The organism is Rubritalea spongiae (genome assembly GCF_042652385.1).
Taxonomy (GTDB): Bacteria; Verrucomicrobiota; Verrucomicrobiia; order Verrucomicrobiales; family Akkermansiaceae; genus Rubritalea; species Rubritalea spongiae.
Genome location: NZ_JBHSJM010000001.1, coordinates 1666114 through 1896799, shown reverse-complemented (window position 1 = coordinate 1896799; position 230686 = coordinate 1666114). Strand labels below are relative to the sequence as shown.

Here is a 230686-nt window from a genome sequence, read left to right as displayed (position 1 = left end):
CGACTGGGTGCATTTTGATAAGGTGGCCCTAGATCTACGCACGAACGAATTTGCCAAATTTATTCAGGATGTGCGCATCGCTGAAGAAATGGTGGGCTCTGGCGAGAAAAAAATCCTAGATTGTGAACATCATAAATACGCGGTGAAATCATAGTTATGAAGGATCAAAATTGTGTTGCTTTAATGATTGGGCGTGGTGGGAGTTCTCTAAAAAACAAGAATGTTCTCCCTGTTTTAGGAAAACCTTTACTCCATTATCCTGCAGTAGCTGCTCAGGGATCTAAGTATATAGGAAGGTGTTTTACGAGTAGTGATGATACGTTGATTCTAGAGACAGCTGAGCAAGATGGATTCAAGCCTATTATGCGGCCGGATGAGTTAGCTTCTGATACAGCTCAGAGTAGTGACGCGGTATTCCACGCACTCGATGTGATCGAGTCTGAGTCACCTGTGAAATATTTGGTGTTGCTGCATGCTAATGTGGGCACGATCACTAGTGCCATGATTGATGATTGTCTGTCCATTTTGATGGAGAATCCTGAATTATCGTCTGTGATTCCGGCGCATTATCACGACGAGTACCATCCGTACAGAGCGTCCTTTATTAATGGTGATGGGCTCTTAGATCCTGTCCTTCCTCCGGGAGGAAAGGTGTCTGCTAATCGCCAAGATTTGCCAAAGGCTGTGTTCTTTGATCATTCATTTTGGGCGATCAATTTGGATGTGGTCCGCTCAGAAGGTTTAGGTGATGGCCCTTGGCCATGTATGGGTAAAACCATTAGACCATACATCGGTGAGGGGTGCTTTGATGTTCACACATTGGAGGACATTGCGCGAACTGAGGAGTGGCTGAGAACTCACGCTGAATGATGTCAAAGAAGTTAGTCATAGCGATGGTGAAATACTCTGATTGGCTGGAGGCTTGGTCTCTACTGACTGAGGATAGCTATGATGAGATCATTTTTCATATTATTGAAGATCGCAGAAACAATCAGCAATCCGTTGAAAAGGTGGTAGATGAGCTGCCTGTGAAGAGGGATGTGACGATTGTTGCTCATGGCAGCAAGCAGGAATGGATGGATGCAGTTGGGCGATGCGCGCTCGAGCTGAAAATTGGGGATACGCTTGCAGCTCCCTTTATTCAGTACATGTATCCATGGAGGTTGCTCGGCGTAGGCCGTGGCAAGAAAGGGGTTTCGCTGGCTCATATTCCGCGGGCTGTGAAAGCAGGTGTGCGCACGGTGCATTTGAGTGAAGGTTTACCTGATTCATTTGGTCTGCTTGGATATGCATTGGGGTATAGGAGATTGAGTTGGAAATCCTTACCGGCAGTGTTGCTGACACCGCTGTATGCGCTTTTACACAAACCTGACGAGAATTATTATCCGCTGGCTGAGTATCTAGCTAATCCCTTTGTAAAACGTACGAGAAGTGTGACAAGACCAGTACTCGGTGTAGCTAAGAGAGAAGTATTAGATAGCTACGCTGGTACTGAGAAGAGGCCGCTTTTGATTGGAGGTTTTGGTTATTCTGCGGAAAAAATGGCAAAAGAGCTGGGGATATCGTCTTTCTGGGCCACTTCAAAAAATAGGGAAATCATCGTTGATGGGATTGCTCATGCTACTGACATTCAAATTTCTGCTGAAGATGTGTTACTATCGGGATGGGTATCTGAGGTGGTTTCTTATGAGAGCACAGTGGTTTGTTGGGCGCGTTGTTTAGAACCTGAGATTAAGGTGAGCTGTTATTCAGCACCAGCTCTTTCAAAGGTGTTTGGCCCTATTTACAGGATCTTGGCTGCTAGGACTTTAAGTAAGATTGGAGTCACTGTGCTGCCTGAGAATCAGGCGATGCAAGATAGATAGGCAGCATGAGCGTGAAGAAAAACATTGCGAAGAACGGAATAGCGACTGTGTTGCAGAAGCTAGTTCTCGCTGGTCAGCACTTATTTTTAGTGCCGTTTTTTCTGAGTGCCTGGGGGGCTGAGTATTATGGTGAATGGCTGACTCTGACAGCGATACCGGCAGCGATCGCACTGACGGACTTAGGGTTCGGCACAGCGTTTGGGAATGCTTTTGTGTTGAAGTATGCAGCAGGGGAGAAGCAGCAGGCTGCGGATCTGCTGAAAACGGCGGTGTGTCTCATTGCGCTCTGTTGTGTGGTCGTCTTGATGGGTACCAGTGCTGTGGTAGGAATCGTGCATGCTATAGGAGGGTTTGAAAAAATTGCATTGCCAGAGGATGTGGCGATTACAGCCCTGATGCTTTTGATTTTATCTCGGCTCTTGGGTTTCTTTTTGTCACTGGGTGAGGCTCAATTTCGGGCGATTCGTAAGGCACACCAATACATCAATTTCTTTACAGTGTTTAGTGTGATCCGCATAGTGGTAGGTTGTGTGGTTTTGTTATCAGGTGGTCGAGCTATCGAGTATGCGGTGGCAGATCTCGGCGTAAGTGTGGTGTTTTTAGTGACCGTCTGGGTAATCGGACAGCGGACAGTGGTAGATCTGGGCCGCGGCAAGCTGATTAAGCAATGGTCGGTGATTCGTCCATTGGCGACGAAAGGCTTTGCCTATATGCTGACACCGCTGCAACAAGGTATTTCTTTGCAAGGCGCATCGTTGGTGGTGCGGGTGGTGTTAGGCGCGGAAGCTGTGGCTCTGTTTAACAGTATGCGGACTCTCGTGAATGCCGCGCACCAAGTACTGAGCACGATCAATGCGAGCTTGTTTCCTGAGTTACAGATTGCAATTGCGGAGAAGAGGCAAGAGCGTGTCTCCATGCTCTATGGCGTGGGGATGCTGAGTGCTGGACTGCTGGGTTCTATAGCTGCGGGTGGCTTTGTATTGCTTGGTCCTTTCGTGTTTGCCTTGTGGACAGGTGGAGTGTTTCAGCCGAGCTTTTCGCTGTGGTTGCTCTTTGGGGTGGTGCTTTTGGTGCGCAGTTTGTGGTGGACTGCTGGGATGTCATTTCGCGCAGCGAACTGTCCCGGATGGTTTAATATCCTTTCCTTAGTCTTTACCTGTATAGGAGTGGCGGTAGCCTATGCCTTATCCATGCAGTTCGGTTTGAACGGGGTGTTGTGTGGACTAGTGCTGATGGAATGCTTGATCGCTGTGTATACGATTCCCAGCTCGATGAAATTGCTTGATCTATCAGCAAAAGACCTAAGCGAATGTCGTGATGTCATATCATTTGTGCTTAAAAAATTGAAAAGAAGTTAATGAGCGCTGAAGAATAAATCAGAAAAAAGAGTGATATGGAGTATATAAGTTTAGGAATTTTTGTAATCGTAGCTTTAAGGGGGGTGTTATGGGGTATGGAACAAAGAGCTCGATTGTTTCAGTTACCGTTCTTGTTTGGCCTAGGGTCATTGGCTTTTGTTGTGCCCCAATTGATTATTTATTTAGTTAGTAAACAACATCACACGACTTTAGATGTAAGTGGTTATTTATTATGGTCTTCTGCCTGCGTGCTTTGTGCGTATTGGGGGTATGCCAAAAAGGTGGAGTTGAAAAAAGTGCGCTATTTAATACGACTAGGGGGAGCTAACATGGTCTTAAGTGGGCTTGCTTGTTTAGTTGTAGCTTGTTTTTCTGTAGTCTTGAGCCATCACCTTACTTATGGACCAGGGGGAGCTGGTAGAATTACTGGTGGCTTTATGGCACTGATATACATGTTGGTGAAATTAGCTATGCCATTATTCATTTTGTCACTGTGTTTGGTGAATTTGAGAGTAAAAAATGCGTGGTTTAAGTTTTTTGCTATTCTTAGCGGAGTTATCATTGCGTACTTCATCATAGTTTTAGGGCGACGGCAGTGGCTTTTTGTAGCAATGTATGCTGCGGTGTTTCCATTGCTATTAACAGGGCGTTTGAGAGTTAATAAGATATCTAGGTGGCTGCTCACTATATTAGTGGTGTTGATCATTCCTGTAGTTATTATTCTACTACCTGCTTATAGGGATCAATTTATGGATCCCAACTTAAGTGTGTCTGATGTTATTGAACGTGAGCCCCCTGCTAAGGTGATTGGTGAATATCTATCGGGTGAACAAAACTTGGAAATTGAGCAATCAGTACTAGAATTCAAGCTAGCGGTGCAACACGGATCTATTCGCTGGGGAGCTGGGATTTGGAATGGGTGTGTATGGCATTATGTGCCCGCATTTTTGGTGGGAAGCCAAATGAAGCAAAGTCTACTTTTGAACGATGGACGTGCAGCTCTTTATAGTAGCCCTCTTCAGCACGACGTGGAATACCTGAGTTATATCTCTAAGAGTGGCTTTGCTGATTCTTTTTCTGAGTTTGGTCCGTTTGGGTTGTTGTTGTATTACTTTATGGGGCGTTTGTATCGCAAGGAGACGGATTCGTGGTTGTTGGCGAAGAACATTAAATCTTACGTGTTTATCGTGATGTTTGGCTTTTATCCACTGCTCTTTATTTATGGATCATGGAGTACTTTCCTGACATTGGCTCTGTTACCTTATTTGGTGTATTTATTTTTCTGTAAAATGGTTCTCAAAGCAAAATCATTTAAACCATCTCGATAAATTATGGCTGTAGAAAATTACAAGGATAATGCCTTATCGGTACTGAAGCGTCAGAAGTTGGGTTTCAGGGCGTTTTGGTTGTTGGTGTATTATGGGTTGGCGACGTGGTTGCCCTCGAGCCCTTTGCCAGGATCTAAATTGGCAGGGGCGCTGCGGAAGTTTTGTTGCCGGCGGATGTTTCGTTCTATGGGGAAGGATGTGAAGATTGGGCGAGGGTCTTACTTTGGCAGTGGAGTGGATATTGAAATAGGAGACTATTCTTCATTTAGTATTGATAGCTGGATCAGTAACGACACGGTGATTGGTAAGGACGTGATGATGGGACCGGCGGTGATGATGCTTTCTGGTAGTCATCATTTTGAGAGATTAGATATACCGATGCGTGAGCAGGGGGCGCCTGAGAGGCGGCCTATTGTGGTGGGCGATGATGTGTGGATAGGAGCACGTTGTATTATTTTGCCGGGAGTTAAGATCGGGAGTCACGCGATTGTGGGAGCGGGATCGATCGTAACGAAGGATGTGCCAGAGTACGCCATAGTGGGTGGAAATCCGGCTAAAGTGATTAAAATGAGAAACGAAGGGGAAGTAGTATGAGTCAATCGAGAGGGGGAGTACAGGTTTTGCAAGTGGGAGCGAGGCATCATTTCGCGATACCGCGGATGCTTCAGGAGGAAAAGAGCTTACACTCTGTGGTGACAGATACTTGTCCAGGGGCGGGAGCTATAGGACGGGTTTTAAAGGCATTGCCTCAGCCGCTGTTACCGAGTGTGCTGAAGAAGTGGTCGACACGTTCTCCAAGGGGGGTGGCTTTGGAGAAAATTCACACTTCGGAATTATCTGGGGTTTATCAACTTTTAGCGTCGAGAGGTGTGTTGCGTGACCATTGGGATTTTGATGGGCCTATTTTCAAGCAGTACGAGAAGTCGTGCATGAGTTTAGATTTGAGTGGTGTGAAAGTGATCTACGCGATGCTGTTTGAGGCGAGTCCTCGCTTTATCCGCAAAGCGAAGGCGCAGGGGGTGAAGGTGATCTATGATGTGTACATTACTCCGACGTGGCATCACACGGTGAATGCGGAGCGGGAGAAGTGGCCAGAGTGGGAGGGGAGAGAGCGGGTGGAGCGCGAGGATTTCGAGCGCAGAGTGACTGAAATGATAGAGCTGGCAGACATTTTACTTTGTCCCGGTGAAAATGTGGTGGATGGCTTGCGGGAGTTTGAGGGATTTGATGCCTCGAAGGTACGGGTTTTACCGTATGGGTGTGGTATTGATTTTGAGGGGCGAGTGAATGAGGCAAAGCCGGGGAGGGTGCTGTTTGCTGGTTCGGCGAATTTGCGCAAGGGTTTACCTTATTTGGCTGAAGCGGCTAAGATTTTACGGGAGCGTGGGCGCGAGTATGATTTTCGCGTGGCAGGCGGAGTGGATGAGTCTATCCGTAGTTTGCCTGAGTGTGAGTATCTTCATTTCTTAGGTCGAGTGGCGCGGCCGGATATGAAGGAAGAGTTCTTATCTGCAGATGTAATGGCTTTTCCTAGTTTGGCAGAAGGCTGCGCTGGAGTTGTGCACGAGTCATTATTTGCTGGCTTACCGGTGATTACGACTAAGAGTGCTGGATCTGTGATAAAGAATGAGCAGGGAGGTTTGATTATAGCGGAAGCAGATGCTCTGGCTTTGGCCGACGCGATCCAGGCTGTGGTAGAGAATAGAGAACTTAGAGATAGGTTGGCGCAGGGAGCTTTAGATTACCGTGAGCGTCTCAGTGAGCAGACATGGAAAGATGGTATTATGGAGTTAGTAAATGAATTACAAGAAGGGGGGGCGGCGTGAAGGTAGGCTACGTATCAGGTTCGATATCTAGGAATGCTGGAGGGCTCTTTTTTAGTGTTCGCAGTTTGTCGCAGACGGTGAACGCACTTGCTGGGTTTGAGAGTCGTGTTTTCAGTCTAGAGGATGCACACAGTGCTGAGGATGTGGTGAAGTGGCAGCCTCTTAGGCCTAATGTGCACAAGGTGGTAGGGCCTGGGGCGCTAGGGTATTCCCCTAGCTTGCAGAGTGATTTGGTTGCTAGTGAGTGTGATGTGTTACACACGCAAGGGATTTGGCAGGGTTGTTCACATGCGGTGAATCACTGGCATGATAAAATGAATAAACCTTATTTAGTGGCGCCGAGGGGAATGTTAGATCCTTGGGCCTTGGCGAACGCGCGATGGAAGAAGAAGGTGGCAGGGTTGTTGTATGAAAATAAGCATTTGCAGAATGCAGCGTGTTTGCATGCGCTGTGTCGTTCAGAGGCGGAGTCGATGCGTGCTTATGGCTTAAAGAATCCTATATGTGTGATACCGAATGGGATTCATTTACCTGAGATTGGGGCTGGAGCGGAAAAGGAGCAGAGTGGTTTAAAGACCTTAGTATTTATTGGTAGAATCCATCCAAAGAAGGGCTTGGTGCATGCATTAGAAGCATGGTCACAGCTTGCGCGAGATGGGTGGAAATTTGTGATTGCGGGCTGGGATCAGGGTGGGCATGAGCAGGAGCTCAAAGATTTATTGACGAAAGCAGGCGTGCCATGGGTTGACCGTCGGGATGACTCGACGCGTACGGCGAGTGAGGGTGGAGTAGAATTCTATGGTTCTACTTATGGAGATGAGAAAAAGGCATTACTCCGAGTGGCAGATGCATTTATTTTGCCGAGCTATAGTGAGGGCTTACCGATGGCTGTGTTAGAGGCTTGGTCATATGGATTACCTGTGGTGATGACTGAATTTTGTAATATACCAGAAGGTTTTGAGGCTGAAGCGGCGATTGAGATAGGGACTGATAAGGAATCGATATTAGCAGGTTTAGAGCAGTTGGTTTCACTGCCAGAGGCGGCAGTTCAGGAGATCGGTGAGCGCGGCCTGCAGTTGGTGAAAGACAAGTTTACATGGGAGCAGATTTCTAAGCAAATGGCGGAAGTGTATCAATGGGTGGCAGGAGAGACTGCGCAACCTGAAATCATAGAACTTTAAAGGATGAGCGAGCAGGCGATTTACGTAGACAATTTGAGCAAGTGGAACAGGCTGGCTCGGTGTCTCTGGATGCTGACGTATGTGGTGCTCTTCCGTTATAGTCCGCGGGTGGGATTTCAATGGTGGCGGCGCTGGCTGCTACAGCGGTTTGGCGCCAAATTAGCCAAGGGTGCGAATGTGTATCCCTCAGTGAAGGTGTGGGCCCCATGGAATCTGGAGATGGGTGCATTTGCGTGTCTGGCTGAGGGTGTGGATTGCTACAACGTGGCGCCGATTTATTTGGGAAAGTATGCGACGGTGAGTCAGCGCAGCTTTTTGTGCTCGGCCTCGCATGAGGTAAGTTTGCTGGAGAAGCCGCTTATCCATGCTCCGATTCGCATAGAGGAGCATGCGTGGGTGTGTGCTGAGGCCTTTGTGGGGCCGGGAGTGACTATGGGTGAGGGGGCTGTGTTAGCGGCTCGCGGAGTAGCTGTGAGAGATTTAGAAGCGTGGGGGATCTATGGCGGTAACCCAGCTAAGTATTTAAAACAACGTGTGATTAAGGAACAAAACTGATGGATGAAAAATTAGCAGTCACGGTCTGTGTACCCGTGAAGAATGAGGAGAAGAATTTAGCGCGTTGTTTGGAGGCGATAGGTTCTGCTTTCATGCAGGTCGTGGTGATCGATTCTGGCAGTGAGGATGCTACTTGTTCTATTGCGCGAGAGCATGGAGCTGAGGTGGTTCATTTTGAGTGGGATGGGAAGTTTCCTAAGAAGCGGAATTGGTGTTTGAGAAATTATGTTTTTCAGACTGATTGGGTGCTCTTTTTAGATGCGGATGAAATCATCTCCCCGGCCTTCATTGCTGAAATAACAAGTGTGGTGAAGCAGGATAGGGTAGTAGGTTGTTGGTTAAACTACTCTAACTGGTTCATGGGCTGTGAGCTGAAGCATGGTGATAAATTTAGGAAATTAGCATTCTTCAAGCGCAGTGCAGGTGAATATGAACGTTTTCCTGAGGATGCGTGGACTCACTTGGATATGGAGGTGCATGAGCATCCTGTGTTAGAAGGTCCACTTGGTGAGGTTCAAAGTCTGATTGAGCATAAGGATTACCGGGGATTAAAGCATTATATTGGTAAGCATAATGAGTATTCCGATTGGGAAATGCGCCGCTACCTCTGGTTAGAGGAGGCAGATCTGAGTGAGTGGGAGGGACTTAATAGTCGCCAACAGTTTAAATATAAGCATTTAAAAGAGTGGTGGTTCGCACCTTTCTACTTTTTTGTCACCTATGTCGCCAAATTTGGTTTTTTAGATGGGGTGATAGGTTGGAGGTTTGCCTCAATGAAGTACAGATACTTCAGCGATATTCGCTTTAAAATTTTAGAAGCAAAGTCATGAAACTTAGCATAATCACGGCGGTGTATAATCGCGAGGACACGATGGCAGAGGCCTGTAAGCGGATGGCGCAGCAGGACTACGCGGATATTGAGTGGGTAGTGATCGATGGAGGTTCGACGGATGGGACGTTGGACGTGTTGAAATCGTCGGCTCGTCAGCCAGACATTCTGATTTCTGAGTCAGATAAGGGGATCTATGATGCACTCAACAAGGGGCTTAAGAATGCGACGGGAGAGGTGATTGGCTTATTGCATTCGGATGATTTTTATCCGGATAGCTCGGTGTTGAGTGAGGTGGCCGAGGTTTTTAAGGATTCTGCAGTGGATGCGGTGTATGGGGATTTGGAGTATGTCGCGGAGCGACAGGAAAAAGGAGAAAGGAGAAAGGAGAAAGTTGAGGGTGCTGCGACGGAGTCGCAGGAAGTTGAGTCGGAAAACGGAACACTGAAGACGGAAAACTCGAACGAAAGCTTTCGCGTTGTTCGCCATTGGAGCAGTGGTGAGTACGATCGGGAGAATTTTAAGAAGGGTTGGATGCCACCGCATCCCTCGTTTTACATGCGCCGAAAATATTATGAAGAGCTGGGTGGATTTGATCTGCAGTATAAGATAGCGGCAGACTACGACAGTATGGTGCGTTATTTATGGAAGCATAAGTTGCATGCGAAGTATCTGCCGAAGGTGTTGATGATGATGCGGACTGGTGGGGTGAGTAATCGGAATCTGAAAAATATCATTCAGAAGTCGAAGGAAGATTATTCAGTGATGCTGAAGAATGGCTTAGGAGTGAGCACACTCCTTTGGAAAAACTTTTCCAAGATTCCGCAGTTTTTGGGAAGTAAGTAATCTGCTGGAATCTGGACTCTTTATTTTTTGAATATAGAGGAAGGATGAGAAAAGAGATTATTTAATTTTGCACTATGACGGTCATTTGTTGTTTTGAATAATCTGTGTGATTATTTGGAGTTAATGATGAATCGGAGCGGGATAAATATAGATTGCTTAGAAGAAACAATGCCTTTCTGCCGATATTACATTTTTGTGATTCTTGTTTACTTGTCATCTCACGTGTTTAGCGCAGCCAAAGAGAGCTTGACGGTTACATCAGTAGATATGGAGAAGGGAGAGTTAGAGCTCTGCTTAGAGGTAGAGGGAGACGCAATGTATATTTTGCAGAAATCGGACAATCTGAGTGCTTTTTTGGATGTGGGAATTCCTTTCAGTGCTCAATCTACAAATCTTTACGATATAGATGTCGATTCGAATCAGAGCTTTTATAGGCTACGGCCATATATTAATGAAGCAGCTGTAAATTTGGAGCAGGTTGAAGAGCTTGCAATAACGATGAATGCTCCCCGTATTGATCATTTCAGCGAATATATAGATAGTATCCCGCAAAAAGAAGCAGGCACGCTTTATTATCACAATCGATCAGGTGATTCGAAGTGGAGGGGGAGGCCCTTTTACCCAGAGATTGTTCTGCAGTGGGATGGCGAACAAGTGGTGACTTATTCTTATCTACAGGCAAGTTCGGTTTATGTAGACCCAGAAGGTGATGATACTAATCATGGATTAGATACATCGAACCCAGTTCAAACATTGGGTAAAGCTTGTGAGATTGCCCAGTCTTTGACTCTTAATCAGTCGTATTTACCTGATGGAGAAGAAGCAGAAAGGTTGACTATTTTTCTAAAACGAGGAGGGCGTTGGAAAGAATCGATCAATTTAGATTACTGGTTTAATCAAAACCCTCCAAGAATAGCTGCATGGGAAGGAGATGAATTTTGTGCTGAATTACCAGTGATCGATGGTGCAGATTATCTCAACGGTGATTTTATGCAGGTGGATGGATATCAAAATGTGTATAAAATTTCTAATCCTAATTATACAGGCGCGGCTAGGTCTGGGCGCGTCGCATTATGGGAAGAAGGGAAGACGATGGTGCAAATTGATGGAGACAATTCTGTTCAGTTGTCAGCACGACTCCAGATGTTAGAGCAAATAGAAGGGTCTTATACGGCGGATGACCCAAGTTTACTGAATGAGAGCTCACCTTGGATATACGTTAATCCTAACGGCAGTGACTTTGAAGATTTAATTGAAATATCACGCCGCGATGCGATCCAGACTTCTTATGGGGTAGCATCATTTGTGGAGATAGATGGGGTTCATACTCGGTGTAATTTAGGGAATAATGGCTCACTGGATCTGAGTGGGTCTGAAGCGAAAGTGTCCAATTGTATTATGAGTAATGGTCACAAGCATAACGGATTGTTTGCTTATGGTGAAATTGATAACGTAGTTGCTTATGGTAAGGCAGCTCCAACGCCGTTTGAGGCATTTGATTCGAGTTATGTATTTTATTACCCAGACGGCACGGATAAAGAGCTATCAGCGACTAACATCGTGCATATTAAACATAATGAATTAGAGTCAGTTGGTTCGCAAATATTTAACCATGATTCTAGAGGCAATCTTTATAAGAAAGTTTTTGTAGGGCGGTCGATAACGATGGGGAATATCAAGCTAGAAGCGGAGCAAGCTCAGATCACTGAAACATATTTTGAATCAATTGAGCCTAACGCCGCCCGTCCTCTGTTTACACACGGAGGGGATGGTAGTTGGCTGATATGTAAAAATGGAGGCCATGGAGGTAGCGGTACTTGGTCTAACAGTGTGTTTACATTGTTGGTAGATTTCTATAATGACGAATTGTGCAGAGTTTCAGGAGACTTAGTGCTGCTCAATAATATTTATTATTCTAAAAATGCATTGAGGGGTCACTTGATACGGAGTTTTACTGGTAGTCCCTCTGTGAGGATGCAAAATTGTGTGTTATTTGGGCAAAAACATCTACGTTTTATAGAATCTGCAGAGAATTATTCAGGAGATCATAATATTTATTATGTTCCAGGAGGTAAAGAAGTGGAGTGTCGAATTGGGGCAACTGAGTATTCCACTCTGGCAAGTTGGCAGTCTGCAGTGAACGCAGATGCCAACAGTTTATGGCTTACGGAGGAACAGGCTGAGAATTTTTGGTTAGGTGGGATTGATGCGCCAGCTAATGGAGACTTCCGCATCAATCCAAATGCAGAGGCGACCGGAGCCGATGGAACAATTTATAAAGGAGAGTTTCCTGATGGGACGCCTTTTATAGAAAATGGGATATTTAATGTAGGAAGCCAAACGCCTATTAACGAGTGGCCTCTTAGACCCATGAATGAACAGGATGCCTTAGAATATATCAATGGGACTAAGCCCTTTTTTATGAAGGGGCAAAACCCTTGGGCTGAATAATGCGTAGAATTCGTAGAAGATTAGATTATTCAGAGAAGTGGCACTTGCGTTGTTTTGATCAGGTGTTTATAAGTTCGCCGTCTGCTGTTAGACTATAAAAACTAGAATAGAAAGATTCCCCCAAAATGAAAATTTGTTGTATAGGTGCGGGCTATGTTGGTGGACCAACGATGGCGATGATTGCAGAGAAGTGTCACGATATTGATGTGGCGGTAGTTGATTTAAACGAGCAACGCATTGCGGCTTGGAATTCTCCCAACCTTCCCATTTACGAGCCAGGTCTGCAGGAAATTGTAGAAGAGCGCCGCGACAAGAACTTGTTTTTTTCTACGGAGGTTAAAAAGTACATCAAGGATGCGGATGTGATTTTCATTTCGGTGGGTACACCGACGAAAAGCTACGGCATTGGTGCCGGGCAAGCTGCTGAGCTTGGCTATGTGGAAGGTTGTGCGCGAATGATTGCTGAAGTTTGCGAAGGTCCAAAGATCGTGATCGAGAAGTCGACTGTTCCAGTGCGCACTGCAGAAGTAATTCAAAATGTTTTTGATGGTTACGAGAAGGGTGATCTTTTCGAGATTCTTTCTAATCCGGAGTTCCTCGCTGAGGGCACTGCGATTTCAGACTTAGAAAATCCCGACCGAGTATTGATCGGTGGTGATTCCACAACGGAAGCGGGTAAAAAGGCGCTGGAGACAGTGGTGGGAATTTATAACAACTGGGTGCCGCGTGAGAATATTATCACGACGAATGTTTGGTCTTCTGAGCTTTCCAAGTTGGTGGCAAATGCGTTTCTGGCGCAGCGTGTTTCCTCGATCAATGCGATTTCCGCAGTGTGTGAGGCGTCTGGAGCGGATGTGGATGAAGTGGCGAATGCAATTGGTAAAGATAGCCGAATTGGTCCTAAGTTCCTCAAATCATCAGTTGGTTTTGGTGGTTCTTGCTTCCAGAAGGATATTCTCAATTTAGTGTACCTGTGTGAGCATTTTGGCTTGGCTGATGTTGCAGAGTACTGGCGGCAGGTGATTAAGATTAATGAATACCAGCGCAAGCGATTTACGCGTAAGGTGATCCACAGCTTATACAATACGCTGCAAGGCAAGCGCATTGCGGTGCTTGGGTTTGCTTTTAAGAAGGATACAGATGACACGCGTGAGTCTGCGGCGATTTACATCTGTCGTGACTTGGTCGAAGAGGGTGCAGACATTGTGGTGTACGATCCTCAGGTGGATGCTGAGGAGATCAAGGGATTGACTTCAGAGAAGGTGGAGGTGGCTAGTTCAGCTGCTGAGGCAGTGGCTGGCGCGCATGCTGTGCTAGTGCTGACAGAGTGGGATGAGTTCAAGGAGCTGGATTACGCGGCACTGTATGCGAGTATGGTGAAGCCGGCGCACATTTTCGATGGGCGCAATATCCTCGATCTCGCTGAGCTCGAGAAGATTGGTTTCAACGCATTTGGCATTGGCAAAGCGTAGGTTTATATTTTTACGATTATGAGAATTCTTATTACAGGTGGAGCGGGCTTTTTGGGGTCACATTTATGTGAACGCTTGCTGAACGAGGGACATGAGGTGTTGTGTCTGGATAATTTTTTTACGGGTTTTAAGCGTAATATTGCGCATTTGTTACCGAATCCGAATTTTGAGTTGATTCGCCACGATGTGATTGACCCGTTTAAGTTTGAAGTGGATCAGATTTATAACTTGGCATGCCCAGCATCTCCGCCGCATTATCAGCATAACCCAATCAAGACGACGAAGACATCGGTGATGGGGGCTATCAATTCCCTAGGGCTGGCGAAGCGGGTGAAAGCACGCGTGTTTCAGGCATCGACTTCTGAGGTGTATGGTGACCCACATGTGCATCCGCAACCAGAAGAATACTGGGGGAATGTGAATCCGATCGGGATACGTTCGTGTTATGACGAAGGGAAGCGCGTGGCGGAGACTTTATTCTTTGATTACCACCGGCAAAATGGGGTGGATATTCGGATTGTGCGTATTTTTAATACCTATGGACCGAGGATGAACCCAGATGATGGGCGGGTGGTGTCGAATTTCATTGTGCAAGCACTGCGCGGTGAAAATATCACGATTTATGGTGATGGCATGCAGACGCGTTCATTTTGTTATGTGGATGATTTAATCGAGGGTTTTGTGCGTTTGATGAATCAAGATGAGGTCACGGGGCCGATCAATATGGGGAATCCTGGCGAGTTTACGATGCTGGAGCTAGCTGAGAAAGTGATCGAGAAAGTTGGTGGAAAGTCAAAACTTACGTTTCATCCTTTGCCAGGAGACGATCCGAAACAACGCCAGCCAGATCTTACACTCGCGAAAAAGCATTTGGACTGGGAGCCAAAAGTTTCACTGGATGATGGTCTTGACAAGACGATTGCTTATTTTAGGGAGATGGTGTGAAACCGAAGGTGAATGTTGAAAAGTTGTGAAGAAAATTCATTTAAGGCTTCAACTTGTTTCTAACGGTCGCTTAGACTGTGCGGCAAAGTCACAGAGCTTTTACAGGCAATTGAGTTGTATCTAATAGGCATCGGCGAGCCTGCCTTACCAAACCTTCGGAAGCGAAGCTTCCCCCCCATCTTAAATCAAACTTATGAAAAGAATCTTTGTTTCTGGTTGTTATGACATTATCCACGCAGGTCATTTGCAGTTTTTTGAGGAGGCGCGTGCGATGGGTGATCACTTGACGGTGAGTTTTGCTTCGGAAGATGTGTTGTGGCATCACAAGCAACGCAGGTCTTCGATTCCGGATGCGCATAAGGAGGCTCTTTTACGCGGGTTGCGGATGGTCGATGATGTGATCATCGGCACGGATACGGATACGGGCTTGGATTTCCGCAGTTATTTTTTAGAGGCGAAGCCCGACATGCTGGTGGTGACCGAGGATGATCAATATGGTGATGTGAAGCGTGCGCTTTGTGCGGAGGTGGGGGCTGAGTATTATATTTTACCAAAGACACCGCCGAAGTTCGATCCGGTATCGACGTCTGGGATTGTCAAGTGGGTGAAGGCGCCGACGGAAGCGCCACTGAGGGTTGACTTCGCAGGTGGTTGGTTGGATGTGCCACGGCATTCGCGCGAGGGTGCGTATGTGGTAAATTGTGCGATTTCGCCGACGGTAAGTTTGCGTGATTGGGGTTACGAGCGTCAGGCTGGGCTGGGGGGCAGTGGAGCGTGGGCATTGCTGAATGGTAATGATGGAGTAGAGGCGGAGCTGGATCTAGGAGTGGGTTGGCAGGATCCGGCGGTGATTAAGGAAAGTGGGCTCTGCGTGTGGCGCAGTGGGCAGCTTCCGGTGTTAGATTTCAAACGCAATGGCGAGATGTTAGAGGGGCGGATGGCTTTGTTGTGGACAGGGGCGGAGCACGATACGCCATCGTTTGCAGACAAGGAGCGGGACTACGATATGATTGAGGAGTCTGCAGCGATAGCGCGCGAAGGAGTTCTCAATGAGGATTTCGAGAAGTTGGCGGAGGGAGTGCGCTTGTACCACGAAGCGCAGTTGAAGGAGGGTATGCAGCCCTTGGCTCAGAAAGTGGGAGCGCTGGCGAGCAAGTACTGTGGTGGTGGTCATGGTGGTTATGCGCTATATCTCTTTGCGGCAACCGAGGCGCGTGATGCAGCGGTGGCTGAGGATGAAAAGATGAGGGCGATTGAGCCGTTCTGCCGGTAGAGGGTCAGCGGAGCTGACAGTTTAAGTCGGCTCCTTTGAAGTAGTTTAAGTTGTGCTTCGCTATGAGTTTGCGTATAGGGTTGTTGGTTTGGCAACGTTCTAAGGCTTTGGCTGTTGCTGTGTGTCAGATTAGAGGGTCTTTGGGAGACTGGGGTTCCGTGATCTGGTGACGCGCACTGCGGTTTCTGTCCCCTCGAATATTGCTGAAGGTGCGGAAAGAAATGGAACGAAAGAATTTATTCAATTTCTGGGAATTGCTAAAGGTTCGCTTGGAGAGCTTGCGGAAATGCTTTACAGCCTCTTCCGCACTTTAAGGAAAACTTAAACTGAACCGCAATGCGGCTCTAACTTCAACTACAGCGGCGCAGCCGCTGTATGATAGTGAAAAGCTGGGCTTGAATAATTATAAAAATAAGGTCAAGTTTCGCGCGCGTATGGCAAACCCCCTCAAGAAAATAAAACGTTGGTTCGAAAATTATGGTCGGATGCTTGGCATCACGGTGGTGATTCTTGTTGTGATCAGCGTTGGTATATGGCATGCGACTTCGACTGATGGAGTTGTGGTGCAGGAGGACTTTGGGGATGCGAGGATTTCTGAGGTTGCACAGGAGATTTCGAATTTAAGCTATGAAGATGCCTTGCTGCTATGGAATGAGGGGGATGAGGCGAAGGCTCGCGCTGTGATGCAGCGCTTAGCTCCCTTACAGGTGGCGAATGCTACCGCGGTTGGTAACGGGTTGGCACATTTGTGGGTGGCAAAGGATTTGCTGTCAGCTGAAGACTTTGGCTTTTTAGAGGGGTTCCCTCTAGATGCCTATGGTGCAGCGGGACTTGAGCCGCCGGTGCAACTTGAGCAAAACGAGTTGTTATCAAAGGCAGAGCGCCATTTGGAGGCTGCGGTGGAACTGGATGCTGTGAGGGCTGAGGCTGCTCTGATGCTCGCTGAATACAGGCTGGCAAGTGGGGAGCGGAATGAGGCAGTGTTGTTGTTATTAGAGTCGATTGCACAGAATGAGGGGGCTCAGGTGGATTTGGGAGTGAATTTGGCGAATGCGAGATGTTATAAGGGTGATGACTTGGCGCTGGAAGAGGCTGGTTGGCATCGTTTTGCGACTTTGGGAAAAGAGGTCATTGGTAGGGGAAGGAGTGATCTGAATGTGCGTTTAGATTATCTTTTTACTGGGATGCTTTTGGGGGAATTTGAGGCAGTGGAGCGATCGCTGAAGAGTTTTGAGCGCGACTTTGCAGAACGCGTAGAAGTGGTGAAGTCGGTCAAAGCTTCTGAGGCGTATTTTAAAGCGGTTGATTTACTAAATGGTGAGGAGCTCAAGGGGGATGAAATCGTGGAGCAAGTCTTGATGGCGCAGCGGTTCCAACCTGGCCGTAAAGCATTTACTGAGGCATTAGAGCTGCTGGTCGAGAGGTTTCCGGAATTTAAAGATAGAGTGGGAGAATTTATTTTTACAACGATAGAGGATGTGGAAGATGGAGATGTGAGAGCGGACCTCTATCTCCAATTAGCTGAGTGGGTTCCTGGACGTGAGTCTGAATTTATCGAGGCCGCTGTAGAAGCAGCGCCAGATCGACCAAGCTTAGTGGTGATGAGATTGCGGAATGAGTTAGAGGAGGGAAGTGAGGAGTATGCGCAGATGAACCAAGCACTTGAGGGACTTGAGCAGAAGTCATTAGAGGTACAGTTGTTGCGTGCTGAGATCGCTATAAAGCAGGGGGAGCCAGAGAAATGTATTGAGGTTTTAGTGGGCGAAGTTGGCAAAGTGGGTGATGTGCTGGCAAAGCGAGAAGTCCACCGTATACTTGCAGAAGCTTATCGCGCGTGTGGTGAGGACATCTTAGCGGATGATCATTTGCAACTTTCTCAAGAGTAATCAAGACCGATGAAACGCGAAGTAAATGGTGTAGTGTGGGTTGTGGTTGCTTTGTTGGTAACGCTGGTGCCATTGTTGATGGGATACGCAAGGTTTTTATGGGAGCTAGAGTACTACCGTTGGTTCCCAGTGGCGACTGTAGTGGCGGTGGTTTCATTCGTTGTTTCCTATCTGCGGAGCGACGTGCGAGAGGAGCGTGTGAGAGTGAAGCCAGATGTGGTGCACGCGACGGTTTTTGTCGCTTTAGGAGTCACCGCAATTGGATATTTATATGAAGAGTCTCGCTTAGCGGTGCTTGTGATGTTGATGGCTCTCTTGCTGCTTGTGCTCGATTGTGCGGGGCGACGAAGAATGACGAAGCCGTTTGCGATTTTTTTACTGTTGTTTACCTTGGTGTCGATTCCTTCTCAGTTTGAGATTTTAATTCGAGGTTATTTTGAGGCTTGGGCCGGTAAACTGGCTGGTTATGGAATTGATTTGTTGGGTCAACACAACTTGGTGCAGGGGAGTGTGCTGATCATGGGCGATTATGAGATCAATGTGCGAGAGATTATTGGTGGTTGGAATTCTTATAATTTGTGGGTAGTGATCGCGCTCTTTTGGAGTGTGTGGAAATGGAGGAGTAATCTGTTTACTGTATTATTCTGTCTTGTTGCTGTGCCAGTGGGGCTGAGCCTCGATGTGTTTAAAATCGTGTGGATTGGCGCTGTGTATTATTTCTTCGGGAAGGACTGGAGTGGTCAAGGAGAGATGCTTATCTTGGAGTTAGTATCGATCGTTCTAGGGTTGGGTGTGATGGCGAGTTGCTATGCTTTTGTAGATTTGCTTTTGAGTACGATCGATGATGCGAAGAAATCTAAAAAGGTTTTGGTAAAGGCTTGGGATACAGTGGTGAGTTTTAAGCTGTCCCAATGTTTTCGTAGATGGAGAATACTCTACAACGATGCGGATGCGGTCAGACGACCTCATCGCGTACGCAAGGCAGTGCTCGGAGCGATGTGGGTAGGTCTGGTCTGTTTTGCATCAGTGATCGTGTATTACCGCTATGTGGTGGTGGCTGAAAGAGTGGTTAAAATGCACTCTGAAGAGGATTTGGTGAGGGTTCCTTCTGACAAGGTGGTGTTTGATAGGCCTGGGTGGGAAGTGGTATCTGTCGATTACGAAGAGCGTGAGTTTGATAGTATTTGGGGTGCATTTTCAACGGTCTGGCGAACGAAGTACCACGATACTCAAGTGATTTTTGCCTTAGATTATCCTTTTGAAAGTTGGCATGATGTGAGGGTGTGTTACTCCAATCTGGGCTGGCAAGTAGAGGAGGCGCATTTGGTGCAGCCGGATCCGAGTGTGGCGTGGGGCTCCTCTGAAACTGATATGATACTTCCTACGGGTGACTACGGGTTTATTCAATGTAGTCATACCAACCAGTTAGGTGAGATGGTGCAAGCTAAGCCCAGTGAGTCATTTAGCTTGGAATTCTTGCTGTTTAAGTTGGGGCCTACGCGATGGGCCGCGCCATTTGGGCAGTCCTTAGAAAAAGATAAGAACACATTCTATCAAACACAGATGATGGTGACTACGGCCTTTCCTCTGGATGAGCCGACGAAGCAGGAACTGCGTGCCATGTATGCTGAGTTTCGCGAGCAAACACGTCAATTGATCAAAGAGGAGGGCATGAAGTAATGGACCATCCATATGAATCAACGCTGATGCGGACATGGAAACGGAAGAGAAAGGGGCTGTACTTACTTGGTCAGATCGTACTATTTCCGATGTTGGTGTTGTGGAAGCTTGATCGTCTATTTTCAGGGTTCAGTTTTTGGATTAAAGTCAGTGCCTTTTGCTCTGCAATCACTGCGCCATTTCGCGCGGTGATTGATTTTATCAAAGCTTGGTGTGGGAGCCGACCGTGGAAGAGATTGTTACAAGCATCACCTGTGCTTATTATTGCTTTTGTTGGTTTTACGGCATTTTTCATTAATGCAAACCGAAATCGTGGAGGGGTGTATGCTGGGTATTATCAGGATGCGCTGACTGCGATGAATGCTGGAGATGCCAAGCAGGCGGACTTTTTATTTGGTAAGCTGATTCATCATAAAAATTATCGCGATAATAATCAGGCTCTGTTTCAGGCTATGATGGCCGCGAATGCAAATGATAATGCGACGCGAGAACAGGCTCTGAGAAAGAAGCTAGTAGTGGAGCGAAACTATGAACCGGCGAAACGCTGGGTAGTGGCTCAGCGTTTGAATCAGGGACGCGTAAGCGCGGAGGATACAGCGGGCTTGGTCGCGCTCTCGGAGGAGATGGTAGCTGAGGCGCCGACGGAGGAAAGTGAGCTTTATTGGCGCAAAGCATTGGCTCGCCTTTATCAGGGGCAAGGAAAGTATTCAGAGGTAGTCGCAATGCTAGAAGCTGATGAGAATCGCGATCCTGAGGCTTCATTGATTCTAGCTCAGAACTATTTGGCGCAATCGAAAAACGAAGAAGCGCTGAAAGAGGTAGATCGTATGCTGAGTTATATTTCTGATGAAGACCCAGCAAAGAATATTTATTTAAAGGAATATGTAGAGGGGAATGCCATTAAGGCGCATAACACGGCAGATCTAGCGAGTGGATCTGTCATGTTAAAGAATGCGATTAAAGTATTAGAACAGAAGCGAGCTATGGCAGTAAACCGAGCACTTTATGATGCTTGGTTGGGAGAGCTCTATTTGCGGATGTTTGAAATGCTATTGGAGTTTCGAGATGCTTCTATGCGACTTGAAGCCTTTGAGTATTTTGATAAAGCCATCGAGGCGGGGCAAGCGCCTGGGCGCTCGGGTGCTGTGCTGAATCAGATTATTGATCCGGCTTCGGGCTATCCTTTGCTTTCGGGGCAGATTTTGGAGATTGTAGCGAAACGGGGAGGAGTAGGAGCCCATTTGGCCCGTGCTATGGATGCATGGGTTGAGGGAAATGACCGCAGTGCTCAGCTTCACTTCTCAATAGCTAATGAGCTGAGTCCAAATGCGATGAAGGTGGTGCGTTACGCCGCTCAATATTTGGCCCGCGAGGGCTCGAGTGCGATTACTGTTTTCACGGGGGTAAATTTATCTTCCTACCAACGTTCGTTTGAGTTGCTAAATGTAGTTGATAAGATAGACGAGGGGCTAGCGATCGAGACGATGTTTGATCGTTGCTATATCTACTCTCTTCGCAAATCATGGAAAGAGGTTCTTCGGATGGTTGAACCACGGCTTTCTGAGTTAACTGGTCAAGATCTTGTACGAGCTTATGATTGGTTAGCAAATGCTCATGCGAATTTAGATAATGCGGAGAAAGCGGAGGAATACCGTCGCGCTCTTCAAAATGAGATTATCAAACTAAAAGAACAACAATAATGTCTTATACCCCTCCAGACGACTATCATAAAACAACTCCTTTGAGTGGTTCAATTTTTGCAGTGACGAGCTCTGAAGTGAGCACAAAAACGCACTGGAAGCGTCGCTTAGTAATTCTGGTGTATCCTATTGTTTTATTGTTGATTGACATCATTTTGATCACAGCAATTTTTAGTATTGGAATTCATTTGTCTTCCGACGCTGACTTTTTAAATTCGATAAGTCGAAGGGTCTTACTAGCGGTTATATTACCAAGCATTCTTGGGGTTTACCTTGTAGGGGGCTACAACTATGCCACTGATAAACGTAAATATCGCTTTATCTCCGAACATGTGATCATGTCGGTCGGGGTGGCCATTCTCACCTTTAGTTTAATATACTCTATTGTCGCTTATGGCATGGATTTGAAATCTCCACGCCTTGTAGTGGCTGGGACATTGGTTGTCTTCCCGATTATTTCGATCCTCTATAGAGTGTTCTTAGCCCGTATCCAGGCATACTTTGAGCGTGATAATGCGGTGTGCATTATTGGTGCTGGGGATCGAGCTCAAGATCTTTACCGTCGTTTAATTGCCCGAGGTTTGGCTCATGAGTTCGTGGTGGTAAGTTTTGACCCCAATAAAATTGGCAAACATCTCATCGCTGATGACTTTGATTCTCCCATTATCAAGGATTCGAAGGAGGTAACATTTCAATCCTCTATTCGTGGTAAATATGTGGAGAGTTACATTGTTGCTTCCCCGATGGAAAGAATTCCGCATGAGTTTAGTAGGCGCATGGTCTCAGCTTTGTTCCACCGTCATAAAATTTATACTTATGAGGCGTATCTTGCTTATGCATTAAGGATCGAGCCGCCATCTCAGCTTACGATTAACTGGCCAATGTTGGACGGTTTTCGCCTTAATAGGAGCGTGACGTATGATCGCTTGAAGCGTTTGTGTGATATCGGGGCGGCAATTGTTGGTATTATATTGGCATCACCTCTCATCATTGGCACTGCCTTAGCTGTCAAATTAACCAGCAAGGGGCCGATTATTTTCAAACAGGAGCGCACAGGGTTTCGCGAGAAGTCGTTTATGATTCTCAAGTTTCGTTCGATGCGTGTGGGGTCGGAAAAAGGCCCCAAATATACTCAAGTGAATGATGATCGTTTCACGCCGATCGGGAAATTTATTCGGAAAACACGTTTGGATGAGCTTCCTCAGCTATGGAATGTATTGGTGGGCGACCTTAGTTTGATTGGTCCAAGAGCCGAGTGGGTAGATCTGGTGAAGGGGTATGAAGAACGCTTCCCTTTTTATCATTTTCGTCATGCTGTGAAGCCTGGGATTACTGGCTGGGCTCAGGTTAATTATTCCTATGGGGCGAATGATGAGGACACTTTAGAAAAGTTGAATTACGATCTTTATTATGTGCGTCGCTACTCGCTAACACTTGATGTGGCGATCGTGGTGAAGACATTTTACATGATGCTTTTTGGCAAGGGAATGTGATGTCAGCTTCGGTGCTGGATGCGAAGTGTTGAATGAAGGCCCTTTTGCAATATTGGGTTAAATCGAGAATCGTATTTTCTTTAACTGTAGCGAAATTTTGTTTCTTTGATCAGCTCGTGATAGGAAGTTGATAGCATTGGTTATTATGAAATTTCTGTGTATTTTGCGGTAAATTTGCTCGGTCGGATTCTCGGTGAGCTAAGCCTTTCAGTGTCAAATTTTCGTTGTGTGCGTGGTTGACTGCAGCGCGATCGCTGCTCATGCTGCGGACCGGTCTTATGAAAATCATTGCAGGTTCAGCGCACAATCAGCTCGCAGAGGATATTGCCTCTTACCTCGAAACCTCTGTTGCTGATGTGACAGTGGATGCTTTCCCAGACGGGGAAACCTTCGTGCAAATTAATGAGAATATTCGCGGTGAGGATGTTTTCATTGTTCAGCCTACCTGCCCTCCGACGAATCATAATTTGATGGAGTTGTTGATTATGACCGATGCCGCCCGCCGCGCGTCAGCTGGCCGAATCACCGCGGTGATGCCATTTTTTGGCTACGCGCGTCAGGACCGTAAGGACAAGTCGCGGGTGCCGATTACGGCGAAGCTTGTGGCGAACCTTATTTCTGCTGCAGGGATCAACCGTGTAGTGACAATGGATCTTCACGCCGCACAGATTCAAGGATTTTTCGATATTCCGGTGGATCATCTTTATGCGCGTCCAGTGATGGTGAAGTATCTTAAGGAGGAATGTGGTGTGGATGGGCAAAACCTCGCTGTGGTTTCCCCGGATGTGGGTGGTGTGAAAAATGCACGCGCTTACTCGGATGCGCTGGGTGCGGATTTGGCGATCGTTGCTAAGCACCGCGTGAGTGCGACTCGGGTGGAAGCGACTCAAGTGATCGGTGAGGTGAAAGGCAAAGATGTGTTTTTGATCGATGACATGACCGAGACTGGTGGGACACTTTGTGCGGCGGCGAAAATTTTGAAGGAAAGCGGCTGTAAGCGCATTTTTGCGGGTGTTTCGCACGCAGTGATTGGCGAGACGGCACGGAAGCGGATTGAAGATTCAGTGATCGAGGATTTAATCACGACGGATTCTGTACCGCAGGCGTATGGAGATAATGTGACTGCGCTTTCAGTGGCGCCACTTTTTGGTGAGGCAATGCGCCGCATTCACAATGGAGAGAGTGTGACTTCGCTGTTTGACATGTAAGAGCCGTTGTTGGCAGTTCTGTTAGGCTTGGCCTTCAGCCAAGTGTGGCTTGTTGTGGGGGGGATTCCTAGGTTAACGCATCGCACTAGCCTAGGCCACGATAGGTGTCGCCGTTGGCGAATTAAGGTAGGGCTGGTTCCATTAGCGTCAACTTAAGCATCGGTAGACCTGACATGTATTTATCGACTTTGGACATATAGGCTTTCGGCACATCACAGACTGTTTAGGTTTGGTGAAGTGTCTCAGGTCGGAAATTCTAAAGTTAGATCAGTAAAATCTGGTGATTTTGCTTATGAGAGATCCTCGTTGAGGGTTTTATTTGACAATTCGTGGTCAAGGCGTTACCACCCGCGCCCGGCCTGTGAAAAGGTTACTATTCTCACCAACCTACCAGCCATATTTTTTCACAGGGCAAACCGCATCTAGAAACGTCTGATAAAGTAACTTTGGGCGATGTCTAACTTCTATATAAACTAATTAAAATGGCTATTGAAACAATCAAAGCAACTGAGCGCGCGCGCACAGGTTCTGGCGTGTTGAATGCAATGCGTCGTGAGGGGTTTGTCCCATCCGTCGTTTACGGTGCAACCGAAAACAAGAACATTAAGGTAAACGCTAAGGAGTTCACAGATCTTCTTAATGCATCACCTTCTTCCCAGATCCTTCTCAACCTCGAAGTTGAAGGTGCAGCACCACAAAAGGTGTTCCTTCAGGATCTCCAGTTCGACGCGCTTACAGGTGCTATTCTTCACGCTGACTTCATGGCAGTAACTGAAGAGACAGTTCTCACAGCGAAGCTTCCAGTGGTTCTCCTCGGTGAGCCTAAGGGTGTAAAAGCTGGTGGTGCTCTCGAGCAGCTCGTTCACACACTTAAGGTGAAAGCGCTTCCGAAAGACCTTCCTGAAACAATTAAGGCAGACGTAACTGGTCTCGACCTCTCTGAGTCCCTCACTATCGGTGATGTGCAGTTCCCAGAAGGTGTGACTCCAACACTTCACGACAAGGTTCTCATCGCTCTCGTAGCAATGACACGTGCTGCTAAGTCCGCAGGTGCAGGTACTGAAGAATAAAATTAATCACTGACGTTTCATAGCAAGGTTTCGCATCGGCTCGTAGGGAATCCATTTCCTGAAAGCTGGTAGACCTTCATTCAAGAAGTGGCGATCAAGTTGGTCATTGGTCTGGGGAATCCAGGAAGGAAATACGAAGGCACCCGGCATAATGTTGGGTTTGATGTCCTCGATCTTCTTTCTGCGCGCTCAGGTGCACAATTTGTCAACCACCTCAAGTGGAAATCACATATCGCAAAACATCCTCAAGCTCTGCTGATGAAGCCACAGACATTCATGAATGAAAGTGGTGTAGCAGCGGGAGCGGCACTGCGCTTCTATAAATGGAAGCCGGAGCAGGTGCTGGTGGTGTTTGATGATGTTTCTCTCCCAGTGGGTTCCTTGCGGTTTCGCAAGAGCGGCTCGGCAGGAGGACACAACGGACTCAAATCACTGATTCAGCATTTCGGTAGCGACGATTTCCCACGATTGAAGGTCGGCATTGGCGGTCCAAAACCTGGAGAAATGGTAGGCCATGTACTCGGGAAATTTGCTCCTGAGGAAAGGGCTGAAATGGAAAACGCGCTTGCCAGAGCAGCTGATGCTGTGCAGCTTGCGCTATCAGATGGGCTGGAAGCCGCTGCAAACGTGCATAACGTCAAAAACAAATCATAGAAACTGAAAATTATGAGCAGAAAATACGAAGGTCTCGTCGTTCTCGACACCAAAGGTAAAGAAGGATCCGTTGACGAGTTCGTTAGCGAAGTAGGTAAAGTAATCGAAGCAAACGGTGCGACACTCGATGAAGTGAAGCAACTTGGTCGCAAGACATTTGCTTACAACGCGCGTCAGATCGAAGGCGGTGTTTACGTGAACTACTTCTTCAATGCAGCTCCTGAAGCTATTGAAGACATCAAAGAAGCTCTCGACCTAGTCGAAGGCGTCTACATGCACCAGTACCGTCGCCAAGGGTAATTCTCTACCGGTTAGAAACCGTTAGAAATTCCAGTCGATCGACGCCTCGTATAGAGGTGGTACAAATGATTTCATCCCTGCTTGGCCTTTTCTGTTGTCGAGCAGGGATTTTCTTTTTAGAGTCCCGCCAACATGTCTAGTTTTAATAAAGTGATGCTCATGGGGAATGTGACCCGTGATATTGAAGTGCGTTATACCCCGAAGGGAACAGCAGTGACGGATATTGGGGTGGCGTGTAATCGCCGTGTTAAGCAGGGTGAGGAATGGGTGGATGAAACGACGTTTGTCGATGTGACTTTGTGGGGACGTACAGCAGAACTTGCTGGCCAGTATCTTTCAAAGGGTCGCGGAGTTTTCATCGAAGGTCGTTTGCAGTTAGATACTTGGCAAGATTCTCAAACTGGTAAGCAGCGTAGCAGACTCAAGGTGGTGGGTGAAAATATGCAGTTTATTGGTGGTGGCGGAGGTGGTGGAAATGGCGGAGGTCAACAGCGTCAGCAGCCACAAGGAGCACCGCAACAGCAGGTTTCTCCTCAGTCGCAGCAAGCTGCACCGCCCCAGCAGCAAGGAGGCTCACCAGCTAACCCAATGCCTCAGTTTGAGGAAGAGGACGACGATATCCCGTTTTAAGATGGATTAAGTTTGTCTGGGGCGTCACTTCGATGGCGCCCGAGCGGCCAAGTTTTAGCTTTCGATGATTGGGAGAATGGAGATTGGTGGTAAATGAGCTGGCTTTTGATGTTCTAGCCGTGTTCAGCTGGGTGTCAGCGGAGCGACATCGCTACCAACCTTTGAATATTATGCTTTCGGTTGTTTGTGGATTGATTGAGGATGCTGCTGGCGAGTTGTTGCTGTGTCAGCGACCTGAGGGGAAAGCACAGGCGGGGCTGTGGGAGTTTCCTGGTGGTAAGGTAGAAGCAGGGGAAAGCGAGCGCGAGGCGCTTGCGCGGGAGTTGTTAGAAGAGCTCGGATGTGAGTTTGAAATTGGCGAAGCTTTGACGCCGGTCGAACACGACTATGGTGACTTTTTGATTCGGCTGATTCCGTTTCGTTGTCGTTGTCTCGGTACTCCTAAAGCACTGGAGCATCAAGCGATCGAGTGGGTGTCAATGGATCAAGTGAAGTCTTATGATCTAGCGCCTGCTGATGTGCCGATTTTGGCAGAGTATTTTAAGTGGGCATAAAAAAACCACAGAACCGCTAGCGGAATCTGTGGTGTGGATAGAGTCTGGAGTAAGAATTATTTCTTCTCGCCTTTGCTGTCTTTACTGATGACCGTGGCGATAGCGGTGCGGTCGTATTTGACGAAGACGTTTTCTGCAAGGCGTAGAGAAACTGTCTTTTCACTGAGTGCGTTGACGGTGGCGTGCATGCCGCCGATGGTGACTACCTTGTCGCCGACTTTGAGTGCTTCTTGTTTCGCTTTGAGCTCCTTTTGGCGCTTTTGCTGTGGACGGATCATGATAACCCACATGATGACGATCATGATACCGATGAAGATGAATTGGCCTGGGCCACCCGCTCCACCGCCTTGTGCGAAGATATTCAGAGTATTTGTCATAACTTATTTAGAATTTGCTGTGTAGCGGGCGATGAATGCGTCTTTGAACTCGGTGAAGGTACCGGCTTCGATCGCTTCGCGCGCTTGCTCCATGAGCTGTAGGTAAAAATGCAGATTGTGGAAGGAAAGCAATCTTAAAGCGAGCATTTCCTTGGCTCGCCAGAGGTGACGGATGTAGCTGCGTGAGAAGCGGGATACGCTGGGGTGCGTGGTTTCAGTGAGTGGCCGCTGATCGAGTTCGAATTCCTTATTTTTGATATGGATGGGGCCGTCAAAGGTAAAGGCGAGTCCGTGGCGGGCGACACGGGTTGGCATGACGCAGTCGAACATGTCGACACCTCGGGCGATCATTTCGAGCATCTGTGGAGGAGTGCCAAGGCCCATGGCGTAGCGTGGTTTGTCTTCGGGGAGGTGTGGGACTGCGTTGTCGATGGCGCGGATCATTTCGTGTTCCGGTTCACCTACGGAAATGCCTCCAACGGCGTAGCCATCGAAGCCGATGTCTATGAGTTCTTTTGCGGATTGTTCACGTAGGTCAGCGTAGATGGAGCCTTGGACAATGCCGAAGGCGAGCTGGCGGTTCACCGCGGTAGAGTTGGCGATAAGGCTGTTGTCTTGCTGCCAAGGGACGATTTTTTCGCGATTAGCTACGTGCCACTCTTTACAGCGTTTTGCCCAGCGGGTGGTGAGTGCTAGCGAGTCTGCGGCGTATTTTTCATCGCAGGGGTAGGGGGGGCATTCGTCGAAGAGCATGGCGATGTCTGAGCCGAGGGTGGCTTGGATTTCCATGCTGGATTCGGGCGATAGCATCATTTTAGAGCCATCGAGGTGGTTGGCAAAAGCGACACCTTCTTCGGTAATTTTACGTAGCTTAGCGAGTGACCAGACTTGGAAGCCACCGGAGTCGGTGAGGATGGGCATGTCCCAGCTGGAAAATTTATGGAGGCCCTGAGCAGCGCGGATGACATCGAGACCCGGGCGGAGATTGAGGTGGTAGGTATTGCCCAGGATGATTTGCGAGCCGAGATCGATGAGGTCATCGGGGTGGAGGGTCTTGACGGTACCTTGGGTGCCGACGGGCATGAAGATGGGAGTCTGGACGACGCCGTGTGCGGTGGTGAGTTCTCCGCGGCGCGCCTTAGTCTTTTCGTCGGTCTTGAGAAGCTTGAACATTGATGGGTTAATTAGTCACTGGTGATGTAGCTTTGGTCAAGAAATACGCGGTTCAAATTGAGTGCTATAACTTTAAATTGGGTGATTTTCGCAGCGGTTATGACAGAGTAATTACGTGAAAGTATAACTTTAGTGTTGCGCTTTATGAAAGTTGAGACTAGTTCTTGAACAGATTTAACGAAATCATCCATGAACGCCAACATTATCCATTCATCCATTTGCAAGATTTCCTCCGGGAAGTCTCATGGTGCTATGTTTACAGGCATTCAGATGATTTCCTTTATTTGGTCCTTTCAGCAGAAAGGAGGGACGCGAGCTGCATAACCCAGTATTTACAATAGATACGAATTCAATGTGGCTCGCTTTCCAAGACTGGAAGCGAGTTTTTTTATGTCTTGAATCCAGTAAGGAATGCCCACAACGAGTTTACGAATGAGACAAACTGAAGAACGCGAGCAGTGGATTGCGGTTTTCGATGTCTAAGATCTGGATCAGAAAATGATCTTTCACTTTAACCAAATTGACTCTGATGAGTCCGTGAAATCTTCTGGATGAAATATCCTTAAGATAGCATATTAATATTTTTAATTTTAACAAATGGGTGCGTGTGAGCACTCGTAACAACTTATTACTATTATGACAACTTTACTTGAATGGACAAAGAACGAGGCTGCTGTGGTGGCCGATGAGGTAGAGCTTCTGGTGGAGCTCACCGTAAAAGAGACGATTGGGCCAGGTTTGCTGGTGCGCAATCTATTACCGATCTTGGCGGAAGAGCCAGGTTTGCTGGTGGATGTGGTTTTACAGCTGACGAATCCGAATCGTGACTACAGCGTGGTAGCGCTGGAGGATTACAAGAAGACATACGCCGAGGTGCTCGATGCGCCAGGAGTGCGGGCTCGAGAAGCTCTGCTGCGAGCTCTTGAGGATAGTGCGAAACGTGCTGGTTATGCCGGGCTTACTGCTGAACAGGCGGCCTAATACCAGCTTCTTTTAAAGATGAATTTTTAAGCCATAGATATGTGTTGAATGTCCTTTGCCGAGGACGGAACGAGCCTGAGGTGTGGTGCCTCAGGCTCGTTTTTTGAGAGTCTCGCTTGTTTTGAGTGGTTTTTAAGCGAGGGCGTCCACGAGCTGGAGCCATTCTTGTTCAAGTGAATAGCTCGGCATTTCTTTGCCAGCGCGGTGGTACCAATATGAGGCATTTGGCAGGTCGCCTTCGACGCGATGGAGGTAGGCGTGGATCCAAGAGCCGGCTGGGTCTGGTATGGAATCGCACATATCGTGAGCGCGGTGCCATTCACCTGCTTGTTCTAGCCAAAGGGCTTGGTGAGCGGGGATTAGGTCTTGCGGCATTGGTTTATCTGAATGGGCAGATTTAAGAAGCTCGGCAGCGGTCATAGTGATTGGTGATTTACATCTTGTGTTTGCTTGGGAAATCTCATTGTCAGGATGGCAAAGATACCAGAAAGGAAGCGTAGCTCTGATGAGTTGGCAAGGATGCAGATGCAAAATGCGATGCAGATGCGTCCGCCGGTGGCTCAGTACCAACGTCAGGTTGCGCACCCGGTTTTGTTGGTACTGGGGTATTTGCTTTCGCTTGGTGGAGCTGGCTTATTGATTGGCCCGATACTGTATTTTGCGAAACCACTTTCGCGGCACCACGCGTGTTTTTTGTTTTTGATCTCGTTGATCGTTCTAGGTGCAGGCGCGTTGTACTATTATGAAAATTACGCGCGCTATACTTACTGAGTGAGCTGCCATGGCCAAACGCCATCATCCCATTGGGGCGCTCTGCCCATGACGCGTTCTTTTAGGGCCCTAAGTGCGGCTTTGGTATCGATACCATCGCGCATACGAGTTTTTGAATCGGTAATGGTTCCGTCTGGTTTAAGCGTAAGTTTCCACATGAATGGGGTGGCACGGATGATGGGGTCGGCATTGAAATTTTGCATTTCACCGAAGCGAAGGTCGACGAAGTAGATGCTATTGGCTTGCGCGGGGTCAGGGAATGCCTTCCACCAACCTTTGCTGAACCAGTCGAGGGTGTCGAAGGCTTTTGAGTGGTGGAAGGGTTTGGCGCTTTCTGGATGGCGTTCGATTATGTGAATGGGTGAAGCCCGGGAGGCAGAGTCAAAGATGGACCAATAGGTGATATAGTAGTGGGAGTCGTCGCGTGCGAGCATGCGCCAGAGGAAGATGTTGCTGAGGGTGGGGGAGACGAGCATGTCTGTGTGTTGGATATTTTTACTGCTTAAGCGCTGTTCGAATTGTGATTTTGAGAGGTTGAGAAAAACCACGCTGAGAAGAGCGTAGCAAGAAATCCAAGTGGTGGTGGTCCAGGTGATCCAAGTGCGTGTTTTCCCATCGCGTTGGCAGAAGAGGCAGAGCAGGTTTCCGAGTAAGATAGGGATGGTGAAGAAAAGGTCGGCAATGGCCATATTACCGAATGCGACTCGGTAATCGCTGAAGGGTTCTAAGACCTGGGTGCCGTAGCTGTTGAAGCAGTCAATGAGGACGTGAGTGAACCAAGTGAGTAGGACGAAGGCTGTGGCGCGCCGGTGTGTCAGAGATACATGTAATTTACTGAGTAAATTGCCGAAAACTGGGCTCAGCAGTAGCATGAGGAAGAGAGAATGAGAGAGGCTACGGTGGTTACGCAGGCTGTCCATGGCATCGAGCCAAGGGGCCATAAAAATGTCTAGATCGGGGACTGTGCCGAAGAAAACGCCCCAGAGGGCACCTTTCCAGCCGAGTTGGCGGCGCAGAACGAGTTCGCCACAAAGTCCGCCGAGTGCTGCTTGGGTGATAGAGTCCACGAGGGCGATGTTACAGTATGTTTCCCAAGAAACAAATGGTTAGAGAGTGACAGTGAACTAAAGATGAAGGATGTTCTTCAGTAATGAGCGAGAAGCGAGAGCACCCGAATGATCCATTACATGGAGTGAAGCTAGAAACGATGCTAATCGAGTTAGTCGAATACTATGGTTGGGAAGATATGGCTTGCCGGATTCGGATTAATTGTTTCGCGAAGGATCCGAGTGTGAAATCGAGCTTGAAGTTTTTACGTAAAACTCCGTGGGCGAGAGCGAAAGTGGAGACACTCTATCGGCACTTTCTCGAAGTCCGTTAGAGATCTAGGATTTTTATTTTCAATCCGTTGAGGGAGAGTCCTAGGTTATCGCCGGACTTTGGTTCACTGGCGGTGATTTCGATAAAGAACTCTTCGTTGGGTTCTAAGTTAGATAGGATGTCTGAGGTTCCAAAGGAGGTATTGGTGCGCTCTGAGCCATAACGTTTGGGTTTTCCTATGATTTTACCATTGTTGTCTTTATAGGTGATAATGCCATCACAGTTCCAAGTAGTGAAATGAGTTTGGACTTGGATTTTTTGGTTGGCGAGTGTGTCTGGAGCTACAAGTTTGACTTTCCAACCTTCGCCGGGGTCGAGATCACAATGTTTGGTGTTGGCGTGGAGAGCTGGGACTTTGTCACGCTTGACACCTATTTGATGAAATCTAACTAAACCGATTGGTTTTTTGAGATGGACGAATGAACCGATGTTGGAGGTGGTTTGGATGATGTCGCCCTTGGGGTGAGAGCTAGTTTCTTTGGTTAGTGATTTGCCCTGATACACGATCCAGTCATCGCATTGGGTATTTGTGATATTTAAGAGTGGTTTGCCGATGGGGGCATTCAGAGGGTTCGAGTAGCGTACAATTTTCCTTTCACTTAAGATGGGGGGGAGCGATGTCTCTTCAACTCCTGAGCTAGGAGTGTTATTCACAGGCACGAGCTTATCTTTATCGAGTGTCGTGGCAGGAGTAGAATTTCCTGCTGTTTGCTGGTTATCGGCTAGAGTTACAGGCTTTGAGCTATTATTTCCTGAACCCATGAGAGCAACAAGTCCGATGAGCAGGATAGCGGCAAAGCTGCCGATAGCGATCATTAGCTTCGTGCCACTTTTTTTTGTAGGAATGTAAACTGGGAGGGTTTCGACGGTTGCGGTGTGGATAATTTTGTTGGGCAGTTTAGGGACAACGAGTTGAGGGGGAGCTGTTCGAGAGCTATTACGTTGTTCTTTGGGAGTAAGTGTAGGAAGCCTGTGCAAGGCCTCAGAAGCTCCAGAAAATCGTTTTTTTACATTACTTTCAGTAAGCTTGGCAATCCACTCGATGAACTTGGGGCAGAGATCGGACCGGTAATCGGTGATGGGGGGAAGTGTGCCATCACGGTGGGCTCGGCTGAGTTCAGCGAGGTCGATTTCAGCAAATGGGTGACCACCTATCAAACTTAGGTAGATGAGATGCCCTAGCATATAAAGATCTGATTGTGAGGTCGCTTCTTTATCCTCAAACATTTCCGGCGGCATGATGACTGGATCTGCCATTCGAGCATAGGCTGATTCGATGCCTTGAATCAATGGAGCTAGTCTAGAGAGGCCTAGGTCGTTGATGATGGCAGTGTATCCACCACGGGCTCTTGGTGTGAGAGTAATCGACCCGGTAGACATGGCTCCGTGGATAAAACCATTGTTGTGGGCAAGCTGTAGGGCATCCAACAGCTGTGCGGCCATTTCGTAAACTTCCGTTTCTTCAAGTGGCCCTTTATCGACATGTTTAGAGAGTGTGTCGCCTTCGATGAATGGATAAATCAAGTAGGCGCCGTCTTCATCGACTCCAGCTTCGAGAATTCCCAGTAAATTCGGATGTAGGAGGCTGCTGAGATTATGTGTGAGGTTTGTAAAGGTTTCTTCCCAACCATTTACTGAAGTGTCACCCTTAGCACTGTAAAATCGACGTATAGCGACTTTACGCTCAAGTTGGTGATCAGTGGCTTCGTAGACGCCGCCAGTGCGGCCTTTGCCAATGATACGGGTGAATTCGTACCTTTCTTCGTCCATGGTCTCTTAGATTATTGGGGGATTGTTATCTCAGTGTGTCAGCTTTTCTGTGCAGAGAATAGAAGAAACGCAAATTTTGATAGTGAAATAGAGTTAAATATTTTCAGAGATCCATGGTTGGGCGAGCTCGAGAGCTCGAGAGCGATGGCTTAAGCTATTTTTAGTCTCAAGAGAGAGCTGAGCAAATGTTTCTTCAAAGCCGTCAGGCATGAAGAGAGGATCATACCCGAAGCCGCCTTGGCCGCAGTGTTGTGAGATGATAGTGCCTTCTACAGCACCTGAAAAGTGGGCGAGTCGCTCACCGTTTTTTGCAATAACGATCACACAGCGGAAGCGTGCTGTACGCGGGACGTTAGTTGGAAACTTAGCGAGTTCAGTTAGAAGTTTTTCATTGTTGGCCGCGTCATTACCTTCTTCACCAGCATAGCGTGCGGAGTAAACGCCTGGTTCGCCGTTAAGGGCATCGACTTCAAGGCCTGAATCGTCTGAGAGTACCCATTGGTCGGTGAGTTTACTAATTTCGACTGCTTTAAGGGTGGCATTTTCGAGAAAGGTGGTGCCAGTTTCTTCGACCTTTGGGAAATCTTTCCCCGCGAGATCTTCGACAGAATATTGAGAACCGAGGATGGCAGCGATTTCTTCGGTTTTGTGGGAGTTGCCGGTGGCTATGAGGATACTTTTTATTGGAGGCATGGGATTGTTTTGCACGATTTTAAAGAAATGGGAATAAAAACCAGTTCTCAAACCGCTTATAGGTATGATGAGCTTAAGTAAGACTTTTTTGGTGACGATGATGAGCTTCGTGGTTTCAGTTACTAGCGTGTTCTCTGCTGATGCTTGGTTAAAGAGCATCCCAGAGGCATTGAAGCTGAGTGAAACGGAGAAGAAGCCAATTTTTGTAGAGTTTACGGGGTCGGACTGGTGTCCACCGTGTATCATGATGGATAAGAAGGTCTTTTCTAAGAAGGAATTTCTAGAGAAGGCGCAGGAGCATTACATCTTAGTGAAAATAGATATTCCGCAAGGGGATAAGGAGCTGAGTAAAAAGAACGAGAAGGTGCTCGATGAATATGAGGTTACTGGCGTGCCGACAGTTGTGTTGTTAGACCCTCAAGGGAAAGAGTTTTCTAGATTTAGTGCTTCTCAGTTCAACACTGTAGAAAAAATGTTAGGTGAGCTTGAGCGCCAGTTGCGGATCAAAGATATGTTTTAAAATAGTCACAAAGGGCAGCTTGGAAAGCATACAAGCTGCTTTTACAACGAAATTTCATTGTGTAGTAAACGTGGTAGGAGGGTGTGTGCTTGGGAGAGCGCATGCCCTCCTTATATCAAACCGCATTCCAAAAGAGACAAATGATTTTTTTGGGGGTGAAGGATTGCGCTATGTGAGAGAAAAGTGGTGTGGGCTCTTTGTTGATAAATCTACGTTTATCTTCAGTCACAATGCTGGCATCGCTTCTTCATTGAGCCTTAAATTTTTAACAAATTGCACCGTTATTTGTCTCTTTTTAATTGCGAAGTGGTCTCATTTTGAGAAGTGGTTCAAAATGGCGGTCATGCTCGGTATTAGAAAGTGACTTCACCACAAAACACATTCTGGGTGAGCATGACCGCTGAGTGCATCAGCTGTGAGGCCGGTGCTAGATGATGAACCTTAGGCCTATGGCCAATTCCAAGCCTATGGTTATCATCGGAGATTGTTAGCTTTTTTATAATGAAAGAAAAAGCCCTACACCTTTCGGGTAGGGCTGATGAGCTTAGCTTAAAAAGCTGATTCGTCAATGAGTCAGTGTGCTTATTCGTGAATCAGATGCTTAGGGAAGTCTTCGATGCGTTCGCAAGCGACTTGTTCCATGACCTGCTGGAGCTGGCGCTTGAGCATGGTGAAGGTGTGATGACCTCCTTTTTTGCCGAGAGCACCGACGCCGTACATCGGTGTGCGGCCGAGGAAGGTGAAGTCGGCGCCAGAGGCGAGCGCGTTAGCGATGTCTGGACCTGAACGGATACCGGAGTCCATCATGATCTTGATGCGGCCTTTGAATTCAGGTGCGAGAGCTTGAAGTGGCTTGATCGTGGATTGGCCGGAGTCAAGCTGACGACCACCGTGGTTTGAAACGATGAGTCCTTCGAGACCGTGCTTGATTGCGACTTCTGCGTCTTCAGGGTTGACGATACCTTTGATGACGATGTTGCCCTGCCATTTGTCGCGCAGTGCTTGGATTTTATCTTCACTGAGGCGTCCGGAGAAGGTTTTGTTCATGAAGAGACCGAGGTGCTTCATGTTGAGACCTTTTGGAATGTATTGCTTCATGGTTTGGAACTCGGGGGCTCCAGCGAAAAGCTGGCTGAAGGACCAAGTGGGGTGGGTGCACATTTGGAAAATGTTGCGTGCGGTCATGCGCGGCGGAATTGAGAGACCATTTTTGATCTCTTTCGGGCGATAGGCAAAAGTAGGGGTGTCTGCGAGGATGACGAGGGTGCGGCAGCCTGCAGCCCATGCGCGCTCGAGAAGTTTATCGCGGAGATCGTCTTCAGCTGGATGGTAGAGCTGGAACCAGAATTTTCCTTCAGTGATTTCGGCAATCTTTTCGATACTGGCTGTGCCGACGGTGGAAAGGACGAAGGGGATGTTGTGGTCCTTCGCAGCTTGGGCGAGGATTTCACAGCAGTTTGGCCACATCAGGCCTTGGAGGCCGACGGGAGCCATGCCGAATGGGGCATCATAGGTTTCTCCGAATAGTTCTACTTCCTGAGATGCGCCTGGGTAGTTGCGGAGGTAGTAGGGCTGGAGCTGCACTTCACGAATTTCATCGGTGTTGCGGCTGAGGTTAATTTCGGAAAAGCAACCACCATCAAGGTAATCGAAAGCGAAGCCAGGCATGCGTTTTTTTGCCTGAGTGCGGAGGGCTTCCACAGAAGGGAAACGTGAATCGAAGAAGTCTTTCATTTTGTTCGGTGCTTATATAGGGAATCGGTGAGACTGCCTATAGATTATTTCATCATGTTACTACGTTATTTCCACATTGATGGCAGTGACGGGTTCAGGCATTTTTGATGCTTGAGAGATCAAATGGAGTGTCTTGGTAAAGTTCGTTAATCCAGTTATTGAAGAGCAAGAATGCATAGGGTCGCCAGCGATTGATAGGCTCTTTCGAGTCATCATTGTCAGGGAAGTAGTGTTCTGGCGGCTTGGTGTCGATGCCGGCTTGTTTGTCGCGCCAGTATTCTTGGCCGAGGGTATCGGCATCGTATTCTAAATGATTCAGTATAAATAGATCACCGGTTTGTTTGCAGCGCGCCATGGCGACGCCAGATTCCTCTGAGCGGGCGAGGATTTGGAGGCCTGCGGATTCGATGTCGTTGGCGTTGTTGGCGGTGTAGCGCGAAACCGGCATCGGGAAGCGATCGATAAATCCCTGCATGAGCCTAGAGGCGCAGCCGGGTTCGAGATTGTGGTCGTAGACGCCGAAGAGCTTTTTGCCCATGTCATATTTTTCTACGCCGTGGAGTACTTTGAGAAGTGCTTGCGCTCCCCAGCAGATTCCGAGTCGGCGGAAGACATGGCTACGTGACCATTCAATGATCTCGCTGAGTTCTTCCCAATATTTTACTTCAGTAAAAGGAAGTGTCTCGATAGGCGCACCAGTGATGATGAGGGCATCGAAGTATTCGTCGCGAATGTCATCGAGGGTTCGATAGAATTCGATGAGGTGGTCTTGTCCGGTATTGCGCGGCTGGTAGCTGGCAGTAGTCATCAAGGTGAGTTCTACTTGCAGCGGTGAAGCTCCTAATAGTCGCGCGTATTGGATTTCCGTTTGGACCTTTTTAGGCATCAAGTTCAAGAGCAGGACTCGCATTGGGCGGATGTCTTGGCGCGAAGCTGTAGAGCTATCGATCAAGTCGATGCCTTCGGAGTGGAGCGCTTCCCGAGCTGGGAGTGTGTCTGGAACTTTAATCGGCATGTGCTAGTCACCGCATAGCTTTGTGCATGGAATTAGTCAATGGCCATTGAGAGTGCAGGGGGAGAGCAAAAAAAATCGCAGCTCTGTCTTTGGAGCTGCGATTTAGAAATTAAAGGGGCTTGGCAAGAAGCTTAGCCGAGTAGGCTGATGCCATGGTAGACGGTCCAAGCGGCAGCAGCTCCGAGACCGAGCTGGATAGCCCACGCGGCGACGCCTGTGACGACGCGGCGTTTTACTAATACGATGGCGCCTCCAAGAGCGAGCCAGATGGCTAGCTTGACGAACATCCAGGTTTGGAGCTCGTTATTGTATTTTTTAGAAATTAATCCGAAGCCTGAGACTAGGATAAGCACTAAGCCTGTGCCGTGGGCGATCGCTGCGCCTTTGCTCCATTGTTTCATTCCATAGGCGAAGCCCATGAAAGTGAGAAGAATGCCTACGATGTGGATAATGCTGTAAATGTATGGCTGCATGAGAATAGTTTGTTTGTTCGCGACTTATACGAGCGAAAAATTCAGAGTGCAAGCCTATCTCAATGGGGTATTTATTAGTTACTCATGCGGACGGCTCATCGCGTATTTCCAAGGAGAGGAGGCATGGTTTATCATCGGTATGCGATGTGGAAATTGACAATCGGGGGAATAGATGAGAGTTTAAAGCCCTCTTATGAGAGAAATGGCAAAAAAACTGACAGGTGTATTTCTGCTTGGTGTGATGGCTCTGCTGATCACATTGAAGCACCCTGCGTTTAATTATTGCCTATGCCTCGAGTCATTCACTTTGATTGATTGTGAATGTGTGGAAGAGCAGGTTGTCGAGTTTGAGTGTGATACTTGCTGCCCGCTGGAAGACGAGCAGCCCTGCAAGACTTCGGATGTGTCTGACGATTGTTTTGTAAGTTTGATGTTTGACTCCGGCGAGTTCGTACAGACTGAGACTTTCCATTTTTCTGAGGCTTCTGAGTTAGGAGAAATGCTCCCGGTGGAATTTCTCCTGGTTGATAGTTTTGAGCTCGAGAGCTTGGCTCCGATTCGCGGTAGCCCCGACTTACCGATTGCTAGTGCAGCACCTTTGTATCAAAGGCATTCGGTGTATTTACTTTAGTTTTTTGAATTTGCGCAAGTCCTGCTGAGTGGTGGAGGCTTGCGTTTTTGTTGCTTGGACTAGCGCTCCTGTTGGAGTGTTTGTGAGGTCCTGATCATGTGTGGTTTACACATTTCTTATTCAAACAATGTCGCGATGCGACGAATTCAAAAAATACATGTCTTTAGATTTATTAACAAAAAAGGGCGAAACTCAAGAGGGGAAGGCGAAGCGTTCTTATGCATGGATGCTGCCGGTCGGCTTACTCGTGGGCTTCGTGCTGATTCTCGCCTTACTCTTTGGTGACAGGATGTTGCCAGCGATTGAGGTGGATACTATGCCAGTTGAGACGTTGCGCTCAGAAGATCAAGGTGGAGTACAGTTCGCTCAGAATAGTGGTGGTAAAGGTGAAATGCTGTTCCAGGCATCTGGCTGGGTAGAGCCAGATCCTTACATTACCTATGTGCCAGCACTGGTGAACGGGATTATCGATAAGGTGCACGTGCTCGAGGGCGATACAGTAGAGAAGGGACAACTTCTCGCTGAGTTGATCTCGGATGAGCAGGAGCTCGTATATCAAGCTGCTGAGAAAAAATATGAAAGCATGCAAAAGAAAATTGATGCTCATTGTATGGCAGTGCCAATAATCAACGCGCAAATTGAGGCGGCAAAGAAAAAGATCGAAGCTGGGACTGCCTTGTTATCACAGGAGCGCGATAATTTGCAAAGGCTTGAAAACATAGGCAGCAATGCTGTGTCCGAGCAGAGTATCGTGGCTGCCCGTTTTACTGTGACGAGGCACGAAGCTGTAGTGGCTCAGGCTCAAGCTGAGTTGCCTGAGTTAGAAGCCAAAATTGAACAGATTCATGCTGAGCAGGGTTCGATGGAGGCTACTTTAAAGGAGTATGAAGTGATGAAGGCTGAAGCGAAATTGGCTCTGGATCGAACGAAGGTGTACGCGCCGATGGATGCTGTTGTGCTTCATTTGCATGCGGCTCCTGGGAAAAAGCGGATGCTGAACATGGACGATCCGACATCGGCAGTGATCGTTGAACTGTACGATCCTCAAAAGCTACAGGCGCGGATTGATGTGCCACTGACTGAGGCTGCAGGATTGGTGGTCGGCCAAGAGGTGGAAATGGTGAGCGATTTGTTGGCCAACAAAGTTTTCAAGGGGACAGTGACGCGCATTAGCGGTCAGGCAGATCTCCAACGAAATACTTTGCAGGCGAAAGTGGCGATTCAAGATCCCGATATTCGCTTGCGTCCAGACATGCTCGTGCGCGCGAAATTCTTTGCTCTAACTGCGACAACTAAGAAGGTGGAATCCGGTGTCTCTAGTGGTCGCCTTTCACTCTACGTGCCGCAGCAGGCAGTGTTCGATGAGAACCAAGTATGGGTACTGAGCCCAGAAGGGCGTGCTGAGTTGCGCCGTATCGAGCTCGGATCGAGTACTCGCGATGACCACCAGTTGGTCATTTCAGGATTAAAATCAGGTGAGCAAGTGATCTTGCCGCCGCATACGGATCTGGCCGAGGGCGTCCGTGTAAAAACAAACCAATAAAAACGATGTTTATTTCAATTCAAAATCTTACAAAATCTTTTCATAAAAATAAGGAAGTGATTACTCCGCTGGAGGATCTTTCACTGGAAGTCGAACGCGGGGAATTTCTCTCGCTGATGGGTCCTTCTGGGTCGGGTAAAACGACTTTGCTCAATATCATTGCAGGGATAGACACGCCGACTTCTGGAAGTGTCGAAATCAATGGCAAAGATATTGCTCATTTGTCACGCACTCAACTTACTAATTGGCGGGCGAAGCATGTGGGTTACATTTTCCAGCTGTATCATCTGGTGCCGATTTTATCTGCCTATGAGAATGTCGAGTTGCCGTTATTGTTAGGAAAATGGACGAAGGCTGAGCGGAAAGAAAAAATCATGGCTGCGCTGGATCTGGTCGGGTTGGCGAATCGTGCTCAGCACCGTCCGTCTGAACTCTCTGGAGGGCAGGAGCAACGGGTAGCAATTGCTCGAGCGATTGTGCACGACCCCGAGATGTTAGTGGCGGATGAGCCAACTGGTGATCTTGATCGTGAATCGGCTGATTCTATTTTGAGATTGCTTAACAATCTTGCTGAGCAACACGACAAAACTATCGTGATGGTGACGCATGATCCGAAAGCCTCTGCTGCAGCGCACCGAGCATTGCAGTTAGAGAAAGGGAAATTTGTAAACGAGGGGCATTTGCTGACGCACTAAATGAAACTGTTAGTATTAGCTTGGAAGAATCTTGTAAGGCACCGGCTGCGGTCGTTGCTGACCATTTTCGGAGTGGCGGCAGGTATGTTTCTCTACACCGCTGTGCAGACGATGCAGTATTCCCTCTCAACAGCAACGAAGATGAATGCTGATGATACAACCTTGGTGGTGTACAGGGAGAATCGCTTTTGTCCGATGACCTCACGTTTACCGGAGCACTACGCGCCGACGATTAAACGGATCGAAGGAGTGCGCGAAGTGATTCCCATTCAGATCACGGTGAATAACTGTGGGGCTTCTCTCGATGTGATTACCTTTCGCGGGGTGCCGCCAGAGACGCTGAAACAATATAGCCCTGACATGGAAGTGATTAGCGGGAGCTTTGAGGACTTTAGTAAGCGAAGTGATGCGGCCTTGGTTGGTGAGCATTTTGCGGCGCGCCGAGGGCTGAAGGCGGGTGACAATTTCGAGGCTGTTGGCATCAATGTCTACGTGGCTGGGATTATCACTTCGGATCAACCGCAGGACCAAAATGTGGCCTATGTGCATTTACCGTTCCTTCAACAAGCCTCTCGGGTGGGCTTGGGGGTGGTGACACAGTTTAATGTGAAAGTGGAATCTGCAGAGATGTTAGATGCAGTGGCGGCGAAGATCGATGAGACATTCGCTTCTGACCAGCAGCCTACGAATACGCGTCCAGAGAAAGCATTTTTTGCAGAGACGGCAAAGCAGATGATAGAGTTGATTGGTTTTACCCGCTGGCTAGGGATCGGTGCTGTGGTAGCGGTGTTAGGATTGGTCGCGAATGCTGTGTTACTGATTGTGCGCGGTCGGGTGAAAGAGACTGCGATTCTTCAGACCTTGGGATTCACGCGTAAAGACATTGGTTTTATGGTGGTGAATGAAGGGGCGCTGTTAGGTTTGGTCGGAGGTTTGTTAGGGGTGTTAGGAGCTGCTTTGTTTTTCAAGTGGAAGGCATTTACGCTTGGCAATGAGGGATTAACCTTAGCTCTGTCTCCATCGCTCAATGTGGTGATGAGCGGCTTGTTAGTAGCTCTGGCGCTCGGTTTGTTGGCATCGCTATATCCCGCGTGGAAAGCGACATCTCGTCCATTAGTTCAATCACTCAATAGCTAAGATCATGTTACCATTTACTTATGCATTAAGGAATTTGTTCCGCGATCCAGCGCGTCTGTTACAGACTGTGGGAGGCGCGGCCTTGGTTGTGCTCTTATTGATAGCGGCAGTGGCTTTGAACGAAGGGATGAATTCGGTTTTAGAGAATTCAGGATCGACGAAAAATGTGATTCTGATGGGTAAGGGCTCCGAGGAATCGATTGAGCGGTCCGAGGTTCCTTTGTCTGCTGAATCTGCTGTGGCGACTTCTGTTCGAGGCTTACAAGAAGTGCTCGGTGTGAGTGCGGTGTCGGGTGAGATTTTTTATCAAGCTCCCCTCCACATAGCTCAGGGCAAGGAAAGCCAAGCATTGCTGCGCGGTGTGTTAGAGAATGCTCTGTTAGTGCATCGTTCGGTGCAGTTAATCGACGGTCGCTTTCCGCAATCGGGAGAAGTGATGGTAGGGCATTTGGCGCATCGCAAGCTCGGTGTAGCAGAAGAAGACCTCGCGGTAGGTGAGTCACTTTACTTCGGTGATACTGAGTTGAAAATTGCGGGGCGATTTATCGCTCCTGGGACGGTGTTAGAATCTGAAGTGTGGTTTGACCGTAATGACTTGGCGGTGCTGACTCAGCGCGATTCTTTATCGTCTGTCACTGTGCGGATGGATGCAGCTGAGTTTGAGGATGTGGAGGTCTTTACGCTACAGCGCAATGACTTGGAGCTGGCAGCGATCAGTGAGCAGGGCTACTATGATAAGCTAAGTACTTTTTATGAGCCTATCAAAGTGATGACTTGGGTGACTGCGGCCTTGGTCGCAGCTGGTGCGTTGTTCGGTGGTTTAAATACTCTGTATGCAGCCTTTGCGGCGCGTATTCGAGAAATGGCGACTTTGCAATCGATCGGCTTCACGCGGAAGGCGCTGTTTGTTTCTTTAATTCAAGAATCACTTTTGGCGACGCTGACTGGCACCTTAGTGGCTTTCATCCTCGGGTATTTTATCCTCGATGGTTTAGCGGTGCCGTTTTCGATTGGCACTTTCACGCTGACACTGACGCCGTCAGTGATTGGCGTTGGGTTGATCACTGGGGTGCTGTTAGGGACGATTGGAACACTACCTCCAGCAATTCGCTGTTTAGCTCCAAGCTTGCCTAGCGCCTTGCGTTCTTCGTAAAATTCACAACAACACAAATACAATAATGAAACTAAAATACATACTCGCATGTGGCTTGTTCGCTGGACTCGTTTCTTGTTCAGAAAAGCCAAGTGCTGAAACTAATGTTGGTGCCACAGAAGAAGTGGCCGGTGGCCTTCAAGGTTTATTGTTAGAATCGGCTCCAGAAGGTGCGATTACGATTAATGAGCTGCGCTCTTCAGCAAAAGCAGGTGATGCCGTTGCTTTCAGTGGAAAGCTGATTGGTGGAGATCCTGTGCTGATTGAGAAGCGTGCGATCATGACTCTGGGAGATCCTGCGAAGTTAATTTCGTGTGACTTGATGGGTGAAGATGATCATTGTCAAACTCCGTGGGACGTGTGCTGTGATGATAGTGACGCTATCAAGCAAAACATCGTGACCGTGCAGGCAGTCGATGCTAGTGGCAGCCCTTTAAAAGAAAGTTTCCGTGGGCTCGGAGGTATTCAAGAGCTTAGTAAGGTGACTGTTCTTGGAGCTGTTGCTGAGGAGTCCAATGACGAAAACATGATTGTAAATATCACGGGAATCTACGTGCAGAAAGATTAGCGTAGAGAGTATTTCACCGTAATCTCCTATAGTTGATTCTTCAGCTATAGGGGGATTGCGAGAGGTGACGATTAATGCCTCGCCTCTCTTCTCATCCTATCTCTTTTTTTAAATTGCGAAGTGGTTATTACAGTTGGCTGTGGCGGCTTGTCCTGTAGCGGTACCAGTGGCGAAGGCGGCTTGCAGGAGGAAACCTCCTGTGGGCGCTTCCCAGTCTAACATTTCACCGGCGAGGTAAATGTGTGTGTGTTGCTCGAGTTCGAAACCTTCTTTGAAATTCGACCATTTGACACCACCAGCGGAGGAGATGGCTTCATCGATAGGGCGGGGACGAGTGAGTGGGATGCGGCATTGTTTGACGCAGTGGGCGAGTGATTGAGCGTTCGTGAAGGGACCGTGGATGTGTTCTATGATCGCGAGGGCGGCTGGGCTGAGCTTCCAACGCAGTTTCGCTTCGTGGAGGAAGTTGCGTTTCGCCGATTCCATTTTTTTGAGCAATGCCTCTTCGCTGAAGGTGGGTTTGAGATCGAGAATGATGTGTGGAGATTTCATCGCGCGAATAGCTGGACCTAGTCGATAGATCGGGCCGCCTTCGAGCCCGTAGCGGGTGATGACTAGCTCACCTTGGCGTGAATGTTCACCAGCATGGACGGTCATGTTCTTGAGAGGTAAGCCTTCGGCTTGAGTTAGAACATTTTCGGGCCAATCGACTTCCCATCCGCAATTTGCTGAACTCAGAGCTGTGATTTGAAGCCCGAGTGACGCTAACAGTTCGACCCATTTTCCATTAGATCCTGTACTAGGCCATGAGGCCCCACCGAGAGCTAGGATAATGGCGTCGTGTTGAGCGTGAACTTCGCTTGCGTCGTGTTGGAATGCAAGACGGTGTGGCGTGCCACTAGAAATGGCGGTGAGTTCGTGACGCACTTTGAAATCGACTCCGAGACGGCGGAGCTTTTCGATCCAGCGGCGTAGGAGGGGAGCGGCTTTCATGCCGACAGGGAAGACTTTTCCAGAGCTTGCGACGTAGGTCTCTATACCCAGTCCTGCAGCCCAGGCGCGCAAGGCGTCATTATCGAAGCTACTGAGCGCTTGATAGAAAAAGTTAGGGAGTTCGGGGCCATCGTAATAGTCGAGAAATGCGGGGAAGGCTTCACCGTTGGTTAGGTTCAGGCCGCTTTTTCCAGCAACGAGGAACTTGCGACCGACAGACCGCTGGGCCTCATAAAGCGTGACTGAGGCTCCAGCTTCTGCAGCCACCTCAGCCGCGCGCAGTCCCGCAGGACCACCACCGATGATAGCAATGGAAGGTGGATTCAGTTTTGGAATATTGAGGGTGGAAAGTTGGGCGGCTCAACTTGCGAGAAGCTCCCTAAAATGGGATGTCGTCGCCGTCGTCGAGATTAGAACGGAGGTCTGCAGCGCTCGGTTCTTGTTGATTGCCAAATGGGTTATCAAAGTTTGGCTCTTTTTGTGGGGCAGACTGTTGTCCTGACTGCCCACTAGCGGCTTGGATTTTCCAGCAGTTGAGGTTCACGTAGTAACGCCCATTGTATTCGTTACCGCGGATGTCGAAATTGACGTTTACTTCTTGGCCAACAGAGAAATTATCGAGGAAAGCACACTTGTCTTTGACTGTTTCGAACTTGATGTCCTGTGGGTATTTATCGCCTGTGGTTACGACAAATTCGCGTTTAGTAAAGCCTGAGCTAAAGGTTTGAGTGTCGTCGATGAGTTTGATCTTTCCGCTAATTTCGAACATGAGAAAGTCATCGTGGAATCGTTCGAGAATGTCAAAGCATGATCACCTGAAAAAACGGATTTAGTGTTTGAAGAGAGTAATCCATCCTTGAATTTCTTTTTCTGGGAGAAATTTATGCTGTAGGTTTTGGGTTTGAGTGTGCAATTGAGCCTGTAAATCTGGGTCAGAAAGAGCGAGAGCAAGGAGGTCTGCGAGGCTCTGCGGACTGTCTGGTTCGAAGTAGCCGAGGTAGTTGTCTTCTAGTAATCCTAGATTACCTTCTATGCGGCTCGCGAGCACTGGGGTGCCGAGAGCGATCGACTCGGCAACGGCATTAGAGCCACCTTCGCTGTGGGAGGTATTGATGGTGAAATCGACTTGGCGCATCCAGCTGAGAGTTTCAGGGTATGGGAGAGTGTTGAGCCATTGAAAGCGGCGGTCGATGGTTTGCCAATGGTTCGCTTGTTCAGCCATTTGTGGGTCTAGCGCGGCACCGAGGGTGAAGGCGTGGAGTTGGAGCTGTGGGAGCAGGGTGAGTGCTTTATTGATGAGGAAGGGGTTTTTTACGGGGCGCAGATGCGCAGCTAGGAGAACGCTGTTCTCTGGTGGAGGCGGGCATGGGTGTTCTGGTGGCAGGAGGACGCTAGCGGGGACGAATCTTGCCTTAGGGCGATACTTTGACGGGACGCTAGCGAGTGAGGCTTTTTGGGAGACGACTAAGTAATCCGCTAGTTCGAGCGCCTCGAAAAACTCAGGTTTGTTGTCGGGTAGGTCTTTGTAAAGGTCGGTGCCAGTGAGGTAGATAATGAGTTTTCCTTGGGGGCTACAGACTTTAAAGCGTTGGCTGGTGATGAGGGTCTTCGTGGCATGTAGGGCGATCATGGCGTCGGCTTGCGGCGGCATGTCAGTATGGATGGCCTCGGCGAGATGCCCTGCATCATTTAATAATTGGACAATGCGTTTGGCGGTGATGGTGTTGCCTTTTGGGCTGGTGAGGGGATAGGCGCTGGAGACGAGGACGTACACGGTGAGATGAGGGTTGCAATTCGGTATAATCAACTTAAATCATTCTGCTAGAAAAGCGAACTCTATGTCCCTGTAATCCCTATGTCTGAAATACTTCCAAACCTGCTCACCCTACTCATGCTCATTCTCCTGCAAGCCGTGTTAGGGTTTGATAACCTGCTTTATATTTCGATTGAGTCGAAGCGAGTACCTGAGGAAAAGCAAAAAATGGTGCGCACATGGGGGATTGGGTTAGCGATCGTATTACGGGTTGCTCTCCTGTTTGTGTTGATGTTTTTAATGGATAAACTGACTGCTCCGTGGTTTCAGATTCATACCCATGCAATTTCGGGTTCCTTTGGTTTTAGTGAGATCATCACGCTGTTTGGTGGAGCCTTCATCATCTACACTGCCATCAAGGAAGTCTTGCATATGGTTACTTTAGAAGAGGCGCATGGTGATGCGGTGCAGAAAACTTCAGTAGCCAAAGCGGTGACCATGATTGTGGTGATGAATGCGGTGTTCTCGTTTGATTCTATTCTTGGTGCGATGGCGATCACTGAGGTGGCGTGGATTATGATTACAGCGATTATCTTCAGTGGTGTGTTGATGATTTGGATGGCCGATAAGGTTTCTAGCTTTTTGCAGAAGAACCGTATGTATGAGGTGCTCGGGTTGTTTATTCTCTTTATCGTTGGGATTTTATTAATCTCAGAAGGTGGACATAAAGCGCATCTAATGTTTTTTGGGCACCATGTGGAGGCTATGTCGAAGGCTACCTTCTATTTTGTGATCGGTGTGTTGGTGGCTGTGGATGTGATTCAGGGGCGCTACCAAAAGAAACTGCAGCGCAAGTTGATGGCCAAGCAGTCAGCAAAGTAACTGGAGTGTTAGGAAACTAGTGTTGCGCATTTCATCATTCATGATGAGTGATGTTGCGCAATTAGTCGCGCACCTCTATAGTATGAATGTGTAATGAATTTGGTTCTTAAAATCCATCAGAGCGTGGTCGCTTGCAGTGTTTTGCTGGCATCCCCTCTACTCGCTGCCGAGGACGGTAAGCAAATTTACCAACTGAACTGTGTCGCGTGTCATGGCGCAATGGGTGAGGGCGCGGGTGCTGGCACCTTCCCTCCACTTGCGCAAAGTGAGTGGCTCTCAGGCACTGCGGAGCGGTCGATCCAAATCTTGCTGCATGGCTTGGAAGGCCCTGTGGATGTTAATGGCAAGACATACAATTTAGCGATGCCGCCTCAAGGGGCGCTGAACGATGCACAGATTGCGGCAGTTTTGACTTATGTCCGCAGCCACTTTGGCAATAAGGAATCAGCTGTGACGACGAAACAGGTGGTTGCTGCGCGTAAGAAGAGTGAAAACCGTTCCTCTCCATGGACTGCGAACGCACTCCTAAAAGAGTATCCATTCCCGAAGCAGGAGAAGGTGCTCAAGGATATTGTGATGGAGGTGTACAAGGGGAAGTGGGAGATGCTTCCAGACTTCTCGCAGATCGATCCCGACGCGGTGGAAGAAGAGGCATATGGACTATTCAGTTTCCGCAATGTCGCTCAGAAGAAACAATTTGGCGTAGTATGGCAGGGAGAGATTGTGGCACCTGAGGACGCTGAATATTGCTTTGAAATGATGGCAGACGATGGCGCGCGCCTGAGTGTGGCTGGGAATGAAGTGGTTTCTGCTGCAGCTTCTGAGGCGAAGGGCGAGTGGCGGATTGGAAAAGTGAAATTGAAAAAGGGAGCGAACCCAATCCAACTAGAATATTACCAGTTAGATGGTGGTGTTGATCTCCAATTACGCTGGTTTGGCCCTGGCATTTCTCGCAAGCAGTTACTCACAGATCGCCCTAAAGGCAGACGGAAGAAACCATCTGCTCCTGTGATCGATTTGACTCCTACGAACAAAGAGGCAGCTCTCTATAACAACTTCATTACTGGGACGACGTCTCGAGCACTGGGGGTAGGCTATCCAGGGGGAGTCAACACAGCCTTTAGCACAGAGCATTGTGCTCCTGAGTTGCTGTGGCGCGGAAAATTCATCAGCGGTGGAAGACATTGGACGGGACGTGGTCAAGGTACGGAGAATCCGCTTTCAAAAGATGTGGTTTCGCTGACAGGAGGCGTGCCGTATCGCATCGCTGCTGAGGAGGCGGTGAACTGGCAGGACCTTCCTAAAGTGCAGTACTTAGGCTACAGCCTAGACACGAACCGTTACCCGACCTTCCGTTATCGTGTGGGGCAGGCTGAGATACTGGAGAAGTCTCTGCCGAATGCATCTGGTATGCAGAGACATCTGAAGATCACTTCTGATAAAAATGCCTATCTTGCCGTGTTGCTCGCCAAATCTGGTTCAGAGCAAGGGTCTCGTGAGCTGCTCGTGGATAAGAAACTGCGGGTTACCTCCACTGAATCAATTCAAAAAGGGCCTGAGGGCTACTACACTCTTCTTCCTTTGAAAAAGGGAACCAACACATTTACTTTGAACTACTCATGGGACTAAATTATTTTCACTCCTTGGTCTGTCTTTCTGCGGCCCTCGCAGTACCTCTCACTGCTCAAGTTAGGAAAAACGACAAGCTGCCAGCAAAGAATACTCAGCAGGATCAGTACTATCAAGGTGAGGTGATTCCTCTTCCGAAAGGTGAGGTGCTAGAAATTACCTCGCTCGCTCTAATGCCTGATCAAGTGATCGCAGTGGGGACGCGTCGTGGTGAGATCTGGACATGCACTGGTGCTTATGCGGATGATCTCTCCAAGGTGGAGTGGACAAAGGCGTTCACGGGTGCGCATGAGCCAATTGGTATGTTCTATAAAGAGGGCTGGTTGCACTTTACCGATCGCGATGCCTATGGACGGATCAAAGATGTCGATGGCGACGGGCGCTATGACGAGTACCAAGTGCTATCTAACAAGTGGGGGATTAATGGAGACTATCACGAATATTCCTTTGGCTCGACTCCAGATAAGAATGGCGATGTATGGATTGTGCATTGTCTAACGGGCTCAGCGAAAGCGAACTCGCAGTGGCGTGGATGGGCGCAGCGTGTGACTCCCGAGGGAGAAACGATCGAGGTATGTTCGGGTATCCGTTCACCGGGTGGTATTGGTTTCAATGCGGAAGGTGATGCCTTTTATACGGATAACCAAGGCCCCTGGAATGGCACTTCATGTATCAAGCATCTCAAGCCGGGAAGTTTCACCGGCAATCCTACAGGGAACATTTACTATAAGGATGCGCCGCATATGGGGAAGCAGCCTGCAGAGCCAGAATCTGGATCACGGATAGTCACTGAAGCGAAACGCATTCCTGAGTATGTGCCACCTGCGATTCAGATTCCGCATGGCAAGGTGGGCCAATCACCGACAGCGCTTATCACGGATGAGACTGAAGGGAAGTTCGGCCCATTTGCTGGCCAGCTGTTAGTCGGTGAGCAGACACACTCACAGGTGCAGCGTGCGTTTCTCGAGCAAGTCAACGGTGTCTATCAAGGAGCTGTCTGGAAGTTTCTCGATGGTTTCCAATGCGGCATCGTGCCGATGCGGTTGGCGGAGGATGGAACCCTCTTTGTTGGGGGCACGAACCGTGGCTGGGCATCGATCGGTCCCAAATCATTTAGCCTCGAACGCGTGCGTTGGAAGGGGGTAACTCCTTTTGAAATGTTGACCATGGAAGCGGAGAAAGACGGCTTTACTCTGAGCTTTACGGAGGTCGTAGATCCTAAAATTGCGGCAGATGTGGCTTCCTATAAAGTGGCGGCATGGACGTATATTTATCAGAAAAGCTACGGGAGTCCCGAGGTGGATAAGGTGAGACCAAAGGTGGTCTCGGCTGAGGTGGCTAAAGATGGCAAGAGCGTGCGCGTGGTTTTGGACACACTGACCCAAGGACACGTCCACCACTTTGATTGCTCAGCCCTACGCTCGGCTGACGGCAAGCCACTTTGGCATCCTAACAGCTATTACACGCTGAATCAGATTCCTAGCGAGTAAGCGGTCTGACGGATTGAAATGTATTAGGTTCAGAGGGGGGCTTGTTTCTTGCAAAGTAATTAGAGCTCTTTAGTTTTGTGCATGATGCGTTTTTGGTTCCTTGTATGTTGCTGTGTGGTGTTGCCGTTCATTGTGATAGAGGCAGGGGCGACGACGGATAAGAGGACGCACCCTAGAGTGCTTGTGAGTCATGGGCAGCATGGAGAGATTGTCCGCAAAATTGACTCAGTGGAGTGGGCTGGCAATGCTTTTGGACGCATTCAAAAGAGAGTAGATAACTATGTGCGAAAGGTAGAAAAAGATCCAAAGTGGATGACCTCTCGTCTGTTCATGAACTGGGAGACAGCGTACACCCAAGCGGTAACCAAGGGATCGCGTACTGTCGGTGGGCAAGGTGCGGCACCGGTGCCCACTCCGCGTTTCACTGGTGCCCGCGATTGGAAATCGGAGTACAGCCGGTTTGGCTTAGACCAGGCTAAGCCATTTAATGATAAGAATGGGCTGATCTGGATGCGGAGTAACAAGACGGGAAAGGGCGAGTGGGTGGAGCCTAGTCTCACTGGGCATAACATTGAAAAGCGCAATGAGCAGATTATGGCTCTAGCTCAGGATGCGGCGTTTCTATATTGGCTCACCGAAGAAGAACGCTACGCCAAGTTTGCGACAGGCATTCTCTGGACTTACATGGAGGGGTTTCAATACGTGAAGCCGCCATTGGTGGCTGATAATAATGAAGGATCGATCCGGATCATTGGTTCGACTTCATTTGAAGTAATTCACGACAACTTAGTGTCCCATGCTGGTTTAGCGTATGACTTTCTTTTTCATTATATTCAAGGCCGAGAAGATGTGGATGGCGCCGTCATCGAACAGTGTCTGAAGCGGATGGTAGATCGCATCGTTGAAGGTGGAAATCGAGACGGCAACTGGAATCTCCATCAAGCCCGAAGCATTGCCTATGGAGGGATGGCGCTGCAGGATGATGCGTATTATGCGGACGGACGTGGACGCCAGTACTATGTGGATATTGTGCTGAATGCCGATTTGCCACAGCAGAAGGGTTTGCTTGCTGTGATCCAGGAAGGCTTTGATCAGGAGACCGCTATCTGGCCAGAGGCGTCTGGTTATGGATTTGATACGACAGCGAACATCATCGAGTTCGCCTGCCTACTCGCCGATGATCCAAAAGGAAAAGCAGCTCTAGAAACTCCAGTGGTGCAGCGGGCGATGTTGGCTCAGACCCGATTGCTTCACCCGAATGGCTGGTCGAATGCGGTAGGTGATACCAGTTATAAAAGAGTGATGACCCGGGGTGCGGAGATGATGCTTTCTTGGGCAATGAAGGAGGGACAGGGGGAGTTGGCCAAGGTCATGGCGAGTATCATTCAACGAGAAGTCGATGCAGGTCAATACGATCGCAATAAGCTTGGTGGCGTTTTAGAAATTACCCGCTATGTAGAGGAATTACCTGTCATATCTACAGGTGGTCTGTTAGATCGTGGTTCTAGTTATTTTGCAGAGCCCTTAGATATAGTGATGCTAGAGAATTTGTCTGAAAATGGTGATCCTCGCTACGCGCTTTCGGCGGCGATGTTTGGTACAAAGGGTGGGCACATGCACAGCAATGGCTTGGCAGTGGAGCTGTATGGTGCGGGGCATGTGTTGGCTGTTGATCCTGGACGTGGCAGTAGCTATTGGCAGCCTGACCACCGCCATTATTATTTACAGATGCCCGCACATAATACGGTGATACCCATGGGGAATGCAGAGTATGATGCGAAACATGGCAAGGGGATTCGCCAGGCAATTGAGGTGGTTGAACCACCCTTGGGAGAAATCTCAAACCACCAGCAACTTCGCTATTTGACTTCTAGCTTTAGCTTAAAGAAGCCAGCGGCCGAGCAGCGCCGAACCTTGGCCCTGATCCGAGTGAACGCGACCACTGCCTTTTACTTTGATGTGTTCTATTCGCAGCTGAAAGAAGCACAGTCTGGCGAGTACCATGATTGGCTGTATCATGGCATGGCGCAGAGCATGATCGTCACTGATATGGATGGTAGACCATTGGAATTAGCTGCGAGCAGCCTTCTTACAGAAGACATGGGTAACATGCGCGGCTATAGCTATTTCAAGAATGAGCAATCGTTAGAATACAGCGAAGGCTTCCGTGCACGTTTTCCATTCGAGGTGGGGGAGGAAAAGGTGGCGATGGATCTTTGGTTGCTGGGAGCAGAGGGGAGAACATTATTTAAAGTTGATGCTCCACCGAATCGAGCAGCTCGCAATTACAGTAGGGAGATTCAAGCGCTGCCATGTCCTACGCTTGTGGTGCGCCAGGCTGGAGCGGCAGCTCAGTCGCCCTTTGTTGCTATTTACGAACCATACCTCCAGCAAGACGGAGCCCAAATTCGCAAGGTAGAGCAAACGGGAAAGGGGCTGTGGCGCGTGAGTGGAGAGAGCTGGAAGGTAGATTTGAAGTTGATGGGGACGCGATTAGCAATGCGGATTTTGGAATAGTCCTCTATGCTCCTAGGGATTAAAGAGTAGATTGGGGAGTGAGATTTTGTCTGTTTGTTGACATAGATTTCTCCAACATAATCTACATAGAAGAAGACGGATGATGAATAGCTTGAGAGTAATAGGGCATATGAGGAATGTGGTTTGTTTACTGGCTTTGGCTATCGTGATGCCATTGATGGCGGAGCCATCCATTGAGATCGATGTGCACCGTCCTCAACAAAAAATTACGATGATGGGAGCTGACATGGAGCGCTCAGCGAATGCTCTGCAGCATGCCAAGAACAAGGACGAGATTTTCAAGTGGGTGTTCCTTGATACGGAAGGGGTGAACTACCTGCGTGTGGTGTATGATAAGCACCAAGAATTAGAGCAGGGGACGAAGGACTTTGGCTTCTATAAAAAGCAAGTCGCCTCGATGTTAGATATCAAGAAGCTGCGACCTGACATCAGGTTCTGGGCGACCTTGCGCACAGACTATGATGGCTATGGGACGCGTAATAACCTGCCAGACTGGATCTACAAAGGAGGTGGCTATGATGGTGGGAAGTATGATCCAAGTTTGTTAGAGACGAAGCTCTTCGCGGGCTTCATTGTCGATTTTTTAGAATACATGCAGCAGCAGGAAGTGCCGATTCGCATTCTTACCCTAGCAAAGGAATGGAAGCAGGTGGCAAGCGTGGCGAAACGCAAGGAGGTGATTGCAGAGCTCAAGCGGATGTGTGCGCAACGCAAGGTGCAGATGCCCTACATTGTCGGGCCGGCAACCTGGAGTCTCAAGGGAGGAATCAACGATCTTCGACAGGTCCAGAAGGTAGGAAATGCGAGTGATTACGCTGGTTTCTCGACCCACCAGTACAACAAGGGAACGGAGAAAGACTGGGAAACATTTATTGGCCTGGCGAATGCCATGGGCAAACCCGCCTATGACGATGAAAGCCACACCGGCGGTGGTGGACGCACCTACGGGGAAGAAGTCCCAGTGCATAAACTAGCTGAAACCTACTCGAAAAAATCCCGGGCTTACCGCGCGGGGCTCGAAGGGGAGGTCTTCTTTGAGAATTGGTCACGCGGGATCAACTCGGAAACGCGCTCGATCTATTTTAAGTGGGGAGGCAAGGCCAAGCGCATGCGGGCTTACTGGCTCTTCAAGCACTTTGCCTCAAATACCATGGGAGCACACTACATCCCCTCACGCACAAAGTTAGAAAATGTAGAGACGATGTGCTTTCGCAAGGACGACAGCGTGACGCTATGGATTCTTAACCCTAGCGAGCGCGCCTTCGCTGATGTGCCGCTGGAAATCAAGGGCGATTTCACCTTCAAACAAGAAGTCCAACAGATCCGCTGGAGTGATGCTGACAAGGAACTACAAGGGACGACCGAAACTCTCGAATTGGATCAAAGAAAGAATCTAACAGTAGATCTCAAACCAGGGGCTGTGCAGTTCCTGCGTTTTGAGATTGAGAGGTGATTCGGAACGCGCTTCATCAAGTATACAATTGGGCGAAGGTTTGTTCTTGAGGGGAGGATGAGATGTCTCAATCCCGTCTAACGACTGGGGGCAGTCGTCCATGCCAATAGTTGCGATCATGGCGTTCGGGTGGAATGGTTCAGATTGTGTATTTTCTCTTTAGGAGTGGCTAGTAGTGAGCCCCCCTATAAACAGGGGGTTGCTCCATTTTGTTTTCATCCGTTAGCGTTCTCGTAATCTAGATAAGTGTTTCTGGGTTCACGAAATTTATCATTATTATGCACACAACTACAAAACTCCTCCTCTCCTCCGCCTTGTTGTTGGGAATGGCTTCAGCATCGCATGCAGCGACCATGATCAACGACGATTTTTCGTCGGGTAGTATTAGCACGAATGCTCGTTTTCGTTTCGACCAAGTCGGTGCTGGTTATTATAAGCATACGAATTCAGAATGGTCTATCACAGGTGGTGCCTTGGCGAACCCTGGGACTACAGCTGGGGTTGCGTCGGAAGGTGCGGTAGGTCAGTCGGTATCCACTTCTGGATTGGGAGCGGGTTTGACGCAGATTACTGTTTCGTTTGATTATGCTGTGGGAGCGGGATCTACGCTGTATTTCCATCTCATTGGATGGACGCAGAATGGTTCACCAAGTAGTAATCAAATATTGAATAACCCTGAAGCTCAGAATGGTGGGATGCAAAACCAGGGTGACGCTCAATTTGGCGACATGAGTCTTTTGACTGGGGGCGATCCAGGAAATAGCGTAGCTGATGCCGTTTCGTTTGCAGCTGGGACTACAGGCACTTACTCTGCAACCTTTGATCTCACTGGTTATTCGTGGAGTGCAGATGAAGCTCCGGGACTAACAGGGGGGATTAACGGTGTGACCGATTTTGATTTTATTCAAATTGCCTTCGGGACGAATATGGCTAATGCCGATGGAACTGGAGCTATTTCGATTGATAATTTGAACGTCCAAGCTGTTCCTGAACCAAGCTCTTCGGTTCTGTTGCTCGGAGGATTAGGAGCATTGGCGCTTCGTCGACGCCGTAGCTAGGCAAACATTTTCATATGTGTTGATAGAGGTTCGAGCATTCGTGCTCGGGCCTCTTTCTTTTGAAATTGCATTCTGAATACCCCCTAAAAATAGGGGGTTACTTCATTTGGGTGCAGTTGATTAGCCTTAGCTTAAGCTCAGAAAATAATTTCTGAGATCACTCCATATTATTATGCACACAACTACAAAACTCCTCCTCTCCTCCGCCTTGTTGTTGGGCGTTTCCTCAGCCTCTCATGCTGCTTCTATAGTGACTGATGATTTCAGTAGCAACACGATTACTTCTGATAACCGCTTGCGCATTGGGCATACTGCAAACAATTGGATTAAATTCTCCAGCAGCGAATGGGCGGTTTCTGGAGGTGTCGTCTCGAACCCAGGAACAACGGCTGGTATCCCTTCAGAAGGAGGGTTGTTAAGAGTCTTTGATGTAGGCGCTGCTGGATTGGCTGACTATACTGAACTGACCTTTTCATTTGACTATAATGTGGGTGCTGATGCCACATTGTATTTTCATGCCTACGGTCTCTATAATGGGACGACTACAGGGAATAACACGCAGCTGCATAACACAGGTGTGCAAAACGGAACGATACAGACGCAGTTCGATGGTTCACCTACGGCCAATCAGGGGGATTTCACGGGAATCAACTTTAAGGACGGGTCCCTTGGCGGGGCTGGCAACGCTTCGACAGCGTTCAGCGGAGCGTTGACAGGAAGCGGCACCTTTACTCAGACCATTGTTCTTGGCGAAGGTGCTTTTGCTACTGCCGGCGTTAATGATATTAATGATCTACAATACTTAACCATGGGCTGGGGAAGCAATGTGACTACCACCACTGGAACTGGGGCGATCTCGATTGATAACTTTAGTGTTACAGCCATTCCAGAACCAAGTAGTTCCGCTCTACTTCTCGGAGGCTTGGGAGCCCTCGTGCTTCGTAGACGCCGCGGATAAGCAATATTTTCTATGTGCTGATTGATATAGGTTCGAGTACGGGTACTCGAACCTATTTTTATAAGGGATTACATTCTCCCTTGAAATTGGAGGTAGCAGTCAGGTGGGCAATGTGCTCACGAAGGCTGATGAAAGGTAGATCGAAGCCCTTCTGTGATTGCACGTATCTCAGGATAGAGGTTCAGCGTAGAGTTCGCAAATGTCTGATGAAAGAATCAAGTTCGCGAGGACGTTTTGTAATAGTCGATGCGGGTGGATTTTTTCACTCTACGCGCATCCCTACTACGAACGCGCCTCGCATTGACCATTTGATTTATGAAACACCCATTACTTCTAAAGGCAGTTTTCCTGCTGAGTCCGCTTCTGTTTGCAAGCGTTTCTTTCGCCGCTGATCGGCCGAACATTGTTTTTATCCTCTGTGATGACCTCGGTTACGGAGATGTGCACGCGCTTAATCCTGAGCATGGGAAAATTAAGACACCAGCGCTCGATCGCTTGGCTGCAGAAGGGATGGTTTTTACTGATGCGCATTCTGGGTCTGCAGTGTGCACACCGACACGTTACGGCTTGATGACCGGTCGCTATAGCTGGAGAACGAAATTACAACAAGGTGTAGTGCAAGGTTTTGCTCCCAATCTGATCGCTGAGGGTCGGGAGACGGTTGCGAGCTTTTTGCAAGCGCAGGGGTATCACACTGGGGTTGTGGGGAAGTGGCATCTTAACTTTCAGTATCTCGATGCAGACACTGGCGACGCCATCCAGCGTAAGGGGAAGAAACTCGCGCCAGTAGGGAGTAAGATTCCTGATGGACCCGTCCAGCGTGGTTTTGATTATTACCACGGCTTTCACCATGCTGGTGACATGAAGGGGGTGATCGAAAATGAAACCGTGATTAAGCACGAGGAAGAAGTGAATATGTTGCCACGGATTACACGTAAGTCGGTCGAGTTCATCGAAGCGCGTGCTGCTGAGCCAAAGACTCCCTTTTTCCTCTATGTGCCATACGGTTCACCGCATACTCCTATTGTGCCTTCGCCTGAATGGATCGGGCGAAGTGGGCTAGGAATTTACGGGGATTTTGTGATGCAGACAGATGACGGTGTCGGCCAAATTATGGCGGCATTAGAAAAGAATGGTTTAACGGAGAACACCTTAGTTATTTTCAGCTCTGATAATGGAACCTCCAAAGCTGCCGATATTCCTGATCTTGAGAAAAAAGGGCACATCGTGAGCGCTGGGTATCGTGGCTCGAAAGCCGACCTCTGGGACGGAGGTCACCGTGTGCCTTTCATTGTGCGCTGGCCGGGTCATGTAGCGGCTGGATCGACGAGTGATCAATTGATATGCCTTACTGACTTTTTTGCCACGGCTGCAGACATTATCGATGTGAATCTACCTGCTGAAAATGCTGAAGACAGTGTTAGTTTTTTGCCGGCGTTGTCTGGGGCTGAAATTGTTTCGACTCGTGCGGGAGTGATTCATCACTCGATCAGTGGTCACTTCGCCTATCGTCAGGGGAAATGGAAGTTACTCTTGGCAAAAGGTTCTGCGGGTTGGACTGGCCCTAAAGAAAACCAAATTCCCAAAGGCGCGCCTAAAGGTCAGCTTTACGATATGGAGGCCGATCCAGGCGAGACGACGAATCTTTATCAATCGCATCCAGAGGTGGTGCAGCAATTGTTAGAGCAATTGAAATCCGATATCGCACGTGGTCGCAGCACTGCTGGGCCTGAGCTGAAGAACGATGTAGATAAGATCATTCTCTGGAAATCAGTGGGAAAATAGTTTGAATGGTTCGCGAGCCACTGTGGGCAGGGATTTGCTCGCAAAGCTCAGCACCCCTTGTAGAAAGAGGGCTTACTTTTTTCAAGCGTCGCGATGAAAGGGGCTGTGTGGGATTTTTTGTCAGATGCGACCCATTTGGGAGTTCCTTGGGCGACGATAGTTAAGTCGTGGTCGACAGCTTCTGGTGTCATGTCGATGAATTTACGGACATCTTCTTGGTGGAGTCCCATGGCGGGTTCTTCGATGAGATAGAGACGAGGAAGGGAGATTACAGGCTGTTAGGCCAGGTGGAGTCCCAATTTTACCTAGATTAGTAGTTTGGAACAGTCCTTGATTTTCTTTAATTGAGGTAACGCTTTAGTTGGATCTCGAAGCGGTTCCAATTAGAATTCGCTGTAGTTTTCGATGTGAGGATTCCAGTTTTTGGGTTGAGTTCGAAGATGTGGTCGTCGATTTGGAGGCTGGTGTCGTCGAGAATTTTCCAAGCTCCTGAGAGTCCCCACGATTTTTCTGCATCAGTGTTGTACGCAGTAATTTTAACATCACGGCTTGAGTAGAAGGCGATGCTTCCTGCTTGTTGAGTGTTGTTACCGATGGCTTTGATTTGGAAGGTCTGCATGCCGATTCCTTGAGGGGAGAGGTGGCTAAAAACGGGTTCGGTGATGAGTTGTTCTAAGCGTTGTTTGTAAGCGAGCTGGAATCGGTCAGTTTCGTAGGGCTGAAAGGAGCTTTTTCCGACGGTCTTGACGAGGCTTTGCTCAAAGGAGGGTCTAAGAATGTCGGCGCGTCCAACCATGACTCGAACAGCCTTTTCGGGCTGCGGAGTGAGGGTGAGTGGGAGGATTTTTTCTAAATCGTGGCTGGGAACGACCCAGAAGACTCGGAGTCCGGGTTTGTTGAAGTAGGATTTCCACCAAGTGCGGATCATGCTGTTTGCTTCATCGGTGGTGAGGCCTTGAGCTACGAGACCGGCGCGCATGGCTTGGAAGACTTCGACTTGCTGGTTTTGTGGGCTAATCCAGTCGTTTTCGCTGACGCTTATAACGGAATTACTTGGGATGTTAGAGAGGTTTTTGTAGCGGAACTTGCCGTTGATATTTTCAAAAGCGAGTGCGAAGGGGATGGCGTCTCTGCTATTATTCGAAACGCTAAGGGTTTCGTTATCGTCGACTGAGAATGTGGCTGGGAGCTCGAAATTGCCAATGCCACGGTAGAAGAGATAGTCTTCGTATTCATCATCGACTTTGAGCATGTTTGCATTTGGGACGCGAGGATAGATCCATGTGTAGTTTTCGAAAGGTTTGAAGGTGAGAGCAGTGTCGGCTTGGTCTTTAGGGAGAATGTTGACGTCCCATTCGATAGAGCCTTGGTAGGGATTGGCGAAGTCGATGGGTTTTCTGAGATCGACAGCGGTGCGTAGGCCATCGAGGAGGTGAGCGTGGCTGTCTGTGATTTTGTAGCCATCTAAGGAGATAGAGTGGGGGGTGTCTCCAGTTTTACGTTTGGGATACCATTGGCTGATTGTGCCGCCATTGAAACCGACTTTGACATTTACCTTGGGTGTGTCGTCGCCATAGAAATAGATGACTGGGGTCTCCATTTTTACGGTGACATTGTGTAGATTCGCACCGGCGAGTCCTTTGCCGAATCGTGCGGAGGCTTGTTGTGTTTTAGCATCGAGATGGACGGCGATCTGGTCTGAATTTTGAGGTAGTTGACGGATATTTCCGGTTTGGCGGTTATACGCGTCTCTGGTGTTGATGTCAGATTCCATGCCTATGTGTGAGTAGACAAAGGGCGGAAGATGTTCTTCTTCCACGTGCAGGCCGGCGAGAAGTGTGCCGTTTGATGCGGAGACTGTGGTGAAGGTTCCCCATTCGTGAACCTCGTATGCAGGGAGTATGGGGGTGAGAAAAAGTGAGGCGACGACAGCGGCTTTCATTTTTTCCTTATATCAAGGAATGAGTGCTGGTGGCAACAGGGAAACAAGAAACCCGAGGTGTGGGAGCCTCGGGTTTGCTGTGTGGAGAATGTGAGGTGGGGGGGACTAGCGCAGCCCTACGGCCTTGCGGACGCGGTCGAGGACTTTGGTCGATTCGGTGCGTGCTCTTTCTGCGCCTGTAGCGATGACGCTGTTGACGTAGTCGAGGTTGTTTTCGAGCTCTTCGCGTTTTTCACGCACTTCTGAGAAGTATTCCCAGTAGGCGTCGAAGAGTTGTTGCTTGAAGTGTCCGTAGCCGAGGCCGCCGGCTTCGTGTTCGGCGATCATTTGGTTCACAGCTGATTCATCGGCGAAGAGTTTGTAGAGAGCGATGACGTTAGAGCCCTCAGTTGGCTTTGGATCTTCGACCGGTGTTGAGTCGGTAAGGACGCGCATAATAGTTTTCCGTACGGCTTTTTTGCCACCTGTGAGAGGGATGGTGTTGTCGTAGGATTTAGACATTTTCTGACCGTCGGTTCCGGGGACGACAGCAAAGTCTTCTCGGATCTGAGCATCGGGGATGGTGAGAGTTCCTTCGCCGAACTTTTCGTTGATTTTCTGTGCGAGGTCGCGGGTGACTTCGAGATGTTGTTTTTGGTCTTTTCCTACAGGGACGAGGTTGGCGTCATAGAGAAGGATGTCGGCCGCCATCAGCGCTGGGTAGGCGAAGAGTGCATGGTTAGCGGAAATGCCTTTCGCAACTTTGTCTTTGTACGCATGACAACGTTCTAACAAGCCCATTGGACAGACTGTTGAGAGAATCCATGCGAGTTCGTTGACTTCTGGGATATCGCTTTGGCGGAAGATTGTCGCTTTTTGTGGATCGAGGCCACACGCAAGGAAGTCGATTGCGAGGTTTTGGATGTTTTCACGTAATGTCTGAGCATCCGACATGGAAGTCATGGCGTGATAGTCCGCGAGGAAGTAGAATGCTTCGCCTTGGTCCTGAAGCTGGACGGCTGGTTGCATGCCACCGAAGTAGTTGCCAATGTGGAGTTTTCCGCTTGGCTGGAGACCTGTTAGAATTCGCATTTTAGAAAAAGTTAGAATCGAGAAAAGAGAAGTTAGAAGAAGGCTCTAACTATGGCTGTGGCACAGTAGTTTGCGGCACAGGAGATTGGTGAGATGGGGCTTGGTGCTGGGAGTTTTGAGCACGCGGTGCTCCTTGCCAAGTTTTTCCGTAGGCTTTATTTTCGACGCCTTGACCGAGGCTCTTGAAGTCACGTCCGACACCTACGAAGGTGTTACAGGAGCTGAGCCCGAAAAGTCCAATGATTAGTGTGCTAAGAAGAAGCGCTTTCATGCGGTGAGCATGGAGCGTTTGGTGAAATAATGCAACTGTGGAGAGAGTTTCTGTGTGCATGAAAGTGCATGCTCGGTAGGAGTTAGTTATCTTCGGTGATCTCCTCGGTGTCCTCCGCCTCCGTCGTGTCTACCATGTCCTCCGTGGTGGTCTCTGTCTCTATGGGGAGGTCTAGGTTTTGGTTTGGAATGGTGGTGGTCGTTATTATCACTGGCGATAGCAGCTCCGATGAGGCCGGCCCCAACAATTCCAACGGCAGCCAGACCTGGGTCAACGGATTGTACTGGACGACCATTGGCGTCATAGGTGGTCATACAGCTTTGAAGAGCAAAGCAGCTACCGGCGAGAAGAATAAGTATATGTTTCATGAGCTAACTGAATGTTTGGTTCAGTAGCTTTGACGTGAATTCACTTTCGCTAATTCAAAGGAATTTCTCCGTTGCTCAAACTATCATAAAGTATGAAGGTCTATAGTCGGAGTAATCATCGTGTGGTCGCGATGTCTTCTATGGTTTATTTATTGGCCGAAGGCTGCTGCGAGATCGTTGAGGGCATCGCCGTCTGGTTTGTCGGCATCTGCAATGGCTTGCTTTTGAAGTTTGACGATTTCGGTGACGCCTACGCTAGAAAGTTCTAACATCTGAGTCATCTGTTCTGCAGAAAAAGTAGCTTCTTCACCGGAGCCTTGAATTTCGACGAAGTTGAGGTCTTCAGTCATGACTACATTGAAGTCGACGCTGGCATCTCTGTCCTCGGGGTAGTTGAGGTCGAGGACTGCGGTGTCTTTATAGATACCTGCGGAAATGCCTGCTACGAGTTGCTTTAGCGGCGATTGTTTGAGTTTACCGTCGGCGATGAGTTTGTTGATGGCAATCGCTACTGCGACGCATCCGCCGGTGATAGATGCAGTGCGTGTACCACCGTCGGCTTGGAGGACATCGCAATCGATCCAAAGGGTGCGTTGGCCAAGAGCTTTGAGATCAACCACAGCACGGATGGAGCGGCCGATAAGACGTTGGATTTCGGAGGAGCGGCCGTCGATTTTTCCACGAGTGATGTCGCGTTGTTTGCGCTCGAGTGTGGAGTAGGGCAGCATGTTGTACTCAGCTGTGAGCCAGCCACCTTTGACTTTCTGATATTTCATCCAGCGCGGCACGTCTTCTTCGACGGTGCAGGCGCAGATGACGCGGGTGTCACCAAAGGAAACGAGGACGGAGCCAGTAGCGTGGGGAGCTACATTGGGGAGGAAAGAAATAGGGCGGAGAGCGTCTACACTACGGCTGTCTGGGCGATTCATGGGGAAGTGGTAGAGCTGGGAGTTAGAAGTTTCAAGAAGATACGTTGGTAGGGGATATGGAGGTGGAGGGACGGGGCGGATATTGGTTTGGATTTCTTGAGGGATTTGCTTGTATACTTAGAGCTTATAAACTTCGCGTTAACTTGAGATGGATTTCACCTGTGGGAGTTGCTTGGTGAGGGTTTCGACGAATGCTTGGGTTGCGGGATTTGGGTGGACCTGGGGGCGGGTGATGACTTGGACTAGGCGTTTGGCGTTAGGGATTTCGCTGATTTCTATGGATGGATCGGCTGGGTTGGGCACTGCCATACTTGGGATGACAGCTGTGCCGAGTCCGGCTTTTACAATGGAGAGGAGGGTGGCGATTTGATCGCAGCTGATGTTGTGGTCGATGGCTTGGTTACAGACTGTGATGGCTTGGTCGCGTAGGCAGTGGCCTTCTTTGAGCCCGATCATGGGGAGAGCGCCGTTAGGAGTGGCTGATTTTTTTGGGGTTGCTAGGTAGAGTTTTTCGTTGAAGAGCGGGTGTTGGTCGAGGTGTTGGGAGATGCTTGTGGGGATGGAGTTCAGATCGCTGGTGATTGCGAGGTCGATGTGACCTTGGTGGACTTTTTTTGAGAGGTTGCTTGTAGTGGCCTCGTGTATGTCGAGTTGGATCCCTGGGTAGGAAGCGATGAAATGTGGGAGGATAGTACGGGTGAGATAGGGGGCGATGGTCGGTATGATGCCGAAGGAGAGTTTGCCCTCTTTGAGCGATTCGGTTTCACGACATTCTGCTTCGAAGGCGTTGGTTTGTTGGAGAATGACGCGTGCGCGGACGAGGAGTTTTTCACCAACGGGGGTGAGGGTGAGCGGACGGGTGTCACGGTTGATGAGCGGGAGGCCAACGGATTGCTCCAGAGCTTTGACTTGTTGGGAGAGGGCTGACTGAGTGATGCCAATGCGCTCGGCAGCTTTGGTGAAGTGGCGGAGTTCGGAGAGGGCATCGAGGGCTTGGAGTTGAGTGGTGGTGAGGTGCATGTAGTCGTACGTTTTCTTGTGATAAGTTTGCCTAATAATTCCGTATGTTGCAATGAGTCTTACTACTTAATTTTATGATTCTGTGTGAGATGGCGGTTAGTAGGAGTATAAGTCAAAGGTAGTGAGAGCTGGTTCTGAAATGAAGCTTGTGAAGCAGCTGACTATAAGGAATGGTTGGTGTGCTGGATGATGAATAAGGAGACGCTAGAAGACCTCGAGCAATGGGGAGAAGATGTGATTTTCGGGCGCGCGAAGGGTTTTCGTGCAGCCTTGATGTGCTGCGTGCTTCGTGGGTTTTCGTGGTTATATAGGGCAGGGGTGATGCATCGCTTGCGGATGTTTCGTCTGGGTTTTAAAGACCAAGCTTATCTAGGAACGACCGTGATTAGTATTGGCAATATCACGGTCGGAGGGACAGGGAAGACGCCGGTGGTTGAGCTTTTTTCAAAGACCTTACGAGACCGTGGTCGCAAGGTGGCGATTTTGAGTCGTGGGTACAAATCGAAGAAGTTGGAAGAGCCACAGAGGTGGCAGAGGCGTTCTACTGGTGAGCTTGTGAGCGAAGAGGAAATGCCAAAGGTTGTGAGTGCAGGTGTAGGTCTAGAGCTGGATGTGAAATATGCAGGAGATGAACCCTACATGCTTGCTAAGAATCTGGATGGAGTGGCTGTAGTCGTTGATAAGGATCGAGTGAAGGGTGGGAAGTTTGCGATCGAGGAGTTAGATTCTGATATCCTTTTGTTAGACGATGGGATGCAGTTTTTAAAAATTGCGCATACCATTGATGTGGTCTTGGTAGATTCCAATGCTCCATTTGGGACTGGAGCTATTTTACCACGTGGCACACTACGTGAGCCGCCAAAAAATCTTTGTCGCGCGGATTATATTTTTATTACGAAATGTTATCAGGCGGGAAATGCCGAGCTCATAGAGAAGATACGCAAGCATAATCCAGTAGCAGAGATCATTGAGTGTACTCATGGTCCTAAGCATTTAGAAAATGTGTTCACGGGTGAGATCCTCCCTCTTGATTTTCTGGATGGTAAGTACGTGGCTGCGATCAGTGGCATTGCGGTGCCAGAGAGTTTTGAAGAAAAGTTAACCGATCTTGGTGCGAATGTACTTTTCCACCGGACTTTTGCCGATCATCACTCGTTTTCACAGAAGGATGTGGATCGTTTCATGCGTCGTTGTGTGCGTCGCGATGCTGATATCATTGTAACGACTGAAAAAGATGCTGTGCGCTTCCCTAAACCAGAGGAAATGGATGTGGAGGTGTATTTTTTACGGATCGAGGTAGACATCCTCAGTGGCGAGGGTGTGTGGGAAAACTTAGTCGACCGAGTTTGCATGTCGAAGAAGCCTGTCGATCCCTTGTTGCTCTATGAAAAAGCGATTTAAGGGCAGGTATTTATTCCATACCTATTAGGCCTTTTGGGGTTCCATAGATTTCTGGCCAGATGATATAGAATGCATCTGAATGGCCGAAACTAGATTCGACGATTACCCAGCCTTTAGTCGTGCGAATCCAGAGACAGGCTGTGTCTGGATTATCGAACGGAGGGTGGGTGATCATTTGTCCTTTCGCGTTGACTGTTTCACCGATGAATACCGCCCAGTTACGAAATGCTTTGAGGCTGCCTTTAAACTTAGTTGCAGGATCTGTCTCTTTTCGCAACATGTTGAAGAGCTCTTTTCTGAGTTTAGATCCTACGGGGAGTTCAGTAGGTTGTTTGTAGGGAGGTTGATATAGTTCAGCCCACTGAGAGCTTGAAGTGGGGATCATAGGTTCGGCTATGACTGAGGGGGTAATGGAGGTTAAGATGCTGATAAGGAGTATGCGTTTTTTCATATATAGTGTTCTATTACCTAGGGCTGATGTGTTTGGGATGGCATTTTAGCGGTGTCAGTGGTGGGTCAGGACTTTTCGACTTTGGGTTTCCCTGTGAGGATTTGGGAGAGTTTGAAAGGTTGAGGTTGGTATTCTTTTTCGATGTATTCCTCGGGGATGTTGATGTGATTTGCATCGCGAACACCAGTGAATGTAGGAGACATGATTTCGATGCCAGCTTCATTAAATTTGTCCTGAATCGCTTGGTGCATCTGTGAGTAGATGAGAGGAGTCTTGCGGGGATGGCGGCTGAAGACGTTGAGCTCGTACTCGACACTGAAGTCTCCGAGTGCTTTTTGCAGCACAAAGGCAGGTTTACTGGAGTCTAGGAATTCGACTTCGTTTGCAGCGGTAGTTAGTAGTTCATGGACTTGACGCCAAGGGACATCGTAGCCGATGGTGATGGTACTGTGGAGAACGATGCCGCTGACTTTAGCGTGAGTGCTGTAGTTAACGATATGGTTATTCATCACCATGGCATTTGGGATGGAGATGACGACATTTTTGGGAGTACGAATGCGGGTGACAAGGAGTGATTTTTCTACGATGTCTCCTGTGGTTTCAGCGATGCGAACACGGTCACCTGTTTGAAAGGCGCGCATGTAAGTAATGGCGATTCCTGAGATGATATTAGTGATGGCTGAAGTGGAGCCAAGGGATACGAGAATACCGATGAAAATGGAGAGTCCTTGAAGTGCTGGAGATTGCGCTCCTGGTAGGTAGGGGAAGACGATGACGAAGGCGAAAACGAAGATGATGAGTCTAACTAGGACAAAAGTGGGGCGTGCCCATTCTTGATAAAAACCATCTAGCTGAATGCGGCCACTGTCGATTCCGTCAAAGATAAGTTTTACGATTCTAATAATGAAGTGGGTGATAAAACCGACTGTTAGAATAAAAACGAGGTTGGGGATGAAATTGACAAATTCCGTTTGTAGCCCGAGGTATTTTTCGCTGAGATATGCCCAGACAATTTCAGGGATATGGCGAGTGCTGTCCCATTGAGTGAGGACTACGACGGAAAAGGTGGCGAAGAGCAAGATGTTGATAATCCTGCGGATGAAGGCTGTGAGTGTGGCTGAGAGTCTGCTGATTTCTTGCCCATTAAGTAGTTCTTGCTGTTGGAGTCTTACTGAACGGATTTTGCGGCTGAAGACACGGCCATCTTCAGTACCAATCCATCTAAAAAATCTTTTCACGAGCCACCATGAGATCAGTAGTAGAGCAAATGCTGTCAGGACGACGGCGATGCGCTGGATTAATCTGGCGCCTTCGGTATGTCCAAAGAATTCTCCAATGGAATGAAACAGGTCTGACATTGTGCGAGTTTAGTCCGCATCAGAGATTTTTGTAAAGTTGCAATACGGTGACGCTTTTGCACATCTAACTGCAATAGTTAGAGAAGCTATACTTGTTTGGAAGAGGGTAAGGATTTATGCCATAGACATGTTCAATATAGTGATGGTTCATCCAGAGATTCCACATAACACAGGAGCTGCGGGGCGTTTGGCTTTGGCTACAGGGGCTAAGCTGCATCTGGTGAAGCCATTGGGATTTTTGATCGATGAAAAAACGGTGAAGCGTGCGGGTCTGGACTATTGGAAGGATGTGGATTTGGTGATTTGGGAGAGTTGGGAGGAGTTTTATCAATCGGTCCCTGATAAGAAGCGGATGTTTTTACTAACCACCAAGGCTACAAAAGCGCACTGGGGTGTGGACTATCAGCAGGGCGATTATTTACTTTTCGGACGTGAGACGCGCGGGCTGGCCGAGGAGTTGATTGAACAACATCATGACACGGCAGTAAAAATCCCGATGGTGGAGGGGAGTACGCGGAGTTTGAATCTAGCAACCGCGGTAGCCATCGTGTTGTATGAGGGAATGCGGCAGGTGAGTATTCAGGACTAGGCCGTGTGGACAAATTGCATCACCGCACGACCGGATGGTTTTTGATATGAAATTGAGGGCCTGAATGCGTTCAGAAATGAGCTCTCATCGTGAAGCAAATCAATTTGTCCACACTGCTTAGTCCATCCTTGACGGAGAGAGGAGCGGCAGCGAATCTCGGTGCATGTCCGCGATTGCCGATCCAGTGATTGATTACCTACGCCAGCTTGAGCGGCAGGGGCAAACGCATGTGCACCTAGATGAGCGTGCGCGCTTGATTTTGCGTGAATTTTATAAGCGTTCCAAGGGTATTGTAGACACCCCATCTACTGTGCAGGCTGCTCCAGTACTTCGTGACGCACCTGTTAGTGAGTCTAAGCCAGTAGAGCAGAAAACAGCGGTGAATATTGAGACGCCAGTGCCGATGAGTAAATCGCTGGAGGGCATTCAGAAGCAAATGGCCGTGGATCCGGTGTTCAAGACGCTTGGGAGTCTACGTGAGAAGATGGTCTTTTCTGAAGGTGACTCGACTGCCGATGTGATGTTGGTAGGTGAGGCCCCGAGTTATCACGATGAATTAAAAGGTGCGCCGTTTTCAGGTCCTGCGGGCAAGAAAATGGAGGCGATTCTGAAGGCAATGGGAATTGCTAGGAATGAGGTCTACATGACTAATATGGTGAAGTTTCGCCCTGCGATGCCTAACCAGACAACGAATACCCGCAAGCCGAATGAGAAGGAAATCGAAGCTTCGATGCGCTACTTAATGGCTGAGGTGAAGGCTGTTCAGCCTAAGGTAATCATCGTGTTGGGCGCGACAGCTGCGAAATCTTTGATTGGTCCAGATGTTCCAGTAGCTGATATGTTAGGACAATTTCACAGGGTGGCTGGAGTACCAGTACGTGCTACCTACCACCCGAGCTATCTACTAGCAGAGGGTGTCACGGATCAGAAAAAAGAAGTCTGGCGCGATATGTTAGAAGTGATGGAGCTCTTAAAAATGCCGATTAGCGAGAAGCAACGTGGGTATTTTAAGTAGTCCGAGAGTTTTTTACGGTGAAAGAAGGCGGAGGTTTCGAAACGAATTTTTTTTGTGAAGTGTCAGAGGAGTCAAAGTCGAATGTCTTGTTTTGCATCGCGTGGTGGCGATGGTGAGATTATTAGCTCGGATCTCAGACAGGTGTGAATTGTAGTTTGCGCCGAACCGCAGGTTGGTTTCCTAGCGAGAAAAAAGCTACTAGATTATGGGGAGAGGCGTTTGATGTTCCACTCGGTACCGTCTGCTTCGCGGGTGTAGAGGATGCGGTCGTGGAGGCGTGCTGGGCCGCCTTGCCAGAACTCGATGTGGTGAGGGACGATGCGGTAGCCGCCCCAGAACTTTGGCAATGGCACTTCGCCTTCGGCGTATTTGTTATTGAGTTCGTCGAGTTGGGTGGCAAGCCATTCGCGATCGGGGATGACGGAGCTTTGGTGAGAGACCCAAGCGCCGAGTTGGCTGTCATGTGGTCTGCTTCGGAAGTAGGTAAGAGATTCTTCCTCGGAAATTTTTTCTATGCGACCGAGGACAATGATTTGGCGTTCGAGGGCTACCCATGGAAAGAGTAGGGACACTTGTGGGTTTTCTGCAATTTCTTGAGCTTTTCGGCTCTGGTAATTGGTGAAAAAGACAAAGCCTTTTGGGTCGAAATATTTGAGGAGTACGGTGCGCAAGGAGGGGGCCGCCGAGGCGTTAGCAGTGGCTAGAGACATGGCGTTTGGCTCGGGGTAGTCGGCATCGACGGCTTGTTGGAACCAATGGGTGAATTGTTCGAAGGGGCAAGCATCGACACTGGAGCGAGTGAGGGCTTGCTTGAGGTATTCTTTGCGGTAGTCGGAGAGGTCCATTACAAGTTTGGAATGTTAAATGAGAATGTTAGGCGTTCCAGATGCCGAGGTCGATGAGTTGTTGAGTGGGGACTTGGGGCCAGCCTTTGTTGGCTAGAGGTGAGGCGGGTGAGGGATGGAGAATTTTTCCGATGATTGCGGTGTTGTCCGGTAGGTGTTCTTTGACAGTAACTTTGAGTTGCTTTTCTGCGAAGGCTCCGACTCCGATGAGAAACTCGGGCTGGAGTAATGTGATTATTTTCGCGAGGTGCTTGCGACATACAATGTCGACTGGGGCGGATTCTGATTTTTTCAGTTTATCAGGTGTGATGTTACGGCCAGTTTCAGCCATCCAGACGAGTGGGCAGAAGTTGGCGACAAAGTGGTCGGTGAAGAAGTCTGCAGAATTCGGGTAGTGATCGGCAAAGAGCCCCCAGAGCCGGCGCCCGCTGACTTCGGAGCGTTGGCAGGCGAAGCCTTCGACTGGGCGCTTCGGGTGCTCGTTTGCAGGCTTGTCGATCTTGGTTTCGATGCCAACCCAGTCGCGTACGGCAGGGATTTCTCCAAAGGGGATACCAGTCTGGGACATGCCCCATGGTCCGGGGTTCATGCCGAGAAAGAGCACGCGCTTTTTGCCCTGGCCGTAACGTCTGAGATATTCACTGTGTGAGGTCCAAGCGTATTCCAGAGGGTTGTAGGTGTGTGTGACTGGCTCAGAGAAGGTGAAGGGGGCGAGTTCTTCAATGAGTTCTAGTGCTGCGGCTTCAAGCTCAGTGGGCATGTATGATCTATGCGGTGGGAAGGGGAGTGTGTGAAGGGAAAAGTGAGTTTGCCTTTTTGCTTTGTGGGGATGATGAAATTGTTAGGGGGATTTGATTCTAGGGCTTTTTAAACTCCCGATCTAGGCAAGACCCTTCATTAATATCAATGGGAAGGTTTGTGTGGTTTGAAATGGGTTATGTGCAGATGATTTTAGAGGAATAATGGTGGCGGGATTGACAAGATTCTTTCTGTGCAGAGAGTAAGGTCATGCAAGACCCAAGAATTGATCGTTTGGCCCAGATGTTGGTGAAATTTTCGACGAGTTTGAAGCGTGGTGAAAAGCTGTTGATTGATGTGGCGGAGGTGCCAGATGAGATAGGTATCGCGCTGATACGTGAGGCGCGTAAGAAGGGAGCGATTCCATTTTTGCGGGTGAACCATGCGAAACTAAATCGAGAAATGTTGATGGGCGCAACGGATGAACAGTACGAGGCGATTGCAGAACATCAGTTGAAGGAGATGGAGGATATGGATGCTTATATTGCGCTGCGGGGATCCCACAATATTACTGAGTTGAGTGATGTCCCTGGCAAGAATATGGCGACTGCGATGAAGCATCTGCGTCCGGTAATGGACCATCGGGTGAAGCAGACGAAGTGGTGTGTGCTACGTTGGCCGAATTCCGCGATGGCTCAGCAAGCGGGAATGAGTACTGAGGCGTTTGAGGAATTTTACTTCGATGTATGTTTGTTAGACTATAAGGCACTTTTAACTCCTGCGAAGGCATTGCAACGATTGATGGAGAAGACAGATCAGGTGCGTATTGTGAATCCAGGGACCGATCTGACCTTTTCGATTAAAGATATTCCGGCGGTGGTGTGTTGTGGTCATTTCAATATCCCAGACGGGGAGGTGTTTACTGCGCCAGTGAAAGAGAGTGTGAATGGTGTGATCACGCATAATTCTCCGACGATTTATCAAGGTATCGCGTTTGATAATATTCGCCTGGAATTTAAAGATGGAAAAGTTGTGAAAGCGGATGCGGGGGGAAAAACGAAGGAGCTGAATAAGATTTTAGACAGTGACGAGGGGGCGCGTTACGTTGGCGAGTTTGCTCTTGGTTTTAATCCGAAGATTATGGAGCCGATGCGCGATATTTTGTTCGATGAAAAGATCGCAGGTTCTTTTCATTTCACTCCTGGTCAAGCATACGAGGAGGCTGATAATACCAACCGTTCACAGGTGCACTGGGATATGGTTTCGATTCAGCGTGAAGAGTGGGGCGGTGGTGAGATTTACTTCGATGGAAAACTCATCCGCAAAGATGGCGTGTTCCTGCCGAAGTCTCTGCACAAATTGAATTACTAGGCGAGTGTTGCGGCGCTGACTGACTCTATAGAGTACTTTTCACTGCAGCAGGAGTGACCTCTTTTTTAGATGGTCGCTCTTTTTTTTGCTTTGGCCAGACGAAGTAGGTAAGCGGTTTAGAGAGGAAGCCAGAATCTTTCAGTCGTTCCAAAAAATAGAGAGAGATGAAGGGCTGATACCAAGGGCATCTGCGAGAGACTTTTAGTTGAGATCAGACCCCACGATTACGTCTTTGAGTGTTTCGACAAAGGCATTTGGGATCATTTTCATAAGTTTAGTGGGGATTTACTGTGACCGCTCGAGGAATTTTTGAAATTGGAGGGCGGACTCGGCATCCATTTCTGGGAAGAATTTTTTTTGTGAGTCTTTGAGGATTTCTAGGACGGAGGGATTGAGCTGTTCGGGGGAGGCATTGCGCTTGGCAATAATGGTGGACTCAGGGTCGAGCCGGTCGAAGGGGTGCATGGAGTAGCCGGCTTGGTTTGAGATGCCATCGGTATGGCGCATTTCGAGATGAAGGTGGGCGAGGTAGCGCCCTCCAGCGCTTCCGACGGTACCGATTTGGCGACCGCGGCCGACGTGTGAGTTGAGTGCAGCAGAGATTTCGTGGAGGTGGGCGTACATGCTGTGGAGTAGTTGTCCATCCGGCAGGCGATGAGCGAGTATAATGGTTTTTCCCCAGCCTGGGGAAGGGGTGCCAGCGTAGACGACGAGACCATTGGCGATGGCGTAGACTGGGTCGCCATAGTCGGAGTTCTGACCGCCGATGCCGTTGACGTCATCTCCCATGTGCATTCCACCTCGTTTGTCATTCATATCCATGAATTTTTGGGCGTTGTAGGTGAGAGCGCCATGTTCGGATCCCATGGGGTGATCCATGCGTGGGGCGGTGGGAATGAGTGCGGTTTCGAAAGGCGAGTGCAGGTGCATTAGCGGGTGGAACTTTTGGGGTGTGTCATCGGGGCCCACCGGATAGCCATAGGGAGCATCTGCTTCTTGCCAATTTCTAAACCCTTGCACTGGAGTATCTGGCACGCTGTGAGTGGTGAGCACGTAGTAGCCCACATAGAGGAAGAGTCCCATGATGAGGGCAGGGACAAGGCGTGATAAGACTTTCGGCATATTGGTATGAGGGACGCTTTGCAAATGCTATTAGGGCATAGATGCTTGTCTGCCCGGTGCTTCTCTGTTCCAAGAAATGGTAGAGTTAGAAATCGAGATAGATTTCTGTGCGGCGATTTGCGCGTCGTCCTTCTGGATTGTCAGAGCCATCTGATTTCGTGTTTGGCAGGCGTGGTCGATGGTCGCCATGGGCTTCGGTGAGTACTTGGGATGGTGCGATGCCTTGCTCGGCGAAGTATTGTTTTACCGAATCTGCGCGGTTGTTAGAGAGTGATTTATTGTACTGGTCACTGCCTTTTGAGTCGGTGTGGCCGGAAATCGTGATGGTTCGGTTAGGGTCGACAGTGAGGATGTCAGTGACGATGTCGAGTTGCTTTTTAGTGCGCTCAGTAAGGCCTTCGGAATCGAATTCAAAATAGATGACCAAGGTGTCGCCGCCTGCTGGATTTTTGAGCAATGGGGTGAAATAGACGTCACCATCAGAGACTCGATTTGCGTAGTCGCCGAGTAGGGAGTCGAGGTTAATTTCGTAAATTTCCCAAGCTGCCGCGGCATTTTCCCGTTGGGCAATGATTGAGAATTGTGCGGCTTTTTCACCATCGTTAGAGATGACATTAATATAAAAACCGGCAGAGGTGTCGCGCATGAATAGCGCGCGCAGTGGCTTATTAGGGTCGAGTTTATAATCGGCTTCTTCGAAAATGATGCAGAGCCCAGCGAGTTTGGCGTCGGTGATGTTGGAGGCATCGACCATTGACTTGGCTTTTTTAAAATCTTGGGTGAGTAGGCTTTTGAGGAAGGAATGGGTATAGTTGAGAGCGTCTGTGTCGCTGTTTGGGAGTCTTGGTTTATCTGCTCCCGCAAGCTTCTGGCTAGTAGGGAGGACGACTTTATCAATTTTCCAATTACCTTTGACATCTCGTTTTAGGTCGAGAACGATGGGGTCTGAGCCTTGTAAATTGATTGCCCAGCGCGCGTGTTTGTTGGCTTTAATTTCACCAATTTGTTCGAAAGGAATCTCGGTATCGACTGCGTGTTTTTCTAGGAGCTGGCGGAGCTGAGCTAACTGTTTTTGATCGAGCGCGCTATTGCCGATGGTTGCACTAAGGGTGCTAAAGTCGTTTTCTTTTTGAGCGGAATCGAAGAGCTCACTGATGCGCGCTAGGTAGTCGTCAGCTTTGGTGAACTCTAGAGATTTTTCGAGCTCGATACGTTTAGCCGCAGCATCCTTTTTGTCGCTGAGGTCAAGCTCTTCAGTGGCGAAGTCGGCATCACTTTGTTGAGTGCTCTGAGTCGGAGCATTTTCTGTAGTATTCGGAGGCACGGTCTCTTTTTTGCTACAATTCGTGAGAGCAAGGACGAGGCAGGTGATAGGAATGATGCGTTTCACGAATTAGAGTGTAATGGGATATTATAGAATGTGAAGTCTACGCTTGAGAAGGTGTCAATGGAGCACATAGTTTGAGAGGATATATGAAATTTTTATGTTTATGTTATGTTTTGAGTCAGATGTTTGTCGTTAGTGGATGGGCTGGGACAGAGGTGATCGATGTTTCTCCTGAGAAAGCGGTAGAAATGATGAACTCTAGAGAGGATCCAAGGGTGATTGATGTGAGATCGGCAGAGGAATATGCTGATGGACACATCAAGGGAGCTACCTTGTTAGATGTGAATGCAGGGGATTTTGAAGAACTGCTGAGCAAGCTTGATAGGTCAAAAGTCTACTTGATTCACTGTCGTAGTGGGGCTCGGAGTGCTAGAGCTTTGAAGCTGTTTAAAAAGTTAGATTTCGAAAAAGTTTATCATTTGCAGGGAGGAATCCAGGCTTGGCAAAAAGCGAAAAAGCCTGTGGTGAAGGGGGAGTAAAGCATACTGATCTTGCTATTAGAGAGAGGAGATGGAAGTTTGATGCGAAATGCAGCGCTCTCCCTACTTAGTTTTTCTACCAGTGCTGCTGTGCACTTTGTTGTGGGGAAGTGCTTTTCCATGCATTAAGTTGGTGTATCAGCATTGGGCTGATTTGGGGTTAGAGATTGGGCTCTTCGATCGATGGCTGTTCGCGGGGATGAGGTTTGTCATCGCTGGGGCAGTGTTACTTTTGCTGGCTCGGCAGCCAAGGGATGAATGGAGGGAGACGCCTAAAAAGTACATTCTCTTACTTTCAATGGGGCAGACGCTTTTTCAGTATGTGTTCTTTTATCTAGGGCTTTCGTTAGCTAGTGGGAGCTTAGCGGCACTGATGGCATCGACGGGGAGTTTTTGGTGGATGCTGCTTGCTCCTATCATGTTAGGGGCAGCGTGGCCACAATGGCGTCAGTGGGCTGGACTTATTGTGGGGGCGCTTGGAGTGACACTCGCTGTGTATGCGCCTGGATCAGGGGCGGGAAACCCGATGTTAGGAGCGCTCTGCGTGATGCTTGCAACCTTTTTTGGATCGGTGGGTGTGGTTATTTTTTCAAAGATCAAGCCGACGATGGGAGCCCGAGCGGCAACGGGATTTTCGCTTTTCTTAGGAGGTGTCGGTCTTTGTTTATTGGGGTTGCCGGCATGGAGTAAAGCCGCTGTGCTGTTTGATAGTTATGTGATGATGCTGACTGCGTGGCTTGTGGTGGTTTCGGCAACGGCATTTGCGGTGTGGAATCACATATCTACCCTCTACCCGGTGCACTTGTTAGCGAGCTGCCGTTTTCTTATTCCAGTTTTTGGTGTGTTGCTTTCCTTGTCATTTCTTGAGGGTGAGTCCGCTGGGTGGGGGCTAGTGCTTGGCGGTGTGCTGGTCATTGGTTCAGCAATTTTTGCTACTCTAACGAAACGCAATTGAGATTGAAATTGTTTCGATTTTGAGGACACTCACTGCATGCCAAGTAAAGAACGTCACGAGTGGAGAGAAGATACCGAAGAGGGGATTCGCTTGTATAAAGCGGTATTTTTCGCTCGAGAATGGCGATTTGCTACGGCAATGAAAGGTTCACGACGTGATCGACCAGAGTGGGAAGACATCGATGAAGTGACGGAAGAACTGTGGGAGAAGTTGCGCGATGTTCTTTTCCGTAAATACCAGCGTAAGCGTTGTTCTTACAAGTTGATCGAATCTGTGGATAAGAAGCTTGGGAGAGATTCTTCCGAATAGTTTTACACCACAAGTCGAAGCATATTTTATGCCCAAGGGGATAGCTAACGTCTAACAGCTCAATTCCTATGTGAAATAAAGGATCGTGGCGCTTCTGTCACTTGAAGATTCTCGTTCTAAGACTGCATACTGCTATCGAGTGCGGGCATGCGAGAGGGCGATTTATCAATTATCGATACAAATCAGTGGAAACCAGTACAAAGTCCTGGTCTGAGGGCTCCGAGGCACCAAGTGCCTTATGATAGTCCAGAGGTGCAGAATTTACTTTCTGAGGCATTTGGCGTGATGTTCCCGAACATCGTTGAGGTGAAGCGTGGAGTGAAGCGTTATACAGCTGTGAATGTGCATCAGAAGGATGTCATGCTGGAGGCGAAGCCGGTTAAAAATATAAACGATATTCCGAAGGCGGAGATGATGCGTTTGATGGAGGGCTGGATACGATTGCGACGGAAGTTGCAAGAGGGTGTTGTGTCGAAGGGCGTGGCGGGGATTTTACTGAATTTTCGTGTGCCGAATCCTCGTCAATCCTTGGATAAGTATATGCTTTATAAGGAAGGTGAGGAGTCGCGCCTAATTATTCGTTGGGGTTATGAGACCAAGGAGGAGCCTGCTGTTTCTTTAGAGAGGGCGATTTCCATTTTGATGGATGTACCGCTGGGTCACATGCGCAGCATTCTCTCCACTTCGATGGCACCAACGACATCAACTGTGCCGGTAGGGCAGATGGTGGCATCTGCTGCAGTGGGTGAAGGTGGCCGCAAATTGGCAGGGAGTATTGGTGGAACTGGAAACTATAAGGTTCTGTTTGGGGTAGTCGCAGTGAGTGTGGTGATGCTTTCGTTGGGTATTTTGGGGATTTCGAAAGCTTTGACGACGCAGGAGCAGAGTGTACCGAGTACAAATCCAACTGAGGTCCTTTCTTCTCCACCTGTGCAAGAAGCGGTAGTAGCGGAGCCCGTCGATACGGAAGAGCTTGAGGAGTTTAAAAACACTAAGAGCTCTGAGTTTGTAGAGGTAGAAAATACGCCTGTAGTAGTGGAAGTAGAGGAGAAAGAGCCAATACCAAGTTTAGATTCAATAGTGTTAGAGCAAGAAGCTCAAGATACTCAAGTCGGGCTGAGTGAAATGTTAGGTGAAACTGCAGGTTCTGAGAAAGCCCCTGCTGAGAAAAAAACGCTTAGTTTAGAAGAAATGCTCTCAAGTACATCGGCTGACACGGAAACAGATATGTTAGGCGAAATGCTGAAATAAAAAATCTCCACACACTAGAATTATACAATGAAAACGAATGGTAAGATCACCTGGTTAGTCGGGTTATTCATGGCCGCGATGGTTGCTTTTGTGCAAGCAGATGGGCAGAAGGAAGAATTCGCTAGCCTAAAGAAGAGTAGGGCAGAGCGGACAGCTCTTGTGAGTTATTTAAAGTCAACTGATGCCGCTAAGGAGACAGCTTCTGGCTTGCTGAGCGCTGCAGAAGGCGCGCCTGCAGAAGCAAAGCGTATGGTCGAAGCTGAGAATAAGGATCGCGAACGCATGTTTAGTATTATTGCTGCGATGCAGCACCAGACTAAGGAGGAGATTGCGAAGCAATTTGCCATACGTATGGGAGTGGATGTGACCGCTCCAGAGTTAGTGACGACCTTGCGAATTGATGGCTCAAATACGGTAGGTGCTTCTTTGGCTCCTGAGCTGGTGATGGCATTTTTAAAAGACCGTGGGTATTCTAACGTTGCGATTGAGCGAGAAGGGGTAGAGTCTCAGATCACTTATAAGCGACCAGGAAAGAGAGAGCTGGGTGTAGTGGAAATTAAAGCGCATGGCTCATCGACTGCATTTGACGAGACTGAGGAGAATAAGGGAGTCGGCTTGCGAGGGAAGTATTGCGATATCGGTATGTCGTCTCGTCCGATGAAGGATAAAGAGCAAGAAATGCTGGCTGCTGCTGGATATGGAGACTTGCGTACAGCAGCTTCAGAATTTCCGATTGCTCTAGATGGAGTGGCTGTGGTGTTGAACCGTTCGAATCCGATCAAGTCTCTCACCGTAGAGCAAGTGGCTGATATTTTTGCAGGTAAGATTAGCAACTGGAAGCAGTTAGGTGGGCCAGACCGAAACATCTTTCTCTATGCTCGCGATCAACAATCGGGCACTTGGGATACGTTTAAGTCGCGCGTGCTCAAGCCATTCAAACTCAGCTTATCTGAAAAGAATGTGAAGCGTTTTGAGGACTCATCTTTGTTGGTACGTAATGTGGCAGCGGATAAGGGTGGAATTGGTTTTACGGGGTTAGCTTACGTGAATTCCTCTGTTAAAGGCTTAGCTGTGCAGGCGGGACAGCAAGCACGTCCATTTCAGCCAACTCGTCTGACGGTGAAGACGCAGGATTATCCACTGGCGCGTCTGTTGTATTTTTATTTACCAATTGAAGCGAATCAAATGGCGCGTGATTTGGTGAAGTTCGTGATGTCTAACAATGGTCAGGCAGTCGTTGATAAGGTTGGTCTTGTTGGCCAAGGTTTGTCGACCAAGCAGGATCAGAGCAACGCGGAAAGCTTAAAAAAGCAGCTTTTGGCTGATGCAAGTGTGCCCCAAGAATACAAGGATTTGATTGTCGGAGCTGACCGTAAGGACACGCAGGCGAACATTCGTTTTGTGCAAGGGTCGAACGAGCCAGATATTAACTCTATCAACAACCTGGATCGTCTTTCTAGTTACCTAGCAAACTCAGGGAATGAGAATGTCTCAGTGGTGTTGGTTGGTTTCGCAGATAGCGTGGGTTCCAATTTCGCGAACATGCGCCTTTCTAGGCAGCGAGCCGATTCAGTGCGTGAGCTATTGGAAGCGAAGGGGGTGACCAACGTAGTGGCAAGAGGATTTGGTGAAGCGATGCCTGTGGCAGATAATGGCTCTGCAGATGGACGTGCTAAGAACCGCCGTGTCGAAATTTGGCTAAAGCGTAATTAATCTATACTTGGAACCCCCTGACTTCTATAGCCGCTTGACCAATTGGTTCAGGCGGCTTTTTTATATATTTTCACCGGCGGAGCTGTACGAGCCCTCGAGTTCGATGCCTACCCCTTCGTCTAGGACAATGACGCGGTCTTCGAGGCCTAGGCGTTTGGCTTCTGCGACGAGTCGTTCTTCAGGTTCGTTGTCGGGTTCATTGCCGAGTGGGAATGTGCGGTAGTGCATGGGGATGAGATATTCGGCACCGAGTTCGAGGAAGGCCTTGATGGCTTCTTCGGGATTCATATGGACATCACGACCACTGGGAGCGTTGTAAGCGCCGATGGGCATGAGTGCGATGTCGATGTGGTGGCGTTTGCCAATTTCTTCGAAGCCTTCGAAGTAGGCACTGTCACCACAATGGAAGATAGTGAGGTCTCCGGATTTTACGATGTAACCTCCGTAATCGCGGTGGGTGTCATGAAGATAGCGAGCACCCCAGTGGTGGGCGGGTGTGTGAGTGATGGTGAGGTCATCAAATTTTAGGTCGTCCCAGATGGCCATTTCATAAACCTTGTGGAAACCTAACCTTTCAACGAGTTTGCGACTGCCTTTTGGGACGATGATGCCTTCGCGCGAGTCGACGATTTTGAGCGATTTTTTATGAAGATGGTCGAAGTGAGCGTGGCTGACGAGGACGAGATCGATATGGGGGAGGAACTTGATGCCAAGGCCAGGATTGCGCTGGCGTTTGACGAATCCATGCCAGTGGGCCCAGTTAGGGTCGATGAGGACTGAGTGGTCAGCGAATTGGAGCAGAAAGGAAGCGTGACCGATCCAGGTGATGCGGGCGATGCCTTCAGCTGGCGGATCGAGCACGGCGTGTTTTGCTTCGCCGAGACGCTTTTTAAAAACCTGCACGAAAATACGTCTACCGAAAAAATGGATGTTGCGTTTGACCCATCCTTTCTTCGGCATGACACCAGCGTAGTCTTTCTTTTTCTCTTTTTTCGGCATGTCTCGGTATTTTCCCAGTCATTGTGCGTTAGAAATACAAAAGATGCGAAATGTTTTTTGGCTGAGTGCCGAAGAGAGAAAATATATAGTGCAATTAGGTTTTCGAATTTATGATTGACCTAGTATCTATGACCTTTAATTTTTGTTTTCAAATGAGTCAAAATTCCCCTAATGATTCGGTGGACGGTGGTTCCCCTGAAAGCAAAACTAGTGCAATTTCTGCAATTCCTTTCAAAATCCCGAGCAAGCCAATTTTTGCCGAGGACGTGCTCACTCCAAATAAATCTCCTAAAGAGAATAGCGGCGAAGAGTTAAAGGTCCATCACGAGCATACAGAAGCGATAAGTGTGCATGATTACAACACGGGTTTACAAGAAGCCTTTGCGTTTCGGGAGCAGAAAAAAGCACGGAATAAGACCAGTTCGAACATTGCTAAGATTGCAGTTCTTGTGGTGATCATTGGAGGTGGAGCTTTTTGGTATTTCTCTTCGGAGAATCAGGCTAAGGTGGCTGGCGCAATGGAGAACACTCAAGCTCTGGTGGCTGAAACCAAAAAGCAAACTGATGTGTCTGAGGTAATTCGATCCTATGATGAATCATTGGATAAAATTGAACAGCATCAGGCTAAAACGAATGAGATCCTCTCTGAACAAGGTGTTAGCCCCAGTGACCCAGCTACTGATAATGCTGAGTACCAGCAGCTACTTCAGGAAGTTTCAGGTACTGAACGAACGGCAGCAGATCGTGATATTGAGGTGCAACAGAAATTTGGTGGTTTAGCAGATAAAATACGTTCTAAGACTGGGACCGAACGTCCCTAGGACGGGTGGAATAGATAAATTTAAAAAGTGGCTCAAAGTTACAAGCTGAAAACTTTGAGCCACTTATGGTTTTAGGTACTAGCGTTATTTTGTTTTTGAAGGCTGGCAAAGATCCCACCGACAATTGAGAGCGTGAGCCCGATACATTGCGCTTTATCTGGCAACTGCCCGATGAACAAAATGGAGAGCACGATTGTGAGGATAGGACCAATCGAGGAGATCACTGCGTAGGAGGATGAGCTGATCTTGGACAAGGCATAGGATAGCAAGAGTAAGGGAATCACAGTTCCAGCAATACCGATAGCGGCTCCGTAAGAAATAATTTCCTGAGAAGCAAACAGGCTACTGAAATCGCCATTTTCAATGCTGAAGTGGCCAAGGATAATTCCAGCGCAGATGCACATAGTGAGCCCCGTGTATAGCTGGACGCCCACACGCTGAATTACTGGTTTAGCGATCATGATGTAACTGGCGTAAATGATGGCGCTGAGTAAGACCATGGCTGAGCCGTAGAGTATTTGGTTTGTGTCGCCGGCAAAGCTGATTTCTTTGTGAATGAGTAAACTCAAGCCCACCCAAGTGAGGATGCAGGCAATGTAGGTGCCAGCTTTTGGCCGACTCCCTTGAAAGAGAATGGATCCAGCAATTACAATGCTTGGGTAGCTAAAAAGGATGACTCTTTCTAATCCTACACTGATGTATTGAAGCCCAATCATATTCACTAGTGAGCAGAGGTAATAGCCGATGAAGGCGAGGAGCCCCATCAAGCCCCAATCTCGGCGACGGATCGTCGTGAGTTTTTTCCAATGTAGAGCCACCATCACCACGAATACTGGTGTGGCTGTAAGCATACGCAGAGCCATTACGCTGCTAGGAACAAGGCCCTCAGCGTACATGAGCTTCACGATGATTCCCTTTGCGCAGAACAAAAAGGAACCGAGAATCACCAATGATGGTATGGTGACTGACGTTGGTATGGTTGGTGGTCTATACATGGTAGTATCTCCATAGACCGGTCTGAACTCACACTCATTTAGGCATAAAAAAGACCCGCATCGGTGAATCCAAAGCGGGTCGGTTAGAGTTAGTTAGAAATACATTCAGAACTTATAAGCACTCATTTACGACCCGCGCTGGGACGAGCCAGCGGAGTGCGATCATAATGAGTGAATGAGCTGCAGAATGCATTTGACTGGGAATCAATAAGAAATGGCTCAGTCTGTCAAGTCTAGGCCGTATGGCGTCATAGAAGTAGTGCAGCCATATTTGTATGATTGGTACGATGGATGAGGATGTTGAGCCTCACAAAGGGTTATCTAGTTCTACATTGTGCGACCCTTTTGAATACGAATATACGTGGTGAAAAATGCGAGCGGAGGATTCAATTCACGCTTAATCACTTGTGAGATTGATCATTAACTGATAGATCGAGTTCTAATATTTGTTCGTTATGAAAGTCAGTGTGTTCTCAGTCCTCGTTTTATTTTGTTTTAACTTAGTATTGTCTGCAGATGGGCTTGCAGAGGTGAAGTTGTTGTATAAGGCGGCGGATAAAAAATTGAATGCCAATTATCAGCAGGTCAAAAAGGTGCTGCCAGAGTATGAGTTTGCGGAGATCAAAAAATCGCAGAAAGAGTGGCTAGAGCACAAATTAGATACAGAAAAGCGTTTAGCATCAGAGAAGGGGACGATTCGTTACTGGGAGTTATTGGAATACATGACGGCAAGTAGAGCGCAATACCTGTGGGTGCGTGCTAACGTGAAGCCGAAGGAAGGGGTGTGGGATGGGCTTTATAGTGATGGTCACGGAGGTTCTTTGTCGATTTTGACGAACGAGAATGGGACGATCTATTTTGAAATGATGGTAGTGCGTGGTCCGACATATCATACTGGTTCTATATCTGGAAATGCTGTTACAAATCAAATGGCTGCAAGATTCACTGACAAAGGGATCGTTGAGGAAAAAGAAGGTGTGACTTGGATCAACTTTAAAAAAGCTTACGATGCTCGGACGGTGACTGTGGAAGGAATCAATTCTTCTTATTACCACGGAGCTAGGGCATACTTCGATGGAGAGTATTATCGCATTGGTGAGTTTGAGCCGGTGATTGATGGAGGATGTAGTCAATGAATGCCTAGTTTGGGTTATGTGGGTTTTACATATTCCATTGTGGGGTATGTAGGGGGCTTCGATTTGACAGGGCGGGAGAACGAGCTTACATCAATAAGCTCTGTTTGTTATGGAACTGGAGTTGTATAGCTTTCAGTCGGATTGGTATCGATCTGCATCACAGAAAATCGAGTAAGTTGAAAAACTTCTCTAAAGTGTGCGTAATCTGCATACAGCTGAGTTTCTCACAGAGAAGAACTGCCAATCACATAAATTTCTGATATCCCATATTATCATATCATGCACATCACGAAGATTACCTCAACTATCGTAGCTGGAGTCATTTTGACTCTGCCTACGGACCTTATGGCGTATAAGCGCGATAAGAATATTATCAAAATTACCCACTCGAATCGTAAAGATCCCTTTTCGGTAGAAGAAGAGTTAGCGTCATTTAAATTGCCAGAAGGTTTTGTGATCGAGTTGGTTGCCTCTGAGGAAAATGGTGTGATCAACCCAATCGATTTAACCTTTGATGATGCAGGACGTCTATGGACGCAGACTGCTGAGATGTACCCCATGGATCCATTTGGGAACACTCCGAATCGCACAATTCGTGCCAAGGTAGGCAACCCTAATGATAAGCTTTGGAAGCAGCCTGAGTACTTACGTTTGAAGAGGCTTTATAAGCTAGAAGAGCGTGGGACTGATCGAATTTTGCTAATTGATGATCCGACGAAAAAGGTTGAGGGTGAAATTCCAGTGGTGGCAGAAGGTTTGACGATGCCGCAGAGTATTCTTCCATACAAGAATGGTGTCTATGTCGCGCACGGTTCTGAAATGCTTTACATGGAAGATGCGGATGGTGATGGGAAATTTGAGAAGCCGAAGACCGTTCTGACCGGTTTTAGCTTTATTGATTCCCACACGATGTCGCACACCTTGGTGCGTGGTCCTGGTGGTTGGATACATTTCTCACATGGGGCGATGAATCTCGGTGAAGTCACTGCGGTGGCTTCTGGAGAAAAGCAACAGATTAATTACAGTAAGATTGCGCGTTTCTCACTGGATGGTAAGAAAATCGAATTGGTGAGCAGTGGTTTAAATAACATCTGGGGATTCCAGCTGCGCGCAGACGGCCAGTGGTATGGTACAGAGGCGAATGATAAAAGTCACTCTGTCGTGCCAATGGAGCCGGGAACTGGCTTCTTAGGTATTGGTAATGATAAGATTCGCAGTTATCAGCCGATGGTGCCTGTAGTGCATCCCTTCCGAGTGGGCGGCACAGGGATTTCAGGCCTTGCATTTAGCGACGACGACGCGAACACCTTCCCAGAGGAATGGAGAAACGTGGCGTTCCTCGCGAACCCGATCACTAACACGATCAATACCGTGCGTGTCGAGCGCGATGCTGATGGCAATATCGTTGGTACCCACCTTGATGATTTGCTCAAGTCGAGTGATGAATGGTTTCGCCCAGTGAATATTGAGTTTGGTCCAGATGGCTGCCTCTACATTGCTGATTGGTACAACAAGATCGTTTCCCATAATGAGCTTCCGAGAACCGACCCTACGCGTGATAAATCGCACGGTCGTATTTGGAGAATTCGTCACGAGAGCCAAAAGCCGATCGATGTGCCGAACTTGATCGAGACTAAGGATGAAGATCTCGCTAAGCACCTTTTAGGTCCTACTCGTTGGGAAAAGCGTGCTGCTTGGCACCAGATTGCTGACCGCCAGGTGAAGAGTCTACTTCCTGAAATCAAGAAGATCGCTGCTGATACTAATAATACAGTCAGCACACGCGTTCACGCGATTTGGGCATTTGAATCACTCGGTGAATTCGATGAAGCATTCGTAGCGCCACTTCTGAGAGATGAAAATCACAACATCCGTAGAGAAGCGATCCGTTCGCTTGCAAGCTTTGAGCTTTCAGCGGGGACCGTGGTGAAACTTCTTCAGCCATTGGTAGAAGATAAGAACTGCATGGTGCGTTCGCAGGTGATCAGAACTCTGGAAGAGGTGCAAATTGATGATCCAGCGATCGTTGAGTTGATTGTTTCCACCATCAAACCAGACATTCCAGGCAACTCACTTGGTGGTGCGTATGAGCGTAGCTTTGAACGCTACTTGGCGCGTAAGGCTCTCGAAACGTATCCGGAGACGCTCTCGGCATTTCTTAATTCTGACAAGGCAATTGAATATCCTGTAGGGAGTTTGCTTTGGGCTTCTCAAGCAATGGGAGCGAAGGATACAAGCAAGGTTTTTGCTAAATTCTGGAAAATGCGCGGAGATGAAGCAATGGATGATGAGACATTTGTTTCTGTAGTCGCTTTGCTCAAGGATAAGAATATTCTCAAGGTCGTTGAGCCTGATTTTAAGAATCCAAAGAATTTCTCGAGCTTGTTGAAGTTAGCGGTGGATAATCAGAGCCGTGTCGATTCTAGGAATCTTGCAGCAGTGATGACTCCAGCTCTCAAGGCAGGTATTAAGTCCGAGTCTGCTGAAGGCCAGGCATTGACCATGCAGGTTGCTGCTATGATTAAGTCTCAAGCTATCTCAAAAGAGGTGAAGGCGATTGCGGCCAGCACAAATGACGCTGGGCTGATTGATGCTGCGTTGCCTGTACTTGCGCTAGATGCGAAGGCGAATGAAAAGCTTTATAAGGAGCTCGCTCAAAAGCAGAGTCTGCCATTTATGGCGCGTCTCAAGGTCATGGATGCTCTGAATAGAGTAAACGGAAAAGAAGGAACTGCTGTGCTTGAGGATACTCTTAAGGCTGAGTCTAGTGCGGACAAGGCGTCTGTGGCTAAGCTGTTCTCACAATCTGCTGCTGGGGCGAAAACGCTGATGCACTTGTATGCGAATAAGCTTATAGCTGCATCTGACTTCGATCTTTCCTCTGCGGAGCGTGTCCGTGCTTATCTGAAGAAGGATAAGAATGCGAATGATGTGTTTGCTGCTGCGAAAAAAGCAGAAGATGAGCGTGTGGCTAAGCTGGACGCGAAGGTAGATCAATTCATGAAAGCCGCGCAAACACTCAAGGGGAATCCGGCTGTTGGCCAGGCGCTCTTCGGTTCATGTCTGACATGTCATGCGGTAGGTGACCAAGGTTACGACATCGCACCAGCACTTGATGGTTCAGCCACTCGTGAGCTGCATGCACTGATCACAGCGATTGTGAAGCCAGACGTTGCGGTGGAAGGTGGCTATAATCTTCACCGCGTCACCCGCAAGGATGGCACTGTGGTAGAAGGTTACCTTTACCAAGATAACGACTTCGGAATGACGATTGCTCAGCGTGGAAATCAAAAGACGTTTATCCCGAAATCTGACATCAAGTCTGAAGGTTCAGTGACAGGAAAGTCCTTCATGCCATCTGAGTTTGACCAATGGCAGGACCAGATGATGGTAGATCTTATTTCCTACATCAAAACCTTAAACTAAGGGTTCGTTCGCTCAGTACTTATTTTAAAGTAAGCCCTGCCAGTAAACTGGTGGGGCTTTTTGGTCGGGGGCGTCAGAAATTTGGGAATAATGGTGGGGCCTTGTGGCTCCTAAGAATAACTCTATACCCAATTATTATGTCTATTCAATCACTTGACCTCTCCAAAGAATTTCCACGTAGCCCGCGCGCGACCCTAGGCGGTTTTGTCATTGCTGGCCGTACACTCGATAAATGCCGTGCTACGATCAATGGCACTGCTGACGAGTACCACTTCGATTGCCCACTCGATAATGTGTTCTTCGATTTTACAGGAATCAGCGCCGAAGCATTTAAAGAAAAGGCTGCCAGCGGAGCTGATGATGAAGCTATGGCAGCATGGGTAAAGGAGCAGACTAGCTCATTGACTGAAGAAGAAATCGTCCAGTGGAACAACGACCTTCGCTATAAGCGTATTAGCGAAATGCCGATCGAGCTTCAGGTGTTTATTGAATCTTACATCCCTGAAAATCTTCCTGAAGGTCGCGTCGTATACTATTGGTTCGACATCTACGACATCGAAGAAGGTCGCATTTAAGCGTTTAAGAAAATAAATTTCTGACGTGCCTTGCTGATGCAGTGGGGCACGTCTTTTTTTGCTTATTTTGAAGCATCCTCAACTTGCTGGATAGCAAACTCCGCTGTGAGTTGTTGAATTTCTGGGATACTCGGCTCAGGGGGGCCTCCTGCCTTACGCCAGTTATGACCTGCATTTTTGACGATGAGAGTCTTTACATTGGCGCCAATTTCATCGGCTTTTTGTTTGAGGTGCGGCGCGTGTGCATAGGGGATCGTAGCATCCGTGTCGCCCTGAAGTAGAAACAGCGGTGGGCTGTCTTTCTTGAGCCAGTAGTAGGGGCTCATTTCTTTGTATTCATCAGGGAATTTCTCAAAGCCTCCATCGACACCAGTGATTCTGAACCCAAAGCGATCTGGGTTCTTGTCAGAGAGGTCGGTTTTGAAGAGTTCAACATCGGTAAAATCAGTTGGGCCATACCATGAAATCCCAGCGAGTGGCTTGGTAGAATACTTTGCTAGGTCTTTGTCCCCTTTGAAGCGATTTGAGTCGGCAAGGGTGAGCATCTGTGCCAGTTGACCGCCAGCAGAGTCACCCCAAACAACTACGCGTGTTGGATCGATACCGTAGTGTTCTGCATTTTTGATCATGAAGCGCAGGCCGTCGAAGGCATCAGTCACGCAGTCTTTCATGATGACGCCATTGTTTTTGTTGAAGAGCCGGTAGTTCGTTGAAACACAAACGAAACCTTTTTCAGCGACTTGCTTGAAGACTGGTTGCATGAGAGGGAGGCCTCCTTTTGCTTTGTCACCAGCTGCCCAACCGCCGCCATGGACGTAATAGAGTAAGGGGGCTTTGGTGGATGTGCTGTCTTTTGGCTTGTAGATGTCGAGCTTGATTTGGCGTTTGCCCACTTGCTTGTACGTGACATCGAGAAAGCTCTCACCCTCCCAAGCAACTTTCTTTTCAGCTGCGGTGGTGAAAGATGCCAAAAGTACTGAGGCGAGTATGATTGATATGTGGAAGAGTTTCATTTTGAATGTGTGTCTTTAGAGAAAAAGCTTTCAGTCGTAAATCTCGCTTTTTATCGGCAGTAGTTTACTGCTTGCGACCGATGAGGATGCAGTGACGTGCGCGTTTCGCGTGTTCGCGAGGTTTTGAAGCGTATTCTTCCACTTTGAAACCGGCCTGTCCGAGAAGTTTCTTGAACTTGGGAGCTGGTTCAGAAAGCCAGTAGGTCACGCAGCCGTTAGGACTAAGGATTTGTTTAATCTTCTGGAGAAAAGCGGGTGAGTACATTTTGTCATTGCCCGAGGTGATGAGGTCGTCAGGCGTGTTGTCGATGTCGATGAGGAGGGCATCGTAGCTATTTTTTGGCTTGTTGCTGATGGTCGTGTAGAAATCGCCTTCAATGACTGAGGTGCGAGGGTCTTCTAACAGTGGTCCGTTGAAGTCGACAAGAAAGGTACGGTTCCACTCGATAATTGGCTGCATTAGCTCAGCGACGTCCACTGTGGCGGGCCTGCCGATGAGTTCGAGTGTGCGCTTGAGGGTGAAACCAAGTCCTAGTCCTCCGATCATGACGCGTGGTCGCTCCGGACGAGAAGGTTTGCCTTCGAGTAAATGCTTGAGTCCGATGTCTGCGAGGTGGCGCTCAGAGAATGTCTGAGAGGTACTCATAAGCTCGTAGCCATTGTACTTGAGATAGAAATTTCCGTCGTGTTTGTGGAGGGAAAATACCGTGCCGTCAGGCAAAGTAGATTTAGCAAGATTCTCGTATGGCTTCATAGATCGAAGGCTTCACCAGAATGTGCAGGGGAACAAGTGCCATCTTGTTTGTGATGAATATGGAGGTGGTTTTTACTTGCTCGAAGGTGAGCCTATTCGAGATTTACTCACAATAGCAATCTGTCGCATTTTGTATATAGCGTTGGCGTTGTGGGTGTATTGACTCATATTGTGTTTATAATGTATGAGTTACGATACTCTGTTTTTCCTTCTAACAGATTATTAATTTTCATGAGATTCATGAAAATTGCAAAACCCAACAATATACAATGAAAAAAAATCAAAAGAGGGAGGGCTATTTTACTGGTGCTCCGTGTCTAAAATTACTGGCGCTAGGAGCCACTTTGAGTGTGGCGGAGGCCAATCCGACAATTTTCGAAGCAGAGTCGATGAGCCTCAGCAGCTTCATTGTGAGAGATAGTGGATTCACTTCCTCACAACAATACATCCAGATTCGCGGAGCAGCTGGGACGGCGTCGACAGTCTACAACGGTGCAGACATTCTTGCGAATATTGCAGTCACTTATTTTGACGAGTCGGATGGTGTTTCTGAATACACTCTTAATTTAAATGGGACGGAGATTGCTGCATGGTCGGCCGATCAAATTTTAGAGGGAGCTGCGGTCACTTTAGGGAATTTAGTGACAGCGCAGATTCCAAGAGTGGCCTTGCAAAATGGTGACACACTTAGCTTAACGGTTACCAGGGATGCTGGGGAATATGGGCGTGTGGACTCAATTTCGATTTCTGAAATCGTCGAGGCTGAGAGTCTTCAACTGAGCGGATATAATCCGAGTACTGTGGCGGTGGCAAGCGGTGGTTCAGTGATACTAACTGGTGCAGAAGGTACGGCGATTTTTTCTTTTACGGGCCCAAGTGGCTACTACGCTATCGATACTCATTACTTTGATGAGTCTGATGGGGAGTCTGTATATTCCCTCGCGGTAGATGGCGTGAGAGTTGATAGCTGGACGGCCAATAAAAACCTTGGGAGTGCAGCTCCTACAGTTGAGGCGCTGACTAGTCACAAAACCGATTGGATCTATCTGGAGAGTGGATCAGTAGTGGGGCTTACTGGTACACGAAGTAATGGTGAATTTGGACGGGTGGATTATTTAGAAATCTCACCAAGCCAAAGCTATATTGAAGTATGTCAGGCGTCTCATTTCTTGTCTCACGCATCGATGGGCGGCTCGCGTCAGGAGATACATGCTTTAGCAAAACGTATTTCGGAGATTGGTCATTTGGAAGCTTGTGAGGAATGGATCGATGCGCAGTTTGCGCTTCCGCGTGGAGAAAATCTGCTAGATTTAGCCCTCTATCACCAAAATTATTATGCGATCGACCCTCTTGAGAGTGTCAATATTCATAACTTCGAATACGCATGGTGGGATCAAGCTACTACGTCTGAGGAGCAGCTGCGCCATCGTACGGCATTTGCATTAAGCCAAATTTTCGTGACTTCCTCTGTGTACTGGGGAAATCTCGAGCGTCATAACATCTGGAGGTCTTACACGAGTTATTATGATAAGTTGCTGAACAACGCCTTCACCTCGCATCGTGATATTTTGCAGGACATTACCTATGACCCATTCATGGGAGTCTGGCTAACTTATGCGCACAATAGTAAAGGTGATGAGGAGTTAGACATTTTTCCTGATGAGAACTACGCCCGTGAGGTAATGCAGCTCTTCTCCTGTGGTGTCTATTCCTTAAACCAAGACGGTAATTATCAATTCGATAGCAATGGGAATCTCATTGAAAATTACGATAATGATGACATTCGCGAGATGGCTAAGGTTTTTACAGGACTGAGTCTTTCTAATGCTGATGGATCATTACCTAACTTTTTAGCCCCTCCAGTCACAAGATCAGGTTCTTATGAGAATGAGATGGTTATGGTGGAAGCTTACCACGATGTGAGTGAGAAGGTCTTGCTAACAGGTGAGGTTCTTACTGCTGGATCAAGTGGTGATGCTGATATTAGTAGTGCTCTGGACGCACTGGCTTATCATCCGAGTACTGCGCCTTACTTGAGCCGTGAACTCATCAAGCGGTTTACTTCTTCAAATCCATCTAGTGCATATGTGGCGCGTGTGTCGCAAAGCTGGAGAGGTGAGGGACAATATGGTGGCGACGGCTCAGTAGGAAATATGAAGAATGTGCTGAAGGCGATCTTGCTAGACCCTGAAGTACGTGAAGTGATTGAGTTTTCTGGTATAGCGAATAGTGCAAACATCAGTTCAGACAACGTCACGGTAGCTTCTTCAGATTCACTTTCGGGTCGGATTAAAGAGCCTATCCTCCAGTGGACTCAGCTATACCGCTATCTGGAGCCAACAACTACTGCCGCAAGTGGCATGTTGCTGTATCCGCCTAGAACAAAGAAGGCGGCGAGCGATATGACACCACACTTTGGACAAGTTCCTATGCGTGCTCCGTCTGTGTTTAATTACTACGATACTGAACATTCACCAGGAAGTGGACCGATTGCAGCGGCGAAAAGCGCCTTTGATATCGAGTTTGTGTCACCCGAGACGCAGACACTCTCGGATCATGTGATTCATGATTTTGAGGAGTGTTTGGCTATGATGGAAGATACGCGTACTACGAGTTATCTCAATTATATTCAGGAGAATGCGTATGTGGAGTTCACTTGGTTGCAGCGGATGATCGAGATGGACATTCCGCTTGAACAATTCGTTAGAGATGTGAACCGAGAACTCTGCCATGGGCAAATGAGTAAGGAAGCTAGAGACGTTTTAGTCTCTTCTGTTGAGAGCTCTACTGCAAACAAGCAGGAGCAGTTCGCGCAGGCTTTGACGCTAATTTTTAGCTCACCCTACTACACCCTCTCATTTTAATCATCATTCATTTCACAAATTTAGCTACTTAAGTATTATGAAAAATAGTTTCTTTAATAAAACTGTCAGCCGCAGATCGTTTCTCCAAGATTGCGGTAAAATGACTTCGATTGGAGCGCTCTCCTCAATTATCTCTCTGAAGATGGTAAATCAGGTATTTGCCGCTAGGCCGTCAGGATCGATTACTGACTACAAAGGTTTGGTCTGTATTTTTTTCCATGGAGGTAATGATTCTTTCAACATGTTAACTCCTGGTTTGGGTTCAGCATGGGATAATTACGTGGCGACGCGTGGGAATTTAGCGCTGCCTCAAGCGGAGATGCATCGTATCGTCGATTCTGTATCAGGTCAGGATTACCATGTGCACCGTCGGATGGAGGGGGTAAAAAATCTCTTTGATGATGGAGATCTCAGTTTTGTTGCGAATGTGGGAACTCTAGTCGAACCTACGACCTTGAGCCAAATGCAGAACAGTTCTGTGAAACTTCCTTATGGTCTCTATTCTCACAATGACCAGCAAAAGCAGTGGCAGACATCCATTAGTGATACTCGATCCGGTTCAGTAACGGGTTGGGGTGGACGGATGTTAGAAATCCTCAATGATGCGGCTAACAATAATGCGACCGCCGCGGTTAATTTGTCACCTAGCGGAAGTAATCTTTTCCAAGATAGTGGAAGTTCCATTCCGTTTTCGATTAAAGGGGGAGTGAATAGTCTCGATTTGTATAAGTCGAATAGCTCGATAAAAGATGCTGTGGATTCTGATTTAGAAAAAGCATACAGCACGGTGCTACAAAACCATCACGAACACGTCAGAGCGAGGTCTATTGAACAAACTGAGCTTCTGGAAACGATCGCAGACAATACCGACATCGCGACGCCTTTCCCTAACACCTACCTTGGCAAGCAATTGCGCCAAGTGGCAATTTACATTAAGGCTCAAGGTGTGGATGGACTCAATGCTAACAGGCAGACTTTCTTTTGTTCTCAAGGTGGATTTGACCTACACGGTGAAGGACTTGATGCTCATAATAATTTGCTTCAATCGGTGAGCGATGCGCTTGTTGCTTTCAATGCAGCTCTGAAGGAAATTGGCTACCACGACAAAGTGGTGACTTACACGGCCTCTGATTTTGGCCGAAGTCTTACTACCAATGGCGGAGGTACCGACCATGGATGGGGTGGAAACCAGATTGTGATGGGTGGACCAGTCTCTGGTGGGCAAGTCTTTGGAGATTACCCAACCTTGGCGCTCGGAACCATGACTGATACTGGCCGGGGAAGACAATTGCCGACGACTTCGGTCGATGAGTTACATGCTTCATTGGCGTATTGGTACGGGATCGAGAATAATAATGAGATGGAGTTAGTAGTGCCGAATATTCGCAACTTCTGGACTTCTGGTTCCACGCAAACACCTATAGCAGGGATGTTTGGTTAGTCATCATGCTTAGAAGAAAAAGTTACAAAACTATTCTATGAAATGGATTTTAGCATTAGCAGTAGGCGGCTTGATTTGCATAAGCTGCCTGCTGCTTACTCAAACTAGTGAGCAGGCCGAACGAGCTGGAGGGGAGTTCTCTTCTCTAGTTCATTCAAAGGCTAAATTACGTGGTCATGGAGGTAGATCGAGTGATTTACAAGCCCCTGATCGGAGACTCTCTGAGGGGAAGTTAACCGCCGATCAGCGAGAGGCTGCAGTTCTTCAGTTTCGTTTTGATCAAATGTTGGCGAAGCTCAGAAATGATCCAAGTGATCCCCAACAATTATTGCCTGAGGCGACAGAATTGGGGGGTATGGAATTGGCACCTGAGACAGAAATCGATCATGTTCTTGCTTTGTTAGGAAGCTTCAGAAGCGTCGCCAACGGAGGGTATTTTCCCACTGGATTTAATTATGAGATCACCAATGCTCTGCTCGGAGATAATAAAAAGAAGATAGCTTTCATTTCGCGTGAAAATACTCGGATTAACCATGAAGGGGAGTTGACTGATAAGTGGGGTACTCCTTACTTTTTCCATTCTGAATCCAGCACGCGTTTGGAGGTACGTTCTGCGGGTCCAGATCTCACGATGTTCACTAATGATGATATTAGTTCCTATCAGATGAACTGATTACTCGTCTTTTTAAATGCTGAGGAATGCTCCAATGCGACTTTCGAGAAAGTACTTTGGTTTCCATGGCGGGCCGCCGGTGATGAAGCCGACGTGTCCGCCGAATGGATAGAGTTCATATGTGATGCTTTCTGAAAGCTGTGCGGGCTTGGGAATGACGGCTTCTGTCATGAACGGGTCGTCTTCGGCATGAATGATGAGTGTGGGCGTGGTCACTGCATTTAGAAATTGGAGACCGGAACATTTCGCGTAGTAGTCGTGGACATCGGCGAAGCCGTGGAGCGGTGCGGTAACGAGGTTGTCGAAGTCGTGAAATGTTTTCAGCTGGTGGAGTTGTGAGGGCTGTAGTGGCATGGAATCACGGAGCTGAGGGCTAGCTAGTTTTTCCGCGGTTTTACGTTGCAGCTTCTTAATCAAGTGGCGTTGGTAAATGGTGGAGAATCCGCCTTCGAGCCGTTTGGCGCAGGCTGAAAGCTGCAGGGGCGCGGAGACGATGACTGCTCGGTCGACGAGCGATTTCTCTTGTTGTTCGCCTAAATATTTTGCCAGGGCATTGCCTCCCAGACTGTACCCGACGGCGTGGATTTCGCGGCCTGGATGAAGCTGTTTTAGGTAGGTGAAAGTACGTTGAAAGTCGTTGGTTTCACCGCTGTGGTAACTGCGCGCGAGGCGATTGTTTTCCCCTGAACAGCTACGATGGTGGTGGACGACGGCAGGAATACCTTTTTGCTGACACAGCGTGATCAGGCGCTTGACGTAAGGTGAGTCTGATCCCCCTTCGAGCCCGTGGAGGATGACGACAACGCGATCAGACGGAGAGCTGGTGTCCGCCCAATCGAGGTCAATGAAGTCGCCGTCTTCTAACTCAAGTCGCTCGCGTCGCAGCGAAAGAGAGTGTGTTTTGAGAAAGGTCGGAAGAATGGTCTGGACGTGAGAGTTTTTAGCCCACCACGGAACGGGGAAATGCTTGAACCAGTTATGCATGATTCATAGCTGGGAGGTTGTACTGCACACAGCCAAATTAAAGGTGTTAGGTCTAGTTAGGGCCCCAATTACCAGTCAGCTTCCCACATGCGAAATCCGCCGTCGAAAGCGGCATGGTTCGTTACGCAACGTGTGTTCTCTGTAATGTTCTCGATGACTTTAGCATTACCACCACCTAGAACGACGTCGTCAGCATTGAAGGCGTGACGTAGAATTTTAATGATACGCAGTGCGTGTTTGTTCCATTTTTCTTGTCCAAGGTGTGCTTGGCCATCTTTACCAACGTAGTCTTCAAAGCTTTGTTTTTTACGGTAGGGTAAGTGACCTGCTTCCAGGGGGACCGCGGTGCCATTTTTAATGAGTGTGGTACCTAGACCGGTGCCAAAACCTAAGAAGAGCATCGTGCCGCCTTGGTAGCAGCCGATGGCTTGCATGGTGGCATCATTGATGACTTTTGTCGGTTTGCCAAAGGCAGCTTCGAAGTCGAAGTCGATCCAGCCTGTGCCTAAATTATGAGGCTCTTTCACTGGACGATTATTTTTACAGGCACACGGAGCACCTAGCGAGATCACATCGTAGTCCCAGTCAGCAGTTGCTTCACGCACTTGCTTGACGAGTCGTTTGGCTGTGAGGTCGGGATCAGATGGAATTTTAATACGGTTCTCAACGCCAGTTGCGATGAGTTTTATATTTGAGCCTCCGATGTCTACTACGAGGATGCGCTTTGTATCAGGATTGGATGCCATAGCTGACTGCATACTAAAGAGGTCTGTAGCGTCTGTGCAACTACGAATAGGTGGCGATCTTGTCGTGCTAAGTCTCGACAATCGGTGTAGACTCCGCCATTGAGGAATTTCTCAGTACATCAGATTATGGCCAGACACGCAATTTACGAAGTTTTCGATCATCAGAAGAACGATCTCCTTCTCCATTTATTGAATGCACAGGAGGAGCTTTCGCAGGTGTTGGTGGTTCTGCGCACGCGCGAGGGAGTGCACGCGCTCAGTACTGCATTGGCCAATGTTGGGATTGCAGTAGATTCTGTCCACGGAAAGAAAAAGTCAGAACTGATAGAGCGAGCTCTGAGTGATCTTAAATCTGGGAAGGTGCAAGTGTTGGTGGTGACTGACGCGTCAGCAAGGAATATAGATCTCACGGGAGTTCCTGCGATTATTCAGGTGGACATGCCCGAGTTGGTCTCTGATTATCAAGCGCGTTTGGGATTGGTTGAAAAATTAGAGAACGGAGTGTTTTACAGTTTTGAGAATCCGCACAATGCGAATGTTCTGGCTAAAGTGGAGGAGCTGTTAGGTGAAGAGATTGCCAGAGAGCGAGCTGAAGGGTTCGCCTATGAAACGCAGGCATTGCGGACGAAGCAGACTCGGAATAAGACGCCGAAGCGTGGTCCTCGTTCTAAGCCCTTACAGCACAAAAAGAAGAAGTGGAAGCCTAAGAAGTACACGCGATAATTGCGCTCTCCAGAGGCTTATTGTTCTTCTCGAATGCGTAAGAAGCGTGGGAACCTAGGTAATCCCGTGGCGGTGAGACCAGTGTATTGGTAGGTCACGGTCGAGCCGAGTGTGGGAGGGTACTTTCGTTGGGCATCTGAGAACCCGCTTCCTAGTTTGAGTTGCCGCCCATCTGGGAGTTGAACGATGAGGGCTCCTAACATTCCTGTGTATTTGCCTTTCCCAGGGGCATGGCCGATGACGACAGCCTCGGCGTCTTGGTGGGGTTTAAGTTTGAGCAAGTCATTGGTTCGCTGGGTCTGGTATGTTGCGCTTCCTTTGTGGAGCATGAGACCTTCACCGCCGTCGTTAACAAGTTGCTGCAGATACTGATGGAGCTCTGTTTCTGATTGGACTTTAAATTGCTTAACCGCTTTGAGCCATGGGCAGGAGTTTTTTGCTACAAGCTTTCTGATGGCTAAGACTCTTTGGTCTAAGTTACCCCCATGTTTTGGTAGGTCGAAGATGTGGTATTGGACTTTTTTCCAGTCATCATCGTTTGCCTGCTGGGTGCGGATGATGCCACTGACTTGGTCGAAGGATTCACGTGCAATCCAGAGTTCACCATCGAGTACTGTATCCTTGGGAAAAGCGGCTGTGAACCAGGCTGGTGCAGGAATGTTGCGACCACTGCGAGTAAGGAGTTGCTTGCCGTCCCAATAACCACGGACCCCATCAAGTTTTTCACTTATCCAATAGTCTGCAATGTCTATTGTCTGAGAGTCGTCGTAGCTCTGGGCTCGCTGCAGAGATGGGGCTAACGACTGAGCTCCACTAAATGGTACAAGGGAGAAAAAAAACGAGATGGCGAGTACTAGGCGCATAGTTACCAATATTTATAGAGAGTGTATCCTCTAGCGGCAGTTCCCATTAAATCGATTTTTTGCTGAGGGATGCGGTAGGCGTGCATGAGCTCGACAAAGTAATCGTCCGCTTGACTGCGTGAAATATTTTTCTGTGTGAAGCACCAATCATGGAACACAGCTGCCCACGTGGTAGGAGCATTGATATTGTCTCCGAGTGACTTTTTAATGTACGACGGAGCGGTGATACCGTTAGAGGTGTATCCTTTTTGCACGCGGAAAGTCTTGTTAGAAAGCTTCACTGTCCAAGCCTGGGTTACACGATAGTGGCCGTTCTCAAGTTTTGTGAGTTTAGGTTTGGCTGGTTTGTTAACGGGGGTGGGAGCTTTTCGGCTTATTTTTCTGTCAGGTCCCGCGCTCTGTGTTGGAGTGTAGGGAGCAGGCATACTGCAGGAGCATAGTGGGAGAATGCAGAGTAGAAGTAGGTAGCGCATAAAGTGAAGTTGTAGTGATATGTAAGTGTAGGGAGTTCCGGCTAGGTGACAATTGTGTTAGAAAGCTTTCCTGAGATTGCTAAAACCAGAAGATAAGAGTTAGTGTCTCTTATGCATTACTTTCTTTATTATCATGTGCAAGAGCCCAGTGGCAATGAGGGTTATCGTTTAGCGTATTTAGCTGATTGTGTTGTTAGTGGGCCCGATGGGTCATTAAAATTTGAATACAGCTTACCTGAAAAGGTGGCAGATTTTGAAATGCGTGACATTCGGGTGATATTGAGTTCTGAGTACCATCGTTACGACGTTCAAAGTGAGCATACGAGTGAACAAGGGAAAGTGTCATCAAAACAAATTGAGCCGACTACTGAACTTGAAAGTTACGAGGTGCGTGACTTGTTAGATGCGGCTGTGGCCCATCTGGGCTAGAACTAATTTATCCTAGGATTTTCTGAGACAAGTGTCGGGGTCTGGTGTATAGGTGAAAATATGAAAGAAGCAATTGAGCAACTTATTTCGCAGGCACCAGACTTAAGCTCAGAAGGTAAGGCTTCAGCAGTGCTGACTACAGTATTAGAAGCCTTTGACTGTGTGACTGGAACGATTCATTTCCTAAATCCTGATAGCCAGATGTTAGAGCTTGTTGTGCAACAAGGGGTGCCTCCCTTTTTGCTCGATAAAGTGTCATTGATTCCGATTGGTAAGGGCATAGCAGGAGCTGCTGCTGAGCAACGAGGGCCGGTACAAATCTGTAATCTTCAAACAGACACTTCTGGTGTGGCGAAGCCTGACGCGAAGAAGACGGATGTGGCGGGATCGGTAGCTGTCCCGATTATGGAGGGAGAAGTTCTCAAGGGTACGTTAGGGATTGGAAAAACCGAAGCCTATGACTTCAGCGAGCAGGAGATTAATGAGTTGAACCAGGTTGCTCATTGGCTTGCTCGAGCTAGGAGTGTTTAGAATTGGCCATCGATGGGGAGAATTTCTAAGATGTCAGATTTGAACCGTTTTAGTGCGGAGGTACTCGGATCGGTGTCCCAAGTTTCTCGCTGACCGTTGATCGTGGTGCTCCATTGTCGTTTGCCATTACTGTCGAGGGTAAGATGGTAGGCATTTTGGGGAAGTACGCCGCTATCTAGAAATTGGCAGATTTGTTCCGCGAATGGTTCACTTTCAATAAAAAGGCCGATTTCTGAATTAATTTTTGCGGAGCGGGGATCGAGGTTGTAGCTGCCAACGAAAGTGCGCTTCCGGTCGATGACGAGGGCCTTGGTGTGAAGTGTGGTAGATGCTTGTTTGGCAATGTCAGCGACATTTTCTCTAAGGTCGGCAGCATCGGGGCGAAATTCGAAGATGTTGAATCCTTCGCGCAGCAAATTGTCGGATGTTTCCTTATAGCTGGCTTGAGCGGCAGTTACGTCGTTAGAGGCGAGTGAGTTAGTAAGAACACGCACGTCGACACCTTTATTTTTATAGAGTTTAGCGAGTTCGATCCCGTCTTCACGCATGACAAAATATGCTGACTCTATCAGTACACTTTTTTGAGCAGCCAAGAGTTCTTGTTGTAGCTGAGCATAGACTGTGGGGCCTTCATCGGAGTTGTCCATGGATGCAACGCTGTCATAGAAAATTTCTGCTTTAGCCCAGATCATGGAGTTGGCTATTTCTTGTATACGCTCGCGTAGAGTAGAAGTATCGAGATCAATGGGGTAGGGAAATGGTGTCTCTGAGACTGCCTTGTGAAGTTTGGCGACTACTTCAAGATAGTCTTGTTGATCGACGGGTTCTTCAATGATTTTTTCTATAGCAACAGCAGCTTGACTATTCCAGAACTCATCGAATGTTGAAGAGGCTTCTTGAACTATTGGGCCGGCGGCAACGATATCGAGATCGCGCATGTTCGTATCTGAGTGTAGCCCGAAATAGTTATCTGCAATATTGCGTCCACCAATGATGGCGCAGGCATTGTCCATAACCATGAGCTTGTTGTGCATGCGTTTATTGAGTCTGTTGAAGTCGACGGCATATTCCAGAGTGCGGACGAAGCGATTGAGGGCTGGGTTGAATACACGAATTTCGATGTTTTCATGAACGGCAAAGCTGGCAGCTAGCTTGTCGCGGTCTGCAAAATTGAGTCCGTCAATGAGGATGCGGACGCGGACACCTCGCTCGGCAGCTCTCAATACATGCTCTGCGAGGACGTTTCCAGAGGTGTCGTTCTCCCATACGTAGTATTGGATATCGAGAGTTTTTTCAGCCAATGCTGTGAGTCCAATTCGGTTAGCAAAGGCGTCTTGACAGTTGTGGACGATTGAGAAGCCAGACTTCTCTGAATTTTTTGGGTTTGTATTTTCAAAGATCATGCCGAGCTGTGTTATCTCTGGATTTGATATGGCGAAAGTACTTGGACGATTAGTGGTACTGGGAAGTTTGGTGCAAGTGGTAGTGAGATAAAATACTGTGAAGGCCAGCATGCATATGAAAATAAGCTTAGCGACGAGATGCTGAGGGAGGCCAGGTTTTAGAGGAAGCATTTTGGGTGGGGCGGTTATTCAAACTCCGCCTTTTCGATAAATTTTTTGACTGGCCTGTGGATGATGTATTTCTCATCGACGACTTCGTTGCCCTGGCGGGTAGTTTGTTTGGTGACACAGCTTGTGAGTGAGAAAGCTGAAGTTAGCGCGATGAGGCTGAGTAAGAATTTACAGAACATAGAATGATTAGTTATCAAGGGGGGAGGCGTCTCACAAGCGGATACTATCTGTGAGCTAGAGTAATCCTGCAATCACTAGGGAGACGATAGCCATGACGTTAATAATGATGTTCATGGAGGGGCCTGAAGTGTCTTTAAATGGATCGCCAACAGTGTCGCCAACGACGCAGGCGCTGTGCACGTCTGAGCCCTTTCCGCCGAGGTTGCCATCCTCGACATATTTTTTTGCATTATCCCAGGCTCCTCCAGCATTCGACATCATGAGAGCCATAAGGATACAGCCTAACAGCGCTCCGACTAATGTGCCAGTGAGGGCGATAGCGCCTGAATCATTGAGGGCGTTGAAACCAAATCCTACAGCTATCGGCGTGCCGACAGCAAGTACGGCTGGGAGAACCATTTTCTTCGTCGCGGCGCGGGTTGCGATATCGACACATTTATCAGTTTCTGGTTCTGCCTTCCCTTCTAACAGTCCAGGGATTTCTCGGAACTGGCGGCGGATTTCGTTGATCATTTCGAAGGCGGCCTCGCCGACTGCCGTCATCGTGATGGCTCCATTGAGGAAGGGTACAATGCCTCCAATGAATAAACCGACGAAGAATGTGGAGAGTACAGCTTGGTCAGTGAGGTCGAAGTTAGCGAGGTTTGCTTTTTCGATGAAGGCAGTGATCAGAGCAAGAGCAGCTAGACCAGCAGCTCCAATGGCGAAACCCTTACCGATGGCTGCTGTGGTGTTTCCTACTGCGTCGAGACCATCAGTAATTTTACGGGTTTCGGGACCCATTTGAGCCATTTCGGCGATGCCGCCAGCATTATCGGCTACTGGGCCATAGGCATCGATAGCCATGGTAATCCCTACTGTTCCTAACATTCCAACTGCTGCGAGTCCTACTCCATAGAGCCCGACGAAATGATAAGAGACTGAGATGATTCCAGCGAGGGTGAGGAGAGGGATAGCTACTGAGCGCATTCCGAGAGCCAGCCCGGCAATCATAACGGTGGCGACACCAGTTTCGCCTTGGTGGGCGAGATCTCTGACAGGTTTGCCGCCGGTGTAATGTTCTGTAACTAGGCCTATAATGATACCGCCAGCGGCGCCAGCCAGCACCGCAAAGGCTGGGTTTGCGTTGAAGCCAAAGAAGCTGCATGTGATGAATGCGGCGATGATGTAGAGGATAGCTGAACCAATGGTGCCGATGCGAAGTGCTACTGCGGGTTCTTTGGCTGACATCAGGCGGACGAGTAGGATGCCGAGGACGGAGCAGAGTAGGCCAATAGTGGTCAGTGCAAGCGGGAGAAACATGAGGGTTTCCACTTTGTCGGCTGCGGCCCCCATTTTTTCTAACAAAGCATCTCCGCCGGTTTGAGCGACTCGAGCACCTGCAGCTCCAGCAATGGCAATGGTGGCGATCTGGGCTCCACAGTAGGATTCAAAAATGTCAGAGCCCATGCCTGCTACGTCGCCTACATTGTCGCCTACGTTGTCGGCAATCACTCCTGGGTTACGCGGGTCATCCTCTGGTATGCCTGCTTCTACTTTACCAACGAGGTCGGCGCCAACATCGGCTGCTTTGGTGAAAATGCCTCCACCGACTCGATAGAAAAGAGCGACTAGTGAGGCGCCCATGGCGAAACCTTCCATGATTTCTGCGACGTGGGGCCGGTGGTCACCAGAGATAAACATCCAAAAGAGAGTGCCTAGCCCTAACAGCCCCATAGAGGCCACGGTGAGACCCATGACTGACCCTCCAAAGAATGCAATTGCTAGAGCTGATGCAGCTCCTTCATCCTTTGCGGCAATGGTCGTTCTTACATTTGCTTTAGTCGCGGTGTACATTCCGATAAAGCCAGCAAATGAAGAAGCGAGACAGCCAAAGAGAAAGGCTCCAGCTTGGTAAATGGCGTACTCAGGCTTCTGGAAAAAGAAAATGAGGCAGGCTATGACGACGGCGAACAGTGAAATGAGGAAGAACTCTCGCTTCATAAAAACCATGGCACCCAAGTGGATTTTTTCGGCTATTTCTGCGACCTTGCCTTCGCCGCCAGAGCGCTTAGTGATCGATCCTAAAATAGCACCAGCTATGACTAGGCCAATGATGCCAGTGACTGGCGTGATCCAATACATTTCATTCATTGTTTCTAGGGGTCAGGGTTGTTGTGCTCTATCAGTTTAATCTAACAAAAATGAGGATGGAGCTAACTAGGCAGCATATGATAAAGTCTGCAGGAGACAACGAAAAAGTGGTATTTCGTGAAACATTAGAATGTGTAAATGTTTTTTGATCTACACTTTATGCGGATAGTTAGCGACCCCAGCCTTTATTCATTTGACCTAGAGATTGGCCAAAGACTTCATCTGCGGCTGATGGTAGAGCGCCGTTGCGTTCGAGAATTTCGTCGGCAATTTCGAGGATGAGCCTATTCGGGTTAGCGACGGGCCGAATTTCTTGGATGCTGACAGCTGATTCAAGCTCGCTTCCTGGACCGTAGAAATCACTGATAACTGCCATTGCGGTGGCAGTAGAGCGAGAAATTCCCGCCATGCAGTGGATGAGAAGATGCGAGCCTTGTGGAATGCTGCGGGCGAATTCAAGGCACAGGAGAACATCATTGTGGACAGGAGCTTGGCCAATCTCTTGTACTTCGGTGTCATCGAAGGTGGCGAAGTGAATGTTTGCATCGGGAAATCCGATGTGCATTTGTCGCTGGAATGTGGGGAGGCTGGGATTGGGGTGCCAGATGGAGATGATGTGAGTGAAGGGGCTGCGGTCGATTTTTTGGAAATCAACCACGCCGCAGATACTGATGCTGGGCAAATGGGGCATGGAGAGATGGGGGATAGATGAAAAATATTGATGGAAGTGCTGAGAGTGAAAGATGCTAGAAGTGATTTCGAATCTGGATGGGTTTGACAACGAGCCGCTTGTGGAATAGTCGCTTGCGCAACCATTTCTATCTCTTCCGGAGCACTATGAGCAAGAATCAAGTAAGCAGCAGTGAGCTAAACAATAATCCCGATGTGGTACTCATCGGTGGCGGAATTATGAGCGCAACCTTAGGCGTGATGCTCAAGCAGCTGAAGCCTGAGTTAACGATCCAGATCATAGAATCGCTCCCGAGTGTTGCGCTGGAAAGTTCTCATGCATGGAACAATGCGGGCACTGGGCACGCTGCATTGTGCGAACTGAACTACACGCCTCAACACGCTGATGGATCGGTGACAATCGACAAAGCGGTTAAGATTAATGAACAGTTCGAGCAGTCCAAACAGTTCTGGGCTTACCTTGTGGAACAAGGTGTGATCGAAGCTCCAGAGGACTTTATTCGTAAGGTGCCGCACATGAGCTTTGTGCGTGGCGAAGATGGTGTTGATTTCTTAAGCAAACGCTTCGAAGCGATGAAAGAACATCATTTCTTCGCGGATATGGATTATTCAGAAAACGTGGGTGAGATTGGTGAATGGGCACCTTTATTGGCGCAGGGGCGTGCTGCAGAGGAGAAGATTGCAGCGACCCGTGTGGACGGCGGTACTGATATTGATTTTGGCTCTCTTACTCAGATTTTAATTAACCACCTTAAATCACTTGATGGCGTGGATCTCGCGACGGAAACATCTGTGCGTGATATTGATCGCGTGCCGAGTGGTGGCTGGAAGGTGCGTGTGCGCCGAGATGGAGATCTTGGTTCTGAGAAGATTCACGCGAAGTTTGTTTTCATCGGTGCTGGCGGGGGCTCTCTGAAGTTGCTTCAGAAGTCTGGAATCCGCGAGGGCAAAGGCTTTGGCGGCTTTCCTGTGAGTGGTCAATTCTTGGTTTGCCAAGATGAAGAGATTATCGAGAAGCACGCCGCGAAAGTATACGGCAAGGCGGCTGTGGGCGCTCCTCCTATGTCTGTACCGCATTTGGATACACGTGTTATTGATGGCAAGAAGAGTCTACTATTTGGACCATTTGCTGGATTCTCTCCGAAGTTCCTCAAGCGCGGTTCTATTTTTGATCTGATCTCATCGGTCAAGCCGGATAATTTAGGTCCGATGCTCGCTGTAGGTCGTGATAACATGAGTCTTACTGAGTATCTTTATCAAGAGGTGGTCAATACGCATACGGATCGCGTGGACGTACTCCGTGAATTTTTCCCTGAAGCCGAGGAAGGCAATTGGAAATTGGTGACTGCGGGTCAGCGGGTGCAGATTATTAAGAAAGACCCAGAAGTTGGCGGAAAGCTGCAGTTTGGTACTGAAGTGGTTTCTGCTGAAGATGGTTCGATCGCAGCGTTGCTAGGCGCATCGCCTGGCGCATCGACATCGGTAGCGATTATCCTCGAGGTGCTCGAGAAATGTTTTGGAGATGAGGTTAAGGCTGGTTCGGAGAAGCTTAAAGCAATGGTCCATTCCTATGGAGATGTATTAGCTGACGACGCAGTACGCTACGCGGCTGAACGCGAGCGTGCGGATAAGGCCTTAAAAATCCTTTAAATGAATCACTGGGCATTCGGCCTATAAATTTAATGAGAGAAGGGCATCCAGATGGGTGCTCTTTTTTTATCAGACAGATTGAGAAATTAGCGAACTTGTCATTGGGAAATTGGCTGTTATTTTCGCCGGTATGAAGCGATTAACTCTAGGATTGTGTATGATAATAGCTACCGCGGTGAGCTCGTGGGCTGGCTCTCAGCTGGGGGCTGAGCGGATTGTCAAAGAGCAACGCCTCGCTGAGTTAGAGTGGCAGCAGGAATTACTGGCGGCGCAGACACTTTCGGAAAAGTCTGAAGTATACGAGAAGCGTCCGAATAATGAGATTTATACGGATCAGATGTTTGCCGAGCTGGAGTCGAGTTTGGATGAACCGTGGGTGATGCCTTATATCGTGTGGCAGCTGCAGTACCGGCCGTACATGAATAGCGCGACGGTTATTAAACTGATCGAAGTTGTGGAAAAATATCACACGACATCACCTCAGTTGGGTGAATTTTGCATCGCCATTGTGGCTGCTGGCGCGTCGGATTTGACTACAGCTGAAGGGATCACCACCTCTCAGACCTTAAAAAATAAGAAAGAAAATTTCATTAACAAGGTCATCCGCGGAGGGAAAACGGCAGCGGTTCGTGGACAGGCGGCTTTTGCGCTTTCAGCGATGGTTGCACAGTTAGGCGATAGCCCAGAGGTAAATAAGCGCCGCTTCGACTTACTGCGTAAGGCGATTATTGATGCTGCGGATTCGAAAGTTGGCGAAGTGACATTGGCCGATCTTGCAAAGGAAGAAATCTACCGGATGACGAAGCTTTCGAAGGGGGCGGTGGCGCCTAACTTGGTCGGCTCTGACACTAAGGGAATGCCTTTGAAATTGAGTGATATAAAGGGGCGGGTGACTGTGTTAGTCTTCTGGAGAAGCTGGGAAAACTATCAAGAGGTTTCGCGGGTGATGAAAAAATTAGCAGCGACCTACGCAGGACAGCCTGTAGAAATTATCGGAGTGAGTGGAGATTTTTTGAGCTCCGTGCGTGAGCTGGAAAAAATGGGAGAAGTAACAGGACGTACCTTTGCTGATCCATACGGCAAACTTTTTCAGATTTATAGAGTGACTGATACACCGATGACCTTTGTGATCGATCGTGAAGGAAAAATTCAATACAACGGAGTACTGAGTAGTTTTGTAGATCTTACCGTCTCAGCCTTGTTAGCTCCTGAGCAAGAATAAAAAATGCCCACCTTCTGCAAGATGAGCATTTTGGTGCCTAGAGGCACTATTCATACACACGAGAAATTATGGTGACTGAGGGAGTTCGATGACAGCAGGTGTGATGGCTGCTGATTTTGGAGGATGAGTGAAGGCATCCTCAGCCTTAGTCTTGGCTTTACGTGCGGCAGCTTTGCCAGCATCGGCTCCTTTCTGGATACCATCTTTGAGTGTTTGAGGGAGTAATTCGTGAGCGAAAGTTCCCGCGAAAACGGCACCGTAGGCGACATTATAGGCAGTATCGAAAGCGGCACTCGCGAGAGCTTCTTTTAGCTTTGGAGCTGCTTCACGTGCTTTTTCTTTGGCGTCATCTGATGCTTGGTGAACGGCGTCTGAAAAAGATTGGAAGTGGTTTTCTTCTTCTTTGATAGATTCTTGATTTTCTTCAGTCATAATTTGGAAATGGGTTGTTGTTGGATGCTACTAAAGCAGGGTGTGTGAGTATTGTGGATTACAATTCTAACTGTTGATTATAAAGCTAGGAATGCGGGTTCGCAACGTGGATTTTTTAAATGCTTGGGGAGGATGTGAAATTTCCTGTAGTTTTTCATTGCCAAGCAGAGTTTTTGGCGTAGAAAAGCGCCGCACCAAACAACACCTTGCTCGGGTGGCGGAATTGGTAGACGCGCTAGACTAAGGATCTAGTGGCCATTGCGGCCGTGGGGGTTCGATTCCCCCCTCGAGCACCATTTTTTCAAAAAGGCTTTCAGTTCAGCTGGAGGCCTTTGTTGTTTTGAGAGTAATACGAGTGTGACTGCTGGAGCGTGTATTGCGCCTCGCTTAGTTTGGTACTGTGGTCTGAAGAACCTTTGCGTCGCAAGTGGCGCTCAGAGCTGTGGCGCCAACAGGGAGGATGACAAAGTCACCGGCTGAGTATGTGGAGTTTTCGCAATCTACGAGTGACCCTTCGATGATAGTAAGTATCGAGAATTTCTCGGGTTCAGGATTAGCGATGGTGTCTCCAGACTGAAGTTTAAAGTGGTCGACCTTGTAATAAGGGCATTCCGCGAGGGTGGAACCATCCGGGTTATCCATTTCCGGTTCGATGTCGTCGAAGTCGATGCATTTCATCGATTCTTCGATGTGGAGTTCACGCGGTTTACCGTCGAGCCCAAGTCGGTTCCAGTCGAACACGCGGTAGGTGGTATCGGAGTTCTGTTGAATTTCGTAGATGACAATGCCAGCACCAATGGCGTGGAGTCGGCCTGAGGGGATGTGGATGGAGTCGCCAGCTTTTGGATAAATGGTATGAACGAACTTTTCGGGGTCGCCGTTTTTGAGCGCCGCTTCGAAGTCTTCCTTAGTGGTTCCTTGTTTGAACCCGAAGTAAATAGCCGCATTTGGCTCAGCGTGGGCGATGTACCACATTTCGGTTTTTGGCTTGCCGTTGAGTGCGGAAGCGAGGTGTTGAGGTGGGTGGACCTGAATGGAGAGGTCGGTTTGGGCGTCGAGAATTTTTACCAAGAGAGGGAAGCGTTCGGAGTGGTAGCCACCGAACAGTTCCTTGCGGTGATTTTTCCAAAGTTCGTGAAGGGTTTGACCTTCAAAATTAGAGGAGGTGACAATCGATTGAGCCTCAGAGCGGTCTGAGATCTCCCAGGATTCGCCGTAGGGCTGATCAGTATCTGGAAGTTGGCGTTGATAGATGGTTTCTAGCTTTCTTCCACCCCAGACGCGTTGCTGGTAGATAGGAGTGAAGGTAATCGGTGTCATGATAGAGTGAGGTGTGAGCGTGACAATTTGTGAGCGGATTGTCTAGGAAGAAGGAGAGAGAAAGTATCGACATATGTGCGATTAAGGGTTATTTCCGCCCGCGTTGTCATTGAACTGGTGGCATTAAATTCCCTAGAAATAAAAGAAGATGAAAATTTGTTGTATTGGAGCTGGCTATGTTGGTGGGCCAACGATGGCGATGATTGCTAAGAAGTGTCACGATATTGAAGTGGCCGTGGTCGATCTCAATGAAGAGCGCATCGCAGCGTGGAACTCGCCTAACCTCCCTATTTACGAGCCAGGCCTGCAGGAAATTGTAGAAGAGCGCCGCGACAAGAACTTGTTTTTTTCTACGGAGGTTAAAAAGTACATCAAGGATGCGGATGTGATTTTCATTTCGGTGGGTACACCGACGAAAAGCTACGGCATTGGTGCCGGGCAAGCTGCTGAGCTTGGCTATGTGGAGGGTTGTGCGCGAATGATTGCTGAAGTTTGTGATGGTCCAAAGATCGTGATCGAGAAGTCGACTGTTCCAGTGCGCACTGCAGAAGTAATTCAAAATGTTTTTGATGGTTACGAGAAGGGTGATCTTTTCGAGATTCTTTCTAATCCGGAGTTCCTCGCTGAGGGCACCGCGATTTCAGACTTAGAAAATCCCGACCGAGTATTGATCGGTGGTGATTCCACAACAGAAGCGGGTAAAAAGGCGCTGGAGACAGTGGTGGGAATTTATAACAACTGGGTGCCGCGTGAGAATATTATCACGACGAATGTTTGGTCTTCTGAGCTTTCCAAGTTGGTGGCAAATGCGTTTCTGGCGCAGCGTGTTTCCTCGATCAATGCGATTTCCGCAGTGTGTGAGGCGTCTGGAGCGGATGTGGATGAAGTGGCGAATGCGATTGGTAAGGATAGCCGAATTGGTCCTAAGTTCCTCAAATCATCAGTTGGTTTTGGTGGTTCTTGCTTCCAGAAGGATATTCTCAATTTGGTGTACCTGTGTGAGCATTTCGGCTTGGCTGATGTTGCAGAGTACTGGCGACAGGTGATTAAGATTAATGAATACCAGCGCAAGCGTTTCACTCGTAAGGTGATCCACAGCTTATACAATACGCTGCAAGGCAAGCGCATTGCGGTGCTTGGGTTTGCTTTTAAGAAGGATACAGATGACACGCGTGAGTCTGCGGCGATTTACATCTGCCGTGACTTGATCGAAGAGGGTGCTGACATTGTGGTGTACGATCCTCAGGTGGATGCTGAGGAGATCAAGGGATTGACTTCAGAGAAGGTGGAGGTGGCTAGTTCAGCTGCTGAGGCTGTGGCTGGTGCGCATGCGGTACTGGTGTTGACTGAATGGGATGAGTTTAAGGATCTCGATTATTCAGCGTTGTATGAGAGCATGGTGAAGCCGGCGCACATTTTTGATGGACGCAATATCCTCGATCTCGCTGAGCTCGAGAAGATCGGTTTCAATGCCTTCGGTATTGGTAAAGCATAGGCTTAACTGAGAACCATTTTTAATAGCCCGCATCTCGGTTTCAACGAGAGCGGGCTTTTTGTTGCTTTCAGTGATGCCTTTTCTAACACGTTGCAATGCCTGCTAAGTCCAGGCAGTTTATGGTGAGCCAGAAAGGTTCTCTTTTTATTACCGTATAATGATCATGCCAGACGTCAGAAAATGTATTGCTATAGCTATCGCAGCATTGTGTTTGGGCACTGTAGTGAGGGCTAGTGAATCTTGTTGCGGGGTGAGTGATGGAGTTTCTGTGCTTTCGAATGAGACCTTAAGCATACAGTTCGTTTGTGATCATTCGGAAGTTGTTACTGGGCAGTCAATGCGAGTTGGCTTTCGGGTGCGCCATCGGGAAGGATTCCACACCTACTGGAAGCAACCTGGAATCGTTGGTTACCCGATGCAGTTTAGCATTCTGCAGCCCGAGCTGGAGGAAGCGCCAGAAGTCGACTGGGATTTTCCCGAGAGAGTTTCGATGAATGGGCATCCCGCCCATGGATTTAAGCGTGATGTGGTTCACTCATTTGAGTTACATGTCCCTGAGAATTTCAAGAGCGATGTATTTAGCGTTGAGGTGGATGTCGCTTGGATGGCTTGTTCTAAAAATTGTTTCCCTCAGCGGCACAAGTTCCGGCTTGAACTGCCGGTAGGTGCGAAGGGAGTGAAGTCAGAATGGTTTGAGCAATTGCAAACACGTGAAGTTGCTGAGCTTGTAGCTTGGGAGGTTTCCGCTATGCGTAAGGGAGATTGGTATGAAGTTTTATTGAAGCCACAAGGTGAAAAAAAGGAGCTGGGGGGAGTCTATCTTTATAGTGAAGATGGACAGCTAACTTCGTCATTTGTTCAGCAGGTACAGCAACTTGAGAACGGGAGTGTTAGAATTCGAGCTGAAGCATCTGAGCACGTTGAGCTAGCGGCTAGCTTGCCGTGTCTGCTGTACGCAGAGAGAGGGCTGGGGGGGGAGCAGTATGTACGTATTAACCCTTCGCTTGAGGTGAAGGAGTAAAACTTAGTAACCGGCGGCTTTGTCGACGGTGTTGAGCAGAGGTTCTCCTGCGCCGAAACGGCGGATGTTTTCTAGGATGACAGCGGATCTGCGCTCGCCAGTGATGGCGGCGCTCCAGGCGATGTGCGGAGTGATGATAGTGTTAGGGGCATCCCAGAGTGGGTGATCTGCAGGAAGTGGTTCGGGGTCGGTGACGTCAAGGCAGGCGCCTGCGAGTTTACCACTTTTGAGTGAGTCGATGAGCGCGTCTGTGTTAACTATAGGACCGCGGGCAATATTGATGAGGTAGGAGCCCTCTTTCATGGCGGAGAATGCTTCGGCATTGAAGAGGTCTTTAGTTTCGTCAGTGAGTGGGATGGCTAGGGCGACGACGTCGGCCTCTGGTAAAAGGCTGAGGAGGTCTTTTGGTTTGCCAACTTTTTCGATAAATGAAGCTGAGGGAGAATCACTGCGACGGGTGCCGATGACGCGCATGCCGAAGCCGTGGGCGCGTTGGGCTATTTCAGAACCGATGCCGCCGAGTCCAACAACGAGCATGGTTTTTCCTTTAAGCGAAATGGATTCGTGTGGCGTGCCTTCGCGCACCCAAGCCTTTTTCTCTTGGTTTCCTGAGTAGAATGCTAGATTTCTAGTCTGATAGAGTAGCATGGCCATGGCGTGGTCGGCAATGGCTGGGCCGTGAACTCCACGGCAGTTGGTGAGGACGATGGCGTCGTTGTCGACTATGGATGGCATCGCAATGTAGCGGTCCACGCCAGCGGTGGGGGTCTGAATCCATTTGAGATTGGTGGCTTTATTGAGGAATTCGGTTTCAGCAAAGCGGCCACTAATACCGTGAGCTTCGTCTGCTCGAGCGAGTGCTTCTTCTTTGGAGAGTCCGGTGATGACTTTTACATTTGGCGCACTTTGTTTGAGTGCCTCGACATCATTTTTGTCGAGCGAGCTGGCGAAGTAGGTGAGTTGCTTTTTCTCATCTGCCATTGCGATGGCGACTTTGGCTCCACGGAGTGAGCCGACTTCTTCGGCTAGCGCTTTGGCGTTTTGGCTTGGGCTAGCATAGGAAGATGCAGCGGTGAGTGTTACAACAGTTGAGAGTACACGAGCGAGTATTGAGGTATTCATCGGGTAATGTTCTACAAGATCTGGAAATTTCTAGCAAAATGTTTCGGCCAAGAGTGTGTTTATTCAAATTCTAGCAGCCAGTCAGCGTCATCCCAGTATGCTTGTTCGCTACTGAGATCGGCATTGAGAAGTTTATTGTTTTCTAACCAATTGGGGTCAGTGCTGCTGAGGCGCCAGGTATCTTGGTCGATACTTAGTTGGAGCGGAGGGAGCGTGTCGTCGCTGCGTTGGCCATTGACCACGATTGCGAGTCGTAGAATGCGGATCAAGTTGAGAACGTGTTTTTTTCTGAACAGGGTGAGATCCTCAATTTCGTGTAACTTCAGGGATTTGCGGTGGAAGCGGACGAGGGTAGCCATGACTTGTTGCTGTTCGGTATTGAAGCCAGCGAGGTTGGTGTGGCGTAGAATGTAGGCTGAGTGGCGGTGGACTGCTTGGAGGTTGATGCTGAGCCCGACTTCGTGCAGCAGAGCGCTCCACTCTAGAAGCTCTTTGAGTTCTTTTTGTTTATGTAGTTTGAGCTGATGGCTGAGCTGATCGAAAAAGGTGTGCGCTTGTTGCTTTACTTTTGTGGCGTGTTCGAAATCGACGTTGTATTTTAGAGCGAGTGCTTCAGCTGTACGCAGACGAATATCTGTGCGATGGAAAACGTCTTCCATCTGATAGAGTAAACCTTCTCGTAGGGCGCCTTCGGAGAAATACATTTTCTCAATTTTAAAGGCATTGAAGACAGCGGTTAAAATGGCGATTCCTGCGGCGAAGACGGGCTTGCGCTCCGGGGAGAGACCATCTAGGTCAATGTTATCAATTGTTTTAAATTTGAATAGTTTATCGGCGAGTAGTTGTAGACCGTCGAGTGTGAAACTTGATTCTGAAGAGTCTAACTTCGAGAGGACCTCGCTGATAGATTTGATTGTTCCAGAGGAACCGAAGGCTATGTCCCACTTGGTTTTGCGGTATTGTGAGGCGAGCGATTCAAGCTTTTGTTCTGCAGCGAGTACGGCTTTGGAGAAATTCTTTTTAGAGATTTTTCCATCGGAGAAATAGGCGTGGGTGAAGTTGGCGCAGCCCATGGGTTTACTGTTGACCAAATGTGGTTCAAATCCACGGCCGACGATGAGTTCGGTGCTGCCGCCGCCGATATCGACGACTAATTTCGAATCTGATTCAGGTTGGGTGTGAGCGACTCCTAGATAGACTAGGCGGGCTTCTTCTGGTCCAGGGATGATCTCGATGGGGAAGGGGAGAATTTTTTTTGCGCGTTGGAGGAAAGTGGTGGCATTGGTGGCGACGCGGAGAGTGTGGGTGGCGGCTATGGCTACATCTTCTGGGGCGATGCCTGTCAGTCGCTCCGCGAACATTGCTAGGCAGTCGAGTCCGCGCTGCATCGCAGCTTCGTCGAGATGGTTGTTGTGGTCTAGTCCAGAGGCTAGAGAGACACGTTGTTTGTGTCGGCTTACGAGTTGGAGTTCTGGTCCAATGACTTTGGCTACCACCATGTGAAAGCTGTTAGATCCTAAGTCGATGGCTGCAATTTCGCGTGTCTGCTGGAGTGCTGTCGTCATGAAGTTGACCAAGAGTAGGACTAAATATCACGTTTAACGAGACGAATGTGTTTTTTGAAGGAGCTTTAGAGCTCTCTGCGTAATTAGAATCACTGTGGTGCTAAAAAAAGAACGCTCCAGAGCGGAGCGCTGGAGCGTGATGTATTGGTCAAAGTAATTTTTTCTAAATCCCTTATCGGCGGCGACGCGTGATGAGGAATAGAGAGGAGAGCCCGAGCAACGCGAGTGATGATGGTTCAGGTACAGCGATTGGGGGTGGGGTAGCTGCGCCAAAGCCTTGAGTAATTGATATGTTATCGTACTCGGCGGTGGGGAATGGCCAAGAGCCATCGTTCTCTACGCCGAAGAAGAGTGCTACAGCGCTGGTGCCATCATAGAAGAATGTTTGTCTGTAGTCAGTTACGGGGGATGTGTGTTCTGAGCGAGAGGTCATACTCGCAGTAGCATTACCCTGGGATTTGAGCATTTCGTTATAGGTGTCGAGTATGAGAGCGTCTGCAGAATTTTCATCTAAGTCGTAACCACTTCCTTGCCAGATGCTTACTGTGGCTGAGTCGCCAGAGGGACCTTCAAAGCTTACGATGTCAAATGATAAAGTGTAGAGGCCGCTGCCATTAGCAAAGCTATCTGGCCCAAGAATGATCGCGGCACTGCGGTGAGTTGAGCTGGAAGAAACTTTTAGAGTGTCGGAGTTTGTGATGCTAGTGTCAGACGAGCTGCCAGTAAATTCTTCAAATCCAATTTGGTTACTATACCAACCTCCAAGATATGGATTGCCGTTAGAGTTGAGGGTAGCGTTGGAAAAATCTTCTTCGTAGATGAGAGTGGTCGCGTGAGCTGAAATAGAAGAAATTAGGCCCGCTAAGAGAATGAATGGAATTTTTTTCATGGTCATTTGGTATTTCGAGGTGCGGTACTGGTATTCCCTTTTTGGCGGTTGTCAAACATTTTTTAGTGAATGTATTGCTCTGTATTAGAGTGACAAACGAATGTTTTTTGGTGTGAAAGTAAGAGGTTTTGCATAGTCACTGGCGAGATGAGTGGATTGTGTTAGGGTGAGTCAGATTCTGTTTAAGTAATTATGAAAACATCTGATCAAACGTTAGCGTACACACTTGCACGCATTGGAATGGGGATAAACATGCTGGTTCATGGATTGGTACGATTACCAAAGCTCAATGGCTTTGTGGATTACATCACTGGCCAATTTGAAAAGACGGCTCTGCCATCGTTGATGGTTAAGCCCTATGCGTATGCGGTACCCTTTGTGGAATTAGGTATTGGGGTCTTGTTGATACTGGGGTTGTTGACGCGACAGACTCTAGTGGTGGCGATGTTTTTGATGCTTTCGCTAATTTTCGGTACATGTTTGCTAGAGAATTGGGCCAATGCGGGATCGCAAATGGTGTATCTTGCCTATTTCGCAGTGCTGTTAGGTCTTCGCACAGCATACAATCAGCAATCGCTAGATGAGCGCTTGGGTAGGTCCTAGTGTGACGTCATGGAAGCCACACTAGAAATATTTAGCAGCTTGCTTACTGTTGGAGAGTCGGCGTGTGGCTTTGTTGCTCGGCCGGCTTTGTGCGGAAGCGTTGATTGACTTCTTTCTCGGCGAGACGGTTTTCAAAGGCGTCTACGACTTCTGCGTTGTGGATACGAGCTTCAAGTTCTTCGACTCTGGTTTCGAGTTCTCTGAGATTTTTGAGGGATGTGGAGTCGGATTTTCGCGGACGACCGAACAGCCAGATGGCAGAGATGGAGAGTGAACTAGTGAGAAGGATAGCGATTGGCAGATAGGCTGCGAGGCCTCCGAGCTTTCCGCTGGCAATGGCTGTGGTAATGAAAAGGACGGCGGTTGTAGCCGCTACGCCAAGAGTGGCGAGAGTTTTGGTGAAACTATTGCCAAAGCTGTCCTTCATTAAGGGCAACTTAGCGAGAATGCGATGAGCTGCAAATAAAATACCCCGCTCCGATCTGAGTCGGAACAGGGTATTGAAAAAGGGTGGCGGACTACTTAGTCTGTCGCAAGCTTCTCAATACGGAAGATGACTGGTTCAGAAGTGACGCAGTCGAGTGCTTCGCATTTGTTGAGGGTTTCGCTGAGCTTACCGAATGGGCAGGTGTGGAGAAGGAATACCATGTCACGGAATTCCTTGTCTGGATTTTCTGGGTCCACTGGTGAGTGTGTGCCTGATATGCCGATGCCGTCGTTGGCAAGAATGTTGGCGATTTCAGCAATGACTCCTGGGCGATCTTGAACTTCGAAACGGACGTAGTAGGACGTTTCGGTTTGTTCGATTGGTAGGACTTTCCCATTATCTGAGTATGGGAGGAAGCCACGGTGCCCTGCAGCGTGTACAAAGGTGTAAGCTGCTTCAACGAGGTCTCCGACGACAGAGGAGGCTGTAGGTTCTTTACCCGCACCGCGACCGTAGAAGAGTGCTTCGCCTGATGCATCTCCGCGGACAGCGACTGCATTGAACACACCATTTACAGAAGAAAGGATGTGTGACTGGGTAATGAATGAAGGTTGAGTACGAATTTCAATGGAACCGTCGGGATGCTCTTTGACGAGCGAGAGGAGTTTGACCGCGTAGCCGAGTTGGGTTGCGAAGTCGATATCGAGGCTGCGTACGCGTTCGATACCACGGACGTAGACGTCTTCAGCCGGAATGGTGAAACCGTATGCGAGTGTAGCAAGGAGGATTGCCTTGTGAGCTGCGTCCCAGCCGTTCACGTCGAGTGCTGGATCTGCTTCTGCGTAACCAAGTTCTTGTGCTTCTTTGAGGGCAGTTAGGTAATCGAGCCCTGCAGTGGTCATGCGCTCAAGAATGTAGTTAGAGGTACCATTGATGATACCAGACATTGTCTCGATGCGGTTTCCTACGTAGGAGTCTTGGACTGCTTTTATGACGGGAATGCCGCCAGCGACTGCTGCTTCGAAATGAATGGGAGTGCCGTATTCGCGAGAAAGCGCGAAGAGTTCCTTGCCGCGTTCAGCAAGTAGGGCCTTGTTGCCGGTGACGACTGGCTTTTTGAGTTTGATGGCTTCTGCGACGATGTCGAAGGCTGTGGTAGTACCACCGATGAGTTCAACAACGATGTCGACTTCTGGGTGATGGACGACTTCCTTCCAGTCAGTGGTGAACAAGTCTGCTGGGGCGCCTTCGATACGTTTTTTAGAAATGTCTCGTACGGCTGCTTTTTTGACGCTGAGTGAGAATGCGTCTTTGGCTCTGTTCGAAATGAGCTGGCCATTGCGTTCGAGAGTTTCCCAGACGCCTGTGCCAACTGTGCCGAAGCCAGCCATGCCGATACCGATGTGTTGTGTAGCCATATTTCTGACCTGCAAAAGTGTGCTTTAGCAGGAGTGTTAGGTGTTAAGTTTGAAGTGTTAAGTTGCGACTATTGCCAGGCAATGATGGCCGCTGCGGGGGGATGTTGCGCGAGATGAGCCTGCAGTCAAATCCTTAATGGCCCTCTTTTCGAGAGAGAAGGTTTCGTCAGTCGATATGTGGCCGTTTACTCGTTTGATAAGCCTTCGCTGTGAGTGAGTGTCACAGTCTTCGAAGTGCGAGTGAGTACTATGCTGGGAATGGTCTGTCGTGCGCTTTGCAGCCATTGGAAAAATTCGGTGGATTTGCTTTCCTCGGAAAACTGTAGTTGCCAGAGGGTGTGCGCGTTTTGGGTGGATTCTGTCGCGATGGAGAGATGGTCGCTTTCTAACGCGGTGATCCATTTGTCTAGTTGTTCGGAAGGTGCAGCGTGGAGCTTGAGATAACTTTTTAGGGTGAGGGATCCGAGTTGGGTGTCCAGCTGGATAGAGAAGCTGTCGCTTGTCCAGTCTGCTGGTTTTGTGTTAGGTGATTGGGAGTTATTAAACGGAAAGGTTTTTTTGAGTATGTCGCGTGTGGAGGAGCTTGCCGATTGTAGGGCTTGATGTAGGTCTTCTTGTGATTTGAGCTGGTTGAGGTAGTCTTTTCCGTAGGTGTTGGCAAAGGTAGTGATATCTTGTACGAATATGGGAAGTTTGGAGAAAAGTTCTGCGGCTTCTGTGTTTGGTGAGCGCTCGGTGATGAAGCCAATATGTTTTGCTTGTAGGGTGTAGAAGCGGTCTTGAATGATGGAGGCTCTGCCGAAGTGGAGTGCGCGGCGGGCTATAAAATGATCGAAGCTCGGGTCGTCTTTGAGCGGGTAATGTTGATCGAGTAGGGCTATCGTTAATAGTCGAATGAGTGCGGCTTGGTGGTGGATATTTTCAATGTCAAAGCCTTCTGCTAGAATAATTTCTCCTGTGCTAGGGTCGTAGATGCCGCGCGAGCCGGTGGTTTCCGCAGAGATCACTTGAGCTATCCATTGCTGGTCGGGAGGGAGGATACCAAGTACGTCGAAGCTGTAGCTGAGAATCTCTAGCTGCTGTTCGTTTAATGCACTGAGCCATGCTTGACCTGAGGCGTCGCGTAGAACGTGTTGGTCTCTGACTAGAGCGATGGGTGCGTCTTTGAAATTCAGTTCGAGGTCCTTTTCGACGAAGCTGATGAGCTGGGATGGAATGGAAATCGGACCATCACTTTCGATAAGTTGGCGCAGGGTGGCGTTGTCTGCGTTGAGGCGGTCGAGTTCTTCTTCGAGCGCTTTGATATAATCGAGAGTGGTTTCGTCAGGACCGAGTGGTGTCTCAAGGTTGGAAGATGAGCGCAGGGCGCGATCAACATAGAGTTTAGCTCCGAGAATGGTGGCGCCGAGACTCAAGAGCATGAGTAAGATAGATGGGCGCAGCATAACCGTTACTCGCCAAGTGGACGAGAGTTAGGATTGACGGGGTTGTTGCGGAATGGGTCGCGATCCACGTCAGATCCAGGTTTGTTACGATTGAGATAATTCATGAGTTCTTCAGAGGTTTTACCTGCTTGCGAGGTGAAGACGATAGGAGCAGAGCGCTCGCCTTGAGCAGTGTAGTGGTAGCGAGTGGCGCGTACGGGTTCTTCTTTAGTGGGGTCGTCTTTAAATGTGCGTTTGACGCGAGCGTCGTACATATTTTCAGCAACGAGACGGCCGGTGTCTTTATGGTAACCATAGACGATGCGGAAGAGTGGGCGTTTGGAGCCATCACGGACGATGCCGCTCCGGAGGTTGCCGTATTTATCACGGCGGAAAGTGGTGGTGTCGCGGATGACTCGCTCGCCATTGGGTTTTTCGACATAGGTTGTTTTGATGAGTTCTGTGTTGTCGGCATCGCGGGTGAATTTAGTCACTGAGCCATCGCGATTATTCATCAGGCGCGAGAGGTGTTTACTGTCGCTAACTGACTTTACTTGTGAAAAGGCTGTGTTGTTGAGGCCGGCGCTGAGAGCCAAAATTGCCAATAAAATGCGAGGGATGGTGTGCATACTGTGCAGCTAAGCGACAATTCCGTCAGCTTTCAAGTTTTCAGTTTGCCAGAGGGGGGGAGATCGGCTTACTAACAGTATGCGCTGGAAGACAAAACGCCGAGTGATAGATGTTACGGACCGAGGTCTCATTATGGGGATTCTCAATGTGACGCCTGATTCTTTTTCTGATGGGGGGATGTTTGTCGATGTGGATGCGGCTGTGAATCATGCAATTGGTATGTTGCAGGATGGAGCGGAGATTATTGATGTTGGCGGCGAGTCGACGCGACCAGGGGCGCCAATGGTAACAGCTGAAGAGGAAATTGAGCGTGTGATTCCCGTGATAAAAGCTCTGCGTGCAGCGAGTGATTGTCTGATATCGATCGATACTAGTAAGGCGGCTGTAGCGGAGGTCGCGATCGAAGCGGGTGTTGATGTGGTGAACGATGTGACCGGGCTGAAGGGGGATGTAAACATGGCTAAAGTCTGTGCGAAGTCGGACGTAGGGGTGGTGGTGATGCATATGCAGGGCACTCCGGATACTATGCAAGATAGGCCTGAGTATGAGGATGTGCTGCGCGATGTGAGGAAATTTTTTGAAGAACGCTATAGGACGCTGACGAAGTTAGGAGTTAACCCTCAGTGCCTCTGTTTCGACCCAGGTATTGGATTTGGTAAGACGCTGGATCACAATTTACAGTTGTTGAATGGTTTATCATCTTTAGTGGTAAATAATCGGCCATTGATGCTCGGGGTGTCACGAAAGTCGATGATTGGGAAAGTTCTAGGTTTGGAAGAGGCGGAGGATCGCGATACAGGGACGGTGGCTTTGACGGCTATGGGGCGAAACGCGGGCGCGAAAATTCATCGGGTGCACGAAGTGAAGCGTAATTATGAGGCGATGCGTATGGCGGAAGCTGTGGTGAATGCCGATGAGTCTTTTTAAGTGGGGGGAGAGTAACTTAGTTTGTATGTGTGAAGCTCAAGTTCCAGAAGGTGTAGTGCGCAAGATGATTGCGTTAGTCGGTGATACGGCGGCGGTGTCACATTCGCGAGATATAGCAGGGACGCGCGCGTTTCTACTGAATGGTTTGCGTGGGTTAATTGATGCTGATGCGTGGGCGTGGGCTCTGTCGCGGATGAGACCAGATGGCGAAGGGGTGGTGAGCTCTTTGTTAGGGCAGCAAGAGGGGCTATCGGCGCGCAGTTTGGCGCGCATTTCGGAAGCTGTGGAGAATCCTGAGATTGCGGCAATGAACCGAAGGTTTTCTAAGCAGATATTAGAAGGGCAATCGTCAGTTACTTTGCATCGTGATCAGCTAGACCCCGATGGAGTGATGGATCCAAAGGGCGAATTACGGAAGCTAGTGACAGCGACGGGGGTGGATGCGGTAATTCACAGTGGTCATCCACTCGACGATGAATGCTATAGTCATATTATTATTTATCGTCGGTCTGGTCGGGCACAATTTACTGATCTTCAGTCAAAGGTCGCTCACATTGTGTTGTCTGAAGTAAAATGGCTTCATGCGCAGGGGTGGCCGGAAGATCGTGGGGTGCAGTTACCAAAGCTGTCGCCTCGTGAACGCAATGTGATGCATTTGTTGCAGGAGGGGAAATCGCGCAAAGAGATAGCGGATATATTAGAAATTTCTGTGGGAACGGTGGCGGGGTACACCAAGGGTGTTTACAAACATTTTAGTGTAAAATCTCATGCGGAGTTGATCCGGAAGTTTTCTGGGAGATAGGTTTGGTCTAGAGTGAAAAACCAGCGAGGCAGAGGAGCTGCACTCGCTGGTCAGGGGTCGGGGGATTCTTTCTAGGAAACTAGATGGAGAGATTGTGATTTGCGGCAGCCAGATAGGGGGGAATGTTGACTGTGGACGCAACTAGTGGCGTGAGGTCACTAAATTCACCGAACTACTACACAGTTTATTGTGTAGTAGGTCTACTCCCACAATTGTGGGGTGGTCATTACGCGCTAGCTTTCGATTGTAGGTTGTGAGAGATTGTTTATAAGTAGGAATGCGTTTGGAGTTCTTGAAATTTATTGGCATTGTCTATGTGGTGTTGGCATGTGTGGCTTGTGGAGAAAAGACTGGAGTAAGGACTGAGCTTGAGGTTTCTGGGAAGCCAAGGCAGTTGATCGAGGCTGCGAGTTGGCAAATTGGAAAAACGCGAATATATGATCCTGCGTATGTAGTTCTAGAGTATCCGATGGGAGATATACCAATGGAGAAAGGGGTGTGTACTGATGTGGTGATTCGGGCGATGCGCAAGGCGTGGGGGATGGATTTGCAGCAATTGCTCCATGAAGACATGAAGGCGAATTTTGCGCAGTATCCGCAGCGTTGGGGATTAAAGAGGCCAGATAAGAATATCGATCATCGGCGGGTGCCCAACATGCGGGCGTACTTTAAGAGGCGAGGCTGGAGTGTGGCTGTGAGCCAAGATGCTGCAGATTATTTGCCTGGTGATTTGGTGACTTGTACTGTGGCGGGGCGTTTGCCGCATATTATGGTTGTGAGCAATACTGTGAATGCTGATGGGGTCCCGCTGGTGATTCATAACATCGGAGCAGGGACTCAGTTGGAGGATTGCTTGCTCGCTTACCCACTCACGGGTCATTACCGAGTGAAGTAGTTGCAATTGTTGGGGAGGGTCACTAGTTTTTGCGAACTGTGAATGGCTATCTAAGATATATACTAACAGCGTTAGTTGTTTGTTGTTTCAATTCGTGTGCGAAGCTGGAGCCAAGTGTGTATGCGGAATTGGGGGCGCGAGCGCCTGAAGTTAGCGATGCAGAGTTTCGCGAGGACACCACGGTAGAGCTAGAGTCGACTTGGACTGAGGGTAATGAGGTCGAGACCTTGGTGAATGGCGGAGAGTATTTTCCTGCAATGTTAGATGCGGTGAAGTCGGCTCAGAAGACGATTACTTTTGAAACCTTCGTGGCGGTGAATGCTGTGGTGACTTACGACTTGGTGATGGCGCTTTCTGATCGTGCTGAGAATGGGGTGAAGGTGCATTTCATTATTGATGGTATTGGCTCGCGAAAAATGGATGAAAGATATTTGGAGAAGTTGAGGCACTCGGGGGTGGAGGTGGAAATATACAAGCCGATGAATTATTTGTCGCCATGGGATTGTAATAACCGCGATCATCGGAAAATTTTAGTGGTAGATGGAAAGGTGGGGTTTACTGGGGGCGCGGGTTATGCTGATTGTTGGGACGGCGATGTGGAGAAGGAGTGGCGTTGGCGTGATACGATGTATTGTCTACGTGGGCCTGTGGTGGCGGATTTACAGCATGCTTTTAATGATAATTGGAAAGAGCTGACTGGTTCGACCTTGAGTGGGGAGGAGTATTTTCCGTACTTGAAGCAGGAAGGTAGGATGAAGGCGCAGGCTGTGCTAGGGGCGCCACAAGAGAGAGGAGATACGCTGGGGGCGAGCTATTTGTTAGCGATCGATGCCGCGAAGGAGTCGATTCTGATAGAGCATGCGTATTTTATTCCTAACAAGGAATTGCGCGGAGCCTTGTTGCGGGCGCGGCAGCGTGGCGTGGAGATAGATATTATTTTACCTAATGATAAGATCGACACGCCAGTGGTGCGTTTAACATCACGTTCGCATTGGCCGGAATTGTTAGAGGCGGGTGTGCGGATTTACGAATACGGCCCTTGTATGCTACACGGGAAGTTGATTGTTGTGGATGATGTGTTGTCGATCATCGGCTCGGGTAATTTTGACGATCGGACCTTTTTCATCAATGATGAGCTGAATGTGAACGTTTTGAGCCGAGAGTTTGCAGCGGAGCAGCGTGCGATGTTTGAGCGTGATCTTGCGCAGAGCCAGCGGATGACTATGGAGGATACGGGCTATAGTTGGTCGGAGCGCCCTAAGATGTGGGTTGGGAAGTTGATAGAGCCGCAGCTGTGAGGGTGGCTGCGGCCAACTGCTAAATTTTTAATGTTGGGTGTTGAGTCGCAGTACGATGAGACGAGAATGAGGTAGCTCGGCGATTCCGGCATTACCTAATGTTATTGGAAATGGATCTCTTCGATGGTGAGCCATTTCTTTTGGTCAGCGGTGACTGTGATTTTGATGTGCTTGGTACCGTCTGGTGCTTCGCCGGTGGCTTTGCCATTTTCGAACTGGGCAATTTGGGTCCAGTTTTGAGAGTCGGATGAGACTTCGAGAGTGCCGGAAGCTAGTGCACTACCGGATTTTCTGCCTTTACCGCCGGTGGTGACAGTGATTGGGCCTTTGGTGGTTTGTTTGAGGTGTACGGTGAAGTGGTCGCCTTTTTTGGCGGGGCGTTTTGATTGGAATGCGAATCGATTGTTGCCGATGATGGCGTATTCGGGGATATCTCTGTGGTAGGGGAGATTGGTTTCGACTGTGGCGCCTTTGCGGGTTTTGAGGGTGCCAGGGTTGAAGGGGTCGAAGTAGTTGATGCCAGATTTGGCGTAGCGCGCGAGGGTGGGTTTGAGACGCTTGAGGAAGTCCGGGTAGTTGCGCGTGGTTTGTGGTGACCAGACGACTTCGGAGAAGGCTGCGATTCTAGGGAATGTTTGGTATTCTACCTTGTCCCAAGTTTTCATGTATTGAGTCCATAGTTGGGCTTGGCAGCCGAGGATGTGTTTGGTTTTTTCGGAGCCGCGGAATGGCTCGGGAATGGGGTTGAAGTTATACACGCTGGCGAGAGGGCGGTAACCGCCTACGCATTCGTATGAAGAGCCTTTGCTTAGCTCGATGGCGGGATCGTTTTGGTAGTGATCGAAGTTAGTGTGTGCACTGGAAGCAAGAATGAGGTCATGGCCCATTTCAAGAGTGTTGCTTGCTTGAGTAGAGTTGCGCGAGAGCATGATGGTGGCGTTCGCTGGGATTTGTCCGTCGGTGAGAGCGTCTCCACCGATGAGTTTGCGCTGGTGCTTGCTGAGTATTTCGCTGACACGGTTAAAGAAGTAGGTTTGTAGCTCTTTTTCGTTTTGCAGCCCTTCACGTTTGATGACGGATTGGGCTTGTTTAGATTTTTTCCATTGGGTGATGGGGGAGTCATAGCCGCCGATGTGAATGTAGGGTGAGGGGAAGAGGGTGCAGACTTCGCCGATAAGTTTGTCTATCCATTGGAAGGTTGGTTCTGTGGGGGAAAGTCCATCGTGTGAGTCGCTCCATACGGTATGGACCTTTGGTGAGTAATCTTTGATGTCTTTGTTGCCGAGCTCTGGGTAGGCAGCCAAGGCTGCTGCGACGTGGCTGGGCATGGAGATTTCCGGAATGACTGTGATGTGACGATCTGCGGCGTAGGCGACAATTTCTTTGATTTCTTTTTGAGTGTAAAAGCCACCGTAGCGCGTGTTGTCGGAGCCCCATCGGTCGAGATAAGGGGGGGTAGAGTTACGGTAGGCACCGACTTCAGTGAGTTTTGGAAATTGTTTGATTTCGATGCGCCAGCCTTGGTCATCGGTTAGATGCCAATGGAATGTATTAATTTTGTGGAAGGCGAGCCAGTCTATCCATTTTTTGATATCCTTGGCGGGAAACATGTGGTGGGCGACATCGAGATGCATACCGCGCCAGCGAAAGCGTGGACTGTCGTGAATGGAGCAGGCTGGGATAGTTTTTGTTCCATCCAAAGGGATGAGCTGGAGAAGTGACTGAATACCGTAGAAGGCACCTGCGGAGTCGGAGCCTGTGATCCGGATGCCAGAGGGTTTGACTTGAAGGTTGTACGCTTCTTGTGTGTCGCCATGCGCCAGGAGCTTAAGTTCGATCGGGCGTTGGAGAGCGATACGGAGTTTGGAGTCGACGAGTTTGGCTTTGATGCCAGTGGTATTCTCGATGCCATGAGCGAGTATTTCGGCCTCTCTTTTTAGCTCGCTTTGGTAACGGATGGCGAGGTTTTCCTGAAGCTGGTATGACCCTTCGTTCCTTTCAACCTGAACAGGCTTAGGGATGATGGGGAGGCTATCCGCAAGGATGGGGGCGACCATGAGGATGAGTGCGCTGAGGAAATATTTCATAGGAGTGGGAGCTAAGACGTGCTCGGAGCTTAAATACGTAGAACGGCTCGACGGCCTATCAAACTTTATCTGCGCGTATGAAACAAAAATTCCGGCTACGGATGTCCGCGCCGGAGTTTGAAGGAATTTTGTCAAAGTGTGAGACTTAGACTAGGCTCATCATGTCGAGCACTTTGAATACATAGATGCCCGCCATTGCGATGAGAGAGAAAAGGAAAAGGAGGATGCAGATCGAGATAGTTTTTTTCGCCATCATAGTGCTTGAGAGTGTGTCTGGTGATTGTGCCCTTGAGAAGTAAAAAGCCCCGCTCGTGGTGGAACGGGGCTTTTAAAGGTGGTCGCTTAATTACGCACCAACGCTGAAGCGTTCGTAACGTACAAGCTTGAGTGTGTCGCCGAGCTCCTTGCTCTTAGCTTCGAGAAGCTGAGTGATGGAGATGTCAGGATCTTTAACGAAGGATTGCTCGAGGAGAACTTGCTCACCGAAGAACTTGTTGATCTTGCCTTCGAGGATACGGTCGATGATCTGCTCAGGCTTGCCTTCAGCGATAAGCTGCTTGCGGTTGATCTCGTTTTCTTCTTCAACAGAAGATGCGTCGATGTCTTCGCGAGTGAGGCCAGCAGGATTAGCTGCAGCAACGTGAAGAGTGATATCTTTCACGAGTTCTTGGAAGGAAGCGTCTGCTGTAGTTTCAGGCTTCTCAGTAGCTACTTCGATGAGTACACCAACCTTGCCACCCATGTGGATGTAGGATGCTGCTGCACCTGCGTCTACTGCGAAACGTGTGAGGCGGGAAATCTTGATCACTTCGCCGAGTTCAGTGAACTTAGCACCGAGTGCATTTTCTACTGTACCTTCGCCGAAGGAAACTTGGAGGGCGGAGTCAACGTCTGCAGCATCGCTGTTAGCGATAGTTTCAACGATTTCACCAACGAATGCTTGGAATGCTTCGTTTTTAGCGACGAAGTCAGTCTCACAGTTGATTTCTGCGAGAACGCCAGTTTTTGCACAGGAAGAAACGTATGCAGCGACGATGCCTTCAGAAGTTTCACGATCTGAACGGTCTGAGCGCTTAGCTTCACCTTTTTCACGGAGGAGCTTAGCTGCTGCTTCGAAGTCGCCGTCTGTTTCTGTGAGTGCTTTTTTACAAGCCATCATCCCAGCGGATGTGAGCTTACGGAGTTCTTGAACTGCGGATGCTGTAATAGCCATGATCTTTAAATTCTATAAAATGAGATTGGATAGAAATACTGCGGGATTTGAGCCCCGCAGTGAAAGTGTGTCTCTGTGACGTATTAGCCTTTTGTACCTACGACGATGGAATCGACGAGGTTTTGGAGGAGAATACGGATAGAGCGGATAGCGTCGTCGTTACCTGGGATTGGGTAGTCAACAACGGATGGATCTGCGTTGGAGTCAACGATAGCGATCACTGGGATGTTAAGACGACGAGCTTCTGCAACTGCGATTGTTTCGCGTGCGGAGTCGACGATAACGATAGCGTCAGGAAGTTTCTCCATGTCGCGGATACCGCAGAGGTTGCGGAAAAGTTTGCCACGCTCACGTGCGAGAGCTGCGAGTTCTTTCTTAGACATTGCCTTGAATTCAGGCTGTTTTTCGATGTCTTCGAGGTACTTGAGACGCTCTACAGAACGGCGGATAGTGGTAAGGTTAGTGAGTGTGCCACCCAACCAACGGTGGTTGACGTAGTATTGACCAGCTGCTTCAGCTGCTTCTTTCACTGCTTCTTGAGCTTGGCGCTTACAACCTACGAAGAGGATCTTCTTGCTTTTGCCAGCGAGGTCAGTGAGGAAGTCAGAAGCCTTGTCGAGATTTTGAACAGTTTTCTCGAGGTCGATGATGTAGATGCCGCCTTTGTCCTTCATGAGGAAAGGTTTCATCTTAGGATTCCACTTGCGGGTCTGGTGTCCGTAATGAACGCCAGCGTCTACCATTTCTTGGATAAGTTCGTTTACCATAATATTGGGTGTCTGCCCTTGAATCAGGGGAGCTCTGTGTTTGAGAAACCCCGCCGCTTGGGGATAGCTTCGTCTGAGTCTCTCGTTGTTTTGCGGCGGCGTGAGATGAAGCGCGCGGGTGTTAACAGTGGGTGACGGATTTGGCAAGAAATTGTTTGTTACTTTCCGGTGGTTTTTTCGTCTATTGCTAAGTCCTTGGATGAAAGTTGCTTTTGGTTAAGTGATCTTAACTAAAAACGGAGGTGATTTGTTAGGTGGGCTTGAGTGGTTTGCAGCTATAATCGGTCAAATGGTTCGAAGAAGCGGGGGGTAGTGGAGGAATTGAACATTGAGGCAGGAGAGAGTGAGTGCTCCATTTGCATTTTTTAGTTCAAAATTAATCCATGAATGGAGGCATCCTCCTTGTCATCTGATTGGTGTGAGATAGGTTCGGGGTGTGAGCCAATCTCTGATCGTACTTGAAGCTTTAGTTCCTGTCCTAGTGACGATTGGCGTGGGAGCGCTTTTACGGAAGTTTAATATCCTGCGAGCGGAGGTGGAGCAGGGGATGATGCAGATGGTGGTGCAGGTGCTGATGCCGGCCTTGACCTTGGCGAATATTATAGGGAATGAGTCGCTGAAGGACATTGGTGAGGTGGGGATGTTTGCGGGCTTTGGCTGTGTGAGTTTGTTAGTGAGTTTACCGCTCGCCTATTTTCTTGCGGGCGTGTTCGGATTGTCGCGCGGCAATGGCAAGCGGACTTTTGGAGTGTGTAATGGGATTCAGAATTATGGATACATGGGAATCCCTCTGTTGTTGACGATGTTTCCGGGTGAGGGCTTGTTAGGGGTTTTGTTTACGCATAACGTGGGGGTGGAGCTGGCGATGTGGACTGTGGGTGTAGCGTTGATGAGTGGGGATAAGAAGTTTTCGTGGAACTTGGTGCTGAAGCCGCCGGTGTTGGCAGTGATTGCGGGATTATTGATAAATTTTGTGGGGCTCGACTTTTTGTTTGTGGGAGCTCCGATGAAGTCGCTTGAGATGCTGGGCGCGCCGGCGATTCCGATTGCTTTAATTGTGATCGGAGCGGGTTTGGTGGAGCTTTTACGGAAAGAACGGTTTGCATGGAATGTGGCGATTGGCTCGGTGCTGGTGCGGTTGATGATATTGCCAGCTTTGATGATTGCTGCTGCGTATTTTTTACCCATTCCGACAGTGCTCAAGCAGGTGGTTGTGATTCAAGCGGCGATGCCATCAGCGATGTTCCCGATTGTCCTAGCAAAACATTACGGTGGAAAACCAGAGGTGGCAGTTCAAGCTGTGGTGGCGACGACGGTTGTGTGCTTTATCACGATGCCGATTGTGATCACGCTGGGGATGCAGATTCTAGGAATCTAGTAGACAAAGGCTTTTTCCTGAGGCATGGATGTCCTTGCCAAACCGCAGGAAGCTCTGTTTCGGCAGAGTGAATTGTACTAGAGGTCTTCAGGTTCTCCCCTGAAGGCCTCGACTTTTTAGAGGCTGTTCCTCAGATTTAAGATTTAAGTGTTCGATCTTATGTGGGCTTGATTTTCTGGCGAGTATGGGGAATGGTCGCTGCAGTTATGGCAATCGAAGCAATCAAATCAGTGGTGGGCACGGCAGTTCCTGTGCCGGGTGCAGATGTGGATACTGACCGCATTATTCCTGCGCGTTTCCTCAAGTGTGTGACCTTCGATGATCTGGCTGAAGGAATGTTTTACGATGAGCGCTTCGAAGAAGATGGCTCTAGCAAGAATCATCCGATTGATGCGCCTGAGTACAAGGGCGCTTCGGTGATGGTAGTTGGACCGAACTTTGGTTGTGGTTCTTCGCGCGAGCACGCCCCGCAGTCGATTCGTCGCTCAGGTTTCCGTGCGATTGTCGGTGTTTCTTTCGCAGAAATTTTCTTTGGGAATTCGACGAATCTCGGGATGCCTTGTGTGTCCTTGTCGATCGAAGATAACGAAAAGCTTTTTGCTCTTGTCGCAGCAAATTCTAGCCAAGAGGTTAAAGTGGATTTGGAAGCGAAGACGGTGACTTTTGGCGATACTGTATTTGCTATGGATATGCCAGATGGCGCGCGTGAAGCGTTGATCAATGCGAAATGGGACACGATCGGTGAGCTTGCGGCGCAAGATACACAGATTGATAAGGTCGCTGCATCGTTGGCCTACGTGCAGTAAATAGCGCTGAGAGACGATTTCAGAAGCCTAACAGCGACATTGGCTTGCTGTTAGGCTTTTTCTTTTTTTACAAATGCAGGAGGAGTGGTTAGCGTTTGTTTGTGCCCGCAGATAAAGAGATTTTTGTAGAAGTTCGGAATTTACATAAGAGTTTTGGGGCGCAGCACGTGCTCAAGGGCGTTTCTGCAAAAGTGTACAAAGGTGAGACGCTTGTTTTGTTAGGAGGTTCTGGTGGGGGGAAATCGGTGTTGATGAAGCATTTCATTGGGCTTCTCTCTCCTGATTCTGGCGAGGTGATTGTGGAAGGTGAGAATATATCAAAGATGTCGGAGCGTCGGCTGGGAAAGGTGCGGCGCAAGATGGGGATGATGTTTCAAAATGGAGCGTTGTTTGACTCGATGACGGTGGGGCAGAATATTGCATTTCCACTGCGCATGGGAGGAGAGAAGGATGAAGCGAAGATTCAGGAGCTGGTTTCTGAATCTTTAGAGATTGTGAGGTTGCCTAATCAAGAGGCTAAAATGCCCTCAGACTTATCAGGCGGCATGCGGAAGAGGGTAGCTCTGGCGAGGGCGATTGTGGATCGGCCAGCTTGTGTGTTGTTTGATGAACCACATGCGGGTTTGGATCCAATTACAGCGGATACGATTGACCATTTAGTGAAAGATTTACAGAGCGATCATGGGATGACGAATGTAATCGTGACGCATGAAATGCGCTCGGTGTTTCGGATAGCGGATAGGGTCATGTTTTTGAAGGAAGGGCAGGTGTATTGGGTGGGAGCTCCTGAGGAGTTAAAGGCTAGTGAAGATCCTGAGTTGAGTAATTTCATTCACGGTAGATCGGGTGAGGAGTGGGATGAGTGAGGGAGTCTGTACTTGCTTCTCATAGAAACTCAGCAAAAATATAATTATGTCGCTCAAAGAAAAACGCCCAGAAACTCTCGTCGGCCTTTTTGTGCTTGTGGGTTTACTTACGCTTGGTGCGCTGATTGTGCAGTTTGGACGCTTGGGTGAAACCAAGGGGGATAGTTATTACGTTAATGTAGAATTCAAGGATGCCTCTGGTTTGATCAAGGGGAGTGAGGTGCGTATGGGTGGGGCGAAAATTGGACACGTGTTAACATCGCCAGAGCTGACTGATGATTTGACGGTGATGGTGAAGCTCAGCTTGGATGATCGAGTGAAAATTTATGAAGGTTCCCAGTTTTTGGTCGAATCGATTTCTTTGTTAGGTGATAAGATTATTGTGGTACGTCCTCCAGAAGTGCGTAATGAGAAGGCGACTTTAGCGGATGGAGATATGGTGAAAGGTGGAGGAGCTGGTGGTCTTGATGCGTTGCAATCAGATGCGGAATCGGTTGCTCGAGATGCGCGGAAGTTGATGAAAGATGCGCGTACGTCTTTACTTAAATTTGACTCTGCGCTTGATGATATCCGTACGGTTTCTGGGCGACTTGGCGAGACTTTAGAGAAAGTGAATCAAGGGGTTTTAGGGGATGAAAACTTGGACGCTCTAAAAAACTCGATTGCTAACATCGAGTCAGCGACGGAAAGCTTTAAGAATGTAGGAGCAGGTTTAGAACCCTCGGTTGAGGAAATTGAGAGTGCGATCGCATCAGTTAAAGGGGCGGCGGAATCGGCTGAGCAGACTTTTGAAGCTGTGAGAGTGGAAGTGAAGCATCTCGGACCAGCAATTGATGAATTGCCGGCGACGCTCACTGAGTTTCGTACAGCAGCGCAGAAGATAAGCCGATTCGCTGATTCAGCGGATCAAACGCTCAATGGGTTGAGTGACGGCGAGGGTTTGCTGGGTACTTTAGTTTCGGATGAAGAGGTGAGTACGGATACCAAGGTGTTCATTAAAAATCTCAAGCGTCACGGTGTCTTAGGTTATAAAGATGATTCTACCTACGATGAGCGTGACCCCAAAGAGAGCCGTTTCCGCGGAGTGCGTAGGTAGTCAGGGAAGAAGCCAGCTGGGTAAAATTTTACTCCCAGAAAATTGCGGAATATAGCTGTTAGCGGCATACTTTTGCCTCTGTGGATAGGACTTTTTTAAAATTTTTGAGGCTGATTTTTCCTCTCTAACAATTCGATTTTTTTTGAGGCCCAAGTGGTGACTACTGAGACAATTTCGTCACTCCTGTGAAATCCTTCTTAATCCTAGAAACTTCAAGGGTTGGCGATAATTTGTGGTAATTAAGCGAATGGATGAATTCCATTCAATCCACAACATATGGTATTGTGAATAATTTGTGTATACCACATAGAAGAACTAGGGGTGAGAATGGCGTTGACCTAGGTGGGTGGTTTTGTGCATATTCGCCAACGTGTCTGAACGACACAGACGAGCACTCAAAGCGAGTGTGAAGCTACTTCCAAGCTTTCTATTATTTATTCATTTTTCGCTCACTATCCAATGTCCACAACCACAGTAACTCTAGGCGATCGCACTTTTGAAATCGACGAAGCAAAGGCTCAGGAAGCGTACGCGGCAAAGAAGGTTATCAATGGCCGTGACACGATGTTTTTCAACATCCTCCCACTGAAGTATCAGTGGGCATACGAGCTTTACCGTGAGATGAAAAACAACCATTGGGAACCTGAAGATGTAGCGCTCCGTGCAGATGCAGCACAGTGGGCCTCACTTCCTGAGGACCTCCAGCAGGCCGTCGAGTTGCTAATGGGGTACCAAGCGACATCTGGTGAAATCACTGGTGCTGAAGAAATCTACGCAATCCGCGATATTGTTACAGCTCCTGAGCTCAAGCTCGTTTTTGGTCGCTACGTTCACGAGCAGAATACTCAACAGGATGTGTTGGTGCACATTTTTAGTTCACTAGGTCTCAATCCTGTCACTTGCACCAGCAAGTTTGCAGAGGTAGCCTCGCAAATGAAGGCGCTGACTGATAAGCATCTCGTCGAGTTTGATCGCGATGTCGATATGACTACTTTGGCAAATAAGCAGGCTTTCGCCAAAAATACCTTCTTCTTTAGTCAGTGTATGGAAGGTCTGCAGCTCTACAGCCTCTATAGCGTGGTGTTGGAAATGGGTCGCACTGGTAAGCTCGTGGGTGTGACTGAAATTTTCTCCAAGCTATTGCGCGATGCCGGTTTCCGCTGTGAGCTCTTCCGTAAGCTTTTTGCGGAGCTTTGTCAGGAAAATCCAGATATCCGCACGTCTGAGTTCGATGACGAACTGGCGGCGGTGATGGACGAAGCGGTAGCGCTTGAAAAAGCATTCATCGCGACTCTCCCTGGCGCAGCAAGCGTTGGGCTCGATGGCGCCACGCTCAGCAACTATATTGATCACGTCGCGGCACGTCGCTTAGCGGCTTGCGGTCTTGGTCCAGCATCTGCTGGTTCTCCCTTGCCATGGCTCGATGAAGTATTTTTCCCGAACGAGGTCCACGCGGGCCACTCCTCAGCCACCACCCAATCCACTTCAGACTTCGACGACGACGATCTTTAAGCCCCAGCGGGGAGTGATAAGTGTCGATTGCGAAGTTTAGCATAAAGCAATTACACAGATTACTCCTCAGTTTCATCAAGCAAAGCACTTCACACTCCCAACTTCTCACTTTCAAATGACCACCACACAATTAGGCGACGCCAAGATTACTCTCGATTCCGATGCTGCTGAGCAAATTCTTGCCAGTAAGCGTGTGATTAACGGCACTACTCCGAAAGGTTTCGGCCTAGCTCCACTCAAGTACGAGTGGGCGTATGAAATTTACAAGAACATGCGCGCCAATCACTGGGAACCAGAAGACATCACTATGCAGAAGGATGTCGAGCAGTGGCGTAGCTCAGAGGTCACAGACGTTGAGCGCTGGATCATCAAGATGGGTATTGGTTACTTTTCCGCTGCTGAAGGCATTGTTGGTGACAATGTGATTCACGTGATCCGTGAGCTCGTTTCCGCGCCTGAGCTCAATCTCGTTTTCCGCCGTCATGGGCACGAAGAAAACATCCACGCTGACTCCTTGGTTTACATGGTTTCATCACTCGGTATCAATCCGCACGAATGTGAGGCGATGCTCGAAGACATTCCAACGATCAAGGATAAGACAAATTTCGTAGTGAGTAACAGTCGGGGCCTACGCCGCGACATGGACATGTCTAAGCTTGAGAACAAACAGGCGCTCGCACGTAACATTTTCATGTTTGGGCAAGTGATGGAAGGTACGCAGTTCTATGGACTCTTCGGTATGATCCTCAGTCTCTACCGCCAGAATAAATTCCCAGGTATTGGCCAGATGTTTCGTTACACCTTGCGCGATGAGTCGAACCACATCGAACTTCTTCGCAACCTCTTGATGGATCTGATCGACGAGAATCCTGAGATCTGGACAGATGAATTTCGTGAGGACCTCCGTGCGACAATGGCCGAAGGCATTCGCCTCGAAAAAGCATTTATCCGCGACTGTCTCCCAGTAGCCGCTGTCGGTCTCAACATGGCTGAGTTCGAACAATACATCGACTTTATTGCTGACCGTCGTCTCACTTCGTGTGGTCTTGAGCCACTAGTCGAAGGTGGTACCGGCAACCCATTTCCATGGCTCGCCGAAATGATGGACATCAAGAAGGAACAAAATTTCTTCGAAGGCCGAGTTACTGAATACCAAAAAGCGTCGGCGCTCGGAGAGATCGATGATGACGAGCTTTAGGCGAAGCCTAAAGCGAGTTTGTTAGAGTTCAGTTTTCAGAGTTCAGACCAGAATGATGAAACCAAACAACCAGTAAGCTGAAAACTTAAAGTCTCCCATGCTTCACACATTCGAAGATTTAGAAGTTTGGAAACGCTCTGCAAAGCTCGCCGCTGACATCAATATCGCCATTCATAATCACACAAACTACGCATTAAGAGACCAGATATCTAGATCCGCTATTTCCATCCCCTCGAATATCGCTGAAGGCGCAGAACGAGATTCAACAAACAATTTCATTCGATTTCTTAGAATTAGCAAAGGCTCATGTGCGGAATTAAGAACACAACTTTATATCAACCAGAAAGTAGCTCAGGAAACTGGAGCGAATAACCTCCGAGAAACCCCAATTTATATCCAAGAGACCAAGGAAATTCTAGCGATGCTTCAAGGTCTGATTCAAAAACTCCAAAAGACTAAATAATTCTAACGATTAAGATTCTATGAGTTTAATCAAGCTCAGTAGTCTGAAAACTGAACACTGAAACTCCCTGTCTTTCTTTATCCTTTCTCCTTTTTCCTAACACGGCGGATCGGAGCACCAAACCACTTTCTCTAACCAAAAATAACCCACGCAGCCCTACCCATGTACCGCAACCTAACACTCGAAGAAGATGTCGCGTTGAAAAACGTCGTGACCCGCCCGCGTTCTGAAAAGCCTGATTTCGCATGGCGCGAACAGCTTTCTACTAATAAAAGCGTTCCACAAGTGATTGTGGTTAACGGCGCGATGGAATCCGAGCTTTCGCTCGAAGATGTAGCAGACACCATCGGTGGTGCATTGACTGATCTCTTGCTCGCGCGTCAGGCTGAAGAAGATCACATTTTCAATGAAGAGAACCGTCACTTCGTTTCTAATGTCGCACACAACGTGGCAGAGTCACTCATTGAGCAGGTGACCGATGGCGGCCAGCTCAAGCTCACCAAGACCGACCTGTTCCTCCTCATCGAAAAAGCGCTGATTGAAAATGATGCGCATGACGTGGCGAAGTCGCTCGTGTTTAACCGTTCCCTTGCCGATAAAGGTTCGATCGAGATGTCTGGGATGTCCAATGAGCCCTTCACGGTGCGTCTCATTCGTCGCAATGGCAATGTGGTGCCTTGGTCTGAGACTAAAATTGAGAATGCAGTGCGTCAGGCCTTCCTCACCATGAAGGAAGATCCAGCGCCAGCTTCCTCCGTCGCTCATGCGGTTACTGAGCGCGTACGTAAGGAAGAAAAAGCATTTATCCACATCGAAGACGTTCAGGACATCGTCCAAGAAGAGTTGATGCGTCAAGGCCACTTTAAGATTGCGGCTCACTACGTTCTCTATCGTGCTGAGCGCGCAGCGAATCGTGTGCAGGAAGAGGCATTGCCAGTGGAAGATCCGCAGCAAGATTCTATGGTGGTTGTTACTACCGAGGATGGTTCTTCTGTTTTCTGGGATGGCACGGAGCTTAAACGACGCATCCAGTTTGCTTCCATCGGTCTCGATCTGTGTCTTTCCGAAGCAGACATCGAGCGAGAACTTCGCCGTTCCATTGGTACAGAAATCACTTCCGAAGGTCTGCAGAAAACCATCATTCTTAATGCCAAGACGTTGATCGAGCAAGATGCAGACTTCTCACTCTTCGCGGGGCGCATCCTACTTTCCTACATTTATGAAGAAGTGCTCGACTGGAATATCCTCGATGACGGGATTGAAGGTCTCAAGGCGGCACACGTCGAAGCCTTTAAGAAAAATCTCAAGCACGGTGTCGAGATTAAGCGCTATAGCCCTGAGCTGATCGATGGGCGCTATGACCTTGATAAAATTGCCGAAGCACTCGACCCGACCGCCGATCTCGATTTCGACTTCCTCGGTATTCAGACCCTTTACGATCGCTATCTCGTGATCGACAAGACTGGCTCTAAGCAACGCCGTCTCGAAGTGCCACAGTTCTTCTGGATGCGTGTTTCCATGGGCCTCTTCAAGGAAGACGGTGAGAACAAGCAAGACTGGTGTGTGCGTCTGTACAACCTCTACAAAGGCCGCCGCTTCTGTTCCTCCACCCCGACACTATTTAACTCTGGCACACTCCACAGCCAGCTTTCCTCCTGCTACCTCTACAAGGTCGACGACTCCATCGAGTCCATCATGCAGCGTGGTATCGCAGACAATGCCTACCTCTCTAAGTGGGCGGGCGGCCTTGGTGGTTCATGGACAGCTGTGCGCGGTACCGGTGGATACATCCAGGGCACCAATGGTGAGTCCCAGGGCGTCATCCCATTCCTTAAGCTGCACAATGACCAGCTCGTCGCGGTGAACCAGGGCGGTAAGCGTCGCGGTTCCGGCTGTGCCTACCTCGAGACATGGCACAATGACATGGAAGACTTCCTCGAGCTGCGTAAAAACACTGGTGACGAGCGTCGCCGCTGTCACGACATGAACACCGCGAACTGGATTCCGGATCTCTTCATGAAGCGCATGGAAGCGCGCCAGGACTGGACACTCTTCCGTTCGAATGACGCACCTGACCTCCACGACCTCTACGGCAAGGCCTTCGAGCAGCGCTATGTGGAATACGAAAAAATGGCGGAAGAAGGAAAGATCTGGGGACAGAAAATGCCAGCCATCGAAATGTGGAAGAAGATGCTCAAGATGATCTTCGAAACTGGCCACCCATGGATCACCTTCAAGGACCCATGTAACCTCCGTTCCCCACAGGATCACGCAGGCGTCATCCACTCCTCAAACCTCTGTACCGAAATCACGCTCAACACTTCTGACGAAGAAACTGCAGTGTGTAACCTCGGCTCCGTGGTGCTCGATAACCACATCCGCGAAGACGGCTCACTCGATCACGAAATGCTCAAGGAGACCATCACCGTCGGTATCCGTGCGCTTGACAACGTCATCGACATCAACTTCTACCCAACAGAAGCTGCCAAGACCGCAAACTCCCGTCACCGTCCTATCGGCATGGGTGTCATGGGTCTGCAAAATGCACTCTATAAGAAGAACCTCGCCTTCGCCTCAGATGCTGCAGTCGAGTTCAATGACGAGTTCATGGAAGCCATCGCTTACTACGCGTACTCCGCATCCAGCGACATCGCAGCAGAGCGCGGCACCTACTCTACCTACAAAGGCTCTAAGTGGGACCGCGGCCTCATGCCACAGGACACTGTTGACCTGCTCGAAGATGAGCGCGGCGTGAAAGTGGACGTGCCTCGCGGCAACAAGATGGACTGGACACCCGTGCGTGAAAAAATCGCTAAAAATGGCATGCGCAACTCGAACGTGCTCGCTATCGCGCCGACTGCCACCATCTCTAACATCATGGGCACCACCCCATGTATCGAGCCGAACTACAAGAACCTCTTCGTGAAGTCGAACCTCTCAGGTGACTTCCTCGTGCTCAACCGCCAGCTCGTCAATGATCTGAAGAAGGAAGGTCTCTGGAACCGCGAAATGCTCGACCAGCTCAAGTACTTCGATGGCGAGCTCGACGAAATCGCTGAGATCCCTGATCACATCAAGCAGAAGCACCGCACCGTCTTCGGCGTGCCTTACCAGGCTGTCATCGATGCCGCTGCGCGCCGCCAGAAGTGGATCGACCAATCTCAGTCGGTCAACCTCTTCCTCGCGACTCCAGACATCAAGACACTCTCACACATGTACCGCCGCGCATGGTCCACTGGTCTCAAGACCACCTACTACCTCCGCACACTCGGCGCATCGAACATCGAGAAATCCACTATCGACGTGAAAAAGCAAACCCGTGGTGTCGCCGCCGCAGGTGCCGCTGCCGCCGCCGCTCCGAAAAAGCAATACACCGCTGCGGAAGTCCAAGCATGCTCCCTCGAAGCCATGATGAATGGTGAAGAATGTGAAGCCTGCCAATAAACTCACCAATGACTTGCCCGCCGGAGCTTTAGCGAAGGCGGGTGAATGGTGTGCTGAGTGAGATTTGCAAGTGGGAAAAGATACCACATAGAGTTTGATTCGCACGAAAAACTAACAAGCCGTTATATGTATTAAATGGTCAATATAATGGTAAGTTTTTCATATTACGCTGGATGTAAAAATAAATGGAAGAAGACTCAAACTATAAAAGCGAGCTTCGTGACATAGCTCTGGAAGAATGGAAGGTTCTTCAAGGGAAAATTGATGCGTATGGAGCTCATAGATTTAGGGTAAAAGCTTGGTCTGTAACATTGGTTCTAGGAGCGTCTTTGGCTGGAAAATACAAGGGTGTTTACGGAGATTCTTTTGAGTGGGGATGGTTGATTATAATGGGGCTATTGCCCACCTCTTTCATAATTGTGGAAAATGAGCAGCTGAGAAATGCTCAAAAATTAATCTCAAGAGTCCAAATCTTGGAGAGAAATATTAAGAAGTTATTTAAGTTAGAGGGGAAATCTGAAAATGAAAGATTGATATCACCTAGCATTTATACATTTCTCTCCAAGCAATCTAAGAAAAAGGTTTCTCATGAAAACTATCGTACTCCTAGCGGTATATGGGCGAAGCTCTTCGGCTTTTTGAAACGAGGCACACGGACTCATGTTCCTTTGTTTAGAGAAACACCTTCTGTTTTTTTCTATGCAGTACAGTATTTAATTGTACTTCTCATTTTATTAGCTGGCTCAGAACAAGCAGTTGATAAATATGATCCAACCATAGTCATAGTTGATGTCATAAGCGAGTCAAACGAGTCAAACGAGTCAAGCGAGACAAGCGAGACAAGCGAGACAAGCGAGACAAGCGAGACAAGCGAGACAAGCGAGACAAGCGAGACAAGCGAGACAAGCGAGACAAGCGAGACAAGCGAGACAAGCGAGACAAGCGAGACAAGCGAGACAAGCGAGTCAAACGAGTCAAACGAGTCAAACGAGACAAACGAGACAAACGAGACAAACGAGACAAACGAGACAAACGAGACAAACGAGTCAAAAGAGTCAAAAGAGCCAAACGAGTCAAACGAGCAAAAGAGTCAACATGGAAGAATCACTAAAAACTGAGCTGAGTGAAGATATAAAAGAGATATGTAGTGATATTAAAAACACTATCTTTGATAGTGGGGATGAACTCATACCCTATCTGGACTCGTTGACGACTGCTCTCGTGAGTTATAGTCAGGGGATTGGTGTTGACGGGGTTACAGAGGAGACGCCTCTTCGGTTTGTTTTGAAGGCATTAAATAAAAAGAGGTTGATCAGTGATGTGGCGGTATATTTGTATGAAGATATAGTTGATATGCTTGGAGGGGTATATGGTGATATAGCACAGCTTGATGAAGGTGTGCTTGCAGATTTTAGTGATGAAGTTTGCGAATCGGATATTCTGATGTGATGGATTTATTTGAAGCGCAAGATTTGTGTGAACATGCGATAGTTCGAGCTGGTTTTGACTATACGGATTTTGAACAAGATTCGTATCAGATTATACTTTTTGGCTCAGCTGCAAGAGGTATGGCATCATCTGAGTCAGATGTTGATATACTTAGGGTTGTTGATCAGCTCAAAGATGGGGCAGATAAAACTCGAGTACAGACAGATGGATTAGACCTGATTACATTATCTAAATCTTATTTTTCTTCGAAAGAGTGGTTAGGAGGAGAATTGGCTTCTCATGTGTCTGTGTATGGTTTGTGGGTAAAAGGGGACAAAGGTTCGGTCAGTTTTGCTAGAGTTTCTCAAGAAGCCATAGCGACAAAAAAAAGAATAATTAAGAGCAGGTTACAATCTTTCCTTTATAACTTAGATAAATTGAATAGATATTATGTTCTAAGTAATATGAGGAAGATACGTTTAGACTGCCAAAGGTTGGATCAAATGATTTCGAATATACCTGTAATGTGTTCTCCAGAATTAGATCAACTCTGGAAGAGTCTAGATCAATCTGATTTGTATATTTCTACAATATTGGAAAGCTGTGATGTAGAGGTGACTAGTATCGAAAAATTTGTAAATTTATTAACTTAATGGATAAATAACGATATGAGTAATTGTGTAAATTGTGGAAAGCTGGTGGAGGAGGTGTGTAGGGAAATAGCAGCACCCAATGAAGGATATGCTATTGAAGGTAGACGTGAATGTTCATGTGGTGGTTGTTACTCTGTTGATGAATATAGGGTAGATGGGTGTAGAGAGAAAAATTATGGAGTATGCTGTCTTTGTGGGGAGCAAAAATCATACTAGTGGATGAAAGGCTCTTTAGGAGTGCGTTTATGTGAAAGAATGTGATGCTAAACCCTGCTCAGTATGGTGGATCTATAGCATTAATAATATCTGATTTTCTAGAGATTAAACCCTATCTGAGGTCAATCAGATACGATCTGAAATAGTAAGTGAAAAACTGTTCATTTCACAACTGTTAGTTAAAATATACTTGTTAGAGCTACATCGTTATGAGTGACGTGTGTGAATCAGAGCATTTGGTAGAACTGCAGAGATGCTTTCATGCGGAGGCCTTGCAGGACGTGGAAAGCACCTTGCAAGAGAACGCGATTCCTTACAAAAAGAGCAGCAATGCTCAGATTGTGTCGAGCGCTGTGATTGGCGGAGGCAGTGACCCAGAGGTGATTATTTCTGTGAGATATTCCTGCCTGTGTGAAGGATGGCGCGAAGTGTGAGGGTGGTTTGTTTTGAAGGAGGTCAGAAGGTGAGGGATGAATTGACTAAACTCTTCTTAGAAACATATGACATGGAAGGGACGGTTTTCCAAACCGTCCGGCTGCTAACGCGTCTTTGAGGGCATTGAGCTGAATGTCACCATACATCACCGCGACTTCCCATCTGTTCGAATTCTGTGAGATGTTATGATTATCTAACAATCGATCTGTATGATTCCCCGTGTAGGCGATTCCAACAATGTGCGTGAGGTCTCTTGTTAGGAGCGTTCGACCCTTCGCGTGCAGATAAGCCCTCAACCCCGCCGGACGGTTGAGGATAACCGTCCCAGCCTTATGCTTACGCGTACAAGCGTAGTTACAAAAAGAAGGCGAATTGATACTATCCCACTCTGACTGTGATCTGTTAGTTAATACCTATGGCTTTTTCTATCCCGAGTGTGACGGACAATGTGTACAAGTTTTATGCAATCTTTGGTCTGACTTTAATCGTCTCGAGTGTTATTGGCTCGATTCAACTCAACCGTATGAACAATGCGCGCATCCACCAATTCGCCAAAGATGTGGAAGCGGTACATCAGCGAGATCCTGAGTTTGCCAATGCCAAAGACTCGCCAGTAGTCGCCTCAGCATTGAAACAAATAGAAGTGATTGGTGAAGATAGGAAGGGGTTTAAACGCCTCCTGTTAGGTCTAGTAGCTGTGGGAGCTGGAATTTCATTCTATGGTTTTCGCCAATGGCAGAACGGCGTGCAGAAAATGGACGACGCAATCAAAGAGCTAGAGCTTAAAAAGCTTAAGTTAGAAGTCGAGAAGTTGAAGGGGCAATAGAGCATAGGGTGCAGAATATGAGATGGAGAAAAGCTGTTTGGTTCCTAGCGTTGGCAGGGACGCTTGTCCACAAGCGTCCGGCTGTGCAGCTGTCTTCGGAGGCTTTAGGGGGGCGGTTTTCGTGAAGGATCGTGATGGCTATTTTTTGACCTTTTGGATTTTATGACGCATCAACCCTGCTGGACGACTGAGGACAGTCATCCCTGCCTGGCGGAATGGTATGGCGATGTGTGTGGGTGGTTTGTTTCTGGCTGCGATGTGTTTGCTCCCTCCACATAAATAGGGGGACAGCCCCTTCGTGTAATGATCGTATCCATCCATTCGCCAAACAAATGGCAGATGCGAGAGCCGGATGTAGGTAAAGTTAAAGGCGCACCTATCGCTGCCTAATAAGTAAACGTAACAGTGCGTGTATTAGTTTGGTGTGTTTTACTCATAAAACACATTGCTGCTAGTCCAATGGGAAAAACATGGCGTATGCAGTGACGGTGGAGCTCGGGAGGGTATCTATACCGAGGATTTTCTTTGCAGTTTTCTGGTTTACTTGAATGAGCTCGACATCGTCCTCGCTGGGTGGAGCGAAGTGCTGGTTCACGGCTCGAATCGGGCTAGTTTTTCCGATCAGGGCATTTTCAGTCACTTCGAGCTTCTTTAGCCAAAAGACACTGCCTTTGCGCACAGCGCATTGGTCATCAGGGATGCGATTATGTGAGGGGATAGAGAGTTTTACTTTAATAAATTCTCGCTTGAAGGGGCCTTCTCCGTTTCTTAAGAGTTCGTTGAGAGCCTTGTGCACGTCGTTTGTCCAATCGGTAAGATCTGCGATGTCTTCCTCAACATAAGTTTTATCCTCGAGCACGTGGTAGTACTTGCGCGTTTTTAGGTGATTTAGGAAGGCTGCTTTTAGGTCGACCGAGTTTAACAGGCCCGTGATGAGTGAAGCTACTGAAGGTGTATTGCTAGAGAGCTGTATGCCAAGTCTGGATAGGTAGTCTTTGTAGGACTGCGTTTCGTTTTTAGAAGCGAGGAGCTGGGTTTCTAATTGTCCCTTAGATTCTTTTAGTTTTCTAATCTCTTGATTCTTACTTGCAAGGATAGCCCGATGCTCTGTTTTTGGGAGGCTTGCGGTTAAATCTGATTTAAGGGAGGCAATTTTTGATTTTAGTGAGGTAATGTCGGAGGTGGTAAAATCGCTATTCAGCCCTTCTCTATCGAGAAGGACTTGAATTTGAGAGATTCGATCTAGCGCCGATTGGTCATCTTTGAAGGAAGCATGTTGGATTTCTAGTACGCGGTTTTCGAGTTTAGCTTCTTTGTTTTGTGAGAAGATGGCAGTACCCGCACCAATCAGAATTGTAGAAACGAGCCCTGTGAGGTAGATGCGATTAATCTTGTTGGTGATGAGCCCGTAGAGAGCGATGCCTAATGCGCATAAAAAGGCGAGAACGATGACGACGAAGACGATATTTTGCTGAGAGAACATAGGATAACTTAGTATAAAAATTTCAGTAGTTTAGCCACGAGAGTGAGGACGATATTCGTTTATTTATTTTCAGAAATGGTCACTACCTTATGGAAAAGACGTGGGATGGAGACGTTGAGGAAGATGGTTTTTCCTGGGGCTAGGTAGGTATCGACTTGGTTAGCGGCGATACGGATTGCAGGTATGTCTTGCTGTGCTGGATAGCCGGCGATGCGTTCGCTGGTTTTCTCTGGAGGGCAAGTAGGATCCGCGATGACTTGAAGACTGAGGTCGGAGCCCTTGAGCTCTTTTTTAAGCTTTCCGACATCGATGATGAAGGATCGCCGTGAGGGATCTGTTTTGAGGCGGTGGACATCGATTATTCCTTCGAGTTTATCGAGCTTCCCTTGCTTTAGCCATGAGCTGAGTAGCACGAAGTAGCGATCGACTGGTTGACCGAGATGGTCTTTGACGCAGAACACAAGGTTGGCGTATTGCTCTCTCTCTATCACGGAGTGCTGGGCTATCCATTGTTTGTGCTGTGGCCAAGTCTCTGCAGTGACGCTGAGTGCACGTTTGATAGCCTCTCCTAGTTTGGGGTTGATGCGTTTTTTACCCGCTATGGAGCTGTGGTTGTATCGATCAAAGACAGCAAATGCTGTATCTGCAGAGAAAGGGGTCGTCGAGAGGTGATAGGAGTCGGTGTCAGTGGTATAGGTGGCGTTAATTTCAAAAGGTATGGGGTTAGCGCAGGGGATAGAGACTGTGCCGTCACTGCCGTCTTGATAGGTAATGTTTGTTAAGCCTCCATAGCCTTTGTTTCCAATCAGTGTGGTGACCAAGTGCTTTTTAGTTGGGTCAAACCAGCCTTTAAAAATGTCTCTCGCAGAAAGCTCTTGTGTGTAAGGAGAAGCGAGTTCGAGGCCATCGAGTAACTTCTTACCAGTATCACCAAAACCTCCTTTGAAGACTCTTCCCATGAAGGTCTTCCCTTCATCGGCGAGGTAGGATCCATAGTTCGCAGGAGCGAGCATGAGGATGCGGTGAGCGGGTGACTTCGATGGAGTCTTGAAATACTTAGTCAGCCATTCGCGTAGGACTAGAGCTCCTGTGCTATGAACGACAAAATCTACAGAATGAGGAGTACGTTTGAGTTCTTTATGCCGCCATTCCTGATCAAACGCCTCGGCGAGATCAGTGTAGGAGATGTCATCGTCCATTGAGAGCCAATCGATGAGTTTGATGGTCTTAACACTGGGAGTGCAGTGTTTGCGGATGTACTTAGCGAGAGGCTGGAAAGACTGAGCGTCATCGCTCCAGCCGTGGATAATTACAATAATTTTTGACACACAAGAAGGGGATTTATTTCCTTCTTTCTAACAATAGTTTTAAAAATGTAAAGTGATTAACTGTTAGTGTATTAGGTGTGTTGTTGGGGGGTTATTTCATGTTTATTAAAAAGATGGCCTGCGACTGTTGATTATAGGGGTGTCTGCAGATACACACCATATTATTCAATTGTGCTGAGCATGTATGATTATTTTTTTAAGTGAGTTTTTTGATGAGGACGTAATGCCATTGGTTGAGCCTTTTGGGAGAGGGGATGATACGCCCTTTTACAGCTTTAGAAAATGAGAGGGACGCGTACCCTTAAGCGTCCGACGGCTAAGATTCCTTCGATGGCGTTAAATTGCTCCATTACCCTGTATCACCACGGCTTCCCATTGTTCGAATGCTGTGAGCTGTATGTTTTTCTAACAATCGATCTGTGTGATTCCCCGTGTAGGCGATTCCAACTATGCGCGTGAGGTCTCTTGTTAGGAGCGCTCGACCCTTCGCGTGCAGATAAGCCCTCAAGACCGCCGGACGGTTTGGAAAACCGTCCCTGCCTAGCTGAATGGTGAGACTAACCGTGAAGGAGGTTTGTGCAAAGGTGTGAGAAAGTTTTTGGTGATGTGCGGATTTACTAATGTCATTGAGTTGCACGTCCGGCTGCTAACGCGTCTTTGAGGGCATTGAGCTGAATGTCACCATACATCACCGCGACTCCCCATTGTTCGAATTCTGTGAGATGTTATGATTATCTAACAATCGATCTGTATGATTCTCCGTGTAGGCGATTCCAACTATGCGCGTGAGGTCTCGTTGGTTGGAGCATTCGACCCTTCGCGAGGGGATAAGCCCTCAAGACCGCCGGACGGTTTGGAAAACCGTCCCTGCCTAGCTGAATGGTGAGACTAACCGTGAAGGAGGTTTGTGCAAAGGTGTGAGAAAGTTTTTGGTGATGTGCGGATTTACTAATGTCATTGAGTTGCACGTCCGGCTGCTAACGCGTCTTTGAGGGCATTGAGCTGAATGTCCCCATACATCACCGTGACGCTCTATTGTTCGAATGCGGTGAGATGTTATGATTTTCTTGGGGGATTCATCTTGTAGGCGATTGTAACGATGGACGTGAGGTGTCGTGTTGGGAAAGTTTGGGCCTTCGCGTGGGGATAAACCAACATCTCCGCTGGACGGTTTGGAAAACCATCCCTGCCTGGCGGAAGGGTTTATCGATGTGTTAGGGTGGTGTACCTCACTGCAGATCCAGCACCACGCGGTGGTCTTTTAACGAATCGAGGTGTGCTTGGGCGTCGAAGCATGCTGCGTCGAACTCTCTGACGCGGGCGCGGGTGTTTTCGAGCTTACTTTTGGCGCGCACGAATCGGCGGACGTCTTGGTCGGAAGTCAGCCTGAGCTTCGGCACCATGGCATTTTTGCCATTGTCATCTTTGGCGACCATCACGAAGTAGGAAGAATTGCAGTGCTTGATTTCACCCGTCTGGATGTTCTCAGAAGTGACGCGAATACCAACCGTCATTGAGGTGCGCCCAACATAATTGACCCTCGCTTTGAGGCTTAATAATTCACCCACATTGACAGGGTTCTTGAAGTCAACTTTGTTGATCGAGGCTGTCACACAGTACTTGCCAGAGAACTTTGAAGCCGCCGCAAAGGCGATCTGGTCCATGAGATTAAGGATATAACCACCGTGGATTTTCCCACTAAAGTTGGAGTGGGACGGCAACATCAATTCAGTGAGTATGACACTCGATTCTTCAGGATCTTTGACCATGGTTTGATAGTACGTATTGGGGGACTGCGAGGAACCTAAAAGAGAAGAAGTCGAATGCAAGTTGATAGTGAGCGGCACACCGACTCAGAATACAGAGGGCAGCAGTTGTCTTTTAGAAATTCTATTAGTCGTTAGATGAAGAAGCATCGGAGGCTAAAAGTTAGGCTGATTACGACGTGTGATGTAGCGGGGGCGCTTATACCATTCTCCCGGCTATATTGTCGGAATGGATGATTTTGATGATTTTGATTTGAACGCTAGTCAGCGGAGCTGATTACAATAAAGAGCGGCATTACTTCGGCTTCATTTCTGCGTTTTTCCTCAGTCATGTAGCCTGCTACAATCCTTCGTCATGCCTTGAGATGAAGGCCAAATTAACACCGCCATTTCGACAATCTATCCACTCAAATGGTATTATCCCTCGCGTCAGGCTGTGCAGCTGTTTTCGGGGCTGTTTAGTATGCGGTCGTCGTGAAGGAAGGTAGTGCCAATCGTTAGAGGAGGTTGCTAAGCTGGCATTGATGGGATTATTGATCACACTACACGACAAAAAATCACAACTGCTTGTTAGATAAAACCTTGACTACAAGTGCCATGCCGCAAAATAGGCATGTCTTTACACATTTCTATACTAACAACTCTGAGACAGCAGGTTGGAGGGAATCTTTCACGTCTCAAGTGTCTCGCTGACATTATTTTTGCGATCACAAAGTCTCGATCTGTCAATTTGGTGAAGCTGGCCACGGATAGCCAAATGGAGTGCTCACAAAGTAGTCGTTACCGTCGGTTCCAAAGGTTCTTTGCCACATGGGAACTGCCCATGCTCGCTATCACGCAACTCATTTTGGGAAAAATCCCTAAACCTAAGGATGGCTATATTTTGAGTATTGATCGAACCAATTGGCAGTTCGGTAAAACTCACATCAACATCCTAACTATCGGAGTGATTGTGGGAAAAATAGCTGTTCCTCTCGTTTGGCAAACCTTACCACAGACTTCCAAACGAGGGAACTCCAACACAAAGCTACGCATTGGGCTAATGAGTAAACTTCTCGAAGTTCTGCCTGCCAAGGACATTTACTTCATTGCTATGGATCGCGAATTCCACGGGAAGAGGTGGCTTGCTTGGTTAGACAAGAAGGAAGTTACTTTTGTGTTGCGAATCAAAGCAAATACCATTGTTGGTGATCTACTCGCTATGGAGTGTAAACGCTCGCGGGTAGAACGCCAAAGTATCTGGGGAATGAATCTCTATTTTGGTAAAAAAGAAGTTCGAACACAACGTACCCAAACGCTTTACGTCGTGAGTAACCGTTTCAAAAGTAAGAAAGCTCTGAACGCCTATCAGCGTCGCTGGGGTATTGAAGTACTCTTTGGTCACTTCAAAAAGAAAGGGCTCAACATAGAAGACACTCATCTAAGGGAAGCAAAAAGAGTCGACACACTAGTAGCCGTGGTCACCCTAAGCTTCTTCTTCTGTTTTAGTTGGGGAGTCATTTTGAAGCATAACAAAACCCTGCCTGCTTATATAAAACGCAAGAGTTACTTCAGGGCTGGCCTCGAGCATGTGATTGAAATGCTCAATCACCCCAAACGCTTAGAGCAACTGTGGAATCAGTTTTTAGGATGGATTGATAATGGAGCTTTTCCCAAAAAAATTGTCGTGTAGTGTGATTATTGATGATGTAGTCCCATTTTTGATTAAAGTCTTCTTGGTTGCGGATGCGGTGGTCGAAGAAATCGCGTTGCCATTGGATATTACATTGTTTGGCGATGTAGCGTTTCCTCGATTTCATGAGCGTGGACATTCCGGCACTTTTGTGCCAACTGAAGCTGATGAGCATGTGGAGGTGGTCTGGCATGACCATGATGAGGAGGGGGTAGCATCTTTATTGTTCGCGGTAGAAGAGCCAAGCGTATATGAGCTGGGTGGCGGGGGAGTTTTTTCGTAATTTTTTGGTGAGAGAGTTTCTTTGGAGGGAGAATGATAGTGCGTGTTGTTATTTGTTTGCAGAGTGTGCTCGGATAGGCAAGAAGCCTCATCTTGTGAGTAAAGACACCCCTACAGACAAAGCCGAAGTCTTCAAAAACCCAAAGGCATGGCGAAAAATCGTGGTGAAATACCAACAGCCTGATTTAGCCAAGGCTTGTTGGCAGCTGGTAAATACTCTGGTTTCGTTCTTCGCGGTGTGGGTAGCCATGTATTTCGTGTATGAGATCTCGCCTTGGCTCACCATTCCGCTGATGTTGATTGGTGGTGGACTGGGCGTGCGCATCTTCATCATCTTCCACGATTGCGGTCACCAGTCGTTTTTTAAATCGCGCAGAGCCAATGATATCTGGGGTTATATCACAGGCGTGCTGGTGTTCACACCGTATCGATTTTGGCACTGGGAGCACCGGATTCACCACTCTACCACAGGGGATCTCGATGGTCGCGCTGAAGGCGATGTCTGGACGATGACGGTCAAAGAGTACGAGGAATCGACTTGGTCGATGCGGTTGCTTTACCGCTTGGTGAGAAATCCGTTCCTTCTCTTTACGGTTTCTCCGATGTTTCTCTTTTTGATTTGGTATCGATTTTCGGTAAAGAAGGCGAGTCGGAAGGATCGCCTGTCGGTGTTGTGGACCAATCTAGGGATCGCAGTGATGGTGGGTGCGGGTTGGTATCTTTTGGGGTGGCAGAAGTACTTGATTCTCCAGCTTGGCGTTAGCTTTGTTGCGAACTCAGCAGGTGTCTGGATTTTTTACGTCCAGCATCAGTTTGAAGATGTCTATTGGGCGCGCAATGAGGAATGGAACTTCGCCGCGGCGGCGCTGGAAGGGAGTTCCTTTTATAAATTGCCCAAAGTCCTGCAGTGGTTTTCAGGTAACATAGGTTTTCATCATATTCATCACCTGAGCTCACGCATTCCGAATTATCGATTAGAGGAATGCCACGACTCTGAGCCATTGTTCCAGCAGGTGCCGGCCATGACATTGCGCAGTAGTTTGGCTTGTCTCAAGTACCGTCTACACGATGAGGAGAACGGCCGGCTGGTGGGCTTTGATTATCTGAAGGACTACCGCAAAGCTCGGCTGGCGCCTTAACTTTGGCTATTGCGTAGGCTGATTTGTTCGTTGAGCGTGAAGAAATCGTAGACGTAGCCGACGCCGAAGAGTCCACCGGTGAAGAGCCAAATGAGGCCGGTGCCGATCTTGCCCATGTAGAAACGGTGGATGCCAAAGAGACCGAGGAAGGTCTGGAGAACCCACGCGATATTGTAGTCGACAGCCCCTGAGCGGTAGCGGAAATCGCATTGCTTATCCATGGAGGGGATGAGGAAGAGGTCGATGAGCCAGCCGATGCCTAACAAGCCAGCTGTAAAAAACCAGATCACGCCGGTGATGGGTTTGCCGTAGTAGAAGCGGTGTGCGCCAGTGAAGCCGAAAATCCAGAGAATATAGCCAATGGCTTTGGAGTGTGTGTCTGTTGACATAATGCTGTGCATTGAATGTAAAACAAGGGGCCGACCAATCAAGGACTAAAGGGGCACAGCTAGTAAGAGCCGATCACTCATCGAGGGTTTTTAACCATTCTGCAAGTTCGGTGATGGTGGCGACTTTTTTATCTACTGGGATCGCGAGCGGGTAGGTTGTTTTTCCTGGGCGGGTGACGAAGACACCTGTCATGCCTGCAGCTTTGATGCCGGCAATGTCCCAGCCGTGAGCAGCGACCATCATGGCTTCTTCTGGTTTCACATTCGCCTGTTCGAGCGCCCATTTGTAGGATGAAAGTGCAGGTTTGTAGGTTTTGATGTCTTCGACACTTAGGCGTGCCTCGAAGAATTCGATTAATCCTGCGTTTTCAAATTGTGTCTGGACACCTTTGTTCGAAGAGTTAGTGAAGCTGATTAGACGATAACCTTGGTCTTTGAGTGATTGGAGTCCTTCTTTCACATCTGGATGAGGTGGGAGGCTACGGAGCGGAGTGACGATAGCTTCACGCGCTTGTTCTTCGGTGGTTTCGATGTCGTTGTTTTTAGCAACCATCATAAGGGCGGCTACCCCGATGTCGGCAAATCCGTGGTAACGCTCGGTGGTAGTATCGACCAGTGAGTAGTGCAGCATGGTGGAGAACCAGAGAGGCAGGAGTTCTTCATTTCCTCCCAGAGCTTTGCCTACCGAGCTACGCATTTGTTCGAGGTCTAGCAGAGTCTCGTTGACATCAAAGAAGATCACTTTCGGGCGCTTGATCGCTGCTGGTTCCTGAGCAGATGTGTTTGAGACCATAAGGGTGAGAGTTGAGATGATAGTGGTTAGGGTAGTGATTAATTTCATGGTACTATCTGTGTGAGAAAACTTTAGAGAATTTATTCCGACAAGGTGTGGAGCTGGCGGACCGTGGAACCCGTATTTAAGAGGTATGCTGCTTACATACATGCTTGTGCAGGTCGTCATCTAATGCATACGGAGCTTTAACTTAGGTGTGTCTGTATGTTGTTGCTTTATTAAAGAATCCTATATTAATTCGCAATTAGCTAGTTTGTTAGATCGGTCTGTTAGGATTTCTGTTCCAAGTGTTGTGATTGCAACTGTGTGCTCAAATTGAGCGGCGAGTGAGCCATCTTTGGTAATCATCGTCCAACCGTCTTCTAGTAATTGGACTTCTTGGCTACCAAGGACTATAACAGGTTCGATGGTGAAGGTCATACCCTCCTCTATGGTGTTGCCTGAACCTTTCATTCCATAGTGGTTGACCCACGGGGGTTCGTGGAAATGTTCTCCTATTCCGTGACCGTCGAAGCGTTCGATTACTGTGCAGCCTTCTTCTCTTGTGAAGTCTTGGATAGCGGCTCCAATGTCTCCAAATGTGGATCCACAGCGTGCTGCCTGTATACCTCTAGTGAGGGCTTCGCGAGCTACTTCAACTAAGTGTTTCGCTTCTGCACTCGGCTTACCTACAAAGAAGGTGGCTGAGGTGTCGCCATGATAGCCTTGATAGAGGGAGGTCAGGTCGATGTTGATTATGTCTCCTTCTTCTAGGAATTCATTATCTTTAGGAATTCCGTGACAGACAACTTCATTGCGTGAGGTGCAGATGCTTTTAGGGAATCCCTGGTAATTGAGAGGAGCTGGCGTGGCTCCTTGTTTGATAGTGTCAAGGTGGACAAACTGATTCAAATCTTCAGTTGTGATTCCTGGGGTGATCCGTTCAGCAACGGCGAGCAGGGTGTTAGAAGCTACTTTTCCAGCTTGGCGCATTAGTTTCATTTGTGATGGGGATTTTTTGATGATTTTTTTGTTCATATAGTCAGTAGTTGTTACGATAGAGTCTATTTTTATAGACGTTTCATTGTCTAACTGTTTTTTTGTTATATTGGTAGTGTGCTTATTGACAGAATGTTCTGAATCTGTTAGATAGTATTTTGTGACGGAGTTACGTTGCGATAAACAAAAAACCTAATTAAGAAATGACATACGATCATATTGTATCAAAAATGCCAGCTAACCGTATTTCTGAATTGCTTAAACGAGCACCTATAGATGCGGAAAGTCCTGAGAAATTATCTGAGCTTACTGGGATATCTCTTGAGAATATCAAGTTGATTGAAGCTGGTAAACTGGAGCCAACGTTGAATATGGCATATAAGCTTTCTGCCGCATTTCGTATTCCTTTAGAGAATTTGTATGCTGACGAGCAAAAGGTATCTACGAGCTTTAGTTCGGAGAAGAAAGGATGCTGATCAAAGAAGCTATTTTAGAATGAAGTACACGCCCTTGCATCCAGATACCTTAGCTGACCCTTTTGCTGTATATGCAGAGATTCGGCGTGAGCACCCTGTGTTTTGGCATGAGGAGCTTCACGCTTGGATTGTGAGTGGGTATAGGGACTGCAAGAGCGTTTTAGCTGCTCCTGATGTATTTTCACGGAATCCAATGCGGGTGTTAGGCTTAGGAGAGCAAGATATAGAAGAAATGACGATCCAGTCACATGATCCTCCTCATAGTATGCCGCTGCGGCGTGCGATTAGCACAGCGTTTGAACATGTGGATGTGGAGGAGATTTGTCAGGAGTCTGTGTCACTTCTGGAGGAGTTATTTGCCCGCCAAGTGAATCGTGGTCACTTTGATTTTATGGAAGAGGTGGCGGCACCAGTAGCGCTTGATTTTGCGACGCGACTCGTAGGTGTGAGGGGGCTCTCTGTAGAGCGCTATAGCAGGATGTTTACGGAAATTACGCGAGCAATGGATAGTGCATTAGAGCCTCAACGACAGAGAGCTGGTGAATTGGCTACTGAGGAGTTAAATAAAGTGGTGAATCTTTCGATGGAGCATTTTTTGCCAGGGAGTGTGCTTGCTGGACTACACGCTCAAGATGCTATAAAATCGATGTCTTTTGGCTATGTGCGCAATACTGTGTCAGCGATGTTCAATGCAGCTTACAGTACAGCTTATACATCGATGGGGAGCTTTTTAAACTTAGGCTTACAGGATCCAAGTTTAGTTGCTGAGATCAAAGAATGCGATTCTATGACGGGAGTGGTTCAAGAGTTGTTACGCCTAACCAGTCCAGCTCAAGCTACGATGCGGTTTGCTGCGCAGGATGTTTCTCTGGGGGGAGAGAAGATTCGAAAGACAGATCCGCTTATTACATTATTGGCTTCTGCGAATAGGGACTCTGAGATGTTTATGGATGCAGATAAATTTAATCCGGATCGTAATGCGAAGGCCCATCTTGGCTTCGGCTGGGGTCCACATTTTTGTGTTGGAGCGATGCCTGCACAGTTATTTCTTAGACATTATATCGAGCGCCTTGGGTGGATGACTTCACAGGTTATTTTATCTGGTGGGGCAGAGTGGATGGATACGGTTACTTTGCGCTGTTTGGCTTCACTTGATTTAGAGGCTATAGAGTATGGTGAGGACGGTGTCGAATCCGAGGATGTGGAGTGTTTTGTTACTGGAGGATGAAGACACTAGTTACAGGCGGTTCTGGTTATATAGGAACTCACATACTGAAGCATTTATTAGAGCAGTGTCATGAGGTAACAGTAGTGACACGTCATCCTGAGAAGCTGAGCCGTGGAGGTTATGGTGATGGATTAACCATTGTGGAAGCGGATCTGGAAGATCCTAGCTGGTATAGGTCTGTGTTAGAGGGGCAGGACTGCTGTATTTATGCTGCACTCGTGTGGGGAGATGAGCGGCGAGAAATAGAAGGGTATGATGCGAGTATTACTGCACGCTTTTTTGAAGCTGTAGGTCAAGCGAAGGTTCGTCGTGCTATTTATCTATCCTCGACAGCGGTGCATCGTGGGTCTGTGGGACGGATTAATGAGAGCGCAGTGTATAGCAGCCAAGAGCTTTATGGGGCGACTAAGGCTGCTGGAGAAATGTTTTTCCGGGCTGCGTGTGCGCGTCATGCAATTTCGAGTGTAGTAGTGCGACCTGGTCCCGTGGTGGGACGTCCCGCATTTGATGATGCGGCGTTTCGTGGTCCACAGCAAGTGCATGCTCTAGTGGAGGAGGCGTTTACGAGTGGCTTACTAACAGTAGGGCAGCGTGGTTGTTTTCAGCTGTGTGATGTGCATGTGTTGGCACAGTTATTGGCTCAGCTGACAAGGAGTGAGAGTGTTGATTCTACTTATTTCTGTGTAGGTGTAGAGTCTCTGTCTTGGGAGGGTGTAGCGGAGCTTATCGCTGTACGCACGGGCGGAGAAATACGACTCAGCCTAGAGAATGAGGAGCGTAGGGAGACGCCATACTTTCAGACGGATCGGATGCAGGCATTTTTGGGCCGTGAGACATACTCAACACAAGCATTGATAGAGCATCTGGACTATTTGATTGATAAAGAAATGAATAGGAACTCTGGGGTAGTTTCTTAAGTGTTGTAGTGTGGAGTTGGAGTGAATTTTTTTAATATAATAAGAACTAGATATGTTGAATAGTTTTGATGAATGGTCACCATTACGAGAGGTGATAGTAGGTAGTGCTAAGAATTATTGCTCGCATGACCGAGAGGTTTCATTTGATTTATTTTTTCATGAGAATTTGTTCCGAAGTGATTGGGCATACCCTCGTTTGAAAAGCTCTACTCAGAAGCAAGTGAAAGAGCGTGAGTGGACGATCAAGAAGCGTTACGTGGATGAGCTGAATGAGGATGTGGAGGGGTTGGCCGATACTCTCGAGATGCTGGGTGTGAAAGTGCTTCGGCCAATTCCATTACCAGAAGATGCTGAGGCGATTCGTGGTTTCGGGTGGGAGGCGTTACCAGTACCGGCATTGAACATTCGAGATAACACGCTTTTACTAGGTAATGAGATCATTGAGACTCCTCCTGCAGTTCGTTCGCGTTATCTCGAGACGCGTTTATTGTCGAAGGTGTTTCGCGAGTATTACGATGCAGGGGCAAAGTGGACGACTATGCCGAGACCGATGCTGACAGATCGTTCTTTTGATTTGTCCTATGCGCGTTCGACTGAGACCACTCTAGGTGGCCCTACGGAGCCGATTGAAAACCCGCAATCATCGCCATTTGATGTCGGTTATGAAATGATTTTGGATGGAGCTCAGGTGTTACGTTTGGGAAAAGATTTGATCGTGAATATAGCTAATGCAAATCATGCGAGTGCATGTGAGTGGCTAGAGCGTCATTTAGGAGACCGTTATCGAGTACATCGAGTGCACCAAATGAGTGATAATCACATTGATAGTATGATTTTGGCGTTAAAGCCTGGTGTTTTTTTAGTACGTGATCAGCGAGTGAGAGAGTTTTTACCAGAGCCATTCAAGAAGTGGAAATGCATTATCCCTCCCGAGCCGACGGAGAATCAATTTCCAGTCTACGATGACGGAGATTTGTTACTCACATCTCCTTATATTGATTTGAATGTTTTGTCCATTGACCCTGAGACAGTTTTAGTGAATGAGGATTGCCCGAGTGTGATTCAAGCTTTGGAAAAAGAAAACTTTACTGTGGTGCCAGTAAGGCATCGTCACAGACGGCTATTTGGTGGAGGTTTTCATTGCTTCACGCTCGATACTGTGCGCGATGGTACACTAGAAGATTATAGATAATATCATTAGTTTATGTCGTGTAATCGTCTTATTGTTGCCAACCACATTGATCCTTCATTACTAAAGCAGCCTGATCAACGAACATTCACGCAACGTGTGTTCTGGTTGTTAGAGGAAGGTGATGTAGTTATTGTGTCTTCCGAGCCAGATCGCCTATTTCTCAAGCATGTTTGTGGATATTTGGGGATTTCTGATGACTCTCTAACTTTCATTCTTGTTGGCCAGAGTGAGAATGAAGGTCGTGTGTTTGAGCCTCGTGCTTTACTTGAACCATTATTTCTTCATAAGTTAGAGGATTATGCGGAGCATTGTACGGAGCTTGTGAGTTTATGGCCGAGTGTTCAGGTGGCTGAATTGGCTCAGTGCTTGGGAATTGAGCATGTGTATCCAGGATCGGCGTTTTTTAGTCAAGGTGGGGCTGCATTTGCTAATAGTAAGTCGAGTTTTCGAGTGCTGGCAGCGTCTGCCGAAGTTCCGATTCCTAAAGGTGGTGTTTGCCAAACTCAAGAAGAGTTGCCTGATCGTATTCAATGGTTACTTAAAGGGGCAGATGGGGTGATGGTGAAACAGTCACACAATGGGGCAGGTGCTGGGTGTGCGGTGATTTCTAAAGGGTCACATTTAGTTCCTCGTACGGCGGGCTCGATCTGGACTAACGATCTTGGTGAATTAGAGGACAGTATGGAATCTTTATGGCATTGGTCGTCTGTGGCTGGCCGTTTTCCTGTCGTGGTTGAAGAGTTGTGTTTAGGTTATCGAACCGTGTGGTTTGAGTTTGAATCGCGTGACGATGGAGTTGCTTTGCGCGCTATTGGTGGGCTTGAATATGAAGCTGGGAAAATGGTGCGTGAACATACGCCGCTGCAATGGGATGTGCATCCGGTGGGTCTAGAAAAAGCTCGAATAGATGCCCATCGCCTAGCTAGTAGTTATCATGCCATAGGTTATCGCGGATATTTAAGTGCTGACGGCTTGATCAATGATGATGGTGATTATGTGTTTACAGAAATGAATGCTCGTATTGGTGGTTCTTTACCGATTTATGGAGGTGTGTGGGAACGAGTGGTACATGCTGGACAATCCGTGGATCGGTATGTCGTGCAGCACCTTTCTCCAAACCATTGGCCAAATCTTGCGACGGAGGAATTGTTACGTAGGTTGGATTCTGCTGGGTTATTGTATGATCAAGAATCACGTACTGGAGCAGTGTTAGGTATTCCTCCATTACGTGAAATCGGGAACGGAAGTTTCTTGCTGATTATTGTGGCAATGGACGCTGAGGATCAGAATCAGCTATTTTCTCGCATCGAAACAGCGCTAGGTGCTTCATGAGGTGTTTAGGTGTGTGAGTTAAGGTGAAGGTCTGCGCCCAATCGCTGTTCTTTGCTGCTTAGGATTTTTAGATACTATGTCATGATTCCGCCACCACTTGGGTCGTGGTCATCATGGTCTCTGCGTGAGTAGTACCAATATTTCATAAAATTACGGTGATCCTCATCGCTAATGGTAGAAGGGTCGTATCGAATACGGCGTTTGCGATAGAGTTTGGCTGTGGCACGCATTTTGTGTCCTTTTTGGATACCTCTCCGAATTTCATTTTCTGTTCTTCTCCACTTCTTAAAGGTTCGTTTGCCTTTATATCTGTTACCTCTATTGTGGCGCGGTTCTTGCGCGAAGATGTTTGCGGTATCTTTTCCTGATCCTCCATATTGATTGCCGAAGATATGGCCTGCATCAGGCTTCATGTTAGACGTGCGGGGTGGCTGGATGTAGCTGGATCTTCCTCGGTAGGATTCATCCTCATTCGTGTATGAAAGAGAGACTTCTTCTGGGTAGAATGAATTAGGGTCCTGAACGTAGTCTCGTGTTTTTTTACTCGTTCCCGAGCCTTTCCCTAGATCCTTTTTATCGCGCTCGGCATGGTAAACATCGACATTTCTTAGACGTCTAAAATGGGATATGCTATGATTTTTGGGGTCATTGCACATAGGGTCGGAGCAGCCTGGTACACCACAGAACCGTTGTACGACTCCTTTAAGTTGTAGGGGCTGCACCATAGTGCATGCGGGGCATGAGCAGCTTTTTTGGTGTACACCCTTTAGCTGCGAAGTTTCGTATCTATGGTCTTTAAACGGAGGGGGGGAGCTATTTTTCGTTTTGCTTGATCGGTTCGGGTGAGCTTCTTGCTTTGTTTCGTGTAGGAACATTTTATGTTAGACGTCATTCATTTGCCAATTTGCAAGCTAAGTGAAGAGTAGCTTTTTATTTGATTAGGCCCCTAATGGACACACCGCATTTACATGCCAGCTAACATCGTTTCTGACTGTGATGCCAGCTTTTACTTTATGAGCAGGTAGGTAACACACTGCATCCCAATTGTTTTTCACTTTGCTTTGCATAGAAAGAGCTACGCCGGGAGTGACTTTCATCATGCCAGACCTCGGCCTTGTTTCAGATGCCGCTGCAGCTATAGTGCCAACTACTGCGTCATTTTGGACGAGCTGGATTGGGTAGGTGGCGTAGTTTTTTACTGTGATACTAGCATTTGGAGCTTGATAGGTTTTTAGAGGGAGTAATGAACTAGGCCAAGTGATCTTGACTGCTGGCGCATTACCAGCTGATGGAGGAGGACTTGTTGGGCTGCTCGGCGTCGACGCGATGGTGTGTACAGGCTTGGATGCTGCGGTAGCGTATACACTAGCTAGATTGCTGGCGCCACCATTTGTGGTCTCAGTAAGGGTGAGGGCTCCACTGTTGTTGCTTACTGAGTAGAGACCGAAGCCTGCTCCTTCTTCAAGCATTTGGAAGGCGATTTGGCCAGAGAGTTGAGGGTAGAGTTCAGTGCGCGTGTACATTTCTGGGACAATTTTCCAATCGCGAGGAGTGGAGGAGAGGCCGCCAGTTTCACTGAGAATCACTGGTACTGGTAGAGGGCTAGCCTCAATAGCAAGTCCATCATAGGAGGACATTGGGTTACCATTGAGGTAGCGGTAGGTATTGATGCCAATGTAGTCCATTCTCTCAGTGCTATCTCCGCTAGCATAGTATTGGGCAATGATATCAGTGCCGATAATGCCGACCTCGTAGTCGTTTGGGTTCGTAGTTGTCCAAGAGCTTTGTGGCCCATCTTGCATGGCACATCCTACTGGAATGGTGCGGTAGTTGTTTGTGCTGATGTGGTGTTTCACGTCCCGTGCGAAGGAGCGCATCGCTTGGGCAACCTTCAATTCAAGATTGATCGTCATTTGGACGATTTCTGCATCCGTCTGATTGGGGGTATCTTGATGTAAGTTGGCTGCTTGTTGGCCTGGAAATTCTACTTCGTTACCTACGGAAAAGCAGAGAGTGTTCTCGTAGTTACTAAACTCATCGACAAGTTGTGCCGCATGATTAAATGTGGACTGAGTGTATTCAGCGTTCATACGCTTTATAGAGTATATGGAAGTGGCGAGACCGAGCATGACGTAGATGCCATTTTTTGAAAGTTCTTCCATTACCTTACTATGGCTGTTCTTCGGGTTTGCTTGATACACGCGAATCATATTCACATTCAGCTTTAACAGCTGTGGAATGACGGTTTTCTTTATGAAGTCGATGTGCGTGTCAGAGAGAATATCATCGATTTGTAAAGCTGGGACATCTTTAGCTGAGAGAGCTACACCTCTGACAATAAACCTTTCATTTATTGAGGTGGTATAGAGAGCTTTACCCTTGATAGTGACGACTGGAGTTTTTGTTAGATTCATGGAATTTTATTTTTCAATCTGTTAGATATTTTCATGCAATCTAACAAAAATCAATATATAGTTATGTTAGATTGTGTGTAATTTATTTTGGCTAAACGATTAGAGGTGTTTATGTCTACTCATTCAGAGCATATTAAGGAGGACTTCAGAACTATCTCAAAATTCTATGGGTATGCGCTTTTCAGGTGTTGAGGACTACGATCACTTCACGAAAAGGAAAATATTATTCGTGCCATAGTCGAGAGTAGCGGAGTGGGTACTGAGTGCGGTTATCAGTAGCTTCGAACGAGGCTTGAAGGGGTAGTGATGCGCCTCTGCCAAAAATCAGATTTAAAACGTTTAAAACCAAGTGTATAGAGTTGTCTACGTTCGGTTAGATAGGCGTTGTAGTGTTGTTCGATCTCGGTGGGTTTAGAACCGCTCTCATGGGGGAGGCTCGAGATTGTTTCTAGGGTATTGCGCAGTGCTTCTGCGACCCCACGGCCAGTCAGGGGGTCATATGAGGCGCGGGCGTTGCCGATATGATGGTGAGAGTGGCTGACGAGTGCACATGTTACGGAAGTTGCGTGAATCGGGCTCTGCATCTGCGCAGACATGAGGATGCTCACTAGGCTAGGCGGTAGCATTTCTTGCCAAACATGCTCTTTGTTGAGTCCTTTGATAGTTTCACGATCTGTTAGGAAACCAAGTCCAATAATGCCTCCAGGAGCAGGCTGTGCATACCACCATCCGTGAGGTGTGGCTTCGATCCGAAGGCGTAGATCAAGTACATTCTGGCAATGGTAGTTACGGGTGAATGCGATCAGCTTGTCGGTAATGATAGCTTTTTTTGCAGTCTCTGATCCAGTTGCGGTGAGAATGATATCGGCCTGTCTAGCTTCTTTAGTAAATTGCACTCCTAGTATCTGAGCGTGATTGCGCAGTGCGGAGTCGAAGTGGTCTCTGCGGGTACTCCAAGCATGGCCGTGTGGATTCAGCATAGCATCGCTATATTCTTCTTCCTCAGTGGACCAGCGAGATATAGTCCCAGGAACTGGCTGAGCGACCTTGCTGAGCCAGGAGCGGTCGAGTCCGATCTGGCGGAGGTAGTAGAGGACATCTGGGCCAAGCGCCTCAATGCGCTGTAGTGGAGAAGCGCGGGGGCGCTCTTGGATTAAAACCGAATGACCTTCTCGTGCGAGCCATGAGGCTGCGAAAAGGCCGGCGGGTCCAGCCCCTTGGATGAGGACATCAGTATGGGATGACATCGGTGGCTTATGGCTTTTGGAAGCGAATGTTTTTCATGTCCTTTCTGTCGTTTTCATCTTTGAATCCAGCCTGCTGAGCTGCATGTGTAGCGGCAGCCTGTTTGGTAGATTTGCGCACGCTGGAAGCCGCTGATTGGACTGATTTTTCTAACTCTTTGGGCACCGTCTGGACGTATATGGTGGTAGGTACGCCATCGAGGTCTGTTGGGCCTGGACGAGCTTCGATGATTCCCATCTTGCTGAAGTAACTGACCATAAGAGAGAGCTGCTCTTTACTGTTGTGAGTGGGCATAGTGGCGTACCAGGATTCACGGTGGAGGAAAGCATTACGGCGTTCTACAGGATTATTGCTGGTGTTCATGAGAGTCTGGTAATCTTCCTCGGTGAGGACTTGGTTTGGTACATGTGCAGGCCAGAATGTGGGAATAGTCGAGTCATATGACTTGGTATAGCCAGAGCGGCAGCCTGCGGTGTCTACTTGCCAAGGGACTAACATCCAGCGGGTGAGTCCACCTGGTCCTTGAGCGTTGAGAGGTCCATCGACGGCTAGGGCGATGTCTTGTGTGAGGTGGCTGCCGAAGTCGAGTTGCGGTAATCCTCCTTTATTGCGCTTAATACGGAATGGGGCTTGGTACATGGTGATGTGGCGCATTGGCCAGGTGAGTTCGATACCTGGGTGGAAGGCGTCGGCAGCACAGAAGTGCAGGGAAGCCTTAGTGAGAGACATCGGCTGTTCGGCAAGTGGTACTTGGTCGATGTTCTGCGGTGGAGCAGCGACTTCGGCCCAGTCGGCTACAAAGTCGCCGAGCATCCAAGCTTTCAGCGATTTTTCAAGGAGGTCAGGTAGGAGGAGGTAGATTTCGGCTGAAAGGTCGTCATCATAGGAGCCGAAGGCATCGCCGTAAAGCCACGGCCATGTACGTGGGTTCGCGCCTGGATTGTCCTGAGCTGGGCGGAAGGAATTATAGATTTCTCGGCGTAAGCCTCCAAATGCATCACGCTCGCCATGGATCCGGCAGAGCTTGTCGATGAATGACGGGTTTTCGAAGTTGAGTGGACCATCGGCCCCAAACATAGTAGCGAAGCCTGCGTTTACCCATTGTAGTCCAGATAGGCGCTGGAGGATCGGGTAGACGTGCTTGGTAAAGGACACTTTTGTTGGAGCGTCGAGCATAGCATTCTTAATGAAGAGCTCCTCGAGGAGTTCGTACATGGTGCGCCAGCCGATGATGTCGGGCGCAAACTTGGGGGGGCCAAAGGCTACCCAGGCTCCCTCGACAGGGATCTCGGATCCATTGATCGTAACGGTGGCATCGACTGGTCCATCAGAGGTGTCGTCATGCCATCCGATGGCATTGCCAAAGCCATTGTTTTGCGCCGGGTTGAAGGCTGGCATGCCTGTAGGTGAGTTTGACACGCCATGACCACCGAGGACAAGTAGGCGTCCTGCGTCATCGGTGCGGAGTTCACCTAAGTAGACTTTCTCTCCCATAAATGTGCCACTGTCGAAGCGTGCACCTTGCTCTTGATTTTTGCTTGAAATGCTGCGCAAGCCAGGATCGATGATCAAGGCTGCACGATCTTCAGGATCGACCACATTTGGGTTGCGACGCGGCATTTTGATGTCCTTTGCTTGCTTGAGGTCGAGAGCGACACTGAATTCATACCAAGCCGACTTGAGGTTTGCGATGTGCGCCTGCCATTCGATTTCGGCATTATCTGCTGTGAGCTCGGCCACAACTTCGCCACCGGCATCGTAGCCGTAGATGCGGAATTGCACTGCTTCTCGCTTTATTGCTCCAGTTGCATCGCGGTAGCTATGCGGTGGTCGAGGTGCAGGGGTACTCACTTGTGGTGTGAGATAATATTCACTAGTTGCATTGCCCACTCTGCCAACACCAATTGCAGGGTGAATTTCAGCACGGACAATACGAGATAAATCAGAGTTAGATGAGTCAGACATAGTAGAGTTTTTTTATGAAGAATAGATTGGAAATAAGGAGTGGAGGGGATCTCGCAGTTGATTCCAATTTACAAAATGGACACGTAATCTATCTAACTGTTAGGCTGATAGTGTAAAGGATATTTCTATCGGTTAAGCCTTAGGCCGTATGAGAGTATTGTATCATAGCGCGTCGGCGTGTACTGCTGAGTAGAAGTGCTTGGCTGGAAACATTCTCTGAGGTTTGGCTTTGTGCGTTCGACCTATGTTAGTTCTTGGGGAGCGCAGACTCAGCGTTCTATTCAGAATTTTCCGTTGGTGGTGTGGCAGACGGGTTCAGGCACGCAGACGAGTATGAATAGTAATGAAGTGATTGCGAACCGTTGCCATGTGTTAGGAGGGGGACTGGGGGAAGGTGGGGGCATTCGAATGATGACGTGGACAAGTCGCAGTCGTCGAACGATACATTTCTGACGGCGATGCACATCGCGGCGTACAAAGTGCTAGTGGAGCAGACGCTGCTGAAGGTGAAGACGCTGCGTGATATGTTGGCTGCGAAATGAAGGATGTGGTAAAAATTGGGCGGACTCACTGGATGGATGCTACGCCGCTCACCTTGGGGCAAGAGTTTTTGGGCTATGTGGCGCAGCTTGATTACGGCCTCAGAGCTCTTAAGCATTCTTTGTTTCATTTGAGTGAGTTAGCTCTAGGGGGGACAGCAGTGGGAACTGGGTTGCATGTACCGAAGGGGTACGCAGAAGCAGTAGCGGAGACGATAGCAGAACTCACTGGTTTGCCATTTAAAACAGCTCCTAATAAATTTTAATAGTCTACGCGCTTATAATCATTGATGCACTTCGACTCTAATGATGAAGGGTCTCGTTAGAAATACATCGCTTCAAATTATGTGTGTTTGTTTCACTGGTGAAAGTGGCTGTATTTACTTTTTGGAGGCAAGCTCACGCATGAGTTCTTCGACACGTTTCTTACCTTGAGGGCCTATTAAAATATTTGCCCTATGGGGGAAGTTGAGTGGGTCTTCGTCGACATAGAGGACGAATTCGAATGAGTCTGGTTGTTGGTTCAGCCAATAGTTCACGATGTCGTCCGCGCTCAGAGTTACATGGCCACCACGCTTGGTCAGAGGGAAGTCAAAACCGTTGAGCCCCATGAGGGCACGGTAGATTACTTCGGTGCAAACTTGACGGCTGGCATCTGCAAAATCGAATCTGAAGTCGTATTCCTGTCCTAGGTAAGAAAATGTACGGCCAGTGTGCCTCGCACGGTCGGTGATTGATAGGCTCGGTCTTAAAACTAACATGCGATTGATGTGGGTATCCATGATGTAGTCTAAGTTGCTGAATTTGACTCCTTCGGCCACGGCTTCGATCAAATTTGCTGGGAGACCTTGTTTTGTTTCTTCAGTGAGCAAATTTCTCTTAAGTTTTTTTGCTTCACGGCTCCCTCCTACCATCACTACTTGGTCAAGGTTTTGAACGATTTGCTGTCGCTGTGTCCTTGTTCCGATGTAGGTCATCCCATGTTTAAAGGCACCGGGAATGAAGACATCACTGGCATATCCTGCGGTGTAAGTTAGGATAATATCACCGGGCTGAAGCTGGCTGATAAGTTCATCTTTCTGTTTCTTGCTAAAGGAAAGTGGTTGAGCAGTAGGCTTCTTGAGGCGACTCACTCGATAAAATAATTCTGCTTGAGCCGTATAGGCTACTTTGTCGAAATCGTCTTCAATGCGCCGAGTAATGTGTTTAGTTTCACGTCTAGGTAAAGATTTTAAGGCGCCTGCTAGTTCTGCGTAGGTATTGGCTGGGATTTCTGTTCGAGGGTATGCTTGGTTTAGCTTGTTGATGGCAACGGGATCATCAGCAAAGGTGGTGACGAGAAATTGGGCTTGCTCGAACGCCAGCTGATTCGCCTCGGTTCGTAGGGCGAGAGCTTGGTCACCGGTGCTTGAACCTTGTTTAGCATTGCGATACCGATCCGCGATGTCGTTTAGCTGATGGTGCGCGGTGTGAAATCGGAAGAGGAGTAGTTCGATTCTGTCGCTCTCTTGAGCTGAGAAGTAGCCACGTGAACTCCATTGGCCTGCATCTTTTAAATCGAGAAAATCCTGTTTGAGAGAATGGTTATGGGACTTAATAGAGGCGGTGACTCGTTGATCCTTCGGTAATCTATCGGCCATTGAGGTTTCAGAAAGTGCTGGTTGGCGGTGAGGAGGCGTTTGGCATCCAGAGAGCACGAATGAGATGAACAGGACAGGAATGAACCATAGAACGGTAGAGAGTTTTGCCATTGGGAGTGGCTACACGCTTGTTGAGTTTTCGACAAGCATAGCGAGTGTTGTTGCTGGTATAGTTTTCTAGCGTTGGAGTTTTGCTGGAATGGGTACGAGGCGGGGGATTGTTCTTGTATCTGGTTCAAGAGGTGATCAGCGTGATTGGGATATATGACGAATAACGACATTCTGCGCCGCTTACGCTACGCCTTTAACTTCAATGATTATAAGATTGCTAGAATCTTCGAGCATGTGGGGGAGAAGATGAGTTCTACTCAAGTCGAAAAATGGTTAAAGCGCGATGAGGATGCGGAGTTTCAAAAAATGAGCGATGCGGACCTTTGTCGATTCCTCGATGGTCTGATTATTGAAAAGCGTGGGAAGCGTCCCGACGGGGTGGTTCCGAAGCCGCTAGACTTTTTGTCTAATAATGAAATTTTGAAGAAGCTGAGAATCGCGCTTTCTCTGCGCGACGAGGGTATGATGGAGGTTTTTAAGCAGGTTGACTTCAAGGTGACTAAAGCCGAGTTGGGATCATTTTTCCGCAAGGAAGGTCAGCGCAACTATGCCAAATGCCCTGAGCAGGTGTTGCGCAAGTTCATTCAAGGTCTTGGGCAAGCAACGGCCTAGAAGGACTTCTTTTAAGGCGCCCTATTGAATTCTAGACTTGGATTAGGCGTATAAGGTACGTGGGTCAACGGGGTAGGTTTCTTGGGTGAGGAGTTGTTCCCAATTAGGGACACCGATGCTTGAGGCTTCTTTGAGGAGATCAGAAATCTGGTGGGTTCGTTTCCAAGCCTCGAAGAGGGAGGTAATGGAATGGGTGTCGAAGTGGCCAAAGTACTTGGTGGTGGGGATGACTAAGCCGATTACAGGGTAGAGTCCGCCGGGTTTCTGTGGGAGTTCGCGTGGCATGATGTGGGCGCTTAGGCCGTGGCGGGCTAGGTCTTGGGGTTCACAGAATTTTTTTCGGATCACGTTGAGCGCTAGGATGATAGTGTCGCGGTCCCAGTTTAATGCCTCGTAGACATCGAATTCGATAGAAGTGTATCCTTTTGGTTTAGCCATAATGATGAGTTGTGAATCAATGCGTTGTTAGTGGGGGGCTCTGAGTGAATGTCAAACAGGTTCGCAAGAGTGGGGTAAGTGAGCAGTCGTTTTTGTTTCTGTTGACTCTATTGTCGATTCACCTATAGCAAGCGAGAACTCGAGGTCTCTCGACTTTCGAGATCTCAGTCTTTATCAATTTATAACACTTCATTCATTTAATATTATGTCAGAACAACAGAACGCACCGAAGTCCACATTCGGCTTTCCTAAATCAACACCTAAGAAGCTTCAGGAAGAGATCGAAAAAACGATCCCTAAGGAATTCCACGAGCAGGCGATTGTTATTCTTCGCGACAATGAAAAGCAAAGTCTTCGGGATGTTCTAGCGACTAAGCCTTACAATCTTACTCCTAACATGATCGCAATGTTGTTGAAGAATTACTACTCTCACGGATGTGACAAGACTGCGATCCTAGAGAAAGCAAGTCAACTCGCTCAGCTGATGAGCAAAGGAGCTTAAGGCTGAGCTTTATAATGAACAGTTGAGTTATGGGAAGTGATCTATTTTACGTAGATCACTTTTGTAGCTTTACTCGAGGAGGCCTTCGGATTGCAGGCTTTCCATAATCTTGAGCGCGGCATAGGCGTCGTTTGCCGCATAGACGAGTTGGCGTGGAGTGAGTGTGTTCTCAGCCCAGTTACTCATGGTGATTGTTTTTGATTTTTTAAAGCATTGTTTGAGTTGGACGCCGATGGCTCCACGTACGCCAATATTTCTACCATAACCTATTTGGCGGTATACTTGGTCGAGGTCGAGCACGTGTTTTAGTTCAATGCCGAAGCGGCTGCGAATCTGGGTGTGGTCATTTTTAAGGCCAAAGCCAACCTTGAGAAGCTGCTCGGATGCGATGAGCTTGGCAGCCGCTTTTTCGCAGCAAGGGCGGTGGAGCTGAAAGAGATATGCGCAATCAGTTAGAGCAAACTGTACGACATGAGGTCCGCTACTTTTTTCACCTCTGCGGAAGGTGGGTTTAGCCTCAGTATCGAATCCTGTCACTCCTGCCGCGGTAATGGCATCGACTGCGGCCTGGCATTCTTGCTGGCTCACGGGGACATGAATCTGGTTCTCGGAAAGCCCTGGGAACGTTGGTAGCAGGGAAGTTTCAGCCTTGCTAGGAGCGGTGAGACGCTGCTTCTTTGGAGTGCTGTTAGGGGAAGTATTAGGTCTAGACGATGATGGATTGGGATTGCTCATGAATGCGTGGAGGAAGATCTTGTGCCAATTTTTTCAGAATGGCGATACGCATTTTGAGGAAAGCAATCCATATCGTTGGCGCAACTACAGTAGGGTTACGCTTCGGGCGCTAACTTGTGTGCTGTGGGTTGGCCGTTTTCGTCGAGTTGGACGAAGACGAGGCGCTCGATAGTGAGGATGTCTTGCTTAGTGACTTTGTTACGAGCGACACACTTCAGAGTGATGGATGTGCGACCTACGCTAACGGTTTCGAGACCGAGTTCGATGACATCTCCGTGTTGCGCTGCATTGATAAAGCTGACTTCGGAAACGAAGCGTGTGACGAGATGTTTGCTGTCTAACTGACACATTGCATAGATGACGGCTTCTTCGTCGATCCAAGCGAGAAGTCGGCCACCAAAGAGGGTGCCGTTAGCATTAAGGTCTTCGGGCTTCACCCATTTTCGAGAGTAAAATTTCATGTACTTGTCTGTTTTATATGGTTTTTCGTTTTTTTCAAGTTCTGCAAGAGAGTCCACTATCCCTTCTGAGTGTTAAGGCTACGCGAAATTGGTGGCGAAAGGTAGTGGAGAGTTGAGCCGAGTCAGACTCACACCAGCTTATTCGCTGGCGTGGTCGCGGAAGGTGAGGTGCTCATTGCGATCGTGGAGTACCGAGACCATGTATTTAGAAGAGAGGAGGACGACCCAGTTGTTATCTTGGTCACGTGCGATGGCGGCACCTGAGGGGAGATGTACCTTTGGAGGGTCTTGCTCTCTTCTGTTAGTGTCTGGTTCATTTTCTTTGAACCATTGTACGACAGACCAGGGTGGAGTCTCGAGACGGGTTGGGACATTGTACTCGGATTCGAGTCGTGCGCGGAGGACTTCGAACTGGAGTGGGCCTACGGCTCCTAACATAGGAACTGCCTGCGAACTTCCGTGGACAGTATACGCCTGAGCGACACCTTCTTTCATCAGTTGTTCCATGCCAGAGCGGTAGCGTTTAATCGCGGCGGTGTCATTATTGAGAATGTAGGCAAAGCACTCTGGGGTGAAGCGAGGCATCTCATCGTAAGTAACCTTTGGATCACTTGTCAGGGTGTCGCCGATGAGGAAGTTGTAGTTGCCGATGAGTGCTAGGACGTCACCAGCGTAGGCTGTGTCGAGAGTTTCGCGGCCTTGTCCAAAGAGTTTTTGGGCATTGGCGAGGCGAACTTTTTTACCAGTGCGCTGGTCGACTACCTGCATATCGCGCTCAAAGACTCCGGAGACGATGCGAATGAAGACTGCGCGGTCACGGTGGCGGGGGTTCATGTTGGCTTGAATTTTGAATACGAAGCCAGAAAAATTGTTGGTAGTCGGGGCGACCATTTCGCCATTGTTGAATCGACCAGTTGGTGCGGGAGCTAGGTCCAAGAAGCTTTCGAGCATGTTTTGGACCCCGAAGTTGTTCATGGCACTACCGAAGTAAATAGGCATTTGCTCGCCCGCGATGACTTTTTCGATATCGAGCGGCTCGGTGAGGCCATCGATCATTTCGAGTTCTGAGGTGACTGTCTCGTAGAGGTCTTCATCTAAAGACGCGCGGACTGTTTCATCGTCAATGCCAGCAACTTCGAGTGGGGCTTTGAAGGCACCGTGTGCAGTTTTCTCGAAAAGGTTGACTTCACCCTTTTGGCGATCGAAGACTCCGCGGAAGCGTGGACCATCGCCGAGTGGCCAATTGACAGGAGCAGGAGCTAGCTTGAGAACGGTTTCGAGTTCGTCGAGGAGTTCGAGTGGCGGACGCGATGGACGGTCCATCTTGTTGATGAAAACGAAAATGGGGACCCCGCGTCTGCGGCAGACGTCGAAGAGTTTCAGCGTTTGAGCTTCGATCCCTTTACCAGCATCGATAACCATGACAGCGGCATCGACTGCAGAGAGTACGCGGTAGGTGTCTTCAGAGAAATCGTGGTGACCTGGGGTGTCGAGTAGGTTGACGCAGCAGGCGTTGTATTCGAATTGCAAGACTGTGGAGGAGACGGAGATTCCGCGCTCTTTTTCCATGGCCATCCAGTCACTTGAAGTGGACTGTTGTTCTTTCTTAGAGGTGACGCTTCCAGCGAGGCCAATAGCTCCTCCGTAGAGGAGAAGCTTTTCGGTGAGAGTGGTCTTACCCGCATCTGGGTGAGAGATGATGGCAAAGGTACGGCGGCGTGAAATCTCACGCACGGCGGCGGCTGGAACCGAGTTGTTGGATGCTGCAGTAGTCAAAGCACCTAAGCGCGTAGCGCGAAGTGAGCAAATTAGCAACCCTCGGTGATTACCTAATTCTGGGGAGGACTTACCTCATTAGCGTCAACTTAAGCATAGGTAGGCTCTCTGCATCAGACTGAGTCGGGGGCTTTTTTCAAATGGTATTTGGCGAATATTAGGTGAAAAACCTTTGATCTCGTTGCACGACTTAATTCTTACTATAAAACGGCCTAGTGCTTTTGCGATTGTTTGTGTCTTTTGCTGTATGGAAGTTCAGTTAATTTCTTAAGGTTTCAGCAATGAAGGGGGCGGTGCGAGAGTTTTTGTTGGTGGCGACGCGCTCGGGAGTGCCTTGGGCGACGATGGTGCCGCCATGGTCGCCGGCTTCTGGCCCCATGTCGATGAGGTAGTCGGCTTCTGCCATGATGGCGGTGTGGTGCTCGATGACGACGACGGTGTGGTCTTCGTCGACTAGGCGGTGGAGGACCTCGATGAGTTTTTTTACGTCTTCTTGGTGGAGGCCAATGGTGGGTTCTTCGATGAGGTAGAGGTTGGTGTTGTTGCGCGTGACATTGCGAACGGACTTGCGCCCTTTGGTGAGCTCTGCCACGAGCTTGAGGCGCTGGGCTTCACCACCTGAGAGGGTGGGTGAGGGCTGTCCGAGCTTGAGGTAGCCGAGCCCGGTATCGTCTAACAAGGAAAGGGTGCGGTGGAGTTTGGTGTGATTTTTGAAGAACTCGGCGGCGGTGGAGATGTTCATTTCGAGGACATCGCCAATGGTTTTTCCATTGTAGAGGATTTCGAGGGTGGCTTGGTTGTAGCGTTTCTCGTTGCAAGTATGGCAAGGAACCCAGGTGGTGGGGAGGAAATCCATTTCAAGTTTGATACGCCCATTTCCCTTACACTCAGGGCATTGGCCTTCGGCATTGTTAAAGCTGAAGCGCGAGGCCGTGTAGCCACGCATGCGTGCTTCAGGAACGACTGCGTAGAGCTTGCGGATGTCGTCAAGGATCTTGACGTAGGTGGCGGGGCAGGAGCGTGAGGTTTTGCCAATCGGTGATTGGTCGACTTCGTAGCAATGCTTGATCTTTTCAAATCCTTCGGATTTCGAAAAATAGTTAGAAGTTGCTAGTTTGGAGTTGGTAGTTTTTTTCTTCACAGCGTGGGGGAGGGTGCCGCGCATGAGGGAGGATTTACCACAGCCGGAGACACCGGTGATGACGGTGAGTCGACCGTGAGGGATGCGAACGTCGATATTTTTGAGGTTGTTGTAGTTACAACCTGTGAGTTTGAGCCACGCTTTCTTTTCAGCAATTTTAGGGATGCTGCGGCGCTTCCCTAATAATGGGTGCTGAAGAGGGTGAGAGAAGGCGTGGAGAGTGGGTGAGTCTGGAAATTCCTTGAGGGTTTTCTTGAGCTGGGATTTTTTTCCAGTGGTGTTGGCGACGATGTTACCGCCATTGATTCCAGCCCCTGGTCCGAGGTCGATGAGCTGGGTGGCGCGGCGCATTGTTTCGTCATCGTGCTCGACGACGAGTAGTGAGTTCCCCCGTGCTCGGAGCGCCTCGAGGGTGTCGAGGAGTTGTTGGTTGTCGCGTGGGTGAAGGCCAATGGTGGGCTCGTCTAGCACGTAGAGCACTCCTGTTAGGTTTGAACCGAGTTGTGCTGCAAGGCGGATACGCTGGGACTCTCCACCTGATAGAGTGTCGGCGGAGCGATCGAGTGAGAGGTAGTTGAGGCCGACTTTTTCGAGGAAGCGGAGGCGTTGTGTGATCTCTGGCAGGATATCGCGGGCGATGAGCTTGTCGCGCCCAGTCCATTTCCAAGTTTCTAACATGTCAGCGGCATCGGACACTGAGAGTCGGCTGACGTGGGCGATATTGTTGTCGTTGATAAAGACGAAGCGGGCATTTTTATTAATGCGGTCGCCGAGGCATTCTGGGCAATTGGTGCGGGTGACTTCATCGTCATCGGCATTGGATCGGCTGAGTTCTTCGGCTATTTCGGCTTCGGCTTCCGAGTTGTATTCATTCGGCTTGGTTTTGCGCTTTTTCTTTTTGGATTCGACGATGCTGCCATAGCCACGGCATGTCGGGCACCAACCGCGCGGCGAGTTGAAGGAGAAATGGTGAGGATCGAGTTCGGGGAAGGAAATGCCAGTGACTGGGGAGACGCGGGCAGTCGAGTATGTTTGAAGCTGGTAGTTAGAAGTAGTTAGTTCTACTGCTGTCGCACATTGGCCTTTGCCAAGGGTGAGCGCTTGCGCGAGTTCCTCGGAGGTGGGAGTGGTGTTGTCTGTGATGACGGCGAAGATATCGTGCTCCTTATAGCGGGCGAGCGCCGTGAAGTCTTCTGTGGCAATCAGCTTACCATCGACTAATAAGAGCTTGATTCCTTTGCGCCCAGCAGCAGCGGCAACATCGGTATGGAAGCCTTTTCGACCTCTAATGAGCGGGGCGAGTAAGAGGGTGCGTTTCTTGGCTTTGAAGGCTTTTGTGAGTTGATCGAGAATGGCGTCGCTGGTTTGTGAGACGACGGGTTCACCCGACTCGGGACAATGCTGGATACCGAGCTTGGCATAGAGTAGGCGGAGGAAGTGAAAGATCTCAGTGACGGTGCCGACGGTGGATTTTCCACCACCGCGTGAGACGCGCTGTTCGATGGCAACGGTGGGCGGTAGGCCTTCGATTTTATCGATGTCGGGTTTCTCTAACTGGCCGGCAAACTGGCGAGCATAGGGTGACATGGAGTCAAGGAATCGGCGCTGGCCTTCGGCAAAGATGATGTCGAATGAGAGTGTGGATTTTCCTGATCCTGAGAGACCAGTGACGACGACGAGTTCATCCCGCGGGATGGTGAGGTCGAAGTTTTTTAGATTGTGTTCGCGGGCTCCTGAAATTTTTATGCTGTTAGATAGTTCGGGCGGAGTGCTCGGCGATCCCTCCGCACCTTGGGTAGGGCTTAGGTCGTTATTGAGAGCTTTGGCGGTTTCCGTTTCGGTGGTGAGAATTTCTTCTGGGGTGCCGTGGAAGACGATTTTGCCGCCATCTGTTCCTGCGCCGGGGCCCATTTCAATGAGGTGATCAGCGGAGCGAATAACATCGAGGTTATGTTCGATGACGAGTAAGGTGTGGCCAGCATTGACGAGGGACTGGAAGACTTGAAGGAGCTTTTCGATGTCAGTGAAGTGGAGGCCCGTGGTGGGCTCGTCGAGGATGAGGAGCTGGCCGGCATCGGTGACTTTTTTGGTCTTGGAGAGAAGTTGGCAGAGTTTGATGCGCTGAGATTCTCCGCCCGATAGGGTGTTGAGAGGTTGGCCTAGACGAAGGTAGCCGAGGCCGACATCGACCATGGGTTGGAGCGCTTTGGCGATCTTGGTTTTCAGTGTGAGCGTCTTAGATTTAGTTTCACCGTTTGCGATGGCAAAGAATTTAAGAGCTTCAGTGATGGTGAGGTTAAGGATGTCTGCGATCGACTTTCCTTTCAGTTTTATTTCGAGGGCTGAGTTATTGTAGCGTGAGCCATCGCATTCTGGGCAGGTGATATAGAGGTCGCTGAGGAACTGCATTTCAACTTTTTCAAAGCCATTGCCCCAGCACCGCTCGCAGCGTCCGGCGCCGGAGTTGAATGAGAAGAAGCCGGCTTTGAGATTTCTGTCAGCGGCTTCGTCTGTTAGGGCGAAGAGTTCGCGGATGGCATCGAAAGCTCCTGCGTAGACGGCGGGTGTAGAGCGTGGGGTCTTGGTGAGGGGTGACTGGTCGACGCGTTCGACGCCCGAGATGTGGTCGATGCCTTTGAGGGACTTGATGAAGGCGGGGTCTTCTTCGGTGTTGAGTAGGAAGGCTTTTTGGAGGTTAAGGTAGATGACGTCGTTAGCCATCGTCGATTTTCCTGATCCCGATACGCCGGTGAGGCAGGTGAAGGTGCTGGTGGGGATAGAGATCGTTTGGTTCTCGATGTTGTGTTTGTGAGCGCCTGTAAAGGTGAGTTTCTTGCGCGATTTTCTACGTTTTTTCGGTGTCTCGATGCGTTTCTCACCAGTGAGGTAAGGCAGTGTGACTGAAGATTGATGATTTAAAGTTTCAGATTTCAGATTGCCAGTTAGTGGACCGTGGTAGGTGATTTGGCCGCCTTTTTCACCGGCGGCGGGGCCGATGTCGAGGAGGTTGTCTGCTTGGCGCATGACGGCTTCTTCGTGTTCGACGACAACGACGGTATTCCCCTTGTCACGCAGGTTGTGCATGACGGTTATCAGGCGATTGATGTCACGTGCGTGGAGGCCAACAGTCGGTTCATCGAGTACAAAGAGGGTGTTTGTTAGGGCGGCGCCGAGGCATGTTGTTAGATTGACGCGTTCGATTTCTCCACCGGAGAGGGTGCGGGCTGGGCGGTCTAGGGTGAGGTAGCCTAGGCCGACATCGTTCAAGTAGCTGAGTCGGCTGGTGATTTCAGACATTGCGTGTTTGAGCGATGTCGATTGACTGGCCTCGGCTAAATGTTGAGTGTTGTGTGTCGAGAGTTGAATGAGATCATCGAACCATTTTTTTAGATCGCAGAGGGGGATGTGCCAGAGGTCAGGGAGGGTTTTGCCGTTGATTTTGAAGCAAAGGGCTTCAGGTTTGAGGCGGGTAGCATTACAAACGGGGCAGTCGGTGTAGGCGCGATAACGGGAGAGGAAGACGCGGACATGCATTTTGTAGGCTTTGGTTTCCATCCAGTCGAAGAAGCCGCGCACGCCGTACCATTTTCCAGCTTTCCAGAGTTTATCTGCATTGCCCGCTTCTCCTTTGAGAACCCAATCTTGATCCTTTTTAGGGAGTAAGTGCCAAGGGGTGTTGGTGTCGACACCGTACTCGCGCGCACAGCGGATAAGGTCGTCCTTACACTCGGCTCCACGTTCTCCTTCGAAGGGCTTAATGACGCCTTCGCGGATTGTGAGGGTGGGGTCTTGGATGGCTTTGTTGAGATCAATACCAATAATGCGGCCGAATCCACGGCACTCTGGGCAGGCGCCGAGTGGGGAGTTGAAGGAGAATAGAGAGGCGGTAGGTGGGCGCAGGGTGAAGCCGGTTTTCGGGTTTTTCCACTCGGTTGAAAAAGTATTGAGTGTTGAGTCCGGTGTGTTGAATTGAGAAAGGATAGAGCAGTTGCTTTTGCCGTAGTTGAGTGCGGCTTCGAGGGCTTCGTGGAGTCGCTTCTTGTTAGGCTTTGTTAGGCTGATCCTGTCTTGGATAATGACGGCTGAGGGATCGCCCCAAGGGGAATCTGTTGGTTCGTCATCGGTGCGGAGTATTTGATTGTCTTTTAGGACGCGGAGGTAGCCTTGTTGGCTGAGGAAGTTGAAGACCTCTGCAGTGGTAGCGTCTTTAGAAATGGTTATGGGGAAGAGAACTAGGACGGATTCTTCGGCATGGTTTTGGTAGGCCCAGTCAATGATGGTAGCTGGGGTGTCGGGTTTGATTTCTTCTCCGGTTTTGGGATCGAAGGCACGGGCGAGTTTAGGAAATATGACTTTGAGGTAGTCATTGAGTTCAGTGAGTGTGCCGACGGTGGAGCGGGTGGTGCGGATGGCATTTTTTTGCTCAATGGCGATGGCGGGAGGTATGTTGTCGATGCGGTCGACGACGGGTTTGTCCATGCGATCGAGGAACTGGCGGACGTAGGGAGAAAATGTCTCGACGTAACGGCGTTGGCCTTCGGCGTAAAGGGTGTGGAAGGCGAGTGAGGATTTCCCTGATCCAGAGGGGCCAGTGATGACCGTGAGTTGGTTGGTCGGGATATCGATATCGAGGTTTTTGAGATTGTGTTGGCGGGCTCCTCGAATCTGGATGGCTGGGATGTTCTCTGGCACGGGGGGAGTTTAATCTCAATTAGGTTTTGAGCAATTAGGAATTAAGAGAGATGCGTGATATCGGCAGTTTGCTTTTTGGGGGAGGAGAGTGGGTCTGGGAATGCGTGAATATTTCGAAAAATGTCTAGGGTTATTGATGTTTTATCACGGATCGCACGAATGACACGAATAGGGTGAGGCTGGCTTTTATCCAGTAGGGATGTGTGCGTAGGTTTTATTGGTCGACACTTCGCTTTAGCCTAGGCTGGTATGAGTTTCGTCGTTGGCGGAAGGGTGGGTTCGAGTAGCGCCAAATGGAGGAGCTTACTTTTTAGGGACTTCGGTGAGGAGTGGGGACTCGGCGAGGTCTGAGGGGGCGACGACAGGGGCGTCTTTTGGGAGGTTAGCAATGCTGCCGTAGCGGCGTTCGATGAGAGCGGCTACGGTGGGGTCGCTGAGGTTGTAGGAGCCCATGTGGCGAGGAGGACAGAGTTCGATGCCGGTGGCGTGCTTGTAGATTTTCCAGACGAGTTCTGAGCAATAGAGGTGTTCGTCATCCCAGAGGAATTTGAGGTCGTAGGGTTTGTCGAGCTGTTGTTTGGCCCAGATTTCAGCTTTAACGAGGTTCGCGGGAGTGATCTGGCTACTGTCTTTGAGTCGTCGAGCGTGGAAGCTGTGTGGGTGGCGTTTAATCCAGTTTTCGAGTTTGGTATATTTTACGGGTTGGACTGCTTCGAAGACCCACCATTGGTCTTCATTTTTAAAGACGACACCGACGTGGGTCCACTGGGAGTTGGTGGCGGCTTTAATGGCATTGGCTTGGCCGCGGTGTCCGCTCTGGAACACGATATCTCCATTTTGGAGAGCATAGGGATTGCTAGTGCTTGCTAGCCCGTAGCTGATAGAGAGTGCAGCTGAGAGAGCAATGATGGCGGAGAAGAGGAGCTTTTTCATAGGTGAATAGTTCACTCTAGCCTGTATGGGGACGTTTGTCTCTGTGAAATGCGTGGTAGAGAAATTAAAACGCAAAGACTAACCAGAGGAAGGTGGTGGTGAGAAGGGTTAGGATAAGTGCGATGAGTGGAATACCGATTGTTGAACTTGCCGAAGCTAGTTGCAGTGGTTGGAGAGCGGTTACCAATAGGAAGCTAGGTTGGTTTTGTTCTTTTTGATGTTCGCTCTCGGCGGCTTCAATTTTTTCCACAAGTGCTTCGAGTTCTTCGGCCATTTCAGACGCGTGAGGGTAGCGGAGTTCGCGTTGAGGGTGGATGGCTTTAAGGATGATGACGTCGAAGTCTTCGTAGGAGTCGCTGAGTTTGGAGGCCGAGAGGTAGGGGTAAGGAACGAGCTGGCCAGTCAGCAGCTCGTAGAGCATGACTCCAGCTGAGAAAATGTCGGCTTTCTGGTCTATACCGTGTGGGTCACGCAGAACTTCTGGAGCTGTGTAGCCTTTGGTGCCATAGACCGTTCCGCCATCGTGGGTGTCATCGAGTGGGCGGGCGAGGCCGAAGTCGACTATTTTGGGGCGAGCTTCGTCATCAATGAGGATATTGGCAGGTTTGATGTCGCGGTGGATGAGGCCGGAGCGATGCGCGTGGTCGAGTCCTCGGCATATCTCTGCGATTAGGATAGCTGCTTCTTTCATGTCGACCTTTCGCTTATGCGCTTTGTCGAAGAGTGTGCGTCCCGGAACGTATTCTATGACGAGGTAGAGGGTGTCATCGATGGAGCCAAAGTCGAAGATTCGAACGAGGTTTGGATGGCTGAGCTTAGCCATTGCTTTAGCTTCAAGTTTAAAAGCATTGCGAAAAGTGGGGTTGTCACCGAATTCTTTTGGGAGGATTTTAATCGCAACTTCACGGTCTAGCTTGAGTTGTTTCGCTAGGTAGACTGCGCCCATGCCGCCTTTTGCTAGAAAGGAATCTATTCGATAATCTGGTAGAAGATCATTTAGTTCTTCGGGTGATGGCGGTGTGAAATTATTAGGCATCCTCAATACGTTATAAAGTATTTTGTAGGGGGATGTTTGAGTATTGGGTATGGTATGTGAGAGACTAGAAAATGAAAACCACTTTTTTGAGGTGAGGGATGAATAACGAAAAAACCCAGGTCTCTGACGAGATCCTGGGCTTTGGACGTTTTAAAGTAAGTTATTTATGAGGCTGAGCTGGAGATCTTCTTTATGCTGCTAGATTCATTTGCAGCTTTATTTTTCTCAGAGTCTTCTTTTTTCCATTCAATAAGGAAGCCTGCAGTGTCAGTGTCTTTTTTCGCGCTAGCAAAAATGTCGGAATCGATCTGAGCGTAGGCTGTGGAGGTCGTTGTGCGGATTTCAATACTATCTTTCCAAGGAGAGCCATCTACCCAGTTCCATTTTTGATCACCGTCGGTGTAGGCGCCAATCCAGCAAGCTCCCCAAGTTGGGATGATGGTTTTGACTTTTGCTATGTCGTCTTTGTCGGCCAGCACCGCGAGGGACGCTCCGTATTTTTTGCAGATTTTCTCAGCTTCTAACCAAGTGATGTCGTCATGGATGAATGCCACGAGGCGCACTCCGTTATCAAGCAAGACAGCACGTTTTTCTTGAATGAGTTCTGCAAGTTCTGGATTCTGGGCGGTGAGTGCTGCGATGAATTGTTTTTCGAGTTCTTCATCGCTCAGTGCTGGTGCTGCAGGAGTCTCGTTCTGAGGATCTTTCTTAGAGTTGCTAGCCTGTATTGTTTCTTTCCGCTTGGTGCTGAGTTTTTTTCCTGAGTTCTCTGCACTGGCGAGAGAATCAGTTTGGTCTACTTTGCCGTTGGCTTTGACGAGTCTGTTTTTAGATGAGTCATCGAAAAAGACTTCGAGTTTTGAGCCGTCTTCTTTTTCATGAATTTGGTCAGGAATTTCGGCGTTCTGCTGTTCGACTTTGGCGATGTCAGCCTTCTTTGCTTCATAGGCCTGCCATGCATAGTAGATGCCTGCAGAGAGTGCTATAATGGCGGCTAATGATAGGAAGCCAGAGCTCTTTTTCTTGACCTTTTTACTCGAAGTGGTGGTGCGAGCAGTGGCACCGCTGACAACGGATCTCGGCATGGCTGAGGTCGCTTTAGGAGCGAGTTTTTGACCGGTTTTGATGCGGCGGCGAACTTCATTGAGTTTCTCGGAAAGCTCTTCGGCTGATTGGTAGCGCAGGGCTGGGTCCGCGGCTATTGCTTTGCGGATGGAGCGTTCGAGAGAACTGTCAAATTTGCCGAATCGTTCGAGAGGTTGGTAGATTTGCTCAGGCATCTTACCTGCGAGGAGTTCGTAAAGCATGACGCCGACGGCAAAAATATCAGTAGCTGCGCTGACTTTATCTGGAGCGGCTACTACTTCTGGTGCTGCATAGCCCGGAGTGCCGTATATGACGCCTGATTCTGTGTTACCTGAAGGGCGGGCAAGGCCGAAGTCCCCGATTTTAGGAGTGCCATCTTTGGTAATGAAGATGTTTGCAGGCTTAATGTCACGGTGGAGAATGCCAGCTTTGTGTGCATTGTAGAGACCATCTGAGATACCTATGATGATTTCTACGGCTTCGAGTTGAGGGAGCTGCTTCTGGTAGGCGTGTTCGTAGAGGGTGGTGCCATCGACAAATTCCATGACGATGTAGAGCATGCCGTCGACTTCACCGAAGTCGTAGACTCCAATGAGGTTGGGGTGATTGAGGCGCGCCATGAGTTTGGCTTCAGTTTCAAAGCCTTGGCGGAAAGTGTCGTCTGCGCCTAATTCAGGTGGGAGAATTTTGACTGCAACGGGACGGTCGAGAGAAGTTTGTGTCGCTTTATAGACGGCACCCATGCCTCCGGTTGCGATAAGAGACTCGAAGGAATAGGAGGGTAAAAGCTGGCTGATGATTTCGACTGCAGGAGCTTCGAAGGGGATAGCTTGCGGAATTTGATCGGACGACATACGATTATAATTTACTAAGTGGAGGAACTAGGCGAGTTACAGAATACATTGATGGAAAGGTCAAGTGTACAAACATGTGTATTACGTAACATTTCTGTGATAAATCTAATTGTTCTAACAATTATAGGCGATTACTTATGAATGAGAATTTTATAATGGAAAAGGTTGGTCGAGATGGGATCGAGCGGATGGTGAAGCATTTTTATAAGAGGGTGCCAGGAGATTCAATATTGGGACCAATGTACCCAGAGGGTGACTTGGTAGGGGCTGAGGAACGGTTACGAGATTTCTTACTTTTTCGGTTGGCAGGAGACGAGACATATACTCAGAAAAGAGGACACCCAAGACTTAGAGCACGTCACATGCCGTTTCAGATAGGAATTCGTGAACGTGACCGCTGGGTGGAACTGATGGATGCTGCGATGGATGATGCAGACATTGTGGAGGATGCGAAGGCGATGCTCCACGATTTTTTTCTACAAGTTGCAGACTTTTTACGCAATATGCCTGAGGGAGGTGGGGTTAATTTCCGGCCTCGCTAGTTGCGCTGGACTGAGTTTTATTAGTTTTTTGAGGCAACTCGACCGAGTTGCCGTGGTCTTGGGGGAGTACTCAGCAAGGCGTTAGTTTGTTGTTGAGTATCCCATTAAGAATGAGGTAGGCAACGAGTCCAAAAATGAGCCACTTCATGAGCGGCGATAGTTGGGGCTTGGCGTGATGTTCCCTAGCATTGTGCTCAGGAGGTTTCATACAAGTGTGATGGGTGGGAAGCGCAATTTATTCCCAGCTTAGGTGGAGGGGGAGCCTACCTTGCCCAGCCTTTTTTGCGGGCGTATTGGTATTTTTCAATTCCTTGAACAATGCCTTCAGCTATTTTTTGACGGTAGGATCCCTTCTTGACGGCGCGGCGTTCGCTAGTGTTTTGGAGAAATCCACCTTCAAAAAGGATCGCAGGGTTTTTAGCATTACGGATGACGTAGTAGCGGGCGAATTTAACTCCTCTGTTGTGGGCTCGCGTTTTAGAGCGCACTGCCTCGTTGACGTATTTCGCGAGTGGCTTTGAGCGCGAGGTATAGTAGAAAGTTTCGATGCCGCAGGCAGCCTTACGGTAGGTGTAGTTATAGTGGATTGAGACGAAGATAGAGTTGCTGTAGCGGTTGCCTATGGAGGCGCGCTTTTGGAGTGAGATGAAGACGTCACTGGTCCGTGTCATTTTCGTCGAGTAGCCTTTTTTCTTCAGCATATACTCGACGCGTTTTGCGGTATCGAGGGCGAGATGTTTTTCGTAAACTTTATCGTAATTGCCACCGATGTCTTTGCCACCGTGACCAGCATCGATCACTACAGTTCTGAAAGCACCAGCTGTAGCTAGACAACTGGTAGCGATCAAAAGGAGTGTGGTGTATAGGCGGCAGAGGGAAAGCATGAATGATAAGTGTAGTAAGTTGGCTAGAAGGGGGAGGGCAAATGGCTAGAAAACTATATCATCCATTCGCATAGTGGTGCAGTTTTGTCAAGGAATCAGCTCTAGCAGTACAGCTGATAGAACAATGATTAGCGGAGGTTTCTTTCAGTAAAGTGAAATAAAAAAGAGCTTATCCGATGACGTCAGTTTTTTCTGGGGTGAGGAATCCTTGTTCGATGAGGAATCCTTCCGCATTGTCTAGAGTTTGTACGAAATATTGTTGGTTTACGTTGAAGTTGAAAAATGAGTGAGTGGCGCGATTGAAAGGTACGAATCGGGCGATGTTACGTTTAGAGCGGAGTCGTTGGCAGAATTTGTCTACAGATGCTACGGGAGTGACTGGATCAGCTTTTCCGTGAAAGAAGAGCATGGGGGGGAGCTTTCGGCGGATGTGTTTGGTAGGGCTGGTGCGACGAGCATCTCTTTTACTAGGGAAAAGGTCGTATCCGGTACCTCGCTTGGTAGTGTCGATGATGGAGCTCCAGAGGATGAGGGCATTTGGGGTTCCTGAGAAGAATCCATCGTGCTCGACTTTTTTGTGCATTGCGGCGCAGAGTGCGATGTGGGCTCCTGAGCCGGAGCCGCCGCCGATAATTTTTTCAGGATCGACTCCGAGGTAGCGGTTGTTTTTGCGAACCCATAGAATGGCAGTTTGGGCATCTTGGATTGCATCGATGGGTGTTGAATTGTGTTTACTGGAAACTCGGTATTCAACAGTGATCGCTACGGCTCCGGAGGAGGCAAAATTGAGTGCTTGAGGGACGAATTGAGTGCTCATTGCTTGATCCCATTTTCCTCCGTGAAAGAGTATGACGGCGCAGCGGTGGTCTTCTTTGCTGTGACCTTCGGGGTAGAAGCAATGGAGGACGAGTTCCCCTTGTTCGCTTTTTTTATAGACGATAGTTTCTGCGTCCTTGAGAAGTTCTTTATCGCGAATTATGGCGATGGGTGGAGTGGCAGAGGTTTTGGCGTCCATATGTGGAGTGAAATTGATAGAGGTTTGAGTTTACCTCTGAGCAAATTCATTGTGCAATGCGCAGCATGATGCAATTCAGAATTTTTTGTATGTTAGTGTTCGTCTTGATGATTGGTGGGGGCGAGCTGTTACATGCGGGCAATAATCCAGCCCTGCAGCAACAATTCGATGAGGTGTACAATCAATGGCGCAAGTCGGTTATTAATGGGGATGCTGCCGCGTGGTCGCGACTGACAGCGAAGAATCGCCAGTTAGCGGTACGCAATCGCATTTATTCTGAGAAGCGTGAATTTCCGAAGGCTGTGTTTGAGTTGCCAGCTGCACCTCCTTCGATTGCAAATTTGAAGGGCCTGAGTGCGCACCAAAAGGGGGCGACAGGTACTGCAGTATATTTTGGTAAGGTTGATTTTGGCGTAGGCGGTGATCCGACTGACAATTTGCTGTTATTGCATTTCGTCAATGATGGGGGGCGTTGGAGGTATGACACCGCTGACTATATCAGTTTGCAGTCATTGCCTGATGTAAGAACGCAGTTGCAGCAGGGAGATTTGAGTTATGTGGAACAAAAAGATTTTCAGGCGAGTGGAGTGCCACCGCAGATGCCAATACCGGTTAAGCCTGCTCAGTTTATTGCGAAGGTGTATGTTTTTTGTCCTGGTCGCGACGTGAGGGTGAAGGTGAATAAGATCTCAGACCACCATTTTCAGGATACTAAAGCTGCTGAAGTAGTGATCGGTGGAGGCAAGCCAGGATCGAATGAAGTGCAGTTCGCGACGAAGGCCTTGGAGGGGAGCACAGGTAAGGAGGCTCTGAGTATTCGTGTGTACCTACTGTCTACAGTTGCCGGTGTGAAACCGATCAAAGTTTATGAGTACCAGGTGAATGAGGGCGAAGCAGTGAAGCCATTTGGTAGCGGAAATTTTGAGATCGATGCCAAAGTGGTGCAGCAGCTGCGAGGGAAATAAGAGAATTACTGATTTTTCTTCAAAAAGCTTGGTCAATGATAGCTGCTAGTTTTATGCTACGGACGTGCTCCAGATAGTATTCAATGAAATTAGCGCCGCAGAGATCTCACGCTTAGATACTCTAGATCAACTTGATTTACTCGATGCATTTCAAGTGACGGAACAGAAGCTAGAGAACATCGATGGTGAGGATTATGCGAAATTTGAACGCGACGGTAAGGTGTTGTATCGCTTCCGCACGGATGATTACCGGATTTATTTTGGAGTGGAAGGTGACAATGTGATTGTCCACAGAGTTCTCCACAAAAATACCTTCTCGGACTTTTTATTCCGTTCTAAAATGCCTGTGGGTGAGGACGAAGCCTTGAGTAATTCCAAACATTTTTGGAAATTAATCGATGAAGGGCGTAATGCTCGACAAGTGTAGCAAGTCGTCGGTGGTTCCGCGATTAGCGGCCATCACAGGAACTAGCAGATCACGGTGTCGTTGGCATCGATGATGGTGATCGCCTCTTCCTTTTTAAACATTTTAGCAAAAGTTCCGCCCATGTGAGCGGCTTCTAGTAATGTTTGAGTCGTTGCGACATCTGAGATCGTGCCTTGGTCATTATATTGCACACGAAATGGTGCGACAAATTTTTCAAACGCTTGGTCACTTTTCTCTATTTTCGTTTGATAGTCGATAGAAGGGAGGTGCTCCGCAAGATGCTTTTGGATCTCATTTTCAATAGTCCTCGGGATAGTTTCGTGGTATTGAAAAGTGTTACTTTGCGGTGACGGGCTAATACCTTCTAGCTGTAGGGTAAAGGTTAAGTCGGAAGGATCTGCGACTATGCTAATTTCACAATCTTGTTGTTTATGAGAGAATGTGAGGCGTACGCCAACGTTATAGAGCTCATTGTCGAGTGGTGACTCGCAATCCATGAGGACTATGTCTACAGGGATGTCACTAGCTTTGACCGCATTGGCGAGACGCATAAACACTGGGACTAGGATGTCATCAGTAATGCGTTCCATTTCAAGACAGCCCAGTATGAAATTCTGACGTTCCCAGATGCTTTCGTCCTCTAGTTTTCTAGAGTCTTGAGCATCAGAGTTTGAAGTTGTTGCAGGTGAATTTCCTTGCTGCATATAGGGTGACGTAATAGACTGGAGGATTGTTTTGGCGGGAGTTACAGGTAGGCTAGCAAAATTTTTCTGCGATACCATAGGAATTTTAAGATTTCTTAATTAGGTCGATCTTTGAATCAGATATTTTGATAAATATTTAGAACGATTGTTTAGTTGTCAGAATAGCTTGCAATTCTTCATGAAATAGTAAAATCTCTTAGTCCTTCAAAGTTCTAGCTTTAATTTGGAATAGAAATTATTTTAAAATTATCGCAAACTCTAACAAATATTTCTGGATATTTTTAATATTCCTGAATAGTTTGGACTCAAGAAATACTAGCCCCTAAATTAATGTCCTCCGCCGAGAAAGTCCCCGAATTTGCAGATCTTTACCTCCGTCCATCAGAGAAGGAAGTGAATGACCAGCGTGAACGCTACCGTCAGGCAGTGCGCATCGGCTTTGTTGAGATGGAGCGCATTGTGGAAGAGGTAGTTGTACCTGAGTTTGAAAAAGTAGGGTGTATACTGATCGATGCTGGGTATGATGTGGAGGTAGTGGTCTTCGATACGGAGTCGTCTGTTTGTGATGACTTGTTTGTTTGCGGAGCTGGCCTGCGGGTATCTCGTGGGCATTTACATTCAGCAATAGTATACACTGGCGATCCATATCGCTTTGAGTTTACGCTGCAAACGCACAACTATGCTGGGCAGATTAACGAGATGGATGTGGAGTATCATAAGTTGACTCCAGATTGGTTTCACCGGAGTGTGATGCATTTCCTGTCCCAGACTTTTTCTGAGGTAGATTTCTCTGAGTTCGCTCAAGTTGAAGAGGATGAATGGAGATTAATGGAAGGTCCGTTCGTGGTGAAGCTTGAGGGGGAAAATGGTGATTACGAGACCATTGCTGAGGCTGAAACCATTGAAGAAGCGATGAAGATGGCTTCGATGTTCTGTACAGCGTTTAAGTCTGAGGACAAACTCGTATTGGAAGATTGCACGGGTCGCCGTGTTTGCTGAAGTTTGTAGCCTGTGGATTGGCAAGCAAGATATCAAGTGGGAGATACTCCATGGGATAAAGGGTGTGTGACACCTGTTCTTACTGAGCTGATTGGGAAAAATCCTTTCTTTTTCGGTGAGTCAAAGCGTTTTTTTGTACCTGGATGTGGTTTCGGTTACGATGCTCTGGCTATAGCTGAAACTGGGAGTTCGGTGATTGGGATGGATATTGCCGAGTCTGCCGTGAAACAAGCGCAGCGGTTGGAGTCAGCCGAACGCGAGTTGTCTTTCGTATCGGGTGATATTTTTGAATTAGCTGAGAACCTCTATGGTCGTTTTGACTTTGTATGGGAGCACACCTGTTTTTGTGCTTTGGATCCGAGTTTGAGGTCCCGTTATGTAGAGCAAATGTGGAAAGTGCTGAAGCAAGGTGGGGCTGTGGTAGGCGTATTTTTTATTAATCCCGATGTTGCAGCTGGTGAAGGTCCTCCGTATGGAGCCAGTCGGGAGGAAATTAGAGCGCTTTTTGCTTCTCATTTTGTGCTCGAGTGGGAATCTGAGCCAAAGTGTTGTTATGAAGGCAGAGAGGGGCGGGAGCATGTGATGCTGTTTCGAAGGCTGACAGATTGTCGTGAGATTGACTGTTAAGCATAGTAGCGCCAGACGGATTCCAAAAACTCTGGGTTCTTATACTTGCGGTTGGTGGGAGATTTAAGCAGAGTGTGGGCTAACAAGTGCAAAGATATGTTCAAACGACTCGGAAATCTTATTAAAGGCTTTTTTGGCCTCTTCGTTGGTGGCTTAGAGAAGCGCAGCCCAGAAGCTCTCCTCGAAGTGGAGAAAGAAAATTTGCGCAAGCAAATTGCTCAATTTAACCAAGGTCTTGCGACGCACGCAGGGCTGGTGGAGAAGCTTATTTCTGAAGTGCGGAAATTAGATAAAGAGGAGAATGAGCTGCGTGCGAAGACCGCTGCGCATTTGAAGGCTGGTAATCGTCAGCTCGCGGGTGAGTTTGCGATGAAGCTAAAAAAGGTGGATGCTGAACACGATGATGTGAAGGTGCAGCTCGAGGATGCGGAGAAGCATTATAAGGAATTGATCCGTGCTCGAGACGTTTCTGTGAAAGAGGCAAAAGCGAAGATTGAAGAGCTTCGTCGTGGCATTGATGACATGAAGGTGAAGAAGGCTGTGGCTGAGCTCAACGAGATGGCATCTGGCATGATTAATGAGATTGGTGGATCAGGAGATAATTTGAATCGACTTAGTGAGATTGTGGAAGACGAGCGTACAAAGGCTGCAGGCCGTGCTCGTGTGGCGAAGGACAGTATGGATCTTACTGAAATCAACATGAAGCAAAGTGAACAAGAGGCGCTTGCTGAAATGGCGCTTGCTGACTTTGCGGCAGCGGAGGGGATTGAAATTGAGAAAACGGAGCATCAGGCACCGCCGACAAAGGAGAGCTCTAGTAGTTCGCAAGGTACTATGGGACCGGGTGTGACTGAGTAAATCGTTTCCATATTTATCATTATTGAAAGCGGTAGGTGCAGAGATGCGCTTACCGCTTTTTTAGTGTTCTCAGTCTTCATTAGAATCTCTAATGCTTAGCATTGTAGTTGAATACTGTTGTGCCCGTTTGTTGTGTGATGTAAGTATATTACTCCTCATTTTTATTAATTTGTTAGAGGGAACCAAACCAGAACTACAACCATGAGTGATATTAGCAAATGTCCATTTTTTAAAGATAAGGCTCAGAATAATACGAGCAAAGCAAGTGCGGGAGGCGGAACTACGAATAGGGATTGGTGGCCAAATCAATTGCGTGTAGATTTACTGCGCCAACATTCGAGTAAATCAGATCCGATGGGTGATGATTTTGATTACGCGGAAGAGTTTAAGAGCCTTGATTTAGAGGCCGTGAAGAAGGATCTACGTGATTTGATGACGGATTCTCAAGATTGGTGGCCAGCAGATTTCGGTCATTATGGGCCACTTTTCATTCGCATGGCTTGGCATAGTGCCGGGACGTATCGGATTAATGATGGGCGCGGCGGAGGAGGAAGAGGTCAGCAGAGGTTTGCGCCATTGAATAGTTGGCCTGATAACGTGAGTTTGGATAAAGCTCGGAGATTGATTTGGCCGATTAAGCAAAAATATGGTCGTAAAATTTCGTGGGCGGATTTGATGATTTTGACGGGTAACGTTGCTCTAGAGTCGATGGGCTTCAAGACATTTGGTTTTGCTGGAGGTCGTGAAGACGTGTGGGAAGCTGATCAAGATGTGTATTGGGGGAGTGAGAACGAGTGGCTCGGTGGAGACAAACGCTACGACCATGGTTCTAAAGGAGTGAAAGGTGAAGGCGTCCTTGTTTCTGATGATGATGTGGAGGGAGGAGAACACAGCCGTGTCTTAGAAAATCCATTGGCAGCAGTACAGATGGGATTGATTTACGTGAACCCTGAAGGGCCAGACGGTGTGCCTGACCCCGTCGCGGCTGCGAAGGATATTCGTGAGACCTTTGCTCGGATGGCGATGAATGATGAAGAAACCGTGGCATTGATCGCAGGTGGACATACTTTCGGTAAAACTCATGGGGCTGGAGATGCGGCACATGTGGGGAAAGATCCAGAGGCTGCAGGTATTGAGCAACAAGGATTGGGGTGGGCAAGTACTTATGGTACTGGCAAAGGGGGAGATACAATTACGAGTGGCTTGGAAGTAACTTGGACGAGTACGCCGACAAAGTGGAGTAATAACTTTTTCTGGAACCTGTTTGGCTATGAGTGGGAGCTTACTAAGAGTCCTGCTGGTGCGCACCAGTGGATCCCTAAAGATGGGGCTGGGGCAGATTCGGTTCCTGACGCGCATGATTCGAGTAAGCGCCATGTGCCATCAATGTTAACAACGGATCTCGCTCTACGCTTTGACCCAGAGTACGAAAAAATTTCGCGCAGATTTCACCAAGATCCAGATGCATTTGCCGAGGCGTTTTCACGTGCGTGGTTTAAGCTGACGCATCGTGATATGGGCCCGCGCTCTCGTTATCTTGGTCCAGAAGTGCCGGAAGAAGAACTCATTTGGCAGGACCCAATCCCGGCAGTTGATCACGAGTTGGTTGATGATTCCGATGTGGCTGAGTTAAAAGAAAAGGTGCTGGCTTCAGGTCTGTCAGTTTCTCAGTTGGTGACTACAGCGTGGGCATCGGCTTCTACATTCCGAGGTTCTGACAAGCGTGGTGGTGCGAATGGAGCTCGTATTCGTTTGGCCCCGCAGAAAGATTGGACAGTGAATCAACCAGAGCAACTCGCAGAAGTGTTAACTAAGCTAGAGGCAATCCAAGGAGAGTTTAATCAAGCACAATCGGGTGAGAAGAAAGTATCTCTCGCTGATTTGATCGTGATTGCTGGAAATGCTGCTGTTGAGAAGGCTGCGAGCGATGCAGGCTGCTCCGTGAGCATGTCTTTCAATGCTGGGCGCACTGACGCGACAGATGAACAGACCGATGTAGAGTCGTTTGAGCCTTTAGAGCCAGTAGCTGATGGGTTTAGAAACTTCCAGCGTGCTAAGTTCGCGGTATCTCCAGAAGAGATGTTGATTGATCGAGCTCAATTGTTAACTCTCACGCCTCCAGAACTGACCGTATTAATCGGTGGTATGCGAGTGTTAGGTACAAATTATGGTCAAACAAACTTAGGTGTATTTACTGATAAGACAGAGGTCTTGAGTAATGACTTTTTTGTGAACTTGCTGGATATGGCGACTGAGTGGAAGGCGATGGATGAGGATAAGTTATTATTCTCTGGCAGCGATCGCGTGAGTGGAGAAGAGAAATGGAGAGCGACACGTTTTGATTTGCTCTTCGGCTCGAATTCAGAGCTACGTGCAGTGGCTGAGGTCTATGCTACAGTAGATGCGCAGCAGAAGTTTGTTGAAGACTTTGCGGCAGCATGGACGAAAGTCATGGAGCTTGATCGTTTTGATCTAAGATAAAAAAGAACTCACGGACCAGCACGCGAATGAGTGTGCTGGTTTTATACCATTCTCCCGGCTATATTGTCGGAATGGATGATTTTGATATGAACGCTAGTCAGCGGAGCTGATTACAATAAAGAGCGGCATTACTTCGGCTTCATTTCTGCGTTTTTCCTCAGTCATGTAGCCTGCTACAATCCTTCGTCATGCCTTGAGATGAAGGCCAAATTAACACCGCCATTCCGACAATCTATCCACTTAAATGGTATTAGTCAAAAAGATATGAGAAAGCCGCTAAATATTGGCGGCTTTCTTTATTTTAAGATGCGAGCTTTTGAGTTGATTGTTTCGACTTAAATCGCTCTATGAGATTTAAGATTAGCACGAGCATGGACGGGAGGAATGTGAGGGTGATGCATGCTGTGAAGGCTAGACCGAATAAGACGATAGCACCGAGACCTCTGTAGAGTTCTGTACCTGCTCCAGGAATAAAGACGAGAGGTGAGAGCCCCATGAGTGTAGTGCAAGTGGTCATGAGCACTGGGCGTAGGCGTGAGGAAACAGCGTCTTTGACCGCTTCAAGTGGAGCGAGACCATTCTCTTTATAATTTTGCATCGTCCGTTCAACGATGAGGATCGGGTTGTTGACGGCTGTTCCCAACAGAATGAGAAAGCCTAACATGGTGATCATGTCGAAGGGTTGTTGAATGGGCGCGAGTCCGATGCTTGGTAGGATACCTCCCACGTAGTTGAGGAGCCAAAGCCCGACGATGCCTCCACTAATACCGATTGGGACGGTGATAAGGATGAGGAATGGGTGCCCCCAATGGCGGTAAATGACTACGAGTTGGAGGTAACAGAGCACGACGGCGATCCACATGTTTTGTCCGAGTGAACTACGAGTGGCCTCCAGCTGATCACTCGCCCCTGTGAGGTCGATACTGACACCTTTCGGTAGATCTCCTGAGTCACGGAGCGGCTGGACGATGTCGTTTCGTACGGTTGCGACAGCTGTTTCTAGTGGGACATCACGTGGAGGAATGACGTAGAGCGTGACTGTGCGTCGGCCATCGACACGGCGTACCTCAGCGGTGTCGACAGTTTCTTTAATCGATGCAATAGAGCCGAGGGGGATGACACCGCCTCGTGGGCTGTAAACTGGTAAAGTGGCGAGTTCGGAAATGTTCTGACGGTCTTCAGATTCGCTGAACATGAAGATGTCGACTTTGTCGTCATTGTAATAGAATTCATCGACGAAGGCTCCGTCACTGAGAGCAGCGGCGGCGAAGCCGAAGTTGCGCGTTTCGAAACCGAGCTCTTCGAGGCGTTCCCATTTGGGATTAATTTCTAACAATGGCTGACCGAGAGTGAGTGAAGATGGAGTAGAATTGATCTGAGCATCTTTGATGTGTTGGCGGCTGAGTCGGTAGACTTTGAGTGCGGTGTTGTAGATTTCAGGTAATTCGCGTCCGCTGATATCAAGTGCGACAGCTCGCGTGCCGCCGTCATTACTCGAGATAATTGAACCACGTGCGGAGAAGGCTCGCATGCCTGGGTAGGAACGGAAATGTTCATCGATGACATCGATGTATGGGTCGATGTGCTTTGGGTTTTTCGTCACAGCGATGACGCGCATAGACTCAGGTTTGACGAGGACGACAAAGCGATCGAGAGCTGGGATTTTCGACTTTCCTGAATCGAAGTTTGCTGGGTCGTCTTTGAGCGATGGGAGGAATTTATCTTGCGTTTCCTTGGCGATCTTTTCCATTTCCTTGAGGCTGTAGCCAGGAGGGGCGATCATTGTAGAGAAAGCTTTGGCTTCCTCACCTTCCGGTAGGTATTCGGCTGGTGGAGTGAGGAATAGAAAGGCTGAGATACTGGCGGCAATGATTAGAGCCATACAGAAAACGCGGCGCCAACTACTGCTGATAAGCCAGCCGATGGGTTTGAGTAGGCGTGGTTCTTTTTTCGGTTTTTCGGCGAAACTGTGTTCGCCTTTTTTCCTTTTGAGACCGGGCATGTAGGCGAAGGCGACAGGAACCACGGCGGTCGCAACGAGCATAGAGACGATGATCGATGCTGAAATGGCGATGCCGATATCGGAGAATAGCTGGCCGGCTTCTTCTTTAACGAAGAGGATCGGTAAGAATACCAAGACGGTGGTCATGGTGCCTGAGAGAACGGCGGTCCAGACGGCTTTGAGACCATCGTGGGCAGCATCCATTCGGTTCTTCCCTTTGCGCCTTTCTACTTCGATGCTTTCTAACACAACGATGGTGTTATCGATAGTCATGCCGATGGCGAAGGCGATACCAGCGAGGGAAATGACGTTGATGGTACGATCCATCATGAGGAGGCCAAGGAAGCCTGCGACGATACAGACTGGCATTCCTAACATGCCAATCAGAGTGGCGGATCCGGAGCGGAGGAAAAGGAAGAGAACGAGGGTCGCAAGGATGGCACCGATAGCGATATTTTTGACGACGTTATCGATGGAACTTTGGACGTATTGGACATCATCGTTAGAGAGGCTCATGAAGAGCCCTTCAGGTTCGAGAATTTCTTTGTTGATGCGATCTATCTCGGGTAGGACTTTTTCTTTAATGGAGATGACATTAGAGCCTGTTTGGCGAACGAGGCTGAGGCGGATGTTGGCTTCGCCTTCGCTGTAAGAAAGGTCGCGCAACTCTGCGTGGGTGAGTTCGACGGCAGCGATGTCTTTGAGGCGGGTGATCGAGTCACCGCGGCGAATGACGATGAGGTTACGGAGTTCGTCGAGAGTGTGGAAGCGGCCGACGGTGCGCAGAAGGTAGCGGCGTTTTCCGCTGTCTAGATCGCCAGCAGATACGTCGATGTTGCGGTCGCGGATGGCTTGACGGACCTCATTTAGAGAGAGCTGACGCTCGGCAAGTTTAGCTGCGTCGACGCGGATTCTAATTTGGCGTTCAGCTCCACCGTTGACGCGGACTTGGGATACACCTTCGACCCGCTCAAGTGATGGGCGGACATTGTCATCAACGAAGTCTAATAGCATGTTGATGTTGAGGTTTTTAGGGTTTCCTTCCATCGGGACAATGCGGAATGAGATGAAAGGGTTATAGGAAAAGGAGTCGGAGCGAAGCACTGGCTCGTCGACATTTTCCGGATAGGCTGGAACTTGGCTGAGGGCATTATTGACCTCTAACAATGCGTCATTTGCATTGGTGCCGAATGGAAATTCGAGTTCGATCTCAGCTCTGCCTGTGGAGGCGAGTGAGGTCATACGCTTCAGGTTTGGTAGGCTCCGGAGGTATTCTTCTTGCTCGATGAGGATCTCTTTTTCGACATCCTGCGGGGTGGCACCCGGCCATCGAGTTTCGATTGAGATGATTCGCGTCTCTAGGTCGGGGATCATCTGGACGGGGACGCGCGTGGCAGCGACGATGCCCAGCACCATGAGCATGATAACAATGACGGCGACTAGTGTGCCGTGTTTGAGCAGAAAACGGATCATGTTAGTGGCTGTTAGTTTCTTGTGCTTTTAAGATGCTGACTTTCTGGTTCTCACGGAGTCCTTCATTTCCTTTCAGAACAAGAGTTTCACCACCTTTGAGTCCTTCGACGATTTCAGCCATTTCACCGAGTCGACCAGCTGTTTGGACCTCGCGAGATACTACGCTAGATTCTGAACCATTGGTTTGGACGATCCATACTTTAGCGGTTCCATCAGGGAAACGTACGACAGCATCGCGCGGGATCTGGACGGTTGGGCTATCTGAGTGAAGTGATTCAATAGTGGCGGTGCCAGACATTCCTGGAGCTGCGTTGTTGTCTGATCCATCTATTGCGAGTCGGATGAGGAAGGTGCGCGAGACCGCATTTTTCACAGGAACGACGACTGCGAGTTTCGCGTCGAAAGTCTGGTTAGGGAAGGCGTCGAGTTTGACGGTTGCTTTTTGGGCATTGCGCAGGCGACTGAGGAATTCTTGAGGGACTTGGATGTCGAATCTGAGGTTTTCCATTTCGATGAGTTCCACTACCGGAGTTCCAGTGGTGACCCATTCTCCTGTTTCTGCGAGTTTGTTGACGACTACACCATCGAAGGGTGCGACGAGTTTGTGGCGAGCGATACGTTCTTGCTGCACCTTCTCGCGGGCTTCGAGCTGTTTGATTTTGGCCTCTGAGATGTGGACGTCTGATTGCAGGGTGTTTGCTTGAGATTCAGGGAATGCACCAGTTTTAATGAGTGGTTTGGTTTCGTCGACAAGGCGCTGAGCGTTGGCCAGCTCGACGGCGGCTTGTTCTTGTTCCGCAGCGATGAGGTCGAGGGAGAGTTCGGAGAGTTTTGGATCTAGTTCCATCAGAACGTCACCCTTTTTCACCGAGTGACCAGCGTCGACATTCATTTTATTAATGAGTCCTTCGATACGAGAGGAAAGTCTGGCGCGGCGTGGGGAGGTGACAGTGCCGGTGAGGGTGATTTTGTTGGTAAGTTGGTCAAGCTTTGTAGCCTGGGTGACGACGACGGGTTTGGCGTTGTCTTGTGCTGCAGAAATACTTGCAAAACTGATAGTAAGAACAGTCAGAATGGGTATGAAAGCTTTGTTAGGAACGCTTTGAGCCATTCGGGAGATGTGTCGTTTTTTCATGTGGTAAAAGGAAAGTGATAGGTGCCGCTTGGTGATATGTAGGATCCTAAAGACAATAAATTGATGAGCATGGCAGAGATTTCATTCGATATCGAAATTAGTAGAGCGATGCAAAGATGAAGACAGGATTCTTCACTGGGAGGTGTGAGAAGGTGAATTATTCCTATAAATATGAGTTTTTTTACGTTAGAAATCTATTGTTAGATTTGCTTCTAACTAATGAGGTGACGTTATGTTTTACTAGGTCTTGTAGACTCATTGACACAGGTGACAAGAAAGTCGGTAAAGCGTTGTGCGTAGGGATGATTCGAGCCTTTTGGTATGTAGCTCGCAACGGAAGTGTTAGGGAGAGGTGGGAGAGTGTCATTAATTTGAGGCAATTGTTCGCCGAGTACGGATTGAGGTAGGATACTGATGCCGAGTCCGGCTTGCACTGCTGATTGGACTGCGTGGACTGAGTTTGCTTCGATAGTTAGTTTCCACGCTTGTTCGACAGAAGTGAGTGAGTCGAAGGCAATTTTGCGGTAGCCGCAGGGCGAGGGCATGAGAACCAGGTTGAGTGAAGTGGATTTATTGAAATCGTCAGGGAGAGTGCCAGTCCAGACAAGCGGTTCGTCCCATAGGACATTGCCCTTGTTGCCTTCAGGACCGGCAAAGACGAGATCGAGCTCTCCATCTTTCAGTTTCGGTAGGAGGTCGGCTCCTATGCCCAGTAATAATCTGAGGTCACAATTAGGGTGAGCGCGTCTGAAGCGGGCGAGTAGTGTGTGAAGGTGTTGAGGTGCGAGGTAGTCTGCGAACCCGACTCGCAGTGAGGTTGATTCATCAGGTGCGGTTACTGCAAGAGCTGCTTCGTCAGCGAGTTCGAGAATTCGCCTAGCGTAACTGATGAATGTTTCTCCTGAACTTGTTAGAGAGACTGATCTTGAATTGCGTTCGAGAAGTTTAGTGCCGAGACGGTCTTCGAGTTTGGCTATTTGAAGAGAGATCGCAGATTGTGTCCGGTGGATGCGTTTGGATGCTGCGGAGAAGCCTCCTTCTTCGACTATAGCAATGAAGGTGCGGAGGGAGAGTAAATCGGTATCTAGTGTGAAGTCGGACGAAGTTTTATCGTACATCACCTATTCGATTATCTCATAGTTGTGATTTGAACAAGCAATTTAACAAATAGGTTAAATCTTGCTACAGTACATTTATTCGCTGGAAGGACATACTTTACGGCGCATTTTTAAACTTAATTTAAATGGATTTTATGAAAGCAATGCTTATTCAGGAGTACGGGGCTAACGCTAAATTTGAAGTGGCTGAAATAGCTAAACCAGAGGTGAAGGATGGCCATGTGTTGGTAAAAATAGAAGCGTCTAGCGTAAACACTGTGGATACGATGATTCGTACTATGGGGGCTGAGTTGCCATTGTCACCAGCGACACCAGCATTACTGGGCATGGATTTTGCGGGTACGGTGGAAGAAGTGGGAGAAGGGGTGGATGATTTCGCTGTGGGAGACGAGGTATACGGCTGTGCGGGAGGCTTGGCTGACTTGCCTGGCACCTTGGCAGAATATATCGTCGCGGACTGTGATTTAGTGGCGTTGAAACCTAAAAATTTATTGATGCGCGAGGCGGCTGCATTGCCTTTGGTCGCGATTACCGCGTATGAGGGTTTACAACGTGCGGGGATAGCTGAAGGGCAAAAGGTGTTAGTTCACGGCGGCTCTGGAGGTGTTGGACATGTTGCGATCCAGCTGGCAAAGTACTGGGGAGCTGAGGTGTATTCGACAGGTGGTGGAGAGAAGCAGTTAGAGTTAATTCGCGAGTTGGGTGCGTCTGCTATCCATTATAAATCTGAGAGTGTGGAAGAATACGTGGAGAAGCACACTGGTGGAGCTGGCTTTGATGTAGTGTTTGATTCAGTGGGCGGGGGAAACCTTCTCAACTCGTTTGATGCTGCAGCGCTTAATGGTCAGGTGGCGACCACTGTTTCAATGTGTGAACTGGATTTGACGACGGCGCATTTCAAAGGTTTGTCGCTGCATGTCGTATTTATGCTTATTCCGATGCTTCACGATCATAAGCGTGCGGAACATGGGAGAATCTTGAAGGACCTGGCTCGGATTATTGAAGAGGGAGGAGTACGAGTAGTGTTAGACGAGAATTATTACTCACTGGAGCAAGTCGATGCTGCGCATGCGCGCCTCGCAAGTGGGAAAGGTATGGGCAAAGTAGTAGTTGATCTATAAATGTTTAGGGCAATTCGAAGAACTTTATAGAGATCATGATATGAAAGCGCAGATGAAAAAAGTGGTGCCCATTGGGTTTCCTATCATTGCTCTAGTGATTGCTGGAGGCGTCCATTTGAATGCTGTGGCTGGTGATAAGATTGAGAAAGATGAGAAGGATGTGGTTGAGTCATCCGATGTGTTGTGGACACCCTTAAACCCAGCTCGCGGAGCTGCGAGTCCACAGGCTGCGACTCTCTGGGGAGATCGTGCGGGCGATGAGGCGACTGGATTTCTCGTTAAATTTAAGGATGGGTTTTCTTCACCGCCGCATATTCACAATGTGACGTATCGTGGTGTGGTGATATCAGGGATGATTCACAATGATGACCCAGCTGCGGCTAAGATGTGGATGCCATCGGGTTCGTATTGGACCCAGCCTGCGGGAGAAGTGCATATTACGGCGGCGAAGGGTGAACACAATGTGGCGCTGATCGAGATAGATAGTGGGCCGTATTTAGTTCTGCCGTCTGAGCAAGCTACGGATAATGGGGAGCGACCAGTTAATGCACACGCTTCTAACATTGTGTGGCAAGATGCGACTGAGACGACACGGATTGTGGCGAGCGAGCTTACAGGAAAAGCGTCTCCTCAGGTGGCATTGTTGTGGATGAAAGCTGATGAGGCGAAGACCAATGGTTCCTTGTTGAAATTACCTGCTGGATTTGAAGGTGAGCTGCGGGTGGGCGACGGCAGATTGCGCGCGGTAGTGGTGGATGGGCAGGTCGACTTACTCGATGGAGAAGAATCTTCTGAGCTAGTGGCGGGAGGCTATTTTACCAATGTTGGCAAAAAAGTTTATCAGGTCAAAGCGAGTGAAGAGGCCGTGCTGTATATTCGCCATGCTGGGCGTTATGAGCTTCAAGCTCACTAGTTATAGAGTAGAAGTGTTATTAGAGTATTTAAAATTAAGCGAATAGAATGATGAAGCAATATGTGATGGAACCAGGGGCGGATGCGATCCGTCTAGTCGATGCTACTGAGACTGAAGTCGGGGTAAAGGATGTGAAAGTGGAGCTGAAGGCAGCCTCTTTGAACTATCGAGACATTTTGATGCGCAAGCGTGCGCCAGAGGCGATTGTGCCCTTCTCGGATGGAGCTGGTGTGGTGGTCGAAGTGGGCGCTGAGGTAGAGGATTTTAAGGTTGGTGACCGCGTGCTTGGCTTGTTTTTTCCAAATTGGATCGATGGGGAGATTACGCGTGAAATTCACGGTGTGGCGCGTGGAGGGGGGGATGTGGACGGGATGCTCTCTGAATTTGTAGTGGGCCACGAGCAGAGTTTTGTCGCCGTGCCAGAGCATCTAGATTTTGAAGAGGCATCGACCTTGCCATGTGCGGGCTTGACGGCGTGGCATGCTTTATTCGAGCACGCACGGCCGGCCAAAAAAGGTGACACGATACTGATCCAAGGAACGGGAGGGGTGTCGATTTTCGCGCTGCAGTTAGCGGTGGCATTTGGCTTGAAGACCATCGTGCTCTCTAGTTCCAGCGAGAAGTTAGAGCGAGTGCAGGAGATCGGTGCGACCCATACGATCAATTATCTGGAGACGCCAGACTGGGACAAGGAGGTGTGGAGAATCACAGAGAAACGCGGTGTCGATCTGGTGGTTGAAGTCGGTGGCGCGGGAACTTTAGAGCGGTCGATGAAGGCGGTGAAGTATCATGGAGTGATCAGTTTGATCGGCGTGTTGACGGGCACACAGGCGGAGGTGAATCCATTTCCGGTGGTGGGCAAGAGTTTGCAAGTGTTTGGGATCTATGTGGGCAGTAAGGAAATGCATCATCGGTTCCACGCGGCATTGGAAAAGCACGCTATCAAACCGGTGGTGGATAAGGTGTTTGCTTTTGAAGCTGCGGAGGAAGCGTACACCCATCAAAAATCCGGGAAACATTTTGGCAATGTGGTAGTGCGTGGCCTCTGAGGGAGATGATGCGCAGCACCCATTGATCATTTCATAAATACTCGCTTACCTAGTCGGTGGCTGCTCGAGCGTCTCGGTCACTCTAGGATAAAGCGGGCGATTGCGAAAATATTCTTGGTCGGCACAGCAGTCTCAATCCATTTCCTTGCCAAGCTTCGGGTGGGTCATCAATTCTAGCGCTCTATATTCATGGAGGATCGGCAAGACACCGGGATGGCATGGATGTTGGTAAGTGTAACACAATGTATTATTATGTGTAACGTTTAGAAACTTTAATAAAAAAGTAAGCTAGAATCTGCGCATTAAGCTGCAATTGATTTTCCGCGAGATCGGAGTATTAGCCGTTGACGAGTTCGGGGTTGAAGCGTCCCTGTTGGATGAGAAAGCCCAGGGGGAAGCTGCCTCGGCTCTTTTCATCTCCTTTTTTCTCCCATGTTTCTGCCAGCGTTTTGAGTTCTTCTGCCGTGATTAAAGTAATAATGGTTTGCTTCTCAACGAAGAAGCGCATGGCAATTGCAGCGCTTTCAGTTGTGAAAGAGGGGCCTATGACAAGGAAAGCATTGACTCGTTTTTCTGAAGCATCGATGTAACGGTCGAATTGTTTGATGTGGTCGGCTAGGTGGACAGGGGATTCTTTAGATTTATTGTCCCAGAGGATGAGTCCATCGCCATGAGAGAGGACTCCGTCCGCATGTTCTGAACCGACTTGCTTAAGTGGACGATGACCTAGTTTGAACTCGAATAGGTATTTGGTAGCTTCCTCGAATTTCCGTTCGATCTCGATATCTTTTTCGATGAGTTGTTGAGCTCGGAGATAGGCGTGATCGCGTGAGGCGAATTTGAGATATTCTTGATACCAGTGAGTGCGTTCGTCTTCGACTTCGTCGTCGCGTTGCTTGAGATTGTCGTAAAAGTTTATGATTCGCTCAATCGCTTCGGATTTTGTTCCTGAAACCTGGAGGTTGAGGTTGCGGCACCAGTCAACTATAACCTCATGAGCGAGTCCATCACGTGGGGAGGTTCCACCAAGTAGCTGGGATGGTTTTACACGGTGCAAGATGAGGTCGCGGAGCTCTTCTAGGGTCTCGGATCCTTTTGGTTTGCAACCTATCTTCTCAAGAGTCTTGATGCAGTAACTTTTCTTTTTAACTGCTTTGTATTTTAAAAGTTCTTGGTAGCCATGTTGACGGATTTCGATATCTAGAATTTGCCGTAGGCAGGCAGCGATTTCTTCTGGGATGACGTCAAAATCGTTAGAGTCATCATCCCGTACAATGGTAAGAAAACCTGCAGATTGCAGATGTTTGCGTGCGGTATCGATATGGCTACGCAGATGGACTTCATTACCTATTTGTGGGAATTTCCCGAGGTCGGCCTCGATGATACGATATTCAAATTCAGTAATGTTGAGACGCTTACGCAGATTCGAAATTAGATTTTGCTCATCTGGAGTAATATCGTTGTCTTGATCCCACGCGGTCTCTAATACGAAGCGAAATAAATCGAGGTTCTTAGCACTAGTTCCGTTAGAGGGGGTAGGATTTTCGTTGGCGGCATCAATGACCAGTCTTTCCCATTCTAATACTTCTTGATCAGTCTCAGCGAGCGGAGACATGAAGTCGTCTTTGTTCAGAAGTACGTGGGTCAGCATAATCCAAGAAATGAGTCTAATGTCTTGTTCTTTATGGAGTCGACATTCACGCCACGCTTTTCGCACGTTGTCTGGATAGAAATATTGTGGAGCCGTTTTTTCCAAAGCTGGGAGAATCTCTTCTTCTTGGAGGTTGCGATGATCAACGACATATGCACTGCAAAAGCGCTTGAGGTCATTTTTAGTGGAAATGCTGCGGATGACTTTGGTGAACTTCATGGGAGGATATAAATTTTGAATTTATCGTATGTGAAATATTGTTACGGAACTATAGTTGTTAGTTATTGGATATGTTAAAAGGCTTATGAAATTTACGGTAGATCAAATTCCAGAGCGAAGTTGTTCTTTGGTAGCGGAGTAAACGAGCACGTGGTGAGTAGGGGGGATTATCTGAAATGTTAGATATTTAGTAGAGGCTGGCAAGGATGGAATGGAGGATTATTCGGGGCGGTGTTTGAGTTTTTATTCGATAGCTTTGAGTTCGGCCTCGTCTTGTTGGTCCATTTGCTGGTGACTGACTCGGAGGCGGTGCTGCGTGCGAAGAGGTAGCGGACTTTCTGGTAAAAGTGTTTTTCGGACGCCCGGATGTCGCGGATGCGTTCGAGCATCTGGTCGAAATAATCTGGGTGACCGTCTGGGTTCTTTAATCGTTCGTCGTCCATGACGAAGCCTTTGAGAAGGTATTCCTTGAGGGTGGTGGATGCCCAGCGGCGGAATTGGACACCACGGGGGAGCGGACGCGGTAGCCTACGGCGAGTATGGCGTCGAGATTGTAGAGTGTGACGGGGCGCTTAACTTCGCGGTTACCTTCTTTTTGAACTGTCAAGGATTCCTTGACAGTTGCCTCAGTGGTGAGTTGGAGGAATAAAAAACCACCGACCTGTGAAGGGGCGGTGGTTTGGAGTGTTTTGGGTGATTGTTAGGTTGCTACTCGCCGAGGGCTTGGTCGAGGTCGGCGAGGATGTCGTCGATGTGTTCGATGCCGATGGAGAGGCGGACGAGTTCGGGGCTGATGCCGCCGCCGAGTTGTTGTTCAGCACTGAGCTGAGAGTGGGTGGTGGTGGCTGGGTGGATAGCGAGGGACTTCGCATCGCCAAGGTTGGCGACGTGGGAGAACATTTTTAGGGAATTGATGAACTCGGAACCAGCATCTGCTCCACCTTTGATACCGAAGACGACGACGCTGCCGCCTTTGCCATCGAGGTACTTTTGGTTTTTTTCAAATTCAGGATCGTCCTCGAGACCAGGGAAGCGCACCCATTCGACTTTCGGGTGTGCTTGGAGATGCTTGGCAACGGCGAGTGAGTTTTCGCAGTGGCGTTCCATGCGCAGTGGGAGGGTTTCGATGCCTTGGAGGAGTTGCCAAGAGTTGTCTGGGCTGATGCAGGCTCCGAGGTTGCGAAGTGGGACAGTGCGCATGCGTAGGATGAAGGCGAGTGGTGCGAGTACTTCTGGAAGGTCATGGCCCCAGCGAAGTCCGTGGTAGGAGGTGTCTGGCTCGTCGTAAAGTGGGTGACGGCCGCCAGCCCAGTTGAATTTTCCGGCATCGATGGCGATGCCGCCGAGGCCAGCACCGTGGCCGCCGATCCATTTGGTTAGGGAATGAATGACGATGTCTGCGCCGTGTTCGATGGGACGGGTGAGGACGGGAGTGGAGCAGGTGGCGTCGACTACGAGTGGTAGGCCTTGTGCTTTTGCGATAGCGGAGACGGCGTCGAGATCGGTGATTTCGAGCGCTGGGTTGGAAACGGTTTCGCAGAAGTAGGCGCGGGTTTTATCATCGGTTGCTTTGGCGAAGTTTTCAGGGTCGTTAGAGTCGACAAAGCGGACTTCGATGCCTAGGGCTGGGAGGATGCTATCGAACTGGGTGTAGGTGCCGCCGTAGAGGTTTCTGGCGGAGACGATGTTATCGCCAGCTGCGGCGAGGTTGATGATGGTGTTAAAGATGGCTGCGGTGCCGGAGGAATGGCCGAGGCCACCTAGCTCGTGGGCTCCTTCAAGAAGGGAGAGGCGTTTTTCCAGAATCGCAGTAGTGGGGTTGGTGAGGCGGGTGTAGATATTTCCAAGCTCTTTGAGAGCGAATAGGTTGGCGGCGTGTTCAGTGGAATTGAAGGTGAATGCGGTGCTGCGGTAGACAGGTACGGAGCAGGAGTTGGTGTCAGAGTCGGGTGTGTAGCCGCCGTGGATGCAAAGTGATGCTTGTTTCATAAGTTTTGTAAGTTGGTCGATATTGAGAATGTTTCAAGTGGCTTGTCGAATAGAAACACGTAGTTGAAGTTACTGAGATGAGGTGCGGATGACGAGTTGTCCCTGGAGAGCGATGCGCTGGGTAGGAGCGTTTGGATGTTTGATGCGGTATCGCATGAGATCTGCGGCAACTCGTCCAATGTCACGGCAAGGTTGTTGATAGGAGGTGAGTGGGACGCTGAGTAGAGAGGCGTATTTTACGTCATCGAATCCACAGACTTTAATGCGTTTGGGGATAGAAGCTCCTTGATCTAACAATGAGCGCATGAGGGAGGCAGCAGTGACGTCATTGGCGCAGACGACTCCATCCACCTCGTTTTGACGTAATATTTCGACGGCGTGAGATGGTTTTTTCGGGTCAAACTCGACGTCGACTAGAGTGCGTGCGCGCAGGCCTTTTTGGATGAGAGCTTCACGGCAACCACTTCGGCGAAGAGCCACAGTAGATGCGGGATTTGGGAGAGAGACGAAAGCGAGTTTTGAGCAATCTTTGTTTAAGAGATGAGTGGCGACGACAAAACCAGCTTCAATGTTGTCGATACCGATCAGGTCACAGGGTGACTGGCGTGGCCAAGGATAGATGTCTCGATCAATGAGGACGACTCGAATTCCTTTATCTGAGAGACGGTTAATGATCTCTAGATTGAATTCTAGCTGGTTATTGACGTGTTCAACAGGGGCGTAAAAGACGCCTTTGACTTTTTGTTCAATGAAGTGGTCAGCGAGTTCGCTGGTGAGAGTTTTTACATCTCCTGAGAGATTGAGCTGGGATGGATGGATTACTCTCATTCCTGCAATTCCAGCATTTTCGGCGATGCTGGCGCAGATTGGTTCAAATATTTCGGTATTTAAGATTTGGGGGACGAGCAGCCCTGCGAGCATGGGTGATTTTTTGGGCTCGAGGACTTTGGTGCCAAATCCAGCTTTACGGCTAATGAGTTTTTCCTCTGAGAGAAGTTTAAGTGCTTTAGATATAGTGGGTCGGGATGTGGAGAATTCTCGGCATAGTTCGGCTTCTGTTGGGAGGAAATCACCTGCTTGGTAAACGGCATTGCGCAGTCTGAGGCGGATTTCTTCATAAATCTGTAGATACCTTGGTTTTGTTGCGTTCATTGCTTTAATGTAAACTAAATGTAATTATTATTTTGGTAATTGATAGTCTATTTGTTTGCAAATGGTTCTCTAATTGTCAATTGTAATGATTACTCCAGAGGGGCAATGAGTGCTTGTCGGAGAGTTAATTATGAAAAAGCGATTCACAATAGCTGGGATGGGAGAAACCTTGTGGGATGTGTATCCGGATGGGGCTCGTCTCGGTGGAGCTCCGACTAATTTTGCCTGTCATGCCGCTCAGTTAGGTGAGCGCGGCGAGGTGATCAGTTGTGTTGGTGGTGATGCCCAAGGTGAGCAAGCGAGGGTGGAATTGGCTGAGCTCGGAGTGGGTACTGATTTTATTCATGTGAGTGAAACTTTGCCAACAGGAACCGTGGAGGTTGAACTGGATGGAGAGGGGAAACCACGGTATGCGATCACAGCTGATGTGGCGTGGGATGCGATCCCAAGTTCGCATGAGTTGCTCGAATTTGCGACAACCATAGATGCTGTTTGTTTCGGGGTGTTGTCTCAACGTAGTGAGATGTCTCGGACAAGTATTCAGAGAGTGTTAGAGCGGATGCCTGAGGGTGCTTTGAAAGTGTTGGACGTGAATTTGCGTGAGCCGTGGTATGATAAAAATGCGGTGGAGTTGGCGCTGGTGTCGGCAAATGTGCTGAAACTGAGTGATGAGGAGTTGCCAGTTTTAGCGGAATATTTTGATTTAAGAGGTAGTGCGGCAGAGCAACTTGAATGTATCCGTCAGCAATTTAATTTACGTTATGTGGTCTATACATGTGGCGCTGAGGGAAGTGCTTTGAGCTCAGAGAATGGTTATTTATTTGCGCCATCGAGTAAAGCTGAGGTGGTCGATTCAGTGGGTGCCGGCGATGCATTTACCGCTTCTTTTTGTGTGGGATTGTTGCGCGGTTATGCACAGGAAGATTGTCTCAAATTTGCGAACCGAGTGGCTGGCTATGTGTGTGCTCAGTCAGGTGCCTGCCCTGAACTTCCAGCCTCGATTAAGAATTTTTAATTAAACCCTAGATATAAAATGAGTAATTCAATTGAAAGACCTGAAGCGCTTGCCGGAGTGAGTGATGAGCAATTACCAGTACCAAAGCATAAGTTGCATGGCTGGAAACATTTTTTGGGGCTGTATGCTGGAGAGCATGTGGCTGCAACGGAGTTTGTGATCGGAGCAACATTTGTGGCGCTTGGTGCGACGACAATGGATATTTTGCTAGGTCTGTTGATTGGTAATATATTAGCGATTTTAAGTTGGACTTTAATCACTGCCCCGATTGCCACACAGACTCGATTAAGCCTGTATACTTATCTTAATAAGATAGCAGGGAATTCGATGACGAAGCTTTATAACTGGGCAAATGTTGTTATTTTTACGGTGATTTCGGCTGCTATGATCACGGTTTCATGTTCGGCCGTGCGGTTTTTATTCGGCATACCAGCTCAGTTAGATTGGTACCCGAATGATTGGGCCTTTGTGTTGGTAGTGCTCGGTGTAGGGGCGATTGTGGTACTAGTGGCGATGTATGGATTTAATGCAGTGTCTGACTTTTCAAGTATATGTGGGCCGTGGTTATTTGTGATGTTTTCAGCGGGTGCATTGGTGATGTTTCCAGCATTAGCTGAAGGTGTGTTAGGACGCACTACGCTGGATGGATTTGGGGAATTTCTGACGATTGGTGATCAATCGATTTGGACCGGTGTGGCGGCGAATGGTGAGCCGGGTATAGGCTTGTTAGAGGTGATCGGTTTTGCGTGGGCAGCGAATACGATTACGCACGTGGGACTTATTGATATGGCGTTATTCCGCTATGCGAAGAAGCCGATTTACGGTTTGTGCACGAGCTCCGGGATGTTGTTTGGCCATTTTATTGCATGGATTGCCGCAGGGATCATGGGTGCAGGGACTGCTATTTTGTTAAAGAAATCGATCATTCAGTTAGATCCGGGCGATGTGGCATATGAGGCATTGGGTTGGGCTGGTTTTGTGATTGTTCTCGTAGCGGGTTGGACGACAGCGAATGCGAACTTGTATCGAGCAGGTTTAGCTGCTCAGGCGATTTTCAAGAACCATTCACGTCAGAAAACTACGCTAGCGGTAGGTTTAGTGACTGTGGTGGTGGCGTGTTTCCCTTTCGTGTTCACGAAGATGTTGCCATTGCTGACTTATGCAGGTTTGATCGTAGTTCCTGTGGGGGCTGTGGTTTTCGCGGAGCATGTGATTTTCCCTAAGATTGGCTTTACTCGTTACTGGGCAAAATACCGTGGCATCAAACATAGTGTTCCAGCGATTGCATCATGGGCAATTGGCTTAACATGTGGGTTCGGACTCAATATATTAGATGTAATGTCTTTCTATTATTTGTTCATTCCAACCTGGTTTGTGACCACCATTTCTTATATTATCTTGGCTCGTCAGTTTGGAGCAGCAGAACGTTATCCAGAAGAAGAGGCGAAGATGTTAGAGAGCGATCGAGTCGTGGCTGATTATCAAGAGCAGCAGGCTGAAGCTGAAGAAGAAGCTGTGAAGGATGAGAGCTTTTTCTCAAGAGGTCTTCACTGGGTTTCGAGATCGAGTTTAGCGCTTATATTTATCCTTGCAGCGCTGACGATGTTTGCGAGTCCAGATATGGAGGTTTATACGCAAAACCGAGATCGCTTTCATGTTTACGCCTTTATATTTACGGTAGTCTATTTCAGCTGTGCTTACTGGGCGCTGCGTAGGAAGAAAGCACTACAGCAATATTAATATAATCTATCTCAAATGAACTTATAAAATCATAAAAACCCAAACTATTATGAATGCAGCAATTCGATTAAACCAATCTAATTTAGAAACTCTCCCTAACAGCGCTCATGTGCCACAATATGATCGCAGTGAGATTACCGCGAGTATTGTGCACGTTGGAGTTGGGGGATTCCATCGTTCGCACGAAGCCTACTATACGGACCTGCTGCTTGAGCGAGGTGGCGAGCGCTGTTGGGGAATCTGCGGTGTTGGTTTGAGGGAATCTGATCGCAAGATCGCGGATGTTTTAAAGCGTCAGGATTATCTCTACACTATGATAGTGAAGCATCCTGATGGTAAGGTGGAGAATAGAGTGATCGGTTCGATTGTAGATTTTCTGTTAGCATGTGATGATGCGAAAGGTGTGATCGATAAGATGGCGGACCCGCTCACTAAGATTGTCTCACTTACTATCACGGAAGGAGGGTATAATTTCGACCCATCGACAGGAGAGTTCGATTTTGAGAATCCTGATGTTGAGCATGATTTAGCGGAGCCTGAACAACCTCGGACCGTGTTTGGTTTTTTAGCTGCAGCTCTAAGGAAGCGCCGATCTACGGGGGCTGGCGCGTTTACGGTGCAGTCATGCGATAACATTCAGCACAACGGAGATGTTACGAAGGCGATGTTGTTAGCCTTCACTCGTAAGCAAGATAGCGAGCTCGCGGAGTGGATTGAAAATGAGGTGCGTTTCCCCAATGCAATGGTGGATCGGATTACTCCAGTGACGACACCAGAAGATATAGAATCATTAGAAGAGCTTGGTTGGAAAGATGAGTGGCCGGTAACGTGTGAGCCATTTTGCCAATGGGTGATCGAGGATGATTTTGCAGATGGGAGGCCACAATGGGAAAGTGTGGGTGCACAGTTTGTTCCTGACGTTACACCGTATGAAACGATGAAGATCCGTCTGCTCAACGCAGGTCATTCCGTGTTGGGAATACTGGGTGCGTTGCACGGACATGCTACCATTGATGACTGTATAGACGATTCTCTCTTTGAGACCTATGTGAGGCGTTTTATGGATTCTGAAGCGACTCCAGTCTTGGATCCAGTGGAAGGAATTGATCTCGATGATTATAAAGATTCGTTGATTGAGCGATTTGGAAATCCTAACATAAAGGATAAGCTTTCCCGTATTTGTTTAGAGAGTTCGTCAAAACTGCCGAAGTTTTTGATCCCAACCATTCGAGAAAATTTAGCCAGTGGTGGGAGTATTGAATATGGAAGCTTAGTCCTGGCCGCATGGTGTTATTACTCGGATAAGGGCAGAGACCGCCATGGTGTACAATTGGAAATAACTGATGAGATGAAAACTGAGCTTCATGAAGCAGCTGCCGGAAGTTCGGAGAATCCTTTGGCCTTTTTGAGGGTGCGAGAAGTGTTTGGTGACTTATCTGAAAACACAGCCTTTACTCAGACTTACGGATCAATGGTGGAGGCTATTTATGATGATCCTGACATTGCGCGTCACATGCAAGCGGTGCTTTTTGGCCGAGATTGAATGATATTAGTCCACGAAGTAGTGGCTTGTTAGTTGGGGCTGAAGGGCCCGTCTATTGATACTTTTACGTGGTGAGAGCCACGATGGGAGAACTGTGCCCTTTTTAGGGTCTAAAAAATAAAAATGATGAAAACGAAGCAATTAGTAGTATGTGCAGTGGTGATGGGGGGAGCTGTGGGGCATGGTGAAGAACTAAGTCTCGCACAGCCTCCGGCGGTGGAGAGTATGGAAGAAATAGGAGCTGAGGAGGCTTCGGGTAATTTCTTTTCAAGTATTGAGCCCAAAGGTGTGGATGTATTTGCCTCTTATGTGGGAATCGGTGCGTCTAATGTGTCGGGCGGTATTGAAAGTGATAGTGTTTATGCTGGGCAGATTTATGCAGGTGTGCATTTAGACCTAGAGCAGCTATGGAATTGGAAAGGCGCTAGAGTTAAAGTTTCAATGGTAAATCGGCATGGTGAGACATTGGCAGGTTCGGTAGGAAGCGTGTTTGATCCAGTGACGATTTATGGAGGGCAGACAACATTCTTGTACGACCTAAGTATTGAAAAGGATTTTACTGATGCGTTTTCCGTGAAAGTGGGGCGCATGGCCGCGACCGATGATTTCTCAACTTCTCCACTTTATGCGTATTCATTAAACAATACGGTGAATGGACCGATACGGGCTTTATTGCTTGACGGTGTGATGAGCTCTTTCCCTTTTCCGGTGTGGGGCACGCGTTTAGAATACGTAGTGAATGAGGAGCATCGCTTTCGTATGGGAGCGTATCAGGTGAGTGATAGTATGTGGGATGCGAGTGCGCATGGTACAGATTTTGATATCAGTGGTGACGATGGCCTGTCGGTCTTTTTACAATATGATTGGACTGGTGAAATCGCTGGGAGGAATTCAAGAATGTATCTTGGTACGCATCAGGCATTTGATGAGTTTGAGACGTATGGAAGCGACGGGACTGAGGGGCAGTTTAGTCAGTATTATGGTCACATAGATCATGAAATTCTCGACGATCTACAGGTTTTCCTAACAGCAGCCTACAGTGGGCAAGGTGAATTAGCTCGCATTGAGTTTCAGTCGAGTTTTGGACTCATCTGGAAGGGCTTATTCCCTGCGCGACCAGAAGATAGAACTGTGCTGTATGCGACTTATGGAGATTACAGTGCGGAGTATGGAGAAGAAATCGGTGAAGATCGGGATTACGAGATTGTGTGTGAGATCGGTCACCGTTTTCAATTGGGGGATGCGTATTGTGTGCAGCCGTCAGTCCAATACATTCACCGACCAGGAGGAACTGGAGATATCGATGACAGCGTGGTGCTAGGTGTTTGGCTAGGAATGGATTTTTAGAGCATTGGCCTCATCATTCTAGAGCTGGGCGTTGGAAGCGAGCCAGTCGTCACCAAATTCTTGGCAAGGGCACGGAGGTGAGATATTCCGCCAACTATTTGGGAGTACTGAGGCTGGGTAATGCGCTCACTTTCTGGAGTCTCCAAACGGTCTGTTTTTTTACGATGGTGGAGCGTGGCGGGAGAAATGCCAAGGTCGCGACCGAGTTCCTCTTCTGGGAGTTGGAGGAGTTCTTGTAAGGCATAGAACTCAGCCGTGGGAAACCCTATCGGAGTTGCTCAACTAAATTGTTTTTATGTTCAGGTGATAGTTTTTGAGGTAAAAAAATACCCGCTAAGTGCGAGATGGCACTCAAGAATACCTTTGCTACGGATTAATGTGCTGGTGGCCGAGCCATTGGGCCAGAGCTGGATTCCAGTTGACTAAAATGGGCTTGAACCTTAGTAGTCGGCAGGCCGCAGTGATTTGATATTGTCGATCAGGCGGTTCTGTCCATTTTCAACCAGAAATCTAAACTACTATTATGGCTACTTCATTACAACGTAACACTAACAGAACACGTCCAACAAAGTCAACAGGCGCAAAAGCCAAGCGCACTAAAGTTCAGCGCCGCCGCCTTGTCGCTTTAGGCATGGACGAAGCTGCTGTTGCGGCATTGAACTCAAGCGAAGTTCGTGCATTGCTCAAGCGCCCTGCGAAGGTGAGTGCAGCGAACAAGTAATTTTACGCTGAGCTTCGTCTGCCACTCATTGGCAGAAAGATTTGTCCCCACGTTTTTTCGATTGATCGAGAGGCGTGGGGATTTTTTGTGTCCTCAGGGACGGAGGAATTGGTAGGCCAGAGGTTTTTCAATTGGAGTTGATGGTTGGCGAGGTCGCACCAGCAATTGCCGATGAGGTGCATTTCGGTGTTGAAAGCAGTCGCTGTAGTGGTGGCGGACACTGGGGGGCTTTGGTGCGGTTGCAGAAGGACTGATGTTTGTGCTGCTACTGCCGCAGGGGGTAAAAAATACCCCTAAGTGCGAAGTGGCGCTTAAGGGTACTTTTTTAACTAGGGATGAATCTGTTGGGCTTCTTTTAGCTTTGACCGGTGAGTTCGGCGGTGGCTTTCTCTAGGCCTTTTTCTTCGATTGCCTGCTCGGTGAAACCGTTGTCTTCGGCGTACTTGCGGACGTCGGCAGTGATTTTCATAGAACAGAAAGTGGGGCCACACATGGAGCAGAAATGGGCGGTTTTGGCGCCTTCTGCGGGGAGTGTTTCATCGTGGAAATCGATAGCTCGGGCAGGATCGAGTCCAAGGGCGAACTGGTCGCGCCAGCGGAACTCGAAGCGTGCCTTGGAGATCGCGTTGTCGCGCTCCTGCGCGGCTGGGTGGCCTTTGGCGAGGTCGCCAGCGTGGGCAGCGAGCTTGTAGGTGATGACGCCTTCGCGGACGTCATCACGGTTCGGTAGGCCGAGGTGTTCTTTCGGTGTCACGTAGCAGAGCATCGCGCAACCGTACCAACCGATGTTTGCTGCACCGATACCGGAAGTAATGTGGTCGTAACCCGGAGCGATGTCAGTGGTGAGTGGCCCGAGAGTGTAGAAGGGAGCTTCGTGGCACCACTCGATTTGCTTCTCCATATTTTCTTTAATGAGGTGGAGAGGGACGTGGCCGGGGCCTTCGTTCATGACTTGGCAGCCTTTTGCCCATGCGCGTTTGGTGAGTTCGCCTTGGATCTCGAGCTCGGCGAGCTGGGCGTAGTCGTTGGCGTCTGCGATCGAGCCTGGACGGAGGCCGTCGCCGATGGAGAAGGACACGTCGTAAGCGGCGCAGATGTCACAGATGTCATCCCAGTGAGTGTAGAGGAAGTTTTCTTTTTGGTGGGCGAGCGTCCATTTCGCCAAGATAGAACCACCACGGGAAACGATGCCTGTCATGCGGCGTGCAGTGTGTGGGACGAAGCGAAGGAGAACCGCTGCGTGAATGGTGAAGTAGTCGACTCCTTGCTCAGCCTGTTCGATGAGGGTATCGCGGAAGAGCTCCCAAGTGAGGTCTTCGATCTTGCCGTTGACCTTCTCGAGTGCTTGGTAAATAGGTACTGTGCCGATTGGGACTGGTGAGTTACGCAGAATCCATTCGCGGGTGGCGTGGATGTTCTTACCGGTGGAGAGATCCATGACGGTGTCTGCTCCCCACTTGGTGGCCCAGCGCATTTTTTCAACTTCTTCGTCGATGGTAGAAGCGACGGCGGAGTTACCGATATTTGCGTTGATTTTGATGAGGAAGTTACGGCCAATGATCATTGGCTCTATTTCTGGGTGGTTGATGTTGGCGGGGATGATGGCGCGGCCACGGGCTACCTCGGAGCGAACGAACTCTGGGGTGATGAGTTTGGGGATTTCAGCGCCGAAGGATTGGCCAGGGTGCTGGTGGTCCATGCGATTGCGAGAGACCTGTTTGAAGGGGTCGATCTCGGATGGGCGCGGCATGTTGTAGCCGTCTGGTGTGTGGGATTTGCTCTTGATGAGTTCCTTGATCGCGTCAGAGGCGTCCTCGGGGAGTTCATCGAGTGTTGGGTAGCGGTCGTTGACGGTTTTAAATTCTTCGATGCGGCCCATGTTCTCGCGGATAGCGATGAATTCCATTTCCGGAGTGATGATGCCTTGGTCGGCGTACCATTTTTGTGTGACTGGGTGGCCAGCGGAGGCACGGAGTGGTTTACGCTTGAGGCCAGGGTATTCCTTGAGCTTGTTTTTGGCGGCTTTTCCTTCGTTGTATTTTTCGGCGTGTTTGTCGGAGAGGTAGCCATTGTCGGATGGCTTGACGTCGCGGCCTTCGTATTCTTCGACGTCACCACGGCCGAGGATCCAATCACGGCGGAGGGCTGGGAGGCCTTCGCGTGGGTCACCATTGAAATTAGGATCTCCCCAAGGGCCTGAGCAGTCATAGACGCGGATGGGTGCGTTCTTTTCTATACGGCCATTTGGGTGTTCGGTGTCGGAGAGACGAATCTCACGCATTGGCACTTGAACGGAAGGGTGAAGTTGGCCGCCAACGTAGACACGAGTAGAGTTTGGGAAAATGGTAGGATCTTTCTCGAGGGCAGCGAGTTCTTCGGAGTTGTCGATGTCTTCGATGAAGTTACCAGTGTAGTCGGAACGGGCTGAGGAGTTCTCCGGCGTAGGTGTAGTTTCGTCTGGTGAGATCATGGTTAAATAGAGTTGAGTTGGTAATTGAAAGTGGGGTAGTTAGAAGCTCTTGTGAAGCTGTTAGTTTCTGCTGGAAATAAAAAATGCCTGTCGGCGCAGTGGACGGCGGACAGGCGTATTTCGTTTCAATGATGAAATGCGACTCCCTTCGCCGGTGTTAGCCGTAGCAGGTTCGAAGGGTCATGGGCGGTGTTGCCTATTCTCAGCCTCGTCGGCTCCCCTGTCTGAGCTGCAGTGTAGTGGACACAGGAGGTGATGCAAGTGGATTTCTGGAATGGCGGAGAGGGCTTAGGAGCTTCTATTTAGACATAAAAAAGCTCCTAACGCTAAAAAGCATGAGGAGCTTAGGTTTGAGCCTTAAGTAGAAGCCGATGTGAGCAACCTAGAGGTCGTCTAGATCGAGGTCGAAATCTTCATCTTCGACTTCGACTGGTTCACCGTCTTCTACGCTGACTACGAGGTTGTGCTCCTCAGCTTCTGCTGTGAAGTAGAGCGGAAGCTGTACCATGTTTTCTTCATTGAGAAAGATGGAGGACTCTTCAACTTTAATATCCTTTAGAAAGTCTGCTTTGTGCTCTGGGTTTGCGAATCTGACGATGATCGTGCTTTGCTTCATTGGTTATAGAATAATGTCTAGTCGGACGAGCTGTAAACTGTAATTCCGAGATGAATATCTAACTCTTTCCTAACTAGCGAATTTTGGGAGAAAACTTTGACAAGTTGATGGAGTCGAGAAGGTCAATGTGTCTGAAATATTTTGACGCTTAGGGTAACTCAAGCAATAGCGTAACTGAGCTTCCGCCCCCCGTCGATGTGCTCAATATGAATACAGTGGGTGCCAGGAGGGATCATTTCAGGGAATCGATCTGGCCATTCGATGACGAGGATGGCATCGCGCTCTAGGTAGTCCTCCCAGCCAATGGCGAGGAGTTCTTCAGGCGCTTCCATGCGGTACCAATCAAAGTGGATCAGTTCCGGTGAGCAGTCGGTGTATTCATTAACGAGGGCGAATGTAGGGCTGGTGACGGCGTTATTTCGTCCGAGCGCTTGAGCAATTCCTTGGGTAAGGTGGGTCTTGCCGGCGCCGAGGTCACCAATGAGGGCGAGTACATCGCCGCTGGATAAATGTTTTGAAAGCTTGAAACCAAAGGCTTTCATTGCTTCGGGTGAGTTGATTTCGACTGGGAAATGCTGTTGCATAGAGAAGTTTTTGAATTTTATTGAGATAAGTTCAAAAAAAATCTTGCGGAAATGAATGATTTGTGGTCAATTCCGCGCCCAGTCCGACACGCCCTTGTGTAGGAGTATTCATTTTTAACCATTAACGATTGTCAGACCATGGCATACGCAGTTTTCAAAACAGGCGGTAAACAGTACCGCGTACAAGCAGGTGATCAAATCGACGTCGAGAAACTCGACGCAGATGTTGATTCCGAAATTTCTTTTGACGAAGTTCTCCTCGTCAACGACGGTAGCAACACAACAGTTGGCGCGCCTGTAGTTGAAGGTGCAACAGTTAAAGCTAAGGTTGTTGACCAGTTCCGCGGTAAAAAAGGCATCGCTTTCAAGTTTAAGCGCCGCCAAGGTTACCACAAGACAAAGGGTTACCGCCGTCACCTCACTAAGCTCGAGATCGTAAGCGTTGCTTAATCTCTTAATCACTAACACAATCACTCACCATGGCTCATAAAAAAGGACAAGGTTCCGTTAAAAACGGTCGCGATTCACGCAGTAAGCGTCTTGGCGTTAAGAAATTCGGTGGCGAAACAGTTACTGCAGGTAACATCATCATCCGCCAGCGCGGCACTAAGTGGACACCAGGTAAGAACGTTTACCTTGGAAAAGACCACACAGTTCACGCATATGTAGATGGCTCTGTTTACTTCGACCAATCTGGTCGCCGAGTAAACGTTGCGCCAGTCGAAGCGTAAGCTTAACTCGCTAATACATTTTCCAATCGGTCTTAGGTTTTTCCTAAGGCCGATTTTTTTTTGCCTGTAGATGGTGTGTTATAGATCGACTGTTCTATGACGAACAGGGGCGCTGATCCTTAAGTGTCCGGTGGTTTTGAGATTTTGAGGTCTTTAGATTTTAAATGCGTCAGAATGTCTCTCCTAGATCGATTTTTGAAATGATCATCGTGGTAGATATCAAGATGCTTTTTCAGCCGGATGTTTAGGGATAAACGTCATTGCCTAGGCTTTGCCCCAAACTGAGTTTTTTATTTATAAAAAAATGAGGGGGATCTGTGATGTTGATCTAAAATTTTAGAATAATAATCAGACTAAAGAGATTATAAGTGCTTCTAAAATCTTGTGACTGATAGTACTCCTACGGAATAAGTGTGAGAATGCGTTGCGTGCGGGGGAGAGCAGCGTACACTTATGGATGATGAAAGCAGTTGCCTATAAAGTGCCCGGTTCGATTGATTCGGAAGAGTCGCTGATAGATGTTGTTCTAGAAAAGCCGAAGGCGAGTGGTCGCGATTTGTTAGTGAAGGTAGAGGCGGTGTCGGTAAATCCGGTGGACACGAAGTTGCGTAGAGCGCGTCCGCCATTTGAAGGAGATGAATATGCAGTTTTAGGGTTTGATGCTTCTGGAGTTATAGAAGAGATAGGCGGATCTGTAGAAAATTTTAAAGTGGGGGATCAGGTGTTTTATGCTGGGTCATTGGTGCGACCTGGGACGAATAGCGAGTTTCATTTGGTGGACGAGAGGATAGTGGGGCGAAAGCCGAGTTCGATCAGCGATTCTGAAGCGGCAGCATTACCTCTTACAGCTTTGACGGCTTGGGAAATGTTGTTCGACCGACTGATGGTAGATAGGCCTAGGGCTGAAGGTGGTGATATCGTTCTGATCATTGGGGGCGCTGGAGGTGTGGGTTCTATTGCTATACAACTGCTTCGAGCTCTGACGGATTTGACTGTGATCGCAACAGCGTCTCGGCCTGAAACTGAAGCATGGGCGCGCGAATGTGGTGCGCATCATGTGATTAACCATCGCGAGCCATTGCCCGAGCAAATTATTGCCTTAGGCTTGAGGGCTCCTGAGTTTGTATTTTCTACGACCCAGACTGATCAACACCTTGAGGGGATTGCTGAGCTTATTGCTCCGCAGGGACGCTTCGGATTGATCGATGATCCGAGTGATTTGTCGATCATGCCATTTAAGCGAAAGTCAGTTTCAATTCACTGGGAGTTCATGTTCACGCGTTCGCTTTTTGGGACTTCGGATATTGAGGAGCAAAGTAGGATACTTAACGAAGTTGCAAAGTTGGTTGATGAAGGAAAGATCCGTTCCACCGCCACTGAGGTAGCGGGGAGAATCAATGCGGAAACTTTACGTGCGGTGCACGCTAAAATCGAAAGCGGTACGTCACGCGGGAAGACGGTGCTGGCTGGGTTTTAGAGGCTCGGGTCGTGTTGTCTTGAGCTCAGCTTTGAGAGCGCCCGCTAGGTTGTAGAGTCCGAAGTAAGTGCGGTTCAGATAGAGTGCGTCTGCATTGCCGCGTGCTGAGTTGAGAGCTTGAAGCTCTGCGTCATCACGCGTGCGGTCACCGAAATCGGCGAGTTCACGGAAGTACGATTCATCACCGAAATCAAATGTTTCTTGCTGAAATGGTCGCGAGAGAAGGTCGACAGATTCATGGAAAATGTCAGTAAGTTTTCTTACTGCAGTTGGGGAATCATCAGGAAGGAGTAGTCCTATTTTGTAGAGAAGTTCTTGGAATTTTTGAGGGGTATTAAAAATTTCTGGCTCCATTAAGCTGAAGTATTGTCGATAGAAAGTGTCAGGAAGTTCTTTCACACAGCCGAAATCTAGAATCCAAAGTTCATTATCGTGGACTTTGAAGTTTCCTGGATGAGGGTCGGCGTGGAAGACCCGCAAGTTGTGAACCTGATGGTGGTAAAAATCCCACAGTGATTGGCCTATTTGGTTCGCAAGTGCTTGATCGGTATTGCGCTCGAAAAATTGGTCTAATACTTCGCCGTGAACCCAATCCATGGTGAGGATACGCCGAGTGCTAAGTTCGGGGTGGAAGCCTGGGAAGCGGATGCGATCTAGGTGTTTGGACTGCTCAGCGAGTTCTTGTGAACGTCTCAGTTCTAGCAGGTAGTTGGTTTCTTCAGTGAGTCGTTCTTCAACCTCTTTAAGGTAAGGATTGATCGAAGCTGCATCTAGTTTGAAAAGGCGCATTGCGAGTGGCTTTACGATAGCTAGATCCGAATGGATGCTATCTGCCACGCCGGGGTATTGGACTTTGATGGCGTAGTCATGGCCGTTCGATTCGGCCTTGTGTACTTGTCCAATAGAGGCGCCAGCGACGGCTTTTTTAGTGAAGCTGTCGAAAAGGTCGCTTGGTGGGCTGCCAAGTTCGCTCTGAAATGTTTTTACGACGAGCGGATAGGAGAGCGGTGGGGCTGAGTACTGTGCTTTTGAAAATTCACGGACGTATGGTTCTGGCAACAGGTTGCGGTCCATACTGAGCATTTGCGCTAGTTTGAGGGGCCCTCCCTTGAGTTTACTGAATGTGCCGAAGGCTTCAGCGGCGGTGGCTTCGTGAAACTCAGCTTTGGTTTCCTTACCAGTGATGGCTTTTTTACCGGCGAACTTTAGGTAGTTCACTCCTACGCGAGCACCAGCTGCGGTGAGTGAGGCGGCGCGGCCAAACTTATGTTTCGGGATCGATGTTTGCTCTTTCATGCTTATTTAGAGTTGAATGCGGCGCAGCATGAAGCGAGCGAGGTCGAGAGCGGAGTCCAACACGCCGGAGCGTGCGCTGTCGGCAAAGAAGCGGACGGATTTTTCAATCAACGCATCTGTGTCTTGGAAGTTTTCGCTGTTGTCTTTACGGTAGTAATCGATGAGGAAGCGCAGCTGCTCAAACAGGCCTTTTGCGTAGAGGTCATTGAGCTTTTTGCGGTCAGCTATTTCACCATTGGCGATTCCTTCTTGAATGAGAGAGTCTGCCCATGTTGTGAAGCTACTCCGCATTGCTTTGAGTGCGCTCGGGGTCATTTGCTGGAGGCATGGGAAGCACTGGGTGATGCGTGATCTGTGGTTCTGAATATGGCTGAAAAAGGTGTAGTAAAACGCCAGAAGCTTTTGATGAGTAGGGTATTCGGCGTAGTCATCGTCAGCTTCCAATACGCTGATGGTATCAGTGACAGTGGATTGCCAGTAGCGTGCTTCTAGTGACTCGAAGGAACTAAAGTGGGTGTGGAAGTCTCCTTCAGAGAGGTCGAATTGCTTACAAAATGCATAGACTGACTTGGGTCGCTGACCTTCCGTCAGCGTGTGATCCCAATAGTATTCCTCAATCTCATCTGCTGTGGGTTTCTTGCGTATAGCCTGCTTCTTTTTCGCCGATTTTTTTGCCGCCATGGGGCAATGTCGTACAGAACTACAAACTTGCAAGGGTTTCAGTAGCTACATCGATTTTAAAACTACAGGCTGTGAAGAAGTTATTCTTGCAGTTCTAGCATAGCCTTGGCGAAGCGTTCGCCAAGCATGAGTTGGCTCTTGGTGTCGTAGTGCCATTTGTCGCTTGTAGTGAGTCCTTCTGAGGAGACGCAAGCAGTATGTTTGACCTTTTGTGGGAGTTGATTGAGCTGATTGTTGATGAGTGCGACGTTGTTGATTTGACCTACAATGAAGGGGAGCTCGGGCATGCTCAGGTCGGCCTTTAAGTCATTGATAAATTGGATGAGTTTGGGGAGGTATTCTGGGTCTTCATGGTTGGATTCCCCTTGGTGCCAGAGGACACCCTTGAGTGAGCCTAGTTTTTGGGCTTGGCGCACGCGATCAAGGGTTTGCTGGTAGTACTCTTGTTTTTTTTGCCAGCTTTCTATTTTTGATCCACCACGGGCATTCACGATGAGGCCGATTTGTTGCATCGGGTTTGCTTTGACCATCGACTGTGCGAAGGAATATCCAGGGCCGAGTTTCTGAATGTGGAGTGGCTTGCCGATGGTGGAATATTGGTTGAGTGGATTTCTAGCGGGAGCCCATTCGCCGGCGTCATTGAGTAGGAATACATTTTCTAAATCTCCTGCTAGTTCACTCGGGATTGGAGCGCGGCCAGCCATGTTTGATTGACCAATGAGTAGATAGACAGCGAGGTCTTCATTTGGAGGTGCTGTGGTAGTGGATGGCTGTGGAAGCTTCATTCCAAATTTACTGAGGAAGGATTTGGCGAGGAGGGCATTTCCTTGATCATTCATGTGGACGCTATCGCTTGTGAGTATATTTGATCGTTGATTTTGAGGGTTATTTTTTCGGAGATAATCGACAAAAATTTTGCGGAGGTCGAGGAGGTCGGAGTTAGTATCGGCAGCTATTTTTCTGACAATGTTAGAGTATTGGTCTAAGCGTGAATTTTCAGCCGAGTTGCTATTTTCGCCAATGACTGTCGGCGTGCAGAGGAGGACTTTAATTTTTTGTTGCTGGAGTTGCTGGACGATGTCTCTCAGTCCTGCTTCATAGGCTTCCACTGTGGTTCCTTCTCTGGGTTCCTTGGTCACTGGATGTGGCCTAGTCCAATGCCAAATGTCGTTAATGCCGATGTAAACCATCACCATTGTTGGACGATGGTCTAGAACATCGCGTTCGAGGCGCTTGAGGAGATCTGGGACTTTGTTTCCACCAATTCCTTTGCCAATGACTTGGATGTTATCGTTTGAACGCGTTTGCTGAACGGCTTGGTTTACTAGGGAGATATATCCTTTTGGTTTAGTCCCCATTCTAGTAATGGAGTCTCCCAAAAAAATGATTTTCTCATTTTCATCTATTTGAAATGGCGAGTTTCCTTTGGCTGAGCAGAGGAGAGTAAGTGCTAGAAATATGATGAAGCTTTTCATGGATCGGGCCTATCTGTGCTTAATGTGAGTGAGAATAATGCTAGAGGGTAGATTGAGTGGCACTTCCTACAACTCGGAATGAGCTATGTCTTTGATCTGAAAATGATAATGGCGCAGATTTAAATTTCCCGATGCACGTAAGTTCATCGCTCCACATCGAAATGATGCGTAGTGTTTTAGTGGAATTGGCAAGAGGTATGCTAGAGTGTGTGGAGTGAAGGTATTAGTTACAGGGGCAAATGGGTATATAGGTCTACGACTTATTCCTTCTTTGCTGGATGCTGGCTATGAAGTTGTTGCGCAAGTGAGAAATGCTAGTCGCTTCCCTTTGAAGGATTTTGAGGCATGGAGTTCGATGCTTACTTTAATAGAAGCCGACTATTTAGAGACTGAGAGTTTACCTCCTCCAGATGTGTTAGTTGGAGTAGAGAGTGCCTATTACCTATTACATTCAATGGGGGCCGGTGAGCATTTTGCTGAGCGAGAGAAGCAATGTGCTAAGAATTTTGTTGATTGGTTAGAGCAATCTGAGTGTCAGCAAATTGTTTATTTGGGAGGAATTGCTCCGGCTGGAGAGAAGTTATCAGAGCACTTATCTTCTCGTATGGTGGTTGCGGATGTTCTGGCGTCTTCGGGAATTCCTCTCACTGTGTTGCGAGCATCTATCATTGTTGGATCAGGAAGTGCTTCTTTCGAGATTATTCGCGATCTCGTAGAGAAGCTACCTGTGATGTCTACGCCGAAGTGGACACGGACAAAGTGTCAACCAATTGCAATTCGGAATGTAATACACTATTTGTTAGGTGTGATTGATGGCGTTGTTCGTGAGGAGTGCACAGGAAAGTCATTCGATATAGGCGGGCCTGAAGTGCTGACTTATCAGCAAATGTTAAAAGGCTACGCACGTGTTCGTGGATTGTGGCGCTTGGTAGTTCCCGTTCCTTTTCTTAGTCCGAAGCTCTCGGCCTATTGGTTGTATTTTATGACGGCGACTAGCTTTCCGTTAGCGAGAGCCTTGGTAGGATCATTACATTTACAGACGACATGTGAGGAGGATTCTATTAGTGAAATTATACCACAGTCGTTGCTTGCTTATGATGAGGCGATTGAACTGGCATTGTCGCGAGTGGCTCAGAATAGGGTGCCGTCGGTTTGGTATGATTCGATGGCTTCGGGGAAGTTTGACGCACGGCATATACGGAATGTAAAGATTCCTGAGCATGGGGTTTTACATGATACGCGTGAATGTCGGATAGAGGTCTGTCGAGAGGCGGTGATCGATTCTGTTTGGAGTATTGGAGGTGCGCATGGGTGGCCGAGTATGGACTGGGCATGGCATTTGCGAGGGATCATGGATAAGGTGTTTGGAGGGGCGGGGATGCGCCGCGGGAGGCGTGACCAATGGGATTTACGTACAGGTGATGCCTTGGATTTTTGGAGAGTCGTGGTCGCAGATAAAGAGGCTGGAAGATTGATTCTTTACGCGGAGATGAAGCTTCCTGGTGAAGCTTGGTTAGAGTTTATTGTGAGCGAAACGAAGCTAAAGCAACGAGCGGTCTTCCGCCCACGTGGCTTGTTAGGCCGACTCTATTGGTTTTGCACTTATCCATTCCATCTGATCATTTTTCCTCAGATGTTGAAGAAATTGGCAAGAGGTTGGGATAAGCTAGGCTCGTCTTGGTCTTGAGTTGTGATTGGAGAATGTTAGCGTGCGGCATGCTTCGTATTTTCCCAGTTTTGCTCGTATGGCTACTTTCTTTATTGAGTAGTTATGCTGTCCAGAAATTCACGATCAAAGACTCGAGGACATTGACAGGACATATACGTTATGTGGTGGCAAAGCAGGCGTATATTGTCGGGGAGAATGGTGTAACTTACAAAGTTGCTTTGAAAGATCTAGACCCGCAAAGTCTGGTATATGTGAATGGTTGGATACGTAGCAAAGGCGGGGACGATAATTATGCGAGCTGGATTGATACTTCAGGAAGAGGGTTCAGCGCATCATGGCCGAGAACTGTGTACGCACCCACGAGAATAGATATTCAAGCGAAGTATCAAGAGTTTAAGAAAGGGCATTATGTGTATGAGAGTACACATTACCGATTTGTTTCAGATGCTAAGCTCGAGCCAAAGGTAGTCCAACGTTTTGCTGTTTTATTTGAAACGACATATGAGTACGTGATGGAGCTGCCACTCAATGCTTCTGGTCGCTATCTAGAGAAAGAAGAGAAGTTTAAGATCTATTTATTTGGAAATTATCGCAATTATGTACGAGCTGGAGGATCACCTGGGTCTGCTGGAGTTTATCTACCCCGTACGCAAATGGTGATGGTGCCTTTAGAGATGTTAGGTTTAGAGGATAGAGGAGGAGAATGGGTGTATGTGAAGGATGTATCTAACAAAGTGTTAGCGCATGAGCTGCAGCATCAACTCACCGGAGGTACGCGTTTTCCTGCCTGGTATATTGAAGGGAGTGCGGAGTATGTGGCTTCGACACGTTATACGCATGGAGCGTATCATGTGGTGAATGGTAAGACCCGCATGTTTGATTATGTGAGAGATAAGGACGGATTGGCAGACGGTTCAGGACGTCGGTTAGGAGGGAGAATAGCGATGATGCCGCTTGAGCAATTTATGGATCTAAATTACCAAAATTTTTCTAGGGGAAGAGTGCACGAAAATTATGCGGTGGCATTAATGCTCACTTATTTTTTCTATCACGAAGACGGTAATGGTGATGCCGCTGGTATGAAAGCATACATCAAGGCCTTGCAAAAAGGAAAGGTTGAGAAAGAGGCTAGAAAGCATCTGCTCCGCGGGCGGACACACGCGGAGCTTCAAGAGCAATTTCGCCGTTTTTGTTCGACTGGAGGAATCGCTGTCGAGTTTCCGTGAGTTTGTTAGGAGTCGAGTTCGTCTTCGATAAAGGCGTCGACGAGATCTGGGAGTTCGTTGAGAGCTTCGAAATACTCTTCTTCGATACCAGAGAGGTAGTTGAGCTCTGTGTCGGAGTATTGGCTGCGGTCTTCAGTAGCAGCTTGGCACCATTGGCTTGAATTAAAGGTGTCTACGATGGTGGTTGCGCCGACGAGTTCAAAAGAGTTGATCACGCGAGTGTGATCGATAGAGCTGAGCCAGAATTCATTCAGCCCTTCACCATCTTCAATGAGTTTAACGGTATCGAGTACATCGATGAGTGCGCGTTCCTCGCGAGTGAGTTCACGTTGGTTAGATGCTTGTTCCAAGTTATCAACGAGAATTTCTACCTCGTCGTTAAATTCTGTTTTGTTGAAAATACTCATGTTGTGAAATGCTTAGGCAGGCATCCATAGTGTACCAAGCGAGAGGGGCGAGAACTTTTTGAAGTTTTTGACTAACAGCAGTTTTACAGGCCGCGAGGATGACGCACATAATATCCTTTTAGACCGCGGCGCTCGGGCTTCCAGCGTGGGCCAGTAGAGTTCCAAGTGCCACCAGTATCAAAGCGGAGGCCGCAAATTTCCATGAAGACATGTCCTTTTCGTACGTAGATAGTCACGTGATCGCCGTAGCCTTTTTTGCCGTAGTCGAAAAATTCCTTGGAGACGAGCGGTCGGCCGTCGAGTTTACCTCCTTTGTGAAGAATGTAGGAAACTGCGCCTGAGCAATCATAAGCTGAGTCGTAGAAGCTACGGTGACCGCCACCATATTTGTATGGCTTACCGACTAGGCTATTTGCGGCTGCTACCATTTTATGAACGCTTTTAGGAGCCTTCGGTGGGGCGTGGGCTATACCGTCAGGTCCAAGGTACGCTGTTTTTCCATGGACGAAGGAGTGGGAGAGATGTGCGCTATCAGCTTTGATCTGATTTGAACAAGAGCTTAGTAAAAGGGCGCATGCTGAGGTGAGCCAAATTAGGATATGAGAGAGTCCTATGCGATGCATGTATGCAGGATACCTCGATATTTAATAATCGTAAAGCAATCGCTAGCTGAAGTTACAGATTCCCAGAATTAGTATGAATGTAATTTATGGTTATCAATGAATGAAATTTATTCATAATAATATCAATAAATTAGATATATTGGCACGTCTAATGCTGATGGTTTTGTCGAAGTAGGGCGATGTAAAGTGCTCTAAAACGACAAATACACAAAACTATGAATAATACTAATATGTTTACATTTGCGGCCATGAGCATGATTGCTGGGTCAGCGCTAGCAGGAACTCCAGAGCCAGTTGTTATGGAGACTGAACCAGTAAAATATGTCTCTGGTACGTTGGATTTATCTTATAATACTCACTTCATATCTTATGGTCTAGATGTCTGGGGTGCAGGAACTGATTTTGGAACAGATGCAACGTTTAACCCTTCTGTTAATCTCGATTTTGCCGTTACTGATGACCTCACGTTAAGTGTTGGTACATGGTTTGATATTAATGATAACTTGCCGACTACAGACTCTGTTGGTGGACAGATCCAAGAGGTGGATTTTTGGGCTGGCCTTGGGTATTCGATGGGTGCGCACAGCTTTAGTGTAACATATCAAGCATGGGTGTACGGTGGTAGTACTGAGGATATTATTGATCTAGGATATGCTTATGATCATTGGCTTAACCCATCTTTCCTAGCTCACATTCGAGTAGGTGAAGGTGCTAGTGGAGGTGAAGATGGAGTATTCTTTGTATTTGGTGTAGAGCCAGGTAAGGAGTACGACAAGTTATCTATCAGTTTCCCTGTGGCACTAGCCTTTACTCCGAATGATTTCCACGGTTATGATAGTGGCTTTGGTTATGCGAGTGCAGGGGCTCAGGTTAGTTACCCAATTTATGGAGGTTGGGCCGTGAATGGTGGCCTCACTGGTTATTATACTAACGATGATGTCACTGGTAATGCTGATGAGGCATTTATCACAGGTAACATCGGTCTATCTCTCGATTTCTAAGAGATTTAAGCAAAGTCTATGAGCAGCGGAAACTAGGTTGTTTCGAACGGGTGATCTTGGTTTTCGCTGCATCCTGCCCTTTTTAGGCAATTTAAAATCCAATAAAACCAATGAAAAAATTATCGAGCTTATTTAAAGCAACTCTAGCTGTAGGGGCTAGTACCATGCTTGCAAGTCAGTCAGTGCAAGCGGAAGAAACTGTAAAAGTCGGTGTGCTCCATTCCCTTAGTGGTACTATGGCGATTTCTGAAACGTCGCTTCGTGATGTATTGCTTTTCACTTTTGATGAAATCAACGCGAATGGTGGAGTGTTAGGAAAGAAGATAGAGCCAGTGGTCGCTGACGGAGCTTCTGATTGGCCATTGTTTGCTGAGAAGGCTGAGCAGTTGTTAGTTAAAGATAAGGTGTCAGTTACTTTTGGTTGTTGGACATCTGTATCGCGTAAATCAGTGTTACCTGTTTACGAAAAACACAAAGGATTGCTTTTCTACCCTGTGCAATATGAGGGAGAAGAAATGTCTCCTAACATTTTCTACACTGCGGAGGCGGTGAATCAGCAGGCGATTCCTGCAGTGGATTTCCTACTAGATGAAGGCTATAAAAAATTCTATTTAATCGGTACAGATTACGTTTATCCCCAAACGACAAACCTAGTTTTGTTCGAATACCTTAAGTCCAAGGGGATTCCAGTAGAGAATATCGGTGGTGGCTTACGTAAAGACGACGAGGGGAATGTGATTAGTGCGGGTAATTATACCCCGTTTGGACATAGTGATTTCCAGCAGATTGTTGCAGATATCCGAAAGTTCGCAGCATCTGGTGATGCTTGTGTTATTAATACAATTAACGGTGATGCGAATGTTCCTTTCTTCAAGGAGTTCTCAGCATCAGGCTTGAAATCTGAGGATTGCCCAGTTGTTTCATTCTCTCTATCTGAAGATGAGTTCCGCTCGCTGCCAGCAAAGGATCTCGTTGGTCACCTAGGCTGCTGGACTTATTTCATGTCGATCGATTCACCTGCAAATGAGAAGTTTAAAGCGGATTTCCAAGCATGGTTAGAGAAAACTACAGTACCAGGTGTGGTAAAAGAAAATCGTGTGACCTGTTCTCCGATGGTTCTGTCATATAATGGTGTGTATCTTTGGAAGGCAGCCGTAGAGAAAGCTGGTACTTTTGATCCAGAAAAGGTCATGGAAGCTCTTGAATCAGGTATTAGTTTTGACGGACCTGGAGGTACTGTTACTTCCCAGAAAAATCACCATTTGACGAAAACTGTGTACCTCGGTGAGACGCTCGAGGACGGCCAGTTTGATATTATCGAGACAATTGAAGATGTGGTCGGTGAGCCTTTCCTTAAAGGTACATTTAGTGAGTAGTTTTTCTGATAGTTGAGTTATTCATAACAGTAAAACTTTCTATAGTTAATGATGCGTGACAGCTCTGTTGCTCTTGTTGAGCAACAGAGCTGAGTGCGTTGAAGTGATAGTTGTTAGATCGCTGGTGTGGATGCTTCTCAAGTTGGCACGTATGGTGCTTTTGGGGATATGAGGTTGGTTAGGTAGATTATTTTTTGTTATGAAAATGTTATTAGTTAGGTTCCCTATTGTTGTGTTTATTTTGACAATCTTAGGGGCAGGTCTGAGTCAGGCAGCTAATGCTGATGAGACGGCTAGGAAATGCCTGTATAGTCTTATTCTTGCAGATAGTGAAGAAGCTGAGAGTACAGCCCTAGAAGAGTTAAATGAGCTAGGGGATCCGATCATTATTGATGTCGTGGAAGCGTGGAGAGTGGGCAAGATCCAATCTTCAGATTCTAAAAGTGAAGTCTATGTTGAAGTGGGACTTAACCAATATGAGGACTTGCTAACAGGCGAGATAGTTGTTCCAGCTGAGGATAGTGAAAAAAATAGAGCATCTCGGAAGTTACGTAAGAAGTTAAGCCGTATTGTTGATTTGTTAGATTTAAAGTCACCAGATCCTGCGAAGCGAATTTATGCGGCGGAGAAGTTAGGGATGGGGCAAAACCCCGATTACTTGGCTGAGTTAAAGGAGTTGTCAGGTAAACAGTCAGACTCGAATGTTAGAGAGGCATTTGAGAAGGCTGTTGCTGTTTCTTTGCTAAAGAATGGAACAGAGGAGGAGAAGCTGGAGTCGGTAAAAGTGCTTGGGAACTTGCATGCTTTTATGGCGAGGGACTTGTTAGTTGAAATCCAGAAAGAAGCTGAGACGAATGGCAATGCTGAGCTAGTGAAAGCAAGCACGGACTCGATTCGTAAGATTGATAGCCGCCAGAAGTTATTGGATTGGATTGGGACCTTTTTCAGGGGCTTGAGTACTGGCTCTGTCCTGTTGTTGGTGTCTTATGGATTAGCGATCACCTTCGGACAAATGGGAGTGATCAATATGGCACATGGTGAGTTTATAGCCATCGGGGGGTACAGTGTGTACTTAGTTCAAGATTATGTAGTGCAGAATTATGGTGCCGATTCTGCGATGTACGAATGGTATTTTCTTATCGCTCTACCATTTGCGTTTTTAACAACGGCAATAGCAGGGGCTTTGTTAGAGAAAGGTTTGATTCAATTTCTCTATAAACGACCACTAGAGTCCTTGCTCGCTACCTGGGCTGTATCAATGATTATGCAGCAGGCATTACGTCTCTATTTCGGAGCGGCTAACGTTTCAGTTTCTTCACCCGAATGGCTCTCTGGGAGTTTAAATGTTGGAGGAATCCTTATGTCTTACAATCGGATCATGCTGATTGGTTCTGCCATCGTGGTAGTGATTGTGACTAGGCTGTTGTTGAGTAAGACAAACTGGGGGCTGCATGTGCGTGCAACCATGCAGAATCGTCAAATGGCTTCAAGTTTGGGTGTGCCATCAAATAGGGTGAATATGCTCACTTTTGCCTTTGGCTCAGGTTTGGCGGGCTTAGCTGGAGCGTTTATTTCACAAATTGGTAATGTCGGGCCATCTATGGGACAAACCTATATTGTAGATAGCTTTATGGTGGTCGTGGTTGGCGGTGTGGGGAACTTGATCGGTGCGGCAGTATCCTCCATGGGGATTGGCATGGTGGATCAGGTGTTACAGCCGCTGTTAGGACCAGTGATGGGTAAGATTTCGGTGCTGTTTATGATTATTTTGTTCTTACAGTTTAAGCCTGGAGGCTTGTTCCCAGCTCGTAGCCGTAGCCTTGATGATTAATTTTAAGAGTTTGATCCATGAATAGATTACTACCATTTGATAATAAAGCTGAGAAGATCATGCTCGGTCTACTCGCAGCATTTATTGTGATATTCCCGATGCTGAACTTCATGTTCCCAGAAGGGGCGGCACTCCATGTTTCGAGTTTCCAGCTCAGTGTGTGGGGGAAATACCTCTGTTATGCAGTGTTGGCTGTGAGTTTGAATTTGCTGTGGGGCTACACTGGCCTGTTATGTCTTGGCCAATGTTTGTTTTTCGCATTGGGGGGATACGCTTTCGGCATGTACTTGATGTTAATGATTGGCGAGCTAGGAGCGTATAAGAGCAGCTTGCCAGACTTTATGGTATTTCTTGGCTACAATGAGCTGCCAATACACTGGAAGCCATTTTATAGTCCATGGTTTGCGATTTTTGCTGCAATGTGGGTGCCGGGTTTAGTCGCATTTTTGTTCGGTGTGTTGGCATTCCGCTCACGGATTAAAGGGGTGTACTTTTCAATTCTTACACAGGCTCTGACTTATGCTGCTGCGTTATTGTTCTTCCGAAACGATTTTACTTTTGGTGGAAACAACGGCTTCACTGATTTTAAGTTTATATTTGGACACGACATTAATAGTGATGGAGTTGCTAGAGGCTTGTTCTGGGCATCTGGGATTTTGTTGATCGGGGTGTATTACCTCATTGCTTGGTTGTTGCAGTCGAAGTTTGGTTTAGTTCAGCGAGCAATTCGTGATTCTGAGAATCGCGTGCGTTTTTCAGGATATTCTACTACTCACTATAAAGTATTTATTTTCGTGATAAGTGCGATGATTGCAGGTTTGGCTGGTGCGCTGTACGTGCCGCAGTCTGGTATCATTAATCCGAGTGAGATGTGGCCAACGAAGGGCTTAGACATTGTTGTCTGGGTCGCTGTCGGTGGTCGTGGTTCTAAGTTCGGGCCGATTATTGGAGCAGTATTGATTAACCTACTTAAAAGTTTCACGACTAGGGCTTACCCTGAGAGCTGGTTGATTATATTAGGTTTTGTATTCTTGTTTGTCGTGTTGTTCATGCCGAATGGAGTCGTTGGGCTATGGGCTCAATTGAAGGAGAAGTTTCAGCGTTTCCAAGGTACTAAGGAGACCGAGGCAACTGTATTAAATAATTCAAACTAACTGAATTGATGTCACATTCTGCATTATATAAAGACACTGACTTAGTTTTGTCGATCGAGTCAGTAACGAAGTCATTCGATGGCTTTAAAGCAATTAACGACTTGAATTTCTACTTAGGCGAGGGCGAATTAAGGACTATCATTGGTCCTAACGGTGCGGGGAAAAGCACCTTTATGGATCTGATCACTGGGAGGACACGGCCCGATTCTGGGACTTTAACATATCACCAATCCGATGGGCATGATCTCGACCTCACGAAGCTAAGAGAATATCAGATTAACCGGTTGGGTATTTCTAGGAAATTCCAAACACCCAGTATCTATCAGCATCATACAGTTTATGAGAACATTGTGCTGTCGCTCAGCCATGACCGTTCCGTATTGAAGTCACTTTTCTACAAAGAAAGTGTTGAGGATAAGGAGGCTATCGAAGAGGTGCTCGAGACCGTGCGTTTGCAGGATATGAGAAATGATCCTGCGGGGTTGTTATCTCACGGGCAAAAGCAATGGTTAGAAATTGGTATGTTGCTAGCTCAGAAGCCGAGAATCTTGTTGGTCGATGAGCCTGCTGCAGGCATGAGTGATGAGGAAACGGAGCGTACTGGTGAATTGCTACTTAGTTTGGAGGGAAAGCACAGCATTATGGTAGTTGAGCATGATATGGAATTTATTCGTCAGATTGCTCGCAAAGTCACGGTTCTGCACCAAGGGCATGTTCTGAAGGAAGGGAAGTTCTTGGAAGTCGCTAACGACCCCACGGTTAAGGAAGTTTATCTAGGAAGACAGAAGCACGATTAAATAAGGGGCGAGTCATGGGAAATACTGAAGAAATTAAGTTAGAGTTAAAAGACATTAATGTCTTTTACGATGGTTCGAGAATTTTGCGGGATGTAGGAATGCAACTTCCTGAGAACTCGGTGCTTTCTCTTTTGGGAAGAAATGGAGTGGGTAAAACGACAACTCTGAAGACGATCATGGGAATCGCTCCCTCCAGTAGCGGAGTGATCGCTTTTGACGGTGCTGAAATCCAGTCGACATCTATCGAGAAACGTGCGCGAGCGGGTATTGGTTATGTGCCACAGGGGCGCGATATTTTTCCGAATCTGACAGTCTGGGAGAACTTGAAAATTAGTTTGAGTGTCCATGGGAAAGATGCGTGGGAGAAATTGGATGAAGTTTTTACTTTGTTCCCAGTGCTGAAGGATATGAAGAGTCGAAAAGGCGGTGTTCTCTCAGGCGGACAACAGCAGCAGTTGGCAATTGGCCGTGCATTACTTACGAATCCCAAAGTGTTGTTGTTAGATGAGCCGACGGAAGGAATTCAGCCTTCGATTATCGATCAAATTGAGGACGCAATCACTTATATTAAGAAGAATCACAATATTAGCATTTTGTTAGTCGAACAATATTTAGACTTCGCAAAGGCGTGTTCAGATTATTTTTGTATTATGGAGCGTGGATCGATTGTTCAATCTGGAGAAATATCGAAGTTGACTGATGAGGTGATCGCCAAGTATCTAGAGGTTTGAATTATGCATCTAACACCGAGAGAGCAGGAAAAGCTAATGGTAGTGGTTGCTGCGGATTTAGCCCGCAGACGACAGGCTAGGGGAGTGAAGTTGAACTACCCCGAAGCAGTTGCGATTATCACTTATGAAATTTTTGAAGGTGCTCGCGATGGTAAAAGCGTGGCTGAGCTGATGGATGAAGGTACGCGGATATTGACTAGAGAAGATGTGATGCCCGGTGTGGCTGAAATGATTCATGAAGTTCAGGCTGAAGCTACTTTTCCTGATGGGACGAAACTTGTAACTGTACACCACCCTATTCAATGATACCTGGAGAGATAATCTGTGCGGATACGGATGAATGGTTAGAAGCCAACGCAGGCTTGGATACTAAAGTTGTCGTAGTTAGTAATGCTGGTGATCGCCCGATTCAGGTGGGTAGCCACTACCATTTTTACGAAGCGAACAATTCCTTACTTTTTGATCGAGAGGAGGCTCGTGGTTTCCGCTTAAACATCCCAGCTGGGACCGCGGTGCGGTTTGAACCTGGTGATTCGAAAGAAGTAGAACTGGTGGCCCTAGCAGGCACACGCGAAGTGTGGGGATTGCAGGGGAAAGTAAACGGAAAGTTAGAAAGCGAGTAACATGGCGTTAAAACTCACAAGAAAACAATACGCGGAGCATTTTGGACCTACTGTTGGCGACAAGGTTCGACTGGGAGATACGGAGCTTTTTATTGAAGTTGAGAGAGACTATATTGCTGAAGCTGCCGGTTATGGTCACGAGGTTAAATTTGGCGGGGGCAAGGTGATTCGCGATGGCATGGGGCAGTCTTCACAGGCGCTCGATGCAGAGTGTTTAGATTTAGTTATCACTAATGCGACGATTCTCGATGCAGAGCTAGGTGTGATAAAGGCTGACATTGGCATCAAGGCTGGTCGTATCGTTGGAATTGGGCATGCGGGGAATCCGGATATTCAAGACGGCATTGGTTCGGTGATTGCAGATCCGACTACTGGAGTGTTCGATACGATGGTGATCGGAGCGGGGACAGAGGTTCTTGCTGGTGAGGGGAATATTATTACAGCTGGTGGAATTGATTCGCACATTCACTTTATTTGTCCGCAGCAGATCGATGAAGCTTTGAGCAGTGGTGTCACTACCATGTTAGGTGGTGGGACTGGACCTGCTACGGGAACGAATGCAACTACATGTACTCCTGGAGAATGGAATATCACCCGCATGTTAGAAGCGGCGGACGAGTATCCGATGAACCTTGGTTTTTTAGGTAAAGGCAATTGTGCGACTAAAGAGCCACTGCGAGAACAAATCATGGCGGGAGCCATTGGGCTGAAATTACATGAGGACTGGGGGACGACCCCAGCAGCGATTGATACCTGCTTGAGTGTTGCTGATGAAATGGATGTGCAGGTGGCAATCCATACTGACACGCTCAATGAATCTGGTTATTTAGAAGATACTCTGAAGGCCTTTGCTGGGCGGACGATTCATACCTACCATTCGGAAGGCGCTGGAGGCGGTCACGCTCCTGATATCATGAAGGTGTGTTCGCACCCAAATGTACTACCTTCTTCTACGAATCCGACGCGTCCATTTACCGTCAATACGATCGATGAGCATTTGGATATGTTGATGGTATGTCACCACTTGGATTCTAAAATTCCGGAGGATGTGGCTTTTGCTGAGTCACGGATTCGTCCTCAGACGATTGCAGCTGAAGATATTTTACATGATAGAGGGGCGATTTCGATGATTTCGTCGGATAGTCAGGCGATGGGACGTGTGGGGGAGGTCGTGATGCGGACGTGGCAGACTGCGCATAAGATGAAGCTTCAATTGGGTAAGCTGGAATCAGAAGAGCACCCAGCTGCGGACAATTTTAGAGCACTACGCTATGTGGCAAAGTATACGATCAATCCTGCGATTTCCCATGGGATGGCGAATGAAGTTGGCTCTCTAATGGTTGGCAAATTGGCTGACGTTGTACTGTGGAAGCCGATGTTTTTCGGGGTAAAACCAGAACTCGTGTTGAAGGGGGGAATGATCGCTTTGGCTAACATGGGTGACCCAAATGCATCGATACCGACTCCGCAGCCGTGTTATTATCGTCCGATGTTTGGCGCGCAAGGCTCAGCGAAATTCAAAACTTCTATAACTTTTGTGAGTAAGCTTGCATTGGATAATGGACTGGCTGATCGTCTCAAGTTACAGAAGCAATTAGTGCCAGTGAGCAATACTCGCGAAATTTCTAAATCGGATCTCATCTACAATGACGCGATGCCTGAAATTGAGATCGATCCTGAAACGTACACTGTGACGGTAGATGGCGAGGTAATTACTTGTGAGCCGGCGGAGGAGCTTCCTCTCGCTCAGCGCTATTTTCTTTTTTAATGGAGACGAAAATCCAGCAAGTGGTGATTCAAGAGGAGTGGGATGTAGCAGAACCTATGGATGTCTGTTTGTTGCCCATTGATCGGCACACCATCGCGAAACGCCGCTGGCGGCAGTTGCTCAGTGAGGATCTGGAAGTGGTTTATAAATTACAGGTGCCAAGTTCGCACGGAGCGCTGTTGTTAGGTTCGGACGGTAAATGTTATAAGCTTCAGCAAAATGCGGAGGACGTGATTGCTATCCCTATGCCGGGGAGCTTGGAAATGGCGGCGAAAGTGGGTTGGTATTTAGGTAACCAACATCTGGGGATAGAGGTGAGAGAAAAAGAAATTTTGTTAGAAGATGTGCACACGCTTGCGCGTTCATTGGAGAAAATTGGTATTCCATTTGAGCGACGTGAAGATGTATTTCTGTGCGCCTTACATTCGAGCCATAGTCATTAAAAGTGAAGGAGAACGCACAGAATAGTTTCAAGTGGCTTGCTGTTTTAATGCACTACAGCGATGGCGTTCTGCCGGTGGGAGCCTATGCGCATTCTATGGGGCTCGAGGGATTAGTTCAACAAGGCGTGATTCAAACGGCGGCTGATTTAGGACTTTTTCTCGAGCGCGATGTGATTGATTCCTTGTGTCGCACGGACATTCCTTTGGCTGGTCATGCGTGGCGGGCGAGTGCAGAGAACGATTTGCAATTTCTGGCCGAGCTCGATGCTCTTTCTCTCGCTGCTCGTCCATCGCGTCAGCTCAGAGAGGCACTTAGTAAAATCGGTAGACAACAATGGAAGGTGTATCAACAGACTTGGTCAAAGCAGAAAGATGAAGAGTTGCTGAGTTGGAAATATTATCAAAGTCCGGTGGTGATGGGGCACATTTTTCAGAGAGAAAGGACACCTGTTGAAGCTGTTGCTTGGTC

The 230686-nt window shown here is 48.4% G+C and carries 213 protein-coding genes, 1 tRNA gene, 2 pseudogenes and 1 riboswitch (2 of these 217 running past the window's edge); of the genes and pseudogenes, 128 read left to right on the top strand and 88 right to left on the bottom strand.

The window, feature by feature from the left end; genetic code table 11:
* The 26 genes from ACFPK9_RS08625 to ACFPK9_RS08500 form a co-directional block, all read left to right on the top strand.
* Positions 1–154, top strand: partial view of an N-acetylneuraminate synthase family protein gene (locus tag ACFPK9_RS08625; protein WP_377094450.1) — the 3' portion only. Its footprint begins 1391 nt before the window's first position; 154 of the gene's 1545 nt are visible here — the last part of the coding sequence; the start codon falls outside the window, past its left edge; its stop codon occupies positions 152–154.
* 2 nt (positions 155–156) lie between these two features.
* The gene (locus ACFPK9_RS08620) at positions 157–870 is read left to right on the top strand and encodes an acylneuraminate cytidylyltransferase family protein (protein ID WP_377094449.1); all 714 of its coding nucleotides are present in this window, start codon (positions 157–159) and stop codon (positions 868–870) included.
* Positions 867–1865 (top strand): hypothetical protein, encoded by a 999-nt coding sequence (locus ACFPK9_RS08615; protein ID WP_377094448.1) that lies wholly within the window; start codon positions 867–869, stop codon positions 1863–1865. The genes ACFPK9_RS08620 and ACFPK9_RS08615 overlap by 4 nt, the downstream gene beginning before the upstream one ends.
* 5 nt (positions 1866–1870) lie before the next feature.
* Positions 1871–3223 carry a lipopolysaccharide biosynthesis protein gene (locus ACFPK9_RS08610; RefSeq protein WP_377094447.1) on the top strand — a complete coding sequence of 451 codons (1353 nt, stop codon included), beginning with the start codon at positions 1871–1873 and terminating at the stop codon, positions 3221–3223.
* A 35-nt stretch (positions 3224–3258) separates the two neighbouring features.
* Positions 3259–4551: a hypothetical protein gene (locus tag ACFPK9_RS08605; RefSeq protein ID WP_377094446.1), complete on the top strand. Its 1293-nt coding sequence runs from the start codon at positions 3259–3261 to the stop codon at positions 4549–4551.
* 3 nt (positions 4552–4554) lie between these two features.
* The gene (locus ACFPK9_RS08600) at positions 4555–5145 is read left to right on the top strand and encodes an acyltransferase (protein WP_377094445.1); all 591 of its coding nucleotides are present in this window, start codon (positions 4555–4557) and stop codon (positions 5143–5145) included.
* The gene (locus ACFPK9_RS08595) at positions 5142–6377 is read left to right on the top strand and encodes a glycosyltransferase family 4 protein (RefSeq protein ID WP_377094444.1); all 1236 of its coding nucleotides are present in this window, start codon (positions 5142–5144) and stop codon (positions 6375–6377) included. The genes ACFPK9_RS08600 and ACFPK9_RS08595 overlap by 4 nt, the downstream gene beginning before the upstream one ends.
* Positions 6374–7558: a glycosyltransferase gene (locus ACFPK9_RS08590; RefSeq protein ID WP_377094443.1), complete on the top strand. Its 1185-nt coding sequence runs from the start codon at positions 6374–6376 to the stop codon at positions 7556–7558. The genes ACFPK9_RS08595 and ACFPK9_RS08590 overlap by 4 nt, the downstream gene beginning before the upstream one ends.
* Positions 7559–7561: 3 nt before the next feature.
* Complete coding sequence (locus ACFPK9_RS08585) at positions 7562–8113, top strand: LbetaH domain-containing protein (protein WP_377094442.1); 552 nt, start codon at positions 7562–7564, stop codon at positions 8111–8113.
* Positions 8113–8943, top strand: coding sequence for a glycosyltransferase family 2 protein (locus ACFPK9_RS08580; protein WP_377094441.1), 831 nt, complete (start codon positions 8113–8115; stop codon positions 8941–8943). Before ACFPK9_RS08585 ends, ACFPK9_RS08580 begins: the two co-directional genes overlap by 1 nt.
* A complete protein-coding gene (locus ACFPK9_RS08575; protein ID WP_377094440.1) occupies positions 8940–9788 on the top strand; it encodes a glycosyltransferase family 2 protein in 849 nt (282 codons plus the stop codon). The genes ACFPK9_RS08580 and ACFPK9_RS08575 overlap by 4 nt, the downstream gene beginning before the upstream one ends.
* A gap of 93 nt (positions 9789–9881) precedes the next feature.
* Positions 9882–12239 (top strand): hypothetical protein, encoded by a 2358-nt coding sequence (locus ACFPK9_RS08570; RefSeq protein ID WP_377094439.1) that lies wholly within the window; start codon positions 9882–9884, stop codon positions 12237–12239.
* Between the two features lie 125 nt (positions 12240–12364).
* Positions 12365–13711 (top strand): nucleotide sugar dehydrogenase, encoded by a 1347-nt coding sequence (locus ACFPK9_RS08565; RefSeq protein ID WP_377094438.1) that lies wholly within the window; start codon positions 12365–12367, stop codon positions 13709–13711.
* Between the two features lie 18 nt (positions 13712–13729).
* Positions 13730–14656 carry a UDP-glucuronic acid decarboxylase family protein gene (locus tag ACFPK9_RS08560; RefSeq protein ID WP_377094437.1) on the top strand — a complete coding sequence of 309 codons (927 nt, stop codon included), beginning with the start codon at positions 13730–13732 and terminating at the stop codon, positions 14654–14656.
* Between the two features lie 193 nt (positions 14657–14849).
* Entirely contained in the window at positions 14850–15929 is a 1080-nt protein-coding gene (locus ACFPK9_RS08555; protein ID WP_377094436.1) for an adenylyltransferase/cytidyltransferase family protein, read from the top strand.
* Between the two features lie 148 nt (positions 15930–16077).
* A complete protein-coding gene (locus ACFPK9_RS08550; protein ID WP_377096591.1) occupies positions 16078–16254 on the top strand; it encodes a four helix bundle protein in 177 nt (58 codons plus the stop codon).
* Positions 16255–16363: 109 nt separating this feature from the next.
* Positions 16364–17815 carry a hypothetical protein gene (locus ACFPK9_RS08545; RefSeq protein WP_377094435.1) on the top strand — a complete coding sequence of 484 codons (1452 nt, stop codon included), beginning with the start codon at positions 16364–16366 and terminating at the stop codon, positions 17813–17815.
* A 9-nt stretch (positions 17816–17824) separates the two neighbouring features.
* The gene (xrtU, locus tag ACFPK9_RS08540) at positions 17825–19495 is read left to right on the top strand and encodes an exosortase U (RefSeq protein WP_377094434.1); all 1671 of its coding nucleotides are present in this window, start codon (positions 17825–17827) and stop codon (positions 19493–19495) included.
* Positions 19495–21195 (top strand): hypothetical protein, encoded by a 1701-nt coding sequence (locus ACFPK9_RS08535; RefSeq protein WP_377094433.1) that lies wholly within the window; start codon positions 19495–19497, stop codon positions 21193–21195. The genes xrtU and ACFPK9_RS08535 overlap by 1 nt, the downstream gene beginning before the upstream one ends.
* Positions 21195–22688, top strand: coding sequence for an exopolysaccharide biosynthesis polyprenyl glycosylphosphotransferase (locus ACFPK9_RS08530; protein ID WP_377094432.1), 1494 nt, complete (start codon positions 21195–21197; stop codon positions 22686–22688). Before ACFPK9_RS08535 ends, ACFPK9_RS08530 begins: the two co-directional genes overlap by 1 nt.
* 278 nt (positions 22689–22966) lie before the next feature.
* The gene (locus tag ACFPK9_RS08525; RefSeq protein WP_377094431.1) at positions 22967–23896 is read left to right on the top strand and encodes a ribose-phosphate diphosphokinase; all 930 of its coding nucleotides are present in this window, start codon (positions 22967–22969) and stop codon (positions 23894–23896) included.
* A 482-nt stretch (positions 23897–24378) separates the two neighbouring features.
* The gene (locus ACFPK9_RS08520) at positions 24379–24966 is read left to right on the top strand and encodes a 50S ribosomal protein L25 (RefSeq protein ID WP_377094430.1); all 588 of its coding nucleotides are present in this window, start codon (positions 24379–24381) and stop codon (positions 24964–24966) included.
* A gap of 87 nt (positions 24967–25053) precedes the next feature.
* A complete protein-coding gene (gene pth, locus ACFPK9_RS08515) occupies positions 25054–25620 on the top strand; it encodes an aminoacyl-tRNA hydrolase (protein ID WP_377094429.1) in 567 nt (188 codons plus the stop codon).
* A 12-nt stretch (positions 25621–25632) separates the two neighbouring features.
* Positions 25633–25920, top strand: coding sequence for a 30S ribosomal protein S6 (locus ACFPK9_RS08510; protein WP_377094428.1), 288 nt, complete (start codon positions 25633–25635; stop codon positions 25918–25920).
* 132 nt (positions 25921–26052) lie between these two features.
* Positions 26053–26550, top strand: coding sequence for a single-stranded DNA-binding protein (gene ssb / locus ACFPK9_RS08505; protein WP_377094427.1), 498 nt, complete (start codon positions 26053–26055; stop codon positions 26548–26550).
* Between the two features lie 170 nt (positions 26551–26720).
* A complete protein-coding gene (locus ACFPK9_RS08500) occupies positions 26721–27104 on the top strand; it encodes a (deoxy)nucleoside triphosphate pyrophosphohydrolase (RefSeq protein WP_377094426.1) in 384 nt (127 codons plus the stop codon).
* Positions 27105–27160: 56 nt separating this feature from the next.
* On the opposite strand, the gene yajC is transcribed toward ACFPK9_RS08500, so the two are convergent.
* A complete protein-coding gene (yajC, locus tag ACFPK9_RS08495; RefSeq protein ID WP_377094425.1) occupies positions 27161–27481 on the bottom strand; it encodes a preprotein translocase subunit YajC in 321 nt (106 codons plus the stop codon).
* Between the two features lie 3 nt (positions 27482–27484).
* Positions 27485–28654 (bottom strand): tRNA guanosine(34) transglycosylase Tgt, encoded by a 1170-nt coding sequence (gene tgt, locus ACFPK9_RS08490; RefSeq protein WP_377094424.1) that lies wholly within the window; start codon positions 28652–28654, stop codon positions 27485–27487.
* 636 nt (positions 28655–29290) lie between these two features.
* Here tgt and ACFPK9_RS08485 point away from each other — a divergent pair.
* The gene (locus ACFPK9_RS08485; RefSeq protein WP_377094423.1) at positions 29291–29635 is read left to right on the top strand and encodes a hypothetical protein; all 345 of its coding nucleotides are present in this window, start codon (positions 29291–29293) and stop codon (positions 29633–29635) included.
* 132 nt (positions 29636–29767) lie between these two features.
* On the opposite strand, the gene ACFPK9_RS08480 is transcribed toward ACFPK9_RS08485, so the two are convergent.
* Positions 29768–30055 (bottom strand): hypothetical protein, encoded by a 288-nt coding sequence (locus ACFPK9_RS08480; protein WP_377094422.1) that lies wholly within the window; start codon positions 30053–30055, stop codon positions 29768–29770.
* A gap of 51 nt (positions 30056–30106) precedes the next feature.
* Here ACFPK9_RS08480 and ACFPK9_RS08475 point away from each other — a divergent pair, with 51 nt between their 5' ends.
* A complete protein-coding gene (locus ACFPK9_RS08475) occupies positions 30107–30406 on the top strand; it encodes a hypothetical protein (protein WP_377094421.1) in 300 nt (99 codons plus the stop codon).
* Here ACFPK9_RS08475 and ACFPK9_RS08470 read toward each other — a convergent pair.
* Entirely contained in the window at positions 30400–31473 is a 1074-nt protein-coding gene (locus tag ACFPK9_RS08470) for a metal-dependent hydrolase (protein ID WP_377094420.1), read from the bottom strand. The genes ACFPK9_RS08475 and ACFPK9_RS08470 overlap by 7 nt on opposite strands.
* An 83-nt stretch (positions 31474–31556) precedes the next feature.
* Here ACFPK9_RS08470 and ACFPK9_RS08465 point away from each other — a divergent pair, with 83 nt between their 5' ends.
* The gene (locus ACFPK9_RS08465) at positions 31557–31787 is read left to right on the top strand and encodes a VF530 family protein (RefSeq protein WP_377094419.1); all 231 of its coding nucleotides are present in this window, start codon (positions 31557–31559) and stop codon (positions 31785–31787) included.
* Here the strand turns inward: ACFPK9_RS08465 and ACFPK9_RS08460 are convergent.
* Positions 31784–33556 (bottom strand): serine/threonine protein kinase, encoded by a 1773-nt coding sequence (locus tag ACFPK9_RS08460; RefSeq protein WP_377094418.1) that lies wholly within the window; start codon positions 33554–33556, stop codon positions 31784–31786. The genes ACFPK9_RS08465 and ACFPK9_RS08460 overlap by 4 nt on opposite strands.
* A gap of 93 nt (positions 33557–33649) precedes the next feature.
* Positions 33650–34249 (bottom strand): RdgB/HAM1 family non-canonical purine NTP pyrophosphatase, encoded by a 600-nt coding sequence (gene rdgB / locus ACFPK9_RS08455; protein WP_377094417.1) that lies wholly within the window; start codon positions 34247–34249, stop codon positions 33650–33652.
* A 64-nt stretch (positions 34250–34313) separates the two neighbouring features.
* Between rdgB and ACFPK9_RS08450 the strand changes: the two genes are divergently transcribed.
* Positions 34314–34769, top strand: coding sequence for a thioredoxin family protein (locus tag ACFPK9_RS08450; RefSeq protein WP_377094416.1), 456 nt, complete (start codon positions 34314–34316; stop codon positions 34767–34769).
* Between the two features lie 582 nt (positions 34770–35351).
* Here ACFPK9_RS08450 and ACFPK9_RS08445 read toward each other — a convergent pair.
* The 3 genes from ACFPK9_RS08445 to ACFPK9_RS08435 form a co-directional block, all read right to left on the bottom strand.
* Positions 35352–36503, bottom strand: a complete 1152-nt coding sequence (locus tag ACFPK9_RS08445) for an alpha-hydroxy acid oxidase (protein WP_377094415.1) — start codon at positions 36501–36503, stop codon at positions 35352–35354.
* A 94-nt stretch (positions 36504–36597) separates the two neighbouring features.
* Positions 36598–37518 (bottom strand): homoserine O-succinyltransferase, encoded by a 921-nt coding sequence (locus tag ACFPK9_RS08440; RefSeq protein WP_377094414.1) that lies wholly within the window; start codon positions 37516–37518, stop codon positions 36598–36600.
* A 131-nt stretch (positions 37519–37649) separates the two neighbouring features.
* Positions 37650–37991 carry a hypothetical protein gene (locus ACFPK9_RS08435; protein WP_377094413.1) on the bottom strand — a complete coding sequence of 114 codons (342 nt, stop codon included), beginning with the start codon at positions 37989–37991 and terminating at the stop codon, positions 37650–37652.
* A gap of 202 nt (positions 37992–38193) precedes the next feature.
* Between ACFPK9_RS08435 and ACFPK9_RS08430 the strand changes: the two genes are divergently transcribed.
* The 6 genes from ACFPK9_RS08430 (at position 38194) to ACFPK9_RS08405 (ending at position 43718) form a co-directional block, all read left to right on the top strand.
* Positions 38194–38622, top strand: a complete 429-nt coding sequence (locus tag ACFPK9_RS08430) for a hypothetical protein (protein WP_377094412.1) — start codon at positions 38194–38196, stop codon at positions 38620–38622.
* Positions 38623–38779: 157 nt separating this feature from the next.
* On the top strand, positions 38780–40165 hold the full coding sequence (locus ACFPK9_RS08425; protein WP_377094411.1) for an efflux RND transporter periplasmic adaptor subunit: 1386 nt from the start codon (positions 38780–38782) through the stop codon (positions 40163–40165).
* 5 nt (positions 40166–40170) lie between these two features.
* Positions 40171–40860, top strand: coding sequence for an ABC transporter ATP-binding protein (locus ACFPK9_RS08420; protein WP_377094410.1), 690 nt, complete (start codon positions 40171–40173; stop codon positions 40858–40860).
* On the top strand, positions 40861–41997 hold the full coding sequence (locus ACFPK9_RS08415; RefSeq protein ID WP_377094408.1) for an ABC transporter permease: 1137 nt from the start codon (positions 40861–40863) through the stop codon (positions 41995–41997).
* Between the two features lie 4 nt (positions 41998–42001).
* Positions 42002–43150 (top strand): ABC transporter permease, encoded by a 1149-nt coding sequence (locus tag ACFPK9_RS08410; protein WP_377094407.1) that lies wholly within the window; start codon positions 42002–42004, stop codon positions 43148–43150.
* Between the two features lie 25 nt (positions 43151–43175).
* Positions 43176–43718, top strand: a complete 543-nt coding sequence (locus ACFPK9_RS08405) for a hypothetical protein (RefSeq protein ID WP_377094406.1) — start codon at positions 43176–43178, stop codon at positions 43716–43718.
* A gap of 108 nt (positions 43719–43826) precedes the next feature.
* On the opposite strand, the gene ACFPK9_RS08400 is transcribed toward ACFPK9_RS08405, so the two are convergent.
* The 3 genes from ACFPK9_RS08400 to ACFPK9_RS08390 are packed head-to-tail and all read right to left on the bottom strand — an operon-like array spanning position 43827 to position 46485.
* Complete coding sequence (locus ACFPK9_RS08400; protein ID WP_377096588.1) at positions 43827–45038, bottom strand: BaiN/RdsA family NAD(P)/FAD-dependent oxidoreductase; 1212 nt, start codon at positions 45036–45038, stop codon at positions 43827–43829.
* Positions 45039–45090: 52 nt separating this feature from the next.
* Positions 45091–45480: a DUF3127 domain-containing protein gene (locus ACFPK9_RS08395; protein ID WP_377094405.1), complete on the bottom strand. Its 390-nt coding sequence runs from the start codon at positions 45478–45480 to the stop codon at positions 45091–45093.
* 60 nt (positions 45481–45540) lie between these two features.
* Positions 45541–46485: a glycosyltransferase gene (locus ACFPK9_RS08390; RefSeq protein WP_377094404.1), complete on the bottom strand. Its 945-nt coding sequence runs from the start codon at positions 46483–46485 to the stop codon at positions 45541–45543.
* Between the two features lie 81 nt (positions 46486–46566).
* Here ACFPK9_RS08390 and ACFPK9_RS08385 point away from each other — a divergent pair, with 81 nt between their 5' ends.
* The 8 genes from ACFPK9_RS08385 to ACFPK9_RS08350 all read left to right on the top strand — a co-directional run bounded on the left by ACFPK9_RS08385 (position 46567) and on the right by ACFPK9_RS08350 (position 58257).
* Entirely contained in the window at positions 46567–47346 is a 780-nt protein-coding gene (locus tag ACFPK9_RS08385; RefSeq protein ID WP_377094403.1) for a TerC family protein, read from the top strand.
* A gap of 93 nt (positions 47347–47439) precedes the next feature.
* Positions 47440–48975 carry a c-type cytochrome gene (locus ACFPK9_RS08380; protein ID WP_377094402.1) on the top strand — a complete coding sequence of 512 codons (1536 nt, stop codon included), beginning with the start codon at positions 47440–47442 and terminating at the stop codon, positions 48973–48975.
* On the top strand, positions 48966–50465 hold the full coding sequence (locus ACFPK9_RS08375) for a hypothetical protein (protein ID WP_377094400.1): 1500 nt from the start codon (positions 48966–48968) through the stop codon (positions 50463–50465). Before ACFPK9_RS08380 ends, ACFPK9_RS08375 begins: the two co-directional genes overlap by 10 nt.
* An 81-nt stretch (positions 50466–50546) precedes the next feature.
* On the top strand, positions 50547–52982 hold the full coding sequence (locus ACFPK9_RS08370) for a heparinase II/III domain-containing protein (RefSeq protein ID WP_377094399.1): 2436 nt from the start codon (positions 50547–50549) through the stop codon (positions 52980–52982).
* 139 nt (positions 52983–53121) lie between these two features.
* Positions 53122–54456 carry a glycoside hydrolase gene (locus tag ACFPK9_RS08365; protein WP_377094398.1) on the top strand — a complete coding sequence of 445 codons (1335 nt, stop codon included), beginning with the start codon at positions 53122–53124 and terminating at the stop codon, positions 54454–54456.
* Positions 54457–54734: 278 nt separating this feature from the next.
* On the top strand, positions 54735–55514 hold the full coding sequence (locus ACFPK9_RS08360; RefSeq protein WP_377094397.1) for a PEP-CTERM sorting domain-containing protein: 780 nt from the start codon (positions 54735–54737) through the stop codon (positions 55512–55514).
* A 172-nt stretch (positions 55515–55686) separates the two neighbouring features.
* Entirely contained in the window at positions 55687–56472 is a 786-nt protein-coding gene (locus ACFPK9_RS08355) for a PEP-CTERM sorting domain-containing protein (RefSeq protein ID WP_377094396.1), read from the top strand.
* A gap of 315 nt (positions 56473–56787) precedes the next feature.
* The gene (locus ACFPK9_RS08350; protein WP_377094395.1) at positions 56788–58257 is read left to right on the top strand and encodes a sulfatase family protein; all 1470 of its coding nucleotides are present in this window, start codon (positions 56788–56790) and stop codon (positions 58255–58257) included.
* A gap of 47 nt (positions 58258–58304) precedes the next feature.
* On the opposite strand, the gene ACFPK9_RS08345 is transcribed toward ACFPK9_RS08350, so the two are convergent.
* The 7 genes from ACFPK9_RS08345 to ACFPK9_RS08315 form a co-directional block, all read right to left on the bottom strand.
* Positions 58305–58487 carry a hypothetical protein gene (locus ACFPK9_RS08345; protein WP_377094394.1) on the bottom strand — a complete coding sequence of 61 codons (183 nt, stop codon included), beginning with the start codon at positions 58485–58487 and terminating at the stop codon, positions 58305–58307.
* 110 nt (positions 58488–58597) lie between these two features.
* Positions 58598–60199, bottom strand: coding sequence for a hypothetical protein (locus ACFPK9_RS08340; RefSeq protein WP_377094393.1), 1602 nt, complete (start codon positions 60197–60199; stop codon positions 58598–58600).
* A 105-nt stretch (positions 60200–60304) separates the two neighbouring features.
* The gene (trpS, locus tag ACFPK9_RS08335) at positions 60305–61270 is read right to left on the bottom strand and encodes a tryptophan--tRNA ligase (RefSeq protein WP_377094392.1); all 966 of its coding nucleotides are present in this window, start codon (positions 61268–61270) and stop codon (positions 60305–60307) included.
* A gap of 49 nt (positions 61271–61319) precedes the next feature.
* Positions 61320–61541 carry a hypothetical protein gene (locus tag ACFPK9_RS08330; RefSeq protein WP_377094391.1) on the bottom strand — a complete coding sequence of 74 codons (222 nt, stop codon included), beginning with the start codon at positions 61539–61541 and terminating at the stop codon, positions 61320–61322.
* A gap of 86 nt (positions 61542–61627) precedes the next feature.
* Positions 61628–61909 (bottom strand): signal peptidase II, encoded by a 282-nt coding sequence (locus ACFPK9_RS08325; protein WP_377094390.1) that lies wholly within the window; start codon positions 61907–61909, stop codon positions 61628–61630.
* A gap of 149 nt (positions 61910–62058) precedes the next feature.
* The gene (gene rph, locus ACFPK9_RS08320; protein ID WP_377094389.1) at positions 62059–62838 is read right to left on the bottom strand and encodes a ribonuclease PH; all 780 of its coding nucleotides are present in this window, start codon (positions 62836–62838) and stop codon (positions 62059–62061) included.
* Positions 62839–62976: 138 nt separating this feature from the next.
* On the bottom strand, positions 62977–63858 hold the full coding sequence (locus ACFPK9_RS08315; RefSeq protein ID WP_377094388.1) for a LysR family transcriptional regulator: 882 nt from the start codon (positions 63856–63858) through the stop codon (positions 62977–62979).
* Between the two features lie 186 nt (positions 63859–64044).
* Between ACFPK9_RS08315 and lpxK the strand changes: the two genes are divergently transcribed.
* Positions 64045–65259, top strand: a complete 1215-nt coding sequence (gene lpxK / locus ACFPK9_RS08310; RefSeq protein ID WP_377094387.1) for a tetraacyldisaccharide 4'-kinase — start codon at positions 64045–64047, stop codon at positions 65257–65259.
* Between the two features lie 10 nt (positions 65260–65269).
* On the opposite strand, the gene ACFPK9_RS08305 is transcribed toward lpxK, so the two are convergent.
* Both ACFPK9_RS08305 and ACFPK9_RS08300 read right to left on the bottom strand, forming a co-directional pair.
* Entirely contained in the window at positions 65270–65710 is a 441-nt protein-coding gene (locus ACFPK9_RS08305; RefSeq protein ID WP_377094386.1) for a hypothetical protein, read from the bottom strand.
* A 65-nt stretch (positions 65711–65775) separates the two neighbouring features.
* Positions 65776–67068 carry a mechanosensitive ion channel family protein gene (locus ACFPK9_RS08300; protein ID WP_377094385.1) on the bottom strand — a complete coding sequence of 431 codons (1293 nt, stop codon included), beginning with the start codon at positions 67066–67068 and terminating at the stop codon, positions 65776–65778.
* A 127-nt stretch (positions 67069–67195) separates the two neighbouring features.
* Between ACFPK9_RS08300 and ACFPK9_RS08295 the strand changes: the two genes are divergently transcribed.
* Together ACFPK9_RS08295 and ACFPK9_RS08290 are read left to right on the top strand one after the other, a co-directional pair.
* The gene (locus ACFPK9_RS08295; RefSeq protein WP_377094384.1) at positions 67196–67657 is read left to right on the top strand and encodes a tRNA (cytidine(34)-2'-O)-methyltransferase; all 462 of its coding nucleotides are present in this window, start codon (positions 67196–67198) and stop codon (positions 67655–67657) included.
* Positions 67658–67820: 163 nt separating this feature from the next.
* Positions 67821–68672 carry a uracil-DNA glycosylase gene (locus ACFPK9_RS08290; RefSeq protein ID WP_377094383.1) on the top strand — a complete coding sequence of 284 codons (852 nt, stop codon included), beginning with the start codon at positions 67821–67823 and terminating at the stop codon, positions 68670–68672.
* Between the two features lie 203 nt (positions 68673–68875).
* Here the strand turns inward: ACFPK9_RS08290 and pdxH are convergent, their stop codons facing one another.
* Together pdxH and ACFPK9_RS08280 are read right to left on the bottom strand one after the other, a co-directional pair.
* Positions 68876–69517 (bottom strand): pyridoxamine 5'-phosphate oxidase, encoded by a 642-nt coding sequence (gene pdxH, locus ACFPK9_RS08285; RefSeq protein WP_377094382.1) that lies wholly within the window; start codon positions 69515–69517, stop codon positions 68876–68878.
* A gap of 28 nt (positions 69518–69545) precedes the next feature.
* A complete protein-coding gene (locus ACFPK9_RS08280; protein ID WP_377094381.1) occupies positions 69546–70277 on the bottom strand; it encodes a uracil-DNA glycosylase family protein in 732 nt (243 codons plus the stop codon).
* A gap of 248 nt (positions 70278–70525) precedes the next feature.
* Between ACFPK9_RS08280 and ACFPK9_RS08275 the strand changes: the two genes are divergently transcribed.
* Entirely contained in the window at positions 70526–71626 is a 1101-nt protein-coding gene (locus ACFPK9_RS08275; protein ID WP_377094380.1) for an aminopeptidase, read from the top strand.
* A 285-nt stretch (positions 71627–71911) separates the two neighbouring features.
* Here the strand turns inward: ACFPK9_RS08275 and ACFPK9_RS08270 are convergent, their stop codons facing one another.
* Both ACFPK9_RS08270 and ACFPK9_RS08265 read right to left on the bottom strand, forming a co-directional pair.
* The gene (locus tag ACFPK9_RS08270; protein ID WP_377094379.1) at positions 71912–72748 is read right to left on the bottom strand and encodes a M23 family metallopeptidase; all 837 of its coding nucleotides are present in this window, start codon (positions 72746–72748) and stop codon (positions 71912–71914) included.
* A gap of 85 nt (positions 72749–72833) precedes the next feature.
* Positions 72834–74138, bottom strand: a complete 1305-nt coding sequence (locus tag ACFPK9_RS08265) for an OmpA family protein (protein ID WP_377094378.1) — start codon at positions 74136–74138, stop codon at positions 72834–72836.
* An 83-nt stretch (positions 74139–74221) separates the two neighbouring features.
* Between ACFPK9_RS08265 and ACFPK9_RS08260 the strand changes: the two genes are divergently transcribed.
* The 5 genes from ACFPK9_RS08260 (at position 74222) to ACFPK9_RS08240 (ending at position 78842) form a co-directional block, all read left to right on the top strand.
* A complete protein-coding gene (locus ACFPK9_RS08260; RefSeq protein WP_377094377.1) occupies positions 74222–74614 on the top strand; it encodes a rhodanese-like domain-containing protein in 393 nt (130 codons plus the stop codon).
* A 49-nt stretch (positions 74615–74663) separates the two neighbouring features.
* Positions 74664–75569 carry a DMT family transporter gene (locus tag ACFPK9_RS08255; RefSeq protein ID WP_377094376.1) on the top strand — a complete coding sequence of 302 codons (906 nt, stop codon included), beginning with the start codon at positions 74664–74666 and terminating at the stop codon, positions 75567–75569.
* Positions 75570–75605: 36 nt separating this feature from the next.
* On the top strand, positions 75606–75878 hold the full coding sequence (locus tag ACFPK9_RS08250) for a hypothetical protein (RefSeq protein WP_377094375.1): 273 nt from the start codon (positions 75606–75608) through the stop codon (positions 75876–75878).
* A 147-nt stretch (positions 75879–76025) separates the two neighbouring features.
* Positions 76026–77129 carry a hypothetical protein gene (locus ACFPK9_RS08245; RefSeq protein ID WP_377094373.1) on the top strand — a complete coding sequence of 368 codons (1104 nt, stop codon included), beginning with the start codon at positions 76026–76028 and terminating at the stop codon, positions 77127–77129.
* A gap of 27 nt (positions 77130–77156) precedes the next feature.
* Positions 77157–78842: a DUF1318 domain-containing protein gene (locus ACFPK9_RS08240; protein ID WP_377094372.1), complete on the top strand. Its 1686-nt coding sequence runs from the start codon at positions 77157–77159 to the stop codon at positions 78840–78842.
* Between the two features lie 60 nt (positions 78843–78902).
* On the opposite strand, the gene ACFPK9_RS08235 is transcribed toward ACFPK9_RS08240, so the two are convergent.
* Positions 78903–79841 (bottom strand): MBL fold metallo-hydrolase, encoded by a 939-nt coding sequence (locus ACFPK9_RS08235; RefSeq protein ID WP_377094371.1) that lies wholly within the window; start codon positions 79839–79841, stop codon positions 78903–78905.
* Between the two features lie 110 nt (positions 79842–79951).
* On the opposite strand from ACFPK9_RS08235, the gene ACFPK9_RS08230 reads away from it, so the two are divergent.
* Positions 79952–80662: a hypothetical protein gene (locus tag ACFPK9_RS08230; protein WP_377094370.1), complete on the top strand. Its 711-nt coding sequence runs from the start codon at positions 79952–79954 to the stop codon at positions 80660–80662.
* Between the two features lie 71 nt (positions 80663–80733).
* Here the strand turns inward: ACFPK9_RS08230 and ACFPK9_RS08225 are convergent, their stop codons facing one another.
* Positions 80734–81657, bottom strand: coding sequence for a DMT family transporter (locus ACFPK9_RS08225; protein ID WP_377094369.1), 924 nt, complete (start codon positions 81655–81657; stop codon positions 80734–80736).
* 455 nt (positions 81658–82112) lie between these two features.
* Here ACFPK9_RS08225 and ACFPK9_RS08220 point away from each other — a divergent pair, with 455 nt between their 5' ends.
* The 3 genes from ACFPK9_RS08220 to ACFPK9_RS08210 all read left to right on the top strand — a co-directional run bounded on the left by ACFPK9_RS08220 (position 82113) and on the right by ACFPK9_RS08210 (position 86794).
* Positions 82113–82793, top strand: a complete 681-nt coding sequence (locus ACFPK9_RS08220) for a lysozyme inhibitor LprI family protein (RefSeq protein ID WP_377094368.1) — start codon at positions 82113–82115, stop codon at positions 82791–82793.
* 279 nt (positions 82794–83072) lie between these two features.
* Positions 83073–86219 carry a PVC-type heme-binding CxxCH protein gene (locus tag ACFPK9_RS08215; RefSeq protein WP_377094367.1) on the top strand — a complete coding sequence of 1049 codons (3147 nt, stop codon included), beginning with the start codon at positions 83073–83075 and terminating at the stop codon, positions 86217–86219.
* Between the two features lie 137 nt (positions 86220–86356).
* Positions 86357–86794, top strand: a complete 438-nt coding sequence (locus ACFPK9_RS08210; RefSeq protein WP_377094366.1) for a DUF5069 domain-containing protein — start codon at positions 86357–86359, stop codon at positions 86792–86794.
* A gap of 62 nt (positions 86795–86856) precedes the next feature.
* Here ACFPK9_RS08210 and ACFPK9_RS08205 read toward each other — a convergent pair whose 3' ends face one another.
* Both ACFPK9_RS08205 and ACFPK9_RS08200 read right to left on the bottom strand, forming a co-directional pair.
* The gene (locus ACFPK9_RS08205) at positions 86857–87807 is read right to left on the bottom strand and encodes an alpha/beta hydrolase fold domain-containing protein (protein WP_377094365.1); all 951 of its coding nucleotides are present in this window, start codon (positions 87805–87807) and stop codon (positions 86857–86859) included.
* A gap of 64 nt (positions 87808–87871) precedes the next feature.
* Entirely contained in the window at positions 87872–88561 is a 690-nt protein-coding gene (locus ACFPK9_RS08200) for a spermidine synthase family protein (RefSeq protein WP_377094364.1), read from the bottom strand.
* Positions 88562–88830: 269 nt separating this feature from the next.
* Here ACFPK9_RS08200 and ACFPK9_RS08195 point away from each other — a divergent pair, with 269 nt between their 5' ends.
* From ACFPK9_RS08195 to ACFPK9_RS08185, 3 genes are read left to right on the top strand one after another with little or no spacing between them, the layout of a single operon-like run.
* Positions 88831–91425: a DUF1800 family protein gene (locus ACFPK9_RS08195; protein ID WP_377094363.1), complete on the top strand. Its 2595-nt coding sequence runs from the start codon at positions 88831–88833 to the stop codon at positions 91423–91425.
* A gap of 37 nt (positions 91426–91462) precedes the next feature.
* Positions 91463–92866, top strand: a complete 1404-nt coding sequence (locus ACFPK9_RS08190) for a DUF1501 domain-containing protein (protein WP_377094362.1) — start codon at positions 91463–91465, stop codon at positions 92864–92866.
* 37 nt (positions 92867–92903) lie between these two features.
* Positions 92904–93539, top strand: a complete 636-nt coding sequence (locus tag ACFPK9_RS08185) for a hypothetical protein (protein WP_377094361.1) — start codon at positions 92904–92906, stop codon at positions 93537–93539.
* A 12-nt stretch (positions 93540–93551) separates the two neighbouring features.
* Here ACFPK9_RS08185 and ACFPK9_RS08180 read toward each other — a convergent pair whose 3' ends face one another.
* Complete coding sequence (locus ACFPK9_RS08180; RefSeq protein ID WP_377094360.1) at positions 93552–94523, bottom strand: hydrolase; 972 nt, start codon at positions 94521–94523, stop codon at positions 93552–93554.
* 68 nt (positions 94524–94591) lie between these two features.
* Positions 94592–95269 carry an ROK family protein gene (locus ACFPK9_RS08175; RefSeq protein WP_377094359.1) on the bottom strand — a complete coding sequence of 226 codons (678 nt, stop codon included), beginning with the start codon at positions 95267–95269 and terminating at the stop codon, positions 94592–94594.
* Between the two features lie 126 nt (positions 95270–95395).
* On the opposite strand from ACFPK9_RS08175, the gene ACFPK9_RS08170 reads away from it, so the two are divergent.
* Entirely contained in the window at positions 95396–95992 is a 597-nt protein-coding gene (locus ACFPK9_RS08170) for a helicase-related protein (protein WP_377094357.1), read from the top strand.
* A gap of 17 nt (positions 95993–96009) precedes the next feature.
* Here ACFPK9_RS08170 and ACFPK9_RS08165 read toward each other — a convergent pair whose 3' ends face one another.
* The gene (locus tag ACFPK9_RS08165; RefSeq protein ID WP_377094356.1) at positions 96010–96855 is read right to left on the bottom strand and encodes a DNA ligase; all 846 of its coding nucleotides are present in this window, start codon (positions 96853–96855) and stop codon (positions 96010–96012) included.
* Between the two features lie 2 nt (positions 96856–96857).
* Complete coding sequence (locus tag ACFPK9_RS08160) at positions 96858–97328, bottom strand: DUF1353 domain-containing protein (protein WP_377094355.1); 471 nt, start codon at positions 97326–97328, stop codon at positions 96858–96860.
* Between the two features lie 111 nt (positions 97329–97439).
* Between ACFPK9_RS08160 and ACFPK9_RS08155 the strand changes: the two genes are divergently transcribed.
* Together ACFPK9_RS08155 and ACFPK9_RS08150 are read left to right on the top strand one after the other, a co-directional pair.
* Positions 97440–97757 carry a hypothetical protein gene (locus ACFPK9_RS08155; RefSeq protein WP_377094354.1) on the top strand — a complete coding sequence of 106 codons (318 nt, stop codon included), beginning with the start codon at positions 97440–97442 and terminating at the stop codon, positions 97755–97757.
* 60 nt (positions 97758–97817) lie between these two features.
* Positions 97818–98288 carry a GAF domain-containing protein gene (locus tag ACFPK9_RS08150; protein WP_377094353.1) on the top strand — a complete coding sequence of 157 codons (471 nt, stop codon included), beginning with the start codon at positions 97818–97820 and terminating at the stop codon, positions 98286–98288.
* Here ACFPK9_RS08150 and ACFPK9_RS08145 read toward each other — a convergent pair.
* The 4 genes from ACFPK9_RS08145 to ACFPK9_RS08130 form a co-directional block, all read right to left on the bottom strand.
* Positions 98285–99862 (bottom strand): phospholipase D family protein, encoded by a 1578-nt coding sequence (locus ACFPK9_RS08145; RefSeq protein WP_377094352.1) that lies wholly within the window; start codon positions 99860–99862, stop codon positions 98285–98287. The two genes, ACFPK9_RS08150 and ACFPK9_RS08145, sit on opposite strands and share 4 nt — an antisense overlap.
* Before the next feature lie 14 nt (positions 99863–99876).
* Positions 99877–100041, bottom strand: coding sequence for a hypothetical protein (locus ACFPK9_RS08140; protein ID WP_377094351.1), 165 nt, complete (start codon positions 100039–100041; stop codon positions 99877–99879).
* Positions 100042–100096: 55 nt separating this feature from the next.
* Positions 100097–102175, bottom strand: coding sequence for a sodium-translocating pyrophosphatase (locus ACFPK9_RS08135; protein ID WP_377094350.1), 2079 nt, complete (start codon positions 102173–102175; stop codon positions 100097–100099).
* Between the two features lie 169 nt (positions 102176–102344).
* Positions 102345–102866 carry a hypothetical protein gene (locus ACFPK9_RS08130; RefSeq protein WP_377094348.1) on the bottom strand — a complete coding sequence of 174 codons (522 nt, stop codon included), beginning with the start codon at positions 102864–102866 and terminating at the stop codon, positions 102345–102347.
* A gap of 146 nt (positions 102867–103012) precedes the next feature.
* Between ACFPK9_RS08130 and mqo the strand changes: the two genes are divergently transcribed.
* Both mqo and ACFPK9_RS08120 read left to right on the top strand, forming a co-directional pair.
* The gene (mqo, locus tag ACFPK9_RS08125; protein ID WP_377094347.1) at positions 103013–104515 is read left to right on the top strand and encodes a malate dehydrogenase (quinone); all 1503 of its coding nucleotides are present in this window, start codon (positions 103013–103015) and stop codon (positions 104513–104515) included.
* 157 nt (positions 104516–104672) lie between these two features.
* On the top strand, positions 104673–105737 hold the full coding sequence (locus tag ACFPK9_RS08120) for a peroxiredoxin family protein (protein ID WP_377094346.1): 1065 nt from the start codon (positions 104673–104675) through the stop codon (positions 105735–105737).
* Positions 105738–105803: 66 nt separating this feature from the next.
* On the opposite strand, the gene ACFPK9_RS08115 is transcribed toward ACFPK9_RS08120, so the two are convergent.
* Positions 105804–106169: a hypothetical protein gene (locus ACFPK9_RS08115; protein ID WP_377094345.1), complete on the bottom strand. Its 366-nt coding sequence runs from the start codon at positions 106167–106169 to the stop codon at positions 105804–105806.
* A 208-nt stretch (positions 106170–106377) separates the two neighbouring features.
* Between ACFPK9_RS08115 and ACFPK9_RS08110 the strand changes: the two genes are divergently transcribed.
* Positions 106378–106465, top strand: a tRNA-Leu gene (locus ACFPK9_RS08110).
* A gap of 91 nt (positions 106466–106556) precedes the next feature.
* Here the strand turns inward: ACFPK9_RS08110 and ACFPK9_RS08105 are convergent.
* A complete protein-coding gene (locus tag ACFPK9_RS08105) occupies positions 106557–107489 on the bottom strand; it encodes a type I phosphomannose isomerase catalytic subunit (RefSeq protein WP_377094344.1) in 933 nt (310 codons plus the stop codon).
* A 148-nt stretch (positions 107490–107637) separates the two neighbouring features.
* Between ACFPK9_RS08105 and ACFPK9_RS08100 the strand changes: the two genes are divergently transcribed.
* A complete protein-coding gene (locus ACFPK9_RS08100; RefSeq protein ID WP_377094343.1) occupies positions 107638–108984 on the top strand; it encodes a nucleotide sugar dehydrogenase in 1347 nt (448 codons plus the stop codon).
* A 163-nt stretch (positions 108985–109147) separates the two neighbouring features.
* Positions 109148–110005, top strand: coding sequence for a protein-disulfide reductase DsbD domain-containing protein (locus ACFPK9_RS08095; protein WP_377094342.1), 858 nt, complete (start codon positions 109148–109150; stop codon positions 110003–110005).
* A 3-nt stretch (positions 110006–110008) separates the two neighbouring features.
* On the opposite strand, the gene ACFPK9_RS08090 is transcribed toward ACFPK9_RS08095, so the two are convergent.
* The 3 genes from ACFPK9_RS08090 to ACFPK9_RS08080 form a co-directional block, all read right to left on the bottom strand.
* Positions 110009–111127: a D-2-hydroxyacid dehydrogenase gene (locus ACFPK9_RS08090; protein WP_377094341.1), complete on the bottom strand. Its 1119-nt coding sequence runs from the start codon at positions 111125–111127 to the stop codon at positions 110009–110011.
* Positions 111128–111186: 59 nt separating this feature from the next.
* Positions 111187–112692: an exopolyphosphatase gene (ppx, locus tag ACFPK9_RS08085; protein ID WP_377094340.1), complete on the bottom strand. Its 1506-nt coding sequence runs from the start codon at positions 112690–112692 to the stop codon at positions 111187–111189.
* Between the two features lie 172 nt (positions 112693–112864).
* Positions 112865–113581 (bottom strand): PEP-CTERM sorting domain-containing protein, encoded by a 717-nt coding sequence (locus tag ACFPK9_RS08080; protein WP_377094339.1) that lies wholly within the window; start codon positions 113579–113581, stop codon positions 112865–112867.
* Positions 113582–113773: 192 nt separating this feature from the next.
* On the opposite strand from ACFPK9_RS08080, the gene ACFPK9_RS08075 reads away from it, so the two are divergent.
* The gene (locus ACFPK9_RS08075; RefSeq protein ID WP_377094338.1) at positions 113774–114184 is read left to right on the top strand and encodes a DoxX family membrane protein; all 411 of its coding nucleotides are present in this window, start codon (positions 113774–113776) and stop codon (positions 114182–114184) included.
* A 43-nt stretch (positions 114185–114227) separates the two neighbouring features.
* On the opposite strand, the gene ACFPK9_RS08070 is transcribed toward ACFPK9_RS08075, so the two are convergent.
* From ACFPK9_RS08070 to ACFPK9_RS08055, 4 genes are all read right to left on the bottom strand, one after another.
* Entirely contained in the window at positions 114228–114611 is a 384-nt protein-coding gene (locus ACFPK9_RS08070; RefSeq protein ID WP_377094337.1) for a hypothetical protein, read from the bottom strand.
* 95 nt (positions 114612–114706) lie between these two features.
* A complete protein-coding gene (locus tag ACFPK9_RS08065; protein ID WP_377094336.1) occupies positions 114707–116029 on the bottom strand; it encodes a homoserine dehydrogenase in 1323 nt (440 codons plus the stop codon).
* A gap of 185 nt (positions 116030–116214) precedes the next feature.
* Positions 116215–117474, bottom strand: coding sequence for a hypothetical protein (locus ACFPK9_RS08060; protein ID WP_377094335.1), 1260 nt, complete (start codon positions 117472–117474; stop codon positions 116215–116217).
* Positions 117475–117479: 5 nt separating this feature from the next.
* Entirely contained in the window at positions 117480–118082 is a 603-nt protein-coding gene (locus ACFPK9_RS08055; protein WP_377094334.1) for a hypothetical protein, read from the bottom strand.
* A 79-nt stretch (positions 118083–118161) separates the two neighbouring features.
* Between ACFPK9_RS08055 and folP the strand changes: the two genes are divergently transcribed.
* The 4 genes from folP to ACFPK9_RS08035 all read left to right on the top strand — a co-directional run bounded on the left by folP (position 118162) and on the right by ACFPK9_RS08035 (position 122005).
* Entirely contained in the window at positions 118162–119010 is an 849-nt protein-coding gene (gene folP, locus ACFPK9_RS08050; protein WP_377094333.1) for a dihydropteroate synthase, read from the top strand.
* A 25-nt stretch (positions 119011–119035) separates the two neighbouring features.
* Positions 119036–119812, top strand: coding sequence for a helix-turn-helix transcriptional regulator (locus tag ACFPK9_RS08045; protein ID WP_377094332.1), 777 nt, complete (start codon positions 119036–119038; stop codon positions 119810–119812).
* A gap of 277 nt (positions 119813–120089) precedes the next feature.
* Positions 120090–120707, top strand: a complete 618-nt coding sequence (locus ACFPK9_RS08040; RefSeq protein WP_377094331.1) for a DUF1287 domain-containing protein — start codon at positions 120090–120092, stop codon at positions 120705–120707.
* A 116-nt stretch (positions 120708–120823) separates the two neighbouring features.
* Positions 120824–122005: a phospholipase D-like domain-containing protein gene (locus tag ACFPK9_RS08035; RefSeq protein WP_377094330.1), complete on the top strand. Its 1182-nt coding sequence runs from the start codon at positions 120824–120826 to the stop codon at positions 122003–122005.
* Between the two features lie 101 nt (positions 122006–122106).
* On the opposite strand, the gene ACFPK9_RS08030 is transcribed toward ACFPK9_RS08035, so the two are convergent.
* The 3 genes from ACFPK9_RS08030 to rpsB form a co-directional block, all read right to left on the bottom strand.
* Positions 122107–124092 (bottom strand): beta-N-acetylhexosaminidase, encoded by a 1986-nt coding sequence (locus ACFPK9_RS08030; RefSeq protein ID WP_377094329.1) that lies wholly within the window; start codon positions 124090–124092, stop codon positions 122107–122109.
* A 346-nt stretch (positions 124093–124438) separates the two neighbouring features.
* Positions 124439–125305: a translation elongation factor Ts gene (gene tsf / locus ACFPK9_RS08025; RefSeq protein WP_377094328.1), complete on the bottom strand. Its 867-nt coding sequence runs from the start codon at positions 125303–125305 to the stop codon at positions 124439–124441.
* A gap of 83 nt (positions 125306–125388) precedes the next feature.
* Positions 125389–126072, bottom strand: coding sequence for a 30S ribosomal protein S2 (gene rpsB / locus ACFPK9_RS08020; protein WP_377094327.1), 684 nt, complete (start codon positions 126070–126072; stop codon positions 125389–125391).
* A 436-nt stretch (positions 126073–126508) separates the two neighbouring features.
* Between rpsB and ACFPK9_RS08015 the strand changes: the two genes are divergently transcribed.
* From ACFPK9_RS08015 to ACFPK9_RS07955, 13 genes are all read left to right on the top strand, one after another.
* Positions 126509–127450 carry an AEC family transporter gene (locus ACFPK9_RS08015; protein ID WP_377094326.1) on the top strand — a complete coding sequence of 314 codons (942 nt, stop codon included), beginning with the start codon at positions 126509–126511 and terminating at the stop codon, positions 127448–127450.
* Positions 127451–127641: 191 nt separating this feature from the next.
* Positions 127642–128256, top strand: coding sequence for a 3-isopropylmalate dehydratase small subunit (leuD, locus tag ACFPK9_RS08010; RefSeq protein WP_377094325.1), 615 nt, complete (start codon positions 127642–127644; stop codon positions 128254–128256).
* Positions 128257–128357: 101 nt separating this feature from the next.
* Complete coding sequence (locus ACFPK9_RS08005) at positions 128358–129122, top strand: ABC transporter ATP-binding protein (RefSeq protein WP_377094324.1); 765 nt, start codon at positions 128358–128360, stop codon at positions 129120–129122.
* Positions 129123–129168: 46 nt separating this feature from the next.
* A complete protein-coding gene (locus ACFPK9_RS08000) occupies positions 129169–130218 on the top strand; it encodes an MlaD family protein (RefSeq protein ID WP_377094323.1) in 1050 nt (349 codons plus the stop codon).
* A gap of 459 nt (positions 130219–130677) precedes the next feature.
* Positions 130678–131730, top strand: coding sequence for a ribonucleotide-diphosphate reductase subunit beta (locus ACFPK9_RS07995; RefSeq protein WP_377094322.1), 1053 nt, complete (start codon positions 130678–130680; stop codon positions 131728–131730).
* A 115-nt stretch (positions 131731–131845) separates the two neighbouring features.
* Positions 131846–132928, top strand: coding sequence for a ribonucleotide-diphosphate reductase subunit beta (locus ACFPK9_RS07990; protein WP_377094321.1), 1083 nt, complete (start codon positions 131846–131848; stop codon positions 132926–132928).
* A 97-nt stretch (positions 132929–133025) separates the two neighbouring features.
* Entirely contained in the window at positions 133026–133391 is a 366-nt protein-coding gene (locus ACFPK9_RS07985; protein WP_377094320.1) for a four helix bundle protein, read from the top strand.
* Between the two features lie 162 nt (positions 133392–133553).
* The gene (locus tag ACFPK9_RS07980) at positions 133554–136835 is read left to right on the top strand and encodes a ribonucleoside-diphosphate reductase subunit alpha (RefSeq protein ID WP_377094319.1); all 3282 of its coding nucleotides are present in this window, start codon (positions 133554–133556) and stop codon (positions 136833–136835) included.
* Positions 136836–137020: 185 nt separating this feature from the next.
* Positions 137021–137953: a hypothetical protein gene (locus ACFPK9_RS07975; RefSeq protein WP_377094318.1), complete on the top strand. Its 933-nt coding sequence runs from the start codon at positions 137021–137023 to the stop codon at positions 137951–137953.
* Complete coding sequence (locus ACFPK9_RS07970) at positions 137931–138284, top strand: hypothetical protein (protein WP_377094317.1); 354 nt, start codon at positions 137931–137933, stop codon at positions 138282–138284. The genes ACFPK9_RS07975 and ACFPK9_RS07970 overlap by 23 nt, the downstream gene beginning before the upstream one ends.
* Positions 138284–138916: a nucleotidyltransferase domain-containing protein gene (locus tag ACFPK9_RS07965; RefSeq protein WP_377094316.1), complete on the top strand. Its 633-nt coding sequence runs from the start codon at positions 138284–138286 to the stop codon at positions 138914–138916. Before ACFPK9_RS07970 ends, ACFPK9_RS07965 begins: the two co-directional genes overlap by 1 nt.
* Before the next feature lie 425 nt (positions 138917–139341).
* Positions 139342–139566 (top strand): hypothetical protein, encoded by a 225-nt coding sequence (locus ACFPK9_RS07960; RefSeq protein ID WP_377094315.1) that lies wholly within the window; start codon positions 139342–139344, stop codon positions 139564–139566.
* 416 nt (positions 139567–139982) lie between these two features.
* Positions 139983–140393, top strand: coding sequence for a hypothetical protein (locus tag ACFPK9_RS07955; RefSeq protein WP_377094314.1), 411 nt, complete (start codon positions 139983–139985; stop codon positions 140391–140393).
* 138 nt (positions 140394–140531) lie between these two features.
* Here the strand turns inward: ACFPK9_RS07955 and ACFPK9_RS07950 are convergent, their stop codons facing one another.
* The 4 genes from ACFPK9_RS07950 to ACFPK9_RS07935 all read right to left on the bottom strand — a co-directional run bounded on the left by ACFPK9_RS07950 (position 140532) and on the right by ACFPK9_RS07935 (position 144973).
* Positions 140532–140714 (bottom strand): hypothetical protein, encoded by a 183-nt coding sequence (locus tag ACFPK9_RS07950; RefSeq protein ID WP_377094313.1) that lies wholly within the window; start codon positions 140712–140714, stop codon positions 140532–140534.
* 130 nt (positions 140715–140844) lie between these two features.
* Entirely contained in the window at positions 140845–141876 is a 1032-nt protein-coding gene (locus ACFPK9_RS07945; RefSeq protein WP_377094312.1) for a hypothetical protein, read from the bottom strand.
* 59 nt (positions 141877–141935) lie between these two features.
* A complete protein-coding gene (locus ACFPK9_RS07940) occupies positions 141936–143204 on the bottom strand; it encodes an esterase/lipase family protein (RefSeq protein ID WP_377094311.1) in 1269 nt (422 codons plus the stop codon).
* A gap of 1229 nt (positions 143205–144433) precedes the next feature.
* Positions 144434–144973: an acyl-CoA thioesterase gene (locus ACFPK9_RS07935; protein ID WP_377094310.1), complete on the bottom strand. Its 540-nt coding sequence runs from the start codon at positions 144971–144973 to the stop codon at positions 144434–144436.
* Between the two features lie 610 nt (positions 144974–145583).
* On the opposite strand from ACFPK9_RS07935, the gene ACFPK9_RS07930 reads away from it, so the two are divergent.
* The 3 genes from ACFPK9_RS07930 (at position 145584) to ACFPK9_RS07920 (ending at position 148063) form a co-directional block, all read left to right on the top strand.
* The gene (locus ACFPK9_RS07930; RefSeq protein WP_377092544.1) at positions 145584–146642 is read left to right on the top strand and encodes an IS4 family transposase; all 1059 of its coding nucleotides are present in this window, start codon (positions 145584–145586) and stop codon (positions 146640–146642) included.
* 1 nt (position 146643) lies between these two features.
* The gene (locus tag ACFPK9_RS07925) at positions 146644–146925 is read left to right on the top strand and encodes a hypothetical protein (RefSeq protein ID WP_377094309.1); all 282 of its coding nucleotides are present in this window, start codon (positions 146644–146646) and stop codon (positions 146923–146925) included.
* 94 nt (positions 146926–147019) lie between these two features.
* Complete coding sequence (locus ACFPK9_RS07920) at positions 147020–148063, top strand: fatty acid desaturase (RefSeq protein WP_377094308.1); 1044 nt, start codon at positions 147020–147022, stop codon at positions 148061–148063.
* Here the strand turns inward: ACFPK9_RS07920 and ACFPK9_RS07915 are convergent.
* From ACFPK9_RS07915 to map, 3 genes are all read right to left on the bottom strand, one after another.
* On the bottom strand, positions 148060–148452 hold the full coding sequence (locus tag ACFPK9_RS07915; protein ID WP_377094307.1) for a TM2 domain-containing protein: 393 nt from the start codon (positions 148450–148452) through the stop codon (positions 148060–148062). The two genes, ACFPK9_RS07920 and ACFPK9_RS07915, sit on opposite strands and share 4 nt — an antisense overlap.
* 73 nt (positions 148453–148525) lie before the next feature.
* The gene (locus tag ACFPK9_RS07910) at positions 148526–149293 is read right to left on the bottom strand and encodes a haloacid dehalogenase type II (protein WP_377094306.1); all 768 of its coding nucleotides are present in this window, start codon (positions 149291–149293) and stop codon (positions 148526–148528) included.
* Positions 149294–149473: 180 nt separating this feature from the next.
* Positions 149474–150262, bottom strand: a complete 789-nt coding sequence (gene map, locus ACFPK9_RS07905) for a type I methionyl aminopeptidase (protein WP_377094305.1) — start codon at positions 150260–150262, stop codon at positions 149474–149476.
* A gap of 164 nt (positions 150263–150426) precedes the next feature.
* Between map and ACFPK9_RS07900 the strand changes: the two genes are divergently transcribed.
* The 5 genes from ACFPK9_RS07900 to ACFPK9_RS07880 are packed head-to-tail and all read left to right on the top strand — an operon-like array spanning position 150427 to position 155368.
* Positions 150427–150699 (top strand): helix-turn-helix transcriptional regulator, encoded by a 273-nt coding sequence (locus ACFPK9_RS07900; protein ID WP_377094304.1) that lies wholly within the window; start codon positions 150427–150429, stop codon positions 150697–150699.
* Between the two features lie 19 nt (positions 150700–150718).
* Positions 150719–151927 (top strand): cytochrome P450, encoded by a 1209-nt coding sequence (locus tag ACFPK9_RS07895; RefSeq protein WP_377094303.1) that lies wholly within the window; start codon positions 150719–150721, stop codon positions 151925–151927.
* Positions 151924–152844 (top strand): NAD-dependent epimerase/dehydratase family protein, encoded by a 921-nt coding sequence (locus ACFPK9_RS07890; protein WP_377094302.1) that lies wholly within the window; start codon positions 151924–151926, stop codon positions 152842–152844. Before ACFPK9_RS07895 ends, ACFPK9_RS07890 begins: the two co-directional genes overlap by 4 nt.
* Positions 152845–152896: 52 nt before the next feature.
* Entirely contained in the window at positions 152897–154036 is a 1140-nt protein-coding gene (locus tag ACFPK9_RS07885; protein WP_377094301.1) for a glycine amidinotransferase, read from the top strand.
* Between the two features lie 12 nt (positions 154037–154048).
* Positions 154049–155368 carry a preATP grasp domain-containing protein gene (locus tag ACFPK9_RS07880; RefSeq protein ID WP_377094300.1) on the top strand — a complete coding sequence of 440 codons (1320 nt, stop codon included), beginning with the start codon at positions 154049–154051 and terminating at the stop codon, positions 155366–155368.
* 74 nt (positions 155369–155442) lie between these two features.
* Here ACFPK9_RS07880 and ACFPK9_RS07875 read toward each other — a convergent pair whose 3' ends face one another.
* The 4 genes from ACFPK9_RS07875 to ACFPK9_RS07860 all read right to left on the bottom strand — a co-directional run bounded on the left by ACFPK9_RS07875 (position 155443) and on the right by ACFPK9_RS07860 (position 160992).
* Entirely contained in the window at positions 155443–156093 is a 651-nt protein-coding gene (locus ACFPK9_RS07875) for a helix-turn-helix domain-containing protein (RefSeq protein ID WP_377094299.1), read from the bottom strand.
* Between the two features lie 213 nt (positions 156094–156306).
* The gene (locus ACFPK9_RS07870) at positions 156307–157782 is read right to left on the bottom strand and encodes a glycoside hydrolase family protein (protein ID WP_377094298.1); all 1476 of its coding nucleotides are present in this window, start codon (positions 157780–157782) and stop codon (positions 156307–156309) included.
* A gap of 272 nt (positions 157783–158054) precedes the next feature.
* Positions 158055–159029 (bottom strand): NAD(P)/FAD-dependent oxidoreductase, encoded by a 975-nt coding sequence (locus ACFPK9_RS07865; protein ID WP_377094297.1) that lies wholly within the window; start codon positions 159027–159029, stop codon positions 158055–158057.
* A 7-nt stretch (positions 159030–159036) separates the two neighbouring features.
* The gene (locus tag ACFPK9_RS07860; protein ID WP_377094296.1) at positions 159037–160992 is read right to left on the bottom strand and encodes a LodA/GoxA family CTQ-dependent oxidase; all 1956 of its coding nucleotides are present in this window, start codon (positions 160990–160992) and stop codon (positions 159037–159039) included.
* Positions 160993–161280: 288 nt separating this feature from the next.
* On the opposite strand from ACFPK9_RS07860, the pseudogene ACFPK9_RS07855 reads away from it, so the two are divergent.
* Positions 161281–161794: pseudogene (locus tag ACFPK9_RS07855) on the top strand (lyase family protein); the annotation flags it as partial.
* A gap of 117 nt (positions 161795–161911) precedes the next feature.
* Here ACFPK9_RS07855 and ACFPK9_RS07850 read toward each other — a convergent pair.
* Entirely contained in the window at positions 161912–163282 is a 1371-nt protein-coding gene (locus tag ACFPK9_RS07850; RefSeq protein WP_377094295.1) for a YiiX/YebB-like N1pC/P60 family cysteine hydrolase, read from the bottom strand.
* Positions 163283–163435: 153 nt separating this feature from the next.
* Between ACFPK9_RS07850 and ACFPK9_RS07845 the strand changes: the two genes are divergently transcribed.
* Positions 163436–163894 (top strand): YehS family protein, encoded by a 459-nt coding sequence (locus ACFPK9_RS07845; RefSeq protein ID WP_377094294.1) that lies wholly within the window; start codon positions 163436–163438, stop codon positions 163892–163894.
* 42 nt (positions 163895–163936) lie between these two features.
* On the opposite strand, the gene ACFPK9_RS07840 is transcribed toward ACFPK9_RS07845, so the two are convergent.
* Positions 163937–164332, bottom strand: coding sequence for a hypothetical protein (locus tag ACFPK9_RS07840; protein WP_377094293.1), 396 nt, complete (start codon positions 164330–164332; stop codon positions 163937–163939).
* 205 nt (positions 164333–164537) lie between these two features.
* Between ACFPK9_RS07840 and ACFPK9_RS07835 the strand changes: the two genes are divergently transcribed.
* Positions 164538–164834: a hypothetical protein gene (locus tag ACFPK9_RS07835; protein ID WP_377094292.1), complete on the top strand. Its 297-nt coding sequence runs from the start codon at positions 164538–164540 to the stop codon at positions 164832–164834.
* 69 nt (positions 164835–164903) lie between these two features.
* On the opposite strand, the gene ACFPK9_RS07830 is transcribed toward ACFPK9_RS07835, so the two are convergent.
* The 7 genes from ACFPK9_RS07830 to ACFPK9_RS07800 form a co-directional block, all read right to left on the bottom strand.
* Positions 164904–165569, bottom strand: a complete 666-nt coding sequence (locus tag ACFPK9_RS07830; protein ID WP_377094291.1) for a 3'-5' exonuclease — start codon at positions 165567–165569, stop codon at positions 164904–164906.
* A 95-nt stretch (positions 165570–165664) separates the two neighbouring features.
* Positions 165665–166030, bottom strand: coding sequence for an acyl-CoA thioesterase (locus tag ACFPK9_RS07825; protein WP_377094290.1), 366 nt, complete (start codon positions 166028–166030; stop codon positions 165665–165667).
* A 138-nt stretch (positions 166031–166168) separates the two neighbouring features.
* The gene (locus ACFPK9_RS07820; RefSeq protein WP_377094289.1) at positions 166169–167806 is read right to left on the bottom strand and encodes a peptide chain release factor 3; all 1638 of its coding nucleotides are present in this window, start codon (positions 167804–167806) and stop codon (positions 166169–166171) included.
* 259 nt (positions 167807–168065) lie between these two features.
* Positions 168066–173639 (bottom strand): excinuclease ABC subunit UvrA, encoded by a 5574-nt coding sequence (gene uvrA / locus ACFPK9_RS07815; RefSeq protein ID WP_377094288.1) that lies wholly within the window; start codon positions 173637–173639, stop codon positions 168066–168068.
* Between the two features lie 303 nt (positions 173640–173942).
* Entirely contained in the window at positions 173943–174572 is a 630-nt protein-coding gene (locus ACFPK9_RS07810) for a YiiX/YebB-like N1pC/P60 family cysteine hydrolase (protein ID WP_377094287.1), read from the bottom strand.
* Positions 174573–174636: 64 nt separating this feature from the next.
* Positions 174637–175608 (bottom strand): serine/threonine-protein kinase, encoded by a 972-nt coding sequence (locus tag ACFPK9_RS07805; RefSeq protein ID WP_377094286.1) that lies wholly within the window; start codon positions 175606–175608, stop codon positions 174637–174639.
* A gap of 164 nt (positions 175609–175772) precedes the next feature.
* Complete coding sequence (locus ACFPK9_RS07800) at positions 175773–177548, bottom strand: protein kinase domain-containing protein (RefSeq protein WP_377094285.1); 1776 nt, start codon at positions 177546–177548, stop codon at positions 175773–175775.
* A 137-nt stretch (positions 177549–177685) separates the two neighbouring features.
* On the opposite strand from ACFPK9_RS07800, the gene ACFPK9_RS07795 reads away from it, so the two are divergent.
* Entirely contained in the window at positions 177686–178090 is a 405-nt protein-coding gene (locus ACFPK9_RS07795) for a globin domain-containing protein (protein ID WP_377094284.1), read from the top strand.
* Positions 178091–178353: 263 nt separating this feature from the next.
* Here the strand turns inward: ACFPK9_RS07795 and ACFPK9_RS07790 are convergent, their stop codons facing one another.
* A complete protein-coding gene (locus ACFPK9_RS07790) occupies positions 178354–178974 on the bottom strand; it encodes an N-acetylmuramoyl-L-alanine amidase family protein (RefSeq protein ID WP_377094283.1) in 621 nt (206 codons plus the stop codon).
* Between the two features lie 169 nt (positions 178975–179143).
* Positions 179144–179989: an alpha/beta hydrolase gene (locus ACFPK9_RS07785; RefSeq protein ID WP_377094282.1), complete on the bottom strand. Its 846-nt coding sequence runs from the start codon at positions 179987–179989 to the stop codon at positions 179144–179146.
* Positions 179990–180078: 89 nt separating this feature from the next.
* Here ACFPK9_RS07785 and ACFPK9_RS07780 point away from each other — a divergent pair, with 89 nt between their 5' ends.
* Both ACFPK9_RS07780 and ACFPK9_RS07775 read left to right on the top strand, forming a co-directional pair.
* A complete protein-coding gene (locus ACFPK9_RS07780; RefSeq protein WP_377094281.1) occupies positions 180079–180954 on the top strand; it encodes a hypothetical protein in 876 nt (291 codons plus the stop codon).
* A 64-nt stretch (positions 180955–181018) separates the two neighbouring features.
* Positions 181019–181381 carry a hypothetical protein gene (locus ACFPK9_RS07775; RefSeq protein WP_377094280.1) on the top strand — a complete coding sequence of 121 codons (363 nt, stop codon included), beginning with the start codon at positions 181019–181021 and terminating at the stop codon, positions 181379–181381.
* Positions 181382–181422: 41 nt separating this feature from the next.
* Here ACFPK9_RS07775 and ACFPK9_RS07770 read toward each other — a convergent pair whose 3' ends face one another.
* The gene (locus tag ACFPK9_RS07770; protein ID WP_377094279.1) at positions 181423–181971 is read right to left on the bottom strand and encodes a hypothetical protein; all 549 of its coding nucleotides are present in this window, start codon (positions 181969–181971) and stop codon (positions 181423–181425) included.
* 444 nt (positions 181972–182415) lie between these two features.
* Here ACFPK9_RS07770 and ACFPK9_RS07765 point away from each other — a divergent pair, with 444 nt between their 5' ends.
* The 4 genes from ACFPK9_RS07765 (at position 182416) to katG (ending at position 187050) form a co-directional block, all read left to right on the top strand.
* The gene (locus ACFPK9_RS07765) at positions 182416–183084 is read left to right on the top strand and encodes a hypothetical protein (RefSeq protein WP_377094278.1); all 669 of its coding nucleotides are present in this window, start codon (positions 182416–182418) and stop codon (positions 183082–183084) included.
* Between the two features lie 12 nt (positions 183085–183096).
* Positions 183097–183711 (top strand): methyltransferase domain-containing protein, encoded by a 615-nt coding sequence (locus ACFPK9_RS07760; RefSeq protein ID WP_377094277.1) that lies wholly within the window; start codon positions 183097–183099, stop codon positions 183709–183711.
* A 96-nt stretch (positions 183712–183807) separates the two neighbouring features.
* Complete coding sequence (locus ACFPK9_RS07755; RefSeq protein ID WP_377094276.1) at positions 183808–184569, top strand: PspA/IM30 family protein; 762 nt, start codon at positions 183808–183810, stop codon at positions 184567–184569.
* Between the two features lie 201 nt (positions 184570–184770).
* On the top strand, positions 184771–187050 hold the full coding sequence (gene katG, locus ACFPK9_RS07750; protein WP_377094275.1) for a catalase/peroxidase HPI: 2280 nt from the start codon (positions 184771–184773) through the stop codon (positions 187048–187050).
* 301 nt (positions 187051–187351) lie between these two features.
* Here katG and ACFPK9_RS07745 read toward each other — a convergent pair whose 3' ends face one another.
* The 3 genes from ACFPK9_RS07745 to ACFPK9_RS07735 all read right to left on the bottom strand — a co-directional run bounded on the left by ACFPK9_RS07745 (position 187352) and on the right by ACFPK9_RS07735 (position 192778).
* Positions 187352–190525: an efflux RND transporter permease subunit gene (locus ACFPK9_RS07745; RefSeq protein WP_377094274.1), complete on the bottom strand. Its 3174-nt coding sequence runs from the start codon at positions 190523–190525 to the stop codon at positions 187352–187354.
* A gap of 1 nt (position 190526) precedes the next feature.
* The gene (locus ACFPK9_RS07740) at positions 190527–191660 is read right to left on the bottom strand and encodes an efflux RND transporter periplasmic adaptor subunit (RefSeq protein WP_377094273.1); all 1134 of its coding nucleotides are present in this window, start codon (positions 191658–191660) and stop codon (positions 190527–190529) included.
* A gap of 230 nt (positions 191661–191890) precedes the next feature.
* On the bottom strand, positions 191891–192778 hold the full coding sequence (locus tag ACFPK9_RS07735; RefSeq protein ID WP_377094272.1) for a LysR family transcriptional regulator: 888 nt from the start codon (positions 192776–192778) through the stop codon (positions 191891–191893).
* A gap of 134 nt (positions 192779–192912) precedes the next feature.
* Between ACFPK9_RS07735 and ACFPK9_RS07730 the strand changes: the two genes are divergently transcribed.
* The 3 genes from ACFPK9_RS07730 to ACFPK9_RS07720 are packed head-to-tail and all read left to right on the top strand — an operon-like array spanning position 192913 to position 195861.
* Entirely contained in the window at positions 192913–193899 is a 987-nt protein-coding gene (locus tag ACFPK9_RS07730) for a zinc-dependent alcohol dehydrogenase family protein (RefSeq protein ID WP_377096585.1), read from the top strand.
* A gap of 40 nt (positions 193900–193939) precedes the next feature.
* Positions 193940–194812: a DUF4437 domain-containing protein gene (locus ACFPK9_RS07725; protein WP_377094271.1), complete on the top strand. Its 873-nt coding sequence runs from the start codon at positions 193940–193942 to the stop codon at positions 194810–194812.
* Between the two features lie 47 nt (positions 194813–194859).
* Positions 194860–195861, top strand: a complete 1002-nt coding sequence (locus tag ACFPK9_RS07720) for a zinc-dependent alcohol dehydrogenase family protein (protein ID WP_377094270.1) — start codon at positions 194860–194862, stop codon at positions 195859–195861.
* Positions 195862–196198: 337 nt separating this feature from the next.
* Here the strand turns inward: ACFPK9_RS07720 and ACFPK9_RS07715 are convergent, their stop codons facing one another.
* The 4 genes and pseudogenes from ACFPK9_RS07715 to ACFPK9_RS07700 form a co-directional block, all read right to left on the bottom strand.
* Complete coding sequence (locus tag ACFPK9_RS07715; protein WP_377094269.1) at positions 196199–197731, bottom strand: hypothetical protein; 1533 nt, start codon at positions 197729–197731, stop codon at positions 196199–196201.
* A gap of 296 nt (positions 197732–198027) precedes the next feature.
* Positions 198028–198371, bottom strand: a pseudogene (gene rhuM / locus ACFPK9_RS07710) (RhuM family protein); the annotation flags it as partial.
* A gap of 68 nt (positions 198372–198439) precedes the next feature.
* Positions 198440–199720: an O-acetylhomoserine aminocarboxypropyltransferase/cysteine synthase family protein gene (locus tag ACFPK9_RS07705; protein ID WP_377094268.1), complete on the bottom strand. Its 1281-nt coding sequence runs from the start codon at positions 199718–199720 to the stop codon at positions 198440–198442.
* A 69-nt stretch (positions 199721–199789) separates the two neighbouring features.
* The gene (locus ACFPK9_RS07700; protein ID WP_377094267.1) at positions 199790–200872 is read right to left on the bottom strand and encodes a GntR family transcriptional regulator; all 1083 of its coding nucleotides are present in this window, start codon (positions 200870–200872) and stop codon (positions 199790–199792) included.
* 130 nt (positions 200873–201002) lie between these two features.
* Here ACFPK9_RS07700 and ACFPK9_RS07695 point away from each other — a divergent pair, with 130 nt between their 5' ends.
* The 4 genes from ACFPK9_RS07695 (at position 201003) to ACFPK9_RS07680 (ending at position 206517) form a co-directional block, all read left to right on the top strand.
* Positions 201003–201887, top strand: a complete 885-nt coding sequence (locus ACFPK9_RS07695; RefSeq protein WP_377094266.1) for a carbohydrate kinase family protein — start codon at positions 201003–201005, stop codon at positions 201885–201887.
* Positions 201888–201905: 18 nt separating this feature from the next.
* Positions 201906–203627 carry a purine-cytosine permease family protein gene (locus tag ACFPK9_RS07690; protein WP_377094265.1) on the top strand — a complete coding sequence of 574 codons (1722 nt, stop codon included), beginning with the start codon at positions 201906–201908 and terminating at the stop codon, positions 203625–203627.
* 49 nt (positions 203628–203676) lie between these two features.
* On the top strand, positions 203677–205170 hold the full coding sequence (locus ACFPK9_RS07685; protein WP_377094264.1) for a mannitol dehydrogenase family protein: 1494 nt from the start codon (positions 203677–203679) through the stop codon (positions 205168–205170).
* A 123-nt stretch (positions 205171–205293) separates the two neighbouring features.
* Complete coding sequence (locus ACFPK9_RS07680; RefSeq protein WP_377094263.1) at positions 205294–206517, top strand: carbohydrate porin; 1224 nt, start codon at positions 205294–205296, stop codon at positions 206515–206517.
* Here the strand turns inward: ACFPK9_RS07680 and ACFPK9_RS07675 are convergent.
* Positions 206514–206786: an antitoxin Xre-like helix-turn-helix domain-containing protein gene (locus tag ACFPK9_RS07675; protein ID WP_377096582.1), complete on the bottom strand. Its 273-nt coding sequence runs from the start codon at positions 206784–206786 to the stop codon at positions 206514–206516. The two genes, ACFPK9_RS07680 and ACFPK9_RS07675, sit on opposite strands and share 4 nt — an antisense overlap.
* 254 nt (positions 206787–207040) lie before the next feature.
* Between ACFPK9_RS07675 and ACFPK9_RS07670 the strand changes: the two genes are divergently transcribed.
* The gene (locus ACFPK9_RS07670; protein ID WP_377094262.1) at positions 207041–207238 is read left to right on the top strand and encodes a hypothetical protein; all 198 of its coding nucleotides are present in this window, start codon (positions 207041–207043) and stop codon (positions 207236–207238) included.
* A 355-nt stretch (positions 207239–207593) separates the two neighbouring features.
* Here the strand turns inward: ACFPK9_RS07670 and thiC are convergent, their stop codons facing one another.
* The 3 genes from thiC to tsaE all read right to left on the bottom strand — a co-directional run bounded on the left by thiC (position 207594) and on the right by tsaE (position 210908).
* Complete coding sequence (gene thiC, locus ACFPK9_RS07665) at positions 207594–209708, bottom strand: phosphomethylpyrimidine synthase ThiC (protein WP_377094261.1); 2115 nt, start codon at positions 209706–209708, stop codon at positions 207594–207596.
* A gap of 126 nt (positions 209709–209834) precedes the next feature.
* Positions 209835–209940: riboswitch (TPP riboswitch) on the bottom strand.
* Between the two features lie 150 nt (positions 209941–210090).
* Positions 210091–210324, bottom strand: coding sequence for a hypothetical protein (locus tag ACFPK9_RS07660; RefSeq protein WP_377094260.1), 234 nt, complete (start codon positions 210322–210324; stop codon positions 210091–210093).
* 158 nt (positions 210325–210482) lie between these two features.
* Positions 210483–210908, bottom strand: coding sequence for a tRNA (adenosine(37)-N6)-threonylcarbamoyltransferase complex ATPase subunit type 1 TsaE (gene tsaE / locus ACFPK9_RS07655; RefSeq protein ID WP_377094259.1), 426 nt, complete (start codon positions 210906–210908; stop codon positions 210483–210485).
* Between the two features lie 138 nt (positions 210909–211046).
* Between tsaE and rplU the strand changes: the two genes are divergently transcribed.
* The 3 genes from rplU (at position 211047) to ACFPK9_RS07640 (ending at position 213116) form a co-directional block, all read left to right on the top strand.
* Positions 211047–211358, top strand: coding sequence for a 50S ribosomal protein L21 (rplU, locus tag ACFPK9_RS07650; RefSeq protein ID WP_377094258.1), 312 nt, complete (start codon positions 211047–211049; stop codon positions 211356–211358).
* A 29-nt stretch (positions 211359–211387) separates the two neighbouring features.
* Positions 211388–211639, top strand: coding sequence for a 50S ribosomal protein L27 (rpmA, locus tag ACFPK9_RS07645; protein ID WP_377094257.1), 252 nt, complete (start codon positions 211388–211390; stop codon positions 211637–211639).
* A 460-nt stretch (positions 211640–212099) separates the two neighbouring features.
* Positions 212100–213116 (top strand): zinc-binding alcohol dehydrogenase family protein, encoded by a 1017-nt coding sequence (locus tag ACFPK9_RS07640; RefSeq protein WP_377096579.1) that lies wholly within the window; start codon positions 212100–212102, stop codon positions 213114–213116.
* Here the strand turns inward: ACFPK9_RS07640 and ACFPK9_RS07635 are convergent.
* The 3 genes from ACFPK9_RS07635 to ACFPK9_RS07625 form a co-directional block, all read right to left on the bottom strand.
* Positions 213084–214412, bottom strand: coding sequence for an ABC1 kinase family protein (locus ACFPK9_RS07635; protein WP_377094256.1), 1329 nt, complete (start codon positions 214410–214412; stop codon positions 213084–213086). The genes ACFPK9_RS07640 and ACFPK9_RS07635 overlap by 33 nt on opposite strands.
* Positions 214413–214418: 6 nt before the next feature.
* Positions 214419–215093: a TetR family transcriptional regulator C-terminal domain-containing protein gene (locus ACFPK9_RS07630; protein ID WP_377094255.1), complete on the bottom strand. Its 675-nt coding sequence runs from the start codon at positions 215091–215093 to the stop codon at positions 214419–214421.
* Between the two features lie 80 nt (positions 215094–215173).
* Positions 215174–216568 carry a DUF459 domain-containing protein gene (locus ACFPK9_RS07625; protein ID WP_377094254.1) on the bottom strand — a complete coding sequence of 465 codons (1395 nt, stop codon included), beginning with the start codon at positions 216566–216568 and terminating at the stop codon, positions 215174–215176.
* A 214-nt stretch (positions 216569–216782) separates the two neighbouring features.
* Here ACFPK9_RS07625 and ACFPK9_RS07620 point away from each other — a divergent pair, with 214 nt between their 5' ends.
* Positions 216783–218255, top strand: a complete 1473-nt coding sequence (locus ACFPK9_RS07620; protein WP_377094253.1) for an SDR family oxidoreductase — start codon at positions 216783–216785, stop codon at positions 218253–218255.
* A 29-nt stretch (positions 218256–218284) separates the two neighbouring features.
* Positions 218285–219463 carry a hypothetical protein gene (locus ACFPK9_RS07615; RefSeq protein ID WP_377094252.1) on the top strand — a complete coding sequence of 393 codons (1179 nt, stop codon included), beginning with the start codon at positions 218285–218287 and terminating at the stop codon, positions 219461–219463.
* A 5-nt stretch (positions 219464–219468) separates the two neighbouring features.
* Here ACFPK9_RS07615 and ACFPK9_RS07610 read toward each other — a convergent pair whose 3' ends face one another.
* Complete coding sequence (locus tag ACFPK9_RS07610; protein ID WP_377094251.1) at positions 219469–219870, bottom strand: hypothetical protein; 402 nt, start codon at positions 219868–219870, stop codon at positions 219469–219471.
* A gap of 83 nt (positions 219871–219953) precedes the next feature.
* Positions 219954–220493 (bottom strand): NlpC/P60 family protein, encoded by a 540-nt coding sequence (locus ACFPK9_RS07605; protein ID WP_377094250.1) that lies wholly within the window; start codon positions 220491–220493, stop codon positions 219954–219956.
* Positions 220494–220708: 215 nt separating this feature from the next.
* Here ACFPK9_RS07605 and ACFPK9_RS07600 point away from each other — a divergent pair, with 215 nt between their 5' ends.
* The 11 genes from ACFPK9_RS07600 to ACFPK9_RS07550 all read left to right on the top strand — a co-directional run.
* A complete protein-coding gene (locus ACFPK9_RS07600; RefSeq protein ID WP_377094249.1) occupies positions 220709–221494 on the top strand; it encodes a hypothetical protein in 786 nt (261 codons plus the stop codon).
* 110 nt (positions 221495–221604) lie between these two features.
* A complete protein-coding gene (gene urtA / locus ACFPK9_RS07595) occupies positions 221605–222870 on the top strand; it encodes an urea ABC transporter substrate-binding protein (RefSeq protein WP_377094248.1) in 1266 nt (421 codons plus the stop codon).
* A gap of 232 nt (positions 222871–223102) precedes the next feature.
* Positions 223103–224701, top strand: a complete 1599-nt coding sequence (gene urtB / locus ACFPK9_RS07590) for an urea ABC transporter permease subunit UrtB (protein WP_377094247.1) — start codon at positions 223103–223105, stop codon at positions 224699–224701.
* 17 nt (positions 224702–224718) lie between these two features.
* On the top strand, positions 224719–225855 hold the full coding sequence (gene urtC, locus ACFPK9_RS07585; RefSeq protein ID WP_377094246.1) for an urea ABC transporter permease subunit UrtC: 1137 nt from the start codon (positions 224719–224721) through the stop codon (positions 225853–225855).
* An 8-nt stretch (positions 225856–225863) separates the two neighbouring features.
* Positions 225864–226652: an urea ABC transporter ATP-binding protein UrtD gene (urtD, locus tag ACFPK9_RS07580; protein ID WP_377094245.1), complete on the top strand. Its 789-nt coding sequence runs from the start codon at positions 225864–225866 to the stop codon at positions 226650–226652.
* Between the two features lie 14 nt (positions 226653–226666).
* Entirely contained in the window at positions 226667–227383 is a 717-nt protein-coding gene (urtE, locus tag ACFPK9_RS07575; RefSeq protein WP_377094244.1) for an urea ABC transporter ATP-binding subunit UrtE, read from the top strand.
* 3 nt (positions 227384–227386) lie between these two features.
* Entirely contained in the window at positions 227387–227689 is a 303-nt protein-coding gene (locus ACFPK9_RS07570; protein ID WP_377094243.1) for an urease subunit gamma, read from the top strand.
* Positions 227686–228006 carry an urease subunit beta gene (locus ACFPK9_RS07565; RefSeq protein ID WP_377094240.1) on the top strand — a complete coding sequence of 107 codons (321 nt, stop codon included), beginning with the start codon at positions 227686–227688 and terminating at the stop codon, positions 228004–228006. Before ACFPK9_RS07570 ends, ACFPK9_RS07565 begins: the two co-directional genes overlap by 4 nt.
* Before the next feature lies 1 nt (position 228007).
* On the top strand, positions 228008–229774 hold the full coding sequence (gene ureC / locus ACFPK9_RS07560; protein ID WP_377094238.1) for an urease subunit alpha: 1767 nt from the start codon (positions 228008–228010) through the stop codon (positions 229772–229774).
* Positions 229774–230217, top strand: a complete 444-nt coding sequence (locus ACFPK9_RS07555; protein WP_377094236.1) for a UreE family protein — start codon at positions 229774–229776, stop codon at positions 230215–230217. Before ureC ends, ACFPK9_RS07555 begins: the two co-directional genes overlap by 1 nt.
* A gap of 47 nt (positions 230218–230264) precedes the next feature.
* Positions 230265–230686, top strand: the 5' portion of a protein-coding gene (locus tag ACFPK9_RS07550) for an urease accessory protein UreF (protein ID WP_377094235.1). It continues 226 nt past the right edge of the window; the window shows 422 of its 648 coding nt (coding positions 1–422); the start codon lies at positions 230265–230267; its stop codon lies off the right edge, out of view.

Excerpts from the sequence above, each read along its gene's own strand:
- ACFPK9_RS08145 (WP_377094352.1), bottom strand. The coding sequence starts at position 99,862 with ATGCTTCCTCTAAAACCTGGCCTCCCTCAGCATCTCGTCGCTAAGCTT.
- trpS (WP_377094392.1), bottom strand. The coding sequence starts at position 61,270 with ATGCGAATTCTAACAGGTCTCCAGCCAAGCGGAAAACTCCACATTGGC.
- leuD (WP_377094325.1), top strand. The coding sequence starts at position 127,642 with ATGGTCGCTGCAGTTATGGCAATCGAAGCAATCAAATCAGTGGTGGGC.
- urtD (WP_377094245.1), top strand. The coding sequence starts at position 225,864 with ATGTCACATTCTGCATTATATAAAGACACTGACTTAGTTTTGTCGATC.
- ACFPK9_RS08235 (WP_377094371.1), bottom strand. The coding sequence starts at position 79,841 with ATGCCGAAAAAAGAGAAAAAGAAAGACTACGCTGGTGTCATGCCGAAG.
- ACFPK9_RS08115 (WP_377094345.1), bottom strand. The coding sequence starts at position 106,169 with ATGACTGAAGAAAATCAAGAATCTATCAAAGAAGAAGAAAACCACTTC.
- ACFPK9_RS07895 (WP_377094303.1), top strand. The coding sequence starts at position 150,719 with ATGAAGTACACGCCCTTGCATCCAGATACCTTAGCTGACCCTTTTGCT.
- ACFPK9_RS08395 (WP_377094405.1), bottom strand. The coding sequence starts at position 45,480 with ATGTTCGAAATTAGCGGAAAGATCAAACTCATCGACGACACTCAAACC.
- ACFPK9_RS08380 (WP_377094402.1), top strand. The coding sequence starts at position 47,440 with ATGAATTTGGTTCTTAAAATCCATCAGAGCGTGGTCGCTTGCAGTGTT.
- ACFPK9_RS07910 (WP_377094306.1), bottom strand. The coding sequence starts at position 149,293 with ATGAAATTAATCACTACCCTAACCACTATCATCTCAACTCTCACCCTT.
- ACFPK9_RS08565 (WP_377094438.1), top strand. The coding sequence starts at position 12,365 with ATGAAAATTTGTTGTATAGGTGCGGGCTATGTTGGTGGACCAACGATG.
- ACFPK9_RS08150 (WP_377094353.1), top strand. The coding sequence starts at position 97,818 with ATGAAAGAAGCAATTGAGCAACTTATTTCGCAGGCACCAGACTTAAGC.
- ACFPK9_RS08480 (WP_377094422.1), bottom strand. The coding sequence starts at position 30,055 with ATGACCGCTGCCGAGCTTCTTAAATCTGCCCATTCAGATAAACCAATG.
- thiC (WP_377094261.1), bottom strand. The coding sequence starts at position 209,708 with ATGATCTCACCAGACGAAACTACACCTACGCCGGAGAACTCCTCAGCC.
- ACFPK9_RS07965 (WP_377094316.1), top strand. The coding sequence starts at position 138,284 with ATGGATTTATTTGAAGCGCAAGATTTGTGTGAACATGCGATAGTTCGA.
- ACFPK9_RS07835 (WP_377094292.1), top strand. The coding sequence starts at position 164,538 with ATGTCAGAACAACAGAACGCACCGAAGTCCACATTCGGCTTTCCTAAA.
- ACFPK9_RS07770 (WP_377094279.1), bottom strand. The coding sequence starts at position 181,971 with ATGGAACGCATTACTGATGACATCCTAGTCCCAGTGTTTATGCGTCTC.
- ACFPK9_RS07635 (WP_377094256.1), bottom strand. The coding sequence starts at position 214,412 with ATGAAAGAGCAAACATCGATCCCGAAACATAAGTTTGGCCGCGCCGCC.
- ACFPK9_RS08060 (WP_377094335.1), bottom strand. The coding sequence starts at position 117,474 with ATGCTGCGCCCATCTATCTTACTCATGCTCTTGAGTCTCGGCGCCACC.
- ACFPK9_RS08465 (WP_377094419.1), top strand. The coding sequence starts at position 31,557 with ATGAGCGAGAAGCGAGAGCACCCGAATGATCCATTACATGGAGTGAAG.
- ACFPK9_RS08405 (WP_377094406.1), top strand. The coding sequence starts at position 43,176 with ATGAAACTAAAATACATACTCGCATGTGGCTTGTTCGCTGGACTCGTT.
- ACFPK9_RS07605 (WP_377094250.1), bottom strand. The coding sequence starts at position 220,493 with ATGCATCGCATAGGACTCTCTCATATCCTAATTTGGCTCACCTCAGCA.
- ACFPK9_RS08585 (WP_377094442.1), top strand. The coding sequence starts at position 7,562 with ATGAGCGAGCAGGCGATTTACGTAGACAATTTGAGCAAGTGGAACAGG.
- ACFPK9_RS08070 (WP_377094337.1), bottom strand. The coding sequence starts at position 114,611 with ATGAAGGACAGCTTTGGCAATAGTTTCACCAAAACTCTCGCCACTCTT.
- ACFPK9_RS08175 (WP_377094359.1), bottom strand. The coding sequence starts at position 95,269 with ATGGCATCCAATCCTGATACAAAGCGCATCCTCGTAGTAGACATCGGA.
- ACFPK9_RS08460 (WP_377094418.1), bottom strand. The coding sequence starts at position 33,556 with ATGGACGAAGAAAGGTACGAATTCACCCGTATCATTGGCAAAGGCCGC.
- ACFPK9_RS08510 (WP_377094428.1), top strand. The coding sequence starts at position 25,633 with ATGAGCAGAAAATACGAAGGTCTCGTCGTTCTCGACACCAAAGGTAAA.
- ACFPK9_RS07865 (WP_377094297.1), bottom strand. The coding sequence starts at position 159,029 with ATGTCATCCCATACTGATGTCCTCATCCAAGGGGCTGGACCCGCCGGC.
- ACFPK9_RS08420 (WP_377094410.1), top strand. The coding sequence starts at position 40,171 with ATGTTTATTTCAATTCAAAATCTTACAAAATCTTTTCATAAAAATAAG.
- ACFPK9_RS08080 (WP_377094339.1), bottom strand. The coding sequence starts at position 113,581 with ATGAAAAAAATTCCATTCATTCTCTTAGCGGGCCTAATTTCTTCTATT.
- ACFPK9_RS08580 (WP_377094441.1), top strand. The coding sequence starts at position 8,113 with ATGGATGAAAAATTAGCAGTCACGGTCTGTGTACCCGTGAAGAATGAG.
- ACFPK9_RS07715 (WP_377094269.1), bottom strand. The coding sequence starts at position 197,731 with ATGAAGTTCACCAAAGTCATCCGCAGCATTTCCACTAAAAATGACCTC.
- ACFPK9_RS08045 (WP_377094332.1), top strand. The coding sequence starts at position 119,036 with ATGTGTGAAGCTCAAGTTCCAGAAGGTGTAGTGCGCAAGATGATTGCG.
- rpsB (WP_377094327.1), bottom strand. The coding sequence starts at position 126,072 with ATGGTAAACGAACTTATCCAAGAAATGGTAGACGCTGGCGTTCATTAC.
- ACFPK9_RS08355 (WP_377094396.1), top strand. The coding sequence starts at position 55,687 with ATGCACACAACTACAAAACTCCTCCTCTCCTCCGCCTTGTTGTTGGGC.
- ACFPK9_RS07670 (WP_377094262.1), top strand. The coding sequence starts at position 207,041 with ATGGCTACTTCATTACAACGTAACACTAACAGAACACGTCCAACAAAG.
- ACFPK9_RS08520 (WP_377094430.1), top strand. The coding sequence starts at position 24,379 with ATGGCTATTGAAACAATCAAAGCAACTGAGCGCGCGCGCACAGGTTCT.
- ACFPK9_RS08240 (WP_377094372.1), top strand. The coding sequence starts at position 77,157 with ATGAAAACGAATGGTAAGATCACCTGGTTAGTCGGGTTATTCATGGCC.
- ACFPK9_RS07660 (WP_377094260.1), bottom strand. The coding sequence starts at position 210,324 with ATGAAGCAAAGCACGATCATCGTCAGATTCGCAAACCCAGAGCACAAA.
- ACFPK9_RS08155 (WP_377094354.1), top strand. The coding sequence starts at position 97,440 with ATGCATTACTTTCTTTATTATCATGTGCAAGAGCCCAGTGGCAATGAG.
- ACFPK9_RS08280 (WP_377094381.1), bottom strand. The coding sequence starts at position 70,277 with ATGCCCACTGAGCTTGAAGCCGCAGCACTAGAACTCATTGAAGAACTC.
- ACFPK9_RS08290 (WP_377094383.1), top strand. The coding sequence starts at position 67,821 with ATGTCCGCGATTGCCGATCCAGTGATTGATTACCTACGCCAGCTTGAG.
- ACFPK9_RS08205 (WP_377094365.1), bottom strand. The coding sequence starts at position 87,807 with ATGAAACTCTTCCACATATCAATCATACTCGCCTCAGTACTTTTGGCA.
- lpxK (WP_377094387.1), top strand. The coding sequence starts at position 64,045 with ATGATGAATAAGGAGACGCTAGAAGACCTCGAGCAATGGGGAGAAGAT.
- ACFPK9_RS08055 (WP_377094334.1), bottom strand. The coding sequence starts at position 118,082 with ATGCACACCATCCCTCGCATTTTATTGGCAATTTTGGCTCTCAGCGCC.
- ACFPK9_RS08130 (WP_377094348.1), bottom strand. The coding sequence starts at position 102,866 with ATGCCCCATTTGCCCAGCATCAGTATCTGCGGCGTGGTTGATTTCCAA.
- ACFPK9_RS07885 (WP_377094301.1), top strand. The coding sequence starts at position 152,897 with ATGTTGAATAGTTTTGATGAATGGTCACCATTACGAGAGGTGATAGTA.
- ACFPK9_RS07850 (WP_377094295.1), bottom strand. The coding sequence starts at position 163,282 with ATGGCAAAACTCTCTACCGTTCTATGGTTCATTCCTGTCCTGTTCATC.
- ACFPK9_RS08120 (WP_377094346.1), top strand. The coding sequence starts at position 104,673 with ATGATAATAGCTACCGCGGTGAGCTCGTGGGCTGGCTCTCAGCTGGGG.
- folP (WP_377094333.1), top strand. The coding sequence starts at position 118,162 with ATGCGCTGGAAGACAAAACGCCGAGTGATAGATGTTACGGACCGAGGT.
- ACFPK9_RS07720 (WP_377094270.1), top strand. The coding sequence starts at position 194,860 with ATGATGAAGCAATATGTGATGGAACCAGGGGCGGATGCGATCCGTCTA.
- urtC (WP_377094246.1), top strand. The coding sequence starts at position 224,719 with ATGAATAGATTACTACCATTTGATAATAAAGCTGAGAAGATCATGCTC.
- ACFPK9_RS07880 (WP_377094300.1), top strand. The coding sequence starts at position 154,049 with ATGTCGTGTAATCGTCTTATTGTTGCCAACCACATTGATCCTTCATTA.
- ACFPK9_RS08180 (WP_377094360.1), bottom strand. The coding sequence starts at position 94,523 with ATGCATAACTGGTTCAAGCATTTCCCCGTTCCGTGGTGGGCTAAAAAC.
- ACFPK9_RS07795 (WP_377094284.1), top strand. The coding sequence starts at position 177,686 with ATGAATGAGAATTTTATAATGGAAAAGGTTGGTCGAGATGGGATCGAG.
- ACFPK9_RS08410 (WP_377094407.1), top strand. The coding sequence starts at position 42,002 with ATGTTACCATTTACTTATGCATTAAGGAATTTGTTCCGCGATCCAGCG.
- ACFPK9_RS07630 (WP_377094255.1), bottom strand. The coding sequence starts at position 215,093 with ATGGCGGCAAAAAAATCGGCGAAAAAGAAGCAGGCTATACGCAAGAAA.
- ACFPK9_RS08000 (WP_377094323.1), top strand. The coding sequence starts at position 129,169 with ATGTCGCTCAAAGAAAAACGCCCAGAAACTCTCGTCGGCCTTTTTGTG.
- ACFPK9_RS08340 (WP_377094393.1), bottom strand. The coding sequence starts at position 60,199 with ATGAAAGCCGCTGTCGTCGCCTCACTTTTTCTCACCCCCATACTCCCT.
- urtA (WP_377094248.1), top strand. The coding sequence starts at position 221,605 with ATGAAAAAATTATCGAGCTTATTTAAAGCAACTCTAGCTGTAGGGGCT.
- ACFPK9_RS07955 (WP_377094314.1), top strand. The coding sequence starts at position 139,983 with ATGGCTTTTTCTATCCCGAGTGTGACGGACAATGTGTACAAGTTTTAT.
- ACFPK9_RS08230 (WP_377094370.1), top strand. The coding sequence starts at position 79,952 with ATGATTGACCTAGTATCTATGACCTTTAATTTTTGTTTTCAAATGAGT.
- ACFPK9_RS07625 (WP_377094254.1), bottom strand. The coding sequence starts at position 216,568 with ATGAAAAGCTTCATCATATTTCTAGCACTTACTCTCCTCTGCTCAGCC.
- ACFPK9_RS08450 (WP_377094416.1), top strand. The coding sequence starts at position 34,314 with ATGATGAGCTTAAGTAAGACTTTTTTGGTGACGATGATGAGCTTCGTG.
- ACFPK9_RS08065 (WP_377094336.1), bottom strand. The coding sequence starts at position 116,029 with ATGGCTACACAACACATCGGTATCGGCATGGCTGGCTTCGGCACAGTT.
- ACFPK9_RS08135 (WP_377094350.1), bottom strand. The coding sequence starts at position 102,175 with ATGAATGAAATGTATTGGATCACGCCAGTCACTGGCATCATTGGCCTA.
- ACFPK9_RS08170 (WP_377094357.1), top strand. The coding sequence starts at position 95,396 with ATGGCCAGACACGCAATTTACGAAGTTTTCGATCATCAGAAGAACGAT.
- katG (WP_377094275.1), top strand. The coding sequence starts at position 184,771 with ATGAGTGATATTAGCAAATGTCCATTTTTTAAAGATAAGGCTCAGAAT.
- ACFPK9_RS08425 (WP_377094411.1), top strand. The coding sequence starts at position 38,780 with ATGTCTTTAGATTTATTAACAAAAAAGGGCGAAACTCAAGAGGGGAAG.
- ACFPK9_RS08375 (WP_377094400.1), top strand. The coding sequence starts at position 48,966 with ATGGGACTAAATTATTTTCACTCCTTGGTCTGTCTTTCTGCGGCCCTC.
- ACFPK9_RS08030 (WP_377094329.1), bottom strand. The coding sequence starts at position 124,092 with ATGAAATATTTCCTCAGCGCACTCATCCTCATGGTCGCCCCCATCCTT.
- rph (WP_377094389.1), bottom strand. The coding sequence starts at position 62,838 with ATGAATCGCCCAGACAGCCGTAGTGTAGACGCTCTCCGCCCTATTTCT.
- ACFPK9_RS08100 (WP_377094343.1), top strand. The coding sequence starts at position 107,638 with ATGAAAATTTGTTGTATTGGAGCTGGCTATGTTGGTGGGCCAACGATG.
- ACFPK9_RS07995 (WP_377094322.1), top strand. The coding sequence starts at position 130,678 with ATGTCCACAACCACAGTAACTCTAGGCGATCGCACTTTTGAAATCGAC.
- ACFPK9_RS07780 (WP_377094281.1), top strand. The coding sequence starts at position 180,079 with ATGTTAGTGTTCGTCTTGATGATTGGTGGGGGCGAGCTGTTACATGCG.
- ACFPK9_RS08440 (WP_377094414.1), bottom strand. The coding sequence starts at position 37,518 with ATGCCGATTAAAGTTCCAGACACACTCCCAGCTCGGGAAGCGCTCCAC.
- tgt (WP_377094424.1), bottom strand. The coding sequence starts at position 28,654 with ATGTTCAAGCTTCTCAAGACCGACGAAAAGACTAAGGCGCGCCGCGGA.
- ACFPK9_RS08560 (WP_377094437.1), top strand. The coding sequence starts at position 13,730 with ATGAGAATTCTTATTACAGGTGGAGCGGGCTTTTTGGGGTCACATTTA.
- ACFPK9_RS07805 (WP_377094286.1), bottom strand. The coding sequence starts at position 175,608 with ATGCCTAATAATTTCACACCGCCATCACCCGAAGAACTAAATGATCTT.
- map (WP_377094305.1), bottom strand. The coding sequence starts at position 150,262 with ATGAACAAAAAAATCATCAAAAAATCCCCATCACAAATGAAACTAATG.
- ACFPK9_RS08325 (WP_377094390.1), bottom strand. The coding sequence starts at position 61,909 with ATGAAACATATACTTATTCTTCTCGCCGGTAGCTGCTTTGCTCTTCAA.
- ACFPK9_RS07915 (WP_377094307.1), bottom strand. The coding sequence starts at position 148,452 with ATGTCAACAGACACACACTCCAAAGCCATTGGCTATATTCTCTGGATT.
- ACFPK9_RS08245 (WP_377094373.1), top strand. The coding sequence starts at position 76,026 with ATGCGAGAGGGCGATTTATCAATTATCGATACAAATCAGTGGAAACCA.
- ACFPK9_RS07950 (WP_377094313.1), bottom strand. The coding sequence starts at position 140,714 with ATGGATGGATACGATCATTACACGAAGGGGCTGTCCCCCTATTTATGT.
- ACFPK9_RS07985 (WP_377094320.1), top strand. The coding sequence starts at position 133,026 with ATGCTTCACACATTCGAAGATTTAGAAGTTTGGAAACGCTCTGCAAAG.
- ACFPK9_RS07610 (WP_377094251.1), bottom strand. The coding sequence starts at position 219,870 with ATGAGTATTTTCAACAAAACAGAATTTAACGACGAGGTAGAAATTCTC.
- ACFPK9_RS08215 (WP_377094367.1), top strand. The coding sequence starts at position 83,073 with ATGCACATCACGAAGATTACCTCAACTATCGTAGCTGGAGTCATTTTG.
- ACFPK9_RS08225 (WP_377094369.1), bottom strand. The coding sequence starts at position 81,657 with ATGTATAGACCACCAACCATACCAACGTCAGTCACCATACCATCATTG.
- ACFPK9_RS07690 (WP_377094265.1), top strand. The coding sequence starts at position 201,906 with ATGAGTAATTCAATTGAAAGACCTGAAGCGCTTGCCGGAGTGAGTGAT.
- ACFPK9_RS08525 (WP_377094431.1), top strand. The coding sequence starts at position 22,967 with ATGAAAATCATTGCAGGTTCAGCGCACAATCAGCTCGCAGAGGATATT.
- ACFPK9_RS08315 (WP_377094388.1), bottom strand. The coding sequence starts at position 63,858 with ATGCACCTCACCACCACTCAACTCCAAGCCCTCGATGCCCTCTCCGAA.
- tsf (WP_377094328.1), bottom strand. The coding sequence starts at position 125,305 with ATGGCTATTACAGCATCCGCAGTTCAAGAACTCCGTAAGCTCACATCC.
- ACFPK9_RS07840 (WP_377094293.1), bottom strand. The coding sequence starts at position 164,332 with ATGGCTAAACCAAAAGGATACACTTCTATCGAATTCGATGTCTACGAG.
- ACFPK9_RS07930 (WP_377092544.1), top strand. The coding sequence starts at position 145,584 with ATGTCTTTACACATTTCTATACTAACAACTCTGAGACAGCAGGTTGGA.
- ACFPK9_RS08530 (WP_377094432.1), top strand. The coding sequence starts at position 21,195 with ATGTCTTATACCCCTCCAGACGACTATCATAAAACAACTCCTTTGAGT.
- ACFPK9_RS07745 (WP_377094274.1), bottom strand. The coding sequence starts at position 190,525 with ATGATCCGTTTTCTGCTCAAACACGGCACACTAGTCGCCGTCATTGTT.
- ACFPK9_RS08260 (WP_377094377.1), top strand. The coding sequence starts at position 74,222 with ATGAAATTTTTATGTTTATGTTATGTTTTGAGTCAGATGTTTGTCGTT.
- ACFPK9_RS07570 (WP_377094243.1), top strand. The coding sequence starts at position 227,387 with ATGCATCTAACACCGAGAGAGCAGGAAAAGCTAATGGTAGTGGTTGCT.
- ACFPK9_RS08165 (WP_377094356.1), bottom strand. The coding sequence starts at position 96,855 with ATGCGCCTAGTACTCGCCATCTCGTTTTTTTTCTCCCTTGTACCATTT.
- ACFPK9_RS08190 (WP_377094362.1), top strand. The coding sequence starts at position 91,463 with ATGAAAAATAGTTTCTTTAATAAAACTGTCAGCCGCAGATCGTTTCTC.
- ACFPK9_RS07825 (WP_377094290.1), bottom strand. The coding sequence starts at position 166,030 with ATGAAATTTTACTCTCGAAAATGGGTGAAGCCCGAAGACCTTAATGCT.
- ACFPK9_RS08445 (WP_377094415.1), bottom strand. The coding sequence starts at position 36,503 with ATGAAAGACTTCTTCGATTCACGTTTCCCTTCTGTGGAAGCCCTCCGC.
- ACFPK9_RS07860 (WP_377094296.1), bottom strand. The coding sequence starts at position 160,992 with ATGTCTGACTCATCTAACTCTGATTTATCTCGTATTGTCCGTGCTGAA.
- ACFPK9_RS07970 (WP_377094317.1), top strand. The coding sequence starts at position 137,931 with ATGGAAGAATCACTAAAAACTGAGCTGAGTGAAGATATAAAAGAGATA.
- rpmA (WP_377094257.1), top strand. The coding sequence starts at position 211,388 with ATGGCTCATAAAAAAGGACAAGGTTCCGTTAAAAACGGTCGCGATTCA.
- ACFPK9_RS07555 (WP_377094236.1), top strand. The coding sequence starts at position 229,774 with ATGGAGACGAAAATCCAGCAAGTGGTGATTCAAGAGGAGTGGGATGTA.
- ACFPK9_RS08300 (WP_377094385.1), bottom strand. The coding sequence starts at position 67,068 with ATGTCAGACCTGTTTCATTCCATTGGAGAATTCTTTGGACATACCGAA.
- urtE (WP_377094244.1), top strand. The coding sequence starts at position 226,667 with ATGGGAAATACTGAAGAAATTAAGTTAGAGTTAAAAGACATTAATGTC.
- ACFPK9_RS08600 (WP_377094445.1), top strand. The coding sequence starts at position 4,555 with ATGGCTGTAGAAAATTACAAGGATAATGCCTTATCGGTACTGAAGCGT.
- ACFPK9_RS08475 (WP_377094421.1), top strand. The coding sequence starts at position 30,107 with ATGGCAAAGATACCAGAAAGGAAGCGTAGCTCTGATGAGTTGGCAAGG.
- ACFPK9_RS07765 (WP_377094278.1), top strand. The coding sequence starts at position 182,416 with ATGTCCTCCGCCGAGAAAGTCCCCGAATTTGCAGATCTTTACCTCCGT.
- ACFPK9_RS07800 (WP_377094285.1), bottom strand. The coding sequence starts at position 177,548 with ATGTCGTCCGATCAAATTCCGCAAGCTATCCCCTTCGAAGCTCCTGCA.
- ACFPK9_RS08605 (WP_377094446.1), top strand. The coding sequence starts at position 3,259 with ATGGAGTATATAAGTTTAGGAATTTTTGTAATCGTAGCTTTAAGGGGG.
- ACFPK9_RS07945 (WP_377094312.1), bottom strand. The coding sequence starts at position 141,876 with ATGTTCTCTCAGCAAAATATCGTCTTCGTCGTCATCGTTCTCGCCTTT.
- ACFPK9_RS07900 (WP_377094304.1), top strand. The coding sequence starts at position 150,427 with ATGACATACGATCATATTGTATCAAAAATGCCAGCTAACCGTATTTCT.
- ACFPK9_RS08160 (WP_377094355.1), bottom strand. The coding sequence starts at position 97,328 with ATGCGCTACCTACTTCTACTCTGCATTCTCCCACTATGCTCCTGCAGT.
- ACFPK9_RS08415 (WP_377094408.1), top strand. The coding sequence starts at position 40,861 with ATGAAACTGTTAGTATTAGCTTGGAAGAATCTTGTAAGGCACCGGCTG.
- ACFPK9_RS07755 (WP_377094276.1), top strand. The coding sequence starts at position 183,808 with ATGTTCAAACGACTCGGAAATCTTATTAAAGGCTTTTTTGGCCTCTTC.
- ACFPK9_RS08275 (WP_377094380.1), top strand. The coding sequence starts at position 70,526 with ATGCAAGACCCAAGAATTGATCGTTTGGCCCAGATGTTGGTGAAATTT.
- ACFPK9_RS08345 (WP_377094394.1), bottom strand. The coding sequence starts at position 58,487 with ATGGGACTCCACCAAGAAGATGTCCGTAAATTCATCGACATGACACCA.
- xrtU (WP_377094434.1), top strand. The coding sequence starts at position 17,825 with ATGAAACGCGAAGTAAATGGTGTAGTGTGGGTTGTGGTTGCTTTGTTG.
- ACFPK9_RS08090 (WP_377094341.1), bottom strand. The coding sequence starts at position 111,127 with ATGAATACCTCAATACTCGCTCGTGTACTCTCAACTGTTGTAACACTC.
- ACFPK9_RS08485 (WP_377094423.1), top strand. The coding sequence starts at position 29,291 with ATGACAACTTTACTTGAATGGACAAAGAACGAGGCTGCTGTGGTGGCC.
- ACFPK9_RS07870 (WP_377094298.1), bottom strand. The coding sequence starts at position 157,782 with ATGAATCTAACAAAAACTCCAGTCGTCACTATCAAGGGTAAAGCTCTC.
- rdgB (WP_377094417.1), bottom strand. The coding sequence starts at position 34,249 with ATGCCTCCAATAAAAAGTATCCTCATAGCCACCGGCAACTCCCACAAA.
- ACFPK9_RS08360 (WP_377094397.1), top strand. The coding sequence starts at position 54,735 with ATGCACACAACTACAAAACTCCTCCTCTCCTCCGCCTTGTTGTTGGGA.
- ACFPK9_RS07735 (WP_377094272.1), bottom strand. The coding sequence starts at position 192,778 with ATGTACGATAAAACTTCGTCCGACTTCACACTAGATACCGATTTACTC.
- ACFPK9_RS08555 (WP_377094436.1), top strand. The coding sequence starts at position 14,850 with ATGAAAAGAATCTTTGTTTCTGGTTGTTATGACATTATCCACGCAGGT.
- ACFPK9_RS07640 (WP_377096579.1), top strand. The coding sequence starts at position 212,100 with ATGAAAGCAGTTGCCTATAAAGTGCCCGGTTCGATTGATTCGGAAGAG.
- ACFPK9_RS07830 (WP_377094291.1), bottom strand. The coding sequence starts at position 165,569 with ATGAGCAATCCCAATCCATCATCGTCTAGACCTAATACTTCCCCTAAC.
- ACFPK9_RS07875 (WP_377094299.1), bottom strand. The coding sequence starts at position 156,093 with ATGGTGCAGCCCCTACAACTTAAAGGAGTCGTACAACGGTTCTGTGGT.
- ACFPK9_RS07990 (WP_377094321.1), top strand. The coding sequence starts at position 131,846 with ATGACCACCACACAATTAGGCGACGCCAAGATTACTCTCGATTCCGAT.
- ACFPK9_RS08210 (WP_377094366.1), top strand. The coding sequence starts at position 86,357 with ATGTCTATTCAATCACTTGACCTCTCCAAAGAATTTCCACGTAGCCCG.
- ACFPK9_RS07890 (WP_377094302.1), top strand. The coding sequence starts at position 151,924 with ATGAAGACACTAGTTACAGGCGGTTCTGGTTATATAGGAACTCACATA.
- pdxH (WP_377094382.1), bottom strand. The coding sequence starts at position 69,517 with ATGGACCTCTCCGACTACCGCAAAGAATACCTCAAGCAAGCCCTCACT.
- ACFPK9_RS07785 (WP_377094282.1), bottom strand. The coding sequence starts at position 179,989 with ATGGACGCCAAAACCTCTGCCACTCCACCCATCGCCATAATTCGCGAT.
- ACFPK9_RS07960 (WP_377094315.1), top strand. The coding sequence starts at position 139,342 with ATGAGTGACGTGTGTGAATCAGAGCATTTGGTAGAACTGCAGAGATGC.
- ACFPK9_RS07695 (WP_377094266.1), top strand. The coding sequence starts at position 201,003 with ATGAAAAAGCGATTCACAATAGCTGGGATGGGAGAAACCTTGTGGGAT.
- ACFPK9_RS08330 (WP_377094391.1), bottom strand. The coding sequence starts at position 61,541 with ATGAAAGCGCTTCTTCTTAGCACACTAATCATTGGACTTTTCGGGCTC.
- ACFPK9_RS08620 (WP_377094449.1), top strand. The coding sequence starts at position 157 with ATGAAGGATCAAAATTGTGTTGCTTTAATGATTGGGCGTGGTGGGAGT.
- ACFPK9_RS08610 (WP_377094447.1), top strand. The coding sequence starts at position 1,871 with ATGAGCGTGAAGAAAAACATTGCGAAGAACGGAATAGCGACTGTGTTG.
- ACFPK9_RS08270 (WP_377094379.1), bottom strand. The coding sequence starts at position 72,748 with ATGCCGAAAGTCTTATCACGCCTTGTCCCTGCCCTCATCATGGGACTC.
- ACFPK9_RS07790 (WP_377094283.1), bottom strand. The coding sequence starts at position 178,974 with ATGCTTTCCCTCTGCCGCCTATACACCACACTCCTTTTGATCGCTACC.
- tsaE (WP_377094259.1), bottom strand. The coding sequence starts at position 210,908 with ATGCAACAGCATTTCCCAGTCGAAATCAACTCACCCGAAGCAATGAAA.
- ACFPK9_RS07700 (WP_377094267.1), bottom strand. The coding sequence starts at position 200,872 with ATGAACGCAACAAAACCAAGGTATCTACAGATTTATGAAGAAATCCGC.
- ACFPK9_RS08305 (WP_377094386.1), bottom strand. The coding sequence starts at position 65,710 with ATGAAAAAACGCATACTCCTTATCAGCATCTTAACCTCCATTACCCCC.
- ACFPK9_RS08545 (WP_377094435.1), top strand. The coding sequence starts at position 16,364 with ATGGCAAACCCCCTCAAGAAAATAAAACGTTGGTTCGAAAATTATGGT.
- ACFPK9_RS08535 (WP_377094433.1), top strand. The coding sequence starts at position 19,495 with ATGGACCATCCATATGAATCAACGCTGATGCGGACATGGAAACGGAAG.
- rplU (WP_377094258.1), top strand. The coding sequence starts at position 211,047 with ATGGCATACGCAGTTTTCAAAACAGGCGGTAAACAGTACCGCGTACAA.
- mqo (WP_377094347.1), top strand. The coding sequence starts at position 103,013 with ATGAGCAAGAATCAAGTAAGCAGCAGTGAGCTAAACAATAATCCCGAT.
- ACFPK9_RS08105 (WP_377094344.1), bottom strand. The coding sequence starts at position 107,489 with ATGACACCGATTACCTTCACTCCTATCTACCAGCAACGCGTCTGGGGT.
- ACFPK9_RS08200 (WP_377094364.1), bottom strand. The coding sequence starts at position 88,561 with ATGAAGCCATACGAGAATCTTGCTAAATCTACTTTGCCTGACGGCACG.
- ACFPK9_RS07980 (WP_377094319.1), top strand. The coding sequence starts at position 133,554 with ATGTACCGCAACCTAACACTCGAAGAAGATGTCGCGTTGAAAAACGTC.
- yajC (WP_377094425.1), bottom strand. The coding sequence starts at position 27,481 with ATGACAAATACTCTGAATATCTTCGCACAAGGCGGTGGAGCGGGTGGC.
- ACFPK9_RS08040 (WP_377094331.1), top strand. The coding sequence starts at position 120,090 with ATGCGTTTGGAGTTCTTGAAATTTATTGGCATTGTCTATGTGGTGTTG.
- ACFPK9_RS07685 (WP_377094264.1), top strand. The coding sequence starts at position 203,677 with ATGAATGCAGCAATTCGATTAAACCAATCTAATTTAGAAACTCTCCCT.
- ACFPK9_RS08615 (WP_377094448.1), top strand. The coding sequence starts at position 867 with ATGATGTCAAAGAAGTTAGTCATAGCGATGGTGAAATACTCTGATTGG.
- ACFPK9_RS07615 (WP_377094252.1), top strand. The coding sequence starts at position 218,285 with ATGCTTCGTATTTTCCCAGTTTTGCTCGTATGGCTACTTTCTTTATTG.
- ACFPK9_RS07730 (WP_377096585.1), top strand. The coding sequence starts at position 192,913 with ATGAAAGCAATGCTTATTCAGGAGTACGGGGCTAACGCTAAATTTGAA.
- ACFPK9_RS08185 (WP_377094361.1), top strand. The coding sequence starts at position 92,904 with ATGAAATGGATTTTAGCATTAGCAGTAGGCGGCTTGATTTGCATAAGC.
- ACFPK9_RS07935 (WP_377094310.1), bottom strand. The coding sequence starts at position 144,973 with ATGGTCAAAGATCCTGAAGAATCGAGTGTCATACTCACTGAATTGATG.
- ureC (WP_377094238.1), top strand. The coding sequence starts at position 228,008 with ATGGCGTTAAAACTCACAAGAAAACAATACGCGGAGCATTTTGGACCT.
- ACFPK9_RS07600 (WP_377094249.1), top strand. The coding sequence starts at position 220,709 with ATGAATAATACTAATATGTTTACATTTGCGGCCATGAGCATGATTGCT.
- ACFPK9_RS08255 (WP_377094376.1), top strand. The coding sequence starts at position 74,664 with ATGCAGCGCTCTCCCTACTTAGTTTTTCTACCAGTGCTGCTGTGCACT.
- ACFPK9_RS08295 (WP_377094384.1), top strand. The coding sequence starts at position 67,196 with ATGTTCAATATAGTGATGGTTCATCCAGAGATTCCACATAACACAGGA.
- ACFPK9_RS07725 (WP_377094271.1), top strand. The coding sequence starts at position 193,940 with ATGAAAGCGCAGATGAAAAAAGTGGTGCCCATTGGGTTTCCTATCATT.
- ACFPK9_RS07845 (WP_377094294.1), top strand. The coding sequence starts at position 163,436 with ATGACGAATAACGACATTCTGCGCCGCTTACGCTACGCCTTTAACTTC.
- ACFPK9_RS07680 (WP_377094263.1), top strand. The coding sequence starts at position 205,294 with ATGATGAAAACGAAGCAATTAGTAGTATGTGCAGTGGTGATGGGGGGA.
- ACFPK9_RS08385 (WP_377094403.1), top strand. The coding sequence starts at position 46,567 with ATGTCTGAAATACTTCCAAACCTGCTCACCCTACTCATGCTCATTCTC.
- ACFPK9_RS08220 (WP_377094368.1), top strand. The coding sequence starts at position 82,113 with ATGAAAGTCAGTGTGTTCTCAGTCCTCGTTTTATTTTGTTTTAACTTA.
- ACFPK9_RS08500 (WP_377094426.1), top strand. The coding sequence starts at position 26,721 with ATGCTTTCGGTTGTTTGTGGATTGATTGAGGATGCTGCTGGCGAGTTG.
- ACFPK9_RS08430 (WP_377094412.1), top strand. The coding sequence starts at position 38,194 with ATGGCAAAAAAACTGACAGGTGTATTTCTGCTTGGTGTGATGGCTCTG.
- ppx (WP_377094340.1), bottom strand. The coding sequence starts at position 112,692 with ATGACGACAGCACTCCAGCAGACACGCGAAATTGCAGCCATCGACTTA.
- ssb (WP_377094427.1), top strand. The coding sequence starts at position 26,053 with ATGTCTAGTTTTAATAAAGTGATGCTCATGGGGAATGTGACCCGTGAT.
- ACFPK9_RS08195 (WP_377094363.1), top strand. The coding sequence starts at position 88,831 with ATGAAAAAAAATCAAAAGAGGGAGGGCTATTTTACTGGTGCTCCGTGT.
- ACFPK9_RS08095 (WP_377094342.1), top strand. The coding sequence starts at position 109,148 with ATGCCAGACGTCAGAAAATGTATTGCTATAGCTATCGCAGCATTGTGT.
- ACFPK9_RS07705 (WP_377094268.1), bottom strand. The coding sequence starts at position 199,720 with ATGAAACAAGCATCACTTTGCATCCACGGCGGCTACACACCCGACTCT.
- ACFPK9_RS08575 (WP_377094440.1), top strand. The coding sequence starts at position 8,940 with ATGAAACTTAGCATAATCACGGCGGTGTATAATCGCGAGGACACGATG.
- ACFPK9_RS07810 (WP_377094287.1), bottom strand. The coding sequence starts at position 174,572 with ATGAAAAAGCTCCTCTTCTCCGCCATCATTGCTCTCTCAGCTGCACTC.
- ACFPK9_RS08250 (WP_377094375.1), top strand. The coding sequence starts at position 75,606 with ATGCCAAGTAAAGAACGTCACGAGTGGAGAGAAGATACCGAAGAGGGG.
- ACFPK9_RS08370 (WP_377094399.1), top strand. The coding sequence starts at position 50,547 with ATGATGCGTTTTTGGTTCCTTGTATGTTGCTGTGTGGTGTTGCCGTTC.
- ACFPK9_RS07740 (WP_377094273.1), bottom strand. The coding sequence starts at position 191,660 with ATGAAAAAACGACACATCTCCCGAATGGCTCAAAGCGTTCCTAACAAA.
- ACFPK9_RS07565 (WP_377094240.1), top strand. The coding sequence starts at position 227,686 with ATGATACCTGGAGAGATAATCTGTGCGGATACGGATGAATGGTTAGAA.
- ACFPK9_RS08595 (WP_377094444.1), top strand. The coding sequence starts at position 5,142 with ATGAGTCAATCGAGAGGGGGAGTACAGGTTTTGCAAGTGGGAGCGAGG.
- ACFPK9_RS08140 (WP_377094351.1), bottom strand. The coding sequence starts at position 100,041 with ATGTTCTGTAAATTCTTACTCAGCCTCATCGCGCTAACTTCAGCTTTC.
- ACFPK9_RS07975 (WP_377094318.1), top strand. The coding sequence starts at position 137,021 with ATGGAAGAAGACTCAAACTATAAAAGCGAGCTTCGTGACATAGCTCTG.
- ACFPK9_RS08435 (WP_377094413.1), bottom strand. The coding sequence starts at position 37,991 with ATGCAGCCATACATTTACAGCATTATCCACATCGTAGGCATTCTTCTC.
- ACFPK9_RS08075 (WP_377094338.1), top strand. The coding sequence starts at position 113,774 with ATGAAAACATCTGATCAAACGTTAGCGTACACACTTGCACGCATTGGA.
- ACFPK9_RS08350 (WP_377094395.1), top strand. The coding sequence starts at position 56,788 with ATGAAACACCCATTACTTCTAAAGGCAGTTTTCCTGCTGAGTCCGCTT.